This is a genomic window from Buttiauxella sp. BIGb0552, assembly GCF_004366275.1.
In the GTDB taxonomy this organism is placed as follows: Bacteria; Pseudomonadota; Gammaproteobacteria; order Enterobacterales; family Enterobacteriaceae; genus Buttiauxella; species Buttiauxella gaviniae.
The window spans coordinates 54,770-283,589 of record NZ_SODY01000007.1 but is presented as its reverse complement, the minus strand read 5'-3'; the positions used below and the strand labels follow the sequence as shown (position 1 = coordinate 283,589).

Annotated in this window: 239 protein-coding genes, 7 tRNA genes and 4 pseudogenes (2 of these 250 cut by a window edge); 61 read left to right on the top strand and 189 right to left on the bottom strand. The window is 48.6% G+C overall.

The genetic code is table 11. The annotated features are described in order from the left end of the window. The 14 genes from EDF88_RS20550 to EDF88_RS20490 all read right to left on the bottom strand — a co-directional run. On the bottom strand, positions 1 to 56 hold the 5' end (the start) of the coding sequence (locus tag EDF88_RS20550) for a hypothetical protein (RefSeq protein ID WP_134186906.1). Its footprint begins 298 nt before the window's first position; 56 of the gene's 354 nt are visible here — the first part of the coding sequence; its start codon is at positions 54 to 56; the stop codon falls past the left edge of the window. Position 57: 1 nt separating this feature from the next. Then, entirely contained in the window at positions 58 to 540 is a 483-nt protein-coding gene (locus EDF88_RS20545) for a DnaT-like ssDNA-binding protein (protein WP_134186904.1), read from the bottom strand. Between the two features lie 2 nt (positions 541 to 542). Continuing rightward, positions 543 to 806 carry a hypothetical protein gene (locus EDF88_RS20540; RefSeq protein ID WP_134186902.1) on the bottom strand — a complete coding sequence of 88 codons (264 nt, stop codon included), beginning with the start codon at positions 804 to 806 and terminating at the stop codon, positions 543 to 545. A gap of 39 nt (positions 807 to 845) precedes the next feature. Next, complete coding sequence (locus tag EDF88_RS20535; RefSeq protein ID WP_134186900.1) at positions 846 to 1,985, bottom strand: P22 phage major capsid protein family protein; 1,140 nt, start codon at positions 1,983 to 1,985, stop codon at positions 846 to 848. 16 nt (positions 1,986 to 2,001) lie between these two features. Then, positions 2,002 to 2,754, bottom strand: coding sequence for a DUF6651 domain-containing protein (locus EDF88_RS20530; protein WP_134186898.1), 753 nt, complete (start codon positions 2,752 to 2,754; stop codon positions 2,002 to 2,004). A 123-nt stretch (positions 2,755 to 2,877) separates the two neighbouring features. Then, complete coding sequence (locus tag EDF88_RS20525; protein WP_134186896.1) at positions 2,878 to 3,990, bottom strand: hypothetical protein; 1,113 nt, start codon at positions 3,988 to 3,990, stop codon at positions 2,878 to 2,880. Position 3,991: 1 nt separating this feature from the next. Beyond that, on the bottom strand, positions 3,992 to 5,380 hold the full coding sequence (locus EDF88_RS20520; protein WP_134186893.1) for a DUF4055 domain-containing protein: 1,389 nt from the start codon (positions 5,378 to 5,380) through the stop codon (positions 3,992 to 3,994). A gap of 2 nt (positions 5,381 to 5,382) precedes the next feature. After that, positions 5,383 to 6,942: a terminase gene (locus tag EDF88_RS20515; protein ID WP_134186891.1), complete on the bottom strand. Its 1,560-nt coding sequence runs from the start codon at positions 6,940 to 6,942 to the stop codon at positions 5,383 to 5,385. Beyond that, positions 6,939 to 7,589, bottom strand: coding sequence for a hypothetical protein (locus EDF88_RS20510; protein ID WP_134186889.1), 651 nt, complete (start codon positions 7,587 to 7,589; stop codon positions 6,939 to 6,941). Before EDF88_RS20510 ends, EDF88_RS20515 begins: the two co-directional genes overlap by 4 nt. 378 nt (positions 7,590 to 7,967) lie before the next feature. Beyond that, positions 7,968 to 8,153, bottom strand: coding sequence for a hypothetical protein (locus EDF88_RS20505; RefSeq protein WP_134186887.1), 186 nt, complete (start codon positions 8,151 to 8,153; stop codon positions 7,968 to 7,970). Between the two features lie 182 nt (positions 8,154 to 8,335). Continuing rightward, entirely contained in the window at positions 8,336 to 8,599 is a 264-nt protein-coding gene (locus EDF88_RS24990; protein WP_243839645.1) for a peptidase, read from the bottom strand. Further along, on the bottom strand, positions 8,484 to 8,879 hold the full coding sequence (locus EDF88_RS24745) for a DUF2570 domain-containing protein (protein ID WP_166672002.1): 396 nt from the start codon (positions 8,877 to 8,879) through the stop codon (positions 8,484 to 8,486). The genes EDF88_RS24990 and EDF88_RS24745 overlap by 116 nt, the downstream gene beginning before the upstream one ends. Then, the gene (locus tag EDF88_RS20495; protein ID WP_134186882.1) at positions 8,876 to 9,355 is read right to left on the bottom strand and encodes a TIGR02594 family protein; all 480 of its coding nucleotides are present in this window, start codon (positions 9,353 to 9,355) and stop codon (positions 8,876 to 8,878) included. Before EDF88_RS20495 ends, EDF88_RS24745 begins: the two co-directional genes overlap by 4 nt. Then, complete coding sequence (locus EDF88_RS20490; protein WP_134186880.1) at positions 9,330 to 9,656, bottom strand: phage holin family protein; 327 nt, start codon at positions 9,654 to 9,656, stop codon at positions 9,330 to 9,332. Before EDF88_RS20490 ends, EDF88_RS20495 begins: the two co-directional genes overlap by 26 nt. A gap of 201 nt (positions 9,657 to 9,857) precedes the next feature. Between EDF88_RS20490 and EDF88_RS20485 the strand changes: the two genes are divergently transcribed. After that, positions 9,858 to 10,406 (top strand): hypothetical protein, encoded by a 549-nt coding sequence (locus EDF88_RS20485; RefSeq protein WP_134186878.1) that lies wholly within the window; start codon positions 9,858 to 9,860, stop codon positions 10,404 to 10,406. A 260-nt stretch (positions 10,407 to 10,666) separates the two neighbouring features. Here the strand turns inward: EDF88_RS20485 and EDF88_RS20480 are convergent, their stop codons facing one another. From EDF88_RS20480 to EDF88_RS20405, 17 genes are all read right to left on the bottom strand, one after another. Further along, positions 10,667 to 10,858, bottom strand: a complete 192-nt coding sequence (locus EDF88_RS20480; protein ID WP_243839644.1) for a hypothetical protein — start codon at positions 10,856 to 10,858, stop codon at positions 10,667 to 10,669. Positions 10,859 to 10,972: 114 nt separating this feature from the next. Continuing rightward, a tRNA-Arg gene (locus EDF88_RS20475) sits at positions 10,973 to 11,049 on the bottom strand. Positions 11,050 to 11,467: 418 nt separating this feature from the next. Continuing rightward, the gene (locus EDF88_RS20470; protein ID WP_134186876.1) at positions 11,468 to 12,079 is read right to left on the bottom strand and encodes a hypothetical protein; all 612 of its coding nucleotides are present in this window, start codon (positions 12,077 to 12,079) and stop codon (positions 11,468 to 11,470) included. Further along, positions 12,076 to 12,633, bottom strand: a complete 558-nt coding sequence (locus EDF88_RS20465) for a recombination protein NinG (RefSeq protein ID WP_134186874.1) — start codon at positions 12,631 to 12,633, stop codon at positions 12,076 to 12,078. Before EDF88_RS20465 ends, EDF88_RS20470 begins: the two co-directional genes overlap by 4 nt. Positions 12,634 to 12,640: 7 nt before the next feature. Next, positions 12,641 to 13,096, bottom strand: a complete 456-nt coding sequence (locus tag EDF88_RS20460; protein WP_134186872.1) for a YbcN family protein — start codon at positions 13,094 to 13,096, stop codon at positions 12,641 to 12,643. Positions 13,097 to 14,111: 1,015 nt separating this feature from the next. Further along, positions 14,112 to 14,876: a KilA-N domain-containing protein gene (locus tag EDF88_RS20455; protein ID WP_134186870.1), complete on the bottom strand. Its 765-nt coding sequence runs from the start codon at positions 14,874 to 14,876 to the stop codon at positions 14,112 to 14,114. A 401-nt stretch (positions 14,877 to 15,277) separates the two neighbouring features. Continuing rightward, on the bottom strand, positions 15,278 to 15,760 hold the full coding sequence (locus EDF88_RS20450) for an ImmA/IrrE family metallo-endopeptidase (RefSeq protein ID WP_243839643.1): 483 nt from the start codon (positions 15,758 to 15,760) through the stop codon (positions 15,278 to 15,280). A gap of 3 nt (positions 15,761 to 15,763) precedes the next feature. Next, positions 15,764 to 16,123: a helix-turn-helix transcriptional regulator gene (locus EDF88_RS20445; RefSeq protein WP_134186868.1), complete on the bottom strand. Its 360-nt coding sequence runs from the start codon at positions 16,121 to 16,123 to the stop codon at positions 15,764 to 15,766. A 193-nt stretch (positions 16,124 to 16,316) separates the two neighbouring features. After that, positions 16,317 to 16,829, bottom strand: coding sequence for a class I SAM-dependent methyltransferase (locus EDF88_RS20440; RefSeq protein WP_134186866.1), 513 nt, complete (start codon positions 16,827 to 16,829; stop codon positions 16,317 to 16,319). Further along, positions 16,826 to 17,389 (bottom strand): hypothetical protein, encoded by a 564-nt coding sequence (locus EDF88_RS20435; protein WP_134186864.1) that lies wholly within the window; start codon positions 17,387 to 17,389, stop codon positions 16,826 to 16,828. The genes EDF88_RS20440 and EDF88_RS20435 overlap by 4 nt, the downstream gene beginning before the upstream one ends. Continuing rightward, positions 17,386 to 18,084, bottom strand: a complete 699-nt coding sequence (locus tag EDF88_RS20430; RefSeq protein WP_134186862.1) for a hypothetical protein — start codon at positions 18,082 to 18,084, stop codon at positions 17,386 to 17,388. Before EDF88_RS20430 ends, EDF88_RS20435 begins: the two co-directional genes overlap by 4 nt. Then, on the bottom strand, positions 18,081 to 18,500 hold the full coding sequence (locus EDF88_RS20425; RefSeq protein WP_134186860.1) for a hypothetical protein: 420 nt from the start codon (positions 18,498 to 18,500) through the stop codon (positions 18,081 to 18,083). Before EDF88_RS20425 ends, EDF88_RS20430 begins: the two co-directional genes overlap by 4 nt. Then, complete coding sequence (locus tag EDF88_RS20420; protein ID WP_134186858.1) at positions 18,500 to 19,195, bottom strand: replication protein P; 696 nt, start codon at positions 19,193 to 19,195, stop codon at positions 18,500 to 18,502. Before EDF88_RS20420 ends, EDF88_RS20425 begins: the two co-directional genes overlap by 1 nt. Beyond that, the gene (locus EDF88_RS20415; RefSeq protein ID WP_134186856.1) at positions 19,192 to 20,124 is read right to left on the bottom strand and encodes a replication protein; all 933 of its coding nucleotides are present in this window, start codon (positions 20,122 to 20,124) and stop codon (positions 19,192 to 19,194) included. The genes EDF88_RS20420 and EDF88_RS20415 overlap by 4 nt, the downstream gene beginning before the upstream one ends. 59 nt (positions 20,125 to 20,183) lie before the next feature. Next, on the bottom strand, positions 20,184 to 20,312 hold the full coding sequence (locus EDF88_RS25070; RefSeq protein WP_279586346.1) for a hypothetical protein: 129 nt from the start codon (positions 20,310 to 20,312) through the stop codon (positions 20,184 to 20,186). Next, positions 20,309 to 20,851 (bottom strand): toxin YdaT domain-containing protein, encoded by a 543-nt coding sequence (locus EDF88_RS20410; protein ID WP_134186854.1) that lies wholly within the window; start codon positions 20,849 to 20,851, stop codon positions 20,309 to 20,311. Before EDF88_RS20410 ends, EDF88_RS25070 begins: the two co-directional genes overlap by 4 nt. A 2-nt stretch (positions 20,852 to 20,853) precedes the next feature. Further along, positions 20,854 to 21,081, bottom strand: coding sequence for a YdaS family helix-turn-helix protein (locus tag EDF88_RS20405; protein ID WP_134186852.1), 228 nt, complete (start codon positions 21,079 to 21,081; stop codon positions 20,854 to 20,856). Positions 21,082 to 21,187: 106 nt separating this feature from the next. On the opposite strand from EDF88_RS20405, the gene EDF88_RS20400 reads away from it, so the two are divergent. The 9 genes from EDF88_RS20400 to EDF88_RS20360 all read left to right on the top strand — a co-directional run bounded on the left by EDF88_RS20400 (position 21,188) and on the right by EDF88_RS20360 (position 27,924). Further along, positions 21,188 to 21,607 (top strand): helix-turn-helix transcriptional regulator, encoded by a 420-nt coding sequence (locus EDF88_RS20400; protein ID WP_134186850.1) that lies wholly within the window; start codon positions 21,188 to 21,190, stop codon positions 21,605 to 21,607. A gap of 194 nt (positions 21,608 to 21,801) precedes the next feature. Then, positions 21,802 to 22,077 (top strand): hypothetical protein, encoded by a 276-nt coding sequence (locus EDF88_RS20395; RefSeq protein ID WP_134186848.1) that lies wholly within the window; start codon positions 21,802 to 21,804, stop codon positions 22,075 to 22,077. Next, entirely contained in the window at positions 22,077 to 22,271 is a 195-nt protein-coding gene (locus tag EDF88_RS20390) for a DUF1482 family protein (RefSeq protein ID WP_134186846.1), read from the top strand. The genes EDF88_RS20395 and EDF88_RS20390 overlap by 1 nt, the downstream gene beginning before the upstream one ends. Positions 22,272 to 22,442: 171 nt before the next feature. Beyond that, complete coding sequence (locus EDF88_RS20385) at positions 22,443 to 24,968, top strand: PD-(D/E)XK nuclease-like domain-containing protein (RefSeq protein WP_134186844.1); 2,526 nt, start codon at positions 22,443 to 22,445, stop codon at positions 24,966 to 24,968. 12 nt (positions 24,969 to 24,980) lie between these two features. Next, positions 24,981 to 26,027 carry a RecT family recombinase gene (locus EDF88_RS20380; RefSeq protein ID WP_134186842.1) on the top strand — a complete coding sequence of 349 codons (1,047 nt, stop codon included), beginning with the start codon at positions 24,981 to 24,983 and terminating at the stop codon, positions 26,025 to 26,027. A gap of 41 nt (positions 26,028 to 26,068) precedes the next feature. Beyond that, positions 26,069 to 26,281 (top strand): TraR/DksA family transcriptional regulator, encoded by a 213-nt coding sequence (locus tag EDF88_RS20375; RefSeq protein WP_134186840.1) that lies wholly within the window; start codon positions 26,069 to 26,071, stop codon positions 26,279 to 26,281. Between the two features lie 2 nt (positions 26,282 to 26,283). After that, positions 26,284 to 26,529 carry a DUF4222 domain-containing protein gene (locus tag EDF88_RS20370; RefSeq protein WP_134186838.1) on the top strand — a complete coding sequence of 82 codons (246 nt, stop codon included), beginning with the start codon at positions 26,284 to 26,286 and terminating at the stop codon, positions 26,527 to 26,529. Between the two features lie 68 nt (positions 26,530 to 26,597). Next, positions 26,598 to 26,870 carry an excisionase gene (locus EDF88_RS20365; protein ID WP_134186836.1) on the top strand — a complete coding sequence of 91 codons (273 nt, stop codon included), beginning with the start codon at positions 26,598 to 26,600 and terminating at the stop codon, positions 26,868 to 26,870. After that, positions 26,839 to 27,924 (top strand): tyrosine-type recombinase/integrase, encoded by a 1,086-nt coding sequence (locus tag EDF88_RS20360; protein WP_115628164.1) that lies wholly within the window; start codon positions 26,839 to 26,841, stop codon positions 27,922 to 27,924. Before EDF88_RS20365 ends, EDF88_RS20360 begins: the two co-directional genes overlap by 32 nt. Before the next feature lie 334 nt (positions 27,925 to 28,258). Here EDF88_RS20360 and EDF88_RS20355 read toward each other — a convergent pair whose 3' ends face one another. From EDF88_RS20355 to yobA, 3 genes are read right to left on the bottom strand one after another with little or no spacing between them, the layout of a single operon-like run. Next, entirely contained in the window at positions 28,259 to 28,603 is a 345-nt protein-coding gene (locus EDF88_RS20355; RefSeq protein WP_134186834.1) for a YebY family protein, read from the bottom strand. A gap of 26 nt (positions 28,604 to 28,629) precedes the next feature. After that, positions 28,630 to 29,502 carry a copper homeostasis membrane protein CopD gene (gene copD, locus EDF88_RS20350; RefSeq protein WP_134186832.1) on the bottom strand — a complete coding sequence of 291 codons (873 nt, stop codon included), beginning with the start codon at positions 29,500 to 29,502 and terminating at the stop codon, positions 28,630 to 28,632. Between the two features lie 5 nt (positions 29,503 to 29,507). Then, on the bottom strand, positions 29,508 to 29,882 hold the full coding sequence (gene yobA / locus EDF88_RS20345; RefSeq protein ID WP_064511926.1) for a CopC domain-containing protein YobA: 375 nt from the start codon (positions 29,880 to 29,882) through the stop codon (positions 29,508 to 29,510). Positions 29,883 to 30,030: 148 nt separating this feature from the next. Here yobA and EDF88_RS20340 point away from each other — a divergent pair, with 148 nt between their 5' ends. From EDF88_RS20340 to exoX, 3 genes are all read left to right on the top strand, one after another. Then, the gene (locus tag EDF88_RS20340; protein WP_064511927.1) at positions 30,031 to 30,261 is read left to right on the top strand and encodes a DNA polymerase III subunit theta; all 231 of its coding nucleotides are present in this window, start codon (positions 30,031 to 30,033) and stop codon (positions 30,259 to 30,261) included. 131 nt (positions 30,262 to 30,392) lie between these two features. Beyond that, positions 30,393 to 31,124, top strand: a complete 732-nt coding sequence (locus EDF88_RS20335) for a carbon-nitrogen hydrolase family protein (protein ID WP_134186830.1) — start codon at positions 30,393 to 30,395, stop codon at positions 31,122 to 31,124. Positions 31,125 to 31,162: 38 nt separating this feature from the next. Beyond that, entirely contained in the window at positions 31,163 to 31,825 is a 663-nt protein-coding gene (gene exoX / locus EDF88_RS20330; protein ID WP_064511929.1) for an exodeoxyribonuclease X, read from the top strand. Positions 31,826 to 31,832: 7 nt separating this feature from the next. On the opposite strand, the gene ptrB is transcribed toward exoX, so the two are convergent. The 3 genes from ptrB to EDF88_RS20315 form a co-directional block, all read right to left on the bottom strand. After that, positions 31,833 to 33,890 carry an oligopeptidase B gene (ptrB, locus tag EDF88_RS20325; protein WP_134186828.1) on the bottom strand — a complete coding sequence of 686 codons (2,058 nt, stop codon included), beginning with the start codon at positions 33,888 to 33,890 and terminating at the stop codon, positions 31,833 to 31,835. Positions 33,891 to 33,982: 92 nt separating this feature from the next. After that, positions 33,983 to 34,681 (bottom strand): tellurite resistance TerB family protein, encoded by a 699-nt coding sequence (locus tag EDF88_RS20320; protein WP_064511931.1) that lies wholly within the window; start codon positions 34,679 to 34,681, stop codon positions 33,983 to 33,985. Between the two features lie 116 nt (positions 34,682 to 34,797). Further along, positions 34,798 to 35,148, bottom strand: a complete 351-nt coding sequence (locus tag EDF88_RS20315) for a YebG family protein (RefSeq protein ID WP_134186826.1) — start codon at positions 35,146 to 35,148, stop codon at positions 34,798 to 34,800. A 138-nt stretch (positions 35,149 to 35,286) separates the two neighbouring features. Between EDF88_RS20315 and purT the strand changes: the two genes are divergently transcribed. Further along, on the top strand, positions 35,287 to 36,465 hold the full coding sequence (purT, locus tag EDF88_RS20310; protein WP_134186824.1) for a formate-dependent phosphoribosylglycinamide formyltransferase: 1,179 nt from the start codon (positions 35,287 to 35,289) through the stop codon (positions 36,463 to 36,465). A 154-nt stretch (positions 36,466 to 36,619) separates the two neighbouring features. On the opposite strand, the gene EDF88_RS20305 is transcribed toward purT, so the two are convergent. From EDF88_RS20305 to zwf, 3 genes are all read right to left on the bottom strand, one after another. Further along, on the bottom strand, positions 36,620 to 37,258 hold the full coding sequence (locus EDF88_RS20305; protein WP_064511934.1) for a bifunctional 4-hydroxy-2-oxoglutarate aldolase/2-dehydro-3-deoxy-phosphogluconate aldolase: 639 nt from the start codon (positions 37,256 to 37,258) through the stop codon (positions 36,620 to 36,622). A 62-nt stretch (positions 37,259 to 37,320) separates the two neighbouring features. Continuing rightward, the gene (gene edd, locus EDF88_RS20300) at positions 37,321 to 39,132 is read right to left on the bottom strand and encodes a phosphogluconate dehydratase (protein WP_134186822.1); all 1,812 of its coding nucleotides are present in this window, start codon (positions 39,130 to 39,132) and stop codon (positions 37,321 to 37,323) included. A gap of 379 nt (positions 39,133 to 39,511) precedes the next feature. Further along, the gene (gene zwf / locus EDF88_RS20295; RefSeq protein WP_064511936.1) at positions 39,512 to 40,987 is read right to left on the bottom strand and encodes a glucose-6-phosphate dehydrogenase; all 1,476 of its coding nucleotides are present in this window, start codon (positions 40,985 to 40,987) and stop codon (positions 39,512 to 39,514) included. Between the two features lie 481 nt (positions 40,988 to 41,468). Between zwf and EDF88_RS20290 the strand changes: the two genes are divergently transcribed. Together EDF88_RS20290 and pyk are read left to right on the top strand one after the other, a co-directional pair. Continuing rightward, complete coding sequence (locus EDF88_RS20290; RefSeq protein ID WP_064511937.1) at positions 41,469 to 42,338, top strand: MurR/RpiR family transcriptional regulator; 870 nt, start codon at positions 41,469 to 41,471, stop codon at positions 42,336 to 42,338. A 130-nt stretch (positions 42,339 to 42,468) separates the two neighbouring features. Continuing rightward, complete coding sequence (gene pyk, locus EDF88_RS20285) at positions 42,469 to 43,911, top strand: pyruvate kinase (RefSeq protein ID WP_064511938.1); 1,443 nt, start codon at positions 42,469 to 42,471, stop codon at positions 43,909 to 43,911. 58 nt (positions 43,912 to 43,969) lie between these two features. Here pyk and lpxM read toward each other — a convergent pair whose 3' ends face one another. The 3 genes from lpxM to znuA form a co-directional block, all read right to left on the bottom strand. Next, entirely contained in the window at positions 43,970 to 44,944 is a 975-nt protein-coding gene (lpxM, locus tag EDF88_RS20280) for a lauroyl-Kdo(2)-lipid IV(A) myristoyltransferase (protein WP_134186820.1), read from the bottom strand. Between the two features lie 123 nt (positions 44,945 to 45,067). Continuing rightward, positions 45,068 to 46,390, bottom strand: coding sequence for a murein DD-endopeptidase MepM (gene mepM / locus EDF88_RS20275; RefSeq protein ID WP_074391971.1), 1,323 nt, complete (start codon positions 46,388 to 46,390; stop codon positions 45,068 to 45,070). A gap of 15 nt (positions 46,391 to 46,405) precedes the next feature. Continuing rightward, a complete protein-coding gene (gene znuA / locus EDF88_RS20270) occupies positions 46,406 to 47,350 on the bottom strand; it encodes a zinc ABC transporter substrate-binding protein ZnuA (protein ID WP_134186818.1) in 945 nt (314 codons plus the stop codon). 79 nt (positions 47,351 to 47,429) lie between these two features. Between znuA and znuC the strand changes: the two genes are divergently transcribed. Both znuC and znuB read left to right on the top strand, forming a co-directional pair. Continuing rightward, positions 47,430 to 48,185 carry a zinc ABC transporter ATP-binding protein ZnuC gene (gene znuC / locus EDF88_RS20265; protein WP_064511941.1) on the top strand — a complete coding sequence of 252 codons (756 nt, stop codon included), beginning with the start codon at positions 47,430 to 47,432 and terminating at the stop codon, positions 48,183 to 48,185. Continuing rightward, positions 48,182 to 48,967, top strand: a complete 786-nt coding sequence (gene znuB / locus EDF88_RS20260; protein ID WP_134186816.1) for a zinc ABC transporter permease subunit ZnuB — start codon at positions 48,182 to 48,184, stop codon at positions 48,965 to 48,967. The genes znuC and znuB overlap by 4 nt, the downstream gene beginning before the upstream one ends. 87 nt (positions 48,968 to 49,054) lie before the next feature. Here znuB and ruvB read toward each other — a convergent pair whose 3' ends face one another. The 6 genes from ruvB to aspS form a co-directional block, all read right to left on the bottom strand. Continuing rightward, positions 49,055 to 50,062 carry a Holliday junction branch migration DNA helicase RuvB gene (gene ruvB, locus EDF88_RS20255; RefSeq protein WP_134186814.1) on the bottom strand — a complete coding sequence of 336 codons (1,008 nt, stop codon included), beginning with the start codon at positions 50,060 to 50,062 and terminating at the stop codon, positions 49,055 to 49,057. Between the two features lie 21 nt (positions 50,063 to 50,083). After that, a complete protein-coding gene (gene ruvA / locus EDF88_RS20250) occupies positions 50,084 to 50,695 on the bottom strand; it encodes a Holliday junction branch migration protein RuvA (RefSeq protein ID WP_134186812.1) in 612 nt (203 codons plus the stop codon). 197 nt (positions 50,696 to 50,892) lie between these two features. After that, on the bottom strand, positions 50,893 to 51,414 hold the full coding sequence (gene ruvC, locus EDF88_RS20245) for a crossover junction endodeoxyribonuclease RuvC (RefSeq protein WP_034455116.1): 522 nt from the start codon (positions 51,412 to 51,414) through the stop codon (positions 50,893 to 50,895). Positions 51,415 to 51,457: 43 nt separating this feature from the next. Continuing rightward, on the bottom strand, positions 51,458 to 52,201 hold the full coding sequence (locus EDF88_RS20240; RefSeq protein ID WP_064512136.1) for a YebC/PmpR family DNA-binding transcriptional regulator: 744 nt from the start codon (positions 52,199 to 52,201) through the stop codon (positions 51,458 to 51,460). 19 nt (positions 52,202 to 52,220) lie between these two features. Beyond that, positions 52,221 to 52,670, bottom strand: coding sequence for a dihydroneopterin triphosphate diphosphatase (gene nudB / locus EDF88_RS20235; RefSeq protein WP_064511945.1), 450 nt, complete (start codon positions 52,668 to 52,670; stop codon positions 52,221 to 52,223). Between the two features lies 1 nt (position 52,671). Further along, entirely contained in the window at positions 52,672 to 54,462 is a 1,791-nt protein-coding gene (gene aspS, locus EDF88_RS20230) for an aspartate--tRNA ligase (RefSeq protein ID WP_134186810.1), read from the bottom strand. Between the two features lie 260 nt (positions 54,463 to 54,722). Here aspS and EDF88_RS20225 point away from each other — a divergent pair, with 260 nt between their 5' ends. Both EDF88_RS20225 and EDF88_RS20220 read left to right on the top strand, forming a co-directional pair. Next, a complete protein-coding gene (locus EDF88_RS20225; RefSeq protein WP_134186808.1) occupies positions 54,723 to 55,289 on the top strand; it encodes a hydrolase in 567 nt (188 codons plus the stop codon). 100 nt (positions 55,290 to 55,389) lie between these two features. Beyond that, positions 55,390 to 55,623 carry a hypothetical protein gene (locus tag EDF88_RS20220; RefSeq protein ID WP_134186806.1) on the top strand — a complete coding sequence of 78 codons (234 nt, stop codon included), beginning with the start codon at positions 55,390 to 55,392 and terminating at the stop codon, positions 55,621 to 55,623. Between the two features lie 38 nt (positions 55,624 to 55,661). On the opposite strand, the gene EDF88_RS20215 is transcribed toward EDF88_RS20220, so the two are convergent. The 5 genes from EDF88_RS20215 to EDF88_RS20195 all read right to left on the bottom strand — a co-directional run bounded on the left by EDF88_RS20215 (position 55,662) and on the right by EDF88_RS20195 (position 60,878). Then, the gene (locus EDF88_RS20215) at positions 55,662 to 56,225 is read right to left on the bottom strand and encodes a hypothetical protein (protein ID WP_134186804.1); all 564 of its coding nucleotides are present in this window, start codon (positions 56,223 to 56,225) and stop codon (positions 55,662 to 55,664) included. Next, complete coding sequence (locus tag EDF88_RS20210; RefSeq protein ID WP_134186802.1) at positions 56,222 to 58,633, bottom strand: fimbrial biogenesis usher protein; 2,412 nt, start codon at positions 58,631 to 58,633, stop codon at positions 56,222 to 56,224. Before EDF88_RS20210 ends, EDF88_RS20215 begins: the two co-directional genes overlap by 4 nt. 20 nt (positions 58,634 to 58,653) lie before the next feature. After that, positions 58,654 to 59,355 carry a fimbria/pilus chaperone family protein gene (locus EDF88_RS20205; RefSeq protein WP_134186800.1) on the bottom strand — a complete coding sequence of 234 codons (702 nt, stop codon included), beginning with the start codon at positions 59,353 to 59,355 and terminating at the stop codon, positions 58,654 to 58,656. Positions 59,356 to 59,460: 105 nt separating this feature from the next. After that, a complete protein-coding gene (locus tag EDF88_RS20200; RefSeq protein ID WP_064558496.1) occupies positions 59,461 to 60,135 on the bottom strand; it encodes a DUF1120 domain-containing protein in 675 nt (224 codons plus the stop codon). Between the two features lie 65 nt (positions 60,136 to 60,200). Next, a complete protein-coding gene (locus EDF88_RS20195) occupies positions 60,201 to 60,878 on the bottom strand; it encodes a DUF1120 domain-containing protein (RefSeq protein WP_134186798.1) in 678 nt (225 codons plus the stop codon). A gap of 615 nt (positions 60,879 to 61,493) precedes the next feature. Between EDF88_RS20195 and EDF88_RS20190 the strand changes: the two are divergent. The 5 genes and pseudogenes from EDF88_RS20190 to cmoB form a co-directional block, all read left to right on the top strand. Next, positions 61,494 to 61,634: pseudogene (locus EDF88_RS20190) on the top strand (integrase); the annotation flags it as partial. Next, positions 61,613 to 61,900 (top strand): annotated as a pseudogene (locus EDF88_RS20185) (hypothetical protein); the annotation flags it as partial. The pseudogenes EDF88_RS20190 and EDF88_RS20185, both read left to right, overlap by 22 nt. 69 nt (positions 61,901 to 61,969) lie before the next feature. Next, positions 61,970 to 62,365 (top strand): MAPEG family protein, encoded by a 396-nt coding sequence (locus EDF88_RS20180; protein WP_115628147.1) that lies wholly within the window; start codon positions 61,970 to 61,972, stop codon positions 62,363 to 62,365. A gap of 39 nt (positions 62,366 to 62,404) precedes the next feature. Then, a complete protein-coding gene (gene cmoA, locus EDF88_RS20175) occupies positions 62,405 to 63,148 on the top strand; it encodes a carboxy-S-adenosyl-L-methionine synthase CmoA (protein WP_134186796.1) in 744 nt (247 codons plus the stop codon). Continuing rightward, positions 63,145 to 64,116, top strand: coding sequence for a tRNA 5-methoxyuridine(34)/uridine 5-oxyacetic acid(34) synthase CmoB (gene cmoB, locus EDF88_RS20170; RefSeq protein ID WP_134186794.1), 972 nt, complete (start codon positions 63,145 to 63,147; stop codon positions 64,114 to 64,116). Before cmoA ends, cmoB begins: the two co-directional genes overlap by 4 nt. A 30-nt stretch (positions 64,117 to 64,146) precedes the next feature. Here cmoB and fumD read toward each other — a convergent pair whose 3' ends face one another. The 7 genes from fumD to cutC form a co-directional block, all read right to left on the bottom strand. Further along, positions 64,147 to 64,359: a fumarate hydratase FumD gene (gene fumD, locus EDF88_RS20165; protein WP_134186792.1), complete on the bottom strand. Its 213-nt coding sequence runs from the start codon at positions 64,357 to 64,359 to the stop codon at positions 64,147 to 64,149. 100 nt (positions 64,360 to 64,459) lie between these two features. Further along, a complete protein-coding gene (locus tag EDF88_RS20160) occupies positions 64,460 to 64,678 on the bottom strand; it encodes an acyl carrier protein (RefSeq protein WP_134186790.1) in 219 nt (72 codons plus the stop codon). An 18-nt stretch (positions 64,679 to 64,696) separates the two neighbouring features. Beyond that, complete coding sequence (locus EDF88_RS20155; RefSeq protein ID WP_134186788.1) at positions 64,697 to 66,133, bottom strand: AMP-binding protein; 1,437 nt, start codon at positions 66,131 to 66,133, stop codon at positions 64,697 to 64,699. Further along, complete coding sequence (locus EDF88_RS20150; protein WP_134186786.1) at positions 66,130 to 67,251, bottom strand: MBOAT family O-acyltransferase; 1,122 nt, start codon at positions 67,249 to 67,251, stop codon at positions 66,130 to 66,132. Before EDF88_RS20150 ends, EDF88_RS20155 begins: the two co-directional genes overlap by 4 nt. Positions 67,252 to 67,378: 127 nt before the next feature. After that, complete coding sequence (locus EDF88_RS20145; protein WP_134186784.1) at positions 67,379 to 68,518, bottom strand: D-alanyl-lipoteichoic acid biosynthesis protein DltD; 1,140 nt, start codon at positions 68,516 to 68,518, stop codon at positions 67,379 to 67,381. 319 nt (positions 68,519 to 68,837) lie between these two features. Beyond that, a complete protein-coding gene (locus EDF88_RS20140) occupies positions 68,838 to 69,281 on the bottom strand; it encodes a DUF1003 domain-containing protein (protein ID WP_243839647.1) in 444 nt (147 codons plus the stop codon). A gap of 349 nt (positions 69,282 to 69,630) precedes the next feature. Next, positions 69,631 to 70,380: a copper homeostasis protein CutC gene (cutC, locus tag EDF88_RS20135; RefSeq protein ID WP_134186780.1), complete on the bottom strand. Its 750-nt coding sequence runs from the start codon at positions 70,378 to 70,380 to the stop codon at positions 69,631 to 69,633. Positions 70,381 to 70,594: 214 nt separating this feature from the next. Between cutC and EDF88_RS20130 the strand changes: the two genes are divergently transcribed. Then, positions 70,595 to 71,737, top strand: coding sequence for a PatB family C-S lyase (locus tag EDF88_RS20130; protein WP_134186778.1), 1,143 nt, complete (start codon positions 70,595 to 70,597; stop codon positions 71,735 to 71,737). Here EDF88_RS20130 and EDF88_RS20125 read toward each other — a convergent pair. Continuing rightward, a complete protein-coding gene (locus EDF88_RS20125) occupies positions 71,726 to 72,292 on the bottom strand; it encodes a VOC family protein (protein ID WP_134186776.1) in 567 nt (188 codons plus the stop codon). The genes EDF88_RS20130 and EDF88_RS20125 overlap by 12 nt on opposite strands. A gap of 250 nt (positions 72,293 to 72,542) precedes the next feature. On the opposite strand from EDF88_RS20125, the gene argS reads away from it, so the two are divergent. Then, positions 72,543 to 74,276 carry an arginine--tRNA ligase gene (gene argS, locus EDF88_RS20120; RefSeq protein WP_064511961.1) on the top strand — a complete coding sequence of 578 codons (1,734 nt, stop codon included), beginning with the start codon at positions 72,543 to 72,545 and terminating at the stop codon, positions 74,274 to 74,276. A gap of 46 nt (positions 74,277 to 74,322) precedes the next feature. On the opposite strand, the gene lpxA is transcribed toward argS, so the two are convergent. The 12 genes from lpxA to tar form a co-directional block, all read right to left on the bottom strand. Next, positions 74,323 to 75,114: an acyl-ACP--UDP-N-acetylglucosamine O-acyltransferase gene (gene lpxA / locus EDF88_RS20115; protein ID WP_064511962.1), complete on the bottom strand. Its 792-nt coding sequence runs from the start codon at positions 75,112 to 75,114 to the stop codon at positions 74,323 to 74,325. A gap of 297 nt (positions 75,115 to 75,411) precedes the next feature. Further along, a complete protein-coding gene (locus EDF88_RS20110; RefSeq protein WP_134186774.1) occupies positions 75,412 to 76,551 on the bottom strand; it encodes a glycoside hydrolase family 105 protein in 1,140 nt (379 codons plus the stop codon). Then, on the bottom strand, positions 76,551 to 78,143 hold the full coding sequence (locus tag EDF88_RS20105; protein WP_064511964.1) for an MFS transporter: 1,593 nt from the start codon (positions 78,141 to 78,143) through the stop codon (positions 76,551 to 76,553). The genes EDF88_RS20110 and EDF88_RS20105 overlap by 1 nt, the downstream gene beginning before the upstream one ends. A 268-nt stretch (positions 78,144 to 78,411) precedes the next feature. Further along, positions 78,412 to 78,804, bottom strand: a complete 393-nt coding sequence (locus tag EDF88_RS20100; protein WP_064511965.1) for a flagellar protein FlhE — start codon at positions 78,802 to 78,804, stop codon at positions 78,412 to 78,414. Then, positions 78,804 to 80,885, bottom strand: coding sequence for a flagellar biosynthesis protein FlhA (flhA, locus tag EDF88_RS20095; protein ID WP_134186772.1), 2,082 nt, complete (start codon positions 80,883 to 80,885; stop codon positions 78,804 to 78,806). Before flhA ends, EDF88_RS20100 begins: the two co-directional genes overlap by 1 nt. Beyond that, a complete protein-coding gene (flhB, locus tag EDF88_RS20090; protein ID WP_134186770.1) occupies positions 80,878 to 82,029 on the bottom strand; it encodes a flagellar biosynthesis protein FlhB in 1,152 nt (383 codons plus the stop codon). The genes flhA and flhB overlap by 8 nt, the downstream gene beginning before the upstream one ends. Before the next feature lie 140 nt (positions 82,030 to 82,169). Beyond that, positions 82,170 to 82,814 carry a protein phosphatase CheZ gene (cheZ, locus tag EDF88_RS20085; protein ID WP_034455095.1) on the bottom strand — a complete coding sequence of 215 codons (645 nt, stop codon included), beginning with the start codon at positions 82,812 to 82,814 and terminating at the stop codon, positions 82,170 to 82,172. 10 nt (positions 82,815 to 82,824) lie between these two features. Next, complete coding sequence (gene cheY, locus EDF88_RS20080; RefSeq protein WP_034455094.1) at positions 82,825 to 83,214, bottom strand: chemotaxis response regulator CheY; 390 nt, start codon at positions 83,212 to 83,214, stop codon at positions 82,825 to 82,827. 17 nt (positions 83,215 to 83,231) lie between these two features. Further along, positions 83,232 to 84,281 (bottom strand): chemotaxis response regulator protein-glutamate methylesterase, encoded by a 1,050-nt coding sequence (locus EDF88_RS20075; RefSeq protein WP_134186768.1) that lies wholly within the window; start codon positions 84,279 to 84,281, stop codon positions 83,232 to 83,234. After that, positions 84,278 to 85,144 carry a protein-glutamate O-methyltransferase CheR gene (gene cheR, locus EDF88_RS20070; protein ID WP_134186766.1) on the bottom strand — a complete coding sequence of 289 codons (867 nt, stop codon included), beginning with the start codon at positions 85,142 to 85,144 and terminating at the stop codon, positions 84,278 to 84,280. The genes EDF88_RS20075 and cheR overlap by 4 nt, the downstream gene beginning before the upstream one ends. Before the next feature lie 19 nt (positions 85,145 to 85,163). Beyond that, positions 85,164 to 86,768: a methyl-accepting chemotaxis protein gene (locus EDF88_RS20065; protein ID WP_134186764.1), complete on the bottom strand. Its 1,605-nt coding sequence runs from the start codon at positions 86,766 to 86,768 to the stop codon at positions 85,164 to 85,166. A 42-nt stretch (positions 86,769 to 86,810) separates the two neighbouring features. After that, entirely contained in the window at positions 86,811 to 88,472 is a 1,662-nt protein-coding gene (gene tar / locus EDF88_RS20060; protein ID WP_134186762.1) for a methyl-accepting chemotaxis protein II, read from the bottom strand. A gap of 587 nt (positions 88,473 to 89,059) precedes the next feature. Here tar and EDF88_RS20055 point away from each other — a divergent pair. After that, entirely contained in the window at positions 89,060 to 90,322 is a 1,263-nt protein-coding gene (locus EDF88_RS20055) for a dicarboxylate/amino acid:cation symporter (RefSeq protein WP_064511972.1), read from the top strand. A gap of 68 nt (positions 90,323 to 90,390) precedes the next feature. On the opposite strand, the gene cheW is transcribed toward EDF88_RS20055, so the two are convergent. The 6 genes from cheW to flhD all read right to left on the bottom strand — a co-directional run bounded on the left by cheW (position 90,391) and on the right by flhD (position 95,815). Further along, positions 90,391 to 90,891: a chemotaxis protein CheW gene (cheW, locus tag EDF88_RS20050; RefSeq protein ID WP_134186753.1), complete on the bottom strand. Its 501-nt coding sequence runs from the start codon at positions 90,889 to 90,891 to the stop codon at positions 90,391 to 90,393. 29 nt (positions 90,892 to 90,920) lie between these two features. Beyond that, positions 90,921 to 92,924, bottom strand: a complete 2,004-nt coding sequence (gene cheA, locus EDF88_RS20045) for a chemotaxis protein CheA (protein ID WP_134186954.1) — start codon at positions 92,922 to 92,924, stop codon at positions 90,921 to 90,923. A gap of 10 nt (positions 92,925 to 92,934) precedes the next feature. Continuing rightward, on the bottom strand, positions 92,935 to 93,864 hold the full coding sequence (motB, locus tag EDF88_RS20040) for a flagellar motor protein MotB (protein ID WP_064511974.1): 930 nt from the start codon (positions 93,862 to 93,864) through the stop codon (positions 92,935 to 92,937). Then, positions 93,861 to 94,754, bottom strand: coding sequence for a flagellar motor stator protein MotA (gene motA, locus EDF88_RS20035; protein ID WP_064511975.1), 894 nt, complete (start codon positions 94,752 to 94,754; stop codon positions 93,861 to 93,863). Before motA ends, motB begins: the two co-directional genes overlap by 4 nt. A 127-nt stretch (positions 94,755 to 94,881) precedes the next feature. Continuing rightward, entirely contained in the window at positions 94,882 to 95,460 is a 579-nt protein-coding gene (flhC, locus tag EDF88_RS20030; RefSeq protein ID WP_064511976.1) for a flagellar transcriptional regulator FlhC, read from the bottom strand. A 4-nt stretch (positions 95,461 to 95,464) separates the two neighbouring features. Further along, the gene (gene flhD, locus EDF88_RS20025) at positions 95,465 to 95,815 is read right to left on the bottom strand and encodes a flagellar transcriptional regulator FlhD (protein WP_034455083.1); all 351 of its coding nucleotides are present in this window, start codon (positions 95,813 to 95,815) and stop codon (positions 95,465 to 95,467) included. A gap of 806 nt (positions 95,816 to 96,621) precedes the next feature. Here flhD and uspC point away from each other — a divergent pair. Further along, a complete protein-coding gene (gene uspC, locus EDF88_RS20020) occupies positions 96,622 to 97,044 on the top strand; it encodes a universal stress protein UspC (protein WP_134186751.1) in 423 nt (140 codons plus the stop codon). Between the two features lie 296 nt (positions 97,045 to 97,340). Here uspC and otsA read toward each other — a convergent pair whose 3' ends face one another. The 10 genes from otsA to EDF88_RS19970 form a co-directional block, all read right to left on the bottom strand. Next, positions 97,341 to 98,765, bottom strand: coding sequence for an alpha,alpha-trehalose-phosphate synthase (gene otsA, locus EDF88_RS20015; protein ID WP_134186749.1), 1,425 nt, complete (start codon positions 98,763 to 98,765; stop codon positions 97,341 to 97,343). Then, positions 98,740 to 99,543 carry a trehalose-phosphatase gene (gene otsB, locus EDF88_RS20010; protein WP_134186747.1) on the bottom strand — a complete coding sequence of 268 codons (804 nt, stop codon included), beginning with the start codon at positions 99,541 to 99,543 and terminating at the stop codon, positions 98,740 to 98,742. Before otsB ends, otsA begins: the two co-directional genes overlap by 26 nt. A 147-nt stretch (positions 99,544 to 99,690) precedes the next feature. Continuing rightward, positions 99,691 to 100,956: an HAAAP family serine/threonine permease gene (locus EDF88_RS20005; protein WP_134186745.1), complete on the bottom strand. Its 1,266-nt coding sequence runs from the start codon at positions 100,954 to 100,956 to the stop codon at positions 99,691 to 99,693. A 289-nt stretch (positions 100,957 to 101,245) separates the two neighbouring features. After that, positions 101,246 to 102,232, bottom strand: coding sequence for an L-arabinose ABC transporter permease AraH (gene araH, locus EDF88_RS20000; protein WP_134186743.1), 987 nt, complete (start codon positions 102,230 to 102,232; stop codon positions 101,246 to 101,248). Positions 102,233 to 102,246: 14 nt separating this feature from the next. After that, positions 102,247 to 103,761 (bottom strand): L-arabinose ABC transporter ATP-binding protein AraG, encoded by a 1,515-nt coding sequence (araG, locus tag EDF88_RS19995; protein WP_134186741.1) that lies wholly within the window; start codon positions 103,759 to 103,761, stop codon positions 102,247 to 102,249. Between the two features lie 54 nt (positions 103,762 to 103,815). Then, entirely contained in the window at positions 103,816 to 104,805 is a 990-nt protein-coding gene (locus EDF88_RS19990) for an arabinose ABC transporter substrate-binding protein (protein WP_134186739.1), read from the bottom strand. Positions 104,806 to 105,138: 333 nt separating this feature from the next. Continuing rightward, positions 105,139 to 105,696, bottom strand: a complete 558-nt coding sequence (locus EDF88_RS19985; RefSeq protein WP_134186737.1) for a DJ-1 family glyoxalase III — start codon at positions 105,694 to 105,696, stop codon at positions 105,139 to 105,141. Between the two features lie 44 nt (positions 105,697 to 105,740). Continuing rightward, a complete protein-coding gene (locus EDF88_RS19980; protein ID WP_064511985.1) occupies positions 105,741 to 106,946 on the bottom strand; it encodes a glycoside hydrolase family 88 protein in 1,206 nt (401 codons plus the stop codon). Positions 106,947 to 106,960: 14 nt separating this feature from the next. Further along, positions 106,961 to 108,241, bottom strand: coding sequence for an oligosaccharide MFS transporter (locus EDF88_RS19975; RefSeq protein WP_134186735.1), 1,281 nt, complete (start codon positions 108,239 to 108,241; stop codon positions 106,961 to 106,963). Next, on the bottom strand, positions 108,238 to 110,070 hold the full coding sequence (locus tag EDF88_RS19970) for a DUF2264 domain-containing protein (protein ID WP_134186733.1): 1,833 nt from the start codon (positions 110,068 to 110,070) through the stop codon (positions 108,238 to 108,240). The genes EDF88_RS19975 and EDF88_RS19970 overlap by 4 nt, the downstream gene beginning before the upstream one ends. Positions 110,071 to 110,299: 229 nt before the next feature. On the opposite strand from EDF88_RS19970, the gene EDF88_RS19965 reads away from it, so the two are divergent. Together EDF88_RS19965 and EDF88_RS19960 are read left to right on the top strand one after the other, a co-directional pair. Next, positions 110,300 to 111,151, top strand: a complete 852-nt coding sequence (locus EDF88_RS19965; RefSeq protein ID WP_134186731.1) for an AraC family transcriptional regulator — start codon at positions 110,300 to 110,302, stop codon at positions 111,149 to 111,151. A gap of 351 nt (positions 111,152 to 111,502) precedes the next feature. Then, positions 111,503 to 112,006: a non-heme ferritin-like protein gene (locus EDF88_RS19960; RefSeq protein WP_134186729.1), complete on the top strand. Its 504-nt coding sequence runs from the start codon at positions 111,503 to 111,505 to the stop codon at positions 112,004 to 112,006. 73 nt (positions 112,007 to 112,079) lie between these two features. On the opposite strand, the gene EDF88_RS19955 is transcribed toward EDF88_RS19960, so the two are convergent. From EDF88_RS19955 to EDF88_RS19935, 5 genes are all read right to left on the bottom strand, one after another. Next, entirely contained in the window at positions 112,080 to 113,216 is a 1,137-nt protein-coding gene (locus EDF88_RS19955) for an alginate lyase family protein (protein WP_134186727.1), read from the bottom strand. 10 nt (positions 113,217 to 113,226) lie between these two features. Next, positions 113,227 to 114,315, bottom strand: a complete 1,089-nt coding sequence (gene ugpC, locus EDF88_RS19950; RefSeq protein WP_064511991.1) for a sn-glycerol-3-phosphate ABC transporter ATP-binding protein UgpC — start codon at positions 114,313 to 114,315, stop codon at positions 113,227 to 113,229. Between the two features lie 10 nt (positions 114,316 to 114,325). Further along, entirely contained in the window at positions 114,326 to 115,165 is an 840-nt protein-coding gene (locus tag EDF88_RS19945; RefSeq protein ID WP_064511992.1) for a carbohydrate ABC transporter permease, read from the bottom strand. Positions 115,166 to 115,175: 10 nt separating this feature from the next. Continuing rightward, positions 115,176 to 116,060, bottom strand: a complete 885-nt coding sequence (locus tag EDF88_RS19940; protein WP_134186952.1) for a sugar ABC transporter permease — start codon at positions 116,058 to 116,060, stop codon at positions 115,176 to 115,178. Between the two features lie 123 nt (positions 116,061 to 116,183). Next, the gene (locus EDF88_RS19935) at positions 116,184 to 117,476 is read right to left on the bottom strand and encodes a sugar ABC transporter substrate-binding protein (RefSeq protein ID WP_134186725.1); all 1,293 of its coding nucleotides are present in this window, start codon (positions 117,474 to 117,476) and stop codon (positions 116,184 to 116,186) included. Positions 117,477 to 118,092: 616 nt separating this feature from the next. Between EDF88_RS19935 and EDF88_RS19930 the strand changes: the two genes are divergently transcribed. From EDF88_RS19930 to EDF88_RS19920, 3 genes are all read left to right on the top strand, one after another. After that, entirely contained in the window at positions 118,093 to 119,322 is a 1,230-nt protein-coding gene (locus EDF88_RS19930) for an alginate lyase family protein (RefSeq protein WP_134186950.1), read from the top strand. Between the two features lie 20 nt (positions 119,323 to 119,342). Next, the gene (locus tag EDF88_RS19925; protein WP_134186723.1) at positions 119,343 to 121,361 is read left to right on the top strand and encodes a heparinase II/III family protein; all 2,019 of its coding nucleotides are present in this window, start codon (positions 119,343 to 119,345) and stop codon (positions 121,359 to 121,361) included. Positions 121,362 to 121,560: 199 nt separating this feature from the next. Further along, the gene (locus tag EDF88_RS19920) at positions 121,561 to 122,904 is read left to right on the top strand and encodes an anaerobic C4-dicarboxylate transporter (protein WP_134186721.1); all 1,344 of its coding nucleotides are present in this window, start codon (positions 121,561 to 121,563) and stop codon (positions 122,902 to 122,904) included. 212 nt (positions 122,905 to 123,116) lie between these two features. Here the strand turns inward: EDF88_RS19920 and EDF88_RS19915 are convergent, their stop codons facing one another. Then, entirely contained in the window at positions 123,117 to 123,368 is a 252-nt protein-coding gene (locus tag EDF88_RS19915; RefSeq protein ID WP_034496127.1) for a DUF2766 family protein, read from the bottom strand. A 170-nt stretch (positions 123,369 to 123,538) separates the two neighbouring features. Here EDF88_RS19915 and EDF88_RS19910 point away from each other — a divergent pair, with 170 nt between their 5' ends. Then, positions 123,539 to 124,111: a sugar O-acetyltransferase gene (locus EDF88_RS19910; protein WP_134186719.1), complete on the top strand. Its 573-nt coding sequence runs from the start codon at positions 123,539 to 123,541 to the stop codon at positions 124,109 to 124,111. Positions 124,112 to 124,127: 16 nt separating this feature from the next. Here EDF88_RS19910 and EDF88_RS19905 read toward each other — a convergent pair whose 3' ends face one another. The 6 genes from EDF88_RS19905 to azuC all read right to left on the bottom strand — a co-directional run bounded on the left by EDF88_RS19905 (position 124,128) and on the right by azuC (position 129,845). Continuing rightward, positions 124,128 to 125,105 (bottom strand): ABC transporter ATP-binding protein, encoded by a 978-nt coding sequence (locus EDF88_RS19905; RefSeq protein WP_134186717.1) that lies wholly within the window; start codon positions 125,103 to 125,105, stop codon positions 124,128 to 124,130. Then, entirely contained in the window at positions 125,092 to 126,075 is a 984-nt protein-coding gene (locus EDF88_RS19900; protein ID WP_134186715.1) for an ABC transporter ATP-binding protein, read from the bottom strand. Before EDF88_RS19900 ends, EDF88_RS19905 begins: the two co-directional genes overlap by 14 nt. Beyond that, positions 126,068 to 126,913: an ABC transporter permease gene (locus EDF88_RS19895; protein ID WP_064512000.1), complete on the bottom strand. Its 846-nt coding sequence runs from the start codon at positions 126,911 to 126,913 to the stop codon at positions 126,068 to 126,070. Before EDF88_RS19895 ends, EDF88_RS19900 begins: the two co-directional genes overlap by 8 nt. Positions 126,914 to 126,917: 4 nt before the next feature. Beyond that, positions 126,918 to 127,871: an ABC transporter permease gene (locus EDF88_RS19890; RefSeq protein ID WP_064512001.1), complete on the bottom strand. Its 954-nt coding sequence runs from the start codon at positions 127,869 to 127,871 to the stop codon at positions 126,918 to 126,920. Positions 127,872 to 127,967: 96 nt separating this feature from the next. After that, complete coding sequence (locus EDF88_RS19885; RefSeq protein ID WP_134186713.1) at positions 127,968 to 129,560, bottom strand: ABC transporter substrate-binding protein; 1,593 nt, start codon at positions 129,558 to 129,560, stop codon at positions 127,968 to 127,970. Positions 129,561 to 129,761: 201 nt separating this feature from the next. After that, positions 129,762 to 129,845, bottom strand: a complete 84-nt coding sequence (gene azuC / locus EDF88_RS19880) for a stress response protein AzuC (RefSeq protein ID WP_115628089.1) — start codon at positions 129,843 to 129,845, stop codon at positions 129,762 to 129,764. 216 nt (positions 129,846 to 130,061) lie between these two features. Between azuC and EDF88_RS19875 the strand changes: the two genes are divergently transcribed. Beyond that, positions 130,062 to 131,480 (top strand): MFS transporter, encoded by a 1,419-nt coding sequence (locus tag EDF88_RS19875; protein WP_134186711.1) that lies wholly within the window; start codon positions 130,062 to 130,064, stop codon positions 131,478 to 131,480. Between the two features lie 54 nt (positions 131,481 to 131,534). Continuing rightward, positions 131,535 to 131,801, top strand: coding sequence for a hypothetical protein (locus tag EDF88_RS19870; protein WP_134186709.1), 267 nt, complete (start codon positions 131,535 to 131,537; stop codon positions 131,799 to 131,801). A 77-nt stretch (positions 131,802 to 131,878) separates the two neighbouring features. Here the strand turns inward: EDF88_RS19870 and EDF88_RS19865 are convergent, their stop codons facing one another. After that, entirely contained in the window at positions 131,879 to 132,517 is a 639-nt protein-coding gene (locus tag EDF88_RS19865; protein WP_034455054.1) for an RpiB/LacA/LacB family sugar-phosphate isomerase, read from the bottom strand. 162 nt (positions 132,518 to 132,679) lie between these two features. Beyond that, positions 132,680 to 133,834, bottom strand: a complete 1,155-nt coding sequence (locus tag EDF88_RS19860; RefSeq protein WP_134186707.1) for a methyl-accepting chemotaxis protein — start codon at positions 133,832 to 133,834, stop codon at positions 132,680 to 132,682. Positions 133,835 to 134,226: 392 nt separating this feature from the next. Between EDF88_RS19860 and yecR the strand changes: the two genes are divergently transcribed. The 4 genes from yecR (at position 134,227) to galE (ending at position 137,581) form a co-directional block, all read left to right on the top strand. Further along, entirely contained in the window at positions 134,227 to 134,520 is a 294-nt protein-coding gene (gene yecR, locus EDF88_RS19855; RefSeq protein ID WP_342446873.1) for a YecR family lipoprotein, read from the top strand. Positions 134,521 to 134,748: 228 nt separating this feature from the next. Further along, positions 134,749 to 135,246: a non-heme ferritin gene (gene ftnA, locus EDF88_RS19850; protein WP_134186705.1), complete on the top strand. Its 498-nt coding sequence runs from the start codon at positions 134,749 to 134,751 to the stop codon at positions 135,244 to 135,246. Positions 135,247 to 135,535: 289 nt separating this feature from the next. Then, complete coding sequence (locus EDF88_RS19845; RefSeq protein ID WP_134186703.1) at positions 135,536 to 136,459, top strand: hypothetical protein; 924 nt, start codon at positions 135,536 to 135,538, stop codon at positions 136,457 to 136,459. A 105-nt stretch (positions 136,460 to 136,564) separates the two neighbouring features. After that, positions 136,565 to 137,581 carry a UDP-glucose 4-epimerase GalE gene (gene galE / locus EDF88_RS19840; RefSeq protein WP_134186701.1) on the top strand — a complete coding sequence of 339 codons (1,017 nt, stop codon included), beginning with the start codon at positions 136,565 to 136,567 and terminating at the stop codon, positions 137,579 to 137,581. 107 nt (positions 137,582 to 137,688) lie between these two features. On the opposite strand, the gene EDF88_RS19835 is transcribed toward galE, so the two are convergent. The 12 genes from EDF88_RS19835 to EDF88_RS19780 all read right to left on the bottom strand — a co-directional run bounded on the left by EDF88_RS19835 (position 137,689) and on the right by EDF88_RS19780 (position 151,732). Then, on the bottom strand, positions 137,689 to 139,080 hold the full coding sequence (locus EDF88_RS19835) for a DUF4832 domain-containing protein (protein ID WP_134186699.1): 1,392 nt from the start codon (positions 139,078 to 139,080) through the stop codon (positions 137,689 to 137,691). Between the two features lie 38 nt (positions 139,081 to 139,118). Next, positions 139,119 to 139,526, bottom strand: a complete 408-nt coding sequence (locus EDF88_RS19830) for a hypothetical protein (protein WP_064512011.1) — start codon at positions 139,524 to 139,526, stop codon at positions 139,119 to 139,121. A gap of 2 nt (positions 139,527 to 139,528) precedes the next feature. Further along, complete coding sequence (locus tag EDF88_RS19825) at positions 139,529 to 140,641, bottom strand: glycosyltransferase family 4 protein (protein WP_134186697.1); 1,113 nt, start codon at positions 140,639 to 140,641, stop codon at positions 139,529 to 139,531. Between the two features lies 1 nt (position 140,642). After that, positions 140,643 to 141,854 (bottom strand): glycosyltransferase family 4 protein, encoded by a 1,212-nt coding sequence (locus tag EDF88_RS19820; protein WP_134186695.1) that lies wholly within the window; start codon positions 141,852 to 141,854, stop codon positions 140,643 to 140,645. A 9-nt stretch (positions 141,855 to 141,863) separates the two neighbouring features. Next, positions 141,864 to 142,853 carry a glycosyltransferase gene (locus tag EDF88_RS19815; protein WP_064512014.1) on the bottom strand — a complete coding sequence of 330 codons (990 nt, stop codon included), beginning with the start codon at positions 142,851 to 142,853 and terminating at the stop codon, positions 141,864 to 141,866. A 1-nt stretch (position 142,854) separates the two neighbouring features. Further along, on the bottom strand, positions 142,855 to 144,228 hold the full coding sequence (locus EDF88_RS19810) for a capsular biosynthesis protein (RefSeq protein WP_134186693.1): 1,374 nt from the start codon (positions 144,226 to 144,228) through the stop codon (positions 142,855 to 142,857). Then, entirely contained in the window at positions 144,225 to 145,436 is a 1,212-nt protein-coding gene (locus tag EDF88_RS19805) for a capsular biosynthesis protein (protein ID WP_134186691.1), read from the bottom strand. The genes EDF88_RS19810 and EDF88_RS19805 overlap by 4 nt, the downstream gene beginning before the upstream one ends. Then, the gene (locus EDF88_RS19800) at positions 145,433 to 147,571 is read right to left on the bottom strand and encodes a polysaccharide biosynthesis tyrosine autokinase (RefSeq protein WP_134186689.1); all 2,139 of its coding nucleotides are present in this window, start codon (positions 147,569 to 147,571) and stop codon (positions 145,433 to 145,435) included. The genes EDF88_RS19805 and EDF88_RS19800 overlap by 4 nt, the downstream gene beginning before the upstream one ends. A gap of 2 nt (positions 147,572 to 147,573) precedes the next feature. Then, positions 147,574 to 148,131, bottom strand: coding sequence for a polysaccharide biosynthesis/export family protein (locus EDF88_RS19795; protein WP_064512018.1), 558 nt, complete (start codon positions 148,129 to 148,131; stop codon positions 147,574 to 147,576). Between the two features lies 1 nt (position 148,132). Then, complete coding sequence (locus EDF88_RS19790; protein ID WP_134186687.1) at positions 148,133 to 149,419, bottom strand: outer membrane beta-barrel protein; 1,287 nt, start codon at positions 149,417 to 149,419, stop codon at positions 148,133 to 148,135. After that, positions 149,409 to 150,824 (bottom strand): undecaprenyl-phosphate glucose phosphotransferase, encoded by a 1,416-nt coding sequence (locus tag EDF88_RS19785; RefSeq protein WP_134186685.1) that lies wholly within the window; start codon positions 150,822 to 150,824, stop codon positions 149,409 to 149,411. Before EDF88_RS19785 ends, EDF88_RS19790 begins: the two co-directional genes overlap by 11 nt. 323 nt (positions 150,825 to 151,147) lie before the next feature. Continuing rightward, positions 151,148 to 151,732 carry a UPF0149 family protein gene (locus EDF88_RS19780; protein ID WP_064512021.1) on the bottom strand — a complete coding sequence of 195 codons (585 nt, stop codon included), beginning with the start codon at positions 151,730 to 151,732 and terminating at the stop codon, positions 151,148 to 151,150. 109 nt (positions 151,733 to 151,841) lie between these two features. Here EDF88_RS19780 and EDF88_RS19775 point away from each other — a divergent pair, with 109 nt between their 5' ends. Further along, the gene (locus EDF88_RS19775) at positions 151,842 to 152,114 is read left to right on the top strand and encodes a hypothetical protein (protein ID WP_134186683.1); all 273 of its coding nucleotides are present in this window, start codon (positions 151,842 to 151,844) and stop codon (positions 152,112 to 152,114) included. 489 nt (positions 152,115 to 152,603) lie between these two features. Next, positions 152,604 to 154,829 carry an EAL domain-containing protein gene (locus EDF88_RS19770; protein ID WP_134186681.1) on the top strand — a complete coding sequence of 742 codons (2,226 nt, stop codon included), beginning with the start codon at positions 152,604 to 152,606 and terminating at the stop codon, positions 154,827 to 154,829. Between the two features lie 370 nt (positions 154,830 to 155,199). Here the strand turns inward: EDF88_RS19770 and EDF88_RS19765 are convergent. The 9 genes from EDF88_RS19765 to EDF88_RS19725 all read right to left on the bottom strand — a co-directional run bounded on the left by EDF88_RS19765 (position 155,200) and on the right by EDF88_RS19725 (position 161,319). After that, positions 155,200 to 155,286: transfer RNA gene (locus tag EDF88_RS19765), tRNA-Leu, on the bottom strand. A gap of 12 nt (positions 155,287 to 155,298) precedes the next feature. Then, positions 155,299 to 155,372: transfer RNA gene (locus tag EDF88_RS19760), tRNA-Cys, on the bottom strand. Between the two features lie 49 nt (positions 155,373 to 155,421). Next, a tRNA-Gly gene (locus tag EDF88_RS19755) sits at positions 155,422 to 155,497 on the bottom strand. Between the two features lie 224 nt (positions 155,498 to 155,721). Further along, positions 155,722 to 156,666, bottom strand: coding sequence for an HTH-type transcriptional regulator Cbl (gene cbl / locus EDF88_RS19750; protein ID WP_064512024.1), 945 nt, complete (start codon positions 156,664 to 156,666; stop codon positions 155,722 to 155,724). Between the two features lie 105 nt (positions 156,667 to 156,771). Further along, positions 156,772 to 157,692 (bottom strand): nitrogen assimilation transcriptional regulator NAC, encoded by a 921-nt coding sequence (nac, locus tag EDF88_RS19745; protein WP_134186679.1) that lies wholly within the window; start codon positions 157,690 to 157,692, stop codon positions 156,772 to 156,774. Positions 157,693 to 157,913: 221 nt separating this feature from the next. Then, positions 157,914 to 158,417 carry a protein disulfide oxidoreductase gene (locus EDF88_RS19740; RefSeq protein ID WP_134186677.1) on the bottom strand — a complete coding sequence of 168 codons (504 nt, stop codon included), beginning with the start codon at positions 158,415 to 158,417 and terminating at the stop codon, positions 157,914 to 157,916. Next, complete coding sequence (locus tag EDF88_RS19735; protein WP_134186675.1) at positions 158,407 to 159,021, bottom strand: DsbA family protein; 615 nt, start codon at positions 159,019 to 159,021, stop codon at positions 158,407 to 158,409. Before EDF88_RS19735 ends, EDF88_RS19740 begins: the two co-directional genes overlap by 11 nt. Then, positions 159,018 to 160,904 (bottom strand): thioredoxin family protein, encoded by a 1,887-nt coding sequence (locus tag EDF88_RS19730; protein WP_134186673.1) that lies wholly within the window; start codon positions 160,902 to 160,904, stop codon positions 159,018 to 159,020. Before EDF88_RS19730 ends, EDF88_RS19735 begins: the two co-directional genes overlap by 4 nt. A gap of 49 nt (positions 160,905 to 160,953) precedes the next feature. Continuing rightward, positions 160,954 to 161,319, bottom strand: coding sequence for a hypothetical protein (locus EDF88_RS19725; RefSeq protein WP_064512029.1), 366 nt, complete (start codon positions 161,317 to 161,319; stop codon positions 160,954 to 160,956). A gap of 190 nt (positions 161,320 to 161,509) precedes the next feature. Here EDF88_RS19725 and EDF88_RS19720 point away from each other — a divergent pair. Together EDF88_RS19720 and EDF88_RS19715 are read left to right on the top strand one after the other, a co-directional pair. Continuing rightward, positions 161,510 to 161,585: transfer RNA gene (locus EDF88_RS19720), tRNA-Asn, on the top strand. A 161-nt stretch (positions 161,586 to 161,746) separates the two neighbouring features. Then, a pseudogene (locus tag EDF88_RS19715) lies at positions 161,747 to 161,938 on the top strand (Arm DNA-binding domain-containing protein); the annotation flags it as partial. A 76-nt stretch (positions 161,939 to 162,014) separates the two neighbouring features. Here EDF88_RS19715 and ttrR read toward each other — a convergent pair. Beyond that, a complete protein-coding gene (gene ttrR / locus EDF88_RS19710) occupies positions 162,015 to 162,602 on the bottom strand; it encodes a tetrathionate respiration response regulator TtrR (protein WP_134186671.1) in 588 nt (195 codons plus the stop codon). Then, positions 162,577 to 164,358, bottom strand: a complete 1,782-nt coding sequence (ttrS, locus tag EDF88_RS19705) for a tetrathionate respiration histidine kinase TtrS (protein ID WP_134186669.1) — start codon at positions 164,356 to 164,358, stop codon at positions 162,577 to 162,579. Before ttrS ends, ttrR begins: the two co-directional genes overlap by 26 nt. 178 nt (positions 164,359 to 164,536) lie before the next feature. Between ttrS and ttrB the strand changes: the two genes are divergently transcribed. From ttrB to EDF88_RS19675, 6 genes are all read left to right on the top strand, one after another. Then, the gene (gene ttrB / locus EDF88_RS19700; protein ID WP_166672001.1) at positions 164,537 to 165,271 is read left to right on the top strand and encodes a tetrathionate reductase subunit TtrB; all 735 of its coding nucleotides are present in this window, start codon (positions 164,537 to 164,539) and stop codon (positions 165,269 to 165,271) included. Continuing rightward, positions 165,272 to 166,294: a tetrathionate reductase subunit TtrC gene (ttrC, locus tag EDF88_RS19695; RefSeq protein ID WP_134186667.1), complete on the top strand. Its 1,023-nt coding sequence runs from the start codon at positions 165,272 to 165,274 to the stop codon at positions 166,292 to 166,294. It abuts the gene before it with no gap. Beyond that, a complete protein-coding gene (gene ttrA / locus EDF88_RS19690; protein WP_134186665.1) occupies positions 166,287 to 169,352 on the top strand; it encodes a tetrathionate reductase subunit TtrA in 3,066 nt (1,021 codons plus the stop codon). Before ttrC ends, ttrA begins: the two co-directional genes overlap by 8 nt. 143 nt (positions 169,353 to 169,495) lie before the next feature. Further along, positions 169,496 to 170,956, top strand: coding sequence for an AMP nucleosidase (locus tag EDF88_RS19685; protein WP_064512035.1), 1,461 nt, complete (start codon positions 169,496 to 169,498; stop codon positions 170,954 to 170,956). Positions 170,957 to 170,968: 12 nt separating this feature from the next. Next, positions 170,969 to 172,747: an aminopeptidase P family protein gene (locus EDF88_RS19680; protein ID WP_134186664.1), complete on the top strand. Its 1,779-nt coding sequence runs from the start codon at positions 170,969 to 170,971 to the stop codon at positions 172,745 to 172,747. Between the two features lie 132 nt (positions 172,748 to 172,879). Beyond that, positions 172,880 to 172,955: transfer RNA gene (locus tag EDF88_RS19675), tRNA-Asn, on the top strand. Positions 172,956 to 173,013: 58 nt separating this feature from the next. Here EDF88_RS19675 and ldtA read toward each other — a convergent pair. The 4 genes from ldtA to uvrY all read right to left on the bottom strand — a co-directional run bounded on the left by ldtA (position 173,014) and on the right by uvrY (position 177,199). Further along, a complete protein-coding gene (gene ldtA / locus EDF88_RS19670; protein ID WP_134186662.1) occupies positions 173,014 to 173,949 on the bottom strand; it encodes a L,D-transpeptidase in 936 nt (311 codons plus the stop codon). A gap of 150 nt (positions 173,950 to 174,099) precedes the next feature. Further along, positions 174,100 to 174,657 (bottom strand): CDP-diacylglycerol--glycerol-3-phosphate 3-phosphatidyltransferase, encoded by a 558-nt coding sequence (gene pgsA, locus EDF88_RS19665; RefSeq protein WP_064512038.1) that lies wholly within the window; start codon positions 174,655 to 174,657, stop codon positions 174,100 to 174,102. A 57-nt stretch (positions 174,658 to 174,714) separates the two neighbouring features. Then, positions 174,715 to 176,547, bottom strand: a complete 1,833-nt coding sequence (uvrC, locus tag EDF88_RS19660; RefSeq protein WP_134186660.1) for an excinuclease ABC subunit UvrC — start codon at positions 176,545 to 176,547, stop codon at positions 174,715 to 174,717. Beyond that, entirely contained in the window at positions 176,540 to 177,199 is a 660-nt protein-coding gene (gene uvrY / locus EDF88_RS19655; RefSeq protein ID WP_064512040.1) for a UvrY/SirA/GacA family response regulator transcription factor, read from the bottom strand. The genes uvrC and uvrY overlap by 8 nt, the downstream gene beginning before the upstream one ends. Before the next feature lie 421 nt (positions 177,200 to 177,620). On the opposite strand from uvrY, the gene EDF88_RS19650 reads away from it, so the two are divergent. Then, a complete protein-coding gene (locus tag EDF88_RS19650; protein ID WP_034458173.1) occupies positions 177,621 to 177,845 on the top strand; it encodes a DUF2594 family protein in 225 nt (74 codons plus the stop codon). Positions 177,846 to 177,918: 73 nt separating this feature from the next. Here EDF88_RS19650 and sdiA read toward each other — a convergent pair whose 3' ends face one another. The 8 genes and pseudogenes from sdiA to EDF88_RS19610 all read right to left on the bottom strand — a co-directional run bounded on the left by sdiA (position 177,919) and on the right by EDF88_RS19610 (position 185,185). Then, the gene (gene sdiA, locus EDF88_RS19645; protein ID WP_064512041.1) at positions 177,919 to 178,641 is read right to left on the bottom strand and encodes a transcriptional regulator SdiA; all 723 of its coding nucleotides are present in this window, start codon (positions 178,639 to 178,641) and stop codon (positions 177,919 to 177,921) included. A 207-nt stretch (positions 178,642 to 178,848) separates the two neighbouring features. After that, entirely contained in the window at positions 178,849 to 179,601 is a 753-nt protein-coding gene (gene tcyN, locus EDF88_RS19640; protein WP_064512042.1) for an L-cystine ABC transporter ATP-binding protein TcyN, read from the bottom strand. Next, on the bottom strand, positions 179,598 to 180,266 hold the full coding sequence (tcyL, locus tag EDF88_RS19635) for a cystine ABC transporter permease (protein WP_064512043.1): 669 nt from the start codon (positions 180,264 to 180,266) through the stop codon (positions 179,598 to 179,600). The genes tcyN and tcyL overlap by 4 nt, the downstream gene beginning before the upstream one ends. Before the next feature lie 24 nt (positions 180,267 to 180,290). Beyond that, entirely contained in the window at positions 180,291 to 181,277 is a 987-nt protein-coding gene (gene dcyD, locus EDF88_RS19630; protein WP_134186658.1) for a D-cysteine desulfhydrase, read from the bottom strand. Positions 181,278 to 181,400: 123 nt separating this feature from the next. After that, complete coding sequence (gene tcyJ, locus EDF88_RS19625; protein ID WP_064512045.1) at positions 181,401 to 182,201, bottom strand: cystine ABC transporter substrate-binding protein; 801 nt, start codon at positions 182,199 to 182,201, stop codon at positions 181,401 to 181,403. 262 nt (positions 182,202 to 182,463) lie between these two features. Then, positions 182,464 to 182,961 (bottom strand): annotated as a pseudogene (gene fliZ, locus EDF88_RS19620) (flagella biosynthesis regulatory protein FliZ); the annotation flags it as partial. A gap of 149 nt (positions 182,962 to 183,110) precedes the next feature. Beyond that, complete coding sequence (locus EDF88_RS19615; RefSeq protein ID WP_064512046.1) at positions 183,111 to 183,830, bottom strand: RNA polymerase sigma factor FliA; 720 nt, start codon at positions 183,828 to 183,830, stop codon at positions 183,111 to 183,113. 164 nt (positions 183,831 to 183,994) lie between these two features. Beyond that, the gene (locus tag EDF88_RS19610) at positions 183,995 to 185,185 is read right to left on the bottom strand and encodes a FliC/FljB family flagellin (protein WP_134186653.1); all 1,191 of its coding nucleotides are present in this window, start codon (positions 185,183 to 185,185) and stop codon (positions 183,995 to 183,997) included. Positions 185,186 to 185,428: 243 nt separating this feature from the next. Between EDF88_RS19610 and fliD the strand changes: the two genes are divergently transcribed. From fliD to amyA, 4 genes are all read left to right on the top strand, one after another. Then, positions 185,429 to 186,817, top strand: coding sequence for a flagellar filament capping protein FliD (gene fliD / locus EDF88_RS19605; protein WP_134186651.1), 1,389 nt, complete (start codon positions 185,429 to 185,431; stop codon positions 186,815 to 186,817). Between the two features lie 15 nt (positions 186,818 to 186,832). Next, positions 186,833 to 187,240, top strand: coding sequence for a flagellar export chaperone FliS (gene fliS, locus EDF88_RS19600; protein ID WP_134186649.1), 408 nt, complete (start codon positions 186,833 to 186,835; stop codon positions 187,238 to 187,240). Further along, positions 187,240 to 187,602, top strand: a complete 363-nt coding sequence (fliT, locus tag EDF88_RS19595) for a flagella biosynthesis regulatory protein FliT (protein ID WP_064512050.1) — start codon at positions 187,240 to 187,242, stop codon at positions 187,600 to 187,602. The genes fliS and fliT overlap by 1 nt, the downstream gene beginning before the upstream one ends. 102 nt (positions 187,603 to 187,704) lie before the next feature. Next, positions 187,705 to 189,192 (top strand): alpha-amylase, encoded by a 1,488-nt coding sequence (gene amyA, locus EDF88_RS19590; protein ID WP_134186647.1) that lies wholly within the window; start codon positions 187,705 to 187,707, stop codon positions 189,190 to 189,192. 46 nt (positions 189,193 to 189,238) lie between these two features. Here amyA and yedD read toward each other — a convergent pair whose 3' ends face one another. Then, a complete protein-coding gene (gene yedD / locus EDF88_RS19585) occupies positions 189,239 to 189,652 on the bottom strand; it encodes a lipoprotein YedD (protein ID WP_064512139.1) in 414 nt (137 codons plus the stop codon). A gap of 200 nt (positions 189,653 to 189,852) precedes the next feature. On the opposite strand from yedD, the gene EDF88_RS19580 reads away from it, so the two are divergent. Next, positions 189,853 to 190,365 carry a serine acetyltransferase gene (locus EDF88_RS19580; protein ID WP_134186645.1) on the top strand — a complete coding sequence of 171 codons (513 nt, stop codon included), beginning with the start codon at positions 189,853 to 189,855 and terminating at the stop codon, positions 190,363 to 190,365. 806 nt (positions 190,366 to 191,171) lie between these two features. Here the strand turns inward: EDF88_RS19580 and EDF88_RS19575 are convergent. After that, a complete protein-coding gene (locus EDF88_RS19575) occupies positions 191,172 to 191,522 on the bottom strand; it encodes a hypothetical protein (protein WP_243839642.1) in 351 nt (116 codons plus the stop codon). A gap of 752 nt (positions 191,523 to 192,274) precedes the next feature. On the opposite strand from EDF88_RS19575, the gene EDF88_RS19565 reads away from it, so the two are divergent. Then, entirely contained in the window at positions 192,275 to 194,110 is a 1,836-nt protein-coding gene (locus EDF88_RS19565; RefSeq protein WP_134186641.1) for an acyltransferase family protein, read from the top strand. A 33-nt stretch (positions 194,111 to 194,143) separates the two neighbouring features. Here the strand turns inward: EDF88_RS19565 and EDF88_RS24740 are convergent, their stop codons facing one another. The 8 genes from EDF88_RS24740 to EDF88_RS19525 form a co-directional block, all read right to left on the bottom strand. After that, positions 194,144 to 196,075, bottom strand: coding sequence for a hypothetical protein (locus EDF88_RS24740; protein ID WP_166672000.1), 1,932 nt, complete (start codon positions 196,073 to 196,075; stop codon positions 194,144 to 194,146). Between the two features lie 60 nt (positions 196,076 to 196,135). Beyond that, positions 196,136 to 198,619, bottom strand: a complete 2,484-nt coding sequence (locus EDF88_RS19555; protein WP_134186639.1) for a host specificity factor TipJ family phage tail protein — start codon at positions 198,617 to 198,619, stop codon at positions 196,136 to 196,138. Then, a complete protein-coding gene (locus EDF88_RS19550) occupies positions 198,531 to 198,998 on the bottom strand; it encodes an NlpC/P60 family protein (protein WP_208326161.1) in 468 nt (155 codons plus the stop codon). Before EDF88_RS19550 ends, EDF88_RS19555 begins: the two co-directional genes overlap by 89 nt. Beyond that, positions 198,991 to 199,461 (bottom strand): hypothetical protein, encoded by a 471-nt coding sequence (locus EDF88_RS19545; protein WP_134186637.1) that lies wholly within the window; start codon positions 199,459 to 199,461, stop codon positions 198,991 to 198,993. The genes EDF88_RS19550 and EDF88_RS19545 overlap by 8 nt, the downstream gene beginning before the upstream one ends. Beyond that, a complete protein-coding gene (locus EDF88_RS19540; protein WP_134186635.1) occupies positions 199,461 to 199,958 on the bottom strand; it encodes a hypothetical protein in 498 nt (165 codons plus the stop codon). Before EDF88_RS19540 ends, EDF88_RS19545 begins: the two co-directional genes overlap by 1 nt. A 61-nt stretch (positions 199,959 to 200,019) precedes the next feature. Beyond that, positions 200,020 to 200,808, bottom strand: coding sequence for an ORF6N domain-containing protein (locus EDF88_RS19535; protein WP_134186633.1), 789 nt, complete (start codon positions 200,806 to 200,808; stop codon positions 200,020 to 200,022). 78 nt (positions 200,809 to 200,886) lie between these two features. Continuing rightward, complete coding sequence (locus EDF88_RS19530) at positions 200,887 to 201,453, bottom strand: Bro-N domain-containing protein (protein WP_134186631.1); 567 nt, start codon at positions 201,451 to 201,453, stop codon at positions 200,887 to 200,889. Between the two features lie 70 nt (positions 201,454 to 201,523). Continuing rightward, complete coding sequence (locus EDF88_RS19525; protein WP_134186629.1) at positions 201,524 to 201,691, bottom strand: Arc family DNA-binding protein; 168 nt, start codon at positions 201,689 to 201,691, stop codon at positions 201,524 to 201,526. A gap of 124 nt (positions 201,692 to 201,815) precedes the next feature. Here EDF88_RS19525 and EDF88_RS19520 point away from each other — a divergent pair, with 124 nt between their 5' ends. Beyond that, a complete protein-coding gene (locus EDF88_RS19520; protein ID WP_134186627.1) occupies positions 201,816 to 202,250 on the top strand; it encodes an Arc family DNA-binding protein in 435 nt (144 codons plus the stop codon). 79 nt (positions 202,251 to 202,329) lie between these two features. Here the strand turns inward: EDF88_RS19520 and EDF88_RS19515 are convergent, their stop codons facing one another. The 40 genes from EDF88_RS19515 to EDF88_RS19325 all read right to left on the bottom strand — a co-directional run bounded on the left by EDF88_RS19515 (position 202,330) and on the right by EDF88_RS19325 (position 227,437). Further along, a complete protein-coding gene (locus tag EDF88_RS19515; RefSeq protein ID WP_134186625.1) occupies positions 202,330 to 202,848 on the bottom strand; it encodes a hypothetical protein in 519 nt (172 codons plus the stop codon). Between the two features lie 69 nt (positions 202,849 to 202,917). Then, positions 202,918 to 205,239, bottom strand: a complete 2,322-nt coding sequence (locus EDF88_RS19510; RefSeq protein WP_134186623.1) for a tape measure protein — start codon at positions 205,237 to 205,239, stop codon at positions 202,918 to 202,920. 59 nt (positions 205,240 to 205,298) lie between these two features. After that, positions 205,299 to 205,973 (bottom strand): DUF6246 family protein, encoded by a 675-nt coding sequence (locus tag EDF88_RS19505; protein WP_134186621.1) that lies wholly within the window; start codon positions 205,971 to 205,973, stop codon positions 205,299 to 205,301. A 50-nt stretch (positions 205,974 to 206,023) separates the two neighbouring features. Further along, on the bottom strand, positions 206,024 to 206,782 hold the full coding sequence (locus tag EDF88_RS19500) for an Ig-like domain-containing protein (RefSeq protein ID WP_134186619.1): 759 nt from the start codon (positions 206,780 to 206,782) through the stop codon (positions 206,024 to 206,026). Positions 206,783 to 206,847: 65 nt separating this feature from the next. After that, positions 206,848 to 207,237, bottom strand: a complete 390-nt coding sequence (locus EDF88_RS19495; protein ID WP_134186617.1) for a hypothetical protein — start codon at positions 207,235 to 207,237, stop codon at positions 206,848 to 206,850. Then, positions 207,234 to 207,602 (bottom strand): HK97 gp10 family phage protein, encoded by a 369-nt coding sequence (locus EDF88_RS19490; protein ID WP_134186615.1) that lies wholly within the window; start codon positions 207,600 to 207,602, stop codon positions 207,234 to 207,236. The genes EDF88_RS19495 and EDF88_RS19490 overlap by 4 nt, the downstream gene beginning before the upstream one ends. A gap of 2 nt (positions 207,603 to 207,604) precedes the next feature. Further along, complete coding sequence (locus EDF88_RS19485) at positions 207,605 to 207,952, bottom strand: hypothetical protein (protein ID WP_134186613.1); 348 nt, start codon at positions 207,950 to 207,952, stop codon at positions 207,605 to 207,607. Then, complete coding sequence (locus EDF88_RS19480; protein WP_134186611.1) at positions 207,952 to 208,122, bottom strand: 50S ribosomal protein L13; 171 nt, start codon at positions 208,120 to 208,122, stop codon at positions 207,952 to 207,954. The genes EDF88_RS19485 and EDF88_RS19480 overlap by 1 nt, the downstream gene beginning before the upstream one ends. Then, the gene (locus tag EDF88_RS19475; RefSeq protein ID WP_134186609.1) at positions 208,122 to 208,502 is read right to left on the bottom strand and encodes a hypothetical protein; all 381 of its coding nucleotides are present in this window, start codon (positions 208,500 to 208,502) and stop codon (positions 208,122 to 208,124) included. Before EDF88_RS19475 ends, EDF88_RS19480 begins: the two co-directional genes overlap by 1 nt. 2 nt (positions 208,503 to 208,504) lie before the next feature. Beyond that, a complete protein-coding gene (locus EDF88_RS19470; protein WP_134186607.1) occupies positions 208,505 to 208,720 on the bottom strand; it encodes a hypothetical protein in 216 nt (71 codons plus the stop codon). A 9-nt stretch (positions 208,721 to 208,729) separates the two neighbouring features. Further along, positions 208,730 to 209,824, bottom strand: a complete 1,095-nt coding sequence (locus tag EDF88_RS19465) for a major capsid protein (protein ID WP_134186604.1) — start codon at positions 209,822 to 209,824, stop codon at positions 208,730 to 208,732. An 11-nt stretch (positions 209,825 to 209,835) separates the two neighbouring features. Then, the gene (locus EDF88_RS19460; protein ID WP_134186602.1) at positions 209,836 to 210,264 is read right to left on the bottom strand and encodes a hypothetical protein; all 429 of its coding nucleotides are present in this window, start codon (positions 210,262 to 210,264) and stop codon (positions 209,836 to 209,838) included. A gap of 13 nt (positions 210,265 to 210,277) precedes the next feature. After that, positions 210,278 to 211,465, bottom strand: a complete 1,188-nt coding sequence (locus tag EDF88_RS19455; RefSeq protein WP_134186600.1) for a DUF2213 domain-containing protein — start codon at positions 211,463 to 211,465, stop codon at positions 210,278 to 210,280. Positions 211,466 to 211,525: 60 nt separating this feature from the next. Next, the gene (locus tag EDF88_RS24735; RefSeq protein WP_166671999.1) at positions 211,526 to 211,702 is read right to left on the bottom strand and encodes a hypothetical protein; all 177 of its coding nucleotides are present in this window, start codon (positions 211,700 to 211,702) and stop codon (positions 211,526 to 211,528) included. 62 nt (positions 211,703 to 211,764) lie between these two features. Beyond that, a complete protein-coding gene (locus tag EDF88_RS19450) occupies positions 211,765 to 212,658 on the bottom strand; it encodes a phage minor head protein (protein ID WP_134186942.1) in 894 nt (297 codons plus the stop codon). Between the two features lie 31 nt (positions 212,659 to 212,689). Continuing rightward, positions 212,690 to 214,159, bottom strand: a complete 1,470-nt coding sequence (locus EDF88_RS19445) for a phage portal protein (RefSeq protein WP_134186598.1) — start codon at positions 214,157 to 214,159, stop codon at positions 212,690 to 212,692. A 12-nt stretch (positions 214,160 to 214,171) separates the two neighbouring features. Further along, positions 214,172 to 215,644: a terminase gene (locus EDF88_RS19440; protein ID WP_134186596.1), complete on the bottom strand. Its 1,473-nt coding sequence runs from the start codon at positions 215,642 to 215,644 to the stop codon at positions 214,172 to 214,174. After that, the gene (locus tag EDF88_RS19435) at positions 215,644 to 216,246 is read right to left on the bottom strand and encodes a hypothetical protein (RefSeq protein ID WP_134186594.1); all 603 of its coding nucleotides are present in this window, start codon (positions 216,244 to 216,246) and stop codon (positions 215,644 to 215,646) included. The genes EDF88_RS19440 and EDF88_RS19435 overlap by 1 nt, the downstream gene beginning before the upstream one ends. A 5-nt stretch (positions 216,247 to 216,251) precedes the next feature. Continuing rightward, positions 216,252 to 216,446, bottom strand: a complete 195-nt coding sequence (locus tag EDF88_RS19430) for a hypothetical protein (protein ID WP_134186592.1) — start codon at positions 216,444 to 216,446, stop codon at positions 216,252 to 216,254. Between the two features lie 60 nt (positions 216,447 to 216,506). Beyond that, positions 216,507 to 216,644 carry a hypothetical protein gene (locus tag EDF88_RS24730; RefSeq protein WP_166671998.1) on the bottom strand — a complete coding sequence of 46 codons (138 nt, stop codon included), beginning with the start codon at positions 216,642 to 216,644 and terminating at the stop codon, positions 216,507 to 216,509. Positions 216,645 to 217,131: 487 nt separating this feature from the next. Beyond that, the gene (locus EDF88_RS19425; protein WP_134186590.1) at positions 217,132 to 217,686 is read right to left on the bottom strand and encodes a Rha family transcriptional regulator; all 555 of its coding nucleotides are present in this window, start codon (positions 217,684 to 217,686) and stop codon (positions 217,132 to 217,134) included. A gap of 207 nt (positions 217,687 to 217,893) precedes the next feature. After that, entirely contained in the window at positions 217,894 to 218,430 is a 537-nt protein-coding gene (locus tag EDF88_RS19420) for a DUF2514 domain-containing protein (protein ID WP_134186587.1), read from the bottom strand. After that, complete coding sequence (locus EDF88_RS19415; protein ID WP_134186585.1) at positions 218,427 to 218,885, bottom strand: glycoside hydrolase family 104 protein; 459 nt, start codon at positions 218,883 to 218,885, stop codon at positions 218,427 to 218,429. Before EDF88_RS19415 ends, EDF88_RS19420 begins: the two co-directional genes overlap by 4 nt. Continuing rightward, positions 218,869 to 219,189 carry a phage holin family protein gene (locus EDF88_RS19410; protein ID WP_134186583.1) on the bottom strand — a complete coding sequence of 107 codons (321 nt, stop codon included), beginning with the start codon at positions 219,187 to 219,189 and terminating at the stop codon, positions 218,869 to 218,871. The genes EDF88_RS19415 and EDF88_RS19410 overlap by 17 nt, the downstream gene beginning before the upstream one ends. A gap of 148 nt (positions 219,190 to 219,337) precedes the next feature. Continuing rightward, positions 219,338 to 219,415: transfer RNA gene (locus EDF88_RS19405), tRNA-Met, on the bottom strand. A gap of 118 nt (positions 219,416 to 219,533) precedes the next feature. Further along, positions 219,534 to 219,986 carry an antiterminator Q family protein gene (locus EDF88_RS19400; protein ID WP_134186581.1) on the bottom strand — a complete coding sequence of 151 codons (453 nt, stop codon included), beginning with the start codon at positions 219,984 to 219,986 and terminating at the stop codon, positions 219,534 to 219,536. Beyond that, the gene (locus EDF88_RS19395) at positions 219,983 to 220,162 is read right to left on the bottom strand and encodes a hypothetical protein (protein ID WP_134186579.1); all 180 of its coding nucleotides are present in this window, start codon (positions 220,160 to 220,162) and stop codon (positions 219,983 to 219,985) included. Before EDF88_RS19395 ends, EDF88_RS19400 begins: the two co-directional genes overlap by 4 nt. Further along, positions 220,159 to 220,323 carry a hypothetical protein gene (locus EDF88_RS24725; RefSeq protein WP_166671997.1) on the bottom strand — a complete coding sequence of 55 codons (165 nt, stop codon included), beginning with the start codon at positions 220,321 to 220,323 and terminating at the stop codon, positions 220,159 to 220,161. Before EDF88_RS24725 ends, EDF88_RS19395 begins: the two co-directional genes overlap by 4 nt. A 9-nt stretch (positions 220,324 to 220,332) precedes the next feature. Beyond that, the gene (locus tag EDF88_RS19390; protein WP_134186577.1) at positions 220,333 to 221,067 is read right to left on the bottom strand and encodes a DNA cytosine methyltransferase; all 735 of its coding nucleotides are present in this window, start codon (positions 221,065 to 221,067) and stop codon (positions 220,333 to 220,335) included. Next, entirely contained in the window at positions 221,064 to 221,672 is a 609-nt protein-coding gene (locus EDF88_RS19385) for a recombination protein NinG (RefSeq protein ID WP_134186575.1), read from the bottom strand. The genes EDF88_RS19390 and EDF88_RS19385 overlap by 4 nt, the downstream gene beginning before the upstream one ends. After that, entirely contained in the window at positions 221,638 to 221,832 is a 195-nt protein-coding gene (locus tag EDF88_RS19380) for a protein NinF (RefSeq protein WP_166671996.1), read from the bottom strand. Before EDF88_RS19380 ends, EDF88_RS19385 begins: the two co-directional genes overlap by 35 nt. After that, positions 221,825 to 222,031 carry a hypothetical protein gene (locus EDF88_RS19375; protein ID WP_134186571.1) on the bottom strand — a complete coding sequence of 69 codons (207 nt, stop codon included), beginning with the start codon at positions 222,029 to 222,031 and terminating at the stop codon, positions 221,825 to 221,827. The genes EDF88_RS19380 and EDF88_RS19375 overlap by 8 nt, the downstream gene beginning before the upstream one ends. A gap of 198 nt (positions 222,032 to 222,229) precedes the next feature. Continuing rightward, complete coding sequence (locus tag EDF88_RS19365; protein WP_134186567.1) at positions 222,230 to 222,889, bottom strand: MT-A70 family methyltransferase; 660 nt, start codon at positions 222,887 to 222,889, stop codon at positions 222,230 to 222,232. Next, positions 222,886 to 223,323 carry a recombination protein NinB gene (locus tag EDF88_RS19360; protein ID WP_134186565.1) on the bottom strand — a complete coding sequence of 146 codons (438 nt, stop codon included), beginning with the start codon at positions 223,321 to 223,323 and terminating at the stop codon, positions 222,886 to 222,888. Before EDF88_RS19360 ends, EDF88_RS19365 begins: the two co-directional genes overlap by 4 nt. A 712-nt stretch (positions 223,324 to 224,035) precedes the next feature. Then, complete coding sequence (locus tag EDF88_RS19350) at positions 224,036 to 224,368, bottom strand: hypothetical protein (protein ID WP_134186561.1); 333 nt, start codon at positions 224,366 to 224,368, stop codon at positions 224,036 to 224,038. After that, entirely contained in the window at positions 224,368 to 225,771 is a 1,404-nt protein-coding gene (locus EDF88_RS19345; RefSeq protein WP_134186559.1) for a DnaB-like helicase C-terminal domain-containing protein, read from the bottom strand. The genes EDF88_RS19350 and EDF88_RS19345 overlap by 1 nt, the downstream gene beginning before the upstream one ends. Continuing rightward, positions 225,761 to 226,660, bottom strand: coding sequence for a DNA replication protein (locus EDF88_RS19340; RefSeq protein WP_134186557.1), 900 nt, complete (start codon positions 226,658 to 226,660; stop codon positions 225,761 to 225,763). The genes EDF88_RS19345 and EDF88_RS19340 overlap by 11 nt, the downstream gene beginning before the upstream one ends. Then, complete coding sequence (locus EDF88_RS19335; protein WP_134186555.1) at positions 226,647 to 226,799, bottom strand: DUF2740 family protein; 153 nt, start codon at positions 226,797 to 226,799, stop codon at positions 226,647 to 226,649. Before EDF88_RS19335 ends, EDF88_RS19340 begins: the two co-directional genes overlap by 14 nt. Before the next feature lie 33 nt (positions 226,800 to 226,832). Continuing rightward, the gene (locus EDF88_RS19330) at positions 226,833 to 227,111 is read right to left on the bottom strand and encodes a CII family transcriptional regulator (protein WP_134186553.1); all 279 of its coding nucleotides are present in this window, start codon (positions 227,109 to 227,111) and stop codon (positions 226,833 to 226,835) included. 116 nt (positions 227,112 to 227,227) lie between these two features. After that, positions 227,228 to 227,437 (bottom strand): helix-turn-helix transcriptional regulator, encoded by a 210-nt coding sequence (locus EDF88_RS19325; RefSeq protein WP_134186551.1) that lies wholly within the window; start codon positions 227,435 to 227,437, stop codon positions 227,228 to 227,230. Positions 227,438 to 227,541: 104 nt separating this feature from the next. Between EDF88_RS19325 and EDF88_RS19320 the strand changes: the two genes are divergently transcribed. Further along, positions 227,542 to 228,204, top strand: coding sequence for a S24 family peptidase (locus EDF88_RS19320; RefSeq protein WP_134186549.1), 663 nt, complete (start codon positions 227,542 to 227,544; stop codon positions 228,202 to 228,204). Between the two features lie 77 nt (positions 228,205 to 228,281). After that, positions 228,282 to 228,820, top strand: partial view of a hypothetical protein gene (locus EDF88_RS19315; protein WP_134186547.1) — the 5' portion only. The gene runs 766 nt beyond the window's last position; 539 of the gene's 1,305 nt are visible here — the first part of the coding sequence; the start codon lies at positions 228,282 to 228,284; its stop codon lies beyond the right edge, outside the window.

The following is a 228,820-nucleotide window of genomic DNA, read 5'->3' as shown; positions in this document are numbered from 1 at the left end:
TTCTCGGTAAGCAACCGGGTTGCAGTCGCACGCATTCGCAGATAATTGATTGCCATGCTATCCCCTTGTCACCCGGACCTGTTTACCACCTACCACCAGCCCACGCAGTAAAGCGAACAGCCAAGGGAATGATGGCGTTGCTTTGCTGGTCCCGGCTTCGTATTGCACCGTTACCGCCCCTTCAACGCGCTCCATCGTCACGGCACCGCCTCCAGCAACCGAAGGTGCCAGGTCGATTTCCTGCGACTCAATGGCAAGGCGACATTGCGCGGCAACGAGTTGCTTAGGGATGGCATCATCAGGCAGGTCAACTCCATCGAAACGCAATCCAGTGCGTGGCCACGATAAAGGCTGAGATGAAACAGCACGCTCACCGCGCCACCCCAGCCCCTCGAGATAGTCCATCGCCTGCACCAGTAACTGAGCACACTCACCATCATCTGTTGGGAGGGAGTATCCGCGAGAGTCAGCGAAGGCTTTGAGGTCGACAACACTGGCGTAGCTGTTGAAGCCAGGGGAAGCCGGATCAGCCACCAGCATAATCAGCCCTCCAGTTGCCAGCCCAGCGCCAGCCAGTTCTCAACCTCATCCGGATGCACATCTGCTGAAAGCGGGCCACCAGGAAACTCCGGTTCGTCGCGCACCATGATGAGCAGTGTCAATTCCTGCGTTTCCTGCGTTTCCTGCGTTTCCTGCGTTTCCTGCGTTTCCTGCGTTTCCTGCGGAGCAGGATTGGATTGCGCAGTATCAGTTGCAAGCTTTGCCGCTTCGCGCTCTGCACGCTGTTCTTTCGTCAGTCCGGCCATTGGGCCTCCCAGAAGATAAAGGGGCCGAAGCCCCGATGGTTAGCCCATGATGATTGCGCTGTGCGCAGGCTTGATGGATGCAACACCCCACGCAACGCCAACTTCATAGCGCACCTGACGGTACTGACGGTACAGAGCGATCTGGAAGGTGATGCCGGAAACCGGGTCGGTTACGTTCATCACATCGTCAGCGGTATCGCCACCATCAGGCATTGCTGGAGTTCGGCAAGCCAGCAGGAAGGCATTGCGATCAAACGCCATGTTAGGCGCGAACTCAGACAGCACAGTCATTGCCGTCTGGTCAGCCAGATCCTGACGCAAGCCCGGTGCACCGATGGTAATACTGGATGAGGTCGCAGCCACCACCATGTACTGGTTATAGTCGCCGTCGAATGTCACCGCAGTGCCGACAGCAATGCCACCAGTACCCGCCGAGATAGCAATAATAATATCGCCCTCTTTCTTGGCACCATTGACCTTGTAGCCAGTGGCAGTGCTTTTAGGAGTGCGTTTGATGCTAGCGGATTCATGCAGATTGAATCCCATCACACGGCCGATAACGCCTTCGCGCAGCAGCTGGTCAGTACCCGCTTCGTTCGTTTTGAACAACACGGACTGCTTGCCGCGAATAGACGCCATCGCCTCGCCGCCCAGCACCATGCGCAAATCAGTCATTGGCGCGCCATTATCAGTCAGGATCTGACGGGCATTTGCTGCATCGGACAGATCATCTTTAACGCTGAATGGCGTGTCTTTTGGCGAACTGGTGGCACGTGAAGAGTTGAAGAATAGTGTCGCCAGGTCAGCATCCATTTCATTGCTCAATGCACGAAACGCCTGTTTGAACTGGTCAGCCAGGATGATGTTGTAAGTACCTGCTGGGCCAAGAGCCAGTTGTTCTTCGCCGTTCCATTTGACCGGAGCCATTTTGGATTTGGTGATTTTGACGTTTACGGTACCAACGGATTGCTCACCATCATTTGGCGCGTTCGCACCGGGGGTGATATCAACGGTCGTAGCAACCGGCGCAACAGGTGCGGTGACCGTCTGGTCTTTCGCTGCGGCATCCGCTTTTGCGTTACGAGCTACTGCCGGGATAAAACCGGTTTGTTCGCGGGATACAGAATCGAGAGCGGTATAGATGGTCGGGATGAGACCAGTCAGGGTGTTTCCAGCCATTTAAGGTTCCTTAGAGTTAATCAACGATGCTCATGCCGTCTTTCAATGCGGTCTGTTTGCCAGCCGTATCGAGAGAATCGAACGCATCGCGTTTCATGGTTTTCTGCCCGGCCTGATGCTGCGACTGTTGAGAGCCACCGCCAGTGTTGCCGGATGCTTTGAGGATGTGGTCTTTCTGAGGGTATTGCTCAACCAGCGATTCCAGCGCTTCGTCGAAGTCAGCCAGTTCGCCAGGCTTGGTGCGTGAATAGACCTTGTTACCCTGCTGGTCATAGGCAACGACCTTGCCGTCTTCGATTTTGAATGCCTGACCGAAGCGGGCCTGAACGAAGTCTGCCGGGATGGCGACCTTATCTTTGATGAACGCCGAACTGCCGAAGCGACCGCCGATCATCTCCTGATAAAGCTGCGATTCCAGTTTCTGGCTCTTGCCGTTGGCTTCATCCAGTTGGGTCTGGAATGCCTTGGTGATTTCGGCTTTAACCTGGTCAACTGCACCCGCGTCGATCAACTTCTTTTGGTCGAGCTTGGATACCAGGTCCAGTGCTTCGAGCGCCTTCGCCGGGTCGGTGATGCTGGCGAACTGGGATAGTTTGGCTTCCGCCTGCTCTTTCCCTTCGCGGTGAGTTTTGGCCTCACCGTTGAGCTGAGAGATTTTGCCCATCGCCGCAGAGGCATCGAACGGGATTTCTTTGCCGTCGTCATGCACATACACAGGCATACCGTTTTCAACCACTACGTGTCCGTTTGCATCAAGTTTCAGTTTCATGTCTTTCTCCAGCCTTCCGGCCAATGCTAAAAGGTCATCCGACCCGTTCGCCGCGTCGCATCCGCTAAACGGCAGGCAATAAAAAGGGCCGCCAGTTGGCGACCCCGATAAAGTTGTTTGCTGCTAATCCAACGCGCTGGCATCAATGCGCTTGAGTTGTTCGAGCGTGAGCATCTCGCCCCGGTCGTTAAAGAACTCATCTACCGTTAGTTTCCCATCGGAGAGCAACCTGGCGCGCGTCACACCAAGCACCTGTTCTTGCCGGGCATAGCTCTGATTACTCAGCCAGTCCCGGTAATTGGTCTTTGCTGGCACTTGCCCGTCCATCGATGCGCGAGTGGTACCGTCGAGTTCATCAACCGGGATGCCCAGCTCTCGCCATGATTTAGTGATGTAGGTTTCTGAAGACCGACAGCAGTAATGCGCTTTGCCGGGACCATTGAGATACGGCACCTCGTGGCCTATTGGCTGCCCGTCGAGCGAGTACAGCAGATGGTCGCGCACGATACAGATTGGCGTGGTCTTGTTGTCCAGGGTCGAATCCCATTGTTTAGCCTTAATCAGGTCGCTGTTTGCTTCCGCAAAGTCCTGCCTGGCGGTAGCGGCAACGTGATTGATGGCGGTCTTCACAACACTGGTGGCATTGGCCCGGCTGACCTGTAATGCGCCATCCTGCCAGTTACTGGCTTTGGTGCCACGAACGCGGCGAACAACCTGTTCCGTGGTTTCTCCATTGAGAAAGCCCATTCGCACGGCATTGGTTAGTCGCTCGATCCGGTCCGCTTCCAGCTTCTCGCCCCACTCCTTCAGCAAACGCCCCTGGAATGGCTGCGAGACAGCGGAGGCAAACACCTGCTGCGGCGTGAGCTGCTGAAGTGGTACATGCTGCAATATCACTTCGGGCAATGCGTCGCTGAACATCAGCGCCTGATAAGTGGCTTCATGCGCTGCAAAGCTTTCCAGCTCTGCTGTCAGTGACTCACTTAACGAGGCGTAAATGCGCTGGTTAATCGCCCGGACCGCTTTGAGCTGAGTCGCCAGCCGCTTAACCGTCATGGTGTAAGGGTTCATGTCCTCGAGCGCCACCAGCAGCTGCGCAGCGAGTTCGGCATCCGCCTGATTCAGTATGAGAACAATGCGACGTGCCGCGCCATTACCATAACGGCTGACGAATAAGCTGTGCGCAATGGCCTCGTTCTGCAGGTGTTGGTTAACGGTCCATTTGCGGTTACGCATTTCATTCACCCGTTAACGTTGGAACCTCGTTGAGTAACTCATCCAGCACCTTATCCGGGTCCATCGTGGCGTCGATGAGGTTAAGCTTCTGAAGCGATTTAATGGCATCGATACGACGAATATCGCCGCCCTGCCGTAGCGCCTGAATTGCAAGCGCAGCCGGAGGGTTGAACTCTTTAGTTTCGACGTCCAGTTCAGTGCGTACATCAACCGAACCGCCTTCCGGCAAGTTGAGATATTCCGCCATGATTTGCAGGATGTTCGCCAGCGCATCTTCCAGGCTGTTTGCCATGGTGTAGAGCGGCGATTGCTCCTGCATTGTCTCTTCGCTGGTCTGATCGACAGACTTTGTGGAGGTATTCTCGGTACGCAGCAGCTTCGCGCCCGCCTGGCGCATCTGTTCAACCAGGTCAGCGAGCGATTCTTTGCCCGCGCTGATAGCTGCGCCAGTGTGCTCGACGTATTCAAGCCCTTGCCGCTGCCGGTCGTCAAATGCAGTCGCAGATGACGAGCCGATGACCAGCTCTTCGTTTTCGCCGAGCCCATAAACCACCAGTAACGGCACGCGAGCCACATGCAACACGTTGTCCTGCTCGCTCTGACTCTGCCAGTGCTTGATGTTCAGCAACGCCATATTCAATAGCGGAGGTGTGCCACACATGAAGCCAGTGCGCTTGGTGTAGAGAGTGACCAGCGGGATATCATCACGAGAGGTATTCCACTCTTCATGCAGCACCCAGTTCGCAGCCCCCTGTGCATCCGTCGATTTGCGATGCAACTGCACACTACCCGGACGCAGATAACGAATCTGCTCAATTTTCTTCTGACCAAAGTCGTCGCCATCTTCAATAACGACCTCTTTGATGCGCAGCTCGGTCAGTACTACTTTTCCGCCTGTGACTTTCGACTTCCAGCCAATGACCTGCCGAGGGTTAATCATCGTGACGTATGGGCGTGCACCAGTAGCCTTTTCTTCGGCCTTCGTTTTCACCTGCTCGGTATCAACGCGCGGATAATCCACCAGCGCATGCGCCAGGCCATACTGCATTGCGAGTCCAAAGAGCGACTGCGCCCAGACATCGAAGCGGTTGCCCTCAAGGTCGATATTTGGCGCAAGCTCACGAACCCCATCAGGAACGGACTCTTTCAACTGAACAGGCTCGGCAAATACCCGGCCAATGTTCTGTTTAATGGTCTCCTCGTATGCTGGCAGCAACGTGGCCACAGCCAGGCGTTCTTTGTACGCATCCTTGTCTTCTTTGGGCCACATTGGCAGGTAGGTTTTGCCAAGCTGGCGCATATACAGCGTGCCACCCATCAGCGCGTCGTTGATATCCCACGCCTGAACCATGTTCCCATAGTCCAGATTGGGTGTTGAAATGTCAGGCATGGTTATATCCGTAGGTTAGTGACTTTGCCGGTTGGCTTGTAATGAATATGCAGAACACGATAGCGGGTAGCATCCCAGTCGTGGTCTTCCTGGGAGGTATCAACATCGTCCGGATTTTTGTCATCGCGAACGAGTACTGGCACCCGGCTAATCCAGCCGCGGCAATAATCAAACACATAAAAAGCAGGCTTCTCAGGTATACCTGATTCCGTCTTCTTACCTTCAATTACCGCCTCAAGCATGTCAGCGAATAAAGACGCGCCATTGATCCGCGAGCCGGGTTTTTTATTGGACTCAACCCACTTCACGCCTTGCTTTTCCATCTTCTGTCCGATGGAAAGTTCATTATCTGCAGTGTTGTAAATGGCGCTATCAGCCGGGCCCGCTACAACTTTGGCACAGATGCCCGGCATGATGTGTATTTGCCCTTTGCCTTGAGTCTCTGCAGGCTCGCCAGCATCTTTACCGACGAGGCGTTTATCCACCCACGCTACGCCTTTGGCAACGTTTGTAGAGGACATATTCAGGCCTTTATTCAACTCGTTGGGTGGGCAGCCATACCATTCACCAATAAGAATCAATGACCCTCTCGGTGGGCAGAACTTACTCCCATCCGGAAGCGTCGCTTCGGTGCCGTCAGACTGCGCCCACCAAAGGTTTGCGAACGGCTTCGACTCTCCCCAGTCATGGGAGCGGTCAACCGTCCAGCTTTCCGGAATAGAGAAAGGTTTGATAACGTGCAGTGATTCGTTCCACAGATGGTCAAAGCGACCACCGCTAGTTACATCCCATGAACCTTCCACCCATGCTTTGCGGCGATTGGGGTCTTTGATACTCATCAGAGTGGCGATGTATTGAGGGTCGAGATACGGGTTCTCTTTGAACGAGCCGTGAATAGCAACGCGTGTTAGCGTCACATCCTCTTCGCGCTCGGTCTGCGGGTTAAACACCTTCTGCGTTTCGCGGATGATGGTTCCGCGCGGCGCTGGCTCAATGAAACGCTTCTTCACCCACGTATGGCCAATGCCAAACGGGTTGGTCGTACTGAATGTCTCAAGGGGGATCGGCTTAATCAGCGTGCCATTATCAAGCGGATAGTCCTCCGGCCGGAAAGACGATCGCCGGCAAGAGAACATCATTTCGTAGAACTCAGGTGATTGCTGCTTTGTCAGTTCATTGAAGCCGATGAACGGGAACTCCTGGCCGTGAAAATCCCAGTAGTCAGCCTCTTCTTTGCCGAACCGGAAAAGCAGCTCTTCGCCTGTTGGCCATACCCAGCGCAATTCACTGGCTGATGCCAGGTAGCGAGCGCCATCGTTAAACAGGCGATACATACGCTTGGATTGAGTAATGATGTCGGTGAGGTTTTTATACTCGGTATCGAAAATGACGCCACGCCAAAATGAGCCGTAGCCGAGGCCAACTAGCCTGCGGAATCGGGCTAACTGCGCTGCAGTCTTACCCGGTCCGCGCGTACCTTCATACAGTATCTCGTTACATGGGCAGCTCAGGGACAGAGACTGCGACCCCGGCAAAGGTTTCCAGACGGCTTTGTAATTCATCCACCTAAAACCCCGCGTTGTTGTACTTGCGCCGCAGCCTCCCAATCGTCAACGCTGTCGCATGTCGGTACCGGCATTACGTTGTGGGTAGTCTCTTTGGCTTCGGCTTTATTCTCGATGCTGTACGCTTCGCGCTCCAGGCCAATGAGAGTTTTCAGGCTGTCGCTTAAATCCTTCATCGACTTAACGCGAGATGGCAGGCTGATTATCTTGTGATATATATCATTCAGCCTGTCCATACCCTTATCGTCTGGTGATCGCAACATGTCGCCAAGTTGTTCGAGTGCTGCTACGTCAGCGCACTCCCCGGCAAGCTCATCAAATAGCGCATTGGTCAGCTCTCTAGCCCTACGGATATCGCCTCGATGCTCCATTCGGACATTGGCAATAACCTCGGCGGTAGCCTCAATAAGTTCGCGTTCTGAAATCGATGTTTCGGTGCGAACCTTAGTGCGAACCTCACGCTTGCGAACCAGATCATCAGCTTTCGCTTGTATCTTTGCAGCCAGGTCTCTGGACCATCCGTCTTTCTTTGCTCTCTTACGGATTGCTGTGTCGCTTATTCCGTGCTGTGAGGCTATTTCCCGGAGCGACATCAAACCAGCCCGGTAAGCCGATTCGATAGCCTCCCAGTCCGGTTTGCTCATTGGTTACTCCTGCTATTACGCCTTTACGATGGGTCTGCCCATGGTGATGTCAATTAATAATCCAAGATTGCCGGGCAAAATGTTAATTCTATTAATGCATTATATAATTCCACTTGTCCGGAATAACACAATTCACTGTATCAAAAGAAAATTACAGAAAACTCAATGTTAATTATTGGTTAATAATTGATTAATTGAAGTTTAATTAATCGTACTTTTTCAACTAACAAGCGTATTGTCGGCGCGTTCCTTGTGATGAAGGCTATCTAGCCACCCTTACGAATTACTGGATTACATTCGTAAGGGATTTTTTTCATGCGGGTATTTTCACTCACTGACACGTGAACGAGCATCCTCGATTTTCCTGATATCCACCTTTTAAAGTAGCTCAGCCTTAAGGGACACTTTTTCCATGAGCGCGCTGGTTATCTCATCAATAACGTAGGCCTGAAGCTGTGGGGTAAATAGGCGCCCAGCAAGTGCCGCTCTGAGCTTCTCGAACTCATCCATCATGTCCTGCTCAGTTGGCATGTCTATAACTGATAATTTTAGTGCCATTGCCATGGTTAATTACTAACTGGATAAAGCCATTATCAAGCCCACCCGCAGATGAGCTTTGTAATGGCTTGTTTCTGTGCAATAGGCATAAAAAAGCCGCTCGGACAGAGCGGCGTAAAGGACCACAAGCACAAAACAATGTTATCTATTTTCAGTTTAGTGCGGTTTGGTAGTAATGCTACAGCCCATCAGTTGGGATGTGATGCCTTCGATTGTTCAATGGTTCTTATATCAGCCTTATCCCGATTGCACTGCCCCAGCGCCGACAGCAGACTGACGTTTAAATCCAGACTGGCTCCGTAAGTCAGCGGATCAGGAATAAAGGGCTGCGGTGTTTCAGCGGTCAGGCTGGCTGGGATTTGTTGCTGAGGCACTGGCACGTACACTGTCCGCGTATTGCCGCAGCCGGTTAGCTGCACCAGCAGGAACAACCCGAGCAGCACAATCATCACCCGCAACAGCAGCTTTGATGTCGCTCGCGGCTCTCTGTGACTCCAGTGCGATTTGGTTCTTGGCATGCTGATTGACTCCCAGAACAATGTTAGTGATAGCGACAGTGCGGAGCATGTTATCCATGACAGCGCGGTTACTGTTGTTCTCACCCTCTAGCGTGGTCAGGCTGGCATCGATGCGGGTGTTTTCATTCCAGAGCCATGCAATCACCACCAGCGCGGCGATGGATAGCCACCAGCGCCAGTGCGTTTTCAGTGAAAGCAGGAAGTAAGTAATCATGCCTCGCTCTCCGAACGGCTCCCGTTCATCACCGGAAGTTGTCGAGTGTCTTTCACCTCATTCACTGGCCAGCGATAACCGGATACTCGCGAGCGCTGGAAGGCGCGGATATTAATCGCATCGGACTGATTGCCACCTAGCACCATCAAATCACCGTTTTCACGTTGCCCGACGACAAATCCAACATGGCCGCCGCCGTCGCGACTGAATACAACAACACAACCGAAGGCTGGTTCGCGTAGCTCGGCACCCCAGTTGAGGTAGGACTTAGCAGACTCAAAGCGGGTGGATTTGATTCCGACTCGCTCGAGCATGGAACCGACAAAGGCTGCACACCATGGCGTTTCATCATCTTTGATTCCACTACGTTTGATGTCTTTCCAGAACTGAAGGATGAGGGGGTTATGACGAGGACCTTTGATTTCTAACTGACCTAAATACTTCCTTGCTTCAACTATCCACTTGGGTTCCTGCATTACTGCCTCCTGCTTTATTCAAAAAGCGCGCTTCAAGCGCCTTGATTAGGGTTGAACCTGACCAGCCAGCCATTCCGCAGATAGCCCCGGTTATTTCTACAGGCCATAGGTAGTGCATCGCAGTAAGCATCATCAATGCACCAGCAAACAAAGAAACGATGAGTTGTAATGCCAGCATCACCCAACTGAAGCGAGCGCCATTAATGACACGGTAGGCATATCCAGCCATCGCCCCGAGCAATGTCATCAGGAATGCCAGTATTAATGCGAACAGGTCGGGGTTGTTTCCAGGCATGCGCATATCTCTCACCTCGCTGAGTGCGGGTGCTATGTGATGGGAATAAAAAGCCCCGCATAAGCGAGGCAGAAAGTTGAGATGTATCAATCAGGTGAATGTGTTGTCTGGTAGCCTGAAGGTTCAGCCCGCCCATGTGGCAGCATGGGCGCACTTAACATAGGGGTATAGCTGATTACCTCGGATCAATGGCAACTAAGGAAAAAAATGGAAATAACTGAACGTCATAATTTCACCAGATTCCCCTACAGTTACGAAGTTCGGGAAAATGGAGATATTAATAATGGTGGATTTGACCTCATTCAATCTCCAGAAAAGATAAATGATATCCATGAGATTGCTGAGTTCCCTTGGTTTAAAGACTTCATATCAGCGGTAAATGGTAAAAATGGGGTCTTTATGACCCTTGGCTGCACTATTGGCTTAGATAACGAATCGCTATTTGGATATGTCGATTTTTCAGCTCGCCCCGGCACTTCTGGGGAGATAAAGGAGTACCTTGTTAATCTGGATGTACATTTTTATGAATATCTTTCTCAGGCCATACCGGAGGAGGAAATCCAGCAGCAGGCCATTCAATACGCTCAACAAACCCTGCTCTGGCTAGCATCTCCATTTGAAATCTATGGCGAATCATACTCAAAAGTGAACCTGACTTTTGGGGCTCGTCAGCAGGATGGTTTGAAATGGGCATTCGAGCACCTCAGCTATTTTCTGACTGAATACTTCCCAAGCAAACTGATTCCAAAAAAATAATTGCCTCTATATATACAAAGCCCCGGCAGATGCCGAGGCTAATATGGGTACCAGCATTCTGCTGGATTTGGTGAAAAGTGTTTTTCTTACGGTCCCGGGTGCCTCCCGGTGGAATAGAGACTAAGCAACACTATTCCGCGTGCTTCTCTGCAAAGGCCTACTTAGTTCGCCCCTCCGCATAGGGGGATTAACCGTAAGAAGTACTAACGAGGCTGGTTTTGTAGGCCAGCAATTAAATATTAGATAACTTGTGTATCTTTTCAAGGTGGTAAGAGCTGAGAACTGAGCACCTCAACTTCGCTGGAATTGATTATTTCGCGCTGACGGCCAACTAATTCCCAGGCACCAATTACACACACACCAGTTTCTAAATCTTCTGTTTTTTGATGAATGTAACGGGCAACCTGCACTTTGCCGTAGAACTGTATCCAGTAGAAACCTTCTTTTATCATCCATATCTCAATAATGATTGGTGAATAAAAGATAGCAGCAGTGGGTTTGGCGTTAGTACTAATCTACAGAAGCGAAGGGAATAACATACACCTGAAATTGCCCTGGCTGGAATATGGTCCGCCATCGAGGACTCGAACCCCGAACCATAGAGGTAGAAGCTCCATGCTCTGTCCCGTTGAGCTAATGGCGGATAAAAAAAGACCAGCAATCGGAGTGCTGGCCCAAAGTCTGGTAGTTATATACGAGCCATACGCTCTTAAATTTACTTGCAGAGATGCATTATCAGATGCAGAAAAGAGTATAGAAAAGATAATTAAGGCTGCAAGTTTTTAGGCATTCGGCTGAACACTGGCGGGATGCGGTCGACAGATTTGAGAGTGCGAAAACTGTGAACCCACCAGCGTTCATGCGAATGCATTTGTTGGTATTACAGCACTATAGGCATTAAAAAACCCCGCCATGGCGAGGTTTCACATTTTCAGGTCGCTTATCGTCGCTGCCATCGTGGCGCAGCTTTGCCAAGCATGCCTGAATTATTCATATTTCTGGCCCGTTTTCAACTGCTATATCGAAAAACGTGATTTGATGCTCATCTCTATTCGTTTGAATCAAGCATCTGTCTCCATCGTGCGGCGCACAGACAAAAACGCTCTCGCCTGAAAAATCTGGATACACCAGCGCACCCTCTTCCTTGCTTCTCCTGTCGTTAACCACGGCGCCACCTGTTGCAGTTCCCGAGTGATGTCAGCAATTTTTGCTCGAGTAGCGTAGTAGTTAATTCCAATAAGGTATACCGGATCATCTGATTTGAAAGCCTTCAATACGGCACGTTCTACCAGGTCTGCATCATCCCGCCAACTCGCTTCATCCATCATTTCACTCAGAGTGGCTGACCATAAAATAGTATGTGCACGACGGACGGCCTCTCGCCCTCTGAACCCTTCCTCGCGAGCCTGGTTTATTGCGGTAGTGATTCGAGAAAGCTGGGTGTCTGTCCACTCATCTTGCTTTGCACTCGATATAAAACGATTGCAGTTCTCAAGCCGATATTGCGCGCTGGTTTTACCGCCAACACACTCACCCCAGACCGTAAGCAGTGATTGTATCCAGGCTGACTGGATGCTAGTGAGCGGAGTAAATCGGCCCAGATAGCTTTTGCGTGGTGCAGCTGCTGCGCGTTCTATTGCTGTTCGATGTGCACGGCGCTGTTTAGGTGTCACGCTGCCTCCTGCTGTTTGAGTTCTTTGAGCTTTGCCCGGTAGATATTGCGAATTTCGATGTAGTCATCACGTCGCCATTTCGGTAGTTCGTGCGGCCCCATCAGTGCATCAAATCGAGCCTGACCGATTTTGAGAATGAGCTTTGGCCTGTACGCGGCAAGGTTTCCGGATAGATGGTTATTGCAGGGAGCGCATTGCTTATGGCAATTGTCTTCGTGAAACCGTAGCTCCGGGTTCGCGCCTGTCGTGCGGTAATGGCCTGCATGGTATTGGCCATCGTGGTGGCGACCGCAGCTGATGCACGGCTTTAATCTGTCGCGGTACCGGATGAAGTCATTAAAGGCCTGTTGTGCCTGGCCTATGAAGTAACTCAGCGGCTTGACTGCCTGACGACGCCTGGCCTGCCGCTCTTCTTCTGCTTTCTTTTTTTCGTTACTGCGCAGAGCAAGCGCGTACTGCGCACCATGCTCAGGACAGCACCACCAGACGTTTGAATACACCGGATGGAACCACTCACGACAGACTTTGCACTTGCGGCGAGGTTGCTTAGCCATGCTCACCTCACTGATTCTGCTGGTCGCGCAGCTGCTGATACTCGCAGTTGTGCGGAATAGTGAGGAACAGACCGAACTGCGCGCACCACATCTCGACCTGGCCCAGGAAGTGATGCATTTCCCCTGCATCCAGATCAGAAGTGTGTCGCGGTTCCCACGTTGTGGTTTTCTCGCCAGTGATGAAATCGGTGTAGGTGATTTCCACGCTGCCGAGATAGGTTTTCTTGAGGTTGCGCTTCACCCATTCTGGGGTCGCTTCAGTGCGCCCTGAACGAATCAGGTATTCGCTGATTTCTCCGTACCACATATGGCTTAACGCGTTCTGCGGTAGGCTGCGCTTATCGCGCCAAGGTTTGAGTATCAGGCGATAGCAATCACCACCAGCTAATAGCGGCTGGAGCTGCTGACCTATGGCGTCGAAGTTTGTCTGGTGAAGGCGAACGCCCTCTTTTGGAAAGTTCAAGCGTCACCCCCAAGGGCGAACGCAGAGTACAAAGAATCGCTGGCGTCGGATAACGTCAGGCGAGAAAGTTCAAATTGGTAGTATTTTTGCGCCATGGTGTTCACTCCGTGGCGCATCGTAGTCAGGTTATCGGGTGTTCAGACCGATAGTTGTATTATGCAAGTCATGTCTTGCAAAGGTCAATTGCTGGAAGATATCTCTTTGACCATCTCAACCAGTGTCGCTCGAGAGATAATGCGCTCGTCTTTCTGCAGGAGTTTGTGGCCTATTTCTACGCCACCATTGTTTAACAACAATCGCTCTCCCGCCTTGAACTTGAAGGAGCACTTTATTGCACCATCGGAGCGTCTCACTAGATCGTAAGAATCACTACCCTCAGAACTTGCTTGAGACACATCAACCCCCTTCCGTACCGATTAATTTTCGGGACCCAGAATCCCACTTTGCAAAGCCATCTCGGCTATGCGCAACCACTGTAGCAAAGTCGACTTTTTTCCTAATAACCTGCGCGGAAACAAAAAGCCATAAAAACTGTATTCAGTAGTTTTTGCTACCACAACACAAACAAACAGCACATAATAACTGTATGTATAAACAGTACTATTTTCTTTTTCCAAGTATGCACAAAAACCATGTATCTATGCAAGGTTATTTATCTGGATGATTTTAATAATCTTTTTCGCTACATTAGATCAAAATTTGATCGTTAGTGTTAACGAATGCCGAGCGGCAAATATGTCGAGGTTAACTGATTGAATGGCTGCGTTTCGTCACTTCATGTCACTCAACGACACAGGCCAGTGTCGACCTAAACGAAACCTAAACGACCACCAGCGCTGATAGCAGGTTGAAAATTTGTTGCGGCTCTGTGCTTCTTAATTAATCAGTTTCATTGATCGATGCGATGCTATCGATCGGTAAAATCGATCATGTTTCGGTGAATGACGGACATAAAAAAGCCGCTGGTTAGGCGGCTAAGGTTGAATCGGTTTTTGCGCCATGATGGCGATTGTCGCTATTCAGAATCTAAATCAGGCAACATGATTCGCTCAATTAGCGCCAAGGCTTTTACATCACGCTCAGCAAAATACTTTGGTGCATGTAATGGCAGCCAAACTTCGTTGAAATGCTCTTTGAAGTCAGCCAAGTATTCATTCGGATACAAACGCACCGGGAAAGTCCTTCCATCAGGATATTCGTGGCTATAAGTGGGAAATGTCTTTGGCTCAATACCACGATTATCCCTAAGCCATTTAGAGAAAACCCGGCCTTCAGAAATATCAGGAACCATTTTTTCAGGTAATGTGTAGCCAGCCTGCTCTAAAGGTGCAACGAGGTTAAAAGTAAGTTCGTTGAGCATGGAAAAATGCGTGTGAGGAACTCTGCCGCGATTAACCATATAGCGTTTTAAATGAACTGGTAGCTCAGCTGGTGCTCTATCACCAGACATCCATTCACGCACCCAGCGGGATACCTGAACTGCAAATTTAGGGGATAGCCATTGAGCTAAATTGATAGCTATGTCTGGATGAACCCATGTCCCCTGATTTTCGGATCTACCACCCTTAAACGATTGAATTAACTCCGATATGGGAATTCCCATATCGCTGGATAATTCATCAAAAAAATCTTCAGTACTTTTAAGTCTGGTATAATCCGCAAGCAACTTACCTGCCGATTTACACATTGCTGTGGCGTTGATATACCCATCTTTGGTTCTGAGATGAATTACTTCACCATCAATTTCTCTAGCAATTATGGCAAGTTGGAATTGACTCATTTTAAAATTCCTAATCAACGCTAGTGATTAATTTTTGACAAAATAAAGCCCAACAAAAAGTCAGGCTTTATTATTAAGTGCCACTTTAAGCAGCTTTTTTCCCAGAGCAATCACAAAGTGGGATCGGGAAAGGTCTTCCTTTTTTTGCGTGACGAATTACACCATCCACACATGTTGTGTAGCGGAAGATAATTTCGCAGGCATTACCACATTTGCGACAGGTTCCCATAGCCATTGCTATATTTCCCTGCATACCTGTAAAACCATCCAGGTTGCGCTTTGTTGGGAGCGCCACTATACTCCGTGTTGTCAAATCTAAGTGTAGTGGCGGGTTTCCTCCATACACACCGGAAAGTTTTGCAGACTTTCCGAACCGGAGCCCTGTTTGCAGCAGGGCTTTTTTACAGAAAATCAAATGCCAACTGATTCATGTAAAAACCTAACTCGCTCAAAACCACCTCAGCAAACGTGTCAGCTTGCCATTCAGCATCTTCCATCTGTACTGCCTCCTTCTTTGAGTTATGAAGCACGGCCCTATGACCTAAAACCAGATGCCCCAATTCATGAAAAAGAACAAATAAAGACTCTCTTTCTCCCTGACAGGCTAACTCATAAATCCTGTTGGGGACGCTAATTGTTAGTGAGTTTGGGTCGTAATGCCCTGTCGTAAGGCCATAGGTCATTTTTTCCCAAACTCGGTCTTCGACTATGTTAAGCGTAATGCCAAACTCACTTAATTTTTCGAACGCCTTATCTAAATTATTCTTCTTTTTCATCGCTTTAAGATTGAAAAAGCTACTATAATTTATCGCGCCATTTGCTATTTCATTCAAACTCATTGGTGCAACACGGTTTCCACGTAACACGTAAGTTGATGGTTCCAATATTTAATCCCCGGAGTTATTGATATTTTTCATAAGCTCAGCGATGCGTTTAAGTTGTTCAGGTGTCAAAGGGGATTTAGCAAAACCAGCTACTAGCATTTGCTGATTCTGAGACAGCCCATCTAATGAAACAAACTCATTTGAAACATCTGCCAATTCCTGCAGATTACTCAATTCAAGGCCGCGAGCTTTAAAAAACTCTTGGATTTCTTTGACCCATTTTTTAGGAATCTTTTTGCTGCCAGTTTCCAAACCACTTAAGAAAGCAGAAGTCACCCCCAGCTCTTTTGACATTGTTAAAAGTGTACAGTCAGTGTCTATCCTCGCTTTTCTGACGGCCTTACCGAATTCAGTGAGTGCCATAGTTAAATCCTCGGTTTACTTGTAAGGTGCGAGCATTGCGCGATGCGAATGCCTGTTACTTCAAATCTCATTCAATAAATTTACCAGAAACCAATAAATTGTAAACCATTTTGGTAAATATTTTTATATTAAACATAATAATTCATAAATCAAATGCATGAGTGAAGGTTGTATCTTTCACAACTGATGCCTACTACTCATAGTTCAGGGTCCCTACCCCGTACTTCACAAATAGAATCCAGTGGGTTTTGTCGTTCTTGCCAGTGCGCTGCCCGATGATCGGTTTCTCAGGTGTGAGCGCCAGAATCTGGCTAACCGGTATTTGGGTTTCATTCCATTTGAAGATGAGCACGCCGTGTGGCCACAACACTCTGAACGCTTCAGCGAACCCGGCACGTAAATCATCGAGCCATGTTTCTTTGTTCAGTTTGCCGTACTTCTTACCCATCCAGGCGCTATCGCCAACACGCTCAAGGTGTGGCGGGTCGAACACCACGACTGGGAAAGAATCGTTGGCGAACGGCAGCGCGCGGAAGTCGGCAATCAGGTCAGGACGAATGACCAGGCGGCGACCGTCGCAAAGCGAGTGCTCTTCGCTACGAATATCAGCGAACACAGCGCGTTCATCCTCCTTATCGAGCCAGAACATACGGGAGCCGCAGCACATATCCAGAATTGAAGGCAGCGCTTCGATGTTATTGCTCATTTCGCAGCTCCATCAGAAAGTACAAGTCGTCCATCCATCAATGCTTCTTTGATGGCGTTGAATTCCCAGCAATAAATATTGGCGTCTACATAGATGCGCATGCCGTCTGGATAGTCGTGCTTCTTTCGCTGTATAAAAGCTTGGGCAGCTTCACGTGTGAAATGGCTGTTAACGTATTCCCATTCCCACTGATAGCCGGTGACGGTGTGGTCTTCCAGTTCGCCGAGCAGATACCACTGATCGTCACTGTCGGCCTTCATGAATTGCTTTTCGCACCAATCCTGAGATTTCTTGTTCAGTTCAACCTTTGCATCAGAATCCAGATCATCCCAATACTCCTGAATGCTGAACCACTTCCAATCGTCGCAATAAACCATGAGCTGGTCGGTATAGTCGGCATCAATTCCGTTGACCAACCGCTTTCTCTGGACGATGAAAATAGCGTCAGCGGTACAGTGGTCATTAACGCCTTTGCCGCGGCTGTGATATTTCAAACGCTGAACAAAATCAGCGAATGATTCAGGCGTCAGCTTTGCGCCGTACGCAAGTGAGTTGCTCATACGGCAGCTCCTTTTCCCAGTTGTTCGGCGTACTCTTCCAGAGATTTTTCGGCATACTCACCTGAAAGGCCATCACTTGCTAATAACGTGCCGCCGGATAATTCCTCTTTGGCGTCCAGAATCATGCGCACTACGTCAGCGACTTCCTTCATAGGCTTATCAATAAAGCCGTGGTTGTACGCAGCGCAAAGACGGCCCGCAGAAAAGTTGATGCCCTCTGCACGATACTTCGCCTGAATGCTTGCCAGTGCGGCGTCGGTTGCGGGTGATGCTGCTTTGATAATTTCTAATGCCCGAACATGGCCGATGCTGTCTTTTTGCTGTTCGTTGGCCCATGCCTCGATTTCAGCAAAATCGCTTAGCTCCGGAGCTTCGATACCAGGTCCAGACACAGTGTTTTGTAACCATGTCATGCCGTCGTGCAATCTCCCTGCGTTGACGTGCATCAGTGCAACCTGAATACCGACCCAGTATTTGTGAAGCATCCAGGCATTTAATAATTCGCTGGCCGCTTTTGGCAGCAGGGAGGAATTCTCAACCGCCAGATTGACCACCTGCTTGTTTAGCTCATCTGCACGCACACGCTGCACAGCAAGTTCGGTTGCCAGCTCTTTCACCAGCTTTGCCGATTCGGCATCAAGCCCTTTAGCCAGCGCATATCCTGCTGTGACTAATTTCTGAGTTTTGGTATTCATGCGCGTGCTCCACTACCGAAAATTTTATGTACCTGGTAGCCTTGCCAATTCTGGCGGCATTCCTGGCAGACGATGTTGATGTATTTAACCGGCTTAGGCTTCGGCCTGTTGGCTCGCATCGCTGCGTTATATGCCCTGCTGGCCGCTATTCGTTTCTGCCTAAGCTTCTCATCCAGATTTTCTGCGTAGGCTTCGTAATGTGCTGCATCAAGGAAGTAGCCACGCTTGCCGTACTTATACAAATCACCCGTTTTTGAAGCTTGCTCGAGCAGTCTCTTCGTCACCCAGTTAGAAGTATTGAGCAGGGCTTTGATATCACCGAACGTCAGTCGATCACGTCCTGAAAGCTCCGAGCGGATGATTGCTACCCGTTGGTGATAAGTTTCATCCAGTGGTGCTGAGTGTGTTGTTGCCATCAGAACGCACCTCCCTTGAGTCCATGCTTCGCGCGCAGTTCTGAAATCTTCTCCAGACCTTGCGACTGAGAAAGCGGCTTACCGCCAAGCGTCGGGATCATGACTTTCGGTGCAGGGATATGTTCACCTCGAGAGATTCTTGAAGCCATTGCAGCAAGCTCAGTGGCGGCTTTGCGGCGTAGTTCGCCATCATTCCAGCCATTGGCGTGGATTCCTGAATACAGAGCTGTGACCATCCAATAGTGCTCTGGCTTATCCCAAGGGTAAGACTCTGGGCTATCGTAATAGCCATGGCGTTTGCAGTACTCGTAAACCATCGTGACCAGTTCGCTAGCTGTTGGCAGCCCGAAGCGCTGTTGTTCACCCTGGCGACACCACGCTATGAATAACCCTGGTGATGGCAGGAATGGAGTTTCCTGCTGGCGGGCTATGCGCATGCCTGAGTTCACCTGCTCAATGGTGGTAATGCGGTTCTCCGCAAATGCCAGAAGCCACTGGCGGCGCAGTTCGTTGAGTTCGTCCTGAGTCTTGATGTTGACCGTCAGGGCTGGAAATGCCGCCTTGAGCTGGCGAAATAACTCATTGAAAATGTGCTTTGTTGAGTCAGGAATGGGTTGCTGTTCCTGCCCGGCATTCGACATTGACTGTAGAGCGCTGGCGTCGCGATTGTTGATAGCTGTCATCACAGATTTCATAATTTCATGTCCTCAGCCCAGTCGGTGTTGTCGAAATCGAGAGCATTGGTGGTCGCAGGACCACGCTTAGCGGCGTCACGCTTGAGCGACAGCGTGTCCCACTTCTCACGAAGCTTTGCCGGACACAGGACGTTGATACTCCAGAAGGCGTCTTTGCTGACCCATTTGAACAACTCGCAAACCTCCCGGTGGGTACGCCCGTCAAGCACACGCATCAGCCGTACATCGTTAGCCCAGGCCGTCAGATTGGCTTGTCTGGTAGTGGGCTTGATGGTATTCACCAGCGCGGAGATCCACTCAGCGGCCTGGAGGTCTTCAGCACTCCCCCACTTGCTGCCGTTTGGGGAGTAAATCACCGCTTCGGGATGGGAAGACAAAAACTTTTTCAAACGCTCGTCGGAGGATTCGTCAGAATTCTCAGACGTAGGTTTTTTAGTATTGTTATTATCTTCTTGTTCATGTTGTGCGGATGTTTGTGCGGCTCCATGTGCGCCCATACCCTCCGAAGCCGCGACAGCACTGGCTTCATCATGTGCGGATGTTTGTGCGGATGTTTGTGCGGGTAAATTGCTCACTTTTTCAGCATATTGCGCATAATTCAGGATGGTGATCACGCGCCCTTTTTGCTTCTCACCCTCCATTGAAATCATCCCTTCGCGCACAAAAAAGCCCAGCATTCTTTCGACTGCATCACGGCTTGTTGGCTTTCCCTTCCGGTCACATAGTGCAAGACCGAGATCGGCAGCAGTTACCACCAGTTGTCCGGGTTGCAGATGCCATACATGGCCTTTAAATCTGGCGGCATAAGGCTGGCGTTGCGCATCAATAAGCAGGTTCTCCCATAACGTTCTGAGAAACACATCCTTAGCCCAGGGCTTCTTCTTGATGCTCCGGTACAACGGAATGTAACCATTCTTCTGGTTCTCCATCCTGTTGCTCCTGGCGGCTGAGTGAGCCGCAAAATTGGCGTAAGCGACATTTGACATAGCTATGCCCCTTTCGCCTGGTGTTTCAGTTCGACGTTTGTCATAATCGATTCCGTAATAGCTGACGTTATTGCACCTGAAAGCCGTTGCTGTTCCACCAGCGCGGCTTTCGCCATTTTTGAACCTTTCATATCACCCCCAACATGCTCGACACCAATTCATACAGCGGGCCAGTCAGTGCCGGGTCTACACGAAACATCTCCACAATCCCCTCGCTCAGCTCCTTCAGCTTTTGATGAGTTGGCGCATCAAGCGCAACTGCCACCTTGGCCTCGCTGGTTTCTTTCTCCAGTCGTGCCAGGCGCATCATGATGTTGTCCGCAGGAACTAAGCGGCCACGAAACTCCAGCGGCAGCACCGACAATATCGAGGGCGTGAGCTTCTGGATGTTCTCCCGGTATTTCTCAGAGTTGAATTTGTTGTCCAGGTAGCGAAACAGCTTCTGGCGCCCACGGCTAATATCATCGGGAAAATCAATTCCCTCACCGCCGCTGGCATTCCATTGTTCAATGATCAGCGCTGCAACAACGTCCTGATTGTCGATTGCAGCAGCCCAGGAGCGGACAGCATCGCGGATCACTTCATGCTCATCATGCTGCTTGGGTTGATAGCGATTTATCATTGGCATGAAGTTCGGCTTGCTATCATCTTGAAACGTTAGGGTTTGCATGGTTATGCCTCCTGCTGCGGTAAACCATCGGTTGGGTTTGGATAGAGATCGGGGCGAAGCTCGTGAGGCGTGATTTCCCACTCAAGCAACTTGCAGATTGGAAGCACTCTATGGGCAGGGGCCTCGTGGTTTAACCAGAGACTCACCGCCTGTGATGTGGTGCCTAACTGTTTAGCCATCTCTGTTTGCGTCATAACAGCGCAAACACGCTGTTTTATGGATTTTGTCATATCAAGACCTCGGTTGATGAAAACCAAGATTACAATATGAAAATATTTATTTCAATGCGGATTGAAAATAATCTTTGCAATGCGGAGTGAAAGGCTACCTTGTAGAATGGAAGACATGAAAACAGCACCCCATGAAGCGTTTGCTTATCGACTGCAACTCGTTAGAGATGAGTTCGGTTGGAACATGTCAGATATTGCCAGGAGAGCGATGGTTACTCCCCAGGCGGTTCAGCAATGGGCAAAAGGTGAATCAGCCCCGAGAGGAGAGAGGCTAAAGCGGCTTGCAGCTGCCGCCGGGAAACCAGAGCATTGGTTTTTTATGCCCCCGGAAGCAGGTGATGACGCGCTTAGCGTGGTCTCGGCCCCACGACAGTTAGATGAAAAAGAAACAGCCCTGCTCGCACTGTTTAATCAAATGCCTGAAGCAGAAAAATTGCGCCTGATTGTTCACGCTAAGACCACCCTTCAAGAACTTGATCTACTCAAGGATGATGTATTCAGCATCATTCAAAGCATCCAGAAGTAATCTCCACGCCTTAGTTTTTTAATGCAGCCACCTAGCTGGCTGTATTTCATCCCGCCTAATTGAAAATATTTTTTTCATTTCTCTTGTCAATTACAATACTTATTTGTATTGTTAGTTGCATCGACAACAAGCGCAGCGTTGTCAGGTTAAAGAAACGTTCCGCCAGCCTGGCGATAAGGGCAAAGGGGATTGAGATGATTAGCTTATTTAAACAGGCAGCAAGCATTTTCCAGTTTCATCGCCGTCCGGTTGCACCGGTGGTTCACGTTCCAGCATTCCCGGAGCTGGCTAAAGGTCAGGCTCGCCACTTCCGCGACAGCGTAACCATGGCGCCATGGCTGGTGTCATTCAACCGGGACTCGGGCATTTACTACTGCCAGCCAGTGGGTAATACGCGGTTGATTCGTCAGCCTTACATTTGCAACAAGCTGGATAAGCGTCTGGTTCCTGCAGGTACGGGGATTCACTGATGAGCACCCTATTCGCTTTAGTGCTGACATTAGGCATGACCAACGGTGATTTTCAGGATGTGGTGTTGGGAGTCTATGACAACCAGGCCCAGTGTGAGCAGGCAGCTATAGAGCAGAATGTTGTCGGTGATTGTTACCCGGTCGACGGTCTGATTCGCAATGATGAGCAGCCAGCAGTAACAACGAAGTTTTAGCGATATGGGAATTCCCATATCGGGCGTGTGAAACGCAAAAACCCGCGCAAGGCGGGCTCTACGTCCAGCGGTACCGGCAAAGTGCGCTGGAAATCTGTTTAACCAAAGTAACCACCCAATGGGCGCTTTCAATGGCTCGGGGATCTTACAACCTTTTGGAGCGTAAAAACAATGATGTTCGCCTATCTAATCAAAGCTCGGCCTAAAGCAGGTAAGCCAAATATGTTCACCTGGTTCGATTGCAAATCTGAATCTCGTGCCGATCGTGAAATCATGAACATCCTGGAAGATAACGACATTGAGACAGGACGCGGCGCTGATTACATGCTGCCGGTTCGAACTAACGTGCCAGTGTTCGATGATTTACCAGAAGAGCGCGTGCTGGATGCTTCATGGGGTGAGCGCTACGAGCTCGCAGATGACAGTAAGACTTGGCAGAAGATTGTTGCTGTTGTTGATGCAGCACCTGAATCTCCAGTCATTGCAGATGCCGCTACTCCCGAAATTATCGCAACCGAAGAAACTTCGTCGGTACCAGCTGCCACAGCTAATATCACCACTGCGGATAAAGACCTGGTTGTTGATGCTAATGACGGTGACCTCACTGAATACCCAGTGGCGGAAATGGCATTCGGCAGAAGACTGCTTTCTCAGCTTATCAGTACCGTTACCGCTCATCATATTAAGCACGCGCAGCGCGTTCAAATTATGGAGATGTCGCTAGATACCGATAACAGCTACGTCCAGAACCTGTTACTGGCAGCCAGAAACGCGCCAGGACTTGAAGACCTCAGCACCGCGCAACTGTGGAAATACACCTATGCCATCAAAACTGTATTCCCAATGGATAAGCGTCACGAACTGACCCGCGTCGTTCAATTCTCTAATTTATGGCTGACCACAGAACATATTGATCGCGGAATTTTGGTTCGTGAGTGGGCCGCAGGTAATTACATAACTTCAGTTCCACGTACGCCATCAGGTGCGACTGCTGGTGGCCTGAATAAGACCGATCGTTCTCCTGACCTTGAGCACACTCTTGATACGCTCGATATCGAAATTGCGGGCGCGCTTTTACCTATGGATTTCGATATCTACAACATCCCCGTCAGCATTTACCGCCGTGCTAAAGAGATGATTGCAGCCAAAGAATCTCCGTGGAAAGAATGGTCACGCAAGCTGCGTCACTGCCCTGGCATTCTCGATTATTCCCGCGCTGCTATCTTCGCTGTTGTACGGAGTGCTGCACCAAACATTCACATGATGCCAGGTACTCACCAGGCATGGATTAACGCGAAGTTAACTGAAACTGACCACGCCAATCCAAGCGCAGAAACACTGGCAATTGCTATGGGTTCGGCAGTATCAGGCACCACCATTGAAACCAGTAATAATGTGGCCTCCGAGCAAGCCAAACCTGATTTAGACAGCGCCTCAACCCAGCCTGAGGTAAAGCGCATTAGCGCAACTGTATTTTCAATTGAAGGCCTGATGGGTTCCCCAAAAAATGATAACCCGGTCATCAATACCCCATCAAATGAAGTCGAGAAACAAGAAAAACAACCTGTGGAGACCGTAATCAATGAGCCGGTGGAAGCGACTAACGGTAACGAAATCGCGAGTGGTGTTGAGATTTCAGCAGGCGAAAGTATTGCTGCAGATGGTGAAGAAGTCATTGCCATAGAGCAGCCAGCTGCTGAGTTCCCTGCTTACTTTGAGCCAGGCCGCTATGAAGGTTTGCCAAACGAGGTTTATCACGGTGCCAACGGTATCAGCAGTACTCAGGTAAAAGATGCGCGTGTATCTCTTATGTACTTCCACGGTCGCCATGTTGCCAAAACTATTGGCCGCGAAACCAGTGAAGCATTCACGTTTGGCACTCTGGTGCATGCATTGGCATTGGAACCAGAAACACTGGAAACAGACTTTGCTGTTTTCCCTGGCATTCCAGATGGTGCATTCACCAATACTGATTCGTTAAAAGCCTTCATTCATGAATACAACGAAGGAAGAGACAAATCAGAACAGCTGAAGCTCACCGGCACTAAAGATGTTCTGTCTTCAGCCATCCGGACGGTGAAGCCTGATGCCATCTTTGCAGAGGAATACGAACATCAATGGAATGAAGCCAACCAGGACAAAATCATACTGAGCGAACGCCAGTTGTCTCATGCGAAAGCAATTCAGCAGGCACTGTTCAACCACCCTTCTGCTGGCCAGCTCCTGCAACACCCTAATCGAGCAAATGAAGTCAGTTATTTCGGTATGGATGAGGAAACAGGCTTAGAGGTTCGCGTTCGTCCTGACCTGGAAATTGATATGTCCAGCGTTCGCATCGGCGTAGATCTCAAAACCATCAGCCTGGGAAAAGTGAAACAGGACTTCCTGCGCGCCAAACTGCATCGCGAAATCATTGAGCGTGATTACCACCTGAGCGCCGCGATGTACTGCGATGTTGCCGACTTCAACCAGTTCTTCTGGATATTCGTGAATAAGGATGAGGGCTACCACTGGGTTGCCATCATCGAAGCATCTGAAGAATTACTGGAGCTGGGGCGACTGGAATACCGGAAAGCTATAAATGCAATTAGCAACGCTCTGGACACCAATGTGTGGCCAGCACCGATTGCAGAAGACTACACCGACGAACTGAACGATTTTGACCTGCGCCGTCTTGAATCACTGCGCCTGGCATAAGGGGAAATGAACATGCAAAACACCAATATCGTAACGGCTGAACAGCAGGCTCCAAATACCATTTCTGCCAGTAACGCCGTATTCAACGTTCAGGCGCTGGGGCAATTGACCTCGTTTGCAGAATTGATGGCTCAATCTGTTGTTACTGTACCAAAGCACCTGGCCGGGAAACCTGCTGATTGTATGGCTATTGTCATGCAAGCCATGCAATGGGGTATGAATCCGTATGCTGTCGCGCAGAAAACACATCTGGTAAATGGTGTGCTGGGTTACGAAGCCCAACTGGTAAACGCGGTGATTTCCAGCTCAAGTGCAATAGTTGGTCGATTCCACTACGAGTATGGCGGTGACTGGGAAAAGATAGCTGGCGTTAAGGATGGTCGTGACGAACTGGGCCTGTTCATTCGTGTAGGTGCCGTTCTACGTGGTGAGACCGAAGTCACCTGGGGTGAAAATATCTACCTCGGAGATATAACCACACGTAATTCACCTCTCTGGAAAACAGCACCTAAGCAGCAAATTGCGTATCTGGCAGTTAAGTACTGGGCTCGCCTGTACTGCCCTGAGGTCATTCTGGGTGTTTACAGCCCGGAAGATATAGAGCAAAAGCCAGAGCGTGAAATTAACCCGGTTCCAGCCCAGCGAGTGAGTCTGAAAGAGATTGCCAGCGACTCAGTGGCCACAACCACCAGCGCGCAGGAATCGACTACAAACATTAATGTCCTGGCTGATGAGTTCCGCGATCGCATTGAAGCTGTTCAAGATGTCGATGCGGCTAAAGCAATTCGTATAGATGTTGAGTCTGCCAAACCTACCCTGGGCAATGCTATCTACACGGAACTGAAAAACAAAGCCGTGGCACGTTATCACCGCGTGGACCATAAGAACCGCATTGAAGCTGCAATTAACTCGCTTCCAAATCCGGGGGAACCTGACGCAGCAGAGCGATTTATGGATGTTGAGCGAGCTCTTAATTCAGCTAAGCGCCACTTAGGCGACGAACTGCACGATCAGTTCACTATCACCCTCGCTGATATGAAACCAGAATACGTTGGCTAACGACTGCCGGGAGGTTACCCCTCCCGCTCAAGGAGTAATTAATGGACATCATTGATAACGCGAGCGAACTGGAAGAGCTGCATCGTAACGCTGCATTGAGTCGTGCCAGATTGAATGAGCACGCCATATCAGCGACTCATTGCCGTGAATGTGATGAAGAGTTGCCGGAGGCTCGCCGGATAGCGATTCCTGGTTGCCAGTTGTGCGCCAGTTGCAAAGAGATTGAGGAGTTGCGCGGGAAAATTCGGAGGTAAATGTGTTCCGGATAATCTACCCAAACACAGTATACGCAGACCAGCACGGAGAGCCCTGCATCATCAGCAGGGCTACCGACACCGAGGTGTTTTACCGCCGTCGTGGCAGGAACTGTATCGCGAGCATGTCCCGCTTCAACCAGGACTTTGAACCGCTGACGCGGGAAGAATCAGAGTTGATTAAACGGGACATTGAGCAGGCCGAACATATAGCGAAATTGCGTGCGCAGCGAGCTGCCGCAGTTTGATTTTGATTTATCAATTTAACGTAGCCCGGTCACTTATAATAAGTGTACCGGTCTGCTGGAGAATAAGTATGGCAAAGCTTCTCAACTTGCAGGAATGGGCCAATTCGATTTACTCCACTCCCCCGTCGCTTTCAACCTTGCGGCGCTGGGTTCGTGAGGGTCGCATTTATCCTGCACCTGAACTCCACGGTAAAGAGTACAAATTAATGCCGGACTCAATTTACGTTGACCCGAGCAAAAAGAACCTTCGCTTAAAACCTAAGCATCGGAAATTACCCGCGACCGGAACACTACTTGAGAGACTGAGACATGACGAAAAGGCCAGTACGTTACGACGCTAATCTGCCGCGTAATCTGACCTTTCGCAAAACAAAGCAAATCTACTCCTGGCGCAATCCGATCACTGGACAAGAAATTTCTCTTGGTAAGATTGCGCGCAAGGATGCTGTAGCCCAGGCCATAGAAGCAAATAACTATCTCGACCAGAACTACCTGCCATCCAGTCTTTTAGAACGAATTATGGAAACGCCTGATTTTACAGTCTCAAAATGGCTGGAGCGGTACTCTGTTATCCTGGAGCGAAGGGAACTAAAACCGAACACTATGAAGGTTCGTCGAAACCAGTTGGCAACCCTTGAAGATGAATTTGGAAACATGCCACTGAATGCGATCACTACTCGCGATATTGCGACCTTCCTGGAAGGATATATCGAGTGTGATAAGAAAAGCATGGCCGTTGCGTTGCGCTCGGTTCTATCTGATATCTTCAGAGAGGCAATAGTAGAGGGGCATATTAGTTTAAACCCGGTGGAACCGACCAGGGCACCGACGCCAAAAGTTAAACGCGAGCGTCTGATCCTTGAACAGTACCAATTGCTGCATTCTACTGCAGAAAATTTTGGAGAATGGGTGCAGCGCGCATTTGAGCTTGCACTTGTAACGGGTCAGCGGCGCGAAGACATCTCCCTGTTTCGTTTTAGTGATGTGCGCGATGATCGCCTGTTTATCGAGCAGCAAAAGACAGGACACAAATTAGCCCTACCACTGGATTTGAAACTTAATTCTGCCGGACTAGTTCTGGGGGATGTTATAGATAATTGCAGGAAGAATAACCCTTCTGACTTTATGCTTTATTCAGCTGTTCGTCGAGGCGGTAGGAAACCTGGTCCGTTGACACCGGATGGATTAACACAAGCATTTGCAGAAGTTCGTAATGCCAGTGGAATAAGTTTCGGGGCGAACCCTCCAGCGTTCCATGAAATGCGAAGCCTGGCGAGTCGTGAGTATGAAAAGGAATATAGCGAGGATTTTGCACAGCGATTGTTAGGACACAAAAATTTAACAATGACTAAAAAATACCTTGATTCGCGCGGGGCTGAGTATGTTATGGTTTAGACTGAATATTGAGTTTTCGGGAAAATTTCGGGATATTTCGGGACTGACCACAAAAAACCTTTATAAATCATATAGATAAAAAAAGACCGAATACGATTCCTATATTCGGTCCAGGGAAATGGCTCTTGGGAGAGAGCCGTGCGCTAAAAGTTGGCATTAATGCAGGCAGACATCGCCTTGCCTTCTAAGAATAGATTACCGGCGCAGGTTTTCCAGTCTGGCGCAAAAGTGTTCAGAAAAAAACTGCGGTTTAGGTAATATTTTAGACAAAAACCGCAATATCCGGTCTACGGTTATTGCGGTTTTTTATTGTTAATTAGTGAGTTATAGCATTTTAGTTACACAACTTCTCAGCACGCTCAATAAATGGAGCAAGACTCTTTTTTTGTCCCGGTGTCTTAGGATCATCAATTTGAATCACGGAGATAGACTGGCCAGTGGTTTTGCCGCTACTCACTTGTTGTTGCGCTACGTCGTTTAACGGGTATTGCATCAAGGTACTTGGGTTGATTGCAAAAAGCGCATGTCCAGGGCGGCAACTTAGCATTACCTCTTCACGGTTAAATGCCCAGTTATCTTTGCCCATTTCAAAACGGCTTACGGTGATAATTTGCGGTGCGGCTAATGCACTACTACCTGTGCAAGCCAGTAATAACAGCGTCAAAATACTTTTTTTCATGAATATCTCTTGAGCTAATAACGTCTTCAGTATGGTTCCCAGGTAGCGAAAATGCTTACAGCAAGGAGCACCACCACCGACAAAATGACTTCCAACCACGTTAACTGGATGAACTGTTTTGTGGCTGTTGGCATACGATTGAATCTCGGCACCAAAAAATAGCGGTTATACAGGGCGATAATAACCATCAAGGCAACAAAGGCAACCTTCACCAACAAGAAGCGCATGTAGTTACTTTCCAGTGGTAATGACCAGCCTAAAATCATCAGGCTGTTGATTAGTCCACTGAGTATTACAGCAGCAACCGCCAGATGCCCGTAACGCGAAAAACGCATCATCGCGGTAATCGCACAGCCCCGCCAGCGCGGTTTTTGAGCCATGCGCATGCACATCAAAAGCGGCAGTAATCCGCCAACCCACCAGCCAGCGCTAAGAAGATGCACTGCATGATTTATGCGTTGTAAGCCACCGACAATCCCTTCACGCATCGCGGCATGCCCGACACCTGCCAACAAAATAAGTTGTGCCGCCGCAAGGATCATTAGCATGGATTGCAAAGGGCGCGGTTTGAGCAACAACACTACCAGTGTCACCACACTCAATAATATCTGCCACAACCAGATGGACCCAAAGCTCGTGCCAAGAACCGCCAGCCAAATCTGGGGATTAATGACATCTCGCCAACCACTGCCCATCATCCCAGCCTGAGCACATAACAACAATATTGCGCTTAGCAACGTCATCCAAACGGCAGAATGCCATTGCCATTTTAGTCGGCGAATAAGAACCGGTTTAAACGCTTGAGGAGCAAGCAATGAGCATGAGATGGTACTGCCAAGCAGCACCATTAATGCAGTAAAATGAATAAATCGCAGCGCGATATAGAAACCTGATAGCATCCGGCTTACTTCACCGAGAAGTGATACTTCCCTTTAGTCTTATGTCCGTCAACGGATACTACATGCCAATCAACCTGGTAATCACCCGGTTTCATAGCCTCATCGACTGGAACAATAAGCTGCTTATCATCTTTTTCGTTGCGCTTAGCCGTACCAGTCTTCACGACTGTTTGCTGTGGCCCGGTGAGCGTAAGTCCGCTAAAATTCGCTTCAACTCCTTCAGAGAAATTAAGGGTAATCGCCTGCGGCGCAGCCGTTACCGCAGCATCTGCCGCTGGATATTGATGCTTTAGATGCGCATGCGCGAAAGCTGAGCTGGAAACGGTAAGTGCGGTAAAGAGAGTGGCGATGGTAATGAGACGAGTTCGGGTGAAAGCCATATCAACTATTCCTTTTTCTTATTCGAGACGGCAAAAGGATAACCTTGAGCCCAGGTTAAGTCGAGATGAGAACAGCTATCAATGAATGTAAAAACTTGTCATCACGGATATCAACAAGTACCTTTGCGGCAAAAAATAGGAGGCCAATATGAATTACAATCTTGCTGAATTACCCCAGGACGAAATGGATAAGATCAACGTCGATCTTGCGGCTGCTGGCGTAGCATTTAAGGAACGCTACAATATGCCGGTGATCGCTGAAGTGGTAGAACGCGAGCAACCGGCGCATTTGCGTGACTGGTTCAGAGAAAGACTGACTGCTCATCGACTGGCTTCAGTCAACTTGTCCAGACTGCCGTACGAACCTAAAGTGAAATAAATCTTATCCACACTAAACTTCCTGACAAAAATGGTGTTAAGATTTTTCCCGGTTTATATATCTAAACACAGGAATTACTTGTTGCGGTCATAGGATGATGGCCGTTGGGTAGATTGATTAAGGAAGAACGTATGCCTGTCTGGAATGTTGCTGCGGCGCAGTATGGCGCCACACCCGATGACCTCGATGCGAATATCACACATCATTTAGATTTTGTTCACTGCGCGGTTGCTGAACGAATAGATCTGCTGATTTTCCCCGAACTTTCACTCACCGGTTTTAACATTGAAAACCATCACGTTTACGCCCTTCCCTTCTCCGATGAACGCCTGAATCCTTTGCAAGCTGCCGCCATAAAACACCAAATGACTATTGTCGTGGGTCTACCCTTGCGCAGTGAACAAAGTGTATCTCCAGGATCAGTGGGTTTTTTGCCTGATGGTTCCCGAGTTGCCTGTTGCAAACCACAAACCTGCGATATTGATCTCTCCGATCAACACACGCCATTGGTAGGTTTGCAAAACCGTAGCGTGGCAATGGGTTTTAGCACCGACAGCGATGAAGAAACCTGGCCGCGTAGTGCAGCTGAAATGGGTGCAAGTCTCTATGCCACGGGGAAATTCATTAATGAAATCAGCTACCAGAAAGATGAAATGTATCTGCAACGCTGGGCCCATAAATACAATTTGCCCGTTTTATTAGCTAACCACGCGTTTTCTACCGGCAAATATCGGTCTGCGGGACGTAGCGCTTGTTGGGACGATCGCGGTGAATTAGTTGTTCGCGCCGATCATGGCGAGCTACTTGCAGTTGGAAGACGTGATGCAAAAGGTTGGCACGGTGAAATCATTCCATTACGCTAGCGCATTAATAAAATACGCTAAGGCTTGATGGAGTATATATGCTGCGCATTATTGATACTGAAACCTGTGGTCTACAGGGTGGCGTGGTAGAAGTTGCCTCTGTCGATATCGTCAATGGCAAGATTGTTAATCCGATGAGTGACCTGGTACGCCCGGATCGTCCTATTAGCTACCAGGCGATGGCTATTCACAAAATTACCGAAGAGATGGTCGCGGATAAACCGTGGATCGAGGATGTTATTCCACGCTATCACGGCAGCCCATATTATGTCGCTCATAACGCCAGTTTTGACCAGCGAATGCTGCCTGAACTGCCCGATAGCGAGTGGATTTGCACGGTAAAACTGGCGCGTCGTTTATGGCCAGGTATCAAATACAGCAATATGGGTTTATATAAATCCCTCAAGCTGGAAGTTGAAACACCTGCCGGGCTGCATCATCACCGCGCGCTGTTTGATTGCTATATCACCGCTGCTTTACTGATTCGCATTATGGATGAGTCAGGCTGGACGCCAGACCAAATGGTGACCATTACAGGTCGTCCCGCACTTGTGAAAACCATGGCATTTGGTAAATATCGCGGCGAACCGATTGCAGAAATTGCAGATAAAGATCCGGGCTATTTACGATGGATGTTGAATAACATCAAAGAATTAGCACCGGATCTTAGAATGACATTAAAGCATTATCTCGAGGATTAGTAACAACCTACCCCGCCCGCCCTGGTAAAGTTCCTTGTGCCAGGGCTATCAAGAAAGCGAACTCCAGAGCCACGCCTTCGTAAGATTTAAATCTGCCCGATTTCCCACCATGCCCTGAGTCCATATCAGTACATAGCAACAGCAAATTATCATCGCTACGTAATTCACGCAGCTTTGCGACCCACTTGGCAGGCTCCCAATATTGCACCTGGGAATCATGTAGTCCGGTGGTCACCAGCATGTGCGGGTAGGCTTGTTCGGTGATTTGATCGTACGGGCTGTAATGTTTGATGTAGTGGTAATACTCAGGGTCTTGCGGATTCCCCCACTCTTCAAACTCGCCGGTCGTGAGTGGAATGGACTCATCGAGCATCGTCGTTAACACATCAACAAATGGCACCTGCGCAACAACACCGTGGAAGAGCTCTGGACGCATATTAATTGCGGCCCCAACCAGTAAGCCACCTGCACTCCCGCCCATCGAATAGAGCAAGTTTTCGTTGCCGTATCCCTGTTTAAGCAAGCTATCACAGACATCCAGATAATCATTGAAGGTGTTCATTTTCTTCAGGTACTTACCATCTTCATACCACTGCTGGCCGAGTTCGCCACCTCCTCGTACATGTGCAATGGCATAGACGAATCCTCGGTCTAGCAGGCTTAAACGGCTGCTGCTGAAATCCGCATCCATGCTGCTTCCGTAAGAGCCATAGCCATATACCAGCAAAGGGTTTTTCCCTCGCTGGAAGTGGTCGCGGTGGTAGACCAGGGAAACCGGCACCTGCACACCATCACGTACGGTGACCCATAAATGTTCGCTGCGGTAATGGCTGGCATCAAAACCCGCCACTTCGGTTTGTTTAATCACGCGCCGCTCGCCGGTATCCATATCCAGCTCAAACAATGTATCTGGCGTGGTCATTGATGAGTAACCGTAACGCAGACGAGAAGATTCCGGTTCCGGGTTATGTCCAAGCCAAGTGACATAAGCAGGGTCATCAAAAGCAATTCCCGTCACTTCTCGAGTTTTGCGATTAATTTGCCGCAGGCTGGTCAGCCCTTGCTGACGCTCCTCAACCACCAGCCAGTCAGTAAACAGGGTAAAGCCTTCCAGCATCACCTGCTCACGCGGCGGGATCAGCTCTTCCCATTGGCTTTCATCGCGTACTTTTGTACGGTACAAACCAAAGTTTTTGCCTGCACGGTTAGAGCGGAGATAGAAATGATGCTGATAGTGATCAAGAGTGTATTCGTGGTCTTTGCGGCGCGGTGCAAAGATCTGCGGTTGCGCGTCTACCAGTTCAGCATCGAGCAACAACACTTCGCTGGTCGTGGCACTGCTGAGGTAAATCAGCACGAAGTGCTTCGACGTGGTTTTATGGACGCTGACATAAAACATTTCGTCTTTTTCTTCGTAGACTAATTCATCTACGGAGGATGGATGCCCCACCGTGTGGCGCCAGACCTGATACGGCAATAACGTTTTGGGATGCTTGCGGACGTAATAAAGCGTGGCGGAATCATTCGCCCAGACAAAACTACTTTCGACATTATCTAGCACTTCCGGGTACCAGTTCCCGCTTTCCAGATTTCGGAAACGCAAGCCGTACTGGCGACGAGAAAGAAAATCTTCAGCCAGTGCCATGACGGTGTTATCAGGCGTAATACTCATGCCGCCCATGGTGTAAAACTCGCTATGGGCAGCTCGGCGATTACCATCTACCAGCGTGCTCCACTCTTCCCACTCCTCCGACACCACAGACTGGCGCTGATAAATAGCGTATTCATTACCGGTTTCGAAAACCTGGCGATAGCGATAGCCATTTTGCGTGTAAGGTGCAGAAATATCACGCTGGGGGATACGGTCGATCATCTCTTTGAGCAGGCGTTCTTGTAACGCCTGCTGCGTACTCATGATCTGATGACCGTAGTCATTCTCCTGATGAAGATAATCAAGCACCTGTGCATCAGAACGCTCATCATCGCGCAGCCAGTAATAGTTATCGATGCGGGTGTCACCATGCATGGTCATGGTGTGGGGGATTTTTTTTGCTTTTGGTGGCATGTCATTTTTCTTTTTGAGTTAACACCCTGTAAGGGTGGCAAATTCAGACAGCCTTGCAAGCGTAACGTGGGATTTTAGGGAAAATGCCGGGATTAACCCGGCAGATTTAGTTTCTGCTGCTGAATATCTTGTTCGATGCCTTCGCGTACATCCTGAGGAATTTTTAGCGCATCGCCGAGCGCATTGAGATAACTGCGCTCCATAAAGTGGTCGATGTCGATTGCAGCACAGCTCAGGAAGTAAAGCTCCAGCGCTTCTTCTTCATTATTAACGCCTTCGACGAGGCGTTGCGGATCAAGAGGTTGATCGATAGCTTGCTGAATTAGATTACGCCCCGGCCCTTCGATACCGGCATCACGTAGTTGCTGCTCGATAATCTGACGCTCTTTATCATCAATATGACCATCGCTTTTAGCCGCGAAAACCAAAGCGGTAATCAGGCGCTCCGTACGAACATCGACAGGCGAAGTTTGCTGCCCAAACTGCGGCTCACCCTGATGGGCTTCACGCACTCGGTCTTTATATTTGTTCCACAGTACGCTTCCCGCAACCGCACCACCACCGACCAATAACGCGCTGGTGCCGTACTTTGTCAGTAGTTTCCGTGACGATTTGCTCGCCAGCAGCAAGCCCGCTAACCCGCCCAGTGCGCCAGGCACCAGTAACTTACTCAGCCCCTGAGAATTGTTTCCCTGAGGAGTTTGTGAGGATTGATTCTGACCAGTGTGATTCTGGATGGATTGCGTCGCTTGCCCCAGCATAGACTGAAGCTGCTGTAACCAATTGCTCATTAGAGACACCCTTTGTGAGAACTTAACATCTGAGGTTAAGCCAAAGGCTGTCAAGAAGTGTCTGATTAGGCTAAAGATGAGAAAAGAACCGCGCCGGTAACCCGACGCGATAAAACTTATGCAGCTTTAGTGCGTTTACGCGGGTGTTCAGCCACTTTATCGTCTGCAACAGACTCTTCAGCGTTATCGGCTTCATCTGCGGCTTCACCGGCAGTTTCAGTACTTTCAAGGTCCGGAAATTTACCGCTTTTCAGCACGCTGGAAAGCACGTCTTTGTTTTCTGCCATCCACATAGCCAGCACATCGCTTTGCCCTTCTTCGAAAGCAACAGGGCTGTGTACGAGCCACTCGCTCAACACTTCTGCCAGATCGAGCATTTTGTCGTAGGCGTCTGCATCTTTTTTACTGGCAAAAGACATTTTTTCTTGCCCCTCTCGTACAACAACGTATTTGATTTCAACCGCCATTTTGCAGCTCCGGTTTAACTGTTTATTTAAACAGTGTAATGATATTACCCCTGTATCGCAAGTGGGAAAATCGCTGCGTACGCAAACGTTTTCGTTTATAATCCGCCGGTCTATTTTCTCCGTTCGGGTATACAGATTATGTCAATTTTGGGAACAGCGCTTCGTCCATCAGCTACACGAGTCATGTTGTTAGGGTCAGGCGAATTAGGAAAAGAAGTGGCGATTGAATGCCAGCGTCTTGGTCTGGAAGTTATCGCAGTAGACCGCTACGCCGATGCCCCCGCTATGCATGTTGCTCACCGCAGCCATGTCATCAATATGCTGGACGGTGCCGAGCTTAAAAAACTGGTTTCCGTAGAAATGCCGGATTTCATCGTTCCCGAAATTGAAGCGATCGCAACAGACATGCTGGTTGAGCTTGAGCAGCAAGGTCAGTGCGTGGTGCCTTGCGCGCGCGCAACCCAACTGACCATGAACCGCGAAGGTATTCGCCGCCTGGCCGCAGAAGAACTTGCTCTGCCGACCTCCAGCTTCCGCTTTGCCGATAATGAAGCTGCATTTTTACAGGCAGTTGTAGAAATCGGCCTGCCTTGCATCGTTAAACCGGTGATGAGTTCTTCTGGCAAAGGGCAAAGTTTTATTCGTACAGCCGACCAGTTAGCGAAAGCGTGGGAGTACGCTCAGGAAGGCGGTCGCGCAGGTAAAGGCAAAGTTATTGTCGAAGGTGTGGTGAATTTCGATTTTGAAATCACCCTGCTGACGATTAGTGCTGTCGATGGCGTGCATTTCTGTGCCCCAATCGGCCACCGCCAGGAAGATGGTGACTATCGCGAATCCTGGCAGCCGCAACAAATGAGCGATGCCGCTCTTGCCCGTGCGCAAGAAATTGCTGAAAAAGTGGTGAAAGCGTTGGGGGGTTACGGTTTGTTTGGCGTCGAACTTTTCGTGTGTGGCGATGAGGTTATTTTTAGTGAAGTCTCCCCTCGCCCGCACGACACCGGCATGGTGACGATGATTTCTCAGGACGTTTCCGAGTTTGCATTGCACGTCCGCGCTTTCCTCGGCTTGCCGATTGGTGACATTCGCCAGTACGGCCCGGCAGCTTCTGCGGTGATCCTTCCAGAATTGAGCAGCGACAACGTGCAGTTCGGCAATGCGGGTGCCGCAGTGGGCGCAGGTTTGCAAGTACGTCTGTTCGGTAAGCCTGAGATTAACGGTAAACGCCGAATGGGTGTGGCACTGGCAACGGGTTCCAGCGTGGAAGATGCCATTGCACGTGCTATCGCTGCAACCAAAGCCATAATCGTCAAAGGATAAAAAAAATCCCCGCTCATCTGAGCAGGGATTCAATAACACGAATCATTCGAGTCGTAGGAAGGCGGCAAGAGAACGAATCCCCGGGAGCATAGATAACTATGTGACCGGGGTGAGTGAACGTAGCCAACGCATCTACGGCTCGAAGGATGACGTGTTATTTCGCGCCTTCGACAGCTTCACGGGCGAGAGTAGTAATGCGATCGTAATCGCCAGCTTCCAGCGCGTCTGCCGGAACCAACCATGAACCACCGATACACAGCACGCTTTTCAGCGCCAGGTAGTCACGGTAGTTAGCCGGTGTGATACCGCCAGTTGGGCAGAAACGAACCTGAGAGAATGGACCTGCGATAGCTTGCAGCGCTTTGGTGCCGCCATTTGCTTCAGCCGGGAAGAATTTGAATTCTTTCAAGCCGTAGTCCAGACCCAGCATCAGTTCAGAAACAGTGCTGATACCTGGGATCAATGGAATGGAGCCTTCGGTTGCTGCTTTCAGCAGTGGCTCGGTCAGACCTGGGCTGATGGCGAACTGCGCGCCAGCTGCGGTCACTTCTGCCAGTTGCTCTGGGTTCAGTACGGTACCCGCACCAATAATCGCTTCTGGTACTTCTTTAGCGATTGCACGGATTGCGTCCATTGCGCATGGAGTACGCAGAGTCACTTCCAGAACGCGCACGCCGCCAGCAACTAATGCTTTAGCCATTGGTACTGCGTGTTCCAGTTTGTTAATTACGATAACCGGGACAACCGGTCCTGTTTTCAGGATCTGTTCCGCAGTAGTTTTCCAGTTTTTCATCTCAAGCCTCTTCAACCAACTTTATAATTCGTTTCCAGCGCAGCAAGTGCTGCATCCGGTCCTTAAAATTTAATGCAGGTCGCGCCCTGTTCCGCGCCAGATAACTGCTCGCGTAACGCGCTAAATAGTTCACGGCCGGTTCCAACACGATCCGCGCTGAGATCCGGGTGGTATGCAGTGCGTTTTTCCAGCTCGGCATCATCGACCAGCAATGTCAGTTCACCCGTTTGCCCGTTGACGCGAATCATATCGCCATCACGGACTTTTGCCAGTAGCCCACCATCATAAGCTTCTGGGGTAACATGGATAGCAGAGGGCACCTTACCTGAAGCGCCCGACAGCCGTCCATCAGTGACTAACGCTATTTTGAAACAGCGGTCCAATAATACCCCAAGTGGCGGCATAAGTTTATGTAATTCTGGCATGCCGTTAGCTTTTGGCCCTTGATGGCGGACAACAACCACGCAATCACGGTCAAGATGGCCTGCTTCGAAAGCCGGTAAAACGTCATGCTGGCTTTCGAAAATGACCGCAGGCGCTTCAATAATTTGGTTTTCTACTGGCACCGCAGAGGTTTTCATTACCGCACGACCCAGATTACCGCTGAGGACTTTCGTGCCGCCATGTTTAGAGAAAGGTTTTTCGAAGGTCGCGATAACATCAGTATCGAGCGCGGTTGTTGCGCCTTCACGCCATGCCAACTGACCGTTATCCAGCCACGGTTCCATGGTGTAGTGATGCAGACCAAAGCCCGCAACGGTGTTGACATCTTCATGCAGCAAACCGCCTTTGAGCAATTCGCGCATCAATACCGGCACGCCGCCCGCCGCCTGGAAGTGGTTAATGTCCGCAGGGCCATTCGGATACAGGCGAGCCAATAATGGCACCACATCAGAGAGATCAGAGAAATCATCCCAGTTGATGATAATCCCCGCCGCACGCGCCATCGCCACCAGGTGCATAGTGTGGTTGGTGGAGCCGCCTGTCGCAAGCAAAGCAACAATGCCGTTCACGACCACTTTTTCATCAATCATTTTGCCGATCGGCATCCACTCGTTGCCGTTTCCGGTCAGACGCGTCACCTGCCGTGCTGCCGCGGCAGTCAATTCATGGCGCAGAGGGGCATCCGGGTGAACAAATGAAGAGCCTGGCAACTGCATACCCATGAACTCAACTACCATCTGGTTGGTATTGGCAGTACCGTAGAATGTACAAGTACCCGGTGCGTGGTAAGAAGCAGCCTCAGATTCCAGAAGCGCGATGCGATCCACTTTGCCTTCAGCATAAAGTTGGCGAATACGTACTTTTTCTTTATTCGGTAAACCGCTAGCCATTGGACCTGATGGCACAAATACCGCAGGCAGATGACCAAATGACAACGCCGCCATGGTTAAGCCCGGGACGATTTTGTCACACACGCCGAGGTACAGTGCACCATCGAACATATTGTGAGACAGGCCAATTGCCGTAGACATCGCAATAATTTCGCGGCTGAGCAATGACAGTTCCATGCCATCCTGTCCCTGCGTCACGCCATCACACATGGCCGGAACTCCACCTGCAACTTGCCCTACCGCGCCAACGGAATGCAGCGCTTTACGAATCTGGTCAGGGTAATGCTCATACGGCTGGTGCGCGGAAAGCATGTCGTTATAGGACGTAATGATCGCAATGTTGTTACGCAGCATGCTTTTCAGCGCGGCTTTATCTTCTGGCTGGCAGGCGGCAAAACCGTGTGCCAGATTGCCACACGCTAATTCAGAGCGATGTACGGTGTTCGACTTCGCTTTTTCAATCCGTGCCAGGTAGGCTTCACGGGTTTGGCGGGAGCGTTCAACGATGCGTTGTGTTACGCGTAACAAATTAGGATTCATAACAAGTCCTCATAAAGTGGCTGCCGTCGCTGTGGGCAGGTGGTCGACGTTACCGGCTCTTTTCTCTTCTCGTGAGGCGGCAATCCGTACCATCAGGGCAAAATCGCTTCAGCTAGTGTAAATAAAAAAGCCCTGCTGGTGAATCCAGTCAGGGCTTTTAAATTAAAAAATTTGCACCACTTTGGTGTTAGATCATGTTACCGGTAAAATATGAATCATTTGTTACACGATTTTTGCAAAATCCGAGGAGTTTTATCTCCTAAATCATTCGAGTTGCATTGAGGCGGCGACGCAGCGAATCCCCAGGAGCTTACACAAGTAAGTGACTGGGGTGAGCGAGGAAAGCCAACAAAGAGGCAACTCGAAGGATGACGGAGATTTATTCGAACTCGTTCCACGAACGCCCATCACGGGTGATCATTGCCACTGAGGCAACCGGTCCCCAGGTTCCAGCCTGATAAGGTTTAGGTGCATCGTTGTCCGCGGCCCAAGCCTCGGTGATGGAATCTACCCACTTCCACGCTTCTTCCACTTCATCACGACGCACGAACAGTGCCTGAATCCCACGCATGGTTTCCAGCAACAGGCGCTCGTAAGCATCTGCCAGATGTGACTCGTTGAAGGTTTCGGAGTAGCTCAGATCAAGCTTAGTGGTTTGCAGGTTGTGCTTGTGTTCAAGCCCTGGCACTTTGTTGAGCACCTGAATATCCACACCTTCGTCCGGTTGCAAACGGATGGTGAGCTTGTTCTGTGGCAAATCTTGCCAGGAGTCTTTGAACAAGTTCAATGGTGGGCTTTTGAAATAGACCACGACTTCAGAGCACTTGGTTGGCAGACGTTTACCGGTACGCAGGTAGAACGGGACTCCTGCCCAGCGCCAGTTATCAATATCGACACGAATGGCGACAAAGGTCTCGGTGCTACTGCTTTTGTTCGCACCTTCTTCTTCCAGGTAACCCGGGACTTTTTTACCCTGCGCAAAGCCTGCGGTGTATTGGCCACGGACAGTTTTCTCGCGCACATTGCTGCGGTCGATACGGCGCAAGGATTGCAGTACTTTTACTTTTTCATCGCGAATATGGTCGGCGGTGAGATCGGACGGTGGAGACATGGCAATCATGCACAGAATTTGCAGCAAGTGGTTTTGAATCATGTCGCGCATCTGCCCGGCCTGGTCAAAGTAACCCCAGCGCCCTTCGATACCCACTTCTTCCGCTACCGTGATTTCCACATGATCTATGGTTTTGTTATCCCAGTTATTGGCAAACAGGGAGTTTGCAAAACGCAACGCCAGTAGGTTCAGTACCGTCTCTTTACCTAAATAGTGGTCGATACGATAGACCTGGCACTCTTCAAAATACTCGCCAACCTGGTCGTTGATTTCCTGGGAAGTCGCAAGCGAGGTACCTAGCGGTTTTTCCATCACAACACGAGCAGGTTTAGCGTTGAGTTTTGCCTTGCCCAGACCTTTGCAGATTGCGCCAAAAGTATTCGGTGGCATAGCAAAGTAGTTGATGGTGACGCGATTTTGCTGATCGAGCATTTTACCGAGTTTGGTAAAGGCTGCAGTATCGTTAACATCCAGGTTGCAAAAATCGAGACGGCTGCTCAATTTATCCCACAGGCTTTCGTCGATCTTTTCCTTCATAAAGGTTTCGATCGCTTCGCGCACTACTTTGGTATAAGCCTCTTTATCCCAGTCTGCGCGGCCCACGCCCAGGATGCGCGTCTCCGGGTGGATCTGCCCTGCCTTCTCCAGTTGATACAGGGATGGCAGAAGTTTCCGACGCGCAAGGTCGCCCTTTGCGCCGAAAATCACCAGGTCACATGCCTGAGCTGTCTGTGTTACCGCCATGTCTTTTCTCCTCGTTTCGGATGTCCGGGCTCTCCCATCATGCTTCAAGCTGCAGGGGTGTTGGCTGCACTCACACATCCCAGTCACTTACTCAAGTAAGCTCCTGGAATGTGCTCTTTTGCCGCCTACCTGCAACTCGAATTATTTCGGGAGGTTAACTCCGGCCCGTGTGTAATTTAATTACAGAATAATGTACTGCTTTTGCTGAGTTCAGGTAAGTCTTCAGCCATTATTTGATCGCATTCATGGGCAAGATTTGGCCGCCAGTGCCATTTCACGGCAATAAATCGAATTTTTCGAAGTTTCGTTGTTGATGTATATCATGTCGAAAGTTAGACACTGATCATGTTATGAAAAAAAACAACATCCTTACATCGATTAACTTGTCCAATCACTAATGGGCAAGCGTATATTCTTGCTAAATCGCGTCACGATTTCTCCATTTGTTGAAATCGATAAAATCCATGAATGCCGGACACCTATGAATATGCTGGACAAAATCCAGTCTCAACTGGAACACCTTAGCAAATCAGAACGTAAAGTCGCAGAAGTGATTCTTACCGCACCACAAGATGCCATTCACTCAAGCATTGCAACCCTTGCCCGCAGTGCCGATGTCAGCGAACCGACAGTCAACCGCTTTTGCCGCCGCCTTGAAACCAAAGGCTTTCCAGATTTTAAATTACATTTAGCGCAAAGTCTGGCGAATGGCACTCCATATGTAAACCGGAATGTTGACGAAGACGATAGCGTTGAAGCTTATACCGGCAAAATTTTCGAATCCGCTATGGCAAGCCTTGACCAGGTACGGCAATCATTGGATATGGCAGCAGTCAATCGTGCTGTGGATTTACTCACCCAGGCCAAGAAAATCGCTTTCTTCGGTCTAGGTTCTTCAGCCGCTGTAGCACATGACGCAATGAATAAGTTCTTTCGCTTTAATGTGCCCGTTATCTATTCCGACGATGTCGTTTTACAACGCATGAGCTGCATGAATTGTAGTGAAGAAGATGTCGTTGTACTCATCTCGCATACCGGGCGAACTAAAAATCTGGTTGAACTCGCTCAATTGGCGCGTGAAAACGATGCCATTGTACTGGCGATAACCTCAGAAGGCTCGCCGCTGGCCCGCGAAGCGACACTCTCTTTATTGCTCGATGTCCCTGAAGACACTGATATCTATATGCCAATGGTGTCACGGCTTGCACAGCTCACGGTCATTGATGTGCTGGCGACAGGCTTTACTTTGCGTCGTGGTGCGAAATTCAGAGATAACTTGAAGCGAGTCAAAGAAGCGCTCAAGGAATCGCGTTTTGATAAGGGGCTGTTTGTCTCTGGCGAGAACAAGTAAGTTTTTATAACAAAGCTGTAACTTTTTAGGTCATTCGGTTAAGTTGTTGCTTTGCGTTTTCAACGCACGCTGATTTACCGAATCTTTTGTTAACGCAACACCAAAGTTGTTTCAGTCAACGGAGTAATACATGTCCAGACGGCTACGTAGAACCAAAATCGTTACCACTTTAGGCCCGGCCACAGATCGCGACAATAATCTGGAAAAGATTATCGCAGCTGGCGCTAACGTGGTGCGTATGAACTTTTCCCACGGCACCGCAGAAGATCATCAGATCCGTGCCGATAAAGTTCGTGAAATTGCAGCGAAACTGGGGCGTCATGTCGCTATTCTGGGCGATCTGCAAGGGCCGAAAATTCGTGTTTCTACCTTCAAAGAAGGTAAAGTTTTCCTTAACATCGGCGACAAATTCTTGCTTGATGCCAACCTGGGCAAAGGCGAAGGCGACAAAGAAAAAGTCGGTATCGACTATAAAGGTCTGCCTGCTGACGTCGTGACAGGTGACATCCTGCTGCTTGATGACGGCCGCGTACAGTTAAAAGTGCTCGAAGTACAAGGCATGAAAGTGTTCACCGAAGTCACCGTGGGTGGCCCGCTGTCGAACAACAAAGGTATCAACAAGCTGGGTGGCGGCCTGTCCGCTGAAGCGCTGACAGATAAAGACAAAGCCGATATCCTGACGGCTGCGAAAATCGGCGTTGATTACCTGGCGGTTTCCTTCCCACGTTGTGGCGAAGACCTGAACTACGCTCGCCGCCTGGCGCGTGAAGCAGGTTGTGATGCGAAGATTGTCGCTAAAGTGGAACGTGCCGAAGCCGTTTGCAGCGAAGAGGCAATGGACGACGTGATTCTGGCATCAGACGTGGTGATGGTTGCCCGTGGTGACCTGGGTGTTGAAATCGGTGACCCAGAGTTGGTCGGTATTCAGAAAACCCTGATTCGTCGTGCACGTAAGCTTAACCGTGCGGTGATCACCGCGACTCAAATGATGGAGTCGATGATTACCAACCCAATGCCAACGCGTGCTGAAGTGATGGACGTGGCGAACGCCGTGCTGGACGGTACCGACGCGGTAATGCTTTCTGCTGAAACGGCTGCGGGCCAATACCCTGCTGAAACCGTTGCTGCAATGGCGCGTGTTTGCCTGGGCGCTGAGAAAATCCCAAGTATCAACGTTTCCAAGCACCGTCTGGACGTACAGTTTGACAACACAGAAGAAGCGATTGCGATGTCTGCGATGTACGCGGCAAACCACCTGAAAGGTGTTACTGCAATCATCACAATGACTGAATCTGGCCGCACCGCACTGATGACTTCACGTATCAGCTCCGGTTTGCCAATCTTCGCGATGTCTCGCCATGAGCGCACGCTGAACCTCACCTCTTTGTACCGTGGTGTTACGCCTGTGTTCTTTGATAGCCCAAGCGACGGTGTTGCAGCTGCAAACGATGCGGTGAACCTGCTGCGTGATAAAGGTTACCTGGTTTCTGGCGACTTGGTTATCGTCACTCAGGGCGATGTGATGAGTACCATTGGTACCACCAACACCACGCGTATTCTGTGTGTTGAGTAATCCATTCACAGCATAAATGCAAAAGGGGCCAATCGGCCCCTTTGTTATTTCTTATTCTTTATTTCTTAGGATACAACTCTTTGCGGCGGTAAGGTTCAGTCTCCCCTTCCTTACGCGTTTTAAGCAATTTCAGTATCCAGGTGTATTGCTCAAGATTCGGACCCACCAAAATTTCCACTTCTTCGTTCATACGCCGAGCAATGGTGTGGTCGTCTGCATTAAGCAGGTCGTCCATCGGCGGGCGAATATGAATATCCAGGCGATGCGTCTTGCTGTTATAAACAGGGAACAGCGGAACAACATGCGCACGCGATATTTTCATTAAGCGGCCAATCGCTGGTAATGTCGCTTTGTATGTCCCGAAGAAATCAACAAATTCACTGTGCTCGGCACCGTGGTCCTGGTCTGGCAGATAATAACCCCAATATCCCTGACGCACAGAGCTGATAAACGGCTTAATCCCATCGTTACGTGCATGCAGGCGGCCACCAAAACGGCGACGCACGGTATTCCACATGTAATCAAATAGCGGGTTGCCCTGATTGTGGAACATCGCCGCCATTTTCTGCCCTTGAGACGCCAACAGCATCGCAGGGATATCCACAGCCCAGCCGTGCGGTACGAGGAAGATGACATTTTCTTCGCGTTGTTTGAGCTCATCGATAATCTCTTTACCGTGCCAGTCAACGCGCTGCATGACTTTTTGCGGATCTTTAATCGCAAGCTCCGCCATCATCACCATCGCCTGAGGAGCGGTGGCAAACATTTCATCAATAACAGCTTCACGTTCAGCTTCCGGCATATCGGGGAAGCAATACAGCAGGTTTATTTGTGCACGACGGCGCGCACTTTTACCCAAGCGTCCGGCAATACGCCCTACTTTGCCCAAAAGCGGATCCCGTAATGACGGCGGTAACATAGCAAGCCCTGCGAAAGCGCCAACACCTAACCAGGCGCCCCAAAATTTCGGATGCAAGAAGGCCTTTTGAAATTCAGGAATGAACTCACTGTGACTTTTTTTTGCTTTTTCCATGCATATTCTCAGTACAGCATCAAATCGTTGATGACATGAATTTGTAAGTATCTTAGCGGGCTAATGCCCATCAGACAAAGAAAAAGCCGGCAACAAAGTACCGGCTTTTTTCATAATGATGGATTAATTGAAGCTAAGTTGCGGTGTGACTTCACGAACTTGAGCCAGATAATCGTTACGATCCGAGCCTGTCAGCCCTTCGGTACGAGGCAATTTCGCGGTTAATGGATTTACCGCCTGCTGGTTAACCCACACTTCATAATGCAAATGCGGCCCCGTAGAACGCCCGGTATTACCTGAGAGAGCGATACGGTCTCCACGTTTCACTTTCTGCCCTGGCTGAACCAACAGCTTTTTCAGGTGCATATAACGAGTGGTATATGTACGACCATGGCGGATAGCGACAAAGTAACCTGCCGCACCACTGCGTTTGGCCATAACAACTTCACCATCACCGACAGCCAGCACCGGAGTACCTTGCGGCATCGCAAAATCGACACCTTTGTGCGGGGCCACACGCCCGGTTACCGGGTTGAGACGGCGTGGATTAAAGTTTGACGAGATACGGAACTGTTTTGCAGTCGGGAAGCGCATAAAACCTTTCGCAAGACCGGAACCGCTGCGGTCATAGAATTTGCCGTCTTCCGCACGAATGGCGTAGTAATCTTTACCACTGCTGCGAAGGCGCACACCCACCAATTGGCTTTGTTCACGTTTGCCATCGAGCATTTCGCGTGACATCAGCACAGAAAACTCATCGCCTTTCTTCAGTTTGCGGAAATCCATTTGCCACTGCATGGCTTTGATAACCGAGCTAATCTCGGCACTGGTCAATCCGGCATCTTTCGCACTACTTACAAAACTATTGCCAACCGTGCCTTTCAGCACATTGTTAACCCATTCGCCTTGCTGCATTTCACTGCTGAGTTTGAAAGTACTGCCTGAACGGTCGTATGTGCGCGTTTCGCGGCGTGACATTTCCCATGTCAGGCGCTGAAGTTCGCCATCGTCGTTTAACGTCCAGGAGATCTGTTGGCCGATTTTCAGGTTACGCAGGTCTTTATCTACCGTCGCGAGTTGGCTGATATCGCCCATGTCGATACCATACTGATTCAGGATGCTACCGAGCGTATCCCCTGTCGACACGACATATTCATGAACACCCGTTTCACCGGCAGTTTTATCGTCCAGCTCATCTTGCGGGATTGTGTCGTCTTCTGCGTCCGGAGACTGATCTAGCGGTTCACTGGCTTCAGGGAGTAACGAACGAATTTCGTTTTTCTCAAGCTCAATGGTTTTAATGACGGGGCTGGCTTCAGGATGATAGACGTACGGTCGCCAGACAGCGACCGCAAGTGTAAGAACTGTAAGAGACCCCAGCATAACGCGGTGGGGCCGGGACAAATTGTCGAATGCCAGGGCGACAGAGCGGGCTATCTGTTGCACGTATTCACTTCCTCATTAATCTCCTTTCAGGCAGCTCGCATATTGGTTCGCAAGCCCGTTCAAAAACTGCATATAGCTGTTTTTGCCGAGCTTAACTTCAATCCCCAGTGGGTCCAGCGTTCCGTTTCGAACGTTAGTGCCACGGGCTACGGCATTAATTACTGCTGGCCTGAACTGCGGCTCAGCAAAAACGCACACGGCTTTTTGCTCAACCAACTGTGTTTTGATGTCATGTAAACGCTGCGCACCAGGTTGGATTTCTGGGTTAACGGTAAAATGGCCAAGTGGCGTTAGACCGTAATGTTTTTCAAAGTAGCCGTAGGCGTCGTGAAAAACGAAATACCCTTTTCCTTTGAGGGGCGCGAGCACGCTACCAACTTGCTTATCGATATTGGCTAATCCTAACTCGAAAGTTTGCAAGTTGGCGTCAAGTTTGGCTCTATTTTGGGGCATAAGTTCCACTAATTTATCGTGGATTGCAACCGCTGACAGGCGCGCCACCTCTGGAGAAAGCCAAATATGCATGTTGTATTCACCGTGATGGTGATCTTTGTCACTATTTTCGGCTGAATGGTCATGTCCTTCGTGACTATCACCATCGTCGTCACTTCCCTTCATTAGCAAGGGTTGCACGCCTGGTAAAGAGGCCAGTTGCACTTGTTTTTGTTCAGCTAATTGGCTAACAGACTTCTGCATGAACGCTTCCATTTCTGGACCGATCCACACTACTAAGTCCGCGCTTTGTAAGCGTTTTACATCAGACGGACGCAGTGCATAATCATGCTCAGAAGCGCCATCTGGCAGTAAAACTTCTGTCGGCGTGACGCCATCAGCAATCGCTGCGGCAATAAAACCTAACGGTTTAATAGAGGCGACTACAGCGGCCTGTGCCGGTACAGCAGCAGCACCCAGAAAAGCAGTTGTTAAAGCTGCGCAAAGAAATGAGTTTTTATGTAACATAATGCGACTTTTCATCGTTATGAATATGAGATGTGTGATATTATAACATCCGCTAACTTCTGCAACCCCTGAAATTGTCATGACAAATCTGGTATCACTGGAAAATATCTCTGTTTCTTTCGGACAACGCCGTGTGCTGTCTGATATTTCACTCGATCTCAAACCGGGCCGCATTCTGACGCTGCTTGGGCCAAACGGTGCAGGAAAATCAACGCTTGTCCGCGTGGTACTGGGCCTGGTAGCACCTGATGAAGGTGTGATCAAGCGAGACCGCGACCTGCGAATTGGTTATGTACCGCAAAAATTACACCTCGATGCCACCCTGCCATTAACCGTTAGCCGGTTTATGCGCCTGCGTCCGGGTGTGAAAAAAAGCGATATCCTGCCCGCATTAAAACGCGTTCAGGCAGCCCATCTGATTGAAGCACCGATGCAAAAACTCTCTGGCGGCGAGAACCAACGTGTTCTGCTGGCCCGTGCGTTGTTAAATCAGCCGCAGTTATTGGTGCTCGACGAACCGACTCAGGGCGTTGATGTTAACGGGCAACTGGCTCTGTATAACCTGATTGATCAACTGCGTCAGGAGCTGAATTGCGCAGTGATGATGGTTTCACACGACCTGCATTTGGTGATGGCAAAAACCGATGATGTGTTGTGCCTGAATCACCATATTTGCTGTTCTGGCACGCCAGAAGTGGTGTCTATGCATCCGGAATTTATTTCGATGTTTGGTGCGCGTGGTGCTGAACAGTTAGGGATTTATCGCCACCACCATAATCATCGTCACGATCTTACCGGACGTATCGTTCTGCGCAGAGGGAATGGCCAGTCATGATTGAATTGTTGTTGCCCGGCTGGCTTGCCGGGATTTTGCTGGCATGCGCTGCTGGCCCGCTCGGCTCATTCGTTGTCTGGCGTCGGATGTCCTACTTTGGTGATACCCTCGCCCACGCTTCTTTATTAGGCGTCGCTTTCGGCCTGCTGCTCAATGTAAACCCATTTTATGCCGTGATTGCGGTCACCTTGATGCTGGCGTTAGGTCTAGTGTGGCTCGAAAAACGTCCACATCTGGCGTTAGATACCTTACTTGGAATAATGGCTCACAGCGCTTTGTCACTGGGTCTGGTCGTAGTCAGTTTGATGTCTAACGTTCGTGTCGATTTAATGGCGTATCTGTTTGGCGATCTGCTTTCAGTCACGATGCCCGATATTATCTCGATTGCTCTGGGGGTTGCCGTGGTCGTTGGCGTGCTGCTTTGGCAATGGCGAAATCTGTTGTCGATGACCATCAGCCCTGATCTTGCTCATGTTGACGGCGTAAACCTACAACGCGTGAAGATGCTACTTATGCTGGTGACCGCACTGACCATTGGTGTGGCGATGAAATTTGTTGGTGCACTGATTATCACCTCACTGCTGATTATTCCTGCGGCAACAGCGCGTCGCTTTGCGCGTACACCTGAACAAATGGCAGGTTTTGCTGTGATTATCGGCATGCTTTCAGTGACGGGCGGGCTAACGTTCTCCGCATTCTATGACACACCTGCCGGGCCTTCAGTGGTACTCAGTTCAGCGGTGTTGTTTATTCTGAGTATGGCAAAGAAGCAGCCTGCTTAAGATAGTGTTGGATGGCACTTGCGCTTATCCAACCTATAAATCCTCAAGGCGGATTAGCACGAACACCATCCGCCGTTTTACTCACTGCTATGCGTCTGGCGGCACAATCCCAAAGTGAGTCCAGGCTCTTGGCGTTGCGATACGCCCACGTGGAGTACGTTGCAGGAAGCCCTGCTGAATCAGGAAGGGTTCCAGCACATCTTCAATCGTTTCCCTCTCCTCACCAATTGCAGCCGCGAGGTTGTCCAACCCGACCGGGCCGCCAAGGAATTTGTCTATCACCGCCAGCAATAACTTGCGGTCCATATAGTCAAACCCTTCGGTATCAACGTTGAGCATATCCAGTGCTTGCGACGCTATGTCACCATTAATGGTTCCGTCATGTCTGACTTCCGAAAAGTCACGCACACGACGCAGCAGACGGTTGGCGATACGTGGTGTCCCACGCGCACGACGCGCCACTTCTAACGCGCCCTCCTCGCTCATTTCCAGTCCCAGCACGCTCGCGCTGCGGCCAACAATGTGCTGCAAATCAGCGACCTGATAAAACTCAAGGCGCTGCACAATACCGAAACGGTCACGCAGTGGAGATGTCAGAGAACCGGCACGGGTAGTTGCGCCAATCAGAGTAAAGGGTGGCAAATCAATTTTGATTGAGCGTGCGGCCGGGCCTTCACCAATCATGATATCGAGTTGGTAATCTTCCATTGCCGGGTAAAGCACTTCTTCGACAACCGGTGAAAGGCGGTGGATTTCATCAATGAACAACACGTCATGCGGTTCAAGGTTGGTCAGCATCGCCGCCAAATCCCCTGCTTTTTCCAGCACAGGACCAGAAGTAGTTCGCAGGTTCACGCCCATTTCGTTGGCAACGATATTCGCCAGTGTGGTTTTACCCAACCCTGGTGGGCCAAAAATTAACAGATGATCGAGCGCATCCCCACGCAGTTTCGCCGCCTGGATGAAAATTTCCATTTGCGATGTAACCTGCGACTGGCCGACATAATCCGCCAGAAAACGCGGGCGAATCGCGCGGTCGATTAACTCATCAGGGGTGATAGTATCTGGCGAAACCAGACGGTCTGCTTCAATCATCCTTCATCTACCTCAGGGGCTTTAAAGTGCTGCGCGTAATGCTTCGCGGATCAGGGTTTCACAATCGGCACCGGCTTTGCCGACTTTGCTAATCATGCGGCTGGCTTCTTGTGGTTTATAGCCCAGCGATACTAGCGCCGCAACAGCTTCTGATTCGGCGTCATCTGTTGCGCCACTTTCTGGAGCGGTCAGCACCAAATCTGACACCGGAGTAAACAGGTCGCCATGCATTCCTTTAAAGCGGTCTTTCATTTCGACAATCAAACGCTCAGCAGTCTTTTTACCAACACCTGGCAACTTAACTAATGAGCCAATTTCTTCGCGTTCAACAGCATTAACGAACTGCTGTGCCGACATACCAGAGAGGATAGCCAGCGCAAGTTTCGGGCCAACACCATTCACTTTGATCAGCTCGCGGAACAGGGTACGTTCTTGTTTGTTATTAAAACCGTAGAGCAGTTGCGCGTCTTCACGCACCACAAACTGGGTAAACACCACCGCTTCTTTGCCGATTTCCGGTAATTCATAGAAGCAAGTCATTGGCATGTGTACTTCATATCCAACGCCGCCCACTTCCATCAATACCAGCGGTGGCTGTTTTTCCAGGATGATGCCTCTGAGTCGTCCAATCACACTGCTTCCCCTACTGTTGCGTAAAAAATTTTGCCTATCATATAAAAAAGGCTGGATAAATATCCAGCCCATAGCCAAAATAATTCGAGTTGCAGGAAGGCGGCAAACGAACGAATCCCGATGAGCTGACTAAAGTCAGTGATTCGGGTGAGCGAGAGCAGCCAACGCACCTGCAGCTTGAAGTATGAAGGATATATTTATTTTAATCGTCCCCGCGCCAGATTAAGCCGCGTATCGCTCATCTGCATCGAGTTCTGCGTCACATGGCAATGCGTAATCGCGATAGCCAAAGCATCTGCAGCATCCGCTTGCGGATTCGCAGAGAGTTTCAACAAAGTGCGTACCATGTGCTGAACCTGGCTTTTCTCGGCACTACCGATGCCAACAACCGTCTGTTTAACCTGACGAGCCGCATACTCAAACACCGGCAAATCATGGTTTACAGCCGCAACAATAGCCGCACCGCGCGCCTGACCGAGTTTCAGAGCGGAGTCGGCATTCTTTGCCATAAACACGGACTCGATAGCAAAATATTCTGGCTGGAACTGGGTAATGATTTCGCTCACCCCCGCGTAGATAAGCTTCAAACGCGAGGGTAAGTCGGTAACCTGAGTACGAATACAGCCGCTACCTAAATAGGTAAGCTGCCGACCAGTTTGGCGAATGACGCCATAACCGGTAACGCGCGACCCCGGGTCGATGCCGAGAATAATCGCCATCACGCGTCTCCTGTAAACAGGTGTACGGTTTCAGACAACACCATTACAGGGTTGCCGCAACCTCGTCAGAGATCTCACCGTTGTGATAAACCTCTTGCACGTCATCACAGTCTTCGAGCATGTCGATAAGGCGCATCAGTTTCGGTGCAGTTTCCGCGTCCATATCTGCTTTGGTAGATGGGATCATGGAAACTTCGGCTTCGTCTGCTTTAAGCCCTGCGGCTTCCAGTGCATCACGTACTGCACCCATCTCTTCCCAGGCAGTGAACACGTCAATTGCGCCATCGTCATATGCAACAACATCTTCAGCGCCAGCTTCAAGAGCGGCTTCCATCAAGGTGTCTTCGTCTTTGCCTGGAGCATAAGAGATAACGCCTTTTTTGGTGAACAGATAAGCAACAGAGCCATCAGTTCCCAGGTTACCACCGCATTTGTTGAACGCGTGACGTACTTCAGCCACGGTACGGTTACGGTTATCACTCAGGCATTCAACCATGACTGCTGAACCACCAGGACCGTAACCTTCATAAATGATGGTTTCCATGTTGGCGTCTTCATCACCACCCACACCACGTGCGATTGCACGGTTTAAGGTGTCACGCGTCATGTTGTTGGATAACGCTTTATCAATGGCTGCACGCAGACGCGGGTTAGAACCCGGATCACCACCGCCCAAACGGGCTGCGGTTACCAGCTCACGGATAATTTTGGTGAAAATTTTACCGCGTTTGGAATCTTGCGCAGCTTTGCGGTGCTTTGTGTTGGCCCACTTACTATGACCTGCCATAAAAATATCTCCAAAATGGCTACCTTGCGGCAGCATTAATTACAAACTCTTCAATCGCTTGCCGGTTGCTCCACGACTTGGTCATAGCAGCCGCAGCTTGTGCGTCTGTCCATTCCCATGCCAGATGTTCCGAAATGGTAATCGGCTGTTCGTTTGGCAGCGCAAGACAGAACCAATATTCCGTATTGCGCGTGATGCCCGGCGCATAGCGATGACGTAAATGTGTAAAAATCTCGAATTCCACACAGCGTTGGCAGTCAATCAAGGCCAGTTGCTCTGAGACAACATCAATATCGACCTCTTCCTTTACTTCACGCTGCGCAGCATACAGCGCGGTTTCACCCTCTTCTATGCTGCCGGTAACCGACTGCCAGAAATCAGGATCATCGCGCCGCTGTAACATGAGCACCCGTCCGGTGTCTTGAGCGAAAATCACAATCAGTACCGAGACGGGACGCTTAAAGGCCATATCACTCGTTCTCGAGGGAAATGTCATTTTTGACTTTTTTAATCACTTCTATGCCCAGCTCAGTCAGAGACGCTGGGTTTGCAAAGCTTGGTGCTTCAGTCATCAGGCACGCTGCTGCGGTTGTTTTAGGGAACGCGATAACATCACGGATGTTGTCGGTACCGGTCAACAGCATAGTCAGGCGATCCAGACCAAATGCCAGGCCTGCATGCGGTGGTGTACCGTATTTCAGGGCGTCGAGCAGGAAGCCGAATTTCTCGCGCTGGTCTTCTTCAGTGATACCCAGAATGCCGAACACAGTCTGCTGCATCTGACCGTTGTGGATACGCACGGAACCGCCGCCCACTTCATAACCGTTGATAACCATATCGTATGCGTTCGCAACCGCTGCTTCCGGATCGGCCGCCAGTTCTTCTGGTGACATATCTTTCGGTGCGGTGAACGGGTGGTGCATTGCGGTCAGGCCGCCTTCACCGTTGTCTTCAAACATTGGGAAGTCGATAACCCACAGCGGTGCCCAGGCTTTTTCATCGGTGATGCTCAGATCTTTACCGATTTTCAGACGCAGTGCGCCAAGCGCATCAGCAACCACTTTCTTGTTGTCTGCGCCGAAGAAGATCATGTCGCCGTCTTGTGCGCCAGTACGGGTCAGAATCGCTTCAACGATTTCTGCATTCAGGAATTTAGCTACCGGGCTGGTGATGCCTTCAATGCCTTTAGCACGCTCGTTCACTTTGATATAAGCCAGCCCCTTCGCGCCGTAAATCTCAATGAACTTGCCGTAGTCGTCAATCTGTTTACGGCTTAACTGTGCGCCACCTGGCACTCGCAGTGCAGCAACGCGGCCTTTAGCATCATTTGCCGGGCCCGCGAACACTTTAAACTCAACGTCTTTGAGCAGGTCAGCAACGTCCACCAGTTCCATTGGGTTACGCAGGTCTGGTTTGTCAGAACCGTAACGACGCTCCGCTTCAGCAAAAGTCATGATCGGGAAATCGCCCAGGTCAACGCTTTTCACATCAAGCCACAGGTCGCGAACCAGTTTTTCCATCACTTCACGCACTTGTGGTGCAGACATGAAGGAGGTTTCAACGTCGATCTGGGTAAATTCTGGCTGACGATCAGCACGCAAGTCTTCGTCACGGAAGCACTTAACAATCTGATAGTAACGGTCAAAGCCAGACATCATCAGCAGCTGTTTGAACAGCTGTGGGGACTGTGGCAACGCGTAGAATTTACCTTTATGCACACGGCTCGGCACCAGGTAGTCACGCGCACCTTCCGGTGTGGCTTTGGTCAACATTGGGGTTTCAATATCCAGGAAACCGTGGTCATCCATAAAGCGGCGCACGAAGCTGGTGATTTTCGCACGCGTTTTCAGGCGGTTTGCCATTTCCGGGCGTCGCAGGTCCAGGTAACGGAATTTCAGACGCGCTTCTTCAGTGTTGACGTGGTTTGAATCCAGCGGCAGCGCTTCAGAACGGTTGATGATGGTCAGGTCGGTTGCGAAAACTTCCACAGCACCGGTAGCCATATCTTTGTTGATGTTTTTCTCATCACGCGGACGAACAGTACCGGTGATTTGGATGCAGAACTCATTACGCAGTTCAGATGCCAACTGGAACGCGTCCTGACGATCAGGGTCGAAAAACACCTGCACGATGCCTTCGCGATCGCGCATATCAATAAAGATAAGGCTACCGAGGTCACGACGACGATTGACCCAACCACACAGTGTTACTTGTTGTCCCACATGGGATTGATTTAGCTGCCCGCAATATACTGTACGCATGAGATATCCCTTAAATTAGCCGCTCACTGTCCACTACCTGCAACGGTGGCCACTATTTCTGTCTGTCATCTATTGATAAAAAAGGGGGTTATTATACTGGAAATAATGCCCCGCGATAAGCCCGATACGACTGACTGGCGTGTTTGAAAGCGCCATGTTCTGGTAAAACTCACAAAAATTAACAAAATTTGTAAACTATCGGCCCCTGGTTTCATCGTAAGGTATTAGCCGATCACCTTATTTTTCCCCGGAGTCACCCAATGTTAGAACTGAATACTTCACGAACCGCGCTGGTAATCATTGATTTGCAGGAAGGGATCCTGCCGTTTGCAGGCGGCCCGCACAGTGCACAGGATGTGGTGGCTCGTTCAGCAAAGCTTGCTGAAAAATTCCGTGCCAATGGTGCCCCCGTTATTATGGTGCGCGTTGGATGGTCAAAAGATTTTGCTGAAGCACTCAAGCAGCCCGTAGATGCACAAGCAGGTGCACATGCGCTGCCTGAAAACTGGTGGGTTTATCCGCAAGCACTGGGTAAAAAAGAGAGTGATATTGAGGTCACTAAACGCCAGTGGGGCGCATTCTACGGCACGGATTTAGAACTTCAATTGCGCCGCCGTGGTATTGATACCATTGTACTGTGCGGTATTTCTACCAATATCGGTGTGGAATCAACCGCCCGTAACGCCTGGGAACTGGGCTTTAACCTGGTCGTTGCCGAAGATGCCTGTAGTGCGGCCAGCAGCGAACAACACCAGGGCAGCATGACGAATATCTTCCCGCGTATAGGACGTGTTCGTAGCACTGACGAGGTCCTCTCCGCGCTGTGATATACGTTGGCCTTCCACAATGGTCGCACCCCAGGTGGGTGCGGTTGGTCGAGGAAATGTTTGATGAAGCCGAATTCTGGCTCCTCAGCGAGTAGCGTCTATGGATAACATGATCATTGGCTGGGTGAGGATTTACTTCCCTCGCCCAGGTGAAAAGCTTCCTGTCCCTTCGGAAGATATTCGTACCTTTGCCATTAAAGGCACTACTGGCGATCGCTGTTGTGTACCTGGATTCTGGGATGGGAATTGTCGCGTACTGTCCCTACCTGAGTACGAAAATTCGGGTAAAGCCATCATGGGTGCTGTAAGGCAGGGGAAGCGATATTGGCGATGAAAGACTTACCCCTGAAGAAAAATCCAGCTGTTTCGTGGTTAACTCCCATCAACAACAGTTAACGAAATGTCGGCGGCCAGCGTTGTGCGGTCGCTAACTTTAAATTCGCCTGGTGTTAATCGTGGTGTCACCGTTAGTGTGAAATTCATCTGTTTCCCCAGCGCCAAAGTGTTGCCAGCCATGGGCATAATCCCTTCATTGTTGCCAACCCGCAGTTCATCCGCGGCGCTGCCTTGTGCCACCAAACTTCCCTGATTATTCGTTTTACTCACCGCGTAATGTTGCCCATCCAGCGTGAGCTTGCTGACTTCCATGTTGATGTTGCTTTGGCTGCCGAATGTAAACTGGTCTTTGCCATTAGTTGTGCCACCGAAAAACACCGCGAATTTGCGTGCATCCGGGCAATAGACGCTGACATTGATTTCCTGTTCCTGCATCTCATTCCAGTCGCGGGATTTTTTCACAGCGTCGTCGGCGCGCAGCACGTGTAAATCCAGTGTGGGTTGCGACAGCGTTATCTGGCAATCACTGCTGGCAACACAAGGCACCGCCGTCACCAAAAGGGACACCAATGTTAGAGTGTGAAACAAATTTCTTTTCATCGACATACGCCCTCGCTTTGCTCGTAAAAGGCTTCTTTATCTTGCTTTTCAGGCAGTTTCCAGTGGATTTGGCACAGGCGCTTACCGTCATCATCGGCTGCGTACAGTTCAGAAACGCCGCCGACATCATTAAGGAAAACATGGCCATCATCGACGGCGGTCACAATGTAATTGCTCTTCTCATCAACCACAGAAACACCCTTTTGCAGCGGTTCGCCGTTCGCCAGTAGCACGCGCAGCATCACCCGGCGGGAATTCAACACTTTGAAGCCGAGCCTGCTCACCGAACCATGGCCGACGGCAACGACTTTTGTGCCGTTCGCCAGATCCATACTTTGCGGCAAACTGTTACTGTTAATTTCAATTCGCGCATTGCGATACAGCGGCATTCCCGGTACCACCGCCTGCCCCCATGCATCCGTCCAAATGATGCCTTGCGGGGTTGAAATTTCAATGCCGCCCACGGCTTCGCTAAGGCGTGCGATTGCAAACGTATCTTTCACGCTGTACGGCGAAAATGTGACGCCGTTCTCGTGCATAACCACCCCGCCGCTTAGCGTCATGTTGTAGTTAGTCTGGTGATTGCTGCCCGCCCCCGCGCCGACATCAAGCTGCGTGTAGTGCAGATTGGTATTAATGTCACCATTGAAACTGGTGTTGTTGTTCTGAATATCGCGGTCGGTTGAAACGGAATAAACCGTATTTTGCGTCAGAGAGCCGCTGGTTGTTGCGCCAACTGTAGTGTCATCACCCTGCTTTCGCATGTGCGTGCTAAAGCTTTCCGAGCCAAGCGGAATGCTAATGTTGACGTAGAAAATATCTTCATTGTTCTGATCTTTACTGCTGTTGCCCACCAGACTTTGCCAATTAACCTGCATGGAAATCCGCTCATAGGATTTGCTCCAGGTGGCATTCAGATAGCACGAATCTTTATTGTCTTTGCTGCCCTGGTTCAGACTGTAGCCAAGCGCCAGCGTGCCCAGGATTCCCTGGTTCCAGGTGACTGATGTGCTATAGCTGTTGGCATAGCTGGTGTAATTCTTATTCAACGCGTCGGTTAACTCGCGGTAATCCGCGCTGTATTTTGCAGCCGAGGCGGAAAATGACACCGTTTCCAGCGGATAAATCCCGAGTGAAATCTCGCCTTTCGTCCCTTTGCTTGAATCGCCAAAGGATTCTCTGCTTGCCAGCAGACGGGTGCCAATGTCCCAGTTTGTCGTGGGCTGGTATTCCAGCAATGCGCCTGCGGCCTGGTAATCTTTCGCCTGCACCCCGGAAGCGGTAAGGCTGATATCGTGATGCAAACGCCACGCGTTGGAATAGTTCGCCACCATCGGGTTGCTGTAGTCCGAACTCACATCTCTGACTTGCCCCACAGATAATGAAAAACCCTGCGGACGCGTAAAACGCTGCACGTTCAGCGAGGAATACGCAATGACGTAATGGTTCGATGAGCCGTCGGTTTCAACAACCGTAATATCCAGATCGGTATTACTACGAATTATCGGCACGTTATCGAGGGTGAATGGCCCCGCCGGCACTAATGTCGAATAGACAAGTTGGCTCGTCTGGCGCACTTCAACACGCGCCTGCGCACCGCGAGCAATACCGCGCACCGTGACACCGGAATCGCCCGAAAACAGCGCACTTTCCGGACTCCACTGCACGCCATTAATTGGCGTACCGCTGAATAAACCGGAGATAGCATTCACCTGCCCTATTTGTAACTGGCGTTTTTGCTCGACAAAGGTATGTGCCGCGTAGGTGTACAGGCTGTTGGCGGTGAAATCTCCATTGTTGCTGGTGATGACGTAATTGCTGCGTAAAAACCAGTCAGCAATATTCATACCGCCTTCAAGCATCGCCTGGCGGTAATCAGAACTGCTGCTGTCATAACGGCTCGAGGTGCTAAAAAGGTTGTAGTTCAGCACACCTGCGCTGCCACCGTGTAAAACGTTAGATAGCGCACCGTCCGGATCGTTTGCTACCGCTTCAGGCGGGACAACAATTACCAGTTGTTCGCCGTTAGGCAGTGGCGTTATGGTCGCTGTCGAGAATTCTTCATGATAATCGTGGCAGCTTTTTGCATCCGGCTCTTTAATTGCCTGAAGCCCTGCGGCGCTTAGGAATTCGTTATCCACGCACAGTTCGCCTTTCTGCCCAAAACGAACGGCGATAGTGCCTTTATCTTTGCCATTCACTTTTAAAGAAACGGGGTGCATGCCCGGTAAAAATTTAGCTTCATTAGCAAAATAGGTATTCACGCTGGCATCCACGCCGCGCTTTTTTAAGATTTCAGTATCAAATATATATTCTGTCGCCCAGGCACTATGACTTAACAGCATTACAGGTAAAGAACTGCGCAGAATAACGCGCAGGCAAAATGACAGGTCTGACAATTTATACATACTGATTCTCTTAACTTCGACTACTTATTGAGTGGCGCGGTATAACTCGCAACTTCAATGCCGTAACGACTGGCAGGTGAAAACTTAACCTGGCTATCGGTTGTAGCAGGTTTATTCAATGTGGCTGTCAACGTTTCGCCCGGCAGAATATAGGGCTTGCCGATTCTGGCGTTTGCCCCTGAAGGCAACGTCTGGACTGTAAGCGCAAGGCGCACCACATATGGGCTTGGGTTTTTAACGGTGATGGTGCTGCCAGTACTTGTCCAGTTCAGCAACGTCCAGGCATCTTTTACAATTGGCAGGTTTTTCGGGTGAATTAATACCGGAATATCCTGACGTAAATTAAAACCAACTTTCATAGACTTAGAAAAATCTTTCGGCGGAATACCTTCAAAAACAACGCGTTTTAAATGCTCGGTGGTTAATGGCGCATCACTCTTCATAATAAAACGCAATTGCTGAGTCTGGCCGGGTTCCACTCGCACCACCGGTTGCGTAACATTCAGGTGAACGCCTTTGTCATCGGGTAAATCGGTGATGGTGGTATATAATAAATTTGGCAAAGCATCGGTATTCACCAGGTTTATTGTACCGCCCATATTGGATTCATCAATAATGAGCAGCGATGTTTCCGGGACTAAACCTGCAGCAAATACGGGAGTAGCGCATAGCAAAGAAACACTCAACAACGCGCGGCGAGATAATGGAGAAGATATAAACATTTTCAGTTAATCCTGTAATTATTACACGCCAGTCCGTGCTGTAATATCGTTAATAAAAAAGGGGGCAGCAAAACTGCCCCAAATACTCAGCGTTACACAAATAAATCAGAGATAAACCAGGCTGATAGTCGTTTGACCATCTAACTGGGTATCGTCAGCAATCGCCAGCGCTTGTGTTCCCTGAATCGCCAGTGCCACGCGTAATGGGAATGTCGCGTTAGTGAAGGAGATTGGGTCAACCGTTGCGCTGTCTGCCACGGTCATTTTACGGGTGGCATTGTTATTCATAGCACCCAGGCTATTCGGGCTCCATGTGGTGTTACCGTCGTCGCGGGAAATAGCAGATTTGTTTGCGCCATCAGCCATTACGTTAGACAGCACAGCAATGGTATAGGCACCGATATTCACGCCGCCTGTGGTTTTGCCCACGCCGAACTGGTTAATCGCGTTCTGGCTCTGGGAACCATCTGCAAAGGCGTTATTAATTGGCAGCGTTGCCAGGCTATCTGAACGGTTATCCATGGTTGTCCACGCAACTTTAGACGGTGCGTCGCAGCTGATGGTTAATACCAGGTCACGCGAGCCTAATTGGTTAGTCCCGGTCGCAGATAATTCGCCTAAACGAACAGTCCCGAAATCTGCCACGCCACCATTGCTCAGCGTTGGAACACATGCCGAATTAGTTAACGTCCCTGTTACGTGCAATGTTGCAGTTTCTGTTGCCATGGCTGCACTGATGCCAGCAATAAGCAAACTTATTGCTAAAGTTAATTTTTTCATAATAACCTTCAATAATTAAATGAACTCAGAAATCAAATGTATTTGAGTTGATTGATATTTATCTCTCAGAGATAAACCAGGCTAATTGTCATCTGACCATCAAGTTGAGTGTCATCGGTAATTGCCAGGGCATTTGTTGATTTAATGGTTGCCGAAACAATCATTGGGAATACTGCTATGGTAAATGCGATTGGCATTTTGTCATCACCACCCACAGAGGCAGTACGGAAATTAGAATCCTGACCGTGCATAAATGGCGTCGTGGTCCATGGGGTTTGAGGTGACTGATCTTTTTGCCTATACATAATTGTCGCCAGCACGCCATCAGCTGTTACACCCGATGCTGGCACTTCAATAGCATAAGAGCCAATACCCACGCCCGCAGCGGTTTGACCCAGGCCAAATACCTGGCTTGTGGCCGTCATGGTGTAATTACTGTCTACGAAATGGACCGGTAAGTTAGGGTCGGTAGCAGAACGGTTATCTAGTGATGTCCAGCCCACTTTCGTTGGCGAATCACAAGAAATAGAAAATGTTATTGTACGTTCACCCAATGCGTTATTTGCCGTCGGAGATAATTCGCCTAAACGGATAGTGCCAAAATCAACCACGCCACCATTACTCAAATTAGGTACACATGCTGAATTTGTTAATGTCCCTGCCACTTTTAATGTGGTGGTTACGACAGCCCATGATGGACAAGCGCTTGCAAATAAAATACTTGCCAGAAATACCTTTTTCATAAAACCCTCACTGGAGTAAAAGAGAAAATAGACGCTGCCTTTGGAGGTAACTTAATTATCTCTTCCGGGAATAAAAATGTTTTGCAGTAAAATCTGCCCATCAATATTTGTTATCTTGATCAAAAACAAATTTCTATAGCTTCCAGTTTGTTTTCTGGAAAGAGAATATTGATGATTATCAAAAAACATTTCAAGATTATTCAGGGTGTACTTTTACACCACACTCCAGTCAATAATGCGTTTATCGATTATTCAGTGAGTTATCGTAATTATCGATTAACCAATAGAGTAAATGTATGGATTGGCATGAAAATGCCACAAGCCAGATTGTTATCGAGTCTAAAAATAAACGTTTATTAAATGTTAAATGCCATTGTGAGTATTTAAAATATGAGAGGGACTGGCGATTTGAAACAACGGATAGCAGTATTGAAAACGAGTCAGACTTGGGTGGGTTCCAGGTGCCTATTTTTTTCCGACTGTAATTAATATATGCCAGGAGGGCGGAGCTGGGTTCGTCTAATACATCGACTTTGAACCCACACTAGCCGCAGAAAACTCAGCGAACGTCATAACGTTCGTGTCTCAGTGGACACGCTCAGAAAATGGATGACTGCGTGTTGGTCCTTGTCTGCTGGAGCAAACCCGAGCTTCATTGCCAATCAGATGGGACATACAAGCGCCCAGATGGTTTTCAATGTGTACGGGGCGTGGATGGCTGACAGCAGCGCAGAGCGCAACGCAAAAAACCCGTAGTTCCGGTTCACGCCCTCGTGACGGCCAAAAATCCGCTGGTGCGGTTTATCGGCAGCGACGATATGGAACAGAATCTGGCATTCTTTAGCGCCTGGATTAAAACCTTGCCAAAGTGGGAACAAACCACCACGCCATATCTCTTTTTACACACGCCAGATATCGGGCTGGTACACGATCTGGTTCATACATTATGGCCGGGGCTGCAACACGCCTTCTCTGAACTGGGTAACGAACCGGCAATTCCAAAACAAAACTCCCTATTTTAGGGGTAGCGACAGCATACGGTTTGCGCTGCTATCATAGGCTTGCTGGAACTATCTCTATAGGATGTGAGTATGGTAAGCGCGCTCTATGCCGTTTTGGGTGCTTTGTTGCTGATTAAGTTCTCGTTTGATGTTGTTCGTATGCGTTTGCAGTACCGCGTCTCTTATGGCGATGGCGGTTTTAGCGAACTTCAGAGTGCGATTCGAATTCATGGTAATGCCGTGGAATATATCCCGGTGGCATTGCTACTTTTATTGCTGATGGAAATGAACGGTGCCGAAACCTGGATGGTGCATATTTGCGGGCTTCTGCTGATTGCCGGGCGCCTGATGCATGCTTATGGTTTTCACCATCGTTTAATTTCCTGGCGTCGTTCTGGCATGAGTGCCACCTGGTGTTCATTGCTGCTGATGGTGCTGGCTAACCTGTGGTATATGCCATGGGAGTTGGTTTTCTCGCTGCATTAACGCAAAATATGCCCCTTTCGAATTTCCGGATTTAACGTTATGTCTGACCGCGATACGCTGTTTTCCGCCCCGATCGCCAAATTAGGTGACTGGACCTTTGATGAACGCGTAGCTGAAGTGTTCCCCGATATGATTCAACGATCGGTGCCTGGCTACTCCAACATTATTTCTATGATTGGTATGCTGGCGGAGCGCTTTGTGGCACCAGGTAGCCAGGTCTATGACCTTGGTTGTTCGCTTGGCGCGGCAACGTTATCCGTGCGTCGTAACATCCAGCATGACAACTGCAAAATTATCGCGGTAGATAATTCCCCTGCTATGGTCGAGCGCTGCCGACGCCATCTTGACGCGTTTAAAGCGCAAACCCCAGTTGATGTTATCGAAGGCGATATCCGCGATATCGTTATCGAAAATGCCTCGATGGTGGTGCTGAATTTCACGCTGCAATTCCTTGAGCCTGATGACCGCAAACTGCTGCTGGAAAAAATCTATCAGGGTCTGAACCCAGGTGGCGCGTTAGTGCTGTCGGAAAAATTCAGTTTTGAAGATGGTGAAGTCGGCGAATTACTGTTCAATATGCACCACGATTTTAAACGTGCGAACGGCTATAGCGAGCTGGAAATCAGCCAAAAACGCAGCATGCTGGAAAACGTCATGCTTACCGACTCTGTCGAAACACATAAAAAACGCCTCAAACAAGCCGGATTTGACCACGCAGAATTATGGTTCCAGTGCTTTAACTTTGGCTCTTTAGTTGCACTGAAATCAGGAACTTCTGCATGATAGACTTTGGTAATTTTTATCAGCTTATCGCGAAAAGCCCGCTGGCTCCGTGGTTAGAAACCCTGCCTGCACAAATTGCCACCTGGCAGCGTGAGAACCTACACGGCCAGTTCAAGCACTGGTATAACACCGTTGAATACCTGCCAGAACTTGCGCCGTATCGTCTGGATTTATTGCACAGCGTCACCGCTGAGTCTGAAACGCCACTCAGCGATGGACAGCAACTGGGGATTGAAAAACTACTGCGTAACCTGATGCCATGGCGCAAAGGGCCATATTCTCTGTATGGTGTAGACATCGATACCGAATGGCGCTCAGACTTGAAATGGGATCGCGTTTTACCGCATATCTCCCCGCTTACCGGGCGCACAATTCTGGATGTCGGCTGCGGTAGCGGTTACCACCTGTGGCGGATGATTGGTGCGGGTGCACACCTCGCGGTGGGTATCGACCCGATGCAGTTGTTTGTTTGCCAGTTTGAAGCGGTGCGTAAACTGTTGGGTAATGACCAACGTGCCCATGTGCTGCCGCTTGGTATCGAACAGCTTCCTGAACTCAATATCTTTGATACCGTGTTCTCGATGGGCGTGCTTTATCACCGCCGCTCCCCACTCGACCATCTTTATCAGCTAAAAAATCAGCTAGCTAAAGATGGCGAACTGGTGCTCGAAACGCTGGTTGTGGAAGGTGATGAGAATACGGTGTTGGTGCCAGGCGAGCGTTATGCGCAGATGCGCAACGTCTATTACATCCCATCAGCTTTGGCGTTGAAAAACTGGCTGGAGAAATGTGGTTTTGTTGATGTGAAAATTGTCGACCATTGCTACACCACAAGCGAAGAACAACGTCGTACTAGCTGGTTGACCACCGAATCACTGGCCGACTTCCTTGATCCGAACGATGCGAACAAAACCATCGAAGGTTATCCAGCCCCTCTGCGCGCCGTTCTTGTAGCTCGTAAGCCATAATTATCTTAAGGCCACAGAATGTGGCCTTACTTATTTCGCCTCAAATCCAAGCGCACGAATGACTTCTTGCATCGCACTACTCGTCAATTCAGAACGCTGAATCTTGCTATTAGCAGACATGGCTCTGACAACACCCGCAATAACAACATGTTTAGGTTCCTGGCCAAGATCGCGCATCTCAAGCACCACCTTTCCAACAACACGACACATTTCATCGTAAAGCTCTTTATCTGTGATACTCATACCGTCCTCCATTGTTTAGAGGGAGCCTAACACGTTTAAATCATTAAAATAAAAAAAGCCCCAGCAAAACGCCGGGGCCATAAAGTAGTGAATCTCGTCTTCAGACGTTTTCTTCAAGCCAGGCGGCCAACGTTGCTGGTGTCTTCAACACTGTCGCCACATCTGTTGGTGGAATGGCACAACCAAATTCGGCCTGCACCTCCAGCACAACATCAACCGCTGTGATTGAGTCGAGAATACCGGACTCAACCAACTCATCGTTAAACGCCACTTTACGTGACAACACGTTTTCAAAGAGGGCTAAAATTTTCTGTTCCATTTTCTTATCCTTTAATGATTAACAGGTACGCGCCTGTGCATCGAGTAGTTTGCGGTCAATCTTCCCGTTAGGGTTGAGAGGTAATATGTCCATGACGACAATCTGAGATGGCACCATATAAGACGGTAATGTTTTGGTGAGATTAGCTTTGATCTCTTTCTCAGAAAGCGATGAAGAACAAAAAGCCGCAAGGCGTAGAACAGCCCCATCTTTTTTAGTCAGCGGTAACACAACCGCTTCGCTAATTCCTGAAAGTGCTAACAGCCGGTTTTCGATTTCATGGATTTCAATGCGATAACCGTTCATTTTAATCTGGCTATCGTTGCGCCCCTGGCAATATAAATGCTCTTTATTAATACGACCCAGATCGCCCGTTTTATAGCCACGCCACTGTTTGCTTTCATTCCATAACAGTTTCTCGCTATTTTCTTTCGCCAACCCGAGATAGCCACGCATGACGTTCTTACCCCAAATAATTAATTCATTATCTGCGGTTATTTCCATTTCAGAATGCGGCATCATCTGGCCTATTGGCAGAAGATCACATTCGCTTATAAGCATTTCATCGCTGATTTCAACAACCGTCGTGGCAATGGTCGCTTCCGTTGGGCCATAAGAATTGAGTATTTTGGCTTCAGGAAAAAGACGACGCAGATGCTTTACCAGTGCTTTACTGAGAACTTCACCGATAAAAATAAAGACTTTCAGGTCAGTTAAATATTCAGCACAAAATTCTGGAAGCAGCAGTTTTTGATAGGCAAAAGAAGGGGTCGAAACCCAGGCAGAAACCTTTTTCTGCTTTAACGTCGCCAGCCAGTTTTCAGCTGCAATGTCCTCTTTTGCGTTAAGAACGATATGCCCGCCAGTCGCAAGATTTCCCAACAGTGGAATTAAAGACAGATCGAAGCTAAATACCGCATGGTTCATCAGCACCGGGGTTTCAGGCAGGGAAAAATCATTGCGCACCCACTGTATGAAATTCCATACACTTTCACGGCCAATCTGCACCCCTTTTGGTTTACCCGTACTGCCTGAGGTAAACATAATGTAGGCCAAATCCTGCTGTTCCAGTTCTTGCGCCTCGACTCCGGTCGCCACAAAACAACGCAGCCTTACATCATAATAGTAAGGTGCACTGGCTAATTCACAGATCTCTTTCAGGCGCTCTGCCGGATAGATATTATCCACCGGGATATAGGGAATGTTATTGAGCAGGCAGCTATAAATAGCGCAGGCAAATTCCGCTTGCTGGTGACCATAAAGGACAATGGGTATATTTGGCGTTAAATTTAGCCCGGCGAAACGCATCTTCCAGTAAACTACAGCTGAACTAAGCTCCTGCCAGGTCAAGCTATTATCACTGCCGGTGATCGCTAATTGGTGACTATTTTGTGGTTCAAGTAAAACCGCCTGCAGATAATCATTGAGTTGTTGTAAATCAGAATTATTAATCATACTGGAGACATTCCACTAAAAATATAAAGAGAGACTGCCGCACTTGCTAAGGTTAAAAACCGCCCCGTCAGGACAATCAGTGGTTTTTGTAACCAGCTGGTCATTCGTGGGCTATGCTTTGCAAGCCAAAGAATCATATTGTGGATAACGGAAATACTGCCGAACAATGCACCACTGACAACATAATTAAGCTCCAGCCCATTCCAGGCCCCCATACAAAACAGAGTGCAGAAAATACCGATATTTTGTGCCGTGACCTTATGATTTCTGAAAAAATCGATCTTCATCAGATTCATATAAATCGGCATAAAGACCACATCACGAAGCCACTCTGACAGGCTAATATGAAACCTGCGCCAGAAATCCTGCGGATTCTTTGCCAGTAACGGCAGGTTAAAGTTGGCGGGGAGATTGAGCCCGAACAAACGTCCTGCGCCAATCGCCATATTGCTGTAGCCGGCAAAATCGAAATAAAGATAAAAGCTATAGGCCAGCGACATCACCACCCAAACCGTCATAGTAACTGGACGATGACTCCAGTGGCTGATAATGAAATTATCAATCAGCATAGCAAACAGAAACTTCTGCACGATGCCATAGAATATTTGCTCCATTGACTGCAAAAACACCGCAGTCGTGAGGCGAAAATTGGGTTTAGAAATATCCTGTACCCAACTACGCCAGCGGTACATCGGCCCCGCCAAAATAATGAAAGGTAAAAAGAGATAGCTAAAATACTGGAAGAAATCACGGGAGTCTTTCTTGTTGCGATAGAGTAAAATATCTATCGCTCTGAAGGTCATAAATGACAACCCGAGCATGCCCCAGTGGTTATTTAAATGCAGTTTTACCAGTATCAGTGGTAGCAAACTCAAGATGACTGATTGCCAGGTTTTAAGCCATGTTTTGTCTTTTAATGTGGCGATGGTATACAAATAGCCAAACATTAAAATGGGAATAGTGATCTGGCTTTTGAAGACATATTCCCATACGGCAAACAGCGCAAAAGCAGAAAATAGCGATGCATAAGTCAGGCGATTACCCAACAAGCGATTAGCTACTGTAAAAATGAGTGAGCTCGCAAATAACACAGCAAAGAAAGGTGCGCTTGTGTACATTCTCTTATTCCTTAAAACTGCTGATATTCAAAATGCAGCTTCAAATTCATACTGTTATCAATTGATGACCAGGCAATAATGGTGATCATCAAAAAGAAATAGAGGACAAAGAGTCGAATCGCTTTTTTCATTTGTTAAATGCCTCTGCAATATAACGGTCCATTGCGACCCATGCTAATTCGGTTGGGTGAAGACGGTCCCAATTCCATCCCGGTTGATATATTTGGTCGTACATATCAAAATATGGAATATCATACTTTTTCAGTGTCTGTTGGATGAAGCGGTCGGTCGGCTGGAATTTTTCGGTATTCTTTAAAGCCCACGAGTTGAGCGGATCGATAATCACGACTACATTGACCTGGCGCTCGTGCAGCAGCTTTATCATAGCTGTAAACGCCTGTTGTTCTGGATGCGATGGAGGCGCGGTATACCACTCCTCTACCGTTTTATCGTCTGCAAATATGTCTTTATCCATCCATAACGTGGCTGCACTTTCATGACGAGAACGATTCAGTTTCTGGGCCAACTGCAATTCAGCGTTCCAGTCAATATTCGACCAGTTATCGCGGGGGGTAGGCCACGGCTGCATATTCGATTGACCAAAATGGGAAAATGACAGGAAATAATTCCTGATCAATTCACAGAATGATGAGAATTGATATTTAATTTCACGCCAGACAATTTTGTAATGCCAGCCAAAAATGCGCATCTGGCTAAACGTCAAATGGTCAACATCTTGCGGGTCGATATGGGTTAAATAGTGGGTCAAGATGGGATGCATTGTTGCATCCGACATCAATGGTTTAAATACCGAGTCAGGGAAATGATCAGCGAAAATTGTCGGTGGAATGCCATCAAAAAAGAAACTATCAGGTGACAATAACAACACCAGTTTCGTTTTTGGCGACAGTTCTTGTTTAAAGCGCGTCAACAAAGCAAGCTGCGTCATGTTATCGACAAAGCTGTCACCGTAGGCAACGGTCGGTTGATGCAGTTTTGTATTGAAGAAATTATAGACCGCAAAATGCTCATCTTCAGAGGTTGAAACTTCAGATGCCCCGAGGAAAAATATCGCATTACCATTTAAAGCATGCGAAATGGTCGCCATTTTCTCAGACTGAATTTTGCGCGTGCCTTCCATTGTTTTAATGAGTGGTTGAAATTTTAGCGCAGGTTGTAAGCTATTAATAAATGGCGGTAGGGTTAAGACCAAAGCAGCAAGGATCGCCATGGAAACATGCAATAAAATAGCTTTATTTATTTTCATAATAAACACAACTTTGTCGACACTAAATAAAAATAGAAAATATTATTCAATCAATATTTTTAAATGGATTTTAATAATAAAGAAATGAACTACTCTATTCATTGAGTGATTGGTATCCGTATGTAACGCTTTGTACAATGTAGCAATTTCGAAATATGTGGTTAACAATTTTGCCACATGAGGTAGACAGGATAGAATTGGCATTGTGCCATGTAAATATGAAGAAATTATGGTGAATTTTTGCAGAACTGATCCTGGGCCAAGGGAAACTAAAAGCCCGCAAACGGCTCACAGCCACAGGAAAGGGTTAACCGTATTTCTATTTAATTAATTGCTTATGCAGTTGATCTGTGATGATTTCGATACGTTCTGTTAGCTGCTTAGTCACGTTAGTCAGCTCAGTATTCATCTCAATCAATTTAATCATCTGTTCGGCTTGTTCGGCCGCAAATTTTAATCGTTTTTCATTAGCCTGAGCTAAGTCTTCACGGTGCAATGCATCGGCTTCCCCGTGCGCTTTATCCCTCTCCGCCTGGCGTGTTTGGGCCAGCAAAATGAGTGGTGCCGCATAAGCGGCCTGTAGACTGAATGCCAGGTTCAGCAAAATAAAGGGATAGAGATCAAAGTGGCTCACACCCGTCACGTTGAGAACTATCCAAACTAAAACGATGATAGTTTGAGCGCCCAGGAAGAAAGGCGTACCAAAAAACCTGGCAAAGGCTTCGGCTTTTAATGCAAACCAACTTTCCCCAAACGTTGGCATTAAATGCTGGTGAGCACGATGGAAACGTAAGTGATCCCTGGCCGTTATCTTTCCAGATGACTCTTTGTTGGATAGCGCCATTTCCGTTACTCCTCAGCAATAAATGACTATTTATTACACTAAAGTCTAGCAGAGGAATTAACAGGCTTTTGGGAAGGGTTGAGGCTAACAAGGCGCGTTGATTAAATCGGAAACCGTATTTATTTCAGAAGGATAACTAAGCGCCTATACAGCACTCGATAAAATCGTAACTTATTGATATGGATAAAAAAAGCCCCAGCAAAACGCCGGGGCCTGGTACGAGCAACATCACATGGGCGACATGATGCGCGGTTAAAATCTTTAAGTGTCAGGCTGCAGTCTTCCCTGCAACCAACACGGCTTTCATTGCTGCCACTACATCACCATCAACGCAGTAACGATTAAACTCATCGGCTTCCGCATCAGCGCTCATCGACACACCCGCTTTACGGTAACGCATCGGTGATGGCACGGCCTGCCCGGCTGAACTGTGCATTTCGTCAATGCCTTGATCGACAAACTTTTTCAAGTTGCTCAATCGCACACCAGCACCGGCCATAATGATTGGAGCACGGGAATGCTGTTTTAGTTCCCTAAGTAATGAAAGTCCTAATTCTGCATTCTGCTGTTGGCCTGAAGTCAGGATGCGCGCCACGCCTAAATCGGTGAGCTGTTCCAACGCCTGGTGGGGGTTATGGCACATATCAAACGCTCGGTGGAAAGTCACTGCCATACCTTTAGCCTGCTCCATGACTCGCTTCATGCGAGATACATCAACATGCCCTTCCCCATCTAACATACCGATCACCAGCCCCGGATAACCGAGCTCGCGTACGAAAGCGATATCTTCAATCATGGTCTCGAATTCGGCATCGGTGTAACAAAAATCACCACCGCGTGGGCGAATAATTGGATGCACAGGTATCGAAACTCGTTCTTTCACTTTACGCAGCACCCCAGCAGAAGGGGTCAAACCACCCTCTTTGGGGGCTGAACATAATTCAAGCCTGTCCGCTCCGGCAAGTTGCGCAGTGACTGCACAGTCAATTCCATAACAACATATCTCAAGCAAAGGCATTGATTACTCCTTAAAATCTTTAGCCTGGCGGTTGTGTCAATGACACAAAATGATAATGTGAAAACACGATCACAAAAAGGTAGCGGTACTCTAAATATTTCGAGTTGCAGGTAGGCGGCAAAGGAGATTATCCCGATGAGCTTACTTAAGTATGTGATTCGGGTAATTGAGTGCAGCCAACTCCCCTGCAACTTGAAATATAACGAGTACAATCATGGCATTCAATTTTGATGAAGGCATCGACCGCCGTCACAGCGACAGTTCGAAGTGGAATAAATATGGTGATGAAGTGTTACCTATGTGGGTGGCAGATATGGATTTTCGCTCACCACCTTGTATTCTCGAAGCCCTTCATAAACGCGTAGAACACGGAGTTTTTGGTTACGGTAACCGGCCGCAAGAATTAGTGGATATTGTCGTTGAAAGAATGTCCAGCCGCTACCAGTGGCAGATTAAACCAGAGTGGATCGTCTTTTTACCGGGCATTGTCGCGGGCCTGAATTTGAGTGTTCGCGCCTTTACGGCCGCCGATGAAACTACCATTGCGCCAACACCTATTTACCCTCCATTCCGAAAGTCATCTGCATTTGCCAATCGCTCACAACTCAACGCACCACTGCTCCTTGAAAATGGCCGCTGGGTTATGGATTTGCAGGCGCTGGAAGCTCAGCTAACCGGCAAAGAAAAATTGCTGATGTTGTGCAACCCACAAAACCCAGGCGGCACCATCTATACGCGTGAGGAATTACAACAGCACCTGGCATTCGCCCAACGCCACGACATGATCGTCTGTTCTGATGAAATTCATTGTGATTTGCTGCTTGATCCAGGTGCTAAACACATCCCTTTCGCGACACTGAGCCACGACGCAGAACAGCGTTCTATCACGCTGCTTTCACCTTCGAAAACCTTCAATATTGCCGGGCTTGGCGCATCACTTGCGATAATCCCTGACCCGCAATTGCGTAAGCAATTTAATACAGTTCGCGATGGGATTGTACCGAGTGTGGATGTGCTGGCGCTGACAGCCGCCACCGCAGCGTGGCGCGATGGTGAGCCGTGGTTGCAAGAGTTACTTCCTTATCTGCGTCGCAATCGCAACACGTTGGTAAGTGCCGTGAATAATATGCCAGCTCTTACGATGGCATCACCACCCGCCACTTACCTCGGATGGGTGGATGCAAGCGCTCTGCCGGTAGAAAACCCGACGCTCTTCTTCCAGAAAGCCGGATTAGGTTTTTCTCCTGGGGCTGATTTTGGCGAAGCGAAATTCGTGAGAATTAACTTTGGCTGCACCTCAGCAACACTTAATGAAGCCATTAAACGCATGGAAGCAGCCATGAACTCAGTCTGCTAGTTCGCTGGCAACGATCTCTTCAATACTCCATGGATGGAATTTGATGGTGACTTTGCCGTCGGTCACTGCAAGCGTTGGGTTTGGCAAGCGCTCGCGTTCGCCTTTAGGCGAACTGGTTTTCACTGAAATTCCGGTCTGGCGTAAACCCGCGTCAGACATTAAATCCAGCGCTCGTGCATTTAGCGTTTCAGACTCCCCCGGCAGCACAATTTCTACATGCTCCCAACCTTCGTGCGGATAGCGTTTCTCACCCGGCCACGGCAGTTCAACCACGCTAAATTCCCAGTGTGCCACGCAAACGGGTTCGTCTAATTTGAACAGGCAAATTGGGCGATCATTAATGATATTTTCCGACAGCAATGTGCCGCACTTTTCCAGGCCTGCACGCCAGCGTTCCGCCGTCGTATTCTGATGGCAACGCAGAGAAATGTGATCGGCGTCGAGTGGTGCGATTTCAAGATCAAGCCGCGCGGCAAGTTCTGTTAACGCTTGTGTAAATCGCGGGAGATCCGCTGAAATATCATTCAACTCTGCAATTGTCTGCCAGTTGGCCATCACCCTATCCTCTCAAGTCACGAATGCGGGCTAATCTACCAATTTAGGCAGATATCACCAACACCCGAAACGAGGCTATATTTCTGAATGGTTATTCACTATACCGTTGATATTAGTCCAGGGCGCACCGGGCAAGGCTTTTGCTGACTAAGGGGGGTAAATACAGTTATACTTACGCCCTAATTTTATCCCCAATGATACGGCTGCTGTAAAAGTCACGGCAGCCCTTAGCAAAAAGTAAGGTATCCCGGTGAATATTCAGGCTCTTCTCTCAGATAAAGTCAGTCAGGCACTGATTGCCGCAGGTGCACCTGCGGATTGCGAACCGCAGGTTCGTCAATCAGCAAAAGTTCAGTTCGGCGACTATCAGGCCAATGGCGTGATGTCAGTTGCAAAATCACTGGGCAAGCCACCACGACAAGTCGCAGAGTTGGTGATTGCCAATCTGGATTTGACCGGAATTGCCAGCAAAGTTGAAATCGCCGGCCCAGGCTTTATCAACATTTTCCTCGACCCAGCATTCCTGGCAAAAAATGTCGATGAAGCTGTTGCTTCTGACCGTGTAGGCGTGAATACCGTTGCACCACAAACCATCGTGGTCGATTATTCCGCACCAAACGTGGCGAAAGAGATGCACGTCGGCCATATCCGCTCCACTATCATTGGTGATGCTGCGGTGCGTACGCTGGAATTCCTTGGCCATAAAGTTATCCGTGCCAACCACGTGGGTGACTGGGGCACACAGTTCGGGATGCTGATCGCGTATCTTGAAAAGCAGCAACAAGAAAACGCGGGTGAAATGGCGCTGGCCGACCTGGAAGAGTTCTATCGCGCAGCCAAGAAACACTACGATGAAGACGCAGAATTTGCGGAACGTGCTCGCGCATACGTCGTAAAACTGCAAGGCGGCGACGAATACTGCCGTGAAATGTGGCGTAAGTTGGTCGATATCACCATGACGCAGAACCAGCAAACCTACGATCGCCTTAACGTGACGCTGACCCGTGACGACGTAATGGGTGAAAGTCTTTATAACCCAATGCTGCCGGGCATCGTGGCAGATCTCAAGGCGAAAGGTCTTGCGGTCGAGAGCGAAGGCGCAACCGTAGTCTACCTGGATGAGTTCAAGAACAAAGACGGCGACCCAATGGGCGTTATCATCCAGAAAAAAGATGGCGGCTATCTCTACACCACCACCGATATTGCTTGTGCGAAATATCGCTATGAAACCCTGCATGCAGACCGCGTGCTTTACTTTATCGACTCCCGCCAGCATCAACACCTGATGCAAGCATGGACCATCGTGCGTAAAGCCGGTTACGTTCCAGAATCTGTCACCCTGGAGCACCAGATGTTCGGCATGATGCTGGGCAAAGACGGCAAGCCGTTCAAAACCCGTTCTGGCGGCACGGTAAAACTGACCGATCTGCTCGACGAAGCCATGGAACGTGCGCGTAATCTGGTGGCAGAGAAAAACCCGAACATGCCTGCGGATGAACTGGAAGCGTTAGCGAAATCCGTCGGTATTGGCGCAGTGAAATACGCAGACCTGTCGAAAAGCCGCACCACCGATTACATCTTTGACTGGGACAACATGTTGGCCTTCGAGGGCAACACTGCACCGTATATGCAATATGCATACACTCGCGTGCTGTCTGTGTTCCGCAAAGCTGAGATTGATGAAGCTGAACTGCTCAAAGCGCCAGTAGTGATTCGTGAAGATCGCGAAGCACAGTTGGCTGCACGCCTGCTGCAATTTGAAGAAACGCTGAATGTGGTTGCGCGTGATGGTACACCGCACGTGATGTGTACTTACTTATATGACGTGGCAGGCCTGTTCTCTGGCTTCTACGAGCATTGCCCGATTCTGGCTGCTGACTCCGAAGAAGCGCGTAACAGCCGCCTGAAACTGGCTCTGTTAACCGCGAAAACGCTGAAGCTGGGTCTGGATACCTTGGGTATCGAAACCGTAGAACGTATGTAATAGCAAAAAGCTCGTCGCCTGATGCGACGGGCTTTTTCAAATCACATTAGCGAACAATTCCCCGCGCCGACCGCGCAAAAAACCGATCATAAAGGCCAATCACCGGGAAATCACTTTCCAGTATTTTCAAAGACCTCTTCACTTCTTCTATCGCCAGCGCCTGGTTGTAAAACCGCTCATACAATGTATGAATCAAATCCTGCTGTTCTAGCTCTAACGCCTGAAACGCTTTCGAACTTGCGTTGATACCCAGCGGCACAGCGCGGTTACCACCCGCCGTCACAAACGGCGGCACATCCTGAACCACTGCTGATTGGTCGAGGATCTTAACCCCACTCGCCAATATGCAAAATTGATGGATAGCACACATAAAACCTATCTGCGCATCATCATCTAGCTCAACGTGCCCGGCAAGCCCACTGTTATCACCTATCAATGTGCCATTACCGACCACACAATCATGACCAACATGGACACAACTCAAAAAGCGATTGTCATTACCGATGATAGTGGTGCTAAGCCCCTGAACCGTTCCACGATGAATAGTGGCATTTTTGCCAATCTGATTCCGGTCACCAATAACGACCGTCGTGGGTTCACCGGCATATTTAAGATCCTGATTCGCATCACCTATGGATGAAAACTCGCCGAAAGTATTATTACAGCCGATTGTTGTCAGGCCATTAATCACCGAGTAAGCGCCAACAACAGTTCCTTCGCCTATCACTACACCTGCGGAAATAACACAAAACGGGCCAATACTTACATGCGCACCAAGCACCACACCCGGTTCCACAATACTATTACTGGCAACCCGGGCTAACGGGGAAATAGACATCAAATTATCCTGATGACGGCACGAAACGGAGAACGCCGGTCATCGTTTGTTTATTAATCCAGAGTAGGGATCAACAAGAAAAGAGGGGTCGAAAGAGAAGCTCCGCTTCGCCATTCGCATAATCGTTAAGGAGGGTAAAAACCAGTGAAGGGCTTATCGACAGCGGCAGCATAATGAATTGCGTCACACATTACGCCATTTATTTATTATTAAATTGGAGGAACTTTATGGGGTTTGCCCGTAGGTTTGATTTAGTAGTAATTTGCAGGCCCGGTTCCCCAGGCCTGTTGTGAGTGCTTACAAATAAATTCGCAGATACTCGCCCAGACAAAGTATCGCCATCGCCTGTCCGTACGGCATTGAGGTGAGAGGGATTTGGCGATAAAAATCCAGATTGCTGCCCATTCCGGTACCAAACGAAACCTGCAACAACTCCCCTTCTGCCGAGATATTTTTGACGATACCTTTCATCGCCTTTTCCGCTACTTCTGCATACTCTTTGCCGATATAGCGCTTACGAATACCTTTCAGAATGCCGTAGGCAAAACCGGCTGTCGCGGATGCTTCCAGGTAAGAGTGCGGATCGTCGAGCAGCGTGTGCCATAAACCACTGTCGTCCTGGCATTTTGCCAACGCGGCAACTTGATTTTCCAGTACTTGTACCAGATAGCGACGCACCGCGTTGTTCTCAGGTAAATCCACCAGCTCAAGGAAGTCTGGAATAACTATCGTCAACCAACTGTTACCACGCGCCCAACGTGCCTGCGCAAAGTTATGGTTGCCTTCATAGTTCCAGCCGTGGAACCACAGCCCGGTTTCCCGGTCCATCAGGTTCTGTACATGCAGTAAGAACTGGTAGGTCGCTTCTTCCACATATTCCGGGCGATTTAGCAATTTGCCAATTTTTGCCAACGGTAATACGGTCATCATCAGCGTGTCGTCCCACATCTGCTGATGGTTCTCTTCCGCAAGCGTAATGTGCTGCATGCCACCATGTTCGGTACGTGGCATTTCATACATTGCCCACTCAGCCCAGCTTTCAAGCCAGGGTAAGTAAGATGGATCTCGCGTCTCTTCGTAGCGGTAAGCCAGCGTCAGGAACGGTGCCATGGTATTGACGTTTTTGGTGGTCGCGCCTTCTGCGAAACGGTCGGCAAACCAGCTATCAATAATTTCGCACATCTTCTTATCACCGGTCTGGCGATAATATTGATACATGCCGTACAAACCGACGCCATGCGTCCACTCCCAACCAGCCCAACCTTTGGTATCAATGACTCTTCCGTCATCCAGTCGCAGCAAGAATTGGCCCGTTTCATCCTTAATATTAATCAGATTATCCGTCACCTTGTGGATCAGGGTTTTCAGCTCATCCCGGGCAATAAAATGCTCCGGCTGGCACAGTAAAGCGCTGTGTTTGACGGGATAAATAATCATTAACTTAACCTCTGTGATGATGTATTCGAACGCATTGCGGCAGCCTCTTTCAATGATGGAGCCGCAGGTTTATTACGGTTGAGATAACCAATATTGTTGTTGCCCCAAAGCGTGTCGTAAGGCATACCAGCCAGCATTTCGACTGTGGCGCGAGCTTGTGGTGTGGTTGCTTCCGGAACCGGACGGCCCGCAACACGCATCTTCGCCGTCTCTTCACGTAATACGCTGTGAGTTTGTAAATTGAGTTTAAAGCGCAGAGAAACTAAGAAACCGCACGCCAGTACCGCAACTGTACCGAAGCTTAAAATCATCAGAATAGTGTGGCTAACCGCAGGTGGCTGTGTGGTTTGCCCGGAAACAAAACCAGAAAGCTGCATCACGATACCCACCAGCATCACAGCCCCTGCCTGAGATGCTTTACGCGTCAGAGTCATGATCCCGGCAAAGATCCCTTCACGACGCTGACCGGTAATCACTTCATCAACATCAGCAATATAGGTGTAGGTATTCCACGGCACATAGTTGATGCCGCCACGGCCCAAGCCAGCGATAGCAGAAACCAACATCAGCAGTGAGAAGACATCGCTTAATCCCGCGTAATACAACAACGCATAAGAGATAGAACTCAGGCCAAAGATCACCACAACCATACGGTAGGACGGAGCCGGGCCATATTTGATACACAGTGGAATCATGCCGATAACCGCGATAAATTGCAGAATCGCCATAGTGCCGAGCAAGCTGGAAGCCATGCTTGCGCTTTGCATCAGCACGAATACCACATAATAGGTAAACACGGCGTTGAACACGTCCTGCGCGATATAACCGCCCAGATACATGCCCAAGTGTTGGCGGAAGATCTTAACACGCAAAGTGGAGGTCAACTCGACATTCAGGCGCTTCATGCTTTGGGCAAATGTCAGTGTTTTCTTCTCTTCTTCTGCTCGCAGTGCGGCTTCTGTCCAGTCTGAACGAGGGCGTTCCCAGGTGAAGAACCAGACAAATGTCAGCACGATGGCGCAGATGGTGGCGAATACCAGGCTTGAATAGAAGAAGGAAATTGCGTTGTCTTTACCGAAGTGGTTTAACAAAATACCCGGCAGGAATGCAGCAAGAATTGCGGAAAGTTGCGCCATGGAAATACGCGCGCCGGAGAATTTGGTTTTCTGTTTGAAGTCATCGGTCATTTCCGGGACCAGTGTTTCATACGGCACCAGAATCATGGTGTAGACCACGTCAAAAATAAGATAGGTTACCAGGTAATACCAGTAACTCATCTCCCCTACCCACATAAAGCTGTAGCTGAAGACTAATGGGATACCGAGCAATATAAAAAACTTACGGCGACCAAAACGCTTACCAAGCCATGTCGAACCGAAGTTATCCGTCAGGAAGCCCATCAGCGGACTGACAACGGCATCCAGCACCCTGGCCATCGCAAAGATAAACGTCGCTTCAATCGGTGAGAGGCCACAGAAGGTCGTATAAAAGTAGAGCAACCAGGCGGCGGTCAGAGCCGTCGTCCCGGCACCGAGAAAATCCCCGGAGCCGTAGGCAAGATAATTTGCCAATCCAATTTTGCGTGTTTTCATTGCCGTCAAACCCCGTTAATTTTTTTATGGAGATTGCACGTCCCGGTACTTGTCGGGCTTGCGAGAACCTTACCTTGCTAAGGTAGAAGGACGGGGCAATTGAAACCTTTCCATTTTTGCCATCGTTTGATGAATGGTGGCAAAAATACAAAGTGTCTCAGCACTCGTATCACCGATTTATAAAACAGGGGTTTGTTTTTATCAAAAGTGCAGACTAAAAATGAGAGGTAGACGAGAAAAAGCCGCATCGTGAATGCGGCTTTGAGGACTAACGATAATTAACAATAACCTGATTAGTACGCACTTTTAAGGTGGGGAAAAGAGCGCCGCCGCCGGGAACTTCCCAGACAAAACGCAGTGGCTCATTTGCCGCCACATTGGTCAATTCACGCGTCGTACCGCTCTGCCCTTCTATCTCAACACAGCGCGTTAGCGAACATAATCTTACGTTAAGTCCGGCTGGGGTTGGACCAATCAGCTCATAACGCCAGGCGACCATAGTCATTACCCCACTCACGGGTTGCGAAGGTGCCAGAGCACGGGATGATGCTGAAATGCCCCGGTGGCTGAGCGTGGCACCCACGCCACTAGCCTGCCATGCTCCCTCACCTGCCGCATGGGTCATTAAAGGAAAAAGGATCAGCAATAACAGGCGGCTCATTATTTCGCTCCGATGGTCGCAGTCATACGGATATTACGGTTTTCAGAAAGCTCAAGGCTAGAAAGCACCATTAGTTGCGGCAGGCTGCGGCGTAAGAAACGCGCCAGTAATGGTCGCAGCGCATGGTTAACCAACAACACTGGCGGTGCACCGAGCATTTCCTGGCGTTTGAGCGCTTCCTGAGCTTGCTCCAGTAAACGGTCTGCTAGCCCCGGTTCCAGCCCACCTCCGCCCTGCAATGCCTGTAGAAGTAAGCGTTCCAGCGCCGCATCCAGGCCAATAACCTGCACCTCACCGTTGCCCGGGAACCACTGTTGAGTAATAGCCCTTCCCAACGCCACACGCACCACCGCCGTTAATTCATGCGGGTCATTTTGTATCGGTGCATGTTCTGCCAAAGTTTCAAGAATCGTGCGCATATCACGAATCGGCACTTTCTCAGCCAGCAGGTTTTGCAGAACTTTATGCAGTGTGGTTAACGTCACCACACCCGGCACCAGGTCCTCCGTGAGTTTCGGCATCTCCTGGGTTACACGGTCGAGTAATTGTTGTGCTTCCTGGCGGCCAAACAGTTCTGGCGCAAACTGCCCAATAAGATGGTTGAGATGTGTGGCGACCACGGTACTGGCTTCGACCACGGTAAAGCCCTGAATTTGCGCCTGCTCTTTAAGTGCGCTTTCAATCCAGGTGGCGGCAAGGCCAAACGCTGGGTCAATTGTCGCTTCGCCTGGCAAGGTACCTGCCGCAGTCCCAGGGTTAATAGCAAGCCAGCGCCCAGGATACGCATCGCCACTGCCAATCTCGACGCCCTTCATCAGGATACGATAACGTGCCGGCGGCAAGTCCATGTTGTCGCGAATATGGACTACCGGCGGTAGGAATCCCATATCCTGCGCGAATTTCTTACGGATACTGCGGATTCGCCCTAACAGCTCGCCGTCTTGCTGGAAATCCACCATCGGAATCAGGCGGTAACCTACTTCCATTCCCAGCGAATCTTCCAGTTGCACATCATTCCAGGTGGCCTCAACCGCCTGCGGGTTTTCCTGGGGTTTGACCGGGGCTGATGGGGCTGCGGGCTGCTCCATCTGGCGGCCACGCATCCACCATGCCAGCCCAAGTAATGCGGCCGTAAACAGCAGGAAGACAAAGTTTGGCATCCCCGGCACCATGCCAAGTAAACCAAGAACACCGGCACTCAGCAGCATAACGCGCGGGTTGTTGAACAGCTGGGTGACCATCTGCTCGCCAACATCCTGGTCGGTTGCAACACGGGTAACGATAACACCCGCAGCGGTCGAGATGACCAGCGCCGGGATCTGCGCAACCAGGCCATCACCGATGGTCAACAGCGTATAAGTTTCTGCTGCTGCGCCAAAGGGCATGTCGTGCTGAAGCATGCCGACCAACAGGCCACCCACCACGTTAATCACCATGATCATCAGACCGGCGACGGCATCACCACGAACGAATTTGCTGGCACCGTCCATCGAGCCGTAAAAATCAGCTTCCTGGGTGACTTCTGAACGGCGTTTTTTAGCCTCTTCTTCACCAATCAACCCGGCGTTAAGATCGGCATCAATGGCCATCTGTTTACCCGGCATCCCGTCCAGCACAAAGCGCGCGCCAACTTCAGCAATACGCCCGGCACCTTTGGTAATAACCATAAAGTTGATGATAACGAGGATGATAAACACCACGATACCGATGGCGAAGTTGCCGCCAACGAGGAAGTGACCGAAAGCTTCAACCACTTTACCCGCAGCCGCACCACCGGTATGGCCATCCATCAAAATGATACGTGTCGAGGCCACGTTCAGCGCCAGACGCAGCAACGTGGTAAACAGCAGAATGGTCGGGAAAGCCGCGAACTCCAGGGTTTTCTGAGTGAACATCGCCACCAGCAGAACCATGATCGACAGCGCGATGTTAAAGGTGAACAGCAAATCCAGTATAAACGCCGGCAGCGGCAGTACCATCATCGACAAGATCATCAAGATCAGTATCGGTCCGGCAAGAATTTGCCATTGCCCGGATTTCATACTGGCAGGCAGACGCAGTGTTGCGAGCAAATTAGCCATCGGAGTCCTTCTCGTTTGCAAAGTCCAGCGCTTCAGGCACTGGAAGGTTTTCAGGTTTTTTCGGGATTGAACCGCCAGCGACACGCCAGCGCCGCAGTTGCCATACCCATGCCAACACTTCTGCTACAGCGGAATACAACTGCCCAGGAATTTGTTGCCCTATCTCAGCATGACGGTATAACGCACGCGCCAGTGGTGGGGCTTCGAGCATTGGAATACGGTGCTCATTGCCAATTTCACGGATACGCAACGCAACCAGCCCAGCCCCTTTCGCCAGCACTTTTGGCGCACTCATTTTGTTTTCGTCGTATTGCAAGGCCACCGAGTAGTGCGTCGGGTTAGTCACAATCACGTCGGCTTTCGGCACATCTGACATCATGCGGCGACGTGCGGCCGCGCGCTGTTGTTGGCGAATACGCCCTTTAACATGCGGGTCACCTTCTTGTTGCTTGAACTCGTCGCGAATATCCTGGCGGCTCATGCGTAGCTTTTTAATGTTGCTGAAAATTTGGAAGAACACGTCAAAGCCGACCATTGGTGTCAGCCCCAGCACAATCAGCAAACCACACACCGCCACCATATTGAGTGCGTGTCCCAAAGCGGCCAATGGCGGTTCACTCATCAGGCGCATCATCTCTGGCCATTTATGCAGTAGATACCAGGCTGTTACGCTGCCAACCAGGATGGCTTTGAGGAAGGCTTTCAGGAGTTCAGCGCCTGCCTGGGCAGAGAACATCCGCCCGAGCCCGGAAATTGGATTCATTTTGCTGAATTTAAACTGTATCGACTTCCCGCTGAACAGGATGCCACCCAACAGCATAGGGGCGGCAATCGCCACAATCACCAGCCCGAAAATCAGCGGCAACAGTGCCCAAACGGCCTGTTTTATCAATTGGCTGATTTGTTTAACGATAAGATTGGGGTCGTTAATAATGCTGTGATCAAAATGAAGACCAGTAGACAACATTGCCGCTAGCTGTCGTGCCAACGGATCTCCGCCCATCCAGATAATGCTGATTCCTACCAATAGCATAAGCAGTGAGGTCAACTCGCGGGATCGGGGAATCTGCCCATCTTCGCGTGCTTTTTCAAGTCGGTGAGGTGTGGGGGCTTCTGTTTTGTCGTCGTCGCTTTCTTCTGACACTGCAACAATCTCGTGGCCACAATTACCAGCACAGCATGTCAGAAAGGGGTAACGCTAATGGGAGGAAAACGGGGGGATTTGTGGGTTTGTTTGTGGGTTAAGCAATGCGCAGCGCCCATTATCAGGCACTGCGCGAAGGCTTAAAACCCTAAACTATCCAGTAAATCATCAACCTGATCCTGGCTTGCAACCACACCCGCTGCGGTCGCGTTCATTTGCGGGCCGTTGAGCAGGCTGTCGGCTGGGCGTTTCGCACGCGCATCCAGTTCTGGCATGTTTTCCATTAACACCATCAACAACTGGCGTTCAATTTCCTGGATAACATCCATCATGCGTTTGATGACCTGACCGGTTAAATCCTGGAAGTCCTGCGCCATCATGATTTCCAGAAGCTGGGCATTGGTAAAGCTGGTGTGACTCGGGACGCCAGACAAGTAGCTGCGCGTATCGGTAACCAGTTCACGGGCATCACCCAGCTCGATTGGATTTTCAAACCAGGCATCCCAGCGGCCATTGAGTGCTTTGGCGTCGGATTCAAGTTTGTTCTGATGAGGCTGAGCCAGCTCCACACAGTTCAGCGCGCGTTCTGCGGCCTGCGCGGTCATCTGCACCACGTAGTCCAGGCGGTCGCGAGCATCGGGAATCGCTTCCGCCGCTTCAGCAATCGCCTGATCAAGGCCCAGCTCGCGTAAGCTGTCGCGCAGCATTCGGGTCAGGCTGCCTATCCGAACGATAATATCGCCGGTTGAATGTAACTCTGACGCGGGATTGGTAGATGAGTGCATGAGCCTCTCCTTACATGCCGAGCTTTTCGAAGATTTTGTTTAACTTCTCTTCAAGTGTTGCGGCGGTAAACGGTTTTACTACATAGCCACTCGCCCCCGCCTGTGCTGCGGCAATGATATTCTCTTTCTTCGCCTCAGCGGTCACCATCAATACCGGCAGAGCCGACATTGCGCCGTTGCCACGAATGGTTTTCAGCAACTCCAGACCGTCCATGTTCGGCATGTTCCAGTCAGAGATAACAAAACCAAAACCGCCACCATTAAGTTTATTGAGCGCATCGACACCATCTTCTGCTTCTTCGACGTTGTTGAAACCCAGCTCTTTTAGCAGGTTACGGACAATGCGACGCATGGTAGAGAAATCATCTACCACCAAAAATTTGAGTTCTTTATCTGCCATTAATTGGGTTCCTTCTGTTAAATACGTATTGCCTGTCCGGCACTAATTTTTATCAACATTTGTTGACTGATTTCGCTTAAATCGACCACTTCGCTAACGCCACCACTGTTAATGGCCTCACGTGGCATGCCGAACACCACACAACTTGCTTCGTTTTGGGCGATAGTCCATGCCCCGGCTTTATGCATTGCCAACATCCCTGCGGCGCCGTCATTCCCCATTCCCGTCAAAATGACGCCCACGGCGTTTCGCCCGGCAAATTTCGCGACAGAATGGAACAGCACATCCACGGCCGGACGATGCCGGTTCACGGGTGGGCCATCATGAATTTTGATTTGGTAGTTCGCCCCGCTACGGGCAAGCTCCATATGTTTATCGCCCGGTGCGATGTAGGCGTGCCCCGGTAGCACACGCTCGCCATCCTCGGCCTCTTTCACCGCTATCTGGCATAACTTGTTAAGCCGGTCAGCAAACGAGCGCGTAAAACCTGGCGGCATATGCTGCGTAATTAATACCGCCGGGCTTGATAGCGGCAGCGGTTGCAACACATGGCGAATCGCCTCGGTACCACCGGTTGACGCACCGATTGCTATCAATTTTTCTGAACTGAGCAATGGCCCGGCTTTCAACGCAGCAGGAGCTGCAACGGGTGCTCGCGCCGCCAGTTTTGCCTTCGCAGCAGTACGCACTTTCTCCGCAATAGTTTCGCTGTAAGCCAGCATTCCTTCACGAATGCCTAACTGAGGCTTGGTGACAAAATCAATCGCGCCCAACTCCAGCGCCCGCAATGTCACTTCCGAACCTTTCCCGGTGAGCGACGAAACCATCACCACTGGCATCGGGCGCAGGCGCATTAATTTTTCGAGAAAATCCAGGCCGTCCATGCGCGGCATTTCGACATCCAGCGTCAGCACGTCAGGGTTGAATTTCTTAATCAAATCACGCGCTACCAGCGGATCGGGTGCGGTTGCCACCATTTCCATGTCATCGTGGCTATTCACAATTTCGGTCATGATCTGGCGCATCAGGGCGGAGTCATCGACGCATAGCACGGTTATTTTTGTCATGATCTTTCCTTACTCAGTCCGTACACGGTCTGCCCACGCAGTAAAAACTCGCGGCTGAGGTTACTGAAGTTTTCCGAATGCCCGGCAAACAGCAATCCACCCGGTTTTAGCAGCGGTACAAAACGCTGCAAAATTTGCTGCTGAGTCGCTTTATCAAAATAAATCATCACATTGCGACAAAAAATGGCGTCAAACGGTCCAGGAATTGGCGCTTGCTTGTCCAAAAGATTGATTGGCGCAAACTCCATATGGCTGGCCAGATCGCTACGCACCCGTACCAGCCCATCATGTGGCCCGGTGCCACGCATGAAGTAGCGCTGCATCTGGAGCGGAGCCAGTGTTTTCAGTTCATCCTGGCGATAAATGGCACTCTGGGCTTTCTCCAGCACCTGGGTGTCGATATCACTGGCGAAGACTTTCCAGCGCCCAGGCGCCATACCCAGCACATCCGCGAGCGTTATAGCGATGGAATACGGCTCTTCACCGGTTGAGGCCGCCGCACTCCAGACTTTGTACTCCCCACTACGTTTACGCGCATGTTCTGCGAGGATCGGAAAGTGGTGACCTTCGCGAAAAAACGCCGTCAGGTTGGTGGTCAGGGAGTTAATGAACGCCTGCCATTCGGCATTGCTGCCGTTGGCCTCCAGCATGCTCAGGTAGTGCCCAAAATCCTCCAGTCCCAGGGTACGTAAACGTCGCACCAGGCGGTTGTAAACCATGTCTCGCTTGTGATCGGCCAGCACGATTCCTGCACGCTGGTAAATCAACTGGCATATCCGGCGAAAGTGCGTGTCGGACAGCGGTAGACGCTGTGTCATCTGTAACATTAATGACGATTGTCCAGTGGACAGTGGTGATGTCATAGCGCCTTCTCAGTCACAATCAGGGGGTAACGAGCACCCCGTTGGTTACTAAATCTCTGGTGACGTCTTCGTTGCAGACAGTTTCCAGATTAAACACCGATACCACACCGCTGAGGTGTTCGGCCTGGCTTGCCAGAGCATCGGTTGCTGCTGCCGCTTCTTCGACCAGCGCGGCATTCTGTTGAGTAACCTGATCCATCTGGCTTACCGCCTGCGCCACCTGTTCGATGCCACGGCGTTGTTCGTCGGATGCAGACGCGATTTCGCCCATAATGTCGTTAACTTGCGTCACCGAACGGACGATTTCCGCCATTGTCGTTGCTGCGGTATCCACCAGTTGCGAGCCTTGCTGCACACGGTCGACCGACTCTTCGATCAGCACTTTGATCTCTTTTGCTGCCTGCGCGCTGCGTTGTGCCAGGTTGCGCACTTCGCCTGCCACCACAGCAAATCCACGGCCTTGTTCACCCGCACGGGCGGCTTCAACGGCGGCGTTAAGCGCCAGAATATTGGTCTGGAAGGCGATACCATCAATCACGCTGGTGATGTCGCCAATTTTCTTCGAACTGCCCGCAATGTCGTGCATCGTGCGGGCAACGTTTGCGGCCTGTTTACCGCCCTGTTGTGCGGTGTCTGCCGCAGTACGGGAAAGCTGTGCGGCCTGGCGTGCGTTATCGGCGTTCTGGCCCACCGTCGCGGTCAACTGCTCCATGCTGGCAGCCGTTTGCGCAAGCGATGCGGCCTGTTGTTCGGTTCTGGAAGAGAGATCGTTGTTGCCTGCGGCAATTTCAGCGATCCCGGTGTGCATCGCCCCGCTGCCCTGGCGCACTTGCTGTACAGTCTCTTTCAGCGCTTGCTGCATGTTTTTCAGGCTGCGGAAAATCTCGGAGATTTCATTACGCCCATACACGCTTATCGGGCGTGCTAAATCGCCTGCGGCAATGTGCTCAAAGTGGCTACGCACAATATCCAGCGGCTGCACCAGCATACGGCGCGACCAGATAATTGAACCCACCAGCATCAGGATGGCGATCACCGTCACGCTGGCGAAAATAATCGCCGAGATCTGGTAGTTCATTTTGCTGTCAGCACTCGACGCCGCCACGGTGTCATTGATGCTTTGCTGCCAGGCGTTAAAGTAAGCGTCAAAAATATCCTGTGATTTCTGAATCGGCGCACTCAGAAAGTCAGAAAGCTGGTTGCTTTCAAGCCAGGTCGCCTGATGCTGTAAATCATCGCGATAAGCGGCGTAGCTCTGCTTCGTCGACACCACCATATCCTCACCTTCTTTATTTAAAGGTGGGATTTCCAGAAACTGGTTAAACAGCATGTCAGCCTGTTTCAGGCTGCCACGGGCATTTGCCATCAGGCGCTTAATGTCTTCCGGCGGGTAACTGAGTGCTGTCAGCGTACCGGCACGGCTTAAGGCAGTACTGGCCTGCAACAAAGCCGCACGGCTTTGCGTTAAGGTGTCACGTTGCTGGTTTCCGACTTCAACCATTTTAAGATTCTGAAAATCATCCCTGAATGCCCAAAAAGACAATCCATTACTGCCAATCTGCAGCACGCCGCAGACGATCAAGATTAACAACAGAGTGGTCGAAATTCGGATACGGTTGAACATCACAGCCCCTCAGCCGACACGTCTGCCGGCCATTAATGTTTCTTAGAAAGTTTCCCAGTTATCGTCGCGCCCGCTTACGGCCGGTTTACTCGTTTTGAGCGTCGGCGCAGGCGAAGGTGTGGTGCTAACCGAAGGTGTCAACGCAGGTTCCGTTGTTAAACGGAAGGCTGCGACCAGCTGGTTAAGCATGCTGGCTTGTTCTTCAAGTGCTGCGGCGGCAGAGGCTGATTCCTCCACCAGCGAGGCGTTCTGCTGAGTCACGCGGTCCATTTCTGAAACCGCCAGCGCAACCTGTTCGATACCGCGACTTTGTTCATCAGAGGCAGAGGCAATTTCACCCATGATGTCGGTGACACGCGTCACCGCATTCACGATGTCGCTCATGGTTTCTCCGGCGCTTTCAACCAGCACAGAGCCGGTATCCACGCGGGAAACTGAATCTTCAATCAGTGATTTGATCTCTTTCGCCGCCTGAGCGCTGCGTTGTGCCAGGTTGCGCACTTCACCGGCAACTACCGCGAATCCACGCCCCTGTTCACCGGCACGAGCTGCTTCTACTGCGGCGTTCAGCGCCAGAATGTTGGTCTGGAAGGCGATACCGTCAATCACACCGGTAATATCAGCAATTTTCTTCGATGAACCGGCAATGTCGTGCATGGTCTTCACTACCCCATCCACAACTTTGCCGCCGCGCTGAGCGGTTTCGGAGGCGCTTAATGCTAATTGAGATGCCTGACGGGCGTTTTCCGCATTCTGTTTCACGGTCGCGGTGAGCTGTTCCATGCTGGCGGCAGTTTCTTCAAGAGAGGCGGCCTGCTGTTCAGTACGCGATGAGAGGTCGTTATTTCCGGCGGCTATTTCCGTCGCACCGCTGTAGATGGCATCAGAACCATCACGCACGCTGCCGACGGTTATGATCAGTTCTTGCTGCATATGGCGCACACTGGAAGTCAGTTCGCTAATTTCATTGCGGCCATTTGAGACGATATTTTCAGTCAGGTTGCCGTTGGCAATTTCACGGATATGACCGATTACCACCGACAGCGGTTGCAGCAAAATCCGGCGCATACCAACCCACACCAGCAAAATCACAACTGCCAGTGCTAACGCAAGGCCAACAATTTGCCATTTCGCGAAGTTGTAATCCTGAGTGCTGGCAATGTAAGACTGCTCGTACATGCGGTCATTTAGCGCAATATAGTCGCTATATTCTTTCTCCAGCGCGTTTTGCAGGCTTTGGGTGGACTGCGCAAAGTAGGCGTCCATATTGCCGCTTTCGAGGTAGCCCACCAGCTCGCTTAACGCCTGGTTGTAGTTCCGGTAGTCGTCATCAATACCGTTAACCACAGCTTCGAGCTCCGGGTTAATGGCAGGGATTTGTTTAAACAGGGTGTAATGTTTCTGAGCATCGGCAAGGGATTTTTTGGCGTTATTAAGCAAGTCGGTTTTTGCCGCGCTTTGCCCGTTACTGGCATCCATCATCATGCGGGCAGCCGAACGACTGAGGTTAATGCGCGTTTGCAGCATCAATTCCCAAGTGTTTGCCAGTTCCGATTGCTGAACGCGTAACTCTTTGGAAACTTTAAAACTATCGTTATTTTGTTTGAGCGAGTTAAAGAACATTCCGCCAGAGATGAGTTGGAGGAGAGCGAACACCACCAGCACCATCATTAGCATGGTGACAACGCGAATACGGTTCAACATATAACACCCTTTTAATGATTTCTTATCGGTGTTATCGGCATGAAGAAACGGAACTTTAACGGAAACCCGGCGGGATGCGGGTTATTGCATTAATGCAGTGAATTTAACAACCAGATGCTGAGAAGTGTTTACAGTTGTGCTGTCAGGTTTACATTTTCGCAAGGCATCCAGAGTGAATCCTTTTTTTGTTAAACCTTCATTTTAAACACCCTTACGTTCGACTGCCTGAGCGCTGAATAGGCGCATGCATTGAAATTTAGCTCAGGAATTCAGAAGCGCTCAGAAATCGAACAAGCGACTGGTTAATGGGATGATGTGAAATATTTTCCCGCTTAATCAATTCATTACTCATGCCAACATTGGGTAACTCTGCGGTTTTGCGAAAACAATAGGATTTTTTCGTGATGAAAATCACATTGTTACGTCAGCGTTTCCGAATTAACAAATATGACAAATAGTAAAAAATAGTTGAATCCTGGCGAGCTTTGGTTCAATTTATGGGCCGAATGTATATTGGCCAACCATAAAAATTACATATGGCTCAATAAGTTAATTAATTGTTACTAATCGACGGGGTTATTACGTAATTGTCTAGTTCAAACAAACTCACGCTGTTCATTCTTCTGTTCATGTTTGCCGGGATCCTCTCGGGTGCTGCAATCCATGAATACGCAGCCGCAGAAAACATCAAAAGTTATGCCGAAAACATCACGCTGTTTACCGACATCTTTTTACGCCTGATCAAAATGGTTATTGCTCCATTAGTGTTCAGCACCCTGACCGTGGGCATTATGAAGATGGGCGAGACGTCCACCATTGGCCGCGTCGGTGGCAAAGCGATGGTGTGGTTTATCTCTTCATCTGTGCTGTCTATCCTGATTGGCCTGTTCATCGTCACGCTCCAGCATCCGGGCTCAGGCATGAATCTTCAGGTGCCAGCGGGTGATGTGCAAACCGGTCTTGCGGTAAGCGGCATGAACCTGAAAGCCTTTATCTCACACACCATTCCAACCAGCATTGCAGGCGCGATGTCGAACAACGAAATCCTGCAAATTGTGGTGTTCTCTCTGTTCTTCGGTATTGCTGGTGCGTCACTGGGTGAGAAATTTAACACCCCGTTAGTTGCGGCTTTGGATGTGGTTTCTCACATCATGCTGAAAGTGACAGGCTATGTAATGTATGTGGCACCACTGGCTATCTTTGCGGCTATTTCTTCTGTCGTTGCGACGGAAGGCCTGGGGATTTTGCTTAACTACGCATCCTTTATTGGTGGTTACTACCTCGCAATTATCCTGACCTGCATGGTGCTTATTGGTGTTGGCTATATGGTCCTCAAGCGCGATGTATTCCGCCTGATTGCGATGCTGAAAGATCCGGTTCTGGTGGCATTTACCACCAGCAGTTCTGAAGCGGCTTATCCGAAAACACTAGACCAGCTCACGCGCTTTGGTTGCTCTCGTAACATTGCATCATTTGTTCTACCGATTGGTTATTCGTTCAACCTGGTCGGTTCAATGGTGTATTGCTCTTTTGCTTCCATGTTTATCGCTCAGGCGTACAACATCCACCTGACTTTCTCTGAGATTGTGGTGCTGATGCTGACATTAATGCTGGCGTCAAAAGGGATTGCGGGCGTACCGCGTTCTGCGCTGGTTGTACTGGCAGCAACCATCCCAAGCTTCAATATTCCGGTAGCAGGTATTTTACTGCTGATGGGTATCGACCACTTCCTGGATATGGGCCGTTCTGCCATCAACGTATTGGGTAATGGCGTTGCAACAGCAATGCTGTCGAAAAATGAAGGTGAGCTGGAAGAACAAACTGAAGCAGGTGAGCGCGTAGAAGCGTAATTTTCCTGTATTTGCTTTAATAGTGGCGGATGGCGCTTGCGCTTATCCGCCCTATAAAGAAGTAACTATTAAGCCACGCGCGCCGCGCTATCGACCAACGCCATCTCTTCGCTGTTAAGCAGCTTCTCAATATTCACCAGAATCAGCATGCGGTCGCCAAGTGCACCGAGGCCAGTCAGATACTCAGTTGAAAGCGTCACAGCAAACTCTGGTGCCGGGCGAATTTGCTCAGCGGTCAGAGATAACACGTCTGATACACCATCTACCACAATACCCACCACACGTTGGCCGAAGTTCAGTACGATAACCACTGTGTTGTCGTTATATTCCACGTCGTCTTGCTCAAACTTAATACGCAAGTCGAGGATCGGCACAATCACGCCGCGCAGGTTGGTCACGCCTTTAATAAAGGCAGGCGTGTTAGCAATACGCGTGACCTGGTCGTAGCCACGGATTTCCTGCACTTTTAAAATATCGATGCCGTACTCTTCATCACCGAGGGTAAAGACCAGGAACTCTTGCCCTACCGTTTCCCCGGTCAATTTGGTCACATTGGTTAATCCAGTCATTTTCTTATCCTATTCTCAAACCCGGAGGATCAGGCGGCGGTGCCGGCCATACGTTGTTCGCGATTCAAACCTTGCAGCGCTGAGACATCAACAATCAGTGCCACACTGCCATCACCGAGGATGGTTGCTGCGGAAATCCCCGGCACTTTGCGATAGTTGCTTTCAAGGTTTTTAACGACCACCTGATGTTGACCAATCAGCTGATCCACCAGCAGCGCGTAACGTCGACCAGCGCTTTGCAAAATCACCACAATGCCTTGCGTCGCTTCAGTTTTCGCACCCGCAACATCAAATACTTTCCACAACTCAACCAGCGGCAGGTATTCGCCACGAACTTCAAGTACGCGCTCACCACCGGCAAGAGGATGCAGATCGTCTTCTTTCGGCTGTAGCGACTCCATCACCGCATTGAGTGGCAGGATAAACACTTCGTCGCATACTTTTACCGACATCCCATCAAGAATGGCGAGGGTCAGCGGCAACATAATGCGGATGGTGGTGCCAACATTGGCCTGCGATTTAATTTCAACATGGCCACCCATTTCCTGGATGTTACGCTTCACCACGTCCATGCCTACACCGCGCCCGGAAACGTCTGTAACCTGCTCGGCGGTAGAGAATCCAGGGGCGAAAATCAGCATGCCGACTTCGTCGTCCGACATGTTTTCATGCACTGGCATCCCCTGCGATAGCGCTTTAGCAAGAATGCGCTCACGGTTCAGGCCCGCACCATCATCAGAAACTTCAATGCAGATGTTCCCGCCCTGGTGCTCGGCAGAAAGAATTAAGTTACCAACTGCTGATTTCCCCGCTGCAAGGCGTTTTTCCGGGGTTTCGATGCCATGATCGAGGCTATTACGCACCAGGTGAGTCAGTGGGTCGATAATGCGTTCAATCAGACTTTTATCCAGTTCGGTGGAGCTACCTTGCAGAGTCAGTTCAACCTGTTTATCCAGCTTACTTGCCAGATCGCGCACCAGACGCGGGAAGCGACTGAAGACATACTCCATTGGCATCATACGGATAGACATCACCGACTCTTGCAAGTCACGGGCGTTACGTTGTAACTGACCCATGCTGGTAATCAGTTCGCCGTGATCAACCGGGTCTAATTCATTGGATCGCTGTGCCAGCATCGACTGGGTAATCACCAGCTCGCCAACCAGGTTGATTAACTGATCAACCTTCTCAACCGCAACGCGAATGCTGCTTGATTCGCTGACACGCGTAGGTTTGCTTTCTCTTTCCGTACGTGGTGCGACCGGAGCCACAGGCGCGGCAACTACTGGCTGAGGTGCGTTAACCGCAAGTGCCACCGGCACTTCTTCTGACTCAACTGCAGCGGCTGGCGCAGCAGTTGCCGTTAACGGAAGAAATTCGATTTGCTCAGGCTCGATGACAAAGCAGAGCACCGCGCTAATGTCGTCAGCACTTACCGTCGTTTCAATAGTTGCAGTGACAGAGTTTTCACCCTTTTCCACTTCACTTAAGGTACCGAGGTTACCCAGCTCTTCGAGCAGTAAATCCAGTTCAGTCGATTTCAGCCCGGTAATCGCAATGCGCAGATTGCCATCGTTAGTTGGCAGCGCATCGACTGACTCTTTTTCCACGACGGTCAATTTTGCAGGCGGCGCAGGTATTTCACCTTTGGCTTCCAGAGCCAGTTGGCGCAGCGCTTTGCAGATATAATCGAAACTCTCAGCATCTGGGACCTGTGAGTTTTTATAAGCGTCCAACTGTTCCTGCATAATATCTTTGGTTTCCAAAAACAGGTTGATGATATCGGTGTTGAGGTGCATCTCACCGCGCCGGGCATCGTCGAGCAGGTTTTCCATTAAATGCGTGGTTTCCTGCAAAACGCTGAAACCGAAAGTCCCGGCGCCACCTTTTATCGAGTGTGCTGCGCGGAATATGGCATTCAGCAGTTCTGAATCTGGCGCTTCAGGAAGCAGATTCAGCAGGTGCTGTTCCATATCGGCCAGTAGCTCGTCGGCCTCGTCAAAAAATGTCTGGTAAAAATCGCTGATATCCATACTCACGCTATCACCTCGTACCGGGTTGTGGCGGTAATGTGTTCTGCGCCGGTTCCGCGGCAGCAGGTTGTTGGAGAATGCTTATTGGCTGGTTATCGCTTTCTGCGTTTTCATGCACGATGGCATCCTCAGCTTGTTTGTTGAGCACCAGCAAACTAATGCGCCGGTTAATAGCATCACCTGGTCCGCGATTAGTCAGGCGCATGGTTGATGACATACCTACGACGCGCAGGACTTTGCCGTCGATTAAACCGCCAGCCATTAATTCACGCCGCGAGGCGTTGGCGCGGTCGGCGGAAAGTTCCCAGTTGCTATAACCGTGCTCACCCATGGCATAAGGCAAGTCATCAGTGTGGCCAGATAAACTAATTTTATTTGGGAAATCATTTAGTAACGGCGCAATGCTGCGCAGAATATCGCGCATGTAAGGCTCAACTTCTGCACTGCCGTTTTTAAACATCGGGCGGTTCTGACTGTCGATTATTTGTATCCGCAGCCCCTCCTGCACCAGATCAATTTGCAGATGTGGGCGCAGCGCACGCAGTTTAGGGTCAGATTCAATCAGCTGATCAAGTTTGTCGCCCAAGCGCTTAAGGCGGTTGGCTTCCATCCGTTTTCTGAGATCTTCAATATTCGGCTGTCTTTTCACTTCGCCTTGTTGCTGTGTCACATCGTCGCCACCGCCAGGAATGGGACTTTGGCTGTCGGCGATACGCTGCCCGCCGGTAATGGCGGCAGAAAGTGGCGTACGGAAATAGTCGGCAATTTGCGCTAGTTCTTTAGGGCTGGAGATGGAAATCAGCCACATCACCAGAAAAAAAGCCATCATCGCAGTCATGAAGTCAGCGTAGGCAATTTTCCACGAACCGTGCGCGCCGCCGCCGTGGCCTTTATGCTTACGGCGTTTTACGACAATAATCGGGCGCGCGTTGTGCTTCATACTTCTTCTTCCGTGGCGCGCGATTGCGCGTTCGGAGAACGAACAGCACGAACATGTTCTTCAAGCTCAACAAATGATGGGCGCTCACTGGAGTAAAGGGTTTTACGACCAAATTCGACAGCAATCGGCGGCGCGTAACCATTCAGACTCGAAAGCAAAGTGACTTTTACGCACTGCATCATTTTGGTCGTTTCAGCGCTTTTTTGGCGTAAAACGGTGGCAAGCGGTGAAATAAATCCGTAGGCCAGCAAAATCCCCAGGAAGGTTCCAACCATAGCGTGGGCAATTAATGCGCCCAATTCTCCTGCCGGGCGGTCCGCAGAAGCCAACGCATGCACCACCCCCATTACGGCAGCGACAATACCGAATGCCGGAAGTGAATCCCCCATGATGGCAAGGCTATTGGCTGGTATTTCAGCCTCACTTTCATGGGTTTCAATCTCCTCATCCATCAATGCTTCAATTTCAAATGAATTCATATTCCCGCTGATAATCAGACGCAGGTAATCAATAATGAATTCCAGCATCAGAGTGTCGGCAAGAATACGCGGGTAACTGGCGAAGATTTCGCTTTCTTTCGGATTTTCGATATCACGTTCGAGCGAAAACATCCCTTGTTGGCGGGACTTCGCCATCAAGCGATAAAGCAAGGCCATGAGATCCATATACATGCTTTTGGTGTATTTCGAGCGGCGAAAAAGTAATGGCAATGCTTTCACCGTTGCTTTAATAGCCTTACCGTTATTCCCAACGATAAATGCCCCAATTCCCGCCCCACCAATGATGATAAATTCAGCTGGTTGATAGAGTGCGCCAAGATGACCACCGGTCATCATATAGCCGCCGAATACTGTCGCGATAACGACCAGATAGCCTATTACAATCAGCACGAGTACATCCTTCTGCTGTTAAATGTGACGAGGAATCACAAATCAGAGGTGTTTATGGCTCAGTGCAGGGCAAAAAAAAGCAGCGATAATTGCTTATCGCTGCTGGAGTGTTTACCACACCGAACTGTTAAACGGCCTGTTTGACCTGTTCATCCAGCAGTTGTGGAATAATATCGGCAGTATTCGTAGAAAGTTTACGTCTTTTTACCGCTCTCGACGGCGGCTGGCATAAACTGCAAGCAAAGCTACCTGCGGGCTGATGTGCGTGAGTAATAAAGTTACCACCACAGGAATTGCAACAGTTCAATTCAAGCATGTTACTTTCAACAAAACGCACCAGTGTCCAGGCGCGAGTCAGCGCCAGCAGCGGCCCGCTTTCTTGTGCCGGGCATTGTTCCAGGTACAAGCGGTAAGCCTTAATGACTGCATCGACACCGGTACATAATCCGGTGCGCAGCAAGAACTGCCAGGCGTTGCAAAACATAGAAGCATGAATATTCTGCTCCCACGTCATAAACCAGTCGGTAGAAAAAGGCAGCATCCCTTTCGGTGGTGGGCTACCACGGAGCTCTTTATATAGTTTGATCAGTCGGCCACGGCTTAATTGCGTTTCGCTTTCCAGCATCTGCAATCTTGCACCGAGCGTGATTAACTCCATCGCCAGTTGTATATCACGGGCTTCCTGAACAATACTTTTTTCGCTCATTTTGCTACGCCCTTTTTTTGCGAGGTGCCTCGTCTATTGCGGAGACCTCATTTAATAAGCGGGTGGATAACAAAATGCCAGTATGAATTTGCTGTAAATCATCCACACGAGAGTCTTGTGTCAGGCGGGTAATGGTTTGGTTATCGTTAAAGCGGAATTGGCAAATCAACTGGTTGGTTTCCGCCAATTTCACCATTTGCGGCAATGTTAATTCACTCAGGGAATTAGCCATATCCTCGGTCACTCCCAAACGAAACATTGCTGAGGCTTTATCGCTACTAATAAGGCGCTGCGCAAGCAACAAATACGATAAATTAATATCGTAGATATGTTTCAACAACTCGGATGTATGCATTTTGTTCATCCTGAAAAACTTACTTTTATACATGCGGTATTACCGCACCCCGTGAGTCGCCGAGAAATCCCGGTTAAAATTAGAACAACCAAAAAAGACAAATTCAATTGACTGATAACACGCACTGAATCCACCGACACGAAAATGCAGTGGAGACTTCCTTGTGGGTACGTTCTTATCGGAGCTTAAATTTCTGACATTAAATTAAGATTTTTCCTAATTCCGGGCAAACTCTACTCGTAGCCCTTTAGACATACAATGCGGATGCCTGCGAATTTTGAGTTATATGTGACACAGATCACATATATTTGCTTTATGACTCCCCTTAAAACATCAGCAAGACTTTTCATTTGCTCGTTAAACAATCAAACTCGAAATAACCGTTACGTTCATCTGGTAAAACCTTTTCGTTTGCCTAACAATCTGATGACTTAACATCAATAACGCGTCTTAAGAGCTACTTAGCTATGTGATTTATATCGCATTTTTTATCAAGCAATTTAATACACTGCATTAATGTTTGTTTTTAGCACATAACGCCTTGAGTTTTTCAATTTCGCGTAAGAATGGTGATAAATTCTTACACCAGGATGACAGGCGCAGTATCAATATAAATTAATACTAAAGTTTGATGGAAAAACGAGCTGTCCAGGCATTAAGACTGCTTCACAAGTCATTTACATTAGAGTTATTAATCATTTTTCATGAGCAGACGCACATTCTTTATGGGTACTATTATTGCGTAAGAATGTGATATGTAGTAGGGAAAGTGTAAGTAATTTGTTATCAATCAGCGGGAGGTTGTCATGAGTTACCAACATATATTGGTTGCTGTCGCCATCAGTCCAGAAAGCCAGATCCTGGTTGAAAAGGCGGTTTCAATCGCCCGACCGGTGAATGGGAAAATTTCGCTGATTACACTCGCATCCGACCCCGAACTTTATAATCAATTTGCCGCACCCATGATGGAAAACCTGCGGGAATTAATGCTTGAAGAGACTCAGCTTTTTATTGATGAGCTGGTTAAAAAGGCAAATTACCCTATTACAGAAACGGTTATTGCTACCGGCGAATTAAGTGAGCACATTCTGGCAATATGTAATAAGGGTTCTGTGGATTTAGTGATTTGTGGTAACCACAATCAATCCTTTTTCAGCAAGATAATTTGCTCCGCGAAAGCAGTGGTAGCATCCAGTCAAGTTGATGTTTTGCTAGTCCCGCTGAGATAAGCAGTATTTAAGTTAAATCTGGCTTATATCATCAGAAATAAGAGGGGTATCTATCTTAAATTGATGTCACTCAAAGCTAACTTCAAAACAAAAATTCAAAAGCCTATTCGATTTTGACCTGGCTCCGAATATAAATTGCTTAAGCTTTACCGTGAAATGGCAATTTAATGATCTGGCGAGGGTTGTCAGGGGGAAAATATCCCCCTGACACGTTCACCGTTAGCGGGTTTGCAATGCAGGTAAATCATCTATGCGAACGGAAAAATCACCGCCCGAACATAGGCGATGGAATAGAGTCACGCCAACTTAGGAAACGTCGCCACCTTCTTTCCCATCTCAAACTCCTCATTTCGTGGAGTAACCTGCTTTAAGTCCTCTATAAACCGCTTCTGCCAGTGGTGAATATCATTCTTCTCAATCACCGTCATCATTTCGCTATGACGTGATATCCGTTCGGCCAAAGGCATAGTTAACGCACGATCCAGGGCTGCGGCAACGTCGTCACGGTCGTAAGGGTTAACAATGAGTGCCGAGGACAATTCATTTGCGGCACCGGCGAATTTCGACAATACCAGCACGCCCGGATTAGCAGGGTCCTGAGCCGCAACATACTCTTTCGCCACCAGGTTCATCCCATCACGCAGTGGAGTCACTAAGCCAACATCCGCATGGCGGAATACTTTCATTACCAGTTTGCGGTCAAAATGTTGATTCAAATAATACAGCGGAGTCCAGCCCAATTGACCGTACTTACCATTGATGCGCCCCGCTTCAGTTTCCAACTGATGACGAATATCCTGATACGCCTGCACATCGCCACGCGAAGTCGGTGCAATTTGCGTGTAACGGATTTTCCCGTGATGCTGGGGATAATTTTCCAGTAGCGCTTCAAAAGCGAGAAACCGTTCAGGCAATCCTTTGGAGTAGTCCAGTCGCTCAACCGAGAAGATGTTTTTGATACTCCCCAATTCCGCTTTAAGCTGAGCCAATTTTGGCGGTAGCGGACCCTGAGCGCTCTTTTTGATTTCTTCTGGTTCGATACCTATCGGATACACTTCAGTGCGAAACGTATTGCCATACGCCTGATGCTGGTTTTTATCCAGGCTATCAAGCCGCGTCTGACTTGCAACACAATCCAGGAATGCCTGGCGATCGTTTTCCGTCTGAAAACCCAGTAAATCGTATTCACACAACGCTTCGAGTAACTCCTCATGCGGCGGGAGCGCGTTAAATACTTCAGGCGTTGGGAATGGAATATGTAAGAAAAAACCGATGCGGTGATTTAGCCCTTGTTTGCGGCAATCTGCGGCGAAGGGCAGCAAATGATAGTCATGTACCCATAAGACATCGTCTTTTTCCAACAATGGCTTAAGCTTGCTCGCAAGCATGGTATTAACCCGTTGATAGCCTTCCCAGGCTTCACGCTGATAATCGACCAGGTCCAGACGATAGTGAAATGCTGGCCAAAGGACAGCGTTGGAAAATTGCAGATAATAGCTTTCATAGTCTTCTTTGCTAAGATTGAAAGAAGCCCAGGTGATGTTGCCCCGTTTAGTCTTTTGTAATGCAGCATCGGGGTCACCGACCTCTCCACTCCAGCCAAACCACAGCCCACCGGCCGTCTTTAAAGCACCCAAAATCCCCACAGCCAAGCCACCTGCACCACCTTTCTTATCGTCCGGTGGCGCAATGCGATTAGAGACTACCACTAAGCGACTCATAATCTTCTCCCCGTAAAATATCTGACTTTTGTTGTTCTATGTGTTGCGTTAATTTGCCAAGCCAGTGATAAACCATGCGTACGTTTGCCAGTCGGAAGTTAGCAATTGTGTCGCCATTTCCCACTTTAATGGTCACCCCTCCAAGGGCGTTAACCTGTTTAAACCCTGCTTCATCTGTTAAATCATCACCAATAAAAATCGGTGTGCGGCCCGCAAAGGGTGCCTCCTGCATAAATGCACGAATAGCAGCACCTTTATCAATACCCAAAGGTTTCAACTCCACGACACATTTCCCCGGTTGCAATGCCAGTTCAGGAAAGCGCAGTGTCATTTGCTGTGCCAATTCAAAAATAGCCTCTTCTGCTTCGGGCGCCTGGCGGTAATGCAGCGCAAAAGCCATCCCTTTAGCTTCAAGTTCAGTACCCGGAAGCTGTAAAAGCGCATTGCTTAAATGCTGATGTAATGCGGTTACTACCGGTTCAGGGAGCGTCACTACATGGGTTTTATCATTGATATCACGGCGTTCTGCCCCATGCACACCCGCGAGCGGGAAGTGAAATGGAGTGGCGAGCTTATCAAGCTCAGTCATTGAACGCCCTGAAATCAATGCCAACGCCCCACCACTCATGAGCGACATTTTTTGCAGCAATGTGCGCACCGCCGCGGGGATATAAACCTGGTCCGGGTGCGGTTTGATTTCTGCAAGCGTGCCATCGAGGTCGAAGAAAAAGGCAAGGTTTCCTGAAAGTAGAGGCGGTACAGATGCAACTTCAGCCACCAGCGGCTCCTCCTTACATAGTTAGTATTACTACCGTAACGGTAGATTATGATTAGCCATGTAAGTATAGACAGGGTGACGGGTGTCGCAATTTTCCAGGATAAATCGCCAGGCCGCATATGGCCTGGCGTTTCGGTTTGGCAGGTGTCAGAAGAAGCTTGCGATAAGTCCTGAAATAGCCAATAGCCCCATAACCGTAACGAAGATATTGCTCACTTTGCCACGGAATTTCGCCAGCGCAGGTATTTTGTGGATAGCGTACATCGGCATGATAAACAGGATCATCGCGATGATTGGGCCGCCCAGCGATTCGATCATGCCAAGGATGCTTGGATTAAGCGTTGCCACCAACCACAGGCTCAGTAGGAAGAACAGAGCGATAGCTTTATTCAGCTTGCGGTCATCAAAACGCTTGCCGTTGTGGCGGGCAATTTTTTTCACCAGTCCATGCAGACCTTCGCGTGCTCCCAGGTAGTGGCCGAAGAAGGAGCTGGAAATTGCCAGAATTGCTACCAGTGGGCCAAAGATGGAGATCAGCGGGTTATCGAATTTGTTGGCAAGGAAGCTCAGCATTGAAATATTTTGCTGTTTTGCTGCCATCAAATCTGCCGGAGTCACACTTAGCACGCAGCTGAAGACAAACAACATAACAAACGCCAGCAGAATGGTGGATGTTTTGCGCAGTGTCTGGCTGGCTTTTTCATCTGCCTGGTTGCCATATTCACGACGTTGAGACAACGCAAATGAGGAGATAGCCGGGGAGTGGTTAAAAGCAAATACCAACACCGGAATAGTCAGCCACATAGTGGTAGTGAAATCTATCGCAGTAGGTACCTGGGAAAGAGCTGCCGTGTTCCAGTGTGGAATCAAATATAAAGAGAGGAACAGCAGGATACCGACTAACGGGTAAACCATCAGCTCGGTAATTTTCAGCATCACACGCTCACTCGTCAGCATCACCGCCATCAGCGCGACAATCAGCACAATCGACAAAATCACACGCGGTGGTGAAGCCATTCCCAGTTGGTTGACCATTAGCGAATCAATGGTGTTGGTGATACCTACACCGTAAATCAGCAGAATTGGATAGATTGCGAAGAAGTACAGCAGAGTGATTAAGATGCCCGCTTTAGCTCCGAAATGTTCTTCCACAACTTCGGTGATGTCGCTGCCAGGGTTACGTGATGATAAGACAAAACGAGCAAGCCCCCGGTGAGCAAGCCAGGTCATTGGCCCAACGATAACCGCCAGTGCCACTAACGGCCAGAATCCGCCCATCCCTGCGTTGATTGGGAGAAATAACACCCCTGCCCCAACTGCCGTACCAAAAAGGCTCAGAACCCAGGTGGTATCAAACTTACGATTCCCGGGAACATGCACTTTACTACGGGTGTAATTAACATCACTGCTCATTGGCTCATCTCCTTGAGGCCGAATTCAGGCTGCCGACTCTACTTTAGCCGCGTGATTGTTACAGTGATTCATATCCTGGTTTGAATTAGTTTATGGAGGGAAATACTAACAATCTAATCAATATCACATTTAAACACTGGATATCTTATCTGAGTGAAAATTAAACAATGTTGATGACAAAAAAATGGTGGATGTCGCTTTCGCTAATCCACCCCCAAAAAAGAACTCACACCCTTTACCGCTACAACGTATTCCCACTACCCGAAATCTGCGCAGCAGAACCAAGCCGTTAAACCGTACGTTTTGCTTTCTGTTTGTAGCGATCGAAGATGACAGCAGCAAGCAGAATCAAACCGCGCACCACATATTGCGAGAAAGGCGAAATGTTCAGCAGGTTCATGGCATTTTCCACGGTGCCAAGAATCAAAATCCCGGCAATCACGTAGGAAATTTTACCAATCCCACCTTTGAGTGATACCCCACCCAACACGCAGGCTGAAATTACAATCAACTCATAACCAATAGACGTCATTGGCTGGCCACTGGTCATACGCGAAGCAAGGATAATCCCTGCCGCTGCCGACACTAACCCGGAGAGAATAAAGATGATGATTTTAGTACGCACCACTGGCACACCCGCCAGACGTGCCGCTTCTTCGTTGCCACCAATCGCTAATGTGTTACGGCCAAAGGTCGTTTTGTTGAGCAGGAAACCAAAGATTATCAGACACGCAACTGTCAGCCAGATGGGTGCAGGCAGCCCAAACCAGTTGGCATAACCCAGTGCAAAGAAGCGTTCATCCTCGATGCCCACCGCTTTACCATCAGAAATAATGTATGCGAGGCCGCGTACAATTTGCATGGTGGCAAGAGTCGTTATTAGCGCGTTGATTTTTAGTTTTGCAATAACAAAACCGTTCACCAGGCCGCATAACACACCGAGTAATAGCCCTGCCGCCACACCAATCCACAGGCTTTCGGTCATGTTGATGACTACCGCCGTGGTGACCCCGGCACAAGCAATCACCGACGCAACGGACAAATCGAAATCACCAGATGCCAGGCAGAACAACATGCCACAAGCCACCATTCCCGACATTGAGATGGCAAGCCCTAATCCCTTCATATTCACGAAAGAAGAGAAATTCGGTACGAAAATAGCGCAGGCAATAAATAGAACGGCGAATACCACCAGCATGCCGTAGTTATCCCAGATACGCCCAAGACTTAGGGACGATTTCTTATTGCTGTCACCTGATGTAGTTAATGCAGACATTTTTATCTCCTTACTCATGCGGCAGACGCACTGGTTTTTGGCATTGCCAGACTTAATGCTTGTTGCTCATTGGTTTCGCCATGCAGCAATTCACCAGCTATTTCCCCTTCGCGCATCACGATAATGCGGTCCGCAAGGCCCAGTACTTCGGGCAGATCGCTTGATGCAAACAGCACCGCCACACCTTGTGCAGCAAGCGCATAAATCACGTTATAGATTTCGTGTTTTGCCCCTACATCAATGCCGCGCGTTGGCTCGTCGAGCAAAATCACTTTCATCTCCTCTGACAGCCAGCGTCCTAAAATCGCTTTTTGCTGGTTGCCACCGGAGAGATTCATGATCAGCTGTTCAGCTGACGGGGTTTTGATGTTCAGCGAACGGATATGTGAGGCAGCATTGTCTGTTTCCCAGCGGTTGTTTATCAGACAACCGGCGCTAATATGCTTACGCCGCGCACTGATGTTGATATTGTCACGCACCGAATGCACAGGAATAATGCCGTCAGCTTTGCGGTCTTCCGGGCAGAGCATCATGCCGGCACGAATCGCATCGGCAGGCTTATTGATATTGATAACTTCACCATCAATAAACACTTTGCCATCGGTGATGCGCGTACCGCCAAACATGCCTTTCATCAGTTCACTCCGACCAGCACCGACCAGACCAAACAGACCGACAATTTCACCACTACGCACTGAAAGCGAAATAGGTGTCCGTACACCTGGGGCTTTTACACCATCAAGGCGTAAACGCTCAGTCCCATGCTCACGAGGTTTCCAGCCATAGACATCACCAAGATCGCGGCCGACCATCGCCTGCACCAGCGAGTCATGACTGACCTGCTTCATATCATCAAAGGTGCGCACGTAGCGCCCGTCTTTAAACACGGTGATGGCATCACTGAGAGCAAAGATTTCTTCCATACGATGCGAGACGTAGAGGATCACGCGGCCTTCGGCGCGTAACTCACGGATGACGCGAAACAGGTTGTCTATTTCACGACGAGAGAGAGAACTGGTCGGCTCATCAAAGGCGATCACTTTCGCATTACGAGCCAGCGCCTTAGCGATTTCGACCATCTGCCATTGGCCGATGGATAAATATTTGAGCGGCGTGCTCGGGTCAATATCCAGCCCAAGATGCTCAAGCTGTAACTTTGCTTCGTAATTCAGTAAAGAGCGGTTAACGAACCCCGCTTTATGAGGTAGCTGTCCGAGGTAAATATTCTCTGCGACCGACATTTCCGGCACCAGATGAAGCTCCTGATAAATAATCGCGACCCCAGCATTAAGCGCTGCGGGAGTGTCGGCAAAAGCCACTTCTTCACCGCGCAGGGCAATACAGCCCTGGGTTGGAGCATAATTGCCGCTCAAAATTTTCAGGAGCGTTGATTTCCCGGCGCCATTCTCCCCCATTAGTGCGTGAACTTGCCCGGCATAACAGTCGAAACTGATGTCCTGTAAGGCTTTCACGCCGGGGAAAGTTTTGCCTATACCACGAAAAGAGAGATACGGTGTCTCATGTTGCATGACATACCCCAATGTTGAAGGGCGGATGGGCATAAACCTCATCCGCCAAAGAGATTACTTACCGCCGAGGCCTTTTTTAGCCAACTCTTCTTTAAAGTTGTCGCGAGTGATCAGCACCACGTCGGTAACTTCAGTGAACTTCGGTGGCTCTGCACCTTTGGTGACCCAGTTGTAGAGCATTTCGCTACTTTTATAGCCGTGTACATCCGGGCTTGGCAGCAAAGATCCGTAGAAACCAGTGGCCTTAGCTTTCGACAGTTCACTTACGGCATCCACACCATTAATACCTACACCAATAACATCCGGCGCTTTAAAGCCCTGCCCTTCAGTGGCGCGCACGCCACCCAGCACGGTGTTGTCGTTCATGCCAACAATTAACCAGTGTTTCACTTCAGGGTGTTGAACCAACATCGAGTTAGCGGCATCGAAAGCCCCGGGGATGTCGTTAGATTTGGTCGGTACTTTGTAGATTTGTTTTTCCGGGAAACCAGCTGCTTTCAGAGCTTCCATTGAACCAGAAGTACGGCGGCGGGCAGTATCGAGCTCGTCAGACGTAATCGCCATAACTGCGGATTCTTTCACGTCCCAACCGCGTTTTTGCATCTCTTTGTACAGCTCTTGCCCCTGGCGTTCGCCGATTTTAGTCGCCGCCATCATCACTAATGGCACGGTATCCATTGGCTTGCCTTTCGCGTTGACGAACTGGTCATCAACGGCAATGACTTTCATGTCGTAGCTTTTGGCTTTCGCCACAATTGCCGAACCCAGTTTTGGATCCGGAGTACAAATCACAAAGCCTTTCGCGCCGCTGGCGGCCAGGCTATCGATAGCATTAAGGGTTTTTTCACCGTCGGGAACGGCGATTTTAATCACTTCAAAGCCAAGATCTTTCCCGGCTTTATCGGCAAATTTCCATTCGGTCTGGAACCATGGTTCTTCTGGTTGCTTCACCAGGAAACCCAGCTTCATTGTTTCTGCGATAGCGGATTGTGACATAATTGCAGCAATGCCAATTGCCGCTAGCGCTTTAGTAAATTTGTGCATGGTATTCTCCAGCTCGATTTTATTTTCTGTAGGGTAAGGTTTAGTTAAAACAAGCCATTAGCCGTATGAGCTTTTTGCTTCGGGGCTGGAGATAGTTGTAGCGGGAAATTAATAATCCATAGGAGAGCGCAATCACATGGCAGAAATACAGTAAGACCGTGCATGTATTCAGCAATAAAAGACATAAAAATAGGGCGTTATGTCGGACAAATGAAATATGGACTAGCAGATTTATCCATAAATTCAGCGCTGAGGTGGATAAGCTGATTGATAGAAATACAGATTGAAGAAAGCGGGTAAGTATTGCGCTCACCCGCCGCTATTCTTGATCTATTACCATTGGTAATAAATATGTTCCGCGTGATCTCGCGCTGGGGCTTCGTCGCCTTCAAGGCGCGCGGCAACAGTGAGTGCAAAATCAAATACTTTACCTAACCCTTTCCCACTTATCAGATTGCCATCTTCGACTACGTCAGCATCAACATATTCACCGTCCGTCACCTGCTGCCACAAATCACCAGAACAGACGTAGCGGCGGCCTTTAAGCAAACCGTTACCACCCAGGACGCGTGCCGCAGCAGAGCAAATCGGGCAGATAAACTTGCCAAGATCGTCATGGCGACTCACGAAAGCAATAACGTTAGCGCTTTGGGCTAGAAAGACACTGCCTTCCGGGCCACCGGGGAGCACAACTGCGTCAAAGGTTTCATCAAAACATTCACTTAGCGTAGCGTCTGCCACCATCGGGATATCGTGATAACTCACTACCGCGCGTGTATCGACGCAGGAAAGGGTACGCACGTTAATTTTTAAACGACGTAGGATATCAATGGTAACAATGGCTTCCCCTTCTTCAAAACCCGGGGCTAGCAAAACTGCAACAGTTTTCATTTTACTCTCCATGTAGCCCCCGCGGTCTTGCGGGGGCGCAAAACTTACCAATAAAGACTCCACACCTGTCGCACACGTATAAGTGCTTCAAGGTAGAAATAGTCACCCCAACTACAACATTCATCGACACCTTTGCCACTCGCCATGTGATACACAGAATGTTTCAGCAAGCCCTCACATGGCTCATCGTCCCGCGCCAGATAGTTATCAGTGAGTGACTGGATAATACGCAGCGCCATTTCTTCATAATGGGCACGATGTTCATCCAGCACGGGCAATGTTTTCACCAGTTCCAACAAACCACAGGCAGTGATTGCCGCAGCGGAACTATCACGCACCGCATCCGTTCCGAGCAATGCTAAATCCCAGTGGCAAACATCATCTTCCGGCAAGCGGTTGATGAAGTAATGCGCCAGGCTACGGGTGAGGTCCACCATGCTTTTATCACCGGTATACAAATAAGTGAGCAAGAAACCGTAAATCCCCCACGCTTGCCCGCGCGACCAGCATGAGGTGTCGCTATACCCCTGATGTGTATTACCAAATCGCGGCTCACCGGTTATCACATCCATATAATAAGTATGGAAAGTTGAAGCGTCCGGGCGAACGATATACTTCGCGGCCTGCTGCGCATGTGCAGTAGCAGCCTGCGCGTAACGCGGATCGCCAGTTTGCTGGCTTGCCCAATAAAGCAGCGGAAGGTTCATATTACAGTCAATAATCATCCGCCCCTGTTGTTCTGGATCATTCAAATCTCCCCAGGCCTGGATGATTTTCGCCACCGGGTTATAGCGCTCCATCAGAATATCAGCCGCTTGCAGCGCGATTTGACGGGCTGTTTCATTGCCAGTTAAACGCCAGGCATTCACACACGACAACGAATACAGAAAGCCCAGATCATGAGTGGCTGTTTCGATACGCTTGTCTAAGCGCTCCGCAAAAGATGGCAAATAACGCTCTGCCGCCTGGCGATATTTGTCATCTCCAGTCATCTCCCACGCAAGCCACAGTTGGCCTGGCCAGAAGCTAGTCGTCCACTCGACGTTGTCGGTCGGCTGCCATTTACCCCCTTCACAAGCTTCGTTAGGGAATTTGTTCCCGACGATGGCAATAGTTTTATCCAGCTTTTTTGTCACGCTATTAAGCGCATTATCAAGCTTACGTTTTAGGGCCAGACGGTCTACCTGATGCAATTCAATAGGGCGCAGTGGCTCGGTCACCACATTTTCAGTGACTAAATTACAGGTCATAACGTTTCCTTTAATTAATGTTTTGCCGGCTCAACCGGAGCGGTGTCTAAAGCGGATAAGAACGTATTGGATTCATCGCGTTTTGACTGGCAGCGCGAGAGAGTGAAAGCAGAGATCAGAGTGAATATCAGTGCGCAACATCCCATCATTAAGTAGGTGTGCTCGAAGCCGATTTTGTCGTACAGGTAACCCGCAGGCGGTGCCACCACAACTGAGCCGACATAAATCATCGCCTGATAACCCAGTAAATACATGGTGGCATTGATTTTCTTATGGAAATGCTCGGCGATATATTTGAACACCGAGATTAGCAACAGGGCAATTTCAACACCGTAGAACGGCTTGATGATTGAAATCACCAGCGGGTCGGAGGTCAGCCCCGAAGCAATCAAGCGTAACCCCACTACGCAGCCGCACAACAACAACCCTTTTTTTGCACCGTAGTGATTCACCAGCAGCGGGATGAACATCATCATCACGAACTCCATGCCGGACTGTACTGTGCTGAGGTAGCCGTACCATGCGTTGCCCTGCTCTTTGGTATCGAAGAAGGAGACGAAGTAGCGTGGGAATTGCTGTTCAGCAACAAACATCATCCACGCGACACCTGCCACATACAGGCTGAACATCCAGAATTTGCGGTTTTTCAGTAGCATCAGAACATCAGCGAAAACGATTTTATTCGCTGAAATCACATTGTTATTACGCAGTTGTTCATCACCAATTTTCAGGCTAATCAGCACCAACAGCATTAATACGGAGGTGGTACTACTGACGATGAAGTTTGCCAGCGGCGTGTAGTTGAAAAGCAGACCTGAAACTGATGCCGCCATTGCCCAACCAAGCGATCCCCACATGCGAATGCGCCCAAACTCCAGACCATACAATCGGCTAAAGCGGTCGGCATAAGATTCAGAAGCCGCAACACCTGCGTACCAGCCGAGGCTCAGGTAAAAAGCACCGATCACAATGCCAAGGGTGGTATGCGTCAGCAGCAACGGTTGATAAACCGTGACAAAGAACGGCGCCATCAGTGCCGAAATCGCGCAGACAAAATAGAGCAGCCACTTGCTCATACCAATTTTGTCCATGATGTAGCCATAGACCGGTTTCATGACTACCGCAAAGACGCCATTGATAGCAAAAACACTGCCAATGGTGATGCTGTCCAGCCCCACTTTCTGGCTCAACCACAGAGCATATAACCCGAAGCTTGAGGACCAGGTGAAAAAGTAGAGAAAGATAAAACTGCTCATTTTAATCTGTGCGGTACGCGTTGGTGTCGAGATGTTCATGGGTGTTTCTCCAGAATAAGGAGTTTGCTTTGATTGCCCATCACCAGGCGTACAACACCCTCGCTGATAATGGCTTGCGGGCAAGATTGCGCATCAAAATCGTCGGTATCCCCTGCCCAGGTGGCACTGATTAACAGATGTGTGCCGATACTCAGTTCACCTTGCAGCAACGGCACTACTGCCCGCTCGGCAAAGAGTAGATTGCTGTTTGGTGGTGTCAGAACTAACTGTGCACTGCGTGATTTCGGGCTTAAACAATAAATGGCGCTGGTATCAGTTTTGGTTGTAAGCAAACAACTCCCCTGCGTCATGTGTGCTTGTGGAAGCGGACGATTTGGCAGGCAGAACCCCCCTTCCGCACAATCGAGTTCACGCGCCGTTTTGAGGTGATGAACCCGTACTTGCCAGTCGCCCAACGGCAGTAACCAGGTATCGATATTCACGTCGTGCCACGGCAGCCAACGGCTGAAAATCATTCCGTCTGCGGTACTGATTTGCTGGCATTCACGGCGTCCACGCCAATAGTTATCTTTCTCGGATAGCAGCAACATCGAGTCAGGTGCCGCATGATTCAGCGCGTAGCGACCACGCTCAATGGTGAATCCATAACGAGTTGAATAGGCAAATTTGCAGTATTTAGCTTCGGTATTCACGAAGTTATTTAGCTCAAGCTGCCCGGATGTCAGCATCCATAAATGGTGCTTTTGATGAACCAGAATTTGCGACGCATGGGGAATGCTATGAGGCGTTTCACGCTCAGGTAACGGCATTTCCTCTGCTTGCCAGAAGGCATTTTGTTCGCTCAACGCCAGCACCAGCATGGTTTTCAGACCCCAGTAAGGGGAACCCGGCGCGTTGTAATCTTCCGCCATTATTAGGTTGGGATAGCTGTAGCCAACACTCAGCACACCGTCACGATCAAACAATGGCTGTTGCAACCACCAACGCAAATGACGCAACACAATTCCTTTCACTACTCCAGGTTCGTAGACTTCCAGACCTGCAAATGCAGCAGCACTCCAGAATGCGGCCTGCGCAAAGCGATAAGTCAGGCTGCGACCAAAAGGAATAGCTGCACCATCGTCGGCAAAGAAATGGATGAAATCTGCGGCAAAGAGTGTTGCGCGCTGGCGTAGTTTTTTGCAGCGCTGCGGGTCAACATCGGCCATTAATTTGGAATAGATGAGACCATAGAAATGGAAGCCCATCGAAATATAGTAATCACGTGGTCGGCCTGGGCCATCGGAATACCAACCGTCACCGAGGTAATAATGCTCCATGGCGTCGAAATGCTTTTCTAACGTATCGGCATTGTTCAACATCCCGCAGTGGTGGAAACCGACCTGCACCAGAATTGGGAAGAAATGCCAGTTGTTGTCAGGTATATCCAGAGTTTCACTCTGTTTCAGCCATTGCCAGAGGTTGTGTTTCTCCTGTTCATTAAAGTGCGCCAACAGCGGTTTATGGGCGACTGCCAGTAAGAGTCCATATGCTGCCATTTCGACAATCCGTTGATCGTATGCCGCGGCTTCTCCCCAATACTCGGCATGTTTAGGGTCTGTGCCATTTTTAATGGCCTGAATATAAAAAGAGAACTCTTCAGGCTCGTACCCACCCGCCAACAGTGGCGTTACACCCCACAGTAAACGAGAGAAAGTTTCCATATTGGTTACTTGCTGGCCGTAATGGGCGGTGAAATTAGCAAGGTCTACGCCACTGGCCTCTTTTTTAAAGAATGGCGAAACGGCATTTAATAATTCATTCACCAGTTTATGAAGATCTCCCCGACTTTTAAGGGGGTTATTCAGGGTAATGTTTTCAGGTTGCACAATGTCCTCCCGCCAGACACGAGAATATTATAAGTTGTTGTTATTAATATTCGTCTTCGCACTGCTTATGTGCGTTGAGGCAAAGAGTAGTCGCTTTTATTCCTGGCTCAGAGTGAGCAGCATCACAAAAATAAACCGTTATTTCATTTTCACTGGATTTTTCAATTTGCGAGGGTAATAAATTACAAATCATGGCGTAAAAATTTAAATTTGTTGTCCTGGAGGGGAAATGAGTGAACCACAATTGATGGAGAGAATTACACTCGACAGCCAGGTTATCTCATTTCACCGCCTGCGAGCGTCCAGCGCCAGGTACTATCACTGGCACCAATGCGTTGAGTTTCTCTATATTTCAAAGGGCTACGGAATCGTTGTGGTGGACAACCAGCATTACACCGCAAGGCCCGGGCGACTTTTTATCTTCCCACCTTTTCGGCTACACAAGGTTCATGTCGATGCCGATGACAAAAACCAGTATCACCGCACAACCATGCACATTGAACACTCTTCTGTTATCAGTACCTTGCATGGCTTTCCACGCCAGCAGGCTCAATTTTCTGCCCTCGCCGCAAGCAACGTTCCGGCACAAATTTACGATTTAAGTGAGCAGGCCGATTATATGGAAGTGATTCTCGAGCAGTTCGACAAACTCGACCCCACGGAGCACTCCACCGCCAGCGACGTTGCGTTTATGGTGATGCAAATTATGTCCTTCCTGCCCGCTCAACCGCAGCTATTTATCCCGCAGCAACAGACTGTTGCATCACGCATCATGCAGTGGGTTGAGAGTAACTATAGTGAGAAGTTTTCACTGGATGAGCTGGCGCAATCCATTGGCTTATCACGCAGCTATACCTCGCGGATTTTTCGTCAACAAACCGGCGGCAGTATTCATGAGTATTTGCTAACGAGACGCATAAAGAAAAGTTGTGATCTATTGCGCACCTCACCATTAAGCATCGAAGCTATCGCCCAAGAGGTAGGGTTCATAGAAGTGACCTACTTCATCACCTGTTTTAAAAAAATGATGGCCCAGACACCATTGCAGTATCGTAAACGGTCACGAGCTCATTCAACTTAAGGGCTCAAATATGATCTGACACAATAAACCACCTCATAGCAGGTTAATTATTCAGTGATGAATCACAGTTTTGGTCATTTCACTTAAATTATTTAAAATAGACAAACCAGGAGATAATTATTTAATTAGTCTTTTTTAATATTTCCTGTTGAATAACTTTGTAAATAAGAATGAAACGCCAGAATCAACTGTTTTATTGATAATCCTAAAGAGGTATTATTTTTTACAACGCAGTCAGGACGCGGACTCACAGGACATGGATACAATCTTTTTTATCTATATACCCGTCATATTTCATGTCATACAAAATTCTAATCCTAACCGATGTTCCGGCTAAATAAGGAAATTATCATGGCAACTTCCGGCATGGTTCAAAGTCTCAACTTACAGATAAATCGTGATTTTTATTCCTCAAATCTGTATTTACAGTTGAGTCACTGGTGTTCAGAAAAGAGTTTAACGGGAACGGCGAATTTTTTAAGAAACCAGGCTCAATGTAATGTTACGCAGATGATGCGTATATTTAATTTTATGAAACAAGCGGGCGGCACTCCCATTGTAGGGACGATTGAAACCCCACAAAGCGAATGTGACTCTTTGGAAACACTATTTGAAAAAACGGTTGAAGATTATCAGCAGCGCTGCGCCACACTGACTAAATTGACCGCTGAAGCAACAGCATTGAAAGATTATTCCACCCTCACGTTCCTGAAAACTATGGATCAGGAACAACAAGACGAAGGCCTGTTGCTCAACACTATTCTTGATGAAGTACGTAGTGCTCATAAAGCCGGATTGTGTATGAGCCAAACAGATGAGCACCTGACAAATTTAGTGAATCATCAACAGCACTAAGTCTCATTGTGTCGGGTAATACAGCGTTTATTACCCGAGCGAAAAAAATGTTGCTCCCGCTAATCCGCCTTAGTCATGCACACCACATCAACTGTTCACGTAGACTGAGCGTATCTTCCGGGAAATTAGCCAGCACGACTTTATAGCGCGTCATCTCCTTTGGATATCCCCTCATGGATTGCAGTAACAACCGCAACGCGCTGTCCCAGACGATACCCTGCAAATCACTGTAAGGCCACAAATCGGGGTCTGCGATAAATGGCATCAGATAATCGATACCAAGCTTCACGCTCCTGCCATCTTGTACGGCATTCCAGCGGTCAAATTCGACGTGTTCCGCATAACGATTAAGCAGCAGATGGGCTTCAAGGTTAAATAAGGAGTAATGGAATGGCACCGGGCGTTCCAGCTCCATCGTCTGTTTGCCTTCCTGGTCGATTTGCGCCGCCATTCGTTGGGTAATGCCCTGCTGAATGATGCGCGCCACCAGCCCTTTGTCACCATAAAACAGCGCATTAGCAACACGTTGCGCGTCATACCAGGTGCCGTGGTTGTTATGCCACACGTATTCAGAATGACCCACGTCGCTGTAAAACATCCAGTGGTTGAAGTCCCTGTACCATTGGTGCAAACCAATAATATCATCGGTATCCAGTACACCCGCAGGGCTAATCAAACCAATAGTATCAATCACCATCCATAAAAGACGTGTATCGATTAGCCCGGTACCGCGCCCGGAAACAATACCGGGGATCGCCTGGCCATAGTTCAGATGCGGGTTCATACGCGTTTGTTCGTCAAGGAACCAGCACTTGATTTGCTCTGCTGCAGCCTGGGCATATTTACGCTGCCCGCTAAAATACCAAGCCAGTCCAAGTGTCAAACAGCGTTCGCACATGCGGATAATGCGCGTGGTGTCCGTGTCATTATTCTGGCATTGCGGATTAGTATGTCCGTCACGGCGAATATATGGCAGGCCATTTGGCCTGCGCGGATTTGGCCACCAATACGTCCCCAGACTGTAATAATCATGAGGATCACCGCTTACCGGGCGTAATTTCTTATGCACCACACTTTCCGGTGGCTGCCCACGAAGCTTATCCGCTTCGCTAACCAGACGACCCAACGCCAGCTGCAAAGGAGAAAAAGGCTGCTGTAGGCCACGGCGGGCATTCTCAAGACACGTCTCATCCAGGGTGTACAACTTCATCTATCGCTCCTTAATGGCATGCTACTCGTTGCCCGCTTTCGGCATCAAATATATGAATACCGGTCAGTTTGGGTTGTAGCCATACCGTTTCACCTTCCTGAACATTTAAGCGTTGCTTAAACACCGAGGTAAATGAACCACCTCCAGTGTTGCAGAACAATTGCATATCAGAACCGGTGTTTTCGATGGCGGTAATGGTCGCTTTTAGTGCTCCATTACCCTCGCCTTCTTCCACAACATTGACCTGCTCCGGGCGAATCGCATAAACCACTGTCTGTTGCGGTTTTACCTGCATACCCGGCGGCAAGCTTAGCAGGGAGCCATCGGCGAGGCGCAGCATCATTTCACCATTTTGTAGCATGACTTCACCTTTTAACTGATTGATTTCAGGAGAACCAATGAATCCTGCCACGAATAGATTTGCCGGGCGGTCATACAACTCCAGCGGGCTACCCACCTGTTCAATACGCCCTTCACGCAACACCACAATCATCTGCCCCATCGTCATGGCTTCGATTTGATCGTGAGTCACATACACCGATGTCGTTTTCAGGCGGCGATGCAATTCGCGGATTTCCCCACGCACCTGGGTGCGGAGTTTTGCGTCGAGGTTTGAGAGTGGTTCGTCGAACAAAAACACCTGTGGATTGCGTACAATCGCACGCCCCATTGCTACACGCTGGCGCTGGCCACCCGAAAGATCTTTTGGCAAACGGTCGAGTAAGACGCCTAATCCCAGAAGATCGGCTGCGGCCTCAACCTTACGGCTGATTTCTGCTTTTGGCAGCTTCGCCATTTTCAACGCGAAGCCCATATTTTCGCGCACGGTCATCTGCGGATAAAGTGCGTAGCTCTGGAATACCATCGCAATATCACGCAGTTTCGGCTCAACGTCGGTCACATCTTTTTCGTTGATGGCCACCTCACCGCCCGTTATCTCCTCAAGTCCGGCAATCATGCGTAATAACGTTGATTTACCGCAGCCACTTGGGCCCACCAGCACACAAAACTCGCCGTCAGGGATAGTGAGAGAAACATCTTTAATGACATGTGCATCGCCATAAGATTTACAGACATTCTTCAGTACAACGGAACCCATGAGATTCTCCTTATCCTTTGACCGCGCCGGACATAATCCCGCGGTTGAAATGTTTTTGCAGACCGAGATAAACGATGATGCTTGGCAACATCGCCAGAAGCGTAATGGCTATAAAGATGTTCGGGGTGATACTTTCATCGGTACGCAAGCTGCCGAGAATCACTGGAATAGTGTTCAGGCTGTCGTGGTTGACGACAATTAGCGGCAGCAGGTACTGGTCCCAAATCATGATGAAGCCAAACGTGACTACCGTGCCTAGAGCAGGTTTCACCAACGGCAAAATGACGTGGAAGAAGATTTGCCATTCATTCGCACCATCGATGCGTGCGGCCTCTTCTAGCTCTTTGGGAATAGCGGCCATGAATTCGCTCAGCACGAAGATGGAAAATGCCCAACCCACTACCGGCATGATCATCCCTAGATAGGTGTTATAGAGCGACGCATCAATCAGCGGCAGCTTCCAGTTGATTATCATGTACAGCGGAATAGCGATTACTTCTTCCGGCAACATCATGGTGGAGAGGATCACAAGACTCACCAGCGACACGCCGATGAACTTTTTACGCGCCAGGGCATAAGCAGCAAGCGCACTCACCGACACCTGCAAAATGGTGCCGACAAAAACGACAATCATTGAGTTAAGCAGATATTGCCAAACGCCAATGTCGTTCCAGGCGAATATAAAATTCTCCAACGAAAACTCATTAGGCCATGCCAGCAACTCGCCCGGTTTGACCGGTGCCCCGCTAAATGCAGTAGCAACAATGCCCCAGAATGGCCCAACGAATACAATCAGCAACAAGCCATAAATCATCCAGCGGCCTGCGATATCCCAACGTTTACCTAACATCGGTGGCTCCTTAATAACGGGCAATACGCTTTTTCAACGTGAGGTGACAAATCGTCAACAGCACGGTGAAGGCGAATAACAGGAACGACACCGCCGAAGCATAGCCGTAGTCAAATTGCTCAAATCCGAGTTTGTAGATATGGGTCATGATCATTTCAGTGGCGTTAGATGGCCCACCGCCGGTTGTGGCATACACTTCTGCAAACACACGGAACCCACGAATAAAGGAGAGCATCAACACTACTGAAATCGCCGGGATCATCCCGGGCAGCGTGACGTAACGCAGACGGTTCCACCAGTTCGCGCCATCAACGTTTGAGGCGTCATATAAATCGCGGCTAATGCCTGCCAGGCCTGCGATAAAGATAACCATGTTGTACGGCACCGCTTTCCAAATATGCAGCAACATGATGACCCCCAGAGCCTGGTCTGAACTTGCAAGAAATCCCTGGTCGGCAATACCAAACCAGCTCAGGATGTGGTTCATCACACCGTTCGGAGTTGGGTTAAACAAGATTCTCCACATTTCGGCGACGATAGCCGCACTGGTTACAGCGGGCAGGAAAATGGCGGTGCGGATAAAACGCAGATGACGAGCGGGCCCTTCAAGTAACATGGCGAGGAAAAATGCCAGTACCGCTCCAACCACCATGGTCACCACGACATAAAGGAAGGTATTGAATACCGCAGCATGGAGTTCAATATCGGCAAAAGCGCGGGCAAAATTGGTAAATCCCACCCATTCGTCTGGTTGATTGAAGTTCACCTTGTAGAAACTCATCACCAGGCCTTGCAGCATGGGAATAAATTTAAACCAGGTGAAGATGACCAGTGCCGGAGCAAGAAACATCCACGGCACCAGATTCCGTTTCTGGCGAGAAGTTAACATCGTTATTTTCACTCTATAAAGATTCAGGCTGTGACTGAGTGTCAGGTGACGCTTCGCTTACCCGAGCTACATTTCGGGGCATGCAGATGGATAAGCGCAAGAACCGTTCACCGAATTCAAAAATCAAACTTATTTCGCCAGCACCTGCTGTTTATCAAGCTCGGCATTGACCTTCTCATTGGTCGCTTTCAGTTCGGCTGCAATATCACCATTACAGTCAGCCAGAATACGGTTGAAGCCATCGGCGGTTATCTGACGAATTGGCGTCCAGTTAGGCACTTGCGGCACATAACGCCCGTGTTCAGCGTAAAGTTTGGCGAAGGTTGCCCAACGTGCATCGTCATATACAGTCTGGATATCAACCTGTTTATTCACAGGTAAGCGCACCACCGGCATGTGTTTCGTGCCTTTGCCCATACCGATTTCTTGCCCTTCCTGGGAGATCATAAATTCGATGAACTTCCGCGCGGCTTCTTTATTCTTGCTACTTTTCATCATGAAGACAGTGGTGCCTTCGGCAAGAGTCGCACTACTTTTCGGCCCTTCGAGGGTCACGACTTCAAACTTGTCTTTGCCAGGATCTTTATCAAACAATGCAATGTGATACGGGCCGGTGAAGAACATACCGGTCTGGCTTGAGCGGAATGATGGGATAATGTCTGCGGTTGTCGCGTTGATAGCACCAGGCTGAACAACTTTGTCGCACAGCATTCCTCGCATAAATGCCATGGTTTCAGCGGCAGCTGGCTCATCAAGCGAGGCTTTGAATTTACCCTTGCCTGATTCGCGAATGAAATCACCACCTGCCTGCCATAAAAATGCGCTCATAAACCAGCTGGCGTAACCACGCGTGGTGGAACCCGGCAACAAAAAGCCGTAGGTATCGTTTTTACCATTGCCGTCCGGGTCTTGTGTGGTAAAGGCTTTAGCCAGCTTTGCCACATCACTCCAGGTTTTGGGCTCAGGCATACCCAGTTTTTCACGCCAGTCTTTGCGAACAAACAGCGCAAAGGTTTGGGCAGAAGTGGGCACCCCATAGAATTTCCCATCGGTGTAGCGAGTACTTTCCCAGGCTGTAGGATAAATATTTTCGCCACCTGCAATGGATTTCGGATCTATTTCATCAGCTATTCCGAGTTGGATGAACTGACCAATGGCTACCGCATCATTGAAGATCAGATCGGGCAATGCGTTGCCCGCAGCTGCACGAGCAAGGCGCTGTTCAAAGTCTGTCGTAGCATTAAAATATTCGATTTTAATACCTGTCTTCTTCTCAAAAGTTTCAGCCTCTTGCTTGTAAATATTTTTAGAATCATTGCTAGCACGGATCCAGACATTTAGCGTTTCAGCCGCAAATGTTTGCGAAGCACTAAAACCGAGGGCGGAGATCAGTAATACGGATTTTAATTTTGTGGAAAACATTTATATTCACGTCCTTATTTTAAGAGATTTGATTATTGAGAAAATGGAGTGAAGCAGATTATTTCAAGAATGAAAAAAGGCTGCGGAGTAATTAAATAGAATGCATGAGGTAAAAACAACGGGGCGAAACAGAAATAGCGTTTCATAATGCAGAAGTGTGCTTCAGGTCACGCAGCAAAGTCAGTCAAAAATACCAGTTAAAAACATAACCATTAAATTCAATGAGTTACATAAATAAAAAATACTCGTAACATTTGAAAAATAATTTAAAACCATTGATTTACGTGACTCCAGCCTCACTTTCTGAGGCTATTTACCCTTGAAAGCGTTAATTTGATGTGAGTCACATAAAAATTCATTCTGTCTCTTACACTGCGCACTCGGCATCATATATATTATTCCCACTCTTTTATTTTACGAATTAACAGTACCTCTATAGATATATACCCAAAATAATTCAAGATGCAGGAAGGCGGCAAGAGAACGAGTCCCGATGAGCTTACTCAGGTAAGTGATTCGGGTGAGTAAACGTAGCCAACGCACATGCAACTTGAAGTATGACGGGTATAAATAACCAGATATTATTCCATTGGTGGACGGAGAAAATATGCGCCCGATGAAACCCATTTTATTGTCTTGCTTGTCATTACTTTCGTTAGCGGTTGCTAGCGTATTAACAGCATCGCCACTGTACGCCGCTGATGCACATCCATTGCAAATCAAACTTGATGATTTACGTTACAGCCAACAACAGCTTGCGACGAGAAACCCTGAGTTTCTTGGCGCATATGAAAAGCTCATTGCCGGGGCTGACAAAGCGCTGGGCAAACCACTCTACTCGGTTATGGATAAGACTCTGACAGCCGCAAGTGGTGACAAACATGATTACTACAGCTTCCCTCCATACTGGTGGCCCGATCCGAACAAAAAAGATGGTCTGCCTTATATTCGTAAGGATGGTCAAACCAACCCGGATGCCAACAGCGACGCCACGGACAAAAAGCGCTTGGTGAATATGAGCAATGACGTTTGGACACTGTCGCTTGCATGGCAATTTACCCAAAAGCCAGCCTATGCCGAAAAAGCACGTGACCAGTTACTGAACTGGTTCGTTAATCCTGACACGCGCATGAATCCTAACCTACAACACGCTCAGGCGATCCCTGGGATTAATGACGGACGTGGAATTGGACTCATCGACAGCCGCGCATTGGTGGAAGTCATCGATGCCGTGGAGTTACTACGCCCGGCTAACGTGATTAGTGATGATGAGTATCAAAAAATTAAACAGTGGTATGGCGATTTCTACCACTGGATGACAACCAGCCAAAATGGTTTTGAAGAAGATAATTGGCACAACAACCACGGCACTTACTTTGATTTGCAGGCAGCGTCTTTTGCACTGTTTAGTGGCGATCTCGCTGCGGCTAAAAAGCGTCTGCAAATCACCCAACTGCGTCGTATTCCCGCTCATTTCGACAGAGATGGCCGCCAGATGGCGGAAATTGAGCGTACTCGTCCCTGGCATTACAGCAATTTCCACCTGGAAGCCTACAACAAACTTGGCCGCCTTGGAGAAATCGCGCAGGTGGATGTCTGGAACTTCACCCTTGATGACCGAAGCCTGCGTAAAGGTTACGCCTATGTCGCCAACTATGTTCACAACAATGAGCCATGGCCGTGGAAAGATATCGACAAAATGGATGATGAAAAAGCGTTAGTGAACATGGTCAGTGCGGCTCGTGCATGGCCAGATGACAGCGCCTTTGCCGAAAAAGCACAATGGCTAATGGCAAAATATCCTGATGATATCTCCCATCTTATTACCCCATTAAAACAACACTGAAAGAGAGTAAGGATCGAGCGATGAAGCAGTTCACCACGCAACAACTTATTCTCCTTCGCCAACGCATGACCCAGCAGCCTGAAATAGTGGCGCAGTTGATTGCCGAAAATACCGTGGTGCTTAACAACCCGGTCAAAGTGCCGGAAACCGCACGGGCAACCTGGAACCTCTACTATTTCTGCCCGGATCACGGAGTCAGACTGAAGTGGGATCGTCACACCCCAACCTCCCATTGCTGCCCGGTTGATGGGCAGTCGTTTAGCGGAGAACCCTATGACGGAGCCTGGTGGCGCGAGCTAAATGGGCTGAATGCCAAAGCCTGCCACCAGCTTGGCTTGCTGTGGCAACTCACAGGTGAACAAGGTTATCTGGATAAGGTCCGCGAACTGTTAATGCGCTATGCCGAGTTTTACCCGGGCTACGAAATCCACGGTGGTATCCCTTACAACGGCCCCGGAAAAATGAACGCACAGACGCTGTGCGAAGCCAATTGTATGCTGGATTTCACCCTCGGCTATGATTGCATCGCTGAAGCTTTGTCCGCGCAGCAGCGTGAATACATTACTAGCCGCTTATTACGCGAAGGTGCGCAATTCCTAATGGCCCATCGCACTGCCCAATTGCATAACCATGAGGTAAAAATCGGCTGTGCCATAGGGGTTCTCGGCTTTGTTCTCGAAGATGAGGCCTTGCTGGAATTTGCGGTAAATCAGCCTTACGGGCTGCGCTATCAACTTGAACATGGTCTGTTTGAAGAGGGACTGTGGTTTGAAGGGTCCATTCATTATCACTTCTACGCACTACAAGGATTCCTGGCATTCGAAAAGTTGGCTATTGGTTCGCGCTGGAGCTTGCTTGATGAGCCTTTCTATAAAAAAATGCTCAGCTTCCCTCTTGCGCTGCTGATGCCCGATGGCACCTTTCCACGTATCAATGATTGTATCTATGGCCAGGAAAAGCTCGATCATAGCCATCTGTATGAGTTTGCCTGGTATTACTACCAGGATGAGCGATACGCCGCGGCGCTTAAGGCTATTCGCCAGCAGTATCCAATGCCCCATTTTGATACCTTTGTTTACGACTCGCCACTGCCAGAGAAACTGCCGGAACTGATTCCTGAGTGTCACCTACACGCTCCAAATTGCGGCCTGACTATCTGGCGCAACACGCAAAAAAAACGCGCATTGCTGATAAAACACACGCCATTCGGCGGTGAACATGACCACTATGACCGCCTGAATATCCTGCTTTTTAATGGTGGGAAAGAGATCCTCCCCGATCTGGGCACCACCGGTTACGGCGCGCCCATGCATTATGCGTATTACAAAAATAGCGCCACCCACAATACGATCACGGTAAATCAAACCAACCAACCGCCTGCTGTGCCTGTGGTGCATCATTATCACGAAAGTGATGCATTTTGCTGGCTGGATACTGGAGTAGACTGGCGGCAAATTCCCCCGGATCTCGATAGCCATACGCGTGTGCAGTGGGATAGCGAAGCCTGGCGCGATGTGCGTTTTCGCCGTCGTTTACTGTGGCTGGATAACGCGATTATTGATATCAGCACTGTGCAAAACCCGCACAGCCAACAAATTGACTGGACGTTGCATCTTCAGGGTAAAGCGCTGGATAGCGAGGGAGAATGTGCGCAATTTAGCACTCAAGGCCCTCTGGTGATTATGAAGGATGCCCGTTGCGTACAGTTAATCAATAGTCAGCCACGTCACTTCGCCACCCCTCATAATGGACAAGCGTTATGGCTGTACGGTCATGCTGAGTTATGGCAAGGAAATGCTCCGGATAACCCGGCGGTTCAAGATCTGAGCTATCTGGTTCTACGTAGCAAAGAACAAACCTCTCAGTTCATTTGCGTCTGGGATTTTGACCATCAACAACCGATCACCGATATGCACGTCACGCCGGATTCTAACGGTATGACTATCCAACTCAGACGTGGAGAAAGAACCTTACTAGTTGATCTTTGTGAAGAATATGCAGTACTCCCACAACTTAAAACCTCACATATTCCCTTTTAAATTGCTGGGCGGATGCTTCTCCGCCCAACTCAATTAAACGCTTAATTTGCCAGGTTGGCATAGATACCGTCCATTAAATTGTTGATTTTTTGTTATAATCAATTGTTTTAATTGAGTTTTAACAAATCCGATCTGCGTCTCAATGGTAATCCTTACAATCTGTAATGCTTTATACGATTGAATTTTAAAAGGGATTGTCATGATTACTATTGAATTTATTGTCATTATTTTATGCCTGCTGGTCGGGACTCGCTTTGGCGGGATGGGGCTTGGTTTAATCAGTGGAATTGGGTTGTTTATCCTGACTTTCATTTTTGGCCTTGAACCAGGAAAGCCGCCCGTTGATGTAATGCTCACCATTCTTGCCGTAATCGGTTGTGCAGCTACATTGCAAACCGCGGGCGGCCTGAATGTCATGATGCAGTTTGCTGAACGCCTACTGCGTAAACACCCGCAACACATCACACTGCTTGCTCCTTTCACTACCTGGATGCTGACGTTCCTGTGTGGAACCGGGCATGTGGTCTACACCATGTTCCCGATTATCGCCGATATTGCGCTAAAAAAAGGGATTCGCCCGGAGCGCCCAATGGCGGTGGCATCAATTGCTTCGCAGATGGCGATTACCGCATCGCCTGTCTCCGTCGCCGTAGTTTCCCTAATCTCAATTCTGGCCGCTAACCATGGCATTGGTCATGCCTGGGGCATTCTCGATATTCTCTGTGTTTCCGTTCCCGCATCGTTATTTGGCGTGTTAATTGCTGCACTGTGGAGTTTGCGTCGCGGTAAAGATTTGCAGGACGATAAAGAGTTTCAGGAGAAGCTCAAAGACCCAAAACAGCGTGAATTTATTTACGGCAGCAGCGAAACGCTGATGGACCAGGTGTTCCCAAAACAAGCCTACTGGTCAACCTGGATTTTCTTTGCTGGGATCCTGGTGGTGGTCTTATTGGGCGCTATTCCGACACTGCGTCCAGCGTTTGAAATCAAAGGTGCGCTAAAGCCGCTATCAATGAATCTGGTTATCCAGATGATGATGCTGATTGCGGGTGCCGTAATGTTGATAGTCTGCAAAGTAAATGCATCCGTTATCTCTAATGGTGCGGTATTTAAAGCCGGGATGGTGGCGATTTTCTCGGTGTTTGGTGTCGCCTGGATGAGTGATACCTTCTTTCAGGCACACCTTGAAGAGCTGAAAATGGCACTGGAAGGCGTGGTGAAAAGCCACCCGTGGACTTATGCCATCGTGCTGTTTTTGGTTTCTAAACTGGTAAATAGCCAGGCGGCTGCGTTAACAGCTGTGGCACCGATGGGATTGATGCTGGGTGTTGAGCCGAAAATGCTGATTGCCTTCTTCCCGGCATCTTACGGCTACTTTGTCCTACCTACCTATCCGAGTGATCTGGCATGTATTGGCTTTGACCGCTCGGGCACCACGAAGATTGGTAAATTCATCATCAACCATAGCTTCATTTTACCAGGGTTGATTGGCGTGAGCTGTGCTTGTGCGGCGAGTTACTTGCTGGTGATGACGTTCTTCTAAAAATACCCGTAATACTTCAAGTTGCCTCTTTGTTGGCTGCATTCACTCACCCGACAAATCTGCAGGAGCAGATTTGAACGCTGTTTACAGCGCCCCGAAGGGGTGAGGCCCACGGACGGGCCGAATAATCACTTACTTTAGTAAGCTCATCGGGATTTGTTCTCTTGCCGCCGCGATGCAACTTGAATTATTAGGGTATTTAACGGATGAAATTAATGCGCTTCGTTCTGTGGCGTAAACTTCAACTCAATCAAGCTAATCGCTTTCTGAATTGCGCGGCGGGTCACCGGATCTGCCGCTGCCGGATGAGTGGCGAAATCAATGGTCTTTAATTGATTAGCCATTTTTTCGCGCACTTCTACCGGTGCAATCACATCAATTACATCCAGAATTTGCTTAATCACCAGCTGGCATGCCACCACATCGGAAACCAGTTCCTGGTCGGCAGATAATTGTTCAGACATCATTTCTCTCCTGTTTCACAATGGGCGACATAGTACATTTCTGCACGCTGAAACGGTATCGGTAATCGACATTACATTACTTTATTCGCGCAGCGAATTTTGTGGCTTTTACAACAGTATTTTTATGGTCACACGATTAGAATGCTGCCAATAAACATAAAGGCAGAACAATGACAGAACATGAAAAATTGCTGGCGGGTTTGCATTACAACACCCGAGATCCTGAATTGCTCTGGATGTATCACAACGCACGGGCGGTAACCAAACAATTGGCACAGCTGGATTCTCATGACTTTGAAACCAAACTTACGCTGCTGCGTGAAATGCTGGGTGGTTTTGGTGATGAAAGTTGGATTGAATTGCCGTTCTGGTGTGACTATGGAAAGCACGTCACCATTGGCCGTAACTGTTTTATTAATACCAATGTGGTGTTTCTTGACTGCAATACCGTGACGATTGGCGATAACACGTTGGTGGGGCCAAATGTTCAGTTCTACACCCCTGTTCATCCATTGTCGGCGAAAGAGCGCCTGACCGGAGATCCCGATTATCCATTTCTGACCAGCGCCAAACCGATTGTTGTTGGCAGCAATGTCTGGATTGGCGGCAATGTGGTTATTTTACCGGGCGTGACGATTGGTGATAACACCACGATTGGCGCGGGAAGCATTGTCAGCAAAGATATCCCAGCGGGTGTGCTGGCAATGGGGCAGCCATGCAAAGTAGTGCGGGAGCTTGAATAAGCTCCCCCGCTATTAATCACGAGTTTTCAAACAACCAACACGCAACCCGATGCCCAGGTGAAATCTCTTGCATCACCGGGCTTTGGCTTTGGCATTTATCCATCGCCCTTGGGCAGCGATTGCAGAATTTGCAACCTGGCCAGTCGCTCATGGCACTTGGTAATTCGCCTTTAATGCCACCTTGATCAAGCATTTGCACATGCGGATCGGCCACCGGGATTGAGGCAAGAAGTGCCCTGGTATAGGGATGCGCAGGCTCTGTATATAGAGTTTCAGCCGGTGCTTCCTCAACCAGAGTGCCAAGATACATCACACCAATTCGGTCTGAAATATGGCGCACCATGGACAGGTCGTGTGCAATAAACAGATATGTCAGCCCCAATGCCTGCTGCAAATCCTGCAAGATATTGACCACCTGCGCCTGCACGGATACATCCAGTGCCGACAGTGGTTCGTCGCAAAGCACAAACTCAGGGTTTACTGACAGAGCTCGGGCAATACTTATACGCTGCCGCTGGCCACCGCTAAACTCATGCGGGAAGCGGTTTAAGTGTTCCGCTTTTAACCCCACTTTTTCCAGCAGTTCAAGTGTGCGGGTTTCGCGCTGTTGTTTACCATAACCATGGATTTTCATCGGCTCGGCAATTAATTGCGCGACAGTCATGCCCGGGTTAAGCGATGAGTATGGGTCCTGAAAAATTGCCTGCATGCGACGGCGCAACGGTTTAAGTTGCTTGTCGCTCATCTTTGCAATGTCCTGGCCTGCAAACTCAATTTCGCCATCGGTAATATCAAACAGGCGCAGGACGCTGCGCCCAAGTGTTGATTTCCCGCACCCAGACTCGCCAACCAGCCCGTAGGTTTCACCTGGATAGATATCGAAACTCACGCCATCGACAGCTTTCACCGGTGGCGTTTTATTAAACCATCCCTGTTGGCTATGGAAATATTTGCGTAAGCCCTTTACACGGACTAATGGCTTAACGTCCTGCATTGTTCACCTCCGAATCCCATAACCAGCACATTGCCTGATGACCCTCTCCGGTTTGGTACATCGGAGGCAGGCTGCTACAACGATCCATGCGCTGCGGGCAACGTTCTGCAAACGGGCAACCAGGAGGTGGGTTGAGTAACCCTGGTGGCGAGCCTTCGATAGGTGACAAACGAGCGCTTGCCTCGCCTGGGCGCGGCAATGATGCCAAAAGCCCGCGGGTATAAGGGTGCGCTGGACGGTAGAAAATATCCTCCACGCTCCCCTGCTCCATCACAAGCCCACCGTACATCACCACCACACGTGAACAAACCTGGGCTACGACCCCAAGATCGTGCGTGATGAGCATAATTGCGGTGTTGGTTTGCTGTTGTAGTTGTTTTAGCAGGCGTAAAATCTGCGCCTGAATGGTGACATCCAGTGCAGTTGTTGGCTCGTCGGCAATCAGTAACGCCGGGTGGCATGAGAGTGCAATAGCAATCATCACGCGCTGGCGCATACCGCCACTGAACTCGTGCGGATACTGGTTGTAACGCTGCTCCGCATTACCAATCCCCACCTGCTGCAACATGGCAATCGACTTTTCTTTGGCCGCTTTTTTGCTGAGGTTCTGATTGCGTATCAGGATTTCGCTCATCTGCTTGCCAATAGTCAGCACCGGGTTAAGTGCCGTCATGGGATCCTGGAAGATCATGGCAATATCGTTGCCACGAATATGGCGCATTTGTTCGGGAGTTTTACGGGCTAAATCTTCGCCCATAAAATGGACATGGCCGCCTACAACTTTACCGTTGCTACCCAACAGTTTGAGCACTGATTTACAGGTAACACTCTTGCCGCAACCTGATTCACCAACAATCCCTACCACTTCACCGCGTTTGACTGCAAAGCTTACACCGCGCACCGCCTTGACTTCCCCTTCGCGGGTGAAGAAGGACGTTTGCAGGTTATCGAGTTCCAGTAAGTTATTCATCGCGGTTAGCTCCGGGCTCAAAGGCAGTACGTAATACATCGCCCAATACGTTAAAACTCAGCACCGTCAGCAAAATAAGGACACCCGGGAACATCGCAAGCCATGTTGCTTCACCAATAAAGGATTGCGCATTGTTGAGCATGCTTCCCCATGAGGCATTTGGCTGCTGCACACCAAGTCCGAGGAAGCTCAGCGTCGACTCCATCAGAATTGCTGAGGCTATATTCAGCGTTGCCGCAACCATAATGGTCGGCAAAATATTCGGGATGATATGGCGCGCAATAATGATTAACGGATGCTCACCACACGCGCGGGCGTACACCACATACTCACGCTCTTTCACCGACAAGGTTTCAGCCCGCACCAGGCGCGACATATTCATCCAGGTCAATGCACTGATAATCAGGATGATATTGGCAATGCCGGGCTTCAGGTATGCGTTCAATACCAACAGCAGGAAAAAGGCTGGGATCGACATCAAAATATCGACTACCCGCATCATCAGGTTATCGATTCGCCCACCAAAATAGCCGCTGACAGTGCCTACCAGCGTGCCAATCAACGTTGAAAATATCATTGCCAGAAAACCGACCATTAACGAAATCTGGCCGCCGTATAAAGCGCGAGTGAAATAGTCACGTCCGTAGTCATCAGTTCCGAACCAGTGTTGCGCATCCGGTGGTGTGAGCCTTGCGGTCAGTGACATCTGGTTTGGGTCCCAGGGACTGAATGTTGCCAGTAATGCTGCAATGCTGAAAACGACCAGAACCAGAAGTGATAATTGAGCTGGACGATTACGTTTCAGGCCATGTTTAACTTGTTGCCAACGTCTACTCATCGTCTTACCTCAACGCCTTAATGCGCGGGTCTGCCACGCGATATAACATGTCAGCCAATAAATTGCCGACGATAAGCATCGTTGAAGAAAGCATGATCATCGCCATGATTAACGGGTAATCCAGAGAAGTTATCGACTGAATCCCCAATAGGCCCATACCTGGCCAGGAGAAGACGCTTTCAGTCACGTACGCCCCCACCACCAGCTCGCCAAAGGAGATACCAAAGAGTGTGATAACCGGCAGCAGCACGTTTTTAAGGACATGGCGGAATAGGATTGAACGACGTGTAGCACCGTATGCCAGCTGCGTTTGCACATAATCAGCCGACAACTGCGTAATGGTGTTGGAGCGGATGTAACGCACGTAATTGGAGAGGTTATAAAAACTCAGTGCAATGCACGGTAAAATACCGTGACGAACCACATCAAGCCACGAGTCTTCCATACCAATTGTTCGCATGCCCATACTCGGCAACCAGTTTAGCTGCACCGAAAACACGGTTATCAGCAAAATACCAAACCAGAAGATAGGCACCGAAATACCAATATAGGCAAACATATTCAGGAAGTGATCAAGCCAGCGGTGTTTGTAAGCGCCTGCCACTAAACCCAGCGGGATAGCCAACACCATAGCCAGAACTAGTGATGCACCCATCAGGCCAAGAGTTGCAGGAATGCGCTCGGCAATCATAGTTAACACAGGGCGATGGTAAATCAGTGAGTAGCCCAAATCCCCTTGCAGCACGTTTTTTAGCCACAACAGGTATTGCATAAACATGGGCTTATCTAGCCCCAGGCTGTGGCGGATACGCTCGATATCCTCCGGGCTCATACGCGGAGTAATATAAGCCTGCACCGGGTCGCCGGGAGCAAGTTTGACCAGCAAAAACGACACCAGCGAGATGAAGAACAGCATCGGCACCAGTTGGGCCAGGCGTCGGACTAACACATTGTTCATACTGCTTTCCAAAAAATAAGCCCCCAGAAGGGGGAAAACTGTAGGGCGAGTAGCTTGCGTTACCCACCCTACGACTACCTCAGGGCAGTGTGTTCATTATTGTTGATAGATCTTCGACCAATCCTGGAACATATAAACAGGCTTAGGTTCAGCCTCTTTGGTTCCGGCAAAACGTTTATCTACCGCAACAACCGCATTGGTATAAGCAATTGGGTACCATGCCATGTCGTTTGCAACGGTCTGCTGGATTTGCTTATAGATTTCAGCACGTTTGGTTTTGTCAGTTTCAGTTGCGCCCTGGTTCCACAACGCATCGAACGCTGGGTTCTTGTAGTGGGCATAGTTATAAGCTTCGTTGCTCAGGTACAAAGACTTATAGCCATCAGGTTCCATACCCATGATGTAGCCACCCAGACTCAGCTCATAAGAGGTATTTTTCATATCCAGGCTGCGTTGCGACATGGCGTTAGCATCCAGTGGCATCAGCTCAACCGCAATACCCACGTTTTTCAGCTGCTGCTGAATATACAGCCCCATGCTTTCCTGAGTTTTATTGCTATTGATGTAGGCGAGGCGCAGTTTCAGATCGGCAGGCGTGCCCGCTTCTTTCAACAATGCTTTCGCTTTTTCAACATCGTACTTGTAGGTTTCAACATCGTTGGTCTGATACAGCGTGTCTGGCGTCAGAATAGATGCGGCAGGTTGCGCATATTCCAGCGAAGAGAATGCAGCCTGAACCAGTTCATCTTTATTGATGGCATAAGCAATGGCCTGACGCAGTGCCTTGTTCTTCATACTGTCAATATTCTGGTTAAACGTCATATATGCCAGACGCCCTTCCGGGTAGATAACGAAGTCAAATTTACCGCTATTTTTCAAACGATTGACATCCTGAGGGTCAATCATCTTCATATTGATTTCGCCGTTTTGCAGCGCAAGATTGGCAGAGTTGCTGTCTTTAGCGAAACGGTAAGTCACAGTCTCAAGCTTCGGCTTGCCGTTCCAGTAATCATCAAAGCGTGTCAGCGAGTAATACTGCCCGGCGCGATATTCTTTGAATTTGAACGGGCCTGAACCGACTGGAGCATCGTTTTTGGTACTCTTTTCCAGATCGTCACTGTCATTAGCAAACACATGTTCTGGGATTGGGTAAATCTGTACCAGGGTGCCTACAAACGCAGCACTCACCTGTGGCAGAGTAAATTTCACGGTCAGGTCATCAATTTTGCTGACCTGAATTGGCTTATCGCCGTACACAAACATGCTGCGGAAGAAGCTGTGCTGTTTCTCATCAAGCAATTTGTTGAAAGTGAACACCACATCGCCTGCGGTAATAGGCTTGCCGTCTTGCCATTTCAAATTCGGTTTGAGTTTTAAGATGTATGAGAGGTTATCTTCTGAAGGCGTAAGACTCTCTGCCAGAGCCCATTCAATTTTATCGCCATTGAAGCTATAAAGCGGTGCGTATAGCGTCTGCATGATAGTCAGCGTAGTACGGTCGCTGGCATACAGTGGGTTCATCGCTAGCGGATCGCCGGTGGTCACGCCAACAATTAAATTGCCGCCATCCTGGGCTGCTTGTTTAGCCGGTGCAGGAGCAGCCGCAGTTTCAGTTTTTGCATTATCACAGCCAGAAAGGGCCAGGGCCAAAGAGGCAAACAGCGCAGATAACAACAGGGGTTTACGCATTTATTCACGGACTCCATCTCAATTAGAGACCGCATAGTGCACCAGCCATACCCACAATGTAAATAAGTGTAAAACGCATAACGTTATGCGAAATAGTGCTAAAGAAGAAATTGTGGATATAAAGATTAATATCGTGGGTAAAAAGGCAAATTTCAGACATAAAAAAACCTGCCGCAGCAGGTTTTTTTTCAAGCGGGCAGATTAAAACATGCCAGCCGGCGGTACATCTTTAAAAGTCTTGCAGTATTGCTCGAACATGCTTTTCAGGATTTTGCGCATTTTCATTGTGTGCTCCAGTTTTTTTGTTTTGCAGGTGTTGCTTGTTATGGGGCTAATAATAAGACATCCGTCACATAAATCAATAGTTTTGTGATGCGCATCACACATTTTCAGTGTGGATTTTACATCTTCGTCACACAAAATGGCTTGCATATCCACGACTTAACTGGTTAATTGACTCAACAATTTTTTAAAACATTATTTTAATTTTGAATTTCACTCATGACTAACTCCCCTTCTCCGGCAGCAAAGCGTGGCATTTCAGGAATGGCACTCCTGGTCGCTGGCGCTTTTTTTATGGAATTTCTCGATGGGACGGTCATTGCCACCGCGCTGCCGGAAATGGCCCGAACTTTTGGTGTTGATGCCGTTGATCTGAATATCGGTATGAGTGCCTACTTGCTGACTCTGGCGGTATTGATACCCGCCAGCGGCTGGATTGCGGACCGATTTGGCGCACGTAAAGTTTTCACCCTGGCACTAGGGATCTTCACCTTCGCCTCGGTACTGTGCGGCATGGCCAATACGATTGAGCAGTTTGTCGCGATGCGCATTTTACAGGGGATCGGTGGTGCGCTAATGGTGCCAGTCGGGCGGTTGGCTGTGCTGCGTACAACCCCTAAGCATTTACTGATCACCGCGATTGCCACCCTCACCTGGCCCGCGCTGGTTGCTCCTATTATTGGCCCTCCTCTGGGCGGATTTATCACCAGCTACGCGTCGTGGCGTTGGATTTTCTATATCAACTTACCACTTGGGTTAATTGCCATGGCGCTGGCGTGGCGATTGATTCCCGATATTCATGATGATGACCGCCGCCCGTTTGACGGCATTGGCTTTACCGGCACTGCGGTGGCAATGATTAGCCTGGTGTACGGCCTGGAAATGCTTGGGCAATCGCAAATTAAGGTGCTGCCAACTGTGAGCTTGCTGGTATTAGGTGCAGCGGCGCTGTGGTTCTCACTGTGGCACTTTAAACACGCTAAGCACCCGATGATTCGCCTTGATGCTTTAAAGGTACAGACCTTTGGTGTGACGATGTACGGGGGCTCTTTATTTCGTACCTCCATCAGCGCGGTCCCTTTTTTATTGCCGTTGCTATTCCAGGTTGGTTTCGGAATGGATGCTTTTCATTCGGGCTTACTGGTATTGGCAGTCTTCGCCGGAAATCTCGCGATGAAACCTGCAACGACATCGTTAATTCGCGCATTAGGGTTCAAGAAATTACTCATTATTAATGGCCTTCTGAACGTCGCTTCTCTGCTGGCTTGTGCGTTTCTTACTCCGCACACCGCAGCATGGGCGACCATAGCAATACTCTTCTTTGGCGGGATGTTCCGTTCGATGCAGTTTACGGGCATAAGCACCCTCGCCTTTTCAGATGTGCCATCCACGCAAATGAGCTACGCCAACACGCTATTTAGTACCGCCACACAGCTTTCTGTAGGGCTGGGAATTACGCTTGGTGCGATAGGGATTCGTCTGGGGGAGAAAGTCAGTCAGTGGCTCGATTTAACTGCAATCCCAGGCATTTCTATCAAGATTTCTTTTGTGATGATTACGCTCATTTGCCTGGTAGGTTTGTTTGATCTGCTGCGTTTACCACACAATGCGGGTAGCTGTGTGTCGAAAAAACACTAACCCGGTCGCTGGCCTCAATTACACTTAACTATAGGTCAGGTGTGTGAGGCCACTATGAAACGCTTATCGATATTCTTACTGATGATGTTATCGCTGATAGGGTCTCAAGCTCTTGCTGTTGAGATCCAACCTCTTACCAACCCTTCTTTGCATAACCCTTATCCAAAAACCAGTGCTGTGCAGCAAGACTGGCCGGAAATAATGCCGGAGCAAGGAATAAACAGTAAACATTGGGATGAGCAGCATATGGCTGCCGAACATCAAAGGTGGCCGCAAGAGCCAGTTCCACATTTTAGCGGGCGAATCGAAGGATGGCGCTAAAAGCGCCACGAGTTAAAGCGGTGTTGGCACAAAAAATACGGCCAGCAAAGGCTGGCCGTAAGCATGGCTAAAAGAGATTAAGCAAGGATTTCGCGTACGAATGCTTCAATCTCTTTGTTCTGACAGTTTTCGAAGAAACATTTCTGGAAGCGTTCGCCGGTCACAGCGGTTTTCACTAGTTCACGGTCGATAGAACGCAGGGTGTCCAGGTAGTTTTCTTTAACAACTGCAGCTTTAACCTGGTTCAGGATACCGGCGTTACGAACCTGTGGTTCTTTACGCTCAATCGGGTAGCCTTCGCCTTTACGGCCAGTAAATGCTTTTTCAAACATGTAACGAACGTTGAGCTCAGCGCCCCAGCCGAAGCCTTTAGCGAATGCCAGTGACAACGCATTACCGTTGTTGATTTGTGAGAACAGGAATGCATCAGCAGGGTCCAGGCAGTAGCCACAAACCACACCTGGGTGGATGTTCAGAGACATCATTGCGCCCTGACCTGTGCCGCAACCGGTCACAACGAAATCTACAGCTTTAGAGTTCAACAGGATACTGGCCATAATACCGAGGTGGATGTAGGTCAGGTGGTGATCCTGCTCATCGCTCATACCTACGTTGTAAACCGGGTACTCTTTCTCAGCAGCAACCGCTTGCAACTCATTAAGAATGATTGCATTTTTGCCAGCCTGACTGTTTTCCATCATCAGTGCTATTTTCATTTCCGTCTCCTGATTGGGTCACGGGATTTTCCGTGGTGAATAGCTTTGGTATGCACTAACGATACTAGCTCACAAACACACTTTCAAATTTAATGAAATTTTGTTTTAAAAAATTAAGGTGCGCTCACACTTCTGTGTTCAACTGAGAGTATTCCCACATTTTCAGCCGGGTTTAGCGATGCGAAACATCGACACAATATCGTTAAGCTGGTGCGCTTGTTTTTCCAGTTCCACTGACGAAAGTGCAGATTGATGAACCAGATTGACGTTTTGCTGCGTGACCGCATCCATCTGTCTTACTGCAACCCCTACCTGCCCAATACCCTGGCTCTGCTCACCCGACGCATTGGCAATATCGCCCATAATATTGTTCACTTGAGTGACCGCATTCAGAATCTCCCCCATCGCTTCACCCGCTTTCTTCACCTGTTCAGAACCAGTATGAATGTTATCAACGGACTCTTTGAGCAAGGTTTCTATCTCTTTCGCCGCCACTGCACTACGTTGAGCGAGATTACGTACCTCACTTGCTACTACTGCAAAACCTCGCCCTTGCTCACCGGCCCGAGCGGCTTCAACTGCAGCATTCAACGCCAGAATATTGGTCTGGAAGGAGATGCTGTTAATCACGGTGGTGATATCGACAATTTTATGAGAGCTGCTGGTTATCGTCTCCATCGTGGTCATCACTTTTTTTACCGACTCCCCGCCGTTTACTGCCGTCTTAGTCGCATTTTTTGCAAGTACGCTCGCGTGGCTGGCATTTTCAGCATTCAGCGTAACCGTGCTACTCAATTGCTCCATGCTGGCAGTCGTTTCTTCTAACGCTGCGGCGAGTTGCTCAGAACGAGAAGACAATTCGTTGTTCACCTCAGCCACTTCCGTGGCATTTCCGCGAATGGTGTGAGCGCTGGAACGAATGTTGGAAACGGCTTTTTCCCAATTCGACTGCATTTTTTGGATCGGTGAAACCATCAAACCAATGCAGTTACTGCCTAAATCAGGTAATTGGGTTTCGAGTTCACCACGCGCAAGAATATGCATATGTGCGCGAATGTTCTCGACCGGCTTCACCAGGCAGAAATAAAGATAGCGCTCGGTTACCAACGTAATGGCAATGCTTGCTAACACCGAAGCCCCGAGCAAGAAACGAACGATACCGATCCACATTTCTTGTTGCGCATTCAGTACCAGGTTTTGTTGCAAATCATGTAAAAACCACAGCGCCAGCCCGGAAACACCGAGCCACGCCACTGACGAGAAGATCAGTATCAGCACCACCATGACGCGGATTTTGATATTACGAATAAACTTCATGTTTTGTATTTTCCTGGTGAAATAATAAAAAGTCTTTCCTGCACCAGCTGTAGTCACCTCAGCTCCGTTTATTCGGTTTTTGTATACCAATACTGAGAGTAGACCGTGCATTACCAGTATTGTCGGCACGATTCAGCCAAACTTGATGGCAGTTGTGATCAAAATTTAATCACCCCACAAATATTGGTGATGCCCATTCTCACCATTATTAAGCCCCAAAATTTATGTTAGGAAAATCCATTTACTTCGCCCTAATTGAAATTAAACAGCTTTATGCTGTTGGTCATTTTTCATTTTTGTGCGTGCTAAAATCATTAAAAAGTCATTCGAGCATCAGAATAATGAAAACTGTTTATTTAATTTTAACCACGGCGTTATTAGCTGGATGTACGGTGAATAAAACGCCTGTGCCCGTAAAAAGTAGTGAAGTGGTGGGTGTGGTTCGTCTGGGATTTGACCTTGCGCCATTACAAACGGCGAAAGTGGATACTTATGTTGCGCAATCAGCAGCCAGCCACCAATGCCAGCAGTGGGGTTATATCGCCGCATATCCTTACGGAGAGCCAATCAAAACCTGTAGCGTGACCAGTGGCTCTGTGTGCCTGAGCCAAAAAGTAACGCTTGAGTACCAGTGTCGCGGAGTGGGAATGGAGCGGTATCTGAAAGATGAGAGTGTTGTTCAATAATAGAACAATCACCTTAACGTCATTAAAATTAGGGTTAGCTAAGATTTATCTTCTGACCCATAAATAAACAGTAATAATTCTTATTTTCAGAACGAATTAATTATAAAAAAGAAATAATATTAACAACCATTCTCATTACAATAATATAATTAACAATTCCTTTGCATTATAGAAATAATAAAATTAAAGTAGCGACATTGTTAAATATACATTCTTGTGGAGCGCACCATGCTAAAAGCTGAAATGATCGAAAAACTTAACGAACAAATGAATCTTGAGCTTTATTCCTCCCTGCTTTATCAACAAATGAGTGCCTGGTGCAGCTACCATAGCTTTGAAGGGGCTGCTGCTTTCTTGCGTCGCCATGCTCAGGAAGAGATGGAGCATATGCAGCGTCTGTTTGCTTACCTGACTGACACTGGAAGTTTGCCACGCATTAATGCAGTCCCGGCACCAGACAATGACTACTCATCTTTAGATAACCTGTTCAACGCTACTTACGAACATGAGCAATTAATTACTCGCAAGATTAATGAATTGGCTCATGCTGCGATGACATCTCAGGACTATCCAACTTTCAACTTCCTGCAATGGTATGTTTCTGAACAGCATGAAGAAGAGAAGTTGTTCAAGTCCGTACTGGATAAATTAAGCCTGGTTGGAAAAAGCGGCGAAGGTCTCTATTTCGTAGATAAAGAGCTTTCTACCCTCGATACTCAAGCTTAATAAAATATTTCCGGCAAGTATATTTTGTACTTGCCGGTTCTCCTTAACTAAAACTCCCCCTCTCCCTTCAGTAATCCCTGATAATCACTTTTCTGCTAAAAACCTTACTCTGTGGCGGATATCTGTTAAGCGTCTATACTCCAATTCAGCACCTTCTCATGTCAGTTTTCTATGGCTACTTGCTGGTGCAATGAGCTGCTCCACACATCGATTGTTAAGCATTATTTATAATAATAAGCGTCATGTTTTTCCTGTTACTTGCAATAACTAATATGGACAATATGATAAAATGTTAAGTAAAAACAATAAATTAATTAGAAAATTATTTTTCCATGAATCATGGGATATCATGATCATCAAAAATAGCTCCCATTCTTTTCCTGAAAATACTCTGGATATTTTAAATAATTCACAAGCAAAATTACTTAAGAAAAAATATACCTTCCAGGCAGATCCTTTTATTATAGAGAAAGATAATAAAATCTACCTTTTCTATGAAGCACTTAGCTTTCTAAATTCTAAAGGCATTCTCAGATGTCGGGTTCTTGACGAAAATCTTAATGAGATTCAAGATATCAAACTAGAAGGGTTTGATGATTTAAAGTGCCATTTATCCTTCCCTTATCTTTTTTATCTAAACGATAATCTGTTTATGATTCCGGAGTCTTCAGAGCGAAAAGAAGTGATACTCTTCCAATCCACTGAGTTTCCCACTCGCTGGAAAAAGGTGAAGGTGCTAATTTCTGACGCTGAATTTACCGATAATATATTCTTCACCTTAGAGAATACCTGTTACCTCATTTCTACCACACTTAACAATGAGATGGTTATTCACACTGCAGATCAAATACTCGGTGAGTGGAAAAAAATAAACCCGTCTTTAAAACTGTGCAACCACCATCACCGAGGGGCCGGTGCTTCTTATTTTATCAATGATAAGAAATATATCCTCACTCAAGAATGCACATCTGACTCTTACGGAAAATCCATTTTTATCAAAGAATTAATCACCATCAATCCACTGATTTTTGAGGAGAAACTGGCGGCACATGTCACACCTGAAATCAACCAAAGCGCAGGTATTCACACGTTAAATTTTTCGAACAACCATCTTGTTTATGACACCAAAAATTGGGTATTCAGCCTTTTATCTCCTTTAAAAAAGGTTTTATTTAAGGCTTGGGTTAAATACCGTAAAAAATCGTTTGCCTGAATACACATAAGAAAAACCCGTCGACCGGTGCTACGTTTTCAATCGTTGACAGTAAATTAAGCACCTAATACCACACTAGTTTTGTAATATTTATCTGGAGATATTATGGCAATTCTTGTAACCGGTGGTGCTGGCTATATAGGCTCCCATACTGTATTGGCTTTGCTTGAAAGAGGTGATGACGTCATCGTTATCGATAATCTTTCTAACTCATCTCAAGAATCATTAGTCCGGGTTACAGAGTTAACAGGAAAAAAACCCACTCTCTATGTTGCTAATGTTTTAGATAAGAATATTTTGAGAACTATTTTTTCAAAACATTCGATTACTGATGTGATTCATTTTGCTGGTTTAAAATCTGTTGGTGAATCAATTAAAAAACCACTGGAATATTATGAGAATAATGTTACTGGCACAATAGTGTTACTTAGTGAGATGCTAAATGCCGGTGTAAATAGCCTCATCTTCAGTTCATCGGCAACCGTCTATGGGAATCCCGAAAAAGTGCCGTTGAGCGAAGATTGCCAGACTGGCGGCACCACAAACCCTTATGGCACATCCAAACTTATGGTTGAGCAGATTCTGCGTGATTTCTCCCTCGCACAACCGGAGTTTCGCATTACCTGTTTGCGCTATTTCAATCCGGTTGGCGCTCATCAATCGGGGCGAATTGGCGAAGATCCTAACGGTATTCCAAATAATCTGGTTCCCTATATTTCACAAGTGGCAATCGGCAAACTGAAGTGTCTGTCGGTATATGGCAATGATTACCCTACACCTGATGGCACAGGCGTTCGCGATTATATCCATGTGCTGGACTTAGCAAGTGGTCATCTGGCGGCATTGGATCATCAAAATGAGGGTGCATCTTTTAAAGCGATAAATCTGGGTACTGGCGTGGGTTATTCCGTCATTGATCTCATTGAGGCATTTGAAAAAACATCTCAGACTAAGATTAACTATAAGATTGTGGAACGCAGGGCCGGTGATATTGCGGAATGCTGGTCAGATTCATCTTTAGCAAAACAAACATTGGGATGGCAGGCCACGCGAACGATTGATGAAATGATGCGTGATACCTGGAACTGGCAGAAAAATAATCCGAATGGTTACAGCTCTTAGTATGGCGAGGCCCGCGAATGGACCAAGTATTGCCAACGCATATGCCGCTTGAAGTATGACGGGTATTTACACTCTGAGTCTGTCTTGACAGACTCAGAGCCAATTAATCACTGAACATTTAACTTAGAAATCCGATACCAGCTATCACTACGTTTCCCTTCGTTAGCCAGATTAATTCTCGATTTCCCCGTCCCATCCAGTATTGCCACTTCGATATAATACTGCCCATCAGCCACCGTCCCAGGTATTGGCAGTTGATATGCGATTGGCCGCTTTCCGGGTAACCAGGTGCGAATATCATCACTGGTTTTCCCCTGAGCAATGACTTTGTTCAACTCGTTGACCACACGCCATGTCACGTTGTATTTCAGGTAAATGGGTGCGATACCGTCATTTGCCCACTGACTATTAAGCGTCAGAACACCACCTTTCGCGACAGCAGAATTATGGCTCAATGAGACTAAACGAAAACGATAACCAAGCCTGGTCAGCGCCTGGTCGACAATGCCGCGATACTCTTTTGGCACCGCCCGTGACTTCAAATTAATCGTACTGGCGTGTTGTGCGATGGCCCAGTCAAATGTGCGTTGCACTTCGGTAAGACTGTAATGTTGCTCGGTTTTCCACTCCGGCATGTACCCGCAGATTTCGAAACTCACAGGTGCTCGTTTCCAGCCATCATTGAAACCGGAATACGCAGCTTGAGCCGCCTCTAAGCGCTGCGGATAATCATCTTCCATCAGATTCCAGGTTGCCGAAAAGTTACGCCAGTCACCCAAACAATCAGCCCGCCAGCCTGCCCCCTGCTTCACGGCGCTGACCAGGTTGTCGCCACCGGCAATCAGCATAATTTTCGGTGTTTTTGGAAACGCGGTAAAATGCATTCTGACGTACTGTTCTAATTGCGCTGGTGTGTAGCGTTTATCGAGCGGTTTAAGTGAGGGGAAATTGCTGTTGTGCCACTCTCCCCACGACCCCACCATGCCGATATCAAGGTATGCCAGGTTTTCATTTCCATCGTAGTGCTTGCCGAAAGCATTGAGCAGGCGCTGGCTGTATTGCAGAAATACTGGGTCATCGAGATTGGGGACGAAGGTTTTTCCGTCTGAAGTCCATACGCCCTTAACTTTTTTAATCAACCAGTCAGGGATTTTTGAACCGCTTTCCGGGCCATCGAGGGCCATAAAGCGCAGCCCGACGTTCATCGCGGGCGTGTGCATCGCTGCGAATTTAAAAGCGTCGTCAACCAATGCGTAGTTAAATTGCCCTTCAACCGGTTCAAGCTCGCTCCAGTAGAAGCGTTCGTATTCAATGCCGGGATTCGGGTAATCGGCCTCAGTGTGTTGCTCGCCGTAACCCTGGTGAAAACTGGCGATGCCCATGCCTGGGTTAGTGAGTGGGCCTGAGAGTGCCTTAGGTGTAACGACTGTCATCGACTCAGCCAGTACGGCTCCCGGAACGACCATGCACATCAACGCTATAAAAGTTTTAATATTCATGAGACTCCGTTATCCGTAGAGGGTTAATGAGCCAAAAGCTATTTGTTCCTCAGACTGAGCCACCAGTCCCAAATCCCAACATGGAAATCATGAATGAGATCAATGCCTACGGCAGACTTAATCATATATAGCGTGAGTAACACGCAGAGCGTTGCGAACAGCAAGCCTGAAAGGATCAAAATCGTCACGACGATGCGCACCAGTGTGGATTCTTTGCGTAGTCGCTTGCGGAAATCTCGCCCTAACAAAAAGACCAGATAATAGCGCCTGCCAAAAAATGGGAAGCTCTTGCGGACATCGATGCGATGACGTGACGACAACGTGACTGAAACTATTGCATCTTCTATATCCTGCTTTTGTTCAGCAGTCAGTTGTGCCTGGGTTTCCTCATCAAGCACTTCATAAAAACGATCAAGTACGAGTGGGCGTCTGGTTGAATTGCTCAATTTTAACCTATTGATTTGTTTATTGAGTGGTACACTTTGACTGTTTTTCTGGCAATTTCAAGCCAGTCATAATTTCGCAGGAAGTCACTGTAATCGGTACTGTTGAGTACTACTCTTGCCTTAATTTTTTCGGCTAAATCAGCCACATTGCCGACTTTAAAATAGGCTTCAGCTGGCAATCCTACTTCCAAATTCGCCGGAATATCACTGACTACCGCAGGCAGTGAGTACGACATTGCTTCAAGCAATGCTATCGGCAATCCCTCGTGATACGAAGGCATTATAAACAGCTTAGCCTGGGAAAAGACTGCCTTCAGTGCATCACCTTTTAAGAAACCGGTCAAAATAACATTCGGTGTTTTTATCGCTAATTGCTTCAGCTGCATACTGTAGTCAGAAGGATGATCTGCATCACCAACCAATACTAATGTCTCTGAGACGCCAGATTTATGATAGGCAGTAATCAAATCGTGTAACCCTTTTTCTTCCACAAAACGCCCTACCGCTACAAGATAGTTCTTAGGTTTTAACGCGTACCGACCCAGTGTTTTACTAATGGTTTCTGCTGCCAGCGGTTCCGGAATATTAACCCCGTTATGGATTAAATGTGCATCCATACGCCGATGTTTTTTTTGGATTAGCTGATTAATAACCTCGGAAATAACAATGACTTCATTGGCATAATTAACGGCAAGTTTTTCGCCAATCAGTAAAGCCTGTTTTGCAATGTATCCCCATTTCTGGCGCTCATAGTCAGGGCCATGATGAGTAAATACTACTTTCTTGCCCAGCAAACGTAGTAACGGCACGACAAGCCCAGGGCCAATGGCATGAACATGAACAATTGATGATTTATCAAACACGGTGCAAAATGCCGCTAAAACTGAATGGGCAATGGCTTCTAAAGAAAGTTTTTTCGGTGCCCACAGTGCGCGGGTTTCGATATTTTTATATTGCGAATGACGGTAATCGACATAAGGAGCACGAGCAATAACACAGATATCGATATCAAATTGTTGTTTGATTGCGGGATAGAGATTTTGGCAATGCGTTTCTACCCCGCCTAGTACATCAGGAATTCCACGAGTGCCCAGAACCGTAATTTTTCTGGTCATATTATGACTTACTTAACAGTTCTTGATACAAATTCAGTAATGCCTGAAGATGATCGCGCATTGCATATTTACCGCAAAGGCGATCATGGGCATTTAGACCCATGCGTTGGGCTTTTTCTGGATTAATTGCCAAATCGTCAAGTATATCGGCAAGCTGTTGCGCATTTCCTGGTTCGAATAATGCCCCATCGACACCATCACGGATTTGTTCAGGTATTCCGCCAATGCGTGACCCAACGATTGGCCGAGCAAAAGACATGGCTTCAAGTACTGACATTGAGCAATTTTCATTACATTCCGAAGGCACAATAATCGCTCGCGCGTGCTTTATCAGATTGTCTAATTCTTCACCCTGATGTACAAAACCAAGAAACTCAGCATCGGGATACTTCTCAATCAATTCATTGTAGATAGGACCATGGCCGACAATTTTTAGTGGTATTTTATTACGCATCATCTGATGCGCTTGAGCCAAGGTTTCAATTCCTTTTTCAGGGCTGATGCGACCAACAAAAAGCAAATAGCCTCTATCTTCTATATTGTCAAATGGTTGGCTGTCATCAATGCCATTAACAATAACGTCAATGCGCGAATTGGGTAATGTGTGCTTTATCACCCCCCGCAAAAACTCACTAGGGGAGATAATAACGTCAATGGCCTGATAATTTTTTGCAATATATTGCCAGGTTGCTTCTAAAGAAATTAATAAACTCTTAAATGCCGAGCCTTCATAGCAACGATATTTGAATGCGTTATAGACGGCACCGTTGATACAAGCATCACACACCTTGCCATCGCGCAACATCGCGTATGATGGACAAGCAATTTTGTAGTCGTGTGCAGTTAACACCGTTTTACAACCAAAATCACGGGCAACTTTTATAATTGCAGGCGTTAGCTGATGATAGATATTATGAAAATGAACAATATCCGGGCGCTCTTTCTCCAGTAACGCTTTCATTTTCTTGCATGCTTCAGCATTATGAATGAAATTTACAGCTGTTTTAACCCCGCCCAATAAGTTACTGCTTTTATGATAATCAACATTACTGACAAAATATTCTGCGTAATCTGAGGGGAAATTTTTCTCATGTTGCATAGAGAAATCAATAACTTCGATACCAGCCTGCTTCAGCATATCGCGTTCTTGAAAATAAACTGTTTCCGCGCCGCCTTTGATGTAGAAAAATTTATTTACCAGTAATATTTTCATCATGGCCGCCTATTCATGAATAACTTTGCTATCGGGTGGAACCATAGGATCTCGTACTGGATGAGTCAGCCCTTTGACTAACCCAGCAGAGAGCACGGCTAAATTTATTACACTATGCAACCCGTTAATTAATGAGCGATTTTTAATCGCTTTCAGGATAATAAATGCAAGTAATGGCAGTAGCGCTACACCAATAATTTCAGCATTAAATGTCAATATCGAAACCAACAGCAAAAACATATAGATGGAAAAAATAATCTCGTTTTTGACCATTCTAAGAACGTGACTCAGATAGGGTCTCCCCCATGCACTGCGTAGTAACTCACCTGTTGCCTGGTTATAACCACTTCGCCAACGGTACATTATTAATTTGAATGTCGGCATGTTATGTGAGGTGTGACTGAAATAAGGAACATCAAGGCGATGGAGTTTATAACCGGCATGTAATAAACGCATCCCGAGCTCTGCCTCTTCAAAGGCATGCAGATTACGGTTGGTAAGATAACCAATTTTTTCAATTGCCACGCGACGGTATAAACCTCCCCCCCCTAAATGATCGCAATCACCTATCGGATATATTTCATGTAGTCGTTGCTTGCGTGACTTGAACTCATAATTTGCTGCATCATCCATTTCAACGGTACCCGCAACGCCCGCGTATTCTGGGTGTGCCTCAAGAAATGTAACTGCACTATCAATAAACCCTTTTTCCAGTTCCATATCGCCATCCATTAACAACAGATATTGACCCTCGCTATACAGATAACCTAGTTGATGCCCCACTCCACAGCAACGATCCGCAGGCTGCGTTAAAGACACCACGGTCACGCCTTTAGCGCTTGCTAATTGTTGAGTGTTATCGGTCGATAAACTATCAGCCACGATGATCTTATGCGGATAATCAGCAATCTGCTGTTGGATACTATCGATGGTTTTCTCGATGCACTCGGCTTCGTTAAGGGTTTTAATACTCACTGTAATAAACGGTTTATTAGCCATACTATTGCTCCGCATAACGATAAACGGACCGACGAATTACCAGACTCGAACCCAGCGATAAATAAAAAATAAATTGCAGCATTGGGGTAATTGTGAGTATTTGGCTATAGGGTAGGCTCAATAAACAGCTAATAACAAAAACACTAAAAGCAGGTGAGAAACTCAGTAACTGGAGGTCTTGTTGATCTAATTTCTCGCGATCCAACAGGGGCTTAGGCTGCACGATTTTTAGCATATAAATAATTAGGCTAATAAATAGCAGAGTTCCTACTACACCCACTTCCCAAAGCAACATACTTAAAGAGGTCGAATCCAGAATCAAGTTATAGGTAAGGTTTAAAAAACCCTGCGAGACAATACTGCCACTGTTTGTCGCATTAAGACCATAGCCAAATAACGTGCCCGACAACCCCCAAAGATCGTTATTTTTAAGCCAAAAAGTCAGTGTGGTAAAGCGGCCCACCTCCCCTGATGGCAGAATATAATTGGGATCAAAAATGTAGTCTAACGACGACAGGAAGACACTTAATGAACTCTCTGTTGGGTCACTACCAAAGGCAGATGAATAACCAGAAGCCAGGATAAGTATCGCAAACGCAATCAATAGAGCCATGCCTGCAAAAATCAGCAGCAATGCTTTTAGATTTACTTTACTCATCCCTTTAACGTAGCTTGGCATTAGCCAAACCCAGCACATGAGTATTGGCGATAACAAGATAACAAATTTTACTTCGCCAACGATACATAAGCCAAAGCCCAATATGATATGCAGTGCCATTGATTTAAATGTCGTTAGTCCGTGCTTAAATTCAGAAATTTTCAACAGCATAATCAGCAGGCAAAACAGCCCCATGGCCGCAGTATTACCGCCGCCCATCGGGTCACCACCGAAGGTTCCAACCACTGAATCCCATTTATCTTCCTCACCATACGTGGCCACACGCTGGGGAACCACAAACAACAACTGGTAAAGAACCATCGGGAATTGTGCGTAAAATACCCAGTATAAAGTTTTGGTTACACGGTAGACCTGCGATTCACGGCAGAATCCTAATAACAGGCAGAGCATGATTAGAGATAGTGCAATTTCATTTTTAAATCCGACAATCGCATCCGTTACCCCTTCCTGCAAAATTGTCGATACCCCCGCCATGACCAGGAAGACGAGATACACCGTGAGCACAATTATTTCTTGCTTATCCAGCTGTAATGTTTCGTAGCGCGTTTGCATGATCAACAGGCTAAACATCAGCAATGTCAGGAAAAATGGGATCCACAGCACCGACAATAAGCCGGTGAAATATTGAGCTACCCCACAAAACACAAGGGTAATTAAAGAATAGGTCTGTAAATAGTGCCCAGTATTAAGATTCATAATACAACCGGTCTGTCTTTTAAGAGGTTGGCGCGTTTATTGACCTTCAGATAAATAAACGCATAACGGACGAATGTTAGTACCGAGAACAGAATGATTGATGTGGCATAGTCATTATAAAAATAGGGTACAACAACAAACGAAATCAACACGATAGCCAACTGTTCAAACTGAATGCGTAAAAAGTAACGGTGAGAGCCAAAAATAAGCTCAATCACTGTCAGTGGGCAGACAGCCAAAGCCGGGAACAAATAAGGCAACATATATCGCGAAGTCGGAATTGAGTTAATCCAATCTTCACTAAAACCAAGGTGCATAACTATCGGATAGAAAATAAATACGCCTAAGGTACAAATAACCCCCAGTACCAGCAGCAGCAAGCGTACTTTTTTGTACTCGTCATAATTGAAGGTGTTATGTCTAAAATCGATAGACCATTTTGAAAAAATAGCATTGCGAACGGCATTTCCAACGATCACCACCGGAGCCAGACAGAAACGGCTCACAATAGAAAAATAGCCTGCAGTCAGTGCAGAGAACCAAAAGTTAATCAGCATAATAGGTAAATTACCGTTTGCCATTGCCAGCACTTCAGCACTACCTACTTTGGTGATGTGATGAACGTGTTTATTAAAGAACGCGAAATTATTTTTCAGACTTAAATGTTGTAATGTCACCGAGCGAAATTCAAATGCGCAAAGAATGCAGCCAATCGTCAGAAGCATCATTGAACCTGCCCATGCCCAATAGAACGCCTGAACATGTGTGGTGAGCATGACAGAAAGCACCACCACCACGGAAACAGATATTCTCTGAAAGACTAAAAAGCCAAAATTAGCCGTACGTAACGATAAGTTCTCCGATATCAACACCCACGTATTAGAAAGCGTGAGCAAATAAAGGAAGAAGATATTCTGGTCAAATAACCACGCAGTTAGCAAAGCATACGGGAGAGCAGTAATCAGACTTTGCAGTAAACAAAACACGACGTTTTGGGCTAGTTCATCATCTTGTTGCTTCGGAATCAAAAGTTGCGAAGCAAATGTGCATACTTGGGCACCAATCAGCGCAATACTGTAATTAAGCGCGTAAAGCCCTACCTCGGCCAGATCATATTTGTGAGAAATCAACCAAATAGAGAGCGCACCAATCAATTGCGAAATGACTGATGAACCAGCAATTGTAGACGCGCTCTTCAGTAAACTCATGCCCGGCCTGTGCCATTCATCAGTTCATTAGTTTGCAGGTTGAGTGAACGTAATCCCTCTTTGGTTTCCAGATTTTTATCAAAAACTTGATTAATGACTACGCCGATAACAACAGACTGATTGGTTTCGATTTTATCCAGCGCGTGGATAATGTGCTCAGCCGGTGCCGCACCTGCTTTTAGTACAAATATCAGGCCATCTGTAACCCGACTAATTAACTGGCTATCCTGGCTCTGATTCACCGCCGCAGCATCAATAATAATGCGCTGATACTTGCTGCGTAGTTCGCGCATTAAGTGCTCAAGGTTCTCTGATGACAGCATGAGCAATGATGAAACCGTCGCATTACCACGCGCCAGGAAATCAAGATTTTCATTCACTTTAACAATCAGATTTTCGGAGGTAACTTCACCACGAAGCAACTCGGCAACACCTTGCGCGGAATGCTTAGCAAGTTCGCTCGACAAACCCTCGTTATTGTAAAAATCCAGGTCGATAAGCAGTGTTTTTTGATCGAAGCTAAATGAGTTAGCCAACAGATTTGCCAGCAGTGTACGTCCATCACCATGGTCCGCTGATGTCACAGTAATCGCCTGAAGCTGCCGATTATCCAACATAATATGGGTGCGGATGCTGTGAATGATGTCTGCATTGAGCGGGTTATTAGAGATAATATCGCGGATTTGCGCACGACTCCCGAGCCCCTTATAGCGGCGAATCTCACCGAGTGGTTCGAGGTTCAAGCGCTTCTTCACCTGGCTCAAGTTGTTAATCGTGCTGTCCATCGCGGCTTTCACAATGAAGTACATGATGCAAAATGCCAGCGCTAACAAAACCACCATAATAAACAGCAGCGATTTATTAGGCTTGGATGGGCGTTCAGCCGGTACTGCCGGGTCATACAATACAGCATCCGCTTCAGCATAATTACTCGAAAGTGACTGCTCTTGAGTACGTTGATATAACGTTTTGTATGACTCTTCAGTTTTATCCAGCGCCAGTTTCAAACTGTTATAACCATCGCGCTTGGTTGCCAATTTCTGGAATATTCCTTTTTGCTGATCTAACTGTTTCTGGTAGCTATTTTCATCTGCCAGCGCTGCTTGATATTGCTGACGCAATCCAGTTTCCAGCTCACCCAGCACACTATAGGTTTGATCCTGGATCGCCTGAACCTGAGCCTGAGCCTCCTGAATTTTGGCATGCTTTGGCCCATAGGATTTACGCAATTCATAAAGCGAACGTTTCGCCTGGATCAAGGCAATACGTAAGTCCTGAATCTGCGCATGGTCCGAAATTACCGGGAGAGAAATGACATCTTCGAGAGATTTTCCTGTCCCTTTACTAACTTCGTTGTAAAGCGATTCAGCAACCACGCGGCGCTGGGTCGCATCGGCCAAACGGTTAGTCACAATACCTAACTGCTCTGTTTCAAAACCATCTACACCACGGAAGGTCAACAACCCTTCTTTATTGAGATATTCATCAATTGCCTGTTTTTGTACGGCAATTTGTTTTTGCAAATCGTCCATTTTCTGCAGATTGCTTTCTCGAGCTTTCTGCGTATTGATACGCTTTTGCTCAGCCGTATAGTTGATAAACGCCTGCGCAACACCGTTAGCTACCTTTGCTGCCATTTCTGGGGAAGGTGACTCATAGGAAATAGATGCCAGATGGGTCGTGCGAATACTGGTAATAGTGAGATTTTTCAGCATGGTTTTCAGCGCATTATCAATTCGTTGCTGCTGATTTTCGGGAGTGTTGGCATCTTTGCTGTCTGATTTAACGCCATTGAAATCTGGATTTTCATCCAATTTCAAATTTCGAACGGCCTGTGCAAGCACAATACGTGACTGCATCAACGCATATTGTGTTTCGTAGTAGCCGTTACGTGTCGAGTCATAGCCATCAACTTGCGGGAACGGTGAGACATTATCAGGCTGAGCCTTAACCAGCACTGTCGCCGTTGAGACATATTTCGATGTCATCATGTTGATAAGTGGCCAGGCAATCGCCCCAGCAATCACACCGCCGAGGAGGATTTTCCAACTGTTTCTTTTAATTTCCTTGGCAAACCGGGAGAAATCGATAGAGCTTTCTCGTTTCTTGCCATTTTCAACTATTGATAGTTTCATAGTTAGAAGAAGCCCATGCCAATAATCACGATATCACCAGGGTGAACGGAATGTCTTACGTCCACGTTCTCAAGCAATTGGTTTGTGCCAGCTAAGCGAATATTGATATCTTTGCGATCGGCTCTGTCTGTAAAGCCACCGGCCTGCGCAATCGATTTTTCAACTGTGAGCCCAGGTTCATAGGAAAATCCATTCGGATTTTTTACCTCACCTGAAACATAGTATTTTCGGAACTCAGCAATATTCACCGTCACCATTGGATTTTGCAGGTAATCGCCTCGCAGACGATTAGTTAACTCTGCACTTACCTGTTCTGGAGTTTTGCCTTTTAGCGTGAGTTGCCCAATATAAGGGAAAGTAATAGTTCCGCTTTTATCGAGTATAAATTTCATTGTAAGATCAGGTTCGCCGTACACATTAATACTAACGGCATCACCTGCATCAAGCAGGTATCCTTTTGATTCAGAATCAGGATTATCCATTAGTGGCGGCTTAGATGCAGAACATCCTGCCAGAAGCACACTGAAAAATAAAAATACCCATAATTTCATTATTTTCATTTTAAATCTGCACCTTAGCTGTAAACATAATCAGCGAATTGTCATAACCCAACGTTCTCAAGACTTCTCTGTCGTCGTCAGGTCCGATATAAAACGAATCGGTCTCTTTATTTGAACGCAATGTATCTATTTGATATTTCAACTCAAAGTTAATAGAGGGCCTGAAGTCATAACTCATGGTGAAGGTGAACACACCATCCTTGTCATTTCTGTCCTTATCTTGCTTCTTATAGTCTTCTGTGGTGTACGAGTAATCTAACAAGGTGGAGAAACGGTCATCGAACCAAAAATGTTGATACGAAATGCCATACTGTGAAACCAAAATATATCCCCCCACTTCTGAAGGGTCTTTAATGCGTTGTGAGGTATGTGCTGTAAAAATAGATTGTTTGAGCGGCTTCCACTCGCCCTTAATATCCCAGTTTAGCCCATTAAAATCCTGCGAGTTGGGATTGTTCTCAAATGTTTTATACAACCATGCCAGGTTCATATCGATGTTAGTTTTACCAGTAACCTGTGATTTTATTCCATAAAGCAAATAATATTCGTCACTGTCTTTTTCAGAAGCATGATCATAATGGATCTGGTTGGTAATAAAGCTATAACGGAATCGCGTTTGCGATGTGTACTGGTCAAAAATTTCAGCAACGAGGCTGTTTTGATGCCATTCCTGCTGCTGGATATAGTTGTAAAAATCATTGTCAGTATTCTGCACATCCTGCGTATTACCGAAACGAAGTTTTTTATAAATCAACGCAACTTCTGCTTTGCCACGCCCTTCAGGAGCACCGTAACTATAACGCAGTTCACTATTTAATAAGTTAGTGCTTAATGGAGAATTAACGCCAAACTCTTGAAATTGTTCAGGTATAAACCCTTCAGTAATGCCACGACCACGGTCTTCATGTCCAAGTGCATCTTCAACATTTAACATCAGGCCATGCATTAACCCATAGCGCCACGCGCCATTGAAACGAAAGAAATGGTCGTTGTAATTATCAGTTGAATCATTGTTATAATTGCGATAATCACCTGAGTACATTAATAAGTATTTATCCTGATACCTTTGGCCGGTTAAACTTAACTCAGGTGTAGCACTGATAAAGTTTGAACCAATAGCATCTCTTTTATGTGGCTGATAAGTCACATTATCTTCATAACCATAATTCACACCAGCGTTGCTCTGAAAATCAATACCCGCAATGCCGATATGTGATTTCGGTGTTAGATCTGCCATGGCCGGCGGCGATAAAACCATTCCGGCAATAATAAAATATTTAATATGCATTTTTACCGACAAATCCTTTGAAAATAGTCTTTATAATAATTTTAATATCTAGCCATAACGACCAGTTTTGGATGTATTCGATATCATATTCAACACGCTTTTCCATTTTATAAAGTGCATCAATTTCGCCGCGATAACCGTTAATTTGTGCTAATCCTGTGATCCCAGGCTTGACTTTATGGCGAATCATGTAGTTTTCGACTTGCTTACGATACTGTTCATTGTGTGTGACTGCATGAGGCCTGGGACCAACAATCGACATACTACCCTGCAATACATTGAAGAACTGCGGTAATTCATCGAGTGATGTGCGACGCAAAAATGCACCGAAACGAGTGACACGTGGATCGTCTTTTGTTGCTTGAACCACCGTATCAGAATTTTCCATCACGTGCATAGTACGGAACTTCCAGACTTTAATTTTTTGCCCACTCAAACCATACCTGTCTTGCTTGAAAAATATCGGCCCGCGTGAAGTTAGTGTTATCCCGATACTAATTAGTAATAACAGTGAGGAAATCAATACCATAATAATGCTGCCAAGAACTAAATCTTCGGCACGCTTAATAAAAGAACCAAATCCTTCAAACGGAGAACTCAGGATGCTGATCGTTTGCAAGTTATGTATAGAGCGCAACTTCGACATGTGAGTACTGTAGGAGTTAAAATCAGGAACGATATAAGTATTAACCGTGGTATCTGACATCATCGACAAAAAGTGACGAATTCTCTCTAATGCCACTAGCGGTAATGCGATATAGATCTCATCTACCCTTCCCGCTTTGGCCTCTTCAACAAGGCCACTTACTGACCCCTTAAAGGGGCTATTGATTTGGCCTATAAGTGTGCTGAATCTTGAAACATCACGTTCATCGTAGAAAGCCAAATCCAGTTTCATATCCGAGTATTCCTTAAGAAGCGCCTCTTCGGCCGCCAGACCATTGTCTGTAACTCCCACAATAGCCACATGAATGCTTTTCTTAGCTGAATACTTAAGGACAATTAAATGGATTAAATAGAGTAAAAACAGTGGAATGGCATACCAGAAGAGCGTAGCTGGGAAAAAACTATTCTCAAAAATTCTTAAATAACCTAGTGATTGCAGTCCGCCAGCTAAAAATCTGACAAACTCAACAAAAACAATAGTTAAAAATGAGCACAGGATCAATCTTAGCTGACCACGTATGCTCCATTTCTTAGGTTTATGTAGATAAAGCTCAGTGTACTCGCCAAATAGTAAAAAAGTGGTAGAAAAAAGAAAGCTAAGCATCAAAACAGTACTTGCTGATTCCATGGCTAATAGAAATGCGCTCAATATTAAAATCGAGTTTATAAAGAGAAAATCAGCAAACTTTATAAATACTGGATACCCTCCATGGGTAAATTTCAAAGAATTTCTCGGCATAAGTAGACTCGTTATTCATTGAATTATCGTTGTTGATACTTTCCTTTCCCATCTTGATTATATCATAAATGTAAAGAATACAAGGGAATTTGTTAAGAATTGTAAAAGAAGGTGTTAGTGGTTAGTGTTATTTTAAACACTATTAGGAATAGTGAAATTTGCCATGTAGATGTTTGTTTTACCACAGTAAGTTAACACAGCGATTTAAGCTGTTTTAACTTACTTATGGAAATTCGCTGTGGTAATTGGAAGGTTTTTTTCAACAGCCAGACAGCACACCGAATGCTGCCTGGTTATTAAAAGAAAGACTTTGCTGCATGTAATTAATGTAAAACCGCCGACCCAGCCTCACGCTTTTCTTGCCAGAAGCGATGCAGTTGTAACGCAGCAGGACCAATTGCTGCCTGACTTGCTTCATATTCTTGCTCAGTCATTTGCTCAAGCTTTGCAATGTGCGCTTCATCCCCATGGAGAGCTATCGTGTCCAGCGCCGCTTCCAGTTGTTCTGGCAATGCCTCCCAATGACTCAGTTCTACACCACGCATATAACCAAAACACCACTCTTCTACAATGGTGTATTCCTTGCCATCAATTTCGCGTAAACCAAATAGCGGCTCGAACTGATCAGGAGCATGACACAGACGTTCTGCAATATCGTTCATATGCTGACATGCGAGATCGTTAAAGCGTTGCTGCTCCTTTTCACTCTCCCAATGAGGCAGCTGGGATTCGCCGCCCCAAAGTGCAGTTTGCCACTGCGTGAGTTCAATCGTTCCAGGGGCAGAAAGAATAGCAGTGAGCATCCCGTCCAACTCGGACACATCCAGTACGGAGTCATCGTTACCATACTGAGTGAGTGTATCATCCAGCCATTCCAATTCTTCTTCGTTTAGTGGCCCTTGATTCATACTGAGTTCTCCAGAAGTTGTGCGATTTTTAAGTCAATGTTGATACAAAGACTCATACGATTGATTTCAGCCTGTAGTATGCCGTGATATTCATCTAAGAATGAAAGATTTGTCAGAATGGATTCATAAAATACCGATCACCAAAAGAACAAAACCACCGAGAGGTTCTCTGAAGGAACGGCTTATCATTGATTTTATTATCAAGGTGCTCAAAGTGGGAGTTGTCGCCTACTTACACGTAAGTGCGATGGCGTTGGATAGCCATAGCGGGGAAAGAGCAGTCTTCTCTATAGCACAAGTGCAGCAAGCCAAAACGAGTACGATTATAAAACCACAAACTAAACAAGCTTTGAGTATAAAACAGTCAAATACTCGTGATTAATTTATTATCAGTATTCATAGCCAATACTAACGTTAATATATGAAAAAATTTAAACCAGGAAAAATGATAAAGTCCTGGTGCGCCGATATCACTTATTGAGTCTTCGTTGCACATGCGCTTGTGTAACTCATCAATACAACATACCAAAACCATTAAATAACATTAATTTAACAATTGATGTTTTGATAGGTCTTAACTGTTATTTTTAGAGTTAATGACCTTAAAAAACTATCACAAAATATTTTTATATTGATTCATTGAACGTTTTGAACGATTATTTATGTGATACAGAAACATCTCTTTCATCTGTTTGGGTGGCTAATTACGATGGTTTTATCAATCCGATGTAGAACCAACTTTTTGACGGCATATCACCCCTTCAAGTTGCAGTAAAGAAATATTCTGAGATTGCGGGCATATTTAATGTGTAATTTTACACATTAAATATATCCAACTATAAAAATAAACTTATTAAGCAGAGAATAAAGCATGTTATTGGCAGAAGCCAAAGATGATATTTTACTGAAAAGAATGATAGGCCCTTTTTGTACCGGTGTGGCATTTTTCATCTTTCAGTTTCTGGCCGAGTCCCTTACCGCTCAGGAACATATTGCAGATGCAACAATCCGGTTTTATGACCTTACACTGCCGCTGATTTCTGCTTTGCTGGTGTTATACAGAAAGAAGGCGCTTCCTATACTAGGGATATTTTTCCTTTATTCGATCACTAGTCATCCATTATCAGCGAAACTGACACTCACTTCCCAGCTGCTAGCAGCATTAATCAGTCAGTTACTGTATTACTGGAACACGGGAAAACGTGGTACGGTCAGTTTTGGGCGTAGCCAGTTAACTCCGCGGCGCATAGGCTGGCTTGTCTGCTGCAACTCTCTGTTATATATATTTTTTCAACACTCACTTCAGACTTATTTTGATCCAGAGTCAGCCACTGAAATTTTTACAGTGCAGACACTGATTAACCTGCAATGGATGATGAACTCTTGTATTACGGGTATTCCCTTTTGCTATCTTTTGCTTCGGGTCTGCCATAAACCTGCATGGGGACTTCAATATTTAAGACACGTAAGGGCATCAGTAAAATCAGGCCCAGCCATTTTATATCAGGCAATCTGGTGGCTTTTACTGCTCATAATTATGTACTGCCTGATTTCAGAAAATCTCAATACACTGCTTTTTACCGACTATTCTTTACTATGGTTATTGCCGGTAATGTTATGGGGGACAGTACGTATTGGGCATGCTTTGGTAGCTCCTGTATGGGTTATCATACTGGCATTGCTGGGAAATTATATTGATGGATATATTTCAATAGCAAATACGCTTACAGATGCCAACCATCTACACAGCTTAATCATATCATCCACAACTATTTTCATTTTCTCCCTGACAATTGTTGCTACAGGAGTGATATCTGCGCATAACCTAAAATACTCCCAACATGTCAGTAGATTATATCGCTCCGAGCCAAACACTGGGCTTCTAAATTTTCAGGCTCTGAGTATGGATATAGATAAACACTCAGCAGAAGCATTATGCCTGATTCGTTGCCCAGAGCTAAATGAGCTTGAACAGACTTATGGTGTGGAGTTTCGTTTTGAATTTGTTAAAGCGCTAAGTTCGTATATAACAGGTTTATTGCCATGCTGTGACCAGGTTTATTACAGCCCTGGTCACGGTATAATTCTTAGGCTGAACACGCTACCGGACGTCCCAGTATTTTACAGATCACTCAGGGTTTTTCGCTTTCAATGGAAAACATCTATCCTCGGGCTCAATTGTGGGGTGGCCTATACTAGTGATAAAAGAATCATTCGCAATTTATCAGAAGCAATAAAACAGTTAAATATTAACAGTTATATTTCTTTGTTGCATGGAAGACCGTTATCTCTGAGCCCAACAGTTCCTGGTGATAACATTGTTGAATCAGGGATGATACGCGATGTTCTGCAACAAGCTATCGACAGACAATCGTTGTTGCTTATGGCACAGCCCATTGTATCCACGGTGCTCACTGCGCAACCCGTCATCTCTGTTCGGGGTAAAATTCATTACCATGAGATTCTTATTCGCCTCAAAACAGCAGATGGAAAATTAATTTTCCCGGATACCTTCCTTCCCCTGGCCCGCAAAGGTGGCCTGCTGCCTGCACTGGATATCACGGTAATAGAACAGACCTTCCGCTTTATGCAGACCCGAAAAACCTCTGATCCTGATTGTTATTTTTCAATCAACCTGACGCCAGAGTCACTTTACCAAACGGACTTTCTGGATAATGTCTCTACATTATTCAAGAATTACAGCATTGCTCCTTACCGTATTATTTTTGAAATTATTGAGTCTGAAATTCTTGATAATGAAAATGTCTCAGACATCCTGAGGAGTCTGCGCAATGCGGGCAGTAAAATTGCCATTGATGACTTTGGCACAGGCTCCTCAAGTTATGACAGATTACGTGTTCTGAATGCAGACATTTTAAAAATCGATGGTTCTTTTATCAAAAACATCATTGATGATCCATTTAGCTACTGTGCCGTTAAATCATTTTGCGAAATGGCGAAATTAAAAAATATGGAAATAGTTGCAGAGTTTGTCGAAAATGAAGAAATCGCGAAAATGCTAACTGAGATGGGTATCGATTGGTTACAGGGATACCATATTGGGAAACCTATCCCCGTTGAGCAAGCAGAACTGTAATTTAATATTAAGTTAGTAATCGCATTTTACTCAGAAACCGCGCAACAACCTGACGACCTAAAATCCTAATAGGCTGTCAGGTTTTTTTGACATAAAAAAAAGCGCGACAGGCAGCTATGCTGGGCAATTGAAATATAGCGTACCAGGAAGCCGACAATCCAACAGCAACCACAAGAACCCAGCCTCCGGGCTCGTTTTTATTTGGGCGTAAAAAAACCCGCAGGTTGCGGGTTTCATTTGCACGGATAGCACAGTCTAAAAGTCTGTCGCCACCCCATCGCCATTGACTCAAATTGCAGAAAGTAAAAAACCACCCGAAGGTGGTTTCCACGACACTGCTTTATCATTGATTTTATTACTTTTATTCCCATGGTGCCCGGGGCGGGACTTGAACCCGCACAGCGCGAACGCCGAGGGATTTTAAATCCCTTGTGTCTACCGATTTCACCACCCGGGCTCGGGAAGAAAGTGGAGGCGCGTTCCGGAGTCGAACCGGACTAGACGGATTTGCAATCCGCTACATAACCGCTTTGCTAACGCGCCAAAACCTTTTACCTTCGCAGGCTGTAACAGAAACTCTGCTACATAAATTTGGAGCGGGAAACGAGACTCGAACTCGCGACCCCGACCTTGGCAAGGTCGTGCTCTACCAACTGAGCTATTCCCGCAAAATCTAATCAATTAACCTTAAAGCTAATCATTTGATTTTACTATCTTCTGGCAAGCTGTGCTGCCGTTCGATGCGTTGCATTCTACTTACCTGACGCGATGAGTCAATGAAATTTTCCGTCATCGCACTCCGTTTGCTGAATTTTGCACCGTACCGATCACGGTTCGAGCAAATAAGCCCCTACTGCGTGCAAATATTGATGCATTAACCAGTGAAAGGGAATCAAATTTGATAATCCAATACCGTCTCTTCTGGCTCTAGCGCCAGTCTTTTAATGTCGGCAACAGAAAGCTCAGGATTGCACAGCTCAATAAAGCGCCAGACATAATTCCGTTGTAGCTGACCTCGCTTCAATCCAAGCCATACGGTGTTAGTGTCAAAAAGATGACGAGTATCGAGTCTGACTAACTCCCCTTCCTCGCTGCTTGCCTGAAATGCCACCAGACCGATACCCAGCCCTAACTCAACATAAGTTTTCACCACGTCAGAATCCTGCGCGCTCAAAACGATATCCGGCGTTAAACCACGGCGGGAAAAGGCTTCGTCTATGCGCGCACGGCCAGTGATCCCCTGGCGATAGGTAATAATCGGCCAATGGCTAATATCATCAAGCGTGAGAGGATTAGCATGGATCAGTGGATGACCGCGCGGCACCAATAAAGTATGTGACCAGCGAAACCACGGATAAGCAACGACTAAGGGATCGGTACTCAAGCGCTCACTGGCAATACCAATATCTGCCGTACCGTTATGCAGCAGCATCTCGATTTCTTGCGGCGTCCCCTGGATTAGCTCAAGGCGTACTTCAGGGAATAATGAGCGAAACGATTTGATAACCGACGGCAAACTGTAGCGTGCCTGAGTATGTGTGGTAGCAATGGTGAGCACACCGCTGGTATCGTTGGTAAATACATCAGCCAGACGACGTACATTACTGGCTTCATTAAGAATACGTTCAGCAATCACCAGCAGGGCTTTACCCGGCTCTGTCATGCCCAATAAACGTTTACCACGACGGATGAAAATCTCGATACCGAGTTCTTCTTCGAGCTCGCGGATATGGCGGCTTACGCCCGATTGCGAAGTGAAAAGCATGTTGGCGACTTCGGTCAGGTTGTAGTCCCGCCGGGCCGCCTCGCGGATGATTTTGAGTTGCTGGAAGTTCACATTGCCCCCGGGGCATAACCATTCTTTACACTATTGTTAAAGTGGCAACCCCGATATAACAAATAATAAAAACCAGCAACTTATTCGATTTAGCAATAAGCCGAATCATCCTACCAGTAGTAGTTCGCGATTTTCCTGTGCGGGACGAACCACCAGCGACATCAAAATGTCTTTTACTGCCTGCGCCTGAGGGGTCAGCGCGGTACGGGCCGATAAATTCACCGAGAGTGGTAAATTCAGTGATGGGCTGGTGATACGCGCCATCCAGCCGTTTGCCGAACTCACCAGCGAGCGTGCCGCTGATTCTGGCAACACTGTTACCCCCATACCGCTGGCAATTGCCGCCGTCAGCGTCGAGATAGAATCAATCTCACCGATAATTTTTGCCGTCAGGCGGCGTAGTGAGAACGCTTCATCCACGCGTTTACGTACGGCGCTATAGTCACGCGGCAGGAATAGGTTCATTTCGGCAACCGCAGAAAGATCGACTGTCGTCTGACCTGGACAATCGCGGGTGCCGACCAGAAACAACTCCTCTTTAAGTAACGGTTGGCTGATGATGCCCGCCGTTGGAGAACGGTCATACAAGACCGCCATGTCAAGCTGGCCGCTTAACAGCTTGTCATTCAGGACAGAACTACTGTTCTCATGCAGATAGACCAGCACGTCGGGTAATTCCGCACGTACTGCCTGTAATAAAGGCATGGTAATTGAAGAAGCTGCGGTACCGGGAGCCAGACCAATAGAAACCTGGCCTCCTAAAGTTTGGCCCACATTGCAAACCGCTAATTGAGCCTGTTCACACTGGCGCAGAATAGTCCGCGCATGGGTATAGAGAATTTTTCCTGCTTCTGTTGGCGTTACGCCGCGTTTGGTACGAATTAACAGCTGCTGATCCATTTCACCTTCAAGGGTAGCAACTTGTTGGCTCAGCGCCGGCTGCGCAATATGCAGCACTTCTGCGGCCTGAGTCAGGCTACCAATATCGACGATTTTCACGAAGTACTTCAGTCGTCTTAAATTCATTTTGCCCCCTACACGGAATGCCAACGCCAGTCTCGGCAGTGATGTCTTTCTAAGAATTGCAATATGCTTGCCACTTTTGAGAAACATCCGACCAGATGCGCTAACAAGCTGGATAATAAGAGAAAGTGATTTAAAACGAGGAAAAATGAGTTTGAAACAGTGGTTCTCTTATGCCCCATTAGAGGTATTGGCGCACCATTACGGTGCGCCTGTTCATGCCATTACAATGAGGCCCACCAAAGACGTAGTTTCATTCCCCAAAGCGTAGTCCATCCGGTCGTTGACGAGACAACCTCTCCTTTATAAAGCACAACCAACGTAGGCGTGACACCAATCTGCCAGTTGCGAGATAACTCTCCTGAGGCATCATTGACCACTGGAAGATGGATCTTTTTCTGGGCCAACCAACGCGTCACATCCTGAGGTTCGCCTGAGCGTAGCGCAATTGTCATCACGTTTTCCCCCTCTCCCACCAACTGCGCAACAGAAGGTGTTGTATAGCGACACACGCCGCACCAACTGGCCCAGAAATAAAGGAGTAATGGGCGTTCTTCACTCAACGCGCTCAACGCTACTGCCTGGCCATCTAGTGTATGAAGTGGTGTGCTGTCGAATGTCGTGGGCATTTTCGGCGCGCGCCACCAGTCCATCAGAAAAACAATGGTGATGAGGACAACCACCATCACCAACGCTTCCCGTCCCCAGCGCTTTAATTTACTTTTCATTGGCCTGTGCCCGCTTTTCTTTCACTAGCGTTTCCAAAGACTCCCATGGCACTGCCCCTGCCAGTAAAGTATCACCCACCAACGTTGCCGGCGTGCCTTCCACACCGACGACCCGCGCCAGCTGTAGGTTCAGACTCAGTGTTTCCCTACTCAATTCATCAGGCTTAACCACTGTCACCCCACTTTTGACAAACGCGGCATCAATAGTGGTTGCAGTGTGATTACCCTGTTTCGACATCAAGCTGTGATGCAATGCCAGAAACTGCTGCGGGTTCTCGCGCCAGGTCGTTAAGGCGACACGCGCAGCAAGCGATGATGATTCACCACGAAATGGCAGCAGCTTGAACACCACCGCCACGTCGGGATACTTCTCGACAATCTTCTCAAGCATTGGGTCGAACTTTTTACAGTACGGGCAGTTGTAGTCGGTAAACGAAATGATGGTTAATTTCGGTGAAGTTGCACCAATCCTTGGGCTGGCAGGATCGTGATACAACGCTTGATAGATCATCTGCTGTATTTGTTCTTCATTATTAGGTTGCGTCTGGGCAGTGGCACCAAAAGTGGTCGCCAACAGCAGTACAAGCGTCATGATCATTTTCATTTTTTATCTCCTTTCGCATCATTTAGCGCGTTCAATACAACATCTCGTGTCAATAGAGTTGGCAGGGCTTTTCCTTCCGGTGTGCCGGGTCCATAGACCTGGTTGAATGGCACACCAACTTGCCCACGCTGTTTGAGGAATGTGGTTATCTCTTTTGAAGGGAGTGTCCAGTCTCCGCGTAATGCAATGACATCAGGCTCTTGCAACACAGCCTGTACATCCTCACGAGAAAGAACGTTTAACTTGTTAATTTTGCAGGTGATACACCAGTCGGCGGTGACATCAATAAACACACGCTTGTTTTGCGCGATTGCATCCTGAATTGCCTGTTCACTTAGCGGCTGCCAGGCAATATTTTCTTTAACGGGAGTATTTGCTGCTGACCCAAAATGCACCGGTAACAGACTAACCAGCCATAAAGCTGAGCCCAGCATCATCACTGCCAGGATGCGGCGCAACCACACCATCCAGCGTCCCGGTTTTGGCAGTCGTAATGCCAATGAGGGGCGCATGGCAATAAGCAGCCACGGCAGGCTCATTCCCACACCAAGTGCTAAAAAGATGCCCCACAATGTTGGTAACGATGCACCAAGTGCCACGGCAACGGCTGTGCCGAGGAATGGAGCACTGCAAGGTGTTGCCAGCAGCGTTGCCAGCGCTCCCTGCCAGAAATGCCCACTTATGCCATTGCCACCTTGCGTAGCAATCCTGGTTGTCACTTTTGAGGAAAGTCGGAATTCAAATAGCCCAAACAGGTTGGCACTGAACACCAACATCACTACGGCCATAAAGCCAATAAACCAGGCATTCTGGAACTGAATCCCCCAGCCCACCGCTTGGTTTGTCAAACGCAGTACCGTCATCAATAGCGCCAGCGCCATAAACGAAACGAGAATACCGGCAAATGAGGCGAGGAACTGTTGGCGAATAACGCGCTTTTCTTGTTTTTCAGCCAGTAACACAGAACCGAGTTTCATCCCCAAAACCGGCAACACACATGGCATCAGGTTAAGAATGAACCCACCCACCAGGGCCAGCAGTAACACTTGCCAGAGTACAAAGTCGCCCCCTGCCTCAGGTACAACTGGCGTTTCAGCTATCGTGACATTGCTTTGCTGAGCAATGCCATTATCGGCGATAACCAAAGAGAGATTGCGCCCACGTAGATCGGGTCCGGCGCTGCCCCAACCATCACTAACCGGTACGGTTGCCCATAACGTTTCACCTTCGACACGATATTTGGGTTTACCGAAACTGGCATCCTCTGGCATATCAAAAAACAGCTCTGGTTTCTGCCAGCCTGCGGAACGTGTGGCCTGCACAACCAGATCAGCACTGTGATAACCAGCTTTCAGGCTATCGGTTAGCCCGTTATGAAGCGGCACTTTACCCATCGCTTGTGCATAATCGTGGGCAAATGCTGCGTTGCCATTATCTGGTGTGATTTCAAAGGGAAAATCTGTCAGCAGGCAGACATCTTTGCAGGTCGAGAGCGTAAGTACACCTGCGATTTTCCCTGTAAAAGCACCATCGAGCACCAGCGGAATACTGACCGCATTGTGGTAACCCTGAGTGGTGATCCCCGCCACATCAAAACGTTGCGGCATCGGCCAGAACCACTGGGCCGATTTCACTGGTTCGCTCCAGATAATAGTCGGCGCAACGCCACCGTCACCCGGCGAACGCCAATAGGTTTTCCATCCTTCTTCCAGTTTCACATCCAGCAGGACGCGAGTTTCACCTGGCAGTGTGGTATCTGCACGCAGCCGAACGCTGGCGTGTTGATTATCCGTAGATTGAAGCCAGCCGGGTTCCGCAGCCCACGAAAATGGCAGCCATAGCAGTAGCAGGCAGAGCAACGCTCGCCTAAAAAGACTCAACATATTTTTTCTCCGTAAATGAATTATCGAACTGTGTTAAACAGCCGGTGTTTCATTCACGGAAAACGCAGAATCGCAGATGGACTCTTAGGGTGGGCGAACTAAATGCCCTGGCGGGAGAAACAGATGATCGTTCAGCTTGTAATGGTGCAATGAGCGCCAGAAGTAGACTGAAAACAAAAAACGCAGCTTCAAACAACACTGGAGGTGCGGCAAGTAATGACTTTGCACTCAATTCGCAAGGGGTAATCGATGCGTTATCTTCAACTTCAGAATTGCTGCTTTGCGAGAGCATGACGCTTTGGGCAGCTTTCATTTGCAAAGCGTGTAATCCCGCCATGCGCTGCGCGGTGCAAACTAACACCACCAGACATGCCAGCAATAAAAACCACTTTGCAAAATGCTTCCGTTTAAACATGAATCCCTCGCACTATATGAACCGCATATCTTAACCAGTCGTTCTCGTTTGGCAACTGATGTGCTGTAAAGATATGTCTGCACGCCTGCATTGCCGGGTTTGATTGTTTTATCAGCAAACAAACCTGCAGCGTGATAACAGGCTTTGACAACCCCGAAGCGCATCGCTAATATGCGCCCCGTTAACCGATTCCTCTGTAGTTCAGTCGGTAGAACGGCGGACTGTTAATCCGTATGTCACTGGTTCGAGTCCAGTCAGAGGAGCCAAATTCTTGTTTTTATGCATCTTTGCGAATCTCCATCTATTTTTGATTCAATAAGTTAGCGTGAAAAACCTTCCCGATGCGTTTTCATTTGTCTGAATGCATCGTGCGAAAATGGTGGTCAGATCTGGAGTCTATCCAGTTCGATTATGAAGTGACCACCAAATGTCTTTAAATGATTCTAAAATCCCCAGCTCCAAACCTTCTGATAAACCTTTCAAACTGAGCGATGCTCAGGTTTCCTATTTGCTTATCAATCCCGGCGTTTCCCGTCTCTGGTATCTCAAATATCGCTTTAACGGCAAAAAATCTCGCATTGGTTTAGGGACTTATCCCGCATTGTCTCTTGCAGAAGCCTGACAGCAACGTGATGGCATCCGAAAACTGCTGACTCAGGGGATAAACCCGGCTTTTTCGTTTCTACCGCAACCAGTCATTCCCGCACCTGCTGCAGGCGGTTCACCAGTTCGGCCAGGCTGCCCGCCTGCATCTTTTCCATTACGCGGGCGCGATGCACTTCTACTGTACGTACCGCAATATTCATACTGTCGGCAATCTCGCGATTGAGTAACCCGTTTGCCACAAGCCCTGCCAGTTCCCGCTCTTTGGGGGTGAGTTGCTGATAACAGGTAACAATTTTTTGCCGGTCAAACTCTTGCGCGGAAACCAGTAACGCGTGCTCTAACGCACTCTGAAGGGGCTTTGCCGCAACGGGCTTTTGCAGAAAATCGACGGCGCCGCGTTTCATTTGCTCCACCGCCATTGGCACATCGCCGTGCCCTGTCAGGAACACCACCGCCAGCGTACTGCCGCGCCGCAACATCTCCTCATGCACGCCCTGCCCGTCAATCACTGGCATACGCATATCCAACAACAACACGCCAGTCTGGTAAAGCTCGGCCTGAGACAAAAATAGCGCCCCCTCATTCCAGCAGCGAACATCGTACCCCAGGCTTTCAAGCAAAAATGCGCAGGCTTTGGTCACTGCCACATCGTCATCCAGCAAATGAATTATCGCCATCGCGGCTTCGTTCCTCTCTTTCCGTGAAATCTAACACTATGGCCACACCTGTCAGGCCATCCGGAGCTTTGTGATTCTGGATAGTAATTTCGCCCTGCCCGTAACGGACCAGGCGTTGGCAAATCACCAGCCCTAATCCCATCCCTTCTTCGCGGGTTGTCACAAAGGGTTGGAATGCCTGACGCAATAACACTTCATCAATCCCTCCGGCATTATCCTGCAGGGTGATTCGCGCGCCGCCATTTTTATGCTCCGCCATAATCCACACCGTTGTCGCTCCCGCCTGAGCTGCATTCAGGATAAGGTTCGTCAGCACCTGCTCAAGCAGGACCGGCGGCAGGTGCACGGTCAACTCAGAATGCACTTCCATTTGCAGTGTGACTGCCGGGAAATTCTGCGCCATGCGCAATAGTCGCCAGACGTGCAAAATAGCGTCATGAATATTGACCTGCCCCCACTCCTCCGTCATGACTGGATTTCCCTGTGCCTGGCTAACCCAGTGGCGCAAATTTCGCAGCGTGTCGGCTGCACGTTGTGCCTGGCTGTCAATTTCTTTCAGGGCGGGAAGCAACGGATGCTGCTCATCCTGCGCCTCAAGGCGGATCAGGCAGCCCCCGGCATAGTGACGAATAGCGCTAAGTGGTTGATTAAGCTCATGGGCAAAACCGGAGGTCATCTCCCCCAGGACACTCATTTGTCTTGCCGTTTCCAGTGCCTGTTCTTGCTGGCGCAACAGTACATTATTGCGTTCCAGTTGCTGACCACGCCGCCGCACCAGCAGCATGACCCAGATGTAATTTAGCATGAGCAACAGTAACATCAGCGCAACTGCGCCCATCGCGACCTGGTGTTGAATCAGCCAGCTTTTGATATCCAGCCACAAACGTCTCTGTTGCGGATGCTGGCGCACGTCGTGTAACAGCGCTTCAACCTGGCTGGTAGAAGCCGGAGCCCCCCAATGAAAAGGGGCGGTTTCTGGCGCATTAAACAGTACCCGCGTGACACGGTCCGCCAGTTCATCACTGACCGTCGGCAGTGCCGCAAAAGACCTGTCGGGATAAAGCGGTGTGCTGGTTAAACAGGGAATGGGAGCAGGATGGTTTATCAGCGCCACAAAATCTTCTTTACGGATAAGCCCTTCTTTATCCATATTTTCCAGCAGGCACACCGGCACTATCGCCGCCTGAACGGCTTTTTCGCGTAACAAATACACCAGGGCATCGGCCGGGAAGCCGGTAAAACGCAGTTGCAGGTCCCTTTCAGGGCGAATGCCGGCATCATTTAACGCCTTATACCCCAGTAAATAGCCGCCAAAAGCCTGTGCATCAATAGCGCCCACCGTTTTGCCGATCAGATCGTGTACCGAGGTGATTCCGCTGTCGCGCCTGGCCAGGATAGCACTGCCGATAACATTGCTCGCCGCTTTACCGCCGCGAGTGGAACGCAAAGAGGCCAGCCAGCGTAATGGTGAATGGCTGTTCAATTGCACAAACTGCGCGGGGTTAGTCACCACGAACTGCACCGTTTTACGGTTCACCGCCTCCTGCATTTGATGGAGATCCAGCGGCTGGATATGAAACTCCTCGCCAGGCAATTGTTGATTGAGGAGGGCTTCCAACGGTTGCCAGTGGCTGCGAGTCTGCACCTCGCCACGCATCGCCAGAATGCCAATATTCCACGACCCCGCCCATGCGGCACTACTCATCATGATGGCTGACAGCAGTAATGCCAGGCGTCTCATCGTTATGCCTCTCACCGAATTATCCCTGTTTATTATGTTGTTTTAGATCAACAACAAGACGGGTATGTGGTTAACCACAATAGAGTCCCCCCTCCCTGATTTTTACACTGTAAATCATAGACATTTTTAATACATCACCAGCCAGTCAACGACGTGACTTATGTTTTGTTGTTGCATCACGACGGGAGAAAATATGGACAGCAGTAAACGGCAGTTTCTCCAGCAACTGGGTATCCTGAGCGCGGGTGCCTCTTTAGTGCCGCTGGCTCAGGCGAAATTCCCCTTCTCCCCTGAGCGACATGAAGGCTCCACACGCCATCGTTATGCCATGCTTATCGACCTGCGCCGTTGTATTGGCTGCCAGTCTTGTACGGTTAGTTGCGCCATTGAAAACCAGACACCTCAGGGCGAATTCCGCACCCATGTCAATCAATATCAGGTGCGACTGGAAGGCGAACTCAGCGTCACCAACGTGTTGCTGCCCCGCCTGTGCAACCACTGCGATAACCCACCTTGCGTTCCCGTTTGCCCGGTTCAGGCAACCTTCCAGCGGGAAGACGGCATTGTGGTGGTAGACAACACGCGTTGCGTCGGCTGCGCCTATTGCGTTCAGGCCTGCCCTTATGACGCACGCTTTATCAACCACGAAACACAAACTGCCGATAAATGCACCTTCTGCGTCCACCGTCTCGAGGCCGGGTTGCTCCCCGCGTGTGTTGAATCTTGTGTTGGCGGCGCACGAATTATTGGTGATTTGAAGGATAAGAACAGCCGCATCGCGCAGATGCTTCACGAGCACCGCGATGCCATCAAAGTGCTGAAACCGGAGAACGGCACCCTACCCCATGTTTTCTATTTAGGCCTGGACGAGGCCTTCGTCACCCCATTGATGGGGCGTGCTCAACCCGCACTCTGGCAGGAGGTTTAAATGACGCATTCTCTGTTAATCGAGGAGGTACTGGCACGCCCGCAAGAGATAAGCTGGCTTCCCTGGGCTGTGCAATACTTCTTTTTCATCGGCATTGCCGCCTGTGCGGCCCTGTTTGCCTGTGTACTTCACTGGCGCAAAAGAGAGTCCGCAAAACTGGAAAACCTGACGCTGTTGATTGCCTTAACTTGCGCCATTACTGCCCCTCTGGCGCTAACGGCCGATCTGCACCAAACCGCTCGCTTCTGGCATTTCTACGCTTACCCTACGCCGTGGTCATGGATGCCCTGGGGCGCATTATTTTTACCGCTGTTCACTGGGTTTCTGGGATTGTGGTTTCTCGCACAACTTATCAAACGCTTCACACAAAAAAGCTACCGCGTGACGAAATGGCTGGCGCTGGCAAGTGCCTTAACAGCGGTGGGATTGCTGGTGTATACCGGTCGCGAAGTGTCTGTGGTACAGGCGCGCCCTGTCTGGTTTAGCTACGCATTTCCTTTCGTGATGTTTCTCAGTGCCTTCCACACCTTTTTTGCGCTGCTCATTGTGTCGCTGCGCAGTGAACAGGCATTACAGCGGAAACTGGCCCAGGGGCAACTCTGGATTCTCGGGCTGCTTGCCATCGTAGTCGTGTTTTGGGTCAGCGGTGACACGCTGTCTGGCACTGCTATTCGCGACTGGCTTGCAGTGGCCCCTTCCGCCAGAGGCTACGCTGCCGGTTGGGCCGTATTCTGGTGTTTATCTCTTGGTATTAGCAGCATGGCATTGCTTAAACCGTTATCCACACCGTTACGCATTTTGCAGGCGTTCAGCGCCATGGCGTTGTGCTGGCTGATACGCTGGACCTTACTGATTCAGGTGCAAACCATACCGAAATTTAACGCGCAATTTAACCCTTACACCCTGCCCGCAGGAACCGATGGCTGGCTCGCCATCTTCGGCACCTTTGGTTTGTGGATAGCGCTGCTCATTATTGTTCGTGAAACCGTGAATGGTCTGGCAAGGAGAATGCAACATGGCTAATTTAACCCGTCGTCAGTGGCTTAAAGTCGGCCTCGCTCTGGGCGGAATGGTGACTTTTGGGCTGAGTTATCGGGATGTCGCAAAGCGTGCCATTGACGGTTTGCAAAACGGCACCTCCGGCAAGATAACCCGCGACCGCATCTTCGGTAATGCGTTGATTCCCGAAGCTAACGCGCAACCCCACTGGCAACAAAACCCGCAACAAGTGATCTCGATGACGCAATGCTTTGGCTGCTGGACGCAGTGTGGCGTGCGAGTGCGGGTCGACCGCGAAAAAGAGAAAGTGCTGCGAATTGCAGGCAACCCTTATCACCCTTTATCCCATGAACACCACATTAACGCCTCCGTCCCGTTTGCCGAGGCGATGGCGCAACTTGCAGGAGAAACCGGCCTCGACTCCCGCTCCACCGCCTGCGCCCGTGGCGCAACCATGATGGAAGGCCTGTACAGCCCGCTACGTATTCTGGAACCCATGAAACGCGTCGGTAAACGTGGAGAAGGAAAATGGCAGCGCATCAGCTTTGAACAACTGATAGAAGAAGTCGTGGAAGGTGGCGATCTATTTGGTGAAGGGCACGTAGAAGGTTTACGCGCGCTTCATGCCCCCACTACGCCCATCGATCCGAAGCATCCTGGATTTGGCCCGAAAACTAACCAATTACTGGTGACCAATGCGGGTGATGATGGCCGCGATACGTTCCTGCGACGCTTTGCGCTCAACAGTTTCGGCAGCAAAAACTTCGGCGCACACGGCGCCTATTGCGGCCTGGCTTATCGGGCCGGTTCTGGTGCACTGATGGGCGATCTGGATAAAAACCCGCACGTGAAGCCTGACTGGGATCATGTTGAATTTGCGCTGTTTATGGGCACCTCACCGGCGCAGTCCGGCAACCCTTTTAAACGCCAGGCGCGGCAACTCTCCAGCGCCCGCGTGCGCGATAACTTCCAGTATGTCGTCGTCGCCCCAGCGCTACCGTTAACTACTGTACTGGCCGACGATCGCGGCCACTGGCTGCCTGTTATTCCTGGTACTGATTCAGCGCTGGCGATGGGCATGGTCCGCTGGATCATCGAGAAAGAACGTTACAACGCAGACTACCTTGCCACCCCTGATGCGCAAGCCATGCAGCAGGCGGGTGAGAAAAGCTGGACCAACGCCTCGCATCTGGTGATCACTGATGAGCTCCCGCAACTTGCCGGGCAGCATTTGACGCTGGCGCATCTGGTGGCCGATGGCGCAAGCGATCCTGTGGTGCTTAATGAAAATGCAGAAATAGTTGCCGCCAGCCTTTGCCAGCGCGCGCAGTTATTTGTGACTCAGCAAGTCACGCTGGCTGACGGACAAATCGTCACCGTGAAAAGCGGATTCCAGTTGCTCAAAGAGGCTGCCCACAAACTCACAATGGCGCAATACAGCCAGCAGTGCGGCGTGCCGGAAGAAAAAATTGCCGCGCTGGCGGATACCTTTACGCGCCACGGGAGAAAAGCCGCAGTCATTACCCACGGCGGGATGATGGCAGGCAACGGGTTTTACAACGCCTGGGCCGTTATGATGCTCAACGCGCTGATTGGCAACCTCAGTCTGGAAGGCGGAGTGTTCATTAGCGGGGGTAAATTCAACGGTGCAGCCGATGGCCCGCGCTACAATATGGACAGCTTTCCTGGAAAGGTAAAACCGAAAGGGCTGAGCATCGCGCGCAGCAAAACGGCCTATGAATCCTCCGAAGAATACCGGAATAAAGTCGCCGCCGGGAAGTCCCCCTTCCCGGCTAAAGCACCGTGGTATCCGTTCGTGGCAGGGCAACTGACGGAACTGCTTACTTCGGCACTGGAAGGCTACCCCTACCCGCTGAAAGCGTGGATCTCCAATATGACGAATCCGTTTTACGGCATCCCTGGGCTGCGGGCCGTGGCGGAAGAGAAACTCAAAGATCCTAAAAACCTGCCGCTGTTTATTGCCATTGACGCGTTTATGAATGAAACCACAGCGCTGGCAGATTATATCGTGCCGGATACTCACAACTTCGAAAGCTGGGGATTCAGCGCGCCGTGGGCTGGCGTTGCCAGCAAAGCCACCACCGCCCGTTGGCCTGTCGTTTCGTCCGCAACTAGCCAAACCGCCGATGGGCAGCCGGTATCAATGGAGGCCTTCTGCATCGCAGTGGCTAAACGCCTCGAACTGCCAGGTTTTGGCGACAATGCAATTACCGACACGCAAGGTAACAGCTACCCGCTTAATCGCGCGGAAGATTACTACCTGCGTGTTGCCGCCAACATCGCATATATGGGCAAAGCCCCAGTCGCGGCAGCAAATCAGGAGGACGTGGCTCTCACCGGCGTGCAACGCATTTTGCCCGTGATGCAACAGACGCTAAAACCTGATGAGGTCAGCCGTGTCGCCTTCATCTACTCACGAGGCGGACGTTTTGCCCCAGACAGCAGCGGGCGTGAGGATAATCGCGTCGGCAATGCGTGGCAGAAACCGCTGCAAATCTGGAATGCAGAAGTCGCCGCACATCGTCATGCCATTACTGGCGAACGTTATAGCGGCTGTCCGGCCTGGTATCCTGCACGGCTGTCTGACGGGCGCTCCGTGGACGAGATATTCCCTGTGCAGCAGTGGCCACTGAAACTGATTTCGTTTAAATCCAATACCATGTCCAGCAGCACAGCAACAATCCCACGGTTACATCATGTCAAACCGACTAACGTGGTGGCGCTCAATCCTGAAGATGGCAAGCGCTACGGCCTGGCGCACGGCGACACCGTCCGTATCACGACACCCGGCGGGCACGCGGTAGCACAAATCAGTCTGCTTCACGGCGTGATGCCTGGAGTCATTGCCATTGAGCACGGTTACGGGCACCGTGAAATGGGGGCGGCGCAGCATTATCTCGACGGTGAAGCCATGCCAATTGATGAGAAAATAAAAGCAGGGATAAACCTCAATGACCTGGGCTTTGCCGACCCTACACGCAAGGTCGCAAATACCTGGCTGGATTGGGTGTCTGGGGCATCAGTCAGACAGGGGCTTCCGGCAAAAATTGAACGGATATAATCCGTTCACAGGTGCAAAGGCCTGCATATTTCCTGAGCCGGCTTTTGCTTTTCTGACCACGCCCCCTTCCGTTCCCTCCTCCCGATGACATACTATCGAAGCTGCAAACAGCCCTGTAAAAATCAGCAGGATGAGGAGAAAAGATGACGCATCAGACAGCCGCCACAGCCCTTACCCCGAACCAGGCCCTCGATAAACTAGAGGAGCTGTACGATGCCTCGGTCAACGCACTGCGTGACGCTATTGGCCAGTATGTTGAGAACGGCACACTACCCGAAATTGAAAAACGTGCCGCCGGTTTATTTGTCTACCCGGAGTTGCGCGTCAGTTGGGATGGCACCGTACATCATCCAAATAAAACCCGTGCCTATGCCCGCTTCACCCACTCTGGCAGTTACACCACCACCGTCACCCGTCCTGCTTTATTCCGCCATTATCTCGCCGAACAACTCACACTGCTTTATGACGACTATGGCGCGCAAATTGAAGTAGGGTTATCGCAGCATGAAATCCCGTATCCGTATGTGATTGATGGTTCCAGTTTGTCGCTGGACCGCTCAATGAGCGCCGGTTTGCCGCGCTATTTTCCCACTACCGAACTGTCGCAAATTGGCGATGAGACCGCCGATGGGTTGTTCCACCCTGGCGAGTTCTACCCGCTTTCGCATTTTGATGCCCGTCGCGTCGATTTCTCACTCGCGCGTTTACGCCACTACACCGGCACCCCGGTAGAACATTTCCAGTCATTCGTGTTGTTTACCAACTACACCCGCTACGTGGACGAGTTTGTACGCTGGGGCTGCCAGCAAATTCTTGACCCTGAAAGCCCGTATGTTGCACTTTCCTGCGCAGGTGGCGTGTGGTTGACGGCCGACAGCCAGGCCCCGGAAGAAGCGATTTCCGATCTCGCGTGGAAAAAACACCAGATGCCTGCGTGGCACTTGATCGATGCCAACGGTACCGGCATCACGCTGGTGAATATCGGTGTTGGCCCGTCGAATGCGAAAACCATTTGTGACCACCTGGCGGTGTTGCGCCCAGCGGCGTGGTTGATGATTGGTCACTGCGGCGGTCTGCGTGAAAGCCAGTCGATTGGTGATTATGTTCTGGCTCATGCGTATCTGCGTGACGATCACGTTCTGGATGCAGTACTGCCACCGGATATCCCAATCCCAAGCATTGCCGAAGTGCAGCGTGCGCTCTATGACGCAACCAAACTGGTGAGCGGCATGCCGGGTGAAGAAGTTAAGCAACGTTTACGTACCGGGACTGTCGTCACCACCGACGATCGTAACTGGGAGTTACGTTATTCCGCATCGGCTTTGCGTTTTAACCTCAGCCGCGCCGTCGCTATTGATATGGAAAGCGCCACCATTGCCGCACAGGGTTATCGCTTCCGCGTACCGTATGGCACGTTGTTATGTGTTTCCGATAAACCTCTGCACGGTGAAATTAAACTCCCCGGCCAGGCCAACCGCTTTTATGAAGGGGCGATTTCGGAGCACTTACAGATTGGTATCTGCGCGATTGATCTCTTGCGAGCTGAAGGCGAACGCCTGCACTCACGCAAATTACGTACTTTTAATGAACCTCCTTTCCGTTAAGAGAAAATAATAATGCAACACACCTCACCCCTGGCTGCCTTGCGCAGCCTGCTTAAAGAGCGCGAACTGGATGGCATGCTGGTTCCACGCACCGACGCTTGGCAGAGTGAATATTGCGCGCCTTATGACGACAAACTGGAGTTTATCAGCGGCTTTGATGGCTCTGCGGGCCTGGCGCTGATTCTGGCTGACCGCGCGTTGCTGTTCGTTGATGGGCGCTATCAGGTTCAGGCGCGCCAGCAGGTGAATCTGGACGAGTTTGAAATCCACCATTTACACGATGAGCCGATTCACCTCTGGCTTCATGAAAACTTGTCAGCCGGTAAACGTATCGCATTTGAACCACTACTGATGGTCAACAGCCAGTATGAAAACCTGCGTACCAGCGGCTGCGACCTGGTTGCCGTTAATGATGACCCGATCAATCAAATCTGGGCGACACGTCCGGCGATACCTCGCGGCCCGATACGCCAGATGCCTGATGAGATTAGCGGCGAATCAACCGCCTCCAAATGCGCCCGCGTCGCGCAGGCACTGACGCACGAAGGTGTCGATTATCTTGCCCTCACATTGCCAGACAATATTGCCTGGTTGCTTAACGTTCGTGGTTCTGACATCCCAACAAGCCCGGTGCCGCTTTCTTTTGCGCTGGTTAAAAACGACGGTGCCGTTGAGTGGTTTGTTGACGAGACGAAGCTGCAACAACTCGACAGTTCAGTGCTGGAGTCAATAGCCCTCCACAGCCCGGAAACATTCCTCGCGCGCTGCCAGCAACTTGCGGCCGGCAAACGCTTTTTGCTTGATGGCGACAACACGCCTGTCGCCGTGCGCTTTGCTGTGGAACAAGGCGGCGGTGACATCGAATGGCAGCCAGATCCAATCACACTGATGAAAGCCAATAAGAACGATATTGAACTGGAAGGCTATCGTTCAAGCCACGTTCAGGATGGTGCCGCATGGGTTAATTTCCTTGCATGGCTCAGCCATGAAGTACCGCTGCGTGAAGCCGCTGGCAACCCGATTACTGAACTTGAAGCTCAGGAAAAACAGCTCGCTTTCCGTCAGGAATGTGACAATTTCATCGAGCAAAGCTTTGGCACCATTTCCGCCGCAGCAAGTAACGCCGCGATGTGTCATTACCACAGCGCGCCGGAAACCAACTTCGCCATCGTCGGTAATGAATTTTACCTCAATGATTCCGGTGGCCAGTATTTCAACGGCACCACCGATGCCACCCGCACGCTGAACTTTGGACAACTCGATGCCCAACGCCGTCTGCACTACACCGCGGTTCTGAAAGGCTTCCTGTCGCTGATTTCGCTGCAATTCCCGCAAGGTGCCCAGGGCCATCAACTGGATGCATTTGCCCGCCGTCCGCTGTGGGAACTGGGTCTGGATTATGACCACGGTACGGGTCACGGCGTCGGGCACAACATGCTGATTCACGAAAACCCGCACCGTATGGCGAAAAAAGTGAACCCGTGGCCAATGCTGCCGGGCAACGTGCTGACTATCGAGCCGGGTTATTACCTCGCTGGCAGCCACGGCATTCGTATTGAAAACCAGGTTGAGGTTGTCGCCTCACAGCCGGGATTCTGTAAATTCGCCTCGCTGACGCTGATTCCGATTGATTTAAGCGCGGTAGAGTTACCGTTGTTAAGCGAGCAAGAGATTGCCTGGCTTGATGATTACCACCAGTTGGTGCGGGAAACATTGTCGCCGCTCGTTTCCAGTACTGCGCGGCCATGGCTGATAGAGGCAACAGCGCCAGTTAGAACGCAACGCATGTAAATCTCTCAAAGAGCCGTGTTTTTGCGGCTCTTTTATTCTTTTTGTTGATTAAACCAGCAATCAAACGCATTTCACCTAAACAGCCTTTGACAACCCAGTAGCCGCTAGTTACTATGCGCCCCGTTAACCGATTCCTCTGTAGTTCAGTCGGTAGAACGGCGGACTGTTAATCCGTATGTCACTGGTTCGAGTCCAGTCAGAGGAGCCATATTAGAGAAGCCCGCTTAGGAAACTAAGCGGGCTTTTTGCTTTTTAACATTTGCGTTTTATAGCTGACCTGCTTTTCTAGATTCAATGCTAATTGGCACCGGCATCCCGGAACGACGGGTCAACGCTGCGCTCGCCATACCTGCATCTACGCCAGAACCTTGCGTCATATCGCGCAGTGCCGATGTCATTGGTAGCGGGACTTTCTTGTCAGATTCAAACTCCGCGCGGTTACGGGACAAAGGCTCATGCACTTCCAACCAATGCCTTCCGTCAGGTTCGACGGTTGCTTTCACCGGCTGATCAATCAGCTGCACGCGCGCGCCCACCGGCACATTATCAAACAGATATTTAATGTCGTCCTTGCGTAGGCGGATGCACCCCTGGCTAACGCGCAGGCCGATACCAAAGTTGGCGTTAGTACCATGAATAGCATAAAGCTTGCCGATGTAAATCGCATACAACCCCATCGGGTTATCCTCACCCGGCGGCACGTACGCTGGCAAAGTTTTCCCTTCTTTCGCGTATTCGCGTCGGGTATTAGGTGTTGGTGTCCAGCCTGGAGCTTCCTGCTTACGCTCAACCCTCGTCACCCAGTTACGCGGGGTTTCTCGCCCGGCCTGTCCTATGCCAATGGGGAAGATCTCAACCGTGTTGCTCTGATCCGGATAGTAGTAAAGCCGCATTTCGGCGACGTTAATCACGACGCCCTGGCGTACGGTATCAGGCAAAATCACTTGCTGCGGAATCGTCAACTGGGTACCGGCTTTTGGCAGAAATGGATCTACCCCTGGATTGGCTTCCAGCATATTGCTTAGTCCCTGCCCGTAGAGCGCGGCAAAGTACTCTAGCGGCTGGGTATTCCCTTCAGGTACGCTAACGGTTAGCGGCGAGCCAACCAAGCGGCTACCCTCGGGTGGAAGCATATAGGTAACGGCCTGGGCGCTACAGGTAACGGCGGCAAGCACAAGGGCAAGCGAGGATAAGCGAATCATAATTTCCCTATTATCGGATATGGCATCGATAGGTTAAATATAACCTTCTATTGAGATTCGGTGAGGATTTCGGTATTTGGATCTGGAGGAGTTTGGTGCTTGTAAGAGATGAGCCCGAAAGGAGCTCATCTCTTGTGTCTGATACGGTTATTAAGTGCCGGAGCTGTCGAGCAGATCTTTGCTTGCCGCTTTTAAGTACTGGAACATTGACCAGAAAGTTAGTACCGCAGCGATAAAGAATAAACCGATCCCCGCATACTCAACCCACATATTTGGGCGCCAGAGCATACCAATCAGTGCCAGCATTTGCGCCATGGTTTTGGACTTACCAATCCACGAGACCGCAACACTGCTGCGCTTGCCAATTTCAGCCATCCATTCGCGCAACGCAGAGATAATAATTTCACGGGCAATCATAGTGGCCGCAGGCAGCGTCACCCACCATGAGTGGTAGTGTTCCACTACCAGCACCAGCGCAACCACGACCATAACTTTATCCGCTACGGGGTCGAGGAAGGCGCCAAAGCGCGTGCTTTGGTTCCAGCGGCGCGCCAGATAGCCATCAAACCAGTCTGTTATTGCAGCAAACCAGAAGATAAACGCGCATAGGAAAGGTGCCCAACTGAACGGCAGATAAAAAGCCAGCACAAAGAATGGGATAAGGACGATACGAAACAGAGTAAGCAATGTCGGAATATTAAATTGCATAGTGCTGGTTAACTGTCTGTCGTAAGTGGAAATTGTCTCTATGTTGCTACAGAGCCCTTAATGTTTCAACGAGTAGAAGATCTTTTCTGCCAACGCTTGCGAGATGCCTGGCACTTTTGCAATTTCTTCTACGGATGCATTCTTTAATGGTTGCAATCCCCCCATATATTTCAACAACATCTGGCGACGTTTTGGCCCAACCCCTTCGATTGTCTCCAACGCACTGGTATTTTTCACTTTTGCGCGTTTTTTACGATGCCCGGAAATGGCATGATCGTGGGATTCATCACGGATATGCTGAATGACATGCAGCGCCGGGGAATCCGGCGGCAGAGAGAAACCTTCCCCTTCTGGTTCGAAGAACAACGTTTCAAGCCCGGCTTTGCGGTCCACGCCTTTTGCCACGCCGAGCAACAGTGGATGATTTTTATCCCACTCCACATCTAGTTCTGCGAAGACGGTTTTTGCCTGGCCGAGTTGTCCTTTGCCACCATCAATCAGGATAACGTCCGGGACTTTACTTTCGTCGATAGTTTTACCGTAACGACGACGCAATACCTGGTTCATCGCGGCATAGTCATCGCCAGGTGTTATACCTTCAATGTTGTAGCGGCGATATTCCGCACGTAGCGGGCCGTTAGCATCAAAGACCACACAGGAGGCTACTGTCTGCTCACCCATGGTATGGCTGATGTCAAAGCACTCCATCCGTTTGATGGCTGGCAACTCAAGCACACTGGCTAAGGCTGCTAAACGTTGATGGATAGTCGACTGCTGCGCCAGACGCGTCACCAGTGCGGTAGCCGCATTGGTTCGGGCAAGTTTAAGGTAACGAGCGCGATCGCCTCGTGGTTTGGTCTGCACGTTGATGCGCCGCCCCGCCAGTTCCGTCAGTGAATCTGAGAGCAGGTTTTTATCCGGCAAATTGAAGTCGAGCAGAATTTCAGAAGGTAAGGTGCGCATCTGGCTGCCCTGCAAATAGAACTGGCCAACAAATGTTTCAACCACTTCTGACAGTTCTGTGCCATTGGGTACTTTCGGGAAGTAACTGCGGCTGCCCAACACTTTACCCTGGCGAATAAACAGCACATGTACACACGCCATACCCGAATCAAACGACACACCGATCACATCCAGATCGTCGCCGGTATTTGAGACAAATTGTTTTTCTGTCACACGGCGAACTGCCTGAATCTGGTCACGTATTCGTGCAGCGGCTTCAAATTCCAGGTTTTTGCTCGCCCCTTCCATTCTGGCGATCAATTGGTTCAGAACCTGATCGTCTTTTCCTGACAGGAACAAGCGCACATATTCCACCTGCTGGGCGTAATCTTCTTCACTGACCAAACCTGCAACACACGGCCCAAGACAGCGTCCAATCTGGTATTGCAAACATGGACGAGAGCGATTGCGATAAACATTGTTTTCGCACTGACGAATCGGGAAGATTTTTTGTAATAACGCCAGCGTTTCGCGTACTGCGTAACCGTTCGGGAATGGCCCGAAATATTCACCCTTCGCATGTTTCGCCCCACGATGCATAGCAAGTCGCGGGTGAGCATCACCGCTAAGGAAAATGAAAGGATAGGATTTGTCATCACGCAGCAGCACGTTATAGCGTGGCTGATAAAGCTTGATGTAGTTATGCTCAAGCAGGAGCGCTTCTGTCTCGGTATGGGTTACCGTCACGTCGATATGCTGGATGAGAGCAACCAGAGCTTCCGTTTTACGGCTGGCAAGATTGCTCCTGAAGTAGCTCGACAGGCGTTTTTTCAGATCTTTGGCTTTACCAACGTAAATAACCGTCTCACTGGCGTCATACATACGATAGACGCCAGGTTGGCTGGTTACTGTCTTGAGAAAAGCTCGTGGGTCAAAGATTTCACTCACTACTGATTAACGTCTCCGCACTAAATAAACCATGACGAATGGCCAGGTGTGTCAGCTCAACATCGCCACTGATATTCAGTTTACTAAACATGCGGTAACGGTAACTATTGACCGTTTTCGGGCTTAGACTAAGCTGCTCAGAGATCTCATTGACCTTCTGGCCTTTGGTGATCATCAGCATAATCTGTAATTCACGCTCAGACAAACTGGCAAACGGTGTGTCCGTTTTTTCTGGTTCGATCTGGCTTAAAGCCATCTGTTGGGCGATGTCTGATGCAATGTAACGCTGACCCGCGTTTACTGAGCGAATCGCATTAACAACATCCTGCGGTGCTGCACCTTTACTTAAATAACCCGCAGCACCTGCCTGCATGACTTTCGCCGGCAGCGGATTTTCAGTGTGAATCGTCAGCATAATCACTTTGATATCAGTTGAGTATCGCGCGATTTTGCGTGTTGCTTCAAGGCCACCAATGCCCGGCATGTTCATGTCCATCAGGACAACATCAACCTGATGGCTACGGCACCACTTAACGGCATCCTCACCGCAATTTGCTTCACCTGATATCTTGATCCCTTTGATATCTTCAAGAATGCGTCGTATCCCTGCGCGCACCAGTTCGTGGTCATCAACAAGAAGTACGTTGATCAAAGGGGACTCTCCAGAAAAGGAATTACGCTACTAAAAATTATCACGCTATATTAACGGGTTTTCCGGTAACTTTAAAATGCAAAAACAGATTTTCAGAGTTTCCACTGTTTTTGGAAATTTAATTGTACAGTGGAAACTGTACAAGCAAATTGATTAATTTATGTCTTTAAATAATAAAAATGCTTTTCACATTAAAAAAAACGATAATCCATTAATATTAGACGTATTAAATAATGCTTATACACCCTAACTTTTAACTACAAACAAACATAATCAAAACAATTTAACAGCATCGTACAGATTACAACCTGGACGATCAGCGTTAGCACTAATAAAATGGTTTACGATTGTGCTATACTCCGCCGCCTTACGAAACCGTTACACAAAACAACGGTGTACCAACCGAGACCGAGGAACACAAATGAGCACTCCTGATTTTTCCACCGCAGACAACAGTAGTGAACTGGCTATTGAAGTTACCTGCCTGAAAGCTATGCTGACTCAGATGCTGAAAGCCATGGGCCAAGCCGATGCAGGCAAGGTTATCATCAAAATGGAAAAGCAAATTGCTCAGATGGACGACTCGGCACACGCAGAAGTCTTTGGTAATACTGTTAAGCAAATTAAACAGGCTTACCGTCAGTAATCGTTAAACGGCGGCTGGATGAGGAATTTTTCTCCAGCCGTTTCGTTGAAGAGTCATCGAATTAACTCCCCTTTCAAATTATTCCAATCGCTGCCGCATAACAGGCAATTTGTGTTTTATTTGGCGCGTTAAATTTCTTCTGCATATTTTTCTGATGAAAATTGACGGTATTTTCTGATATCGACAAAATAATAGCTATTTCAGCCGATGTTTTTCCTTCCCCCGTCCACTGCAATATTTCCCGCTCGCGCTTGCTGAGTTTTAATGTCAGCGCATCCATAGACGGATCGTTGAGACGCGTTAATGTCATCAGGCTCAATTCACCCAAATACTGCAGACGTAACTGAAGCTCATCACCAGGTAATACTTTCCCTTTGCCCTGAGTACGTGAAACCGAGTAAAAACCGATTGCCCGATTAGGTGCCATTACACACTGACTAATGCCGCGGCGCAGGCCGTGATCCCTTGCCGCATCCCAGAACTGCGGGGTATCACTAAAAAGCTCGTCATCCCAGGGTAAATGACCACGCATAAAGTTTTCCGGGCGTAGCACCGGGTCAATCGCAAAGTAGTTTTCTGCATGGTAGTGATCGAGCCAGCTTTGAGGATAGGAAGACCTTAAAGAGGTTTTAGGACGAGTAAATGGCACCGGGTGACGTATACATAGCGAGTAATAGTCAAACTCCAACAGCTCAGTTTGCTGATGCAGAATTTTTGTTATTTCATCAGCCTGAGTGACAGACTGGAAGATATTAAGCGCATCCAGCCGCCAGCTAAAAAAGTTACGATCATCCATTATATCTGGCGAATCTCCTGACATTGAATTCATTTTCAAATGTAATGCTTAACGCTATCACATTTACCAACATTCTTTATATGATTTAACTGCAACAACAGCTGAATATTGAAAGTCATTACTCAATAGTTATTTTTTATTTATAACGCTTATTAATTATAGGGTTAATTCACTATAAATAAATGGCCCCATTTGGGGCCGTTCAAGCTACTGCGTCAGGAACTTTTCAAGAAATTGCTGGGTACGAGCCTGCTTAGGGTTAGCAAATAACTCACGAGCCGGACCCTGTTCAACAATACGCCCCTGGTCCATGAAAATAGCTCGGTCAGCAACATCACGAGCAAAGCTCATTTCATGGGTCACAATCACCATGGTTCGCTTCTCTTCAGCCAGCTGGCGGATTGTACTCAACACTTCCCCCACCAGCTCCGGATCGAGTGCTGAGGTTGGCTCATCAAACAGAATCACTTCCGGGCGCATCGCCAGCGCACGGGCAATCGCTACACGCTGTTGCTGGCCACCTGAAAGGCGGCGCGGGTAACTGGTTTCTTTGCCGCTTAACCCAACTTTCGCCAGCAGCTCGCGAGCACGTGCTATTGCCTCTTCCTTCGGCTCACCTTTAACAATCACCGGCCCTTCAATGATATTTTCAATCACCGTGCGGTGCGGGAAAAGGTTGAAACTTTGGAATACAAAACCAACATGCTGGCGCAGTTCGCGCACTTTATTCTTTTGCTTATTCAGCGAAAGCGCTGCATCAATGGAGATATCGCCAACCCTTATGGTTCCCGACTCCGGTTGTTCCAGCAAGTTAATGCAACGTAAGAGCGTAGTTTTACCTGAGCCGCTTGGCCCAATAATCGCCACCACTTCACCCGCTTTTACTTCCAGATCGATGCCATGCAGCACGGTCTGCCCATGGAATTTCTTGATCAGTTGTTTTACGTCGATGGCACTCATTTTGGATCCCTGTCCTGGCGATTGAGTTGATTTTCAAAGTAGTTCTGCAACGAAGAGAGCACCGTTGCCATCACCCAGTAAATCAAGGAAGCCGCGAGATACATGGTAAACACCTCAAGCGTGCGCGAAGTAATAAGCTGAGCCTGACGAAACAACTCGGGAACCTGAATTGTGGCTGCAAGCGAGGTGTCTTTCACCAGACTGATAAAGCTATTACTCAGTGGTGGTAATGCCACGCGCGCGGCCTGCGGTAAAATCGCCCGACGCAAAGTTTGCCACGGCGTCATACCGATACTTGCCGCCGCTTCCCACTGCCCTTTCTCAATTGATGAAATGGCAGCACGCAGAGTTTCTGATGCATATGCCGCCATATTCAACGACAAACCAATCATTGCAGCCGGAATAGGATCAAGCTCAATACCAAACTGCGGCAGGCCGTAATAGATCATAAACAGCTGTGCGATTAACGGCGTACCACGAAAAATCGATACATAGAAACGTGAAAGTAGTGAAAATGGCCAGAATCGAGACAAGCGCATCAGCGCCAGTAAAAAACCGAGAATCAGCCCAAAGAACATACCGCCGATGCTGAGTTGCAGCGTGAACACCGCACCTTTGAGCAGAAATGGCGCTGAGTCCAGCACCAGTTGAATACTTTCTTGCATAGTAACCCTGTATTTTATTATGACTTAGACATGCGGATGGTAAGCAAACAGCGCGGGCGCCCCACCGGTATGAATAAAGATAATCGGGCCTTCGTCTTTAAAACGCTTCTGGGCAACGCCGTCTATCAACCCCGCCATCGCTTTGCCAGTGTAAACCGGATCGAGCAGTATCCCTTCCAGGCGGGCGAGAATTTTAATCGCCTCAAGCCCTTCTTCGTTCGGCGTGCCGTAGCCCGGAGCGAAGTAGTCATCCCAAAGTTTAATCGGATTGTTTGCGCTGACACTAAGCGACTGCGCCACAGCCTGCTGCAATGCTTCCACTTTCGGTAATTGCTGAGCAATGGTGCGCGACACGGTAACGCCAATTAAATCAACATCCGGCATAAGCTGTTCAAGCCCTACCGCAAGTCCTGCATGAGTCCCGGCGCTTCCGGACGCAACAACAACAGATGATACGCTCACCGCACCTTCACACTGCTGGGCGATTTCCAGCGCGCTTTCCACATAACCCAGCGCACCCAATGCATTCGAACCACCCACCGGAATCACGTACGGGCGAAAACCCTGAGCTTCAAGACGAACGGCTATTTCTTCGAGTTGTTGGTCTGGTGAATGCAGCGCATCACACATTTCGATTTCGACATCAAACAGGTCGAGCATCAAACGGTTGCCATTGGTGAGATAATTTTCTGCCTGTGTACCAATCGGGTTTTCCAGCAGGGCGACACATTTCAGGCCGAGTTTTGCGGCAACCGCTGCAGTTTGGCGAACATGATTCGACTGAATCGCCCCTGCGGTGACCAGCGTGTCAGCCCCTTCACGTAATGCGTCAGCCGCCAGAAACTCAAGTTTACGCAGCTTATTCCCGCCCATCGCCATAGGGGTTGTGTCGTCACGCTTGATGTAGATTTCGCGACCGAGATAATCAGAAAAACGCGGCAAATACTCGAGTGGCGTCGGGGCGCCGATAAATTCCAGACGCGGGAAACGCGTTAGATTGTGCAGTGACATGAGCAACTCCATACACTTATTAAAAATTCATATCTCTTCATTATGCACGAGCCTGGCCGAATGCCCGCAAATGCAAATAAAAAAAGGTGCTGAAATCAGCACCTTTTTTCAGGCTTTCGGAAACTACTTAGTCACGTCAGCGCCAAACCACTTCTCGGAAAGCTTCGCTAAAGAACCATCTTTCTGCATTTCAGCGATACCTTTGTTGATTGCTTCAACCAGGTCTTCGTTGCCTTTACGCACGGCAACACCGGCTTCCTGACGAGAGAATGGAGCGCCAGCTACTGCCAGGGTATCTTTGGTTTTCTTCACCAGATCCAGTGCCGCCAGGCGGTCAACCAGAATGGCATCGATACGACCTACGCGCAGATCCTGATACTTAGTTGGGTCATCATCGTAAGTACGGATATCAACGCCCTGCACATTGGCACGCAACCACTCTTCGTAGTTTGTCCCAAGGCCAACACCCACTTTCTTACCTTTCAGCGACTCAGGCCCGGTAATGCTGCCTTCATTGCCTTTTTTCACCAGCGCCTGAATACCAGAAACGGTGTATGGCGTGGAGAAATCATATTTTTGCTTACGCACATCGGAAATTGTGACCTGATTAATCACCACGTCGATGCGTTTGGAGTCCAGTGACGCCAGCATGCCGTCCCATTTAGTCGGCTTAAGCGCGGCTTTCACGCCCAGGTGCTGTGCCAGTTGTTCTGCAAATTCCACTTCAAAACCGGTCAGTTTGCCATCATCACCCTGGAAGCTAAACGGAGGGTAAGTCCCCTCCAGCCCAACCAGCAACGTGCCGCGTTCTTTAACTTTATTGAGTAAGTTTTCCGCCGCAAACGTCTGCACACTCGCGCCAGCTACCATTGCCACAGCCAGCACGCCCATTAGCGCCTGACGCCCCACCATTGCTAATTTCATAGATACCCCGAATGTCGATAATTTGATGTAGTGTAACGACTTAATATAATCAATCAAAACCACTACGCTACAAGTTATGCCATTTTAATATATACCCTTATCTTTCAAGTTGCAGGTGCGTTGGCTGCTCTCTTTCACCCGAATCACTTACTACAGTAAGCTCATCGGGATTCACTCGCTTGCCGCCTTCCTGCAACATGGAATCTTTTGAGTAATGATCAGAAGTTGATTTATTTTCCTGCAAATGGGCAAGGGTATTTTGGTTCAGGGTCTGGAACTGCCCGTACTTGCGCAGTGCAATACGGTAATTGTTGGTGCTGGTTGGCGGTAACCATTCTTCCAGGGAATCATCGAAGAAGGCCTTAGTTGAAGTGGGAGAAGGAATATTTTGTAGGGCAAAATGATTCCCCAGACGACGCAGGCGCACCACATATTCGCGGATAGTGCCGTGGCTCATCTCGGTTTGCTCGAACAGGTATTCTTTAAAGCCAATGATATCGAAATAGTGTTGCTGCTCTTTGCAATACAAATCACCGCAAAAACGGCACAGTGCTGCCCAGGACTGGCGTTCAGCCTGCCAGCCATTTTCATCTATCAAGGTATCAAGTTGAGCAATGGCAGTTTTGCTGACAATTTCACCCCCACGCGTAAGCGTGATTCTGTCGAGCAATTTTGCGCACTGCGCACAATGAGTTTGTGTGTGTTTAAAGTCTTTCAAATAACGGCTTAAAGGCCGTTTTTTTAATTGCTGCACCGTCATTATGTAATCCCGATTATCTCGCCAAATACCCAAATAATTCGAGTCGCACCGCTACGGCAAGAGAACAAGTCCCGATGAACTTACATCAGTAAGTGATTCGGGCGCGTGCACGCTGCCAACAAAGATGCGACTTGAAGTATGACGGGCATTTACAACTTACCGAGCTTAGTGCGTAAACGTTTAATCGCCTGGCTGTGCAACTGACTGACGCGCGACTCCCCTACTTCCAGCACCGCGCCAATCTCTTTCAGATTCAGCTCTTCCTGGTAGTAAAGTGTCAGCACCATCTTTTCGCGATCGGGTAACGCATCAATTGCGCCCATCACACGTTCACGCAAATTCCCTTCCAACAGTTGTTGCAGAGGGTTTGCCTGCTGATGCTCTTCTGTAATCAGTTCGATACTATCGCCATGCTCTTCACGCCACTCGTCATAAGAGAAGAGTTGGCTGTTATTGGTGTCGAGCAACATCTGACGGTATTCGTTGAGCGGGATATCCAACCGGTCAGCCACTTCAGTTTCAGTCGCATTACGGCCCAGCTCTTGCTCCAGTTGACCAATTGCCTGCGCCACGCCGCGGGCATTACGCCTGACGCTGCGGGGCACCCAGTCACGGCTGCGCAACTCATCAAGCATCGCCCCACGGATGCGCTGCACCGCGTAGGTAGTAAATGCCGTTCCTTGCAGGGCATCATAACGGTCCACTGCGTTTAACAACCCGATGCCGCCCGCCTGTAGCAGGTCGTCAAGTTCCACACTCGCGGGCAGACGTACCTGCAGGCGCAATGCTTCGTGACGCACCAGCGGTACATAACGCTGCCACAGCGAGTGTTTATCCATCACACCTTCAGCGGTATACAGTGAATTCACGATAAACAGCCCTGCGTTAGTTGAGTTATCGGCATGATTATCCGTTTCTGGAGGGTTTTTAATCGCAAGAATAGTGGGTGAAATAAGGGGTTATTTGGGGGTTATGGGTAACAAGCATAAAGAAAAAACCCCGCAAGCGCAGGGTTTGGTCAGGTTTTGGCGAATTAACGCAGCAGAGACAGCACGCCCTGCGGAACCTGGTTAGCCTGTGCCAGAACAGAAGTACCCGCCTGCTGCAGGATCTGCGCTTTAGACATGTTGGAAACTTCGGTCGCGTAGTCAGCATCTTCGATACGGCTACGAGCAGAGGTCAGGTTGTTTACGGTGTTACCCAGGTTGGTGATAGCAGATTCAAAACGGTTTTGAACCGCACCCAGTGCACTACGCTGTGTATCAATTTGTGCTAATGCATCATCAATTGCTTTTAAAGGATTGGCTGTGCTGCCCGTTGTCATTTTGCTCGCATCAAGATCAGCTTCCGTCAGAGTAAATGTCGCAGTGGTTGTAGCAACAGTCGCATCAGAAGGATTGAGAGCAATATAGACATCTTTTGCAACCCCAACCTCCAAACTCAAACCATTTTTCTGAGCTGCTGATACATCATCTTTGTCCAATTGGTCGTCGAAAGAAATTTTTACAAACATATTGCCATTTTTATCTGCTAAAGCTGTAGTACCTAGCGTGATTTTGCCTGCTGCAACTCCCGTTGCTTTTGCAATATCGTCGGTATCTACGCCAGTAACTGCTGTCGTGGTTACCGCTGTAGTTTTACCCCATGCATCTTGAAGATTAGCCGACGTAAGTGTTCCAGGCGTTCCATTAGGTCCGGAAACGTTAAAACCGCCTAAGCTCAGAGTTTTCGCAGTCACTTCGCTGAGACCAATTTTAATGGTCTCATTGTCATTCGCGCCGACCTGAATAGACAGAGTCTGAGTTTTGCTCAGGACTTTAGTACCGTTAAATTGCGTTTGATCAGAAACACGATCAATTTCATCTAAACGCTGCTTGATCTCATCCTGAATGGAAGAAAGGTCAGTTTTAGTGTTGGTACCATTTTGTGCTTGTACAGTCAGTTCACGAACACGTTGCAAGTTGTTGTTGATTTCGTTCAACGCACCTTCTGTGGTTTGAGCCAGAGAGATACCATCGTTAGCGTTACGGGATGCCTGGGTCAGACCTTTGATATTAGATGTGAAACGGTTAGCAATCGCCTGGCCCGCAGCATCGTCTTTCGCACTGTTAATACGCAGACCTGAAGACAAACGCTCAATAGCAGTACCCAGAGAAGACTGAGATTTGTTCAGATTGTTTTGGGTCAACAGCGACAGGCTGTTAGTGTTGATAACTTGTGCCATGATTTTATCCTTATCAATTCACATTTTGTGGTTGGGCTGTTGCCCACGGTTTCTCACCGTCTACCCATGTATCGGCACACTATTTTCGAACTTTAGAAATATTTCACTTTTTAACTAGCCGCAGAAATAACCCGCAACGCCTTCATTATTCCCGCCATCAAATTTGCACAAATATCATTAAACTTTGTGCTCCTGGTGCCGATACCACTGTGAATAATTGTTAGTAATGAAAAGGGAATAATAATGGCTAGCGTTTCTTCATTAGGGGTCGGTTCCAATCTGCCACTGGACACACTTTTAACAAACCTGAGCACCGCTGAAAAAGGGCGGCTAACGCCGATCACTGCACAGCAATCCAGCTATAGTGCAAAACTCACTGCATACGGATCGCTTAAGAGCGCAATTGAAAAATTCCAGACTGCAAACACCGCGCTGAATGATGCAACTCTCTTTAAAAGTAGTACAGCCAAGAGTAGCACTGCAGATTTAGGTGTAACTACATCCGCTGGAGCCGCTGCAGGGAAATACACCATCAGCGTGACACAGCTAGCACAAGCTCAATCGCAAGCAACGAGCGGCCTTACTAGTGCTACAGATAAACAAAGTAGTACTTCGTCATCTGACCGTAAGTTGGTAATCAATCAACCAGGCCGTGAGAAGCCACTAGAAATTAATCTTAGCGATGATCAAACCTCGCTTAATGGTATTCGTGATGCTATTAATGCTGCCGACAGCGGTGTATCTGCAAGTGTTATCAAGAATAAAGATGGTGAATTCCAATTAGTTATATCTTCTGCCGAAACGGGGGAAGATAACAAAATGACAATTACCGTCACAGGTGACCAAGCTCTGAGCGATAAACTTATCACTGGAGATAAAGGTCTAAAAGAAACAATACCTGCAAAGAATGCTGAGCTTACTATCAACAACATTCAGGTTGTTAGCAGCAGCAATACAATTAAAGATACACCGGAAGGTGTGACCTTAACTCTTAATAAAGAAGTCACTAACGCAACAGTTTCCGTAGCCAAAAGCAACGATCAAGCAACTACTGCGATTAAAGCTTGGGTCGATGCTTATAACTCGATGCTGGATACCTTCAGCTCCCTAACGAAATATAGTGCTGTTGATGCGGGTACAGACCAAGACAATAGTAATGGCGTGTTATTAGGTGACAGTGTAGTTCGTACTATTCAGACAGGAATTCGTTCTCAATTTACAACCGGTAATACGGGTTCAAGTTTTAGTACCTTATCGGAAATTGGCATTGCTCAAGATGCAACAACTGGCAAATTAAAAATTGACGACGATAAGTTGAAGAAAGCGCTAACCAGTAACTCAGTGGACACTCAAAAATTACTGGTTGGCGACGGCAAAACAACCGGCATTACTACTACTACAGCCAACCTGGTAAAAGATTATCTAGCGGACGACGGTATCATCGATAGCGCTACCGACAGCATCAACTCAACGCTAAAAAGTCTCACCAAACAATACCTGGCAACCAGCTCCAGCATCGACGACACCATTGCCCGATATAAAGCTCAGTTTACGCAGCTCGATACCATGATGAGCAAGCTGAACAACACCAGTTCGTATCTGACTCAACAATTTTCATCCAGCAGTTCCTGATAACAAGGGGTAATTATGTACAGCGCGCGGGGTTCACAAGCATATGCTCAGATTGGTGTGGAAAGCGCCGTGATGAGCGCGAGTCCTCATCAATTAATTGTTTTGCTTTTTGATGGAGCATTAAGCGCCCTGGTCAGAGCTCGCTTGTTTATGCAGCAAGGAGAGCTTGCCGCGAAGGGTGAGGCACTGAGCAAGGCTATCAATATTATCGATAACGGCCTGAAGGCTGGTTTAGATAATGACAAAGGTGGTGAAATAGCCGAAAACTTATCGTCGCTGTATGACTATATGATTCGCCGTCTGATGCTGGCCAATCTGCGAAATGATGTTGCCATCATTGAAGAAGTAGAAGGGCTATTAACCAATATTGCGGATGCCTGGAAACAGATCTCACCTCTGAATGCTGCGCGGGAGCCTGCCTAATGTCGCCGTATGTAGAACTGATCAGCCGCTGGCAGAACGTGGTGCTGTTAAGCCAGTCGTTGCTGGAACTGGCACAGCGTGGCGAGTGGGATTTATTGCTGGAGCAGGAAGTCGCTTACCTGCAAGGCATTGAGACGCTTAACGCCAACCCTATTCCACCAGGGACGGCGAAAAGCGTGCAGGATATGTTGCAGCAAAAACTAGAGCAAATTCTGGAAAATGAGCAGGCGCTTAAAAACTTATTACAGCAGCGCCTGGACGAACTGAGTTCGTTAATTGGCCAGTCATCGCGCCAGCAAACCCTGAACCACACGTATGGAAGGTTATCAGGCCAGTTACTGGTACCTGATGCACCACAATAATTTTGCCTCACACTGCAAAGCATTCAATAACTAATCCGCTAATCATCCTAAAATCTTCCATACTCCAGTGGTCAGCTAAATGACTCCTGGAGCGTGGACTCGATGAAAAACCCAACCTTGTTGCAATTTTTCCATTGGTATTACCCCGGTGGGGGTCAGTTGTGGGCAGAAGTCGCCGAACGCGCGGCAACGCTCAATGATATCGGCGTCAATATGGTCTGGCTGCCACCGGCTTACAAAGGTAGCTCCGGTGGCTATTCGGTGGGATATGACTGTTACGATCTTTTTGATCTCGGTGAATTCGACCAAAAAGGCTCTGTGGCGACCAAATACGGCGATAAAGCGCAATTGCTGGCAGCAATAAAAGCCCTAAAAGAAAACGATATTGCTGTGCTGCTTGATGTGGTGGTTAACCACAAAATGGGCGCTGATGAGAAAGAGCGCATTCAGGTCAATCGTGTCAACGAAGAAAACCGTAATGAAATAGACGACGAAGTTATCGAATGCGAAGCCTGGACGCGTTACACCTTCCCTGCCCGTGCCGGTCAATACTCGAAATTTGTCTGGGATTACAAATGCTTTAGTGGCGTTGACCACATCGAAAACCCAAATGAGGACGGTATTTTCAAGATAATCAATGATTATACCGGTGAAGGGTGGAACGACCAGGTTGATGATGAGCTCGGCAATTTCGACTATCTAATGGGCGAGAATATCGATTTTCGCAATCACGCCGTAACAGAAGAGTTGAAATACTGGGCACGCTGGGTAATGGAAGAGACGGGTTGTAACGGCTTCCGCCTCGATGCGGTCAAACACATTCCGGCGTGGTTCTACAAAGAGTGGATTGAACATGTTCAGGAAGTGGCTGAACAACCGCTGTTTGTTGTTGCAGAATACTGGTCCCATGAAGTCGATAAACTTCAGGAATATATCGCGCAGGTCGATGGCAAAACGATGCTGTTTGATGCACCGCTGCAAATGAAATTCCACGAGGCGTCAAAACAAGGTCGCGATTACGACATGAGCCAGATTTTCACCGGCACGCTAGTTGAAGCTGACCCTTTCCATGCCGTCACTCTCGTTGCCAACCATGACACGCAACCCCTGCAATCACTTGAAGCACCTGTAGAACCGTGGTTCAAACCCTTAGCTTATGCTCTGATTTTGCTGCGCGAAAACGGTGTGCCGAGTGTGTTTTATCCCGATTTATTTGGCGCCAGTTACGATGACGAAGGTGGCGATGGCGAAACTTACCACATCGACATGCCGATAATTGAGCAGTTGGATGATTTAATCCATGCCCGTGAACGCTTCGCCCACGGCGTGCAAACGCTATGGTTTGATCACCCTAATTGCATCGCCTTTAGCCGCAGCGGTACCGATGAAAATCCAGGTTGCGTGGTGGTGTTATCAAACGGTGATGATGGCGAGAAAACTATTACGCTCGGCGATAATTACGGCAGCAAAAACTGGCGGGATTATCTGGGCAACCGTGAAGAAACCGTCACCACCGATGAAAAAGGTAGTGCGACATTTTCCTGCAACGGCGGAAGCGTCAGCGTGTGGGTAATGGAAGAGGTGTTATAGATTGACTGAAACTTCCCTCTCCAGTTAAAGGAGAGGGAATCATCACTTACGGTAATTTGCTATCCAGCGGGTTCTTCTGCAAATAATCAGCACATTCTTGCGTCGGACGATCAACACGTTTCAGGGTCATACCGGCATATTCCAGCGTATCGCCTTCACGCTCAACGCTATAAACATCGCGTTTGTTGGTCACGTTATACCAGTCATCTGAACGCACAGTCAGTTTACCTGGCAGAGCAAGCACGCGCTGCCACTGGCGGCAATCGAGCGTATCCCCTTGCGGTGTGACCACAAGAGTCGCGATCGCTTCCGGGCTCACCATCTCACTTTGTGGGCCTTGTGACTGCCAGTAACCAGCAAGCCCTGCAGGCGCTGGGGTTTTAACCACTTCGCGGTAATTATCAACCTGCACACAGCCGCTTAACGCCAGCAACACTGTCAATAATGCAATCTTCTTCATCATCTATCCCGACTGCGGAGAAAAAATAATTTTCGCATTAAAGCACTTAGCCCGCCAGTGTTTCAGTAGCTTGCAACTAATCGAAGGAAATTAAGACGGGCTGTTCAAGCCCTGGCACAGCAAATCTTTTACCAGACTCAATGGCGAGCTGCAGAATATGAATTAAGATTATTCTTATAAATCTTAAAAGGAATATCGCCATGCGTGATTTCTTTTCCACATTAAAATATGACTTAAAAATCAACACAGCCAAATCTAAGCTGATTATTTTAATTTTTAGAATGGCCACTATTCATGCCAAAACAAAGGCTCTTTACCCGATTTCGCTGATGTTTGTGATACTCAACCGAGTTATTAATGAAGGCCTGTTTGGGGTAGAGCTGTCTTACCATTTGAAAATTGGCAAGGGCTTTAAGATATGGCACGGTAACTCAATGATTATCAACAGAAGTTGTGTGATTGGAGAAGGGTTTACTATCAGGCAATTCTGCACCCTTGGCAGCAATAAAAATGGTGTCGACATCAAATTTAAAGTGGGAAACAACGTCAATATGGGCGCCCATTCCTGCATCATTGGCGATGATATAGAAATTGGCGACAACGTGACAATTGGCGTAGGTACGCTGGTTTTAAAAAGCGTTCCGTCTAATAGCACGGTCATTTCCAGCAATAAAATGGTTATTATCGAAAAGCCCGAAACGTTAACCATTTAATTAACTAGCGCAATACCCAGCATCGGAAACATGTTTTAAGCCGCTCATATTCCACAACTTTAGGCGGACTCAAATTCCCCTTCTCGGTCAGTATCTGACCACGGCAAGCTCTCTGACAGTAGAAGCGTTTGATGGATGGCAGGCTAAATAGAAAAAGGCCGACGATTGTCAGCCTTTAGAATCATTTTAAAAATCTTGCTTACTTCTGAACTTCTATACATTTTCCAGCGGATGGGGCCTGGACAGTACCGTAACTTCTATCAGGAATTCCCTTCATCACCTCTTTTAAGGTGAGTTCGCACACTTCCATGCTAGGCATGGGGGTCACGTTCCATGAAACATTACTCATATAACCTGACGCCAGAAGCATAAAATAATAAACAGTTGCCACAATACCCCCTATAAACAGTCGCGGATTATGTAAATGGAATCAGGAAGCGGCAAGTCATTTATTACATTTGAGGAATTTTTAAGGCATTAATGACAAAAAAATAATGATTATCATGGGTTAGTAAAGATGATAATTAACAAGTCCACAAACTTTTTCACAATAACACTTCTTCGTAGGCGCATATGTACTGACCTACGCTCTCTTAGTTTAGTGATAAAACTGTACGTCTATATTTTTATATATCTTATAGATCAAGCAACTACACCTGCATGTTCATTATATGAGGCTCTGATTTTGTAGAACACGGAAGTACACGAAACATCACGCATCAAGACAGATGCTTAGCGCGAAATTTCAGAACAAAGGTTACAGTTCATGAGAGTTCGCGCTAATTTTTTGTCCCATCCATGCCCCATCACATCACCGGCACATCGTCGAACGCCCCATCCTCATTGCCATCAATCACTCTGTTGATAAATTGTGTAACCAGTCCAAGGACATCCACTTCATCAAGAGCGTCACCCTCTATCGCTTCGCCGTCTTCAGTGATTAATGATTCACCGTAAACTTTCGCAAACTGAGTACCTCCGCAGAACTGGATTAACACTGTATCGCCCCGCTTCGGTTTGCCGCTTTTGCTCAGCAGGGCATAACCATCGCTCGTTTCAACAACAATTGAATCGTCATACATGGTGCCAGGCACAGCATTAAGGTCTATCGATTTTTCTGCGTAACCAATTGCTGGAGATTGAAGGCCCATGGTCATCTCACCGCCCCCATACTCGTGAGAAAGTAAACTTTGTCCTCTCCCTCGTGATCAGTGAAGTCACGAAAGCAGGTCTGATAAAACTTTATCCAGCGATTAGCCTCACGCTGGCTCCAAAACCAATTAACCTTCTCAAGTTCTCGGACAAAATCGACAGTCGTCACCATCCGCTTGCCTCGCGGGTCAATTTTTATAGCTCTACGAAACGCAGTCCCAATATCATCGCGTCGCGGCATGATCATCCACTCCAACTAAACTGTATTTATATACAGTAGTTTTTATCGAATGGCAGATCAAGCGAACCAGTGGTTCGGCCTGGCCATGTCGTGAGTTAGCGAGTGAAAAGTGTTTTTTAGATGAATAGATTACGAGGAATGTAAATTTCCTGGTTAGGAAGTTTTATCAACTGTCGGTTATGCGACTCTCGCGCTCGGATTTTTCGCTAATTTTTTTGCCCGTATATATCCCATAACTAAAATCTCGACCCTTCTTCAATACTATCAGTTCGACTACTGGAGGTTACTAATCTGCCACTCCCTTCAGAATATGAAGGTCCTTATATGGTTTAATGCCTACTAGTTTATGAGCACCCTTAGTTATCTCAAATATTTCGTGCATGATGCCAAGTTAACCAGGTGGTTAATAATCAAACAGATACTCCCAAATGGCGTTGATGATGGCAAATTTTATGCCTACAATGCGTATAGATTCAAAATTATAGATATGAACAAATTCATAAATGGATATTTTTAATGACTTATAAGAAATTTAGAGAGGATATAAACGGATTAAGGGCCTTGGCAGTAATGTCCGTCCTAATATTCCATTTTAATCCATCATTTTTACCTGGCGGCTTCGCTGGTGTTGATGTTTTTTTTGTCATTTCTGGTTTTTTAATGACATCAATAATTTTTAATGGCATTAGTTCCGGATCCTTTTCCATTAAAAAATTCATCATAAGACGGTGCGAGCGCATTGTCCCAGCATTACTGGTATTAATATTTTTAATTGTAGTTATAGGATATGTTGCATTTGAACCTTTAACATATCAACTTGTCGGTAAGCATGGACTTGCCAGTTTACTATTTACATCCAATATTCTGTATAACTCTGAATCTGGATATTTTGATCCTGCATCACATAGTAAATTACTTTTGCATACTTGGTCGCTATCAGTAGAATGGCAGTTCTATATTTTATATCCAATAGCAATATATTTTTTATCAAAATATTTATCATTGCAAAAAGTTAAAATATTAATTGTTATATGTTTTATTCTGTCTTTTGCGTATTGCGTTTTTGAAACTCAAAGAGACTCTCAATCCACTTATTTTATGTTGCAATTTAGAGCATGGGAAATGTTGGCAGGAGGAATGGCTTTTTTATATCAAATTAACGCTAATAAAACAAAAAGATTTATATTTGAATTTATAGGAATATCATTAATATTATTTTCGTTTTTTTATTTCAGCAATCTTGATCCATGGCCAGGTTATTACGCTTTAATCCCTGTATTTGGTGCATATTTATGCATGCTATCTAACAACAATAACAGTATTTTATCCGGTTATATTTTGCAAAAAATCGGCCTATGGTCATATTCTATTTACCTTATACATTGGCCAATTATTGTAATTTCAAAAAAACTTGACATACATATTAACTTCCAAATATATCTAGTGTTTGTTATAGTTCTTTCAATCTTATTGCATCATTTAATTGAGAGGAAAAGAAATTATTCATACAAATCCGCTTTTGTATATTTAGCAATTCTTTTAATTTCTTATTCCATTTCAATAAATGGTCTCAATTGGCGCGTAGACGAATTTTCGCGAACCACAAAAGACAAATTAATTGAAAGATTTTATGGCGGATATAACACATTCAACAAAGCAAATGGTAACATTTATTTCAACAGAATCGGTGATGATGTAGGGTTAATATTGTCAGGGGATAGTTATTCACAGCAATATATGGATTTTTGGACTAACAAAAACACTCGTATAGTAAGTGTTTCATATGTCATGTGCATGATTTTACCTGATTACACATCGAGCAATACAATAGAGTGTAATTCAATGTTTGATAAATTAAAAAATGTATTTGATGAATATAAGAGCGCTCCAGTTATTATTAATCAAAACTGGGAGACTTATATAAATAACTTAAAGAGGAAAGATAACGGTGAATCAGTAACCACCGATGATTATTATAAAGTCATTGAAGAGCAGTTAGTAAAATTAATTAAAACAGGAGGTGATGAAAGGAAGTATTACTTTGTCGGTACATATAACTATCCTGATTATGATGTAATAGGCTGTGTTTCTTCGGAAGGATTACTCATCAATAAATTTTCATCTAAATGCAGAAAAGATGTCGGAAGAACTATTAGCGTCGCAGATGAAATGCTTTTGCGCATAGCAAAACAAAATAAAAACGTATCTTTTATAAGCCCAAAAGATGCGCTTTGCAGCAAAGAAAAATGCTCTATAATAATAGATGGAAATCCAGTTCTATTTGACGGAGTGCACCTTTCTAGGTACGGTGCTAATGTAGTTGGAAGTTATATAGAAAAAAATATTCATTAATTTATGGAGGGCTTCCCAGCCCTCCAACAATCATTATGCTACAGCTATTTTGTTTCCATCTACATCGCTGGCAGGCATACCATTTGCCACCCAGTTCTTTACCATAAAATCTCCATTTGATGCAGCCCAAAGGGCTATGGACCCCAGAAGCAAGGGGAAATCCCAAGATCCAGTGTATTTATGCGCACCATAATGCGTTAAAATCCCCACTCTTTTATTAGGCACATCTTCCGTGCCATCAGTGTTGTTGTTTTCAAATATATCATGTGAGGAATCCACATTGGCAGAATATATTTGCGCGCATTTAACCGTCCCGGCTTGGAATAAATCACAATCCGTTATTGTGAGTCGATATGCACTGTTTGTTAGAATACCGTAATGGTGCCCCACTGCCCCCATATCATGTGTCACACTGAAATCAAAAGCATCATCATTTCCGCGCTTAATATTAACTGCATTTATTATTACTGATTTTGCGCGTTCAATGTAAATACCTGCCGTATTGGTATTATTCTTAGGATCACCTCCCAATAGTCGACAGTTGTTAATATTTATACTTCTCCCAGCAAGACTATCTGGAACAGTCTCATCCTCGCTTTCATTGTCATAGATTCCTATATCATATTTTCGACAAACATCAAAATTGAAATTTGAGATCACAATCCCTTGCGAATCCTGAATTACTATACCTGCTCTACACCATTCTATTTTACCACCTGATATAACTAAATTATTACTTCCACTACCTATATACATGCCACACCCAACGGGCCAAGATGTGCTTTCAGGTGAATCTGGGGAAACTGTATTTATTTTTAAATCTGTCCAGACTGAATCTCCACAATAACCATCCAAATAAACACCTGTGGTTCCACCGCTGACGCTGTTGTGAAGAGCCCTGACACCGCTTGTGGAAATCAAATGCAGTTGAATACCAGTGCAAGCATGAAACAAGCAGTTAAAATAATTGTGTGTATGTATCTGGCTTCTGTCATCGCTTGATGAATAAAACCCAGTCTTTGCTATGTTATTTCCAAATATTGCCAACTGCTTTAAAGAAACATAATTAGAACTAGCCCTAAGCATCACCATTCCTTCACTAAGAGCTACAATTCTCGTCTGATGTGATTCTGCGCCATTGTAGGATAATGCGGAAAACTCACCAATTAACGAAACCTTTTCCCTTAACTGTATGGTGACATTAATTCCAATGTCACCGCGCGGGAGTATTATTTCCCCACCTCGATGATTTTTAGCCACAGAGTCTATGGCTTTTTGTAGAGAGGTAGCCTGATTGGTTCCATCACCATTAACCCCATACCATTCGGCATAAATAGAACCATTGAATACTCTTTTCCACCTTCTGTTGAGCGAATCAATAATTATTACTCCATCATCATCATCTGAAGTGAGATCTAGATCATCCCTATAGAATACCCCACTAGATTTATCAAAAATATTTTTTGAACCAATGCAGTTAATATATAAGGCATTGCCATTATACCCCCTAATGTCAGAATACAATGCCCCACCAATTAAAGATGCTCCATCTTTATTGTTCAACTCACCCCTTAATGACGCATCGCCGACGCTTAGCCATTTTCCTGTACCTATGCCTCCAGTTGAATTTGGCGTAGAACCAACGGGGACGGACTTAGGAAAATCACCATCCCAACGATAATATTCACCATCAGTTTCATCTTGTAAAACCTGGTTAGGTAGGGTTAGTTTGTTTTCTGGTAGTGGTGCTCCAGCCTGGAAACTTTTTAAATTGGTATATCCGAATGCTGAAATTGCCTGCTGAGCAACCCAGCGCAAGCCTTCAATGGTGTAGTGCTTTCCGCCAAAGCGATCTTCATATTCTCGCTGCTTCGACGTAACAAACTCGTCAATTTTCCCTGCGTTAAATTTCAGGTCTTGAGGTTTCTCACTTGGAACCGGGAGTTGTGTAGGTATAGTCGCCATAATTTTTCCATAAAAAAACCCGGCGCATTGGCCGGGTTCGGAGTTGGATTTAAAGGTTGTTTAGGAGTAAATCAGGTCGCTATATTCGCGAACTGTTAATGCGGTCGTTCCATCAGTGCCAGGGTTCTTATCAGTAATTTCCCACTGCGTAGCATCCAGTTCTTCAGATGAGGCAATGAAGTAACGAGATGGTGACTGCACATTCATGCCGTCATAAATGTTGAGTTCGATATTAGGAATTGCAGCACTGAAGCCAAAAGACGTGTCTGGCAGAGGCCGTGCCGGGTAGCGCGCTGTCGGCGTACCGAGATAATCGGTGACCACCACGAACATTGAGCCAGAAAAGTTAATCCGCTCGCTGGTTTCGAAGGCGTTACCGATACGAGAAACGATATACCCTGATTGCTGGTTGGTGTCGTAGGTATCAACAATCTGTACCATGTCGCCAACACCCACCCACTCCCCGTCAGCCAGCGCTGTGATGCTCATAGCCATTCGTGAATAGATGAGACGCTTGCACTCTCTTAGCGCCCTCTCGTTAGCCTGGAATGCATCACGCACATACATCATCTCGAACTTCTTCGCTTTCACTGGCGCGCCGGATACGATTACTCCGTTGCTTATGCGGTAACGAATGAAGTCCTGCTTATTGGTTGATGGATTGCGGTACTGCACCTCGACACCATCAAAACCACCCGGCAGCGTCATGTCGTAGCTGAGCGAGTAACCAGCCTCGACAGTGTTATTCCGGTTAAATACTGTGGCGGGAGCGGTTCGCTTCTTGTCCCGAGTGAATGACATCACATCGTCATCCCATGACACCGTTACACTGGCCGCATCACAGATGGTTTGTAGGCGAGCTCCCAGTGACACGTCTTCATCATCAAAGGTGTAGTCGAAGCGTCCAAGTCGCGGGTCTATGGCGTCAATTTCAGCCTGAATCTGATACAGGCCGTAAAGGTCGATATTGCTCTCCGGCTGCCCACCCATAACGAGCCAGGTGTGCGCCACGGCATCAGCGAATCTGCGCGACGGGCGAAGCGTGTAATCAACCGACTGCGTGCTGAGCGAGTAGCTAATCGTGTAGCGGTTAATCATCGCGTTGTATTTCAGTTCGCGGCCGGTGGAGTTCTCAGTTGCGCGAACCTTGATGATGACCGTTGTGTCATTAGGGTGGCTGACATTGTTCCTGACGTTGACCGCATGCACCTCCTCCACTTCCAGCTTGCTTGCATCGCTTGAGTTATCCGTTCGGTGGAATGAAAGCGAATAGCGACCTCGTCCTGCAGCAGGCGTTATCTTGTCAGTGCGGTAAAACGTCTCGCTGGTAGAGTCATGTGGCGTGGTCTGCCGGTAGGTGAATGTTTGAGTGGTACCAGGTATCTGATTGTTCTCAGCATCCACCTTCCATATCTGCAGTTGCCAGTTGGTTTCGCTATTCCCACCAAGACCCGAGCTGGTATGAACCCAGAGCTGATCTGATTCGATTGGCGAGAAAAATGGTCCGACAATCAGCGCGGCATTGTCATTCAGAATGAACTTCGTGGTGTTAATTGTTGCTGTCGTGATGTATGAAGCACTGGAGCCATTGATGCTGTCGAAGGTGAAGGTGTAATAAAACGTAGGTGAGACAACCGCGCCATCGTCAGTCTGCACAGCACTGATTAGATTAGCAAACAGCGTCACATCCTCCGTCTTGGTGCCGCCAGGAACTGGATAAGTAATGTTGAGAACGAAAGAAACAGCGTGCGGCAATGCCAGGCCCATGAAGTAGTCGAACTCAGCCTGCTTAACGATTTTTACTGCTATCTGACCGCCAGCGTAATTCCCACTGATCATTGTTGTTGCGGTGGCCGTCGCAATCGGGGTTCCGGTATCCTCGTTCGTGCCCGGCACTTCCTGCCCGTCTACATCGTCGAACTCATACCCTTCATAAACTGTCGCAATCACATCACCTGGCTGATAAATCGTGTACGACGCGCCAGCCATTGAGCCAACGTTAGTTTCCGAGTAGCGCACCTGACTGATGTCATATTTACCCAGGCCAAAGTTCATGAACTGTGTGACTTCTTTCTTATTGTTCACGTACTCGAAAATGGCCTGTTGAATCAGGTCTGGATAGGCGCGAATCAGGCCGTAGTTATCAGGCCTGGCCTCGCCATTACGGGCAATGTTCGTCTGCCCCTTGAGGCTGTTATTCGGTGATGTTTTGCTTTGCCCTGCAGCGCCGCCAGCGTTAGGCTGCTTAATGAAAGAGCCCATCACCTTTTGCGTAAATTTTATCGGGTTGAAGTGTTCGAGGGGATTGAGAAGGGTTTTAGCAAGCCCTCCGCTCTTGGGCTGGTCAAAGATGATAATTCGGTCATCAGCGTTAATGGTGAAATCGACATTGTCATCATCCTGCAGCTCCCGACCATTAATGATGGCCCGCACATCAGAATGCACACCTGCCGTTTCAAGCCACTCGCTGAACTTCTCCCCCGCTGATACTTCCATCCGTTGCTTCGGCAGCCCCGGCACTCTCTGTATTTCGATTACCGGCATACGAATAGATCTCCGTCCTGGTGAATAATTTCTGGATAGTTCTTATCTGGTCAGAGCAGACACAGCCATTCTCGCCGCGGCTATGTAGCGCCCTGCCATCGACAATCAGCCCGACATGCACCGGCTGCGCGCCGTAGTAGGCAATGAAGATATCGCCGTCGCTGAAGTGCTCAGCCCGCCGCCAGTAAACAACCTCACCCTCAAAGCACGTCATGAAGTCCTCACCCGCTTCGTAGTCAGGCGAGTGGTGCAGTTCAATGCCGAGAACGTGCCGGTAATAGAGAATGACCAGGCCCCAGCAGTCGAGCGCCTCAAACGTGCAGGCTCGGTTACGCCAGGGCATGCCAATCACCCTTTCGAGAAATTCAGCTTTAAGCATTTTGTAGCCCCGGGAACTCTTCAATGTTGTAAGGTCGACCAATATTGGCGTTGAGCGGGTTTTTGATTGTCAGCGACACAGTTACATCGTTGGGATCAAGGCTGGTATCGCTGACAAACAGCGTCCATGCCTTGATAGGGGTATTCATGTCTGCGGCATCAAAACGCGTACGGGTAAACTGGATCGGAGTAATGCGACCATAACCCTTCCACTCTTTCAGTTTCTGCTTGAAATCAGATGCCATGCGACTAAATTTGACACCCGCAGCAATAACGGGTGTTGAGCTTTGCTGACTGTCTGAGATTTCCATTCGACATGGTTGATAAACATTACCGCCAAGCGTCTTGGGGAATATCTGATCGTTGACGAAGCGAATATATCCGAAGGTCGGACTGTAGATGGTGATGGTGTCGTAGAGGATGCGGTTAGGTCTGCGGCTTTTAATTTCTCTGAATGTCTGCATTACGGCACCCTCGGCAGCGACTCTGGGTCGCGGTTATCAGGGTAACCGGTCACGACAATATCCAGCCAGCTATCCCACGGTGGCGGCAGTTCGACAATAATGTCTGCGTAATCATCATCGGAGTTTTTCAACTGCCGGCAGATAACATCGCCTGACCAGGTGAACACGGAACCGGATTGTGACCATGTCGGCCGCGCCACAAAATGCAGCTCCTGCATCTCAGGTTCACCGTATGCACCAGAGCCGATCCCAATCGGCATCAGGAACCACTGGTTCGATTTATCCAGATAGTTAGGGCTGCTCTCCCACTGCAAAAATGCGCGATGCTGATCGCGAGTGAAGATCCACGTCAGCGAGAATCCTGTTTTCAGGTCGTCGGTTAGCTTCTGGAATATTGGTGCGCCAACTTGCGGGAGGTCAGTGCGAAAGCCGGTATCTGGCTTTGGTGTTTTCGACTTCTGGGCCAGCGGTAGCCAGTCCGGGTAATTAATGGCCATTTACCTTGCTCCAGATAATAAAAAACCCTCCGAAGAGGGTTACGTTGTAAGTGTTTCTAATTTAGAAAATTTTACGCAAATCTAGTCCATACACTGCAAGCCATGCTTCACGTGGCCATGACTTCACCATGCCAAAGCGCTTGTCCTCAACTTCCAAAGGCACCGCGTCATTTTCACGGCACCATTTACGCAATCCCTGCCACTTATATTCATTTCCAGTTTTGTTCTCAACCGCAGTGATTGTCGCGTGCTTCCTGCATGCTCCGACTGTTTCAGCTAATTTGTTCTTCTCACGAACAGCTGCCGAAGCGGTCGCCATCGCAGTAGCTTCACGCTTTTCACCAATCCATGCTTTAGTACGGACTGCATGATCTCGCTGCTCTGCAATCAGGCGATTCTCTTTCACCTTAGTCAGCAAATCTTCCAGAGCCTGCTCATAGGTTTGAGGAAGAGAAGATGTGCGTGGGTGAAAATATGAATCCTCCAGGCGCTCAAAGAAATTCCATGCCTCGTCGGTATCGACGATTTTAGACATTCTGGCTGCGCCCTTCTCAGTCCAAAGGGTTAAGCTTCTCGCCTGCTTTCCAACAGACTCGCTTGAAGATAGTCTGTTTTTAAATTCCTTGAGATCAATACCTTTGAGATTGAAAAAGTGCACACCTTCAACAAAGCGATCTTCATTGCGGATGTGGTTCTGCTGAATACGAATGGCATCGGTAGCATACCCCTTAGCCAGCGTTTCAGTAGTGACGACGCGTAGCCCCTTCCATTCAATTACTGGGAATGTATCAGGATCGACAATCGGCATTGCATTTGCTACATTTACAACAGTTGATGTTGATTGTTGCATTCGAATCTCCAGTCATCAGTTAACGTAAGCCGCCAGCGTCCACTGGCGGTTTTTCTTTTTGCGCCATCCCATGCGCCATTAATGAATCTTCCCCTTCTTTTCATACTTGCTAAGACTGCTTTCCAGTGGGGCCGTGAAGAACGTCATGTCAGCCAGCCTTTCACTGATGTTCCCGCAGTCTTTGTATCCAATAAGCTTCAACCCATCAGCTAAACCACCACGCCACATTTCTTTGATTGCCCTGAGATGAATGTTGATAGCTCGAGCATTATGGGCAGCCATGTCAAAATCGAATGCTGGATTGACGTTTCCCTGAGAAACTTCGCGATCTAGAATGTCCAGCACCCAGCGGCGGAATTCTTTTGCTTTGGTGGTGCGAGCAAACATGCCCATTAGATGCGCGCCACGCAGGGAAAACACTCGAGAGTCTTGCATTCCACCAGGGGTGGTCACTTTAACCACCCCTGTCATATTCACTGTGAATTCATCAGCATGCTTTCGAAAAAGGCGATGGATAGCCTTGTCATCTGCATAACCAAGTGCCTCGCCTACTTCTGTTGCGGTAAGCCAGATATGACCAGCCATTTCCATATAAGAGAATGTGGTGTTGTGGAAAGTTAATGCGTTGTTCTGTACAATATTCATGTTGGTTTCCCCTAGGTTACTGACATTAGAGGCCCGGTTAGTGTTAGCGCACTTCCGGGTCTCGTCGTTTTTATGCTTGTGCACTTCTTTCACCAATTAGTCCGTATGCCTTTCTCAGTTGATAAATCAATTCGGTATTGAACTGACGACACTCATCTTCCCCATTCTTTTCAATAGCTTTCCTAACATCTTCTGGGAAACGAACCTTACGCTGATACATCTCTTTTGCTTTTTCCACTTCATCCTCCACTTATTGCCCCACCGTGAGGCACAAATTAAGTGTCACACCGTGCGTCATTGAAGTCAACCCCACCGTGGGGCATAATTTACATATTGTGAATATTTGCAGAATAAGAAATCAAATGAGCAGAGAAGATCCACAGTTAAGAATCAGACTTCCAGTTGAATTAAAAGAGAAAGTTGAAGAGGCAGCGAAAGCAAACGGGCGGTCTATCAATGCTGAAATTGTTCATAGATTGGATGTAAGTTTTCTGAAGGACATTCCAACTGACCAGCTAATTTCAGCGAAAGAAGCCATTCAAATTGTCAGTAAGGCTAAGGATGAGCTTTCCGCAATAATATTTAAAAGAACCTTTGCTGAAATAAACAAAAAAATTCGTATAGGTCATACAACTTTCTGCGTGGGTCTTGATGACCTTGAGCTGGAAGGGCTTAGTGACTCTGATTACGATTCTGTGTTCGATTTAACATTTAACAGATTAAGAGAGCTCGGTTATGTCGTACCTGAGAAATCAGTGGATGCAGGCGGGTTTTTAGTAGAAATCCCCCATCAGTAAAACAACAAAAAGCCCACCTGAGTGGGCTATTGTCGCTAGTCAACGTGGGGCGTTAAAGCTGCCCAAATATTAAAAGGGTTTATGCCTTTGGTTGCTCAATCCCAGTTAAATCAAACTTAAATTGCTTGTCGCCTTCCTGGAAAAAGCTTGCCTCGATGATCATTTTCTTATGGCTTTTAACATTCTTAATAAATGACGATGATTTATCGAAAAATATCACATCTGAACTACTGTCCTCAGCCCCAGACATAGAATATTTTTGAATTTTACCATCGTCGAACTTTACTGATACAGAGCATCCATCATAGGAATTGCAAGAAAACTGGCCCTTGCTAATCACCAGAAGAGCCTCTGTAACAGGCAAGCTCTCAGGTTTCTGGTCCTTTTTAAGCGCTGTTTTCTTCGAGCGAAGAACAAGCGTTAAATTCGAGCCTCCGCTGTATGGGAAGTCAAATTCAACCGAGTTGTCTGATACGGTTTGAAGAAACTTTGTGGATGTGCCACGCATCTCATCGGTTTTATAGGTTGCATGCCAATCAGCAGATTGTGATGTTGACGCCGCCATCAAGCAGAGAGTCGCAATAATTGCCCTTTTCACTACTTTCCCTCCAGTAAGTAACATTTTGTCACATGGTATCAGAGGGGTGGCGCAAGACAATGCAAATGCTTATTCAGTTGCTCGTCTTGTGGCGCTAGTCGTGTCTGTAATAGATCTGCTCATTGGCCCACCTTGTTGCATGTCTCCAATAAACATTTCCATTGTGAGATAGCCGTTGTTGTACTGCGGTTCGCTAGTCTCTACCCTTGAGCCATTCGTGTTGGTGATGTTGAGTACAAAGTTCAAACCTCCACCGCTTCCGCTCTGCATATCCTTATTGCTGATGACCTTGCCGTTATCGCCGGGGATCATGAATTGCTTACCGCTGCTGGCCTGGTAGATTTCAGGCATACCGCCCTCGCCTACCTGGTACATTGAGCCAGCCGATACCGGACCACCATTCTTACGCTTGCCAGCTAATGAGCTTGAAAGTGCCATTGCAGCGATTACAGCACCAATACCGATTGCAGCCGCGCCACCGAATGAGCCGATAGAGGCCGCAATAGCTGCCGGAGTCCATGCAACAGTCGTTGTGGCTGCCGCTGCTGTGCTGGCTGCCGTTGTGGTAGCCGTCCCCGCCACAGAAGCCGCTGTAGTTGCTGCTGTAGCCGCTACCTGCGCTGTCTGTCCCATGATTGCCGATTTAACCCACTCGACGCCCATCTGAACAAACGACTGCACGACACTGCTTAAAACGGTATTGGCTATATTGCCAAGGGCATCATTGAGGCTTTGCGTACCGTTGAGAATGCCGGTGATGCTACTAGATACCGTATTCATGGAGGTTTGCAGTGTGTCTGCAAATAGCTGAGATGCTACATTCTGCTGCGACCACTCCTCCCACATGGCAGCCGTACGCTGATCACGGTACTGCTTCTCGATTGCAGCCCGAGTGGCTTCTACTTCTGCAATTTTCTGCGGGTAAAGCGTGGCGTAGGCATTGAGGGATGCCATTTGCTCCTGGAATTTTGTATCTACTCCCACAACAGGTGATGCTTGGACGCGCACCTGTTTGTAGTCTTTCTCGGTGTCCTGTTTTAACTTCTCTGCCTTCTGCTGGGCTTTCAGAGCTGCCGCTACATCGTATGCTTGCGCTGCATACTGCCCCGCCAGGGTGATTTGTTCCTGCGATGCCGCACTACCTAACGATTGTTGAGCGCTTAATATGGCCTGCTGCTTTGATAACTCCCCGGTGCTTGCAGCCGTAAGCATGGATTTCTGTCGCAACTCTTCGAGTTTTTCGGCAATTCTTTCCTGCTCATCAGCTGCTTTTTTAGCTTCTGAAGATGCTTTCTTTGACGCCCCGGCAGATGCCGTTGCCGCGATAGTGAAATGTTTCGTCGCTTCACTGGCCTTATTCGCACCTTTTGTTGCTGCGGCAAGGTCACCAGTCAGGTCGCTTACTTTTCCAGTAAGTGTTTCGACATTTGCATTGTTAACTTTATCGAACCCGGCAACAGCTTCTGCAAGCGATGGGTTAAGAATTGCCATCACTCTTGCGACTGCAAGAATCTTTTGAGCGCTAGTAGCTGATGAGGTGGCTAGCGTATCAATAGATCTTGCCAGCAAATCAATACCAGAAACCATTGCCGAAGATGCACCGGTTGCATCGTTGATGGATTTAATTAGCCTTCCGAAAGCCGTCTCAAGGCTTCCGGTTGCCTGGTCCATTGTTCGCGGTAATTTGCTGAACTCGCCGTTAACCGCTGCTGTTCTGTCCTGAATAGCGTTTAACGCATCTTGTGCCGTGAGCTTACCGGCAAGCATGGCCTGGCGAAGCTCGCCCATAGACATGCCAAGCCCGGTGGCAATCTGTCTTGCAAGCTCCGGCATCTGCTCAAGGATGGAGTTGAATTCTTCTGCGCGGATTGTGCCACTGGCTATCGACTGTCCGAATTGGCGCAGTGCGTTAGCCATTTCTTCAGTAGATGAGCCACCGATACGACCAATCTTTTGCAGGGTATCAGTGAGGTTAAGAACCTGCGCATTTGTTGCGCCAGCTTCTTTTAGCGAAGAAGTTAATGACTCCCATAGCTTCGTTGTGTCTGCAAGGCTGGCCCCCGTAACAGAGGCAATCGCCGCCAGATCACTGAAAGTTTGTTTTGCTGCCGCAGCGTCTGTAGATAGTCGAGCGATACGCGCCTGAAGCTGAGTCATGCTGTCTGCAACTTCAAGGAATCGCTTGCCCCACTCAACGACTAACGCAACAGATATAGCTGCACCCAATTTACTTAATGAGGCGCTAAATTTGTCTGCCGCCTGGCCTGATTTATTGAAACCAGAGTTCATCTTGTCTAGGCGTTCATTAACTTTTCTCTGCGCCTCGATCAGGTTGGCAACGTTCATCTCAACTTCATAGACGATGTTTCCAAGTTGCTGTTCGCCTGCCATTAGTTATCTCCGGGCATAAAAAAACCCCGCCGGAGCGAGGTTATAATCATAATTGTCAATCATGCTGACTTAGCTAATCTGCGCTTGCGTCGTTCAAAGAATTCATCCGCTGCTGAATCGTATTCTTCTCGGGTGTATCCCTTCTGATCGGGATATTTTGCAGCCAGCATTAACTGAAACTCCGTCATGGTTAGCTGTTCGGCTTCCGTCCTTGGCATGCTGAAATGATGACGAGCGGCACTGACATAATCGAACGCCCTGAATTCCGTTGTAGCCTCGCCAGTTTCATGCTTTTGAAGCTGCCTTACTTTTGCCTTTCCAATGACGCCATGCACAATCAGAGATTGAGCAATCAACACCATTTCAAATGCGGACATGAATCCTTTTCGGTATACGAAGGCCCATTTCCCGGACTTACCAGGAACAATTTCACCCGTTAGCCTTGAGGTATCCTCGTCGCAACAAGCCTGGATGACATTGATTGCAGCCAGGACGGCTTTCTTTATCACTTGCGGCTGATTTATGAATTTGAGGAGCCATTCAGGAGCGAACCCATAAGCATCAATTCCGCGCTGCAATAGAGCGGAAGCCTCGTTATTGTGAAGGTCGTAAAACGCCTGAACTATCTCAACTGGCTCACCAATGCGCGTCATGGCCATAAAAGATGGTCGGAAAAAGTAATCCTGTTCACCTACGGTAATTCTGCATTCACCTATTTCTTTTACTGGCGTCATTATTCCTCCATAAGCAAAATCAAGGGTAGGCTCGCCACCCTTTGGTTTGGTTACGGGACGGTCACCGTCACAGTATGCGTAGCCGAGAAGTCACCATCATCTGTCTTAACGGTGATAACCGCTGTACCTGCCGTTGCATTTGACGGAGATGAAATAGTGACGGTATTACCTACAGCGGCAACGGTCGCTCGGGCTGGTACTGATGAGCTTACGGTAAACAGCTTGTTATCTGCGTCAGTAGGCGCAATAGCTACCGTGAAGGTGTTGCTAGCCCCCGCAGCCAAAGAGCTGGTTGTTGGTGTCAATGTCACACCAGTAACCGGAATGTCTGTGTCCGCTTGGGTTAACTGGAAGGTAGTGCCTACGTTCAGCTTAAATTCAAAGCTGTACGTAACGATTTCCTTCACGCCGCCACCATCACTCGCGCCTGACGGAACCATATAACCAATGTGGTAATAATCACCCCAATGCAGGCGCATCCACACCGCTGGCTGGCGTAATGCCTTAACTTCATCAACGATGTATTTAACAAATGCCTGAATACCAAACTCATCAGTGCGATCTTTTGTTCTGACTTCACCCTCAATTGAATACGTTGGGTCTAAAGCAGAGATCATCGTAGCGGTAATGCCGCCTTCATCAGCATCAGAGTTCAATGATTCAGGACTCAAATCCCATGACGTGGTAGTCGGAAGGCCCATCAACTTCCAATCACCCTCCGCTGGGAGTACATCCGGGCAGCCGTAAGCCAGTTCGAGCGTCTTAGCGCGCCCAATCATGCGGTCAAAGCTGGTTGGACAACCTTGCATAATTTCTTACCTCAATTCAGAAAATAAAAAAGGCCGCCGGAGCAGCCTTGTTTGAGTTATTGGTGTTACTCACCGTAGAGGCAAGCAAATTGCAGACGCCATACCATGCGTCCTTCTGTTGTTTGAACTGGTGCCGGGATGCCGCCCATGTTGGTTATTTGCCCGACGCATGGGTTGCTGATAGGGTTTGCCTGAATGTAGTCAATTATCGCCTGAGCATCAGCCGCTGACTTTTCGTAATCTCCAGTGCTTTTCCCGCTAATTAAATCCACTAGAACGTAATATTCAGAAGACAAATCACGATCTACTGCTGTTCCACCATTGGGGCGAAATACAATAAATCGCTCAGCGAGCTTTCCGGTATCCCTCCAGCTTAGGTATTGAGTGCTGTAGTCATCAGTAAGGTGAGCATCAAACAACATGTTGCGAACACGGCGATACATTGAAGGATTCACAGGCTCATTTCCTTGTAAACAACCCGGTCTATCTGCTCTTTGGAATCCTCAAACCCCTTGGTTAAAAATTCCTTCTGCGCAGTGGCTCGCCTGAAGGTTTGCGGCACATTCGGATCGTGGACGTATATCGCATAGTTTGCAGAGTAGCCAACACGACCGGTTAACCTGTCGCCTCGAACGGAAATGTCTCGAAACTGACTATTGATAAGCGTGGACGTGTCGATAGGGGTATAAATGGCAGCCTGAGTTGAGCCAATAATTAAAGCACTTTGTATGGCCCTAACCGCCTTCCGACCCTGAATGTTACCAATCAGGGCATCAAGGTTTTTCTTCGCCTTACTGATGCCAGTTACTTTAGCCACCATAGCTACACCCCAGTAATAATTGCAAAATCATCTGCAACACGGTCGAACGTATCGGCATAGCGAATTACTTGCATAATCTCGTCAGCTCCGGCGTTTAATGGGTCTGGGTCAACACTGGTTCCGATGAGAATGTAATCGCCGGTGGTGGCGTCAGCGTACTCGCTCCAAATCGTGTTCTTAGCGACTATCTCGGCGCCGATGCTGCCAATACGCTTCGATAATCCACCCTCGTAGTCGCAAAGAATCGATATTGGTGCCGAGTAGCCGAGGTTGTCACCGCTTTCGCTGTAACCAAGCGTTTTCCAGAATGTGGCCGCCGCCGTGTAACTCCAATTAGCTGCCTCTGACATCAACCCTCCCTCCAACTAACCACTACCGCACCCGTAGCGCGAATGGTCACGCAGTTGATAACCCACTCACCGTTAGACTTCAGATAGCCGGTGGTTTCACGACCGGTATCCGTTTTCACCCAGACTCGAGCGAATGGCTTCGGCAGGCTTTCAGTTATGAGCTTCCACATCAGCAGCCACCGACGACGAGAAACAGTCCAACACTGGAACCAACATCAATCGGGAGATTGGCTGTGCACCCGGACGTATCCAGCGCGGTTAGCTGGTCACGAAGATTGGTTACGTCGCCAGTGTAATCAAACGACCTTGACGCACCAGACGGCGCACCCTGCGACTTAATGCGCTGCGTGTATGCCGTTAAAGCCATAAGCGTGACGGCGTAAATCTGAATTAGCACAATGTCACATTCGTCATAACCAGCAGCGTCGAGACAATCCTGGATGCCTGCCAATTTGCACAGGTACGCGTCAATCATGAAGTCAGGAATGGTGTAGCCGAGTGCAGATAGCTGCTGCTTTACCTGCTCGGCTGTTATCTGCACTACTGCCATAGTTACTTGCCCTTTTTCGATGTAGTTACAGGCTGCTCAGGGGCATCATCACCCGGCGTTGCCACTTCAAAGGTGCGGTCTTCGATAATTTCTACCAAACCTGCCGCCGCCCATTTCTCTGCTGTCTTATCTGCAACCTCAACCTTCGAGCCAACCTCCACCTTCTGGAGATTGGCACCGGAGAAAAGGTTATCGCTAATTACTTTTACCAGTGCCATGTCGACCTCTTAGTCGTGTGCGTAGATGACGGATTTCTTGCTGTTGATGTCGGTCTTGACCATCAGGCCAGCAGCACCCCAGGTGCGCCAGATGTAATCGCTGTTGTAGAGCGGGCGTGGGTCGGCAACGGTGCCAAACGCCTGGCCAACAATCGGAGCGATCACGCCAGCTGTCAGCGGAACAATCAGGATCTGGTTGCCAGTCAGCGCTGCATCTTCTTTGATTGCCGCGATGCCAGAGAGCTTCAGCAACTCTTGCAGAATGGTGTCTGACTGGTAGTTGTCGCTGTAGTAGCGCTCAAGGTTGGAGATGATGGCGCTGGAAACATACCAGGTTTGCGCTGCGTATTGGTTATTGGTCAGCTTCAGCGTATCGCGCAGCTTGATTGCCGCATTACGGATTTGCTCAGCTGTTGCAGCCGGATCGGTGAAGTCGATATTCAGACCGGAAGCGCTCAGATCGACCATCGCCACGCGTTCATCGTTCTTCAGGCCTTTCCAGGTCTTATCATCAAACTTGATGTAAGTGCCTTCAGCGTCGCGGTAGCCGTTGTAGATGTAATCCACATACTGGCGGCGCACTTCATTGGTGGACTCAAACTGAGCATCAGCAATGATGTCGAAAGCGTCCGGGTTGTTCAGGCGAGGTTCGCGCCAGTGGAATTTGAAGCCAGTGTCATGCACCGGAACCATGGTGCCGTCATACTGGTATTGCACCGCATCCAGCGCCGCACCGATTTGACCGGACATTGACGTATGCGCCCACATGCGACCGCCAGACTTCGCGTATTCGTACACGGTTTGATTGATGCGCACGGAGCGGGAAAGCGGCATCAGGTCGTTAAACAGCGTGAATTCGGTGTTCGGCTCGAACTGGCGCAGAACAGTCTGGTCAAACGCTTTGTACAGGTCAGCCGGGGAACGAACGGCGTTGATACCCTGCAGTTGGTTGATAGCAGTGATGCGATCGGCAAGTTCCTTCATGACGTTAACGCCCTGATGGTTCATTGCCGCATCACGCTCTTGCGTCAGCATACCGAACTGGTATTGGTTAACAGCCAGGTTGCCGGTCTTTTCGCCCAGCGATTTAGAATAAACAAGCATTCAGTGACTCCTTACTTAATCACTACGCGAATGAGGTCGCCAGCAGCGGCGGTAATTGAGCGCTCTTCGTCGCAGTAGCAACGGTCAGCCTCTCCGGTGGCCCATTTCTTCACCTGGCCGTTGGCGATTGAAAGAGCGTCGCCTTTTTTGTAGGTGCCAGCCGCCGCGCGAACGTTCAGGAACATTCCCGGCAGTGGATGGATTGCAACAAGCAGATCGTCAACTGCATAGGCGTCATCGACTGACTTGCAGCGCAGATAATCGAAGTCTGCTGCGTAGATAACCGCTTGCTCTGCACCTGCTACAGACGCCTTGAACACGCCTGCATCGAAGAAGCCGAGAGTGCCTGGTTTAACCGCGGTTGCGCGGCCTTCACGGTTGAGATTTGGGTTCGGGAACACACCGCCCGCATGAATTACGTGCTTACCGTCTTTAGCCATTTCGTTTTTCTCCTTAATCCGGCATTACGCTGACTGGTTCTTGGGAATTGGTCTGTTGGTATGCACCGCTCAGCCCGGTTGATGTCTGGCACTTAGCAAACAGTTCTTTCAACGGTTCGCCATCCAGCGTGTTCACCGCCAGATCGGTCATGCCGAACTTAGCTTTCACCGCTTGGCGCATTTCGGTGCGTTGCTGGTCTGCGTTGGCAGTCAGGCCGCTTTCGATAGTATTCAGCTTGTCTGCGAATGGCTGGAACCAGGCTGGCGCTTGCTCGCTGTTTGTGGAAGTGCCTTTATCCTTCTTATCGGCCTCTTCTTTGTCTTTTTTGGCCTTCTCGTCAGCGTCAGCTTTCGCTTTTGCATCTTCGGCGACCATCTGGTTGTATGCGTCCATCAGCTCAGCCTCGGTCTTGCCTTCGACCTCTTTGCCTTTCGCTTTCAGCGCGTTCGTGATGAGTTCTTTCATCGGGTTTGCTTCCTCTTTGACGTGCTTAGTGTTGGCGCTGAAAAACGCCATGAATTGGTTAAAGAATTGCTTTAGTGCGGGGTCTTGCGGGTCTGGAATGTCGGAATCAGCGAGGTTTACGGTTTCAATTTCCTGCTCATCACCTTCGGCGTTAACGAAGATACCTACACCTTCCTCCGGCGTTCCGGCTCCTGGCTGGTCGAGGAGTACCGCGACATGGTCAAAATCCATATTGGTGACGATCTTCTCGTAGCGCTTACCCTTTGATTCACCGTTGGCCGTGATTTCCTTGTGAAGTAGGCCTGTTGAGATATGCACTGGCTCGACATTCTGACCGGCCGCCATAGCATCGAGTCGCTCAATCAGTCGCTTTCCGTTATCGCTGTTTGCGGCGTAATTCCGGTCAACGTACATATCCCCCGTAACCTTGCCACCCTGACGGTTAACGTTTTGCAGCCAGGCACCTACGTGGTAATCATTCACCGCCTGAACATCCCTGGCTGAGATGTGCTTGCCATCAACCTTCGGGTGACCAAACGGCATTGGGTTGCGCTCAAGCGACTTGTAGCTCTTTTCAATTTCTGCTGCCGGGTACAACTTCCGGTTCATCACGATGTCATCGACAATAGGCGTGACGCCGCGAACCACGATGTGTGGTTTGCCATTGATGGTTTCGTTAGTGATGTTTGAAGCGGAGTTGATGACCGAGAGCACGTTTACGCAGATGCGTGACATGCTGAGTCCTCATTGGTGGATTTCAGGCAATAAAAAAGGCCGCCTGAGCGACCTGTGTGATTATTTTTTGTAGCTTACTAACTCAATCCCCTCCTTGGGATGTCGTTTTTTCAATTCAGCCAGGAGTGCTGATTCGGTATCACCATTTACCGTCAAGAAAGCTATATGCGTGCGATGCTTAGCTTTAGTGGCTGGTTGAACTCTATCGTAGCGAATATCTTTAAACTTTGATTGCATTTCATATGTCCATTTAATTGAGGGGTCACCAATTAATAACGGCGACAACAACATGAACTTTATTAATTATTTGCCCAACCCTTTCGCTCTTTCGCTAACTTATCAGCCAGCCCCTCATTGAAAATGCTGCCGTCGTCGTTAAGCAGTGTCGGGATCTGGCCGCAGTAGCAATGATATTTGTTTCCATCGACCGCATACCAGGCGCGCACCTCTTGCACAGTCCTGACTTTCCCATGCCAGAAGGCGTGAGTTTGTCGGGTTGTAGGCTTGAGCGCTGAGAGGTGAAGCAAGCCAGTGTTAAGCCCCAGCCTGTCAGCAGACCACTCGGTTTCATTCCAGTTTGCTTCCCGCAGCGCGCCAACCTGCTCGGTCTGTGCAATGGTCTTGGCCTTACTCATGCTGACATCAAGACGCTTGCTGATTATCGAAGCGGTTTCCCGAGGGTTTACGCCGCGCCCGATTGAATCAGCAATGACATTAGCCAGGTCAACTCGCGCAGCATCGCTAATCCCCTTCCAGTCGCTGTACGTAGACACGAAAGCCGATGCGACCTGATTCTGGTATGCCGGAGTACTCAAAAGCTGCTGTAGCGTCGTCTGGCTGGCATAGACTGGCGACTGAACTGACAGATTGGTGTAAGCGTTCAGTGTGCCGCGCTGATATTCCTCGGCGACGTAATCAAACGCCCACAGATTCTGGCTGCCACCCTCAAGCAAGTGGTCATCGAGAATCACCTGCACCGCCTGCAACAGGTCGGCTAACTGCGCTGCCGTCATGTCATAGATATACGTTCCAGCGTTCACCCGGTAGAGCATGTCAGGCTTATTGTCATTGCGAGCAAGGATGTAGCCAAACAGAGAGTTGCTCGCACGTTCGCGCCCGGTTAGCCGCATATCGAATAACTGCTTCAGTGCAACCTTGATGTCGTAGTAGCGCTGCTCGATGTCTCGGTACATCCGGTTAACTGCGCGGTAGGATTGAGTCGGGTCAGCTTTGTTGCGCGGAATTATCGGGCTGCCGGGTTTCGGTTGGTTGTTCAATTGGCTCACCTGTCAGCGGGTCGATGTTCTTCGCCGATTCATCAGCGCCCTTTGGCTTCTCAGCTTCTGGCAATGGGTCGTAGCCGCCAACTTCGCGGATCTCGTCCTCAGTGAATGCCGGAGTGCCATAGGCTTGCTGGGTGTCCTTCGCAACTGTCGCCATGTCTTTCATGTTGGCAATCTTCTCTTTCTCACCCGGGGCCAGAAGGTCAGCCCATGAGACTGTAATTTCTTCGCCAGCCGGTGGTTCAATGATGCCGATTTGCCAGAAGCGGGTTAGTAGCTCAGTGATGCGGTCAGTCAGAAAGCCATTGCGACGACCGTTGCGGCGAATCGCCCAGTCCGTTTTGTCCTCGTCACTCGCCAGTCGCCCGGTCTGCTGACCAAACAGGATGGTGAAGGGGATTTGAACCGATGCGGCAAGTTCGTTAGCGGTAACCGTCCATGTAGGGGCTGGGTCACCTGGAGTAACGGACAAAACTGAAATATCACCATCTTGCGTGACCGCTGCTGCGTCAGTACCTCGATTAAGGCGTCGAAATTTGTCCTCTACCGCCTCGCCGAGATCTGCATAACCCTGCGCCTTGGCTCGCTTGTCCATGGCGTCCATGTCGCTATCTTTGCTGAACTTATTCACCAAGGTTCGGCTGGCATTCTTCAGGAACCCTTCAGCGCCACCACCTGAGATTTTCTCGAGGTCGAGTAGTTTGTTGTAGCCAGACTCAAGCAGTGGGATGCCAGATAGCGCGCTTTCATCCTCCGCGCCTTCACAGAAGATAATCACCCGACTTGGATGCACCGGCTCGCCGCGCATTGGCCCAACGAATTTGTTATCACCTACAGGCATCTCGTTGAAGTTGAACATTTTAGGCTGTCCAAAATCATCGGATTGTCGATCGTTCTCCCATTCGGAGACGGTTAACTGCTGCTCCCATACCGGGATTAGCTTAACCAGGGCTTTATCTTTCAGGCTTTTTACGAGCGCAGTGTTAATTGGCTTATCCCATGACTGATTGTCACGCACCTGAATCAGTAGTGCGGAGTAACGACCAACCATGTTGCGGCGATCGGCATCCTTCACCTTTGCCCAGTGCTTTTTCATCAGTCTGGTGACATTCTTTTCCCATGGCGTTGTCTCGCGGGCTTCGTTTGCCTCTTCACCTTCAACGATAACCGGCAAGTCCTGCCAGCAACCATCAAGCAGGCGATGCACGACAGCGAAGCCAGCGGCATTACGGCGGTAAATACGGTAGAAGTCATTGAAGTCTATCTGCTGCGGGTAACCGAATTCCTGATAAAGCATTGGCCGCTTGGTGTTGCCAGACATTCCGGTAATGGCCTGAATGTAGCTATTTCGCCGCATTTCGGTGGCGAGGCTATTCACAGCCATTTCCAGGCTGTTGTTTTGTTCGCTCACGGCGATTGCTCCTTAGAAATAGAATGCCCCGACCTGCTTCCGGTTGTTCTTGGCTACAGCGAAGTAGCGGAACCCATCAGCGCCGTGTGATGTTTTGTCGTGAAGGGGCTTGTCTTTCCAGCACCCGCGCTTGTCGTCCCACTCTTTGCGGTATGCCTCAAGGTGAGATATACCCTCTGCGCACTTCTCTTCATCGAAAACGCATTTAGGCAAGACTTCGCGCACCGACTCAATGCCGGTATCAACGCCAGTTTTAGGCACGACCTTGAATGTCATCGAGTAAACCTGGCCGTCAATTTCGTAGCCTTCGCGCGCCAGGTCTCTTCGGGACTTGGCATCAGATCCGAACTCACGGTTTTCGATGTCGTGTGGCCCCCAGTGCTCGCCATATTCATAGCCGCGCTCTTTCAGCACTTTCATGTAATGGCGAAGGCCTTCACCTGAGTTTTCGTAGTAGTCAATGACATGGAACTCTTCGCCAACCTCTCGCACGAACCAGATAGCCGTTGAGTCACTAACGCCGATATCCCAGAACGTGTGAACCGGTAGATGTGAGTTATCCGGCAAGGTGCCGATGCGTTTATTGGTGTAGAGCCAGCGGAATTGTTTGGCGTAATACGCGCCTTCCACTGATTGCTGGAATGCTTCGGCGGGGATCGTCGGGTATTCCCGTTTCATATCGTCGCCGAGCGTTTTCTCTTTGGCGTAATACCAGGCTTTCTGGCGCTCATTGACGACTACGCCGTGCTTGGCTTCCATCTCAGCGAAGTAATCAACCAGGCGCTGCGGCAATGGCTCTACCGAGTCGATTGCATACTGAGGATTCTTCCACCAGGAGAAGAAGAAAAACTTCCAGTCCAGCGAGGATAGTTGCTTGCCCTGTAACTGAGCTTTCTCAGCCGTCTGGCAGTAATCGAAAAAATAACCGGCCCGTCCTTCTGCTGTGCTCTCGATAGTGGCAAAGCATCCAGTCGATACCGCTTCAAACGCACCAGTGACAATCTCACGGGCTTTGTCTGGATACTTGGCGCATATCTTGCCGAACTCTGATACGTGCAGGTAACGCAGCGTACCGCCACGGAATGACGTGCTTACGTACAGTGAGCCGCCTTTCTTGAATACCAGCTCGCCCGCCGAATCATTGCTTGCCGGGTTAGCGGCTTTGATTTCATCGGGCAAGTTGTCGTATGCGTACTTCACCTTTTCGCGGAACAGGCGCTTTGCGTCGTTTAGCGTGTGGGCTATCAGTGCGCACTTGGCAGACTCGAACAGCGCCGCATCAAGTTGGATGATGCAGACCTCAGTCGTAAAACCGAGTTGTCGAGCTTTAAGGATAATATTGCGAGTGTGGATACCTTCGAAGTATTCGCGCTGCTCAGGCGTCATCCTGAAGCGTATCGGCTTTCCTTCTTTGTCGGTGATCCAGTAGAGATTGTTCAGACGCCAGTCTTTATCAGCCAGCAGCTTGAGATGCTCAGGTTTCATTAAGCCCCCTGAGACAATGAATCCATCAGGTCAGAAAGTTTCTTAACAGAGCTGTCGCCTTCCGGCCCGTCGATATCGTATGCCTGCCGCTCAAGTCCGATGAGGTTCTTCAGCGCGTCACTCAGCGCCTTAACTGACTTCACGCGCTCCGGCATGCTTATCACCTTCTGATAAATCTCATTCAGACGGTCCTGGCCTTTATCGTCGGGGTTAAGCATCAACTCACCGAGCTTTTCCAGAGCGGCGACATCAGCACACTCTGCGCCAATCTCATCAAACAGTGCATTTGTGATTGCCCTGGCGCGACGAATATCGCCACGATGTTCCATGCGGACGCTGGCAATAACCTCGGCGTTAGCCTCAATCAGTATCCGTTCGTTGGTAGCCGTTTCAGTGGATACCTTGCTGGATACCTCACGTTTGGATACCAACGCGTCAGCCTTGGCTTTTATCTTTGCCTTGAGGTCACGCTCCCATCCATCACGCTTTGCTCGCTTATTCACAGCGCCGTGAGTGATGCCATGTAACGAGGCAATTTCTCTTATGGACATCAACCCAGCCCGGTAAGCCGATTCGATGGCCTCCCAATCTGGTTTTGCCATAACTGTTATTCCTTGGTTTCTTCCACCACCGGTACGAAGTGGAATTGCTCAACGCTCTCTGGCTTGAAGAATCGCCACTCGCCATTGTCCTGTGCCAACGCTACGAAGCCGTTAACCAGTTCTGGCTGCTTGCGCGTCATCTTTCCGGTGAATGTTTCTTTGTTGGTAGTAGTGATAGTGATTTGGTAGATGTCGGACATTTGGTAGTCCTCTGGTTGTCATTATCGAAGCCACTGCTTGAATGGCTTCTGTAATGCTCGCTACGGCAATTTGATTAACCAATCACGATATGCGTCAACCGGGGTTGCGCCCTCTCCGTGAATGAAATCGACATAAATACGGTCTTTATCCCGGTAGCAAACAAACTTACCTTGATGCCAGTGAATAATTGGTTTCATGTTCGATTGCACCTTAATGGTTAATCTGCTTCTCCTGCCATTGCGCAGACAGGCAACTATGAGCGCTCAAACCCTGCTGGTTGCTACAGCAGGAAAACACGCGGCATTACTCGTTACGTGGAATACAGCACACTCGTCAGAGGGAGTCCTCAATGGAGGCTGAGTCTTCGTTAATGCTGTCACGGGTTTACGTGGAGACGAGGCGGCTCACACGCCCACAATGTGGGGGGAGTATTCTTGAATCTTGTCTCTTATCAGGAGACAAGAATTGAGGCCCGGACTTAACACCGACAATAGATATAACAACCCTATTGGAGGAGTAATGACCGATATTTTTAACCAACTGAATGCAGTATCTGAATTTGTTTTGAATGTGCTTTTAATCATCAATGAAATCCGCAAACTTCGCAGCGGCTCACGCAGTGGCTAGTTCACTTACGGCTTACCCGTCAGCAAGATGAGGATCACCTCGTTTCCGCCACGCAATTTATTCAGGCAATGCTTTAGGGACGCCAGTCAATGCCAATTGCCCGCGCTGGTCGATGCGTTCAATTCTCGCCAGCAAGGATGGTTTCTTAACCCTTCCCCAACGATTTAAAAGGCGGCCTGACATGCTGGCCACATCTTTCTCTTTCATGTATTCGAGCATCACGGCGTTTCGCTCCTCCTCAAATTGGCGTCGCCCAGTCTGAAGCATTGCGTACATCCAGTTGAAAGCGTTGATGTAGGCTATTTTAATCCGCATGGCTTCTTTCTTGGTATAAGACATCACAAGAAGCATTAACCCATCCTTGCGGAGTCGGTAGAACTTCTGCGGCTTACCGTTCTGCAACTCATTGTTTTTATAGCAAAGCTCAAAGTTGAGCTTTGTATCAAACTCTGGAGGGCAAGCATCAATAGTCCTTTCAATATCGCGGACTACGTTTTTAGGGAGCTTGCCGAACGCTTTTGCCACCATGAAAGAGTCGGTAACCGGATCGTTGTTTGTAACAAAAATCAGGTCGCGAAAATCGATGTCGTTAACGATTGTTGGGTAGTTCATAGCGTTTTACCTTTCTTTGAGATGAACCTTTGCCGCAATGGAAATCAGCCCACCGAAGGCTCGCCAGCACAAACTGACTTCCTCAAAGGCTCATTTCAAAGTGGTTGGTTCGGTGTGGTTATGTGCGCATTGCGGTGCGCGGTGAAATTAAGGTGTAAAAAAGCCCGACCGAAGTCAGGCTCTATTTGTCTTAATGCGGGTGACGAATCACTTGGCGGTGGCAATGGAATCGTATGACCGTTCACATGCCAGGCCGTTTACTCGCCATTCGTCAGCAGTTGCTGCCAGTTGCTGATTTCGTTCGACAGATTTGCTGAGCACGTCGGCAAGCAATACTCCGGAGTTGGCCCTTGTCGCGCTTGCGTTGGCAATTGCGGAAAGTTTGCTGGTTTCACTTGCTGCGAGCTGACGCCGGATGTTTGCGATGGTGAGCTGCAACTTGTCAGCAGCAGACTGAGCGTTAGCAGCATCAAGCCGTGCTTTGTCGAGTTGAGTTTGTGCATCTGCTGTTACCTGGTTGATTTGGTTCTGGCGGCGCTGCTCTTCGGTGCGCTCTTGCTCTTGTCGCCCGGCTAACTCAAGGAGGTCTTTAGCATCACGCTTTGCCCACTTGATATTCCATGCCTGATTAGTGTCGAACTTTCCAGACTCGTAGCCGTTGTGATGGGCGCCCCACAATAGAAGGCCAGCCAGCAAAAGTAATGCAATCGGCTTCCAGTTATCTTTCAGGATTGAGGGGATCATGCGACCACCCCGCCAGCCTCTTTGAACTTGCCGATCAGGTCATCAAGTTGGTGTTCGTGCTGGCCATAACCGGCACCAGGTAGTGAAGCCCAGATGTTTGAGCATTTCTGAATTGCTGCGGCGATGTTCCCGGCATCAATATCAGCCAGGGCCTTGCGCTCTTTAATCTGCTGCAATGCGACGGCATCCTGGCTCGCAGGAGAGAAGTCTTTCAGGCCGAGTTGTTTGCGGTATGCGTCCCAGTAACGGGAGAGCAGCTGATAGCGACCGGCTGCCGTTGATTTGATACCGAGCCTTGGCAGGTCAACGAGCTTTCGAGGATGGTCGGCGTAGCCACTAAACAGTGAGCCACCAACAATCACGTTGTAGCCATTATCGCTTTCCTTAATGCGGCTTGTGCCTTCCGACCAGGCCAGCATATCGAGAAAGGCTTTTCGGTTATTGTTGGCCTGCATTGCGGATCCCCGTGATTCGTTCCCAGAAGAAGCTGAGCGCTACACTACCCATAGTCCCGGACATGCCAGAGACAACGAGAACGTAATAGATACTCAGGCCTGACTCGATACTGACGAGCCCACCTATTAATCCGGCAAATCCAGATACAGCCACCTGAGCGAATGCAGCTACCCAACTCCATGCTGTTTTGCTTGTCTTGGTGTCAATGATGTATTTCACAAAGCCACCGTAGATAGACATGGCAGCAATGAGCACCCATACGAGTAGTCCATATGAGCCAGGGTCTTTGTTAGGCATACGCATATCTCTCACCTCGCTATCGTAAGCAGGTGCTGTCTGTGTAATCGGGAAAGCGCCATCCATGCCACGGCACGTTATCTATGAGTGATATTGGTTGCTGGATGGTTGGCGCTAAATAAGAAAGGCCGCTCTATGGCGACCTTGGTTTAATTGGTGGGCCGTGGAGGATTCGAACCTGCCTACCTTTCCCTTATGAGGGGATTGCTCATACCTGATGAGCTTTCGGCCCAGAAACGCAAAAAGCCCCGCACGAGGCGAGGCTTAAAATTGGGTGGTGCTTTATTAAGATACACGTAAGGCACCTTACCCAAATATCATTGCTCATTTGTTCAAGTTAGTCAACACGTTTAAGCTACTTTGCGTAACTTAACTACACGTTTGCGGCTGTTGAGCGCATTTACCAGCGGGGTGTAAATCAGGAACTGGCTTGCTTTGAGAATATCCTCCACTTCACGACGACAAGTTGAGAGGGATTTGCGGGGAATTGCGACCTTCTGCATATAGACTGCAATTGCGTACTTAGTTGAGTTGTGCGCGTAGTAACTGAGAAGTATGCCGAACGCTTTTTTATCAATGCACATGACGGAATCTACGACCTGAGAAATCAACATTCCGTCATCGTCATTGCACATTGGTCTTTCTGGATAGCGCGATGGTTCTACTGTGGCCATGTACTGAGCGATAACACTGCTCATGCGCTTTTCTAGCCTTCCTGAATAAATCCAACATCCCCACAACTCCATCCAGTTATCCAGCCAATCAAGCTGCTCTTTTGTCAGGTTCAACTCTGTCACTTTCATTTCTGCCACCTTAACGCTGCATCCAGTTCGGCCTGCGGTATGGCTAGGAGAGTTCGTTTTTGTTGCGGTGTCAGGTTTCTAACGCCCATCAGCACAACGCCAGATGGCGTCCTGACTGCGCCAACTCCTTTTTCGCGGTACATATTGAGCAATGCAGACGTATTTTGAACTTTCACAGTCTTGCCCTCCGGCGCTGTTTAGCTTTGCGGCGCTCTGCTGCTTTACCGGTTCTACGGTTATTGGTGAGCGGGTATGAGTAGCTTGGAGAGAATGCTGGCTGCCAATGACGCGAGGCCATTGATGCAATGGTGAGTGCTATTGCTGCGTGTAGTTTCATGCTGCCTCCTCAATCTTCTGTAAGCATGGAGAATGCTGTCGCAGCCACTCTTGGAACCTGTCCGTTGCCAAGGGCTTTAATTCTGTCCACCCGATGGGCCATCCCATAAACCACTCGACCCATTCCGGGCTCAACTGTCCATCCTGGAGTGGCTCCGATCCATCCGGTAATGGGCGCATCTTTATCGCGCTTGGTAAGTCCGGTGTCCTGCGAAGGCGCTCGCTTGGACAATCGCCTCGGATCGTTGCCTTGGCTGTAGGCCACAATCCACATCCTGTCTCTTTCATGGGGCGCTCCGCAGTTGGATGCTGAAAGACGAAACCACTCGCAGCCATACCCCATTTCGGCAAGGTCACTGATGACCACGGCAAGACCTTTTCCCCTGAGTCGTGGTGAATTTTCCACGCAGACGAATTTAGGTCGAACCTCACCGACAATTCTCGCCATTTCAGACCACAGCCCCGATCTTCGTCCGTCAATGCCGGCACCTTGACCATTTGCGCTGATGTCTTGGCATGGAAATCCGCCAGAAACGACATCAATAATTCCTCGCCATGGCTTTCCGTCAAAACTGCACACGTCAGACCAAATCGGGAAAGGTCGGAGAATTCCATCATTTTGTCGTTGCGCGAGAACTTGTGCAGCGTAAGCATCACGTTCAACTGCGCATACTGTTTTCCATCCGAGCAAGTGGCTGCCGAGAATTCCTCCGCCAGCGCCTGCGAAAAGAGCCAACTCATTCACATTTCCTCCACTCTGCTGTCACGCAGGTCTTTCAGTTTCTGTTGATGCTCAGCCTTGATTGCCTTGCACTCTTCAATCGTCCAGCGGTGGCGGTCGTGGTTGCCTTCAATGCTTTCCACCTCTGACATGCCAATGCGCCTGATAAGTTCTGCGCGGTACGGAACGAGGTTTCCGCTTTTGTGCTGATTGCACACTGAGCACTGCTTCCATATTTGGCGAGGGTCGAACCTTAGCTGTGGTGCGGCGGCCGTAGTTCGATAGTGGCCGGCATCCCATTGAGCAGCGCTCAACGTTCCGCATGAAACGCAGGGAAGGTGCTTATCTCTTTCTCTGATGTAGGCATTAACTGCTTGCTGGGCTTGCTTGATGAAGTAACTGCGGGGCTGTACTGCTAACTTGCGGACTTTTAAACTTCGTCGTTCCTGCTGGGCTTCATCCTTTCGTCGTCGTTCTGCTGCCTGTATCGCGTTCTGTCGGTCTTTCTCTCGCTTGGCTAGTGCGATTACGGTTCCACAATCTGCGCCGCACCAGGTCTGATTTGCGAAGGCTGGATGAAACCATTCCCGGCAATCAGGATTCTTGCACCGCTTTCTCGGCTTCCTCATCGTGCATTACTCCGTGTGGGTCTGTTTCTACATACGCCTCATGAGCGCAATCGTCGCAAAAATAAGTCTCGCCGCTTAATGGCCTTGTACACGCTGCGCAATATCCTGCTGCTGTGTTGCTGTTGCGCTGGTAGGTGGTGATGTCGACAGGGCTAAGCATCATCTTTCCTCTTCTGCTTGTTGTAGACAGCCCAGCTGATTGCATCGAGTTTCTTGCGTCCTGCAGCGTCGATAAGGTGAATTCCTTCGTGACAGCTGTGATTGGCTTTCACATCATCTTCGAGCTGCTGCAACTGCTCGTATGTGTGGGTTGATAGCTTGAGGCGGTTCCAGCCGAAGTTTCTCGGTAGCGTTGTCATTGCCAGCACCTCTGTTGATATTTATTGCTCACTCGCGGCTCCTTCTTTCCCTCGGGCAATAGCGCAGCCACCACCCATAATCTCGGGTTGGCGCTTAGTGTCTTTGAGGTTTTTACGTTGCGGAGGGTGTAGCGCTGGATTAGTTCGTTTGCTTCTTCGGTGGTTACATCGTGGTGATAGAACCAGGTGAGCTTCATGTCATGCGGCCCTCTCCTTACTTCCTGCTGATTCCACTGCAACGCCCGGATGCAACTCAACGCTCTGGCTGCACTGATTGCCCCACGTATCCCAGCCTGGCGATGACTCTCGAGCGAACAGCTCAATGCGCGGCACATCTCCGTAAAGCTGCTCCAGCTTGTTTCTGGCCTCCCATGGCTTGCTGCTGTGCTCTCCGAGGGGTGAGTAAATCACTTGTTTCACGGATGCCGATAAGCGTTCAAGTCCGGTACCGCGCACAGCGATCAGCAGGTCTTCCGTATTGGCTCGGGTGTAGTTGCCGCCGTTCATTCTGGTTTGCTTGTTCAGCAGATCGAGGAAGTCGTAGAAGTCCTGCACCTCGCCGGCCTCAAGCGCCTTATTGATGTGCTGCTCAGCCAGTTGGTTCAGCTTCACCCAGGTAAACCCTTTCATGGTGCGAACCTTGAAGCCCCACGCTTCAGCCAGCTTGATAGCCTCTTCGCTGTGAGTGCCGGTGTACCACATGGCAAGCACTGCGTTTTCGTCTGCCAAATCCCAAACGGGCAACCGCATCAGATCGGTCATGGTCATGGTGCTGTAGTGATCTTCCGCTGCGCCATTGCTGCTTGTGTTGCTGTATTGCCAAGGCGGGTCGGCGTAGATAAGTTTGAATTTATTCATGCTGCTCTCCCGAAATAATCGTTGGTGTAGCGAACTTCACGCAATTTAATGCCACTGCCTATGGCCCACGCCTGTGAATATTCAATCAAGCTGGTCATGCGCTTAATGCCCATTTTCGCCGTGGATTCCCTGATGTTGCAGAACTCACCCTCAAGCCCTGGAACCACTTCGGCACCCAGCCCTGTAGCCATTGCATGCCCAGAAACAAACAGAGTTTTCCATTGAATGAGATTGCGCGGCTTCTCCAGCCATAAAGCCTGCTTAGCCACATCGCCGCATAGCGCGTGGAATAAGCTGTTCTGAAGTAGCGAGCGGTCAAAGTCAGTGAGGTTTACTGTAATCGGGCGATGGTCATCGAGAGGGAGTTTGTTGATTGCGTCTATCAGGTTTCGTCGTACTTGTTCGTTGCGGAGGAAAAACGTTTGTTTATCCATTGCTTCACCTCATAGCGGCCTTTTGCCAGTGAGTATCCGATCGTGACGTATCAATCCCTCGCAGCGAAAGCGGTTAGCCATACGGTGGCATTTGCCATTCCATTTGGTTAAACGTGTTCCCTTTTGGGATTCAAGCCATTGAGAGCGGAAGGAGAGAAAGCGGTTTAGGGTGCCGAGGGCGAGAAGCATTCTGGAGTGTTCAAGTGAGTAACGTCTCACGTCAGTCTCCTTTAACGGTTATGCCAGCGGCGCGGAGGGTTCGTTCAACCTCTGTCATCCATACGGCATCGTCTCCACAATCGTGAGGTGAGAACGTGTCAAAATCTGATTGCTCTATGACGATTGCGGCGCGTTGGTTCCATGCACGAATGGCGCTTTCTACATCAGCCCTGGCTCCTGATGCCCCCAGGCAACTAAGGCACTGCATATAACGCCAGTTATCGCTGGGCCTAATGAACAGCACTCCGTCTCCCCGACCACAAAACGGGCAGGACTTTAGCTCTTCAGCCTTCAGTGGTGATGTGGTCATGCGGCCTCCATTACATTTCTACCGATTTAAGTTCGCCGCAGTGGCAGCATTTGAGGGTGTGCTTGTTGGTTATTTTGTAGGGAAGCTTTCCTGACGAATGCCCCTCGTAATATTCCCGCCTAATCACATTCAACTGCTGCCACTGGTGCATGCCGAAAAAACACTTCCAGTTTCGCGTGTCTTTCATGCCGCACTCTCCGCCAGTTCTTTCAGGTTATCTTCCGTCAGAATCACGTCGCGCACTTCCCGGGTTAACGCTGCTTCCATCTTGCCCAGGCAGCCACGGATCCGGGTGATTTCTGATTCGGGAAACAGGCTGATACTCATCGTGCGCAATGTCCCTTGCAGGTTGCGGTTGTTCACCTTGCCCGATAATGCTTTGGCACACTTACGCAGAGACTCACCAACCTTTCGGCCTTCAAGTCGTGCAAAGGATCGGCAAAGTTCGAGAGTGAGGAGAGTGTCTGGAAATTCTTTATACTTGCTGGCATGGATGATTTGTAATGCGGTGTTCACTAGAAGCCCCCTTTGCGTTGCTTCGATGATGATTCGCGATCAGCTATGCGGCGATGCGCGTCTTGCTGGTCAATGTCGAATAGAATTCCGTGTCGCTGTTCGGCGTAAACAGTACCCGTGGCGCCGTGGCGATTCAGACGAAGAAGTAACTCTGTTTCGTTATCGCTAACGGTTTCGTTATCTTCTGATTCCCTGTAGATGCCCATCCAGTAATCGCAGTCCTGCTCAATCTGACCGGTAGAGCGGGAATCGCTCGGCAGCGGGCGCTTATTGGCTCGACCTTCTGATCCACGGTTAAGCTGTGTGAGCAGCACCACGACGCAGTTAAGCTCTTTCGCCAGCACCTTCAGGCCTTTGGTGATAATCCCGTAAGCCTGAGCCTCTGTGTCCGCTTTCTCAGCAGTCATAAGCGTCAGGTAATCGACCAGCACCATGCCAACCGCGCCACGTTCACGCTTGATTCGGCGCGACTCAGCAACGATGTGAGCAAGGGAAAGACCAGGCGTGTCGTCGATGTACAGATTGTCGATGTTGGCTAACTCACTTCCCTTAGCCAGCGCCAGAGCAAACTTACTTTCCTCGTAGCCGTTCTGGTAAAACACGTTTGAGTTAACCCGGCTGTGCTGAGATACGATGCGCTCAACCATCTGGTCTTTCGGCATTTCAAGGCTGAATGCCAGAGCGGGAAGTTGTTCTTCCAGTGCGCAGTGAATTGCCATTTTTTGGTAGACGGTTGTCTTGCCCATCTTCGGCCTGGCGCCAACGACGAAAAGGGATCCGCGCACAATGCGTTTTGGTTCCAGCATTTCATCCAGCGCCGTGATGCCAGATGTCAGGCCTAGTGACGCTGTGTTACCTTCCAGGCGCTCGCCAACCTTGAATGTCCAGTCGTTGAAAGCGTCACGGAATGAAACCAGCCCCTTGTTGCTGCCGGTGCGCGACTTCTCATCGACCTGCATTGCCAGCGACTGCACCGCTTCCAGCTTCTGCGCCGTGGTCAGTCCTGAGCGGGTGTATAAAACCTCCAGCATGCGGTTGGTTTGTTCGATTGCCATGCGTTCCGTTGCGGTGTCTTTCACCCGGTTTGCATAGGCCAGGACGTTAGCCGCACTCGGAGTGTTTTTTGACAATTCAGCCAGGTACGCAAAGCCACCGGAGTATTCCAGTTGCCCTTTTGCTTCAAGAAAATCAGAAACGGTTAACAAATCCATAGTCAGGTTTTTGGTATTCATCTCCCGCATGGATTGGTATATCGACCCATGTCTTTTGCTGAAAAACATCTCAGGTGACAGGAATGAAAAAACCTTCTGCACGTTGTCGCTATCTGGTGAGATAAGCACAGCCCCTAATACTGACTGTTCGGACTCTTTGCTGCTTGGCGGCAGGTTGTAATCAGACGTCATCGCTATTCCCCTCACGAACCTTCAGATAAACCTCATCGCTTAACAGGTAGTCGATGTTTTTGCATCTCCATGTCTTACCGGTCTTCGCATCAGGCCGGGTGCCAAGCATCCAGCGGCAGTTAGACGAGATGTAGGTCAGGTATGCTTCCCACGCCTTCATGCTGAAGGGAACGTTATCCAGTTGGCGGGTAATCTTCCCTGCTTTCACCCAAAAGGTTTTGATCAGGTTCTTGCGCTTGTCACTCAGTGCTCGAACGCTTGGGCATTCTGGCAGTATTCGATGGTAAGCATCGATAACGTCCTGGCAGGAGTGGGATGGTTTTTTCTGTTCTGACTTTTCGACGGCTACGACACTCTCTTTATCTTTAGATAAAGAGTTATTAGTTATATTGTTGTTTGTGGCACTTTGATGGCAATCTGTTGGCACAACATCGCCTGTAAGCGTTGGTGCTACTGGCTTTGCGATGGCACTCTGTTGGCATTCTGTTGGCACAAAATTTTGCTGATAATCGTCGTATTTTTCGATGGTGACGATAGAGAATCGCTTGTTTGTTTCGGTGGAAATCATCCCCAATTTGGTGAACTTGTTCATCAGGTATTTGATGCGGTCAGGAGCAATTCCGGTTTCAAATGCCAGGGTGTTTCTTCCGGTGATGAACTGACCACGCTGAATAAGCAGATCACCAAACTCCGTTCCAACAATTGCGGGCTGATAGTTGGCTGACAGAATGAAGTGAATCCATAAGTGAACCGCCTCAGAATCCCGCTTGTAGAACGGCAGCTCCTTAATTTTCCTGTGCAGCAAGGCAAACCCCTTACCGCCTTGTGTTGGCGATTCCTGGTGCCGTCTGGCCTGTCTGGCTTCGGCTAAGTTGCTAACGTTGCTCATGACCTTTCCCTCTGATTAGCTGCTTTACCTTTTCCCACTCGACACGGAATCGAGATGGCTGCTCAAAGCTGCCAAGGAACCGGTCACGAACGATATGTTTATGAAATTTCCCCTGTTCAGGGGTAGTTACTTTTGCCATAATGACTCCTGTGAATTGATCCAGTTATTCGCACTAGGCCTCGAAGTGTTCCAAGCACTCCGGGGCTTTTTCTTTTGTCAGCATCCGGGCAACCTTCTTAGCCAGATCCGCCAACTCATCGTCTTCAACCCCCCATTCCAGAACGGCTAACAGCATCGACATGCGAGGCAGTAACGACTCTTTCCAGCGGGTGATTTGCGACTTATCCACGCCGATTGATTCAGCGATGTTTCCTGCGCCACGAATAGCTATCTTGCTCAATAACTTGCTTTCAATTGCGCGGGCTTTATTGCGGGTGGTTGTAGTGTCCATTTGTGATACTTCCTGTGTTGAATTAGATAGATACGTGAACATGCCGTGATGGGCATGCCACTTAAATTGATGCCCCGCGTTGACGGCGGGATAGATTGGTAAAGAGCGGGTGTTACTTATGCGGCTTTTGGCGGGAATACATCATCCAGGCCAACAGACGTTCCTGCTTTATTCAGAATTGCTACGAAAACACGGCAAAGATCGATATCCATCCCTCTTCGCCCTTTCTCGTAATGGCTGATTGCACCGCGAGTAAATCCGGTCATTTCCGCAAGGTCAGATTGCGTTAGCCCCGCTTTCTCGCGAAAGAATCTTAATTTGTTCATAAGAACCTCCTTTCATCATCAAGTATACATATCGTATTTATGAAATCAAGGAATGTATACGATATGTGACTTTATGCGCATGATACGAGACGTATACTTAGGGTATGAATATGAAATGGTTTGATATTGCTAAAACCCGCATGCGCGAGTCAGGCATCACACAGGAAGAACTTGCCGAACGCCTTGGAATTACAAAGGGCGCGGTAAGTCATTGGCTTAATCAAAGAAGAGAGCCGAGGCTGGAAGAAATAGCAAAGCTACTGAGCATCATCGGCATGAAGGGCTTTGTTGTTCACCCTGATGGGACAATTTCAGATGGTGATTCTTCTGAATCCAACGTTTCATATGTGGCGCCGTACGTTAAAGGAAAGAATTACCCCGTTCTCAGTAGTGTGCAGGCTGGTTCGTGGTGCGAGGCATGTGAACCGTACACCCTGAAAGATATCGACCTGTGGCTTGAGTCTGACGCCCATATTCAGGGAGATGCCTTCTGGCTGGAAGTTGAAGGTGACTCGATGACAGCACCGGTTGGCCTGAGCGTGCCTGAAGGTACATTCGTTCTGTTTGATACAGGCCGAGAGCCGATTAACGGCAGCCTGGTGATTGCGAAACTATCTGACTCCAATGAGGCAACATTCAAGAAGCTGATCATTGACGGTGGTCAGAAGTATTTGAAAGGTTTAAACCCGGCGTGGCCACTGATTCCAGTGAATGGCAATTGTAAAACTATTGGTGTAGCTGTGGAGACAAAGTTAAGACTTGTTTAAGTTATGCGATTGCAAACTTGATCGGGCCCGGGATCTGAATTGTATCTTTTTATAACTAAAATGTACTGGGAATATCTATGACGGCAGAAATAGCAGTATTCAATCGATATGGAATAGCCTTGGCAGCTGATTCAGCAGTTACTACAACAGTTGGTTTTTCCGAAAAAATTTACAACAATGCAGATAAGTTATTTGAGCTTTCTAAGGACCATCCAGTAGCGATTATGATCTATAATAATGCTGCGCTGTGTGGGGCTCCTTGGGAGTTACTTATAAAGACATTTCGAAAAACATTATCCACATCTCCCTTATCAACAATCGAAGATTATGGTAAAGCATTTTTCAATTACGTAAAAAGTAATAAGAAGATCATTACCGATGAAATGCAAGAGGATTTTCTAAAAGCCATATACTGCCATGTAATCTTGCCGGGGATATTAAGACAGGTTCAAGATCAAGATGTTGCAAATTTTCTACAAGCTTTCAGTTTGGCGCCTACAACAGAACAATATCATGCGTTTATAGAAACAAGAGCTAGACAGTTGTTTGCCACTGTTGACTCAAATGATTTCTTTGATGACTTTGACCAGTCTGATTTTAATCTTGCAAAACAATA

Bases quoted from the DNA above. Each gene is read 5' to 3' on its own strand.
- EDF88_RS20545 (WP_134186904.1), bottom strand. From the start codon at position 540: ATGCTGGTGGCTGATCCGGCTTCCCCTGGCTTCAACAGCTACGCCAGT.
- EDF88_RS20540 (WP_134186902.1), bottom strand. From the start codon at position 806: ATGGCCGGACTGACGAAAGAACAGCGTGCAGAGCGCGAAGCGGCAAAG.
- EDF88_RS20535 (WP_134186900.1), bottom strand. From the start codon at position 1,985: ATGGCTGGAAACACCCTGACTGGTCTCATCCCGACCATCTATACCGCT.
- EDF88_RS20530 (WP_134186898.1), bottom strand. From the start codon at position 2,754: ATGAAACTGAAACTTGATGCAAACGGACACGTAGTGGTTGAAAACGGT.
- EDF88_RS20525 (WP_134186896.1), bottom strand. From the start codon at position 3,990: ATGCGTAACCGCAAATGGACCGTTAACCAACACCTGCAGAACGAGGCC.
- EDF88_RS20520 (WP_134186893.1), bottom strand. From the start codon at position 5,380: ATGCCTGACATTTCAACACCCAATCTGGACTATGGGAACATGGTTCAG.
- EDF88_RS20515 (WP_134186891.1), bottom strand. From the start codon at position 6,942: ATGAATTACAAAGCCGTCTGGAAACCTTTGCCGGGGTCGCAGTCTCTG.
- EDF88_RS20510 (WP_134186889.1), bottom strand. From the start codon at position 7,589: ATGAGCAAACCGGACTGGGAGGCTATCGAATCGGCTTACCGGGCTGGT.
- EDF88_RS20505 (WP_134186887.1), bottom strand. From the start codon at position 8,153: ATGGCAATGGCACTAAAATTATCAGTTATAGACATGCCAACTGAGCAG.
- EDF88_RS24745 (WP_166672002.1), bottom strand. From the start codon at position 8,879: ATGATTACTTACTTCCTGCTTTCACTGAAAACGCACTGGCGCTGGTGG.
- EDF88_RS20495 (WP_134186882.1), bottom strand. From the start codon at position 9,355: ATGCAGGAACCCAAGTGGATAGTTGAAGCAAGGAAGTATTTAGGTCAG.
- EDF88_RS20490 (WP_134186880.1), bottom strand. From the start codon at position 9,656: ATGCGCATGCCTGGAAACAACCCCGACCTGTTCGCATTAATACTGGCA.
- EDF88_RS20485 (WP_134186878.1), top strand. From the start codon at position 9,858: ATGGAAATAACTGAACGTCATAATTTCACCAGATTCCCCTACAGTTAC.
- EDF88_RS20480 (WP_243839644.1), bottom strand. From the start codon at position 10,858: ATGATAAAAGAAGGTTTCTACTGGATACAGTTCTACGGCAAAGTGCAG.
- EDF88_RS20465 (WP_134186874.1), bottom strand. From the start codon at position 12,633: ATGGCTAAGCAACCTCGCCGCAAGTGCAAAGTCTGTCGTGAGTGGTTC.
- EDF88_RS20455 (WP_134186870.1), bottom strand. From the start codon at position 14,876: ATGAGTCAATTCCAACTTGCCATAATTGCTAGAGAAATTGATGGTGAA.
- EDF88_RS20445 (WP_134186868.1), bottom strand. From the start codon at position 16,123: ATGGCACTCACTGAATTCGGTAAGGCCGTCAGAAAAGCGAGGATAGAC.
- EDF88_RS20440 (WP_134186866.1), bottom strand. From the start codon at position 16,829: ATGAGCAATAACATCGAAGCGCTGCCTTCAATTCTGGATATGTGCTGC.
- EDF88_RS20435 (WP_134186864.1), bottom strand. From the start codon at position 17,389: ATGAGCAACTCACTTGCGTACGGCGCAAAGCTGACGCCTGAATCATTC.
- EDF88_RS20430 (WP_134186862.1), bottom strand. From the start codon at position 18,084: ATGAATACCAAAACTCAGAAATTAGTCACAGCAGGATATGCGCTGGCT.
- EDF88_RS20425 (WP_134186860.1), bottom strand. From the start codon at position 18,500: ATGGCAACAACACACTCAGCACCACTGGATGAAACTTATCACCAACGG.
- EDF88_RS20420 (WP_134186858.1), bottom strand. From the start codon at position 19,195: ATGAAATCTGTGATGACAGCTATCAACAATCGCGACGCCAGCGCTCTA.
- EDF88_RS20415 (WP_134186856.1), bottom strand. From the start codon at position 20,124: ATGGAGAACCAGAAGAATGGTTACATTCCGTTGTACCGGAGCATCAAG.
- EDF88_RS25070 (WP_279586346.1), bottom strand. From the start codon at position 20,312: ATGAAAGGTTCAAAAATGGCGAAAGCCGCGCTGGTGGAACAGCAACGG.
- EDF88_RS20410 (WP_134186854.1), bottom strand. From the start codon at position 20,851: ATGCAAACCCTAACGTTTCAAGATGATAGCAAGCCGAACTTCATGCCA.
- EDF88_RS20405 (WP_134186852.1), bottom strand. From the start codon at position 21,081: ATGACAAAATCCATAAAACAGCGTGTTTGCGCTGTTATGACGCAAACA.
- EDF88_RS20400 (WP_134186850.1), top strand. From the start codon at position 21,188: ATGGAAGACATGAAAACAGCACCCCATGAAGCGTTTGCTTATCGACTG.
- EDF88_RS20395 (WP_134186848.1), top strand. From the start codon at position 21,802: ATGATTAGCTTATTTAAACAGGCAGCAAGCATTTTCCAGTTTCATCGC.
- EDF88_RS20390 (WP_134186846.1), top strand. From the start codon at position 22,077: ATGAGCACCCTATTCGCTTTAGTGCTGACATTAGGCATGACCAACGGT.
- EDF88_RS20385 (WP_134186844.1), top strand. From the start codon at position 22,443: ATGATGTTCGCCTATCTAATCAAAGCTCGGCCTAAAGCAGGTAAGCCA.
- EDF88_RS20380 (WP_134186842.1), top strand. From the start codon at position 24,981: ATGCAAAACACCAATATCGTAACGGCTGAACAGCAGGCTCCAAATACC.
- EDF88_RS20375 (WP_134186840.1), top strand. From the start codon at position 26,069: ATGGACATCATTGATAACGCGAGCGAACTGGAAGAGCTGCATCGTAAC.
- EDF88_RS20365 (WP_134186836.1), top strand. From the start codon at position 26,598: ATGGCAAAGCTTCTCAACTTGCAGGAATGGGCCAATTCGATTTACTCC.
- EDF88_RS20360 (WP_115628164.1), top strand. From the start codon at position 26,839: ATGACGAAAAGGCCAGTACGTTACGACGCTAATCTGCCGCGTAATCTG.
- EDF88_RS20355 (WP_134186834.1), bottom strand. From the start codon at position 28,603: ATGAAAAAAAGTATTTTGACGCTGTTATTACTGGCTTGCACAGGTAGT.
- copD (WP_134186832.1), bottom strand. From the start codon at position 29,502: ATGCTATCAGGTTTCTATATCGCGCTGCGATTTATTCATTTTACTGCA.
- yobA (WP_064511926.1), bottom strand. From the start codon at position 29,882: ATGGCTTTCACCCGAACTCGTCTCATTACCATCGCCACTCTCTTTACC.
- EDF88_RS20340 (WP_064511927.1), top strand. From the start codon at position 30,031: ATGAATTACAATCTTGCTGAATTACCCCAGGACGAAATGGATAAGATC.
- EDF88_RS20335 (WP_134186830.1), top strand. From the start codon at position 30,393: ATGCCTGTCTGGAATGTTGCTGCGGCGCAGTATGGCGCCACACCCGAT.
- exoX (WP_064511929.1), top strand. From the start codon at position 31,163: ATGCTGCGCATTATTGATACTGAAACCTGTGGTCTACAGGGTGGCGTG.
- ptrB (WP_134186828.1), bottom strand. From the start codon at position 33,890: ATGCCACCAAAAGCAAAAAAAATCCCCCACACCATGACCATGCATGGT.
- EDF88_RS20320 (WP_064511931.1), bottom strand. From the start codon at position 34,681: ATGAGCAATTGGTTACAGCAGCTTCAGTCTATGCTGGGGCAAGCGACG.
- EDF88_RS20315 (WP_134186826.1), bottom strand. From the start codon at position 35,148: ATGGCGGTTGAAATCAAATACGTTGTTGTACGAGAGGGGCAAGAAAAA.
- purT (WP_134186824.1), top strand. From the start codon at position 35,287: ATGTCAATTTTGGGAACAGCGCTTCGTCCATCAGCTACACGAGTCATG.
- EDF88_RS20305 (WP_064511934.1), bottom strand. From the start codon at position 37,258: ATGAAAAACTGGAAAACTACTGCGGAACAGATCCTGAAAACAGGACCG.
- edd (WP_134186822.1), bottom strand. From the start codon at position 39,132: ATGAATCCTAATTTGTTACGCGTAACACAACGCATCGTTGAACGCTCC.
- zwf (WP_064511936.1), bottom strand. From the start codon at position 40,987: ATGGCGGTAACACAGACAGCTCAGGCATGTGACCTGGTGATTTTCGGC.
- EDF88_RS20290 (WP_064511937.1), top strand. From the start codon at position 41,469: ATGAATATGCTGGACAAAATCCAGTCTCAACTGGAACACCTTAGCAAA.
- pyk (WP_064511938.1), top strand. From the start codon at position 42,469: ATGTCCAGACGGCTACGTAGAACCAAAATCGTTACCACTTTAGGCCCG.
- lpxM (WP_134186820.1), bottom strand. From the start codon at position 44,944: ATGGAAAAAGCAAAAAAAAGTCACAGTGAGTTCATTCCTGAATTTCAA.
- znuA (WP_134186818.1), bottom strand. From the start codon at position 47,350: ATGTTACATAAAAACTCATTTCTTTGCGCAGCTTTAACAACTGCTTTT.
- znuC (WP_064511941.1), top strand. From the start codon at position 47,430: ATGACAAATCTGGTATCACTGGAAAATATCTCTGTTTCTTTCGGACAA.
- znuB (WP_134186816.1), top strand. From the start codon at position 48,182: ATGATTGAATTGTTGTTGCCCGGCTGGCTTGCCGGGATTTTGCTGGCA.
- ruvB (WP_134186814.1), bottom strand. From the start codon at position 50,062: ATGATTGAAGCAGACCGTCTGGTTTCGCCAGATACTATCACCCCTGAT.
- ruvC (WP_034455116.1), bottom strand. From the start codon at position 51,414: ATGGCGATTATTCTCGGCATCGACCCGGGGTCGCGCGTTACCGGTTAT.
- EDF88_RS20240 (WP_064512136.1), bottom strand. From the start codon at position 52,201: ATGGCAGGTCATAGTAAGTGGGCCAACACAAAGCACCGCAAAGCTGCG.
- nudB (WP_064511945.1), bottom strand. From the start codon at position 52,670: ATGGCCTTTAAGCGTCCCGTCTCGGTACTGATTGTGATTTTCGCTCAA.
- aspS (WP_134186810.1), bottom strand. From the start codon at position 54,462: ATGCGTACAGTATATTGCGGGCAGCTAAATCAATCCCATGTGGGACAA.
- EDF88_RS20225 (WP_134186808.1), top strand. From the start codon at position 54,723: ATGTTAGAACTGAATACTTCACGAACCGCGCTGGTAATCATTGATTTG.
- EDF88_RS20220 (WP_134186806.1), top strand. From the start codon at position 55,390: ATGGATAACATGATCATTGGCTGGGTGAGGATTTACTTCCCTCGCCCA.
- EDF88_RS20215 (WP_134186804.1), bottom strand. From the start codon at position 56,225: ATGAAAAGAAATTTGTTTCACACTCTAACATTGGTGTCCCTTTTGGTG.
- EDF88_RS20210 (WP_134186802.1), bottom strand. From the start codon at position 58,633: ATGTATAAATTGTCAGACCTGTCATTTTGCCTGCGCGTTATTCTGCGC.
- EDF88_RS20205 (WP_134186800.1), bottom strand. From the start codon at position 59,355: ATGTTTATATCTTCTCCATTATCTCGCCGCGCGTTGTTGAGTGTTTCT.
- EDF88_RS20200 (WP_064558496.1), bottom strand. From the start codon at position 60,135: ATGAAAAAATTAACTTTAGCAATAAGTTTGCTTATTGCTGGCATCAGT.
- EDF88_RS20195 (WP_134186798.1), bottom strand. From the start codon at position 60,878: ATGAAAAAGGTATTTCTGGCAAGTATTTTATTTGCAAGCGCTTGTCCA.
- EDF88_RS20180 (WP_115628147.1), top strand. From the start codon at position 61,970: ATGGTAAGCGCGCTCTATGCCGTTTTGGGTGCTTTGTTGCTGATTAAG.
- cmoA (WP_134186796.1), top strand. From the start codon at position 62,405: ATGTCTGACCGCGATACGCTGTTTTCCGCCCCGATCGCCAAATTAGGT.
- cmoB (WP_134186794.1), top strand. From the start codon at position 63,145: ATGATAGACTTTGGTAATTTTTATCAGCTTATCGCGAAAAGCCCGCTG.
- fumD (WP_134186792.1), bottom strand. From the start codon at position 64,359: ATGAGTATCACAGATAAAGAGCTTTACGATGAAATGTGTCGTGTTGTT.
- EDF88_RS20160 (WP_134186790.1), bottom strand. From the start codon at position 64,678: ATGGAACAGAAAATTTTAGCCCTCTTTGAAAACGTGTTGTCACGTAAA.
- EDF88_RS20155 (WP_134186788.1), bottom strand. From the start codon at position 66,133: ATGATTAATAATTCTGATTTACAACAACTCAATGATTATCTGCAGGCG.
- EDF88_RS20150 (WP_134186786.1), bottom strand. From the start codon at position 67,251: ATGTACACAAGCGCACCTTTCTTTGCTGTGTTATTTGCGAGCTCACTC.
- EDF88_RS20145 (WP_134186784.1), bottom strand. From the start codon at position 68,518: ATGAAAATAAATAAAGCTATTTTATTGCATGTTTCCATGGCGATCCTT.
- EDF88_RS20140 (WP_243839647.1), bottom strand. From the start codon at position 69,281: ATGCCAACGTTTGGGGAAAGTTGGTTTGCATTAAAAGCCGAAGCCTTT.
- cutC (WP_134186780.1), bottom strand. From the start codon at position 70,380: ATGCCTTTGCTTGAGATATGTTGTTATGGAATTGACTGTGCAGTCACT.
- EDF88_RS20130 (WP_134186778.1), top strand. From the start codon at position 70,595: ATGGCATTCAATTTTGATGAAGGCATCGACCGCCGTCACAGCGACAGT.
- EDF88_RS20125 (WP_134186776.1), bottom strand. From the start codon at position 72,292: ATGGCCAACTGGCAGACAATTGCAGAGTTGAATGATATTTCAGCGGAT.
- lpxA (WP_064511962.1), bottom strand. From the start codon at position 75,114: ATGTCTATTTCCCCGTTAGCCCGGGTTGCCAGTAATAGTATTGTGGAA.
- EDF88_RS20110 (WP_134186774.1), bottom strand. From the start codon at position 76,551: ATGATTATTTATCCCGTCAAACACAGCGCTTTACTGTGCCAGCCGGAG.
- EDF88_RS20105 (WP_064511964.1), bottom strand. From the start codon at position 78,143: ATGAAAACACGCAAAATTGGATTGGCAAATTATCTTGCCTACGGCTCC.
- EDF88_RS20100 (WP_064511965.1), bottom strand. From the start codon at position 78,804: ATGAGCCGCCTGTTATTGCTGATCCTTTTTCCTTTAATGACCCATGCG.
- flhA (WP_134186772.1), bottom strand. From the start codon at position 80,885: ATGGCTAATTTGCTCGCAACACTGCGTCTGCCTGCCAGTATGAAATCC.
- cheZ (WP_034455095.1), bottom strand. From the start codon at position 82,814: ATGCACTCATCTACCAATCCCGCGTCAGAGTTACATTCAACCGGCGAT.
- cheY (WP_034455094.1), bottom strand. From the start codon at position 83,214: ATGGCAGATAAAGAACTCAAATTTTTGGTGGTAGATGATTTCTCTACC.
- EDF88_RS20075 (WP_134186768.1), bottom strand. From the start codon at position 84,281: ATGACAAAAATAACCGTGCTATGCGTCGATGACTCCGCCCTGATGCGC.
- cheR (WP_134186766.1), bottom strand. From the start codon at position 85,144: ATGACATCACCACTGTCCACTGGACAATCGTCATTAATGTTACAGATG.
- EDF88_RS20065 (WP_134186764.1), bottom strand. From the start codon at position 86,768: ATGTTCAACCGTATCCGAATTTCGACCACTCTGTTGTTAATCTTGATC.
- tar (WP_134186762.1), bottom strand. From the start codon at position 88,472: ATGTTGAACCGTATTCGCGTTGTCACCATGCTAATGATGGTGCTGGTG.
- cheW (WP_134186753.1), bottom strand. From the start codon at position 90,891: ATGACTGGATTAACCAATGTGACCAAATTGACCGGGGAAACGGTAGGG.
- cheA (WP_134186954.1), bottom strand. From the start codon at position 92,924: ATGGATATCAGCGATTTTTACCAGACATTTTTTGACGAGGCCGACGAG.
- motB (WP_064511974.1), bottom strand. From the start codon at position 93,864: ATGAAGCACAACGCGCGCCCGATTATTGTCGTAAAACGCCGTAAGCAT.
- flhC (WP_064511976.1), bottom strand. From the start codon at position 95,460: ATGAGCGAAAAAAGTATTGTTCAGGAAGCCCGTGATATACAACTGGCG.
- flhD (WP_034455083.1), bottom strand. From the start codon at position 95,815: ATGCATACATCCGAGTTGTTGAAACATATCTACGATATTAATTTATCG.
- uspC (WP_134186751.1), top strand. From the start codon at position 96,622: ATGAGTTACCAACATATATTGGTTGCTGTCGCCATCAGTCCAGAAAGC.
- otsA (WP_134186749.1), bottom strand. From the start codon at position 98,765: ATGAGTCGCTTAGTGGTAGTCTCTAATCGCATTGCGCCACCGGACGAT.
- EDF88_RS20005 (WP_134186745.1), bottom strand. From the start codon at position 100,956: ATGAGCAGTGATGTTAATTACACCCGTAGTAAAGTGCATGTTCCCGGG.
- araH (WP_134186743.1), bottom strand. From the start codon at position 102,232: ATGTCTGCATTAACTACATCAGGTGACAGCAATAAGAAATCGTCCCTA.
- araG (WP_134186741.1), bottom strand. From the start codon at position 103,761: ATGCAACATGAGACACCGTATCTCTCTTTTCGTGGTATAGGCAAAACT.
- EDF88_RS19990 (WP_134186739.1), bottom strand. From the start codon at position 104,805: ATGCACAAATTTACTAAAGCGCTAGCGGCAATTGGCATTGCTGCAATT.
- EDF88_RS19985 (WP_134186737.1), bottom strand. From the start codon at position 105,696: ATGAAAACTGTTGCAGTTTTGCTAGCCCCGGGTTTTGAAGAAGGGGAA.
- EDF88_RS19980 (WP_064511985.1), bottom strand. From the start codon at position 106,946: ATGACCTGTAATTTAGTCACTGAAAATGTGGTGACCGAGCCACTGCGC.
- EDF88_RS19975 (WP_134186735.1), bottom strand. From the start codon at position 108,241: ATGAACATCTCGACACCAACGCGTACCGCACAGATTAAAATGAGCAGT.
- EDF88_RS19965 (WP_134186731.1), top strand. From the start codon at position 110,300: ATGAGTGAACCACAATTGATGGAGAGAATTACACTCGACAGCCAGGTT.
- EDF88_RS19960 (WP_134186729.1), top strand. From the start codon at position 111,503: ATGGCAACTTCCGGCATGGTTCAAAGTCTCAACTTACAGATAAATCGT.
- EDF88_RS19955 (WP_134186727.1), bottom strand. From the start codon at position 113,216: ATGAAGTTGTACACCCTGGATGAGACGTGTCTTGAGAATGCCCGCCGT.
- ugpC (WP_064511991.1), bottom strand. From the start codon at position 114,315: ATGGGTTCCGTTGTACTGAAGAATGTCTGTAAATCTTATGGCGATGCA.
- EDF88_RS19945 (WP_064511992.1), bottom strand. From the start codon at position 115,165: ATGTTAGGTAAACGTTGGGATATCGCAGGCCGCTGGATGATTTATGGC.
- EDF88_RS19935 (WP_134186725.1), bottom strand. From the start codon at position 117,476: ATGTTTTCCACAAAATTAAAATCCGTATTACTGATCTCCGCCCTCGGT.
- EDF88_RS19930 (WP_134186950.1), top strand. From the start codon at position 118,093: ATGAAACCCATTTTATTGTCTTGCTTGTCATTACTTTCGTTAGCGGTT.
- EDF88_RS19925 (WP_134186723.1), top strand. From the start codon at position 119,343: ATGAAGCAGTTCACCACGCAACAACTTATTCTCCTTCGCCAACGCATG.
- EDF88_RS19920 (WP_134186721.1), top strand. From the start codon at position 121,561: ATGATTACTATTGAATTTATTGTCATTATTTTATGCCTGCTGGTCGGG.
- EDF88_RS19915 (WP_034496127.1), bottom strand. From the start codon at position 123,368: ATGTCTGAACAATTATCTGCCGACCAGGAACTGGTTTCCGATGTGGTG.
- EDF88_RS19910 (WP_134186719.1), top strand. From the start codon at position 123,539: ATGACAGAACATGAAAAATTGCTGGCGGGTTTGCATTACAACACCCGA.
- EDF88_RS19905 (WP_134186717.1), bottom strand. From the start codon at position 125,105: ATGCAGGACGTTAAGCCATTAGTCCGTGTAAAGGGCTTACGCAAATAT.
- EDF88_RS19900 (WP_134186715.1), bottom strand. From the start codon at position 126,075: ATGAATAACTTACTGGAACTCGATAACCTGCAAACGTCCTTCTTCACC.
- EDF88_RS19895 (WP_064512000.1), bottom strand. From the start codon at position 126,913: ATGAGTAGACGTTGGCAACAAGTTAAACATGGCCTGAAACGTAATCGT.
- EDF88_RS19890 (WP_064512001.1), bottom strand. From the start codon at position 127,871: ATGAACAATGTGTTAGTCCGACGCCTGGCCCAACTGGTGCCGATGCTG.
- EDF88_RS19885 (WP_134186713.1), bottom strand. From the start codon at position 129,560: ATGCGTAAACCCCTGTTGTTATCTGCGCTGTTTGCCTCTTTGGCCCTG.
- azuC (WP_115628089.1), bottom strand. From the start codon at position 129,845: ATGAAAATGCGCAAAATCCTGAAAAGCATGTTCGAGCAATACTGCAAG.
- EDF88_RS19875 (WP_134186711.1), top strand. From the start codon at position 130,062: ATGACTAACTCCCCTTCTCCGGCAGCAAAGCGTGGCATTTCAGGAATG.
- EDF88_RS19870 (WP_134186709.1), top strand. From the start codon at position 131,535: ATGAAACGCTTATCGATATTCTTACTGATGATGTTATCGCTGATAGGG.
- EDF88_RS19865 (WP_034455054.1), bottom strand. From the start codon at position 132,517: ATGAAAATAGCACTGATGATGGAAAACAGTCAGGCTGGCAAAAATGCA.
- EDF88_RS19860 (WP_134186707.1), bottom strand. From the start codon at position 133,834: ATGAAGTTTATTCGTAATATCAAAATCCGCGTCATGGTGGTGCTGATA.
- ftnA (WP_134186705.1), top strand. From the start codon at position 134,749: ATGCTAAAAGCTGAAATGATCGAAAAACTTAACGAACAAATGAATCTT.
- EDF88_RS19845 (WP_134186703.1), top strand. From the start codon at position 135,536: ATGTTAAGTAAAAACAATAAATTAATTAGAAAATTATTTTTCCATGAA.
- galE (WP_134186701.1), top strand. From the start codon at position 136,565: ATGGCAATTCTTGTAACCGGTGGTGCTGGCTATATAGGCTCCCATACT.
- EDF88_RS19835 (WP_134186699.1), bottom strand. From the start codon at position 139,080: ATGAATATTAAAACTTTTATAGCGTTGATGTGCATGGTCGTTCCGGGA.
- EDF88_RS19825 (WP_134186697.1), bottom strand. From the start codon at position 140,641: ATGACCAGAAAAATTACGGTTCTGGGCACTCGTGGAATTCCTGATGTA.
- EDF88_RS19820 (WP_134186695.1), bottom strand. From the start codon at position 141,854: ATGAAAATATTACTGGTAAATAAATTTTTCTACATCAAAGGCGGCGCG.
- EDF88_RS19815 (WP_064512014.1), bottom strand. From the start codon at position 142,853: ATGGCTAATAAACCGTTTATTACAGTGAGTATTAAAACCCTTAACGAA.
- EDF88_RS19810 (WP_134186693.1), bottom strand. From the start codon at position 144,228: ATGAATCTTAATACTGGGCACTATTTACAGACCTATTCTTTAATTACC.
- EDF88_RS19805 (WP_134186691.1), bottom strand. From the start codon at position 145,436: ATGAGTTTACTGAAGAGCGCGTCTACAATTGCTGGTTCATCAGTCATT.
- EDF88_RS19800 (WP_134186689.1), bottom strand. From the start codon at position 147,571: ATGAAACTATCAATAGTTGAAAATGGCAAGAAACGAGAAAGCTCTATC.
- EDF88_RS19795 (WP_064512018.1), bottom strand. From the start codon at position 148,131: ATGAAAATAATGAAATTATGGGTATTTTTATTTTTCAGTGTGCTTCTG.
- EDF88_RS19790 (WP_134186687.1), bottom strand. From the start codon at position 149,419: ATGCATATTAAATATTTTATTATTGCCGGAATGGTTTTATCGCCGCCG.
- EDF88_RS19785 (WP_134186685.1), bottom strand. From the start codon at position 150,824: ATGCCGAGAAATTCTTTGAAATTTACCCATGGAGGGTATCCAGTATTT.
- EDF88_RS19780 (WP_064512021.1), bottom strand. From the start codon at position 151,732: ATGAATCAAGGGCCACTAAACGAAGAAGAATTGGAATGGCTGGATGAT.
- EDF88_RS19770 (WP_134186681.1), top strand. From the start codon at position 152,604: ATGTTATTGGCAGAAGCCAAAGATGATATTTTACTGAAAAGAATGATA.
- nac (WP_134186679.1), bottom strand. From the start codon at position 157,692: ATGAATTTAAGACGACTGAAGTACTTCGTGAAAATCGTCGATATTGGT.
- EDF88_RS19740 (WP_134186677.1), bottom strand. From the start codon at position 158,417: ATGAAAAGTAAATTAAAGCGCTGGGGACGGGAAGCGTTGGTGATGGTG.
- EDF88_RS19735 (WP_134186675.1), bottom strand. From the start codon at position 159,021: ATGAAAATGATCATGACGCTTGTACTGCTGTTGGCGACCACTTTTGGT.
- EDF88_RS19730 (WP_134186673.1), bottom strand. From the start codon at position 160,904: ATGTTGAGTCTTTTTAGGCGAGCGTTGCTCTGCCTGCTACTGCTATGG.
- EDF88_RS19725 (WP_064512029.1), bottom strand. From the start codon at position 161,319: ATGTTTAAACGGAAGCATTTTGCAAAGTGGTTTTTATTGCTGGCATGT.
- ttrR (WP_134186671.1), bottom strand. From the start codon at position 162,602: ATGGCGATAATTCATTTGCTGGATGACGATGTGGCAGTGACCAAAGCC.
- ttrB (WP_166672001.1), top strand. From the start codon at position 164,537: ATGGACAGCAGTAAACGGCAGTTTCTCCAGCAACTGGGTATCCTGAGC.
- ttrC (WP_134186667.1), top strand. From the start codon at position 165,272: ATGACGCATTCTCTGTTAATCGAGGAGGTACTGGCACGCCCGCAAGAG.
- ttrA (WP_134186665.1), top strand. From the start codon at position 166,287: ATGGCTAATTTAACCCGTCGTCAGTGGCTTAAAGTCGGCCTCGCTCTG.
- EDF88_RS19685 (WP_064512035.1), top strand. From the start codon at position 169,496: ATGACGCATCAGACAGCCGCCACAGCCCTTACCCCGAACCAGGCCCTC.
- EDF88_RS19680 (WP_134186664.1), top strand. From the start codon at position 170,969: ATGCAACACACCTCACCCCTGGCTGCCTTGCGCAGCCTGCTTAAAGAG.
- ldtA (WP_134186662.1), bottom strand. From the start codon at position 173,949: ATGATTCGCTTATCCTCGCTTGCCCTTGTGCTTGCCGCCGTTACCTGT.
- pgsA (WP_064512038.1), bottom strand. From the start codon at position 174,657: ATGCAATTTAATATTCCGACATTGCTTACTCTGTTTCGTATCGTCCTT.
- EDF88_RS19650 (WP_034458173.1), top strand. From the start codon at position 177,621: ATGAGCACTCCTGATTTTTCCACCGCAGACAACAGTAGTGAACTGGCT.
- sdiA (WP_064512041.1), bottom strand. From the start codon at position 178,641: ATGGATGATCGTAACTTTTTTAGCTGGCGGCTGGATGCGCTTAATATC.
- tcyN (WP_064512042.1), bottom strand. From the start codon at position 179,601: ATGAGTGCCATCGACGTAAAACAACTGATCAAGAAATTCCATGGGCAG.
- tcyL (WP_064512043.1), bottom strand. From the start codon at position 180,266: ATGCAAGAAAGTATTCAACTGGTGCTGGACTCAGCGCCATTTCTGCTC.
- dcyD (WP_134186658.1), bottom strand. From the start codon at position 181,277: ATGTCACTGCACAATCTAACGCGTTTCCCGCGTCTGGAATTTATCGGC.
- tcyJ (WP_064512045.1), bottom strand. From the start codon at position 182,201: ATGAAATTAGCAATGGTGGGGCGTCAGGCGCTAATGGGCGTGCTGGCT.
- EDF88_RS19610 (WP_134186653.1), bottom strand. From the start codon at position 185,185: ATGGCACAAGTTATCAACACTAACAGCCTGTCGCTGTTGACCCAAAAC.
- fliD (WP_134186651.1), top strand. From the start codon at position 185,429: ATGGCTAGCGTTTCTTCATTAGGGGTCGGTTCCAATCTGCCACTGGAC.
- fliS (WP_134186649.1), top strand. From the start codon at position 186,833: ATGTACAGCGCGCGGGGTTCACAAGCATATGCTCAGATTGGTGTGGAA.
- fliT (WP_064512050.1), top strand. From the start codon at position 187,240: ATGTCGCCGTATGTAGAACTGATCAGCCGCTGGCAGAACGTGGTGCTG.
- amyA (WP_134186647.1), top strand. From the start codon at position 187,705: ATGAAAAACCCAACCTTGTTGCAATTTTTCCATTGGTATTACCCCGGT.
- yedD (WP_064512139.1), bottom strand. From the start codon at position 189,652: ATGAAGAAGATTGCATTATTGACAGTGTTGCTGGCGTTAAGCGGCTGT.
- EDF88_RS19580 (WP_134186645.1), top strand. From the start codon at position 189,853: ATGCGTGATTTCTTTTCCACATTAAAATATGACTTAAAAATCAACACA.
- EDF88_RS19575 (WP_243839642.1), bottom strand. From the start codon at position 191,522: ATGACCATGGGCCTTCAATCTCCAGCAATTGGTTACGCAGAAAAATCG.
- EDF88_RS19565 (WP_134186641.1), top strand. From the start codon at position 192,275: ATGACTTATAAGAAATTTAGAGAGGATATAAACGGATTAAGGGCCTTG.
- EDF88_RS24740 (WP_166672000.1), bottom strand. From the start codon at position 196,075: ATGGCGACTATACCTACACAACTCCCGGTTCCAAGTGAGAAACCTCAA.
- EDF88_RS19555 (WP_134186639.1), bottom strand. From the start codon at position 198,619: ATGCCGGTAATCGAAATACAGAGAGTGCCGGGGCTGCCGAAGCAACGG.
- EDF88_RS19550 (WP_208326161.1), bottom strand. From the start codon at position 198,998: ATGCTTAAAGCTGAATTTCTCGAAAGGGTGATTGGCATGCCCTGGCGT.
- EDF88_RS19545 (WP_134186637.1), bottom strand. From the start codon at position 199,461: ATGCAGACATTCAGAGAAATTAAAAGCCGCAGACCTAACCGCATCCTC.
- EDF88_RS19540 (WP_134186635.1), bottom strand. From the start codon at position 199,958: ATGGCCATTAATTACCCGGACTGGCTACCGCTGGCCCAGAAGTCGAAA.
- EDF88_RS19535 (WP_134186633.1), bottom strand. From the start codon at position 200,808: ATGCAACAATCAACATCAACTGTTGTAAATGTAGCAAATGCAATGCCG.
- EDF88_RS19530 (WP_134186631.1), bottom strand. From the start codon at position 201,453: ATGAATATTGTACAGAACAACGCATTAACTTTCCACAACACCACATTC.
- EDF88_RS19520 (WP_134186627.1), top strand. From the start codon at position 201,816: ATGAGCAGAGAAGATCCACAGTTAAGAATCAGACTTCCAGTTGAATTA.
- EDF88_RS19510 (WP_134186623.1), bottom strand. From the start codon at position 205,239: ATGGCAGGCGAACAGCAACTTGGAAACATCGTCTATGAAGTTGAGATG.
- EDF88_RS19505 (WP_134186621.1), bottom strand. From the start codon at position 205,973: ATGACGCCAGTAAAAGAAATAGGTGAATGCAGAATTACCGTAGGTGAA.
- EDF88_RS19500 (WP_134186619.1), bottom strand. From the start codon at position 206,782: ATGCAAGGTTGTCCAACCAGCTTTGACCGCATGATTGGGCGCGCTAAG.
- EDF88_RS19490 (WP_134186615.1), bottom strand. From the start codon at position 207,602: ATGGTGGCTAAAGTAACTGGCATCAGTAAGGCGAAGAAAAACCTTGAT.
- EDF88_RS19485 (WP_134186613.1), bottom strand. From the start codon at position 207,952: ATGTCAGAGGCAGCTAATTGGAGTTACACGGCGGCGGCCACATTCTGG.
- EDF88_RS19480 (WP_134186611.1), bottom strand. From the start codon at position 208,122: ATGTGGAAGCTCATAACTGAAAGCCTGCCGAAGCCATTCGCTCGAGTC.
- EDF88_RS19475 (WP_134186609.1), bottom strand. From the start codon at position 208,502: ATGGCAGTAGTGCAGATAACAGCCGAGCAGGTAAAGCAGCAGCTATCT.
- EDF88_RS19470 (WP_134186607.1), bottom strand. From the start codon at position 208,720: ATGGCACTGGTAAAAGTAATTAGCGATAACCTTTTCTCCGGTGCCAAT.
- EDF88_RS19465 (WP_134186604.1), bottom strand. From the start codon at position 209,824: ATGCTTGTTTATTCTAAATCGCTGGGCGAAAAGACCGGCAACCTGGCT.
- EDF88_RS19460 (WP_134186602.1), bottom strand. From the start codon at position 210,264: ATGGCTAAAGACGGTAAGCACGTAATTCATGCGGGCGGTGTGTTCCCG.
- EDF88_RS19455 (WP_134186600.1), bottom strand. From the start codon at position 211,465: ATGTCACGCATCTGCGTAAACGTGCTCTCGGTCATCAACTCCGCTTCA.
- EDF88_RS24735 (WP_166671999.1), bottom strand. From the start codon at position 211,702: ATGCAATCAAAGTTTAAAGATATTCGCTACGATAGAGTTCAACCAGCC.
- EDF88_RS19450 (WP_134186942.1), bottom strand. From the start codon at position 212,658: ATGTACCGAGACATCGAGCAGCGCTACTACGACATCAAGGTTGCACTG.
- EDF88_RS19440 (WP_134186596.1), bottom strand. From the start codon at position 215,644: ATGAAACCTGAGCATCTCAAGCTGCTGGCTGATAAAGACTGGCGTCTG.
- EDF88_RS19435 (WP_134186594.1), bottom strand. From the start codon at position 216,246: ATGGCAAAACCAGATTGGGAGGCCATCGAATCGGCTTACCGGGCTGGG.
- EDF88_RS19430 (WP_134186592.1), bottom strand. From the start codon at position 216,446: ATGTCCGACATCTACCAAATCACTATCACTACTACCAACAAAGAAACA.
- EDF88_RS24730 (WP_166671998.1), bottom strand. From the start codon at position 216,644: ATGAAACCAATTATTCACTGGCATCAAGGTAAGTTTGTTTGCTACCGG.
- EDF88_RS19425 (WP_134186590.1), bottom strand. From the start codon at position 217,686: ATGAACTACCCAACAATCGTTAACGACATCGATTTTCGCGACCTGATT.
- EDF88_RS19420 (WP_134186587.1), bottom strand. From the start codon at position 218,430: ATGATCCCCTCAATCCTGAAAGATAACTGGAAGCCGATTGCATTACTT.
- EDF88_RS19415 (WP_134186585.1), bottom strand. From the start codon at position 218,885: ATGCAGGCCAACAATAACCGAAAAGCCTTTCTCGATATGCTGGCCTGG.
- EDF88_RS19410 (WP_134186583.1), bottom strand. From the start codon at position 219,189: ATGCGTATGCCTAACAAAGACCCTGGCTCATATGGACTACTCGTATGG.
- EDF88_RS19400 (WP_134186581.1), bottom strand. From the start codon at position 219,986: ATGAAAGTGACAGAGTTGAACCTGACAAAAGAGCAGCTTGATTGGCTG.
- EDF88_RS24725 (WP_166671997.1), bottom strand. From the start codon at position 220,323: ATGAAACTACACGCAGCAATAGCACTCACCATTGCATCAATGGCCTCG.
- EDF88_RS19385 (WP_134186575.1), bottom strand. From the start codon at position 221,672: ATGAGGAAGCCGAGAAAGCGGTGCAAGAATCCTGATTGCCGGGAATGG.
- EDF88_RS19380 (WP_166671996.1), bottom strand. From the start codon at position 221,832: ATGCTTAGCCCTGTCGACATCACCACCTACCAGCGCAACAGCAACACA.
- EDF88_RS19375 (WP_134186571.1), bottom strand. From the start codon at position 222,031: ATGACAACGCTACCGAGAAACTTCGGCTGGAACCGCCTCAAGCTATCA.
- EDF88_RS19365 (WP_134186567.1), bottom strand. From the start codon at position 222,889: ATGAATAAATTCAAACTTATCTACGCCGACCCGCCTTGGCAATACAGC.
- EDF88_RS19360 (WP_134186565.1), bottom strand. From the start codon at position 223,323: ATGGATAAACAAACGTTTTTCCTCCGCAACGAACAAGTACGACGAAAC.
- EDF88_RS19345 (WP_134186559.1), bottom strand. From the start codon at position 225,771: ATGACGTCTGATTACAACCTGCCGCCAAGCAGCAAAGAGTCCGAACAG.
- EDF88_RS19340 (WP_134186557.1), bottom strand. From the start codon at position 226,660: ATGAGCAACGTTAGCAACTTAGCCGAAGCCAGACAGGCCAGACGGCAC.
- EDF88_RS19335 (WP_134186555.1), bottom strand. From the start codon at position 226,799: ATGGCAAAAGTAACTACCCCTGAACAGGGGAAATTTCATAAACATATC.
- EDF88_RS19330 (WP_134186553.1), bottom strand. From the start codon at position 227,111: ATGGACACTACAACCACCCGCAATAAAGCCCGCGCAATTGAAAGCAAG.
- EDF88_RS19325 (WP_134186551.1), bottom strand. From the start codon at position 227,437: ATGAACAAATTAAGATTCTTTCGCGAGAAAGCGGGGCTAACGCAATCT.
- EDF88_RS19320 (WP_134186549.1), top strand. From the start codon at position 227,542: ATGAATATGAAATGGTTTGATATTGCTAAAACCCGCATGCGCGAGTCA.